This is a genomic window from Arthrobacter sp. SD76, from assembly GCF_049726125.1.
GTDB lineage: Bacteria > Actinomycetota > Actinomycetes > Actinomycetales > Micrococcaceae > Arthrobacter > Arthrobacter nitrophenolicus.
This window is the reverse complement of the sequence record NZ_JBNBLR010000001.1, coordinates 2,751,900-2,982,585: the sequence shown is the minus strand read 5'-3', so window position 1 is coordinate 2,982,585 and position 230,686 is coordinate 2,751,900. Positions and strand designations below refer to the sequence as shown.

Here is a 230,686-nt window from a genome sequence, read left to right as displayed (position 1 = left end):
CGCCCAGCCAAGTGCAAGATTGGGCTTTTTGGCTCGAATCAGTCCTGCTATAGCAATGCCCTTCGTGGAAGACTTCGCGTATGGGCATCGAGCAATGGTGGACAAGGCTGCAGCCATCCACGCGGGAATGGCTGATTGAGAACAACGGCGGCGTGGTGCCGGAAGACGTGGTGGCCGAGATCGCCCGCGCCGGGGGACCGGCCGGCACCGATCCGTGGTGGGCAGGCCAGGGCGGGGAACCGGGCCACTATTTCCCGGACGAAGCCATTGATTGGGTCGAAGCGATGGCGAATGATGAAAATCCTGCTTAAGAAGATGCTGCCCGCTGCAGCCCTGGGAGGTGGCCTTGAACGGAGTCTCTGGTCTGAGCGGACCGCACTGGCGCAGGGTCATGGCCGCGCTTGCCAGCCGGGAGGCGCGGACAGCGTACGCGCAGATTGTGCTGGGTGAAGACGTCCTTCCCGACGCGAAGGAACAGCGGCGCTCCAAGGCCATTGGGATGCTCCTGGAAGCCGGCCTGGTCGAGTGGTCCGGCGACAAGGGACTTGAGGCTTCTGACGCGGTCTTCCGGGATCTCCTGTCGCAGCACCCGAAGCGCCAGCCGAAGACCGGGGTGGACCGCTTCCTGCGGCTTGGCCGGATCGACCGGTACCCGGCCAGCCCGGCGGACCGGCGGCAGCTCCTCGCTTGGGTGGTGGGCCAGGCGATCAAGCCGGGGGAGGACCTCACCGAGCGGCAGGTCAACGAGCGGCTCCTGAACTACACCGACGACGTCGTCTTGTTGCGGAGGTATCTCGTCGACTTCGAGCTGCTGGAAAGGACGGCCTCCGGGTCCTCGTACCGGCGGGTGGCCGACGAGCCTGCCTGAACGCCGCATGCAAGAATGACGCCATGACCCACGAACAGCACCACTTCACCGTGCCGCAAGCCACCGCCGACCCCGGGTTTGAAGCCGCCTACCAGGCCGCGGAAAAGAGCCTGGCTGAAGGCGGTATTCCCATCGGCGCAGCGCTCGTCCGGGGCGGCATGATCGTGGCCAGCGGGCACAACGAACGGGTCCAAAACGCCGATCCGATCGCGCACGGGGAAATGTCCGCGCTCCGCGCCGCCGGCCGGCAGAAAAGCTACCGGGACACCACCCTCTACACCACCCTGGCCCCTTGCGCCATGTGCGCCGGCACCATCATCCAGTTCAAGATTCCCCGCGTGGTGGTGGGGGAGGCACGGACGTTCGACGGCGAACTTGAGCTTCTGCGGTCACGCGGGGTTGAGGTGGTGGTCCTGGATGATCAGCGGTGCGTGGACATGATGCACGCCTTCCAGTCCGCCCACCCTGAACTCTGGTCCGAGGACATCGCCGAGTAGGTCCGCGGGCGGTCAGCTGCGGCTCAGCATAAGTCATCCTTCACCCTGCGCGTCTCGCCGTTTGCTTCGACAAACACCGTGGTGGTGCGGCACGTCTCGCCATTCTCGGTGGTCGTGTATTGGCTGCCCAGCTTCGTCACGTTTCCGAGCTCGACATAGTGCTGTTTCCAGTCGAGCGAGTACTGGGTGCTCTCATCCGGGGAGTCCCACTGGTCACGGGAATTGGTTGTGTTGTAGTAGCCGCCATGGTTCCGCACTACGTGGCGGTACTCGTAGGTGGTTCCATCATCGAAGACGAATTCGTTGTGTTCCACGTGGGCTCCGGCACCGTCGTCGGTATGCGCTGCCAAGGCTGGAGAGGCAGTGAAGGTGAGGGCGACGCCTGCGCAGGAGGCGACAAACAAGCGCGAAATGCGGTTCATTGTGGGGGTCCTTTCGTTTTCTCGTCGGGCTCCCCAGCGCGCGGTGAGTGAAGCGTAGCGACCAGTGATCGCCCCGTCAATCACCTATTTATTGCCCCGAGGAGGGCGGGCTTACTGGCGTCCAGCACTCCCGGGGAGTAGATTTCCCGTTGTCACCCACCGTTGGGGAAGATGTGTCCGGCGGCGGAGGTCCGTACGCCAGGGCGCCCTTCGGGGCTTGTTATTGGGGAAACAGTGCCACGGAAGCTGTTCTGCGAAATCTCGCCACTGACGTACCGCATGTCGGTCCAGCGCATGATCCTCAACCGGCGGGTCCAGGATCTCCTCTCCACCGCAGTCTTCGCCCGCCAGCGGCATGAGGAACCCCTGCCTGCACTCGTGTACCGCCACAATTCCTTGATCCGGCGGAAGCTCGGCAATGTCGACCTGCACCTGCAGGAGAACAAGGCCGTGAGCCTCGGCATCGCGGCTGCCCTGGTGAACTCGGTGGTGATCCGCCCGGGGGAGACCTTCTCCTTCTGGAAGCTCGTGGGCAGCTGTACGGAGGCCAAGGGATACCGGGAAGGCCTGGTCATCAATCACGGCCGCTCCGACTCGGGCATCGGGGGAGGGCTGTGCCAGTTCACCAACCTCCTGCACTGGATGGTCCTGCACAGTGAACTGACCGTCGTGGAACACCACCATCACGGCGACCTGGATCTTTTTCCGGACTTCAACCGCCAGATCCCGTTCGGCTCGGGGACCTCGATCATCTACAACTACCTGGACTACCGGGTCCGCAACGACACCGGCCAGGCCTACCAGTTCCTGGTGAGCACCACGGATGAACACTTGTGCGGTGAGCTCCGCGCCGAGCGGGTCCCGAACGTGAAGTTCCACATCCGCGAAGAAGACGCCTACTTTTACGAATCAGAAGGAAAGGTCTACCGCCACAACAGGGTCATGCGCCTGACCAGGGACAAGATCACCGAGCTCGTGACAGCAAGGAAGCTGGTCATCGAGAACAACGCTTTGGTCCTTTATGACCGGGCACTGATCACTTCACCGGTCCTCGCTGTTCCACCCCTTTCCGCGGCCTAACCGCCTTCCGAAGTCTTCGGCGCCTGCTGCTGGCTGGTGGTCCACTTGGCGTGCTCCTGGGAGATCAGGCCCTCGATCCGCTCCGCCAGCTGCCGGTGCCGGTCCGCGCCGAGGTCAGGGTCCGGCCTTGGCCAGGTACAGGTAGCGCTCGTGCTTGAGCGCCTCCGCGGTGGAACGGTACGTGATCCAGCGCTCCTGGAACTGGTAGAGGTGCTGGGCGCCCTCCAGGACCACGATGACGGCGGCCAGCGCTCCGGTCGCCAGGGCCGGGCTGCCGATGCCGGCCACCACCGGCAGCGCCGCCGCGACCGCCAGTTCCAGGAGCTTCAGCCACTTGTAGCGCCGCTGGTTGTCCCCGCTCCTGCTGTCGTACCAGGTGATCTGGTCCTCCAGCCGGTCCCAGGTGGGATCCGCCGTGGCCGGCGGAGGGACGGCCTTGATCCGCCGCGCCCGCACGGGTCCATGCTCCCGGTGCTCCATCCGTATCCCCTTCGACCGACGCCGGCTATTCGGCCAGGACGAAGAACTCCTGCCACCTGTCAGGGCAGAAGCGTTCCCCGGCCAGCACATAGCAGGGCCAGATTGTCCACGAGCCGGCGCTGTCGATCAGGACCCGACCCTGGGCGTCGACGGTTTCGCCAGGCTCAAGGACCTTTCCTTCGTTCATGTCCTCGGTATCCCGGTGTTCGTCAGACGGGTCCCGCACCCCCACAAACGTGTACTCCAGCTCCAGCCGCTGGTCCGTCGTGTTGGTCAGGTCATAGCTCACCGTGACGGTGTCACCCACCGGGGAGACTCAGGATCGCGCCGGCTTGCCGCCTGCAGCCCCGTCAGGCGCAGGCCGTCTTCGCTCGTCACCGGCGAGGAGTCGATTTCGATCCCGCCGCCTACCCCGACCGGCGCCCCGCCGCCGGAGTTGGCATCCGGCGACGATCTCGGCTGCAGGTTCGCCACGAGGAGGACCACGAGCAGGACCACGACGACGACGGCGGCCGCCCCTGCCAGGACCAGCGCCCGCTTGGGGAGGGGCCGGCGCTGCCTGTCCCCGGGGTGGGACGCGGCCGGAACCGGCCCGGGCGTCTCCCGGTCCGATACAGCGGCCGTGGCGCTTCCCGCCCCGGCCGCCATCCCGCCGTGGTCCTGGTTTCTCCGCACCTCGGCAAGGGTGGTGTCCAGGACCTTGAACAGCCGGCTGGTGTCGAACTCGAAGCGAGCCGGGCTGAACTCCAGGGCCTGCCGGCGCGTGAGCCGCGCCAGGCTCTCTGGCAGCTCGTCGGCCCGTGGCATCCTCGCCTTGTCCACCAGGATGGGGATCACCCGGACGTTGCGGGTGAGGGCGGCCTGGACTTCGAGGCGCACGAAGTCGTCAGGGTCGTCGAGCCGGCGCCGGCCGTGCTCATCGGCTGTGGTGAGCCACTCGTCGCCGATCAGCACCAGCACCACGTCGCAGGACCCGACGGCCCGGGTGATCGCCTCGACGAAGTCGTCGCCCAGCTGGATGGAGTCGACGTCCTTGAAGACCTGCCCGCCGCCGTACCGGTCAGCCAGCCGGTCGTACAGCCAGCCGGCCGGGTACGCGGTCTCTTCCCGCCGGTAGCTGATGAAGATCCGGCCGGTCGCGTTCGGGGGAGAATCTGCCATTGCCCACACCCTTATGACCGAGCCAGACCCCCGACGCTATTACACCGCCGGGGGCGTTACTGGGCGTTACCGGCGGGTGGGGCATCCCGTCAGTCTTGGCCGGGCTGTCAGCTGATGGCGGTCATGACGTTCCAGCCGTCGCCGACGCTGGTGCGCCAGCCGAAGAGGCCGTTGCCGGTGCCGGGGTAGGTCCAGAGGGTGCCGTTGGTGTCGCGTGCGACGAGGTCGGGTTTGCCGTCGCTGGTGAGGTCGCCGGCGGCGCTGATGGCGGTCATGACGTTCCAGCCGTCGCCGACGCTGGTGCGCCAGCCGAAGAGGCCGTTGCCGGTGCCGGGGTAGGTCCAGAGGGTGCCGTTGGTGTCGCGTGCGACGAGGTCGGGTTTGCCGTCGCTGGTGAGGTCGCCGGCGGCGCTGATGGCGGTCATGACGTTCCAGCCGTCGCCGACTTTGATGCGCCAGCCGAAGAGGCCGTTGCCGGTGCCGGGGTAGGTCCAGAGGGTGCCGTTGGTGTCGCGTGCGACGAGGTCGGGTTTGCCGTCGCTGGTGAGGTCGCCGGCGGCGCTGATGGCGGTCATGACGTTCCAGCCGTCGCCGACTTTGATGCGCCAGCCAAAGAGGCCGTTGCCGGTGCCGGGGTACGTCCAGAGGGTGCCGCCGGAGTCCCGGGCCACGAGGTCCGGCAGGCCGTCACCGGTCAGGTCGCCGGCGGCGCTGATGGCAGTCATGACGTTCCAGCCGTCACCGACTGCGACGCGCCAGCCGAACAGGCCGGTGCCCGTGCCCGGGTAAGTCCAGAGGGTGCCGCCCGAATCGCGGGCCAGCAGGTCCGATTTCCCGTCTCCGGTGAAATCCCGGGCTGCCGGGAACGGGGCGGGCACCGCGCCGATGTTGAGCAGACGGTTTGGCGTTCCTGCCGACGCGTTGCTGATGACGCCGGGGGTGGCCGTGGAGGACAGCTCGGCTGTCACCTCCGCCGGTGTGGCCTCGGGAATCCGGGACAGGATGACGGCTGCCGCGCCGGTGGCGTGGGGAGCCGCCATGGACGTGCCGCTGACTGTTGCCGCGGCGGTGGTGGACGAATGGATGGCGGACGTGATGCCGACGCCGGGCGCGTACAGGTCAACGCAGCCGCCATGGTTGGAGAAGGTGGCCTGCCGGTCAGAGGAGTCGCTCGCTGCGACCGTGAGTGCTTCGGCAACCCGCGCCGGGGAACTGTTGCAGGCGTCCACGCCGGAGTTTCCGGCGGCCACGGCCGCGGTGATGCCGTCAGCCATGACGCCGCGGACGGCGGAGTCCACCATGGTGCTGGCGGGACCACCTAGGCTCAGGTTGGCCACGGCGGGGGTGCCCGCGCGGTGATGGGACACGATCCAGTCAAGGCCGGCCACGATATCGGACATGTAGCCGTTGCCGTTGCAGTCGAGGACCCGGACCGGGACGATGGTGGCGGCCTTGGCCACCCCGTAGGTTTGTCCGGCGACAATCCCGGCAACGTGGGTGCCGTGGCCGTTGCAGTCGCTGCTGCCCCGGCCGTCGGCGACGGCGGTCCAGCCCGCCGCCACCCGGCCCCCGAACTCGGTGTGCTGGGCGAGGACGCCGGAATCGATGACGTAGGCCTGGACGCCGGCACCGGAGGACGGGGGTGTGAAGGTGCCGGAGAGCGGAAGGGTGGTTTGGTCCACCCTGTCCAGGTTCCACGGGGCCGGCTGCTGCGTATCGAAGACCTGGACCGGCTCATCCGTTTCGACGACGGCCACGCGGGGCGAGCGGGCCAGGGCAGCTGCCTGTGCCTTGGTGGCTGTCACCGCGGCTCCCCGGACCGCCGCGGAGAAGGTCCTTCCTACCTGCACACCTTGGGACCGCAGGGACGCGGCCTCCTGGGCCACGTCGGCTCCTGAGCTGAAGCTGACGAGGTACCTGCCGCTGTCCGCAGGCGGCGGCACCTCCGGTTTTGCCGCCGTCGGAATGGCTGCGGCGGCGGGCTGGGCGGCCAGGGCCACGGCAGCAGCGGCCGCCAGCACCGCGCCTAGAGAGCTTCCAAATCGCTGAGGGAATGACATTGGGATCTCCTAATAACCGATGCGTCCTGGGGTGAACAGGCGCGCACGGATACGCAGGATGTGCCCGGCCGGGCCGGGAGAAATTCCCCTGGCCACGTCCTCTGTCTATTCCCCCCAGCGGCTCCGGCTGAGCCCGGAGCCTGTTCCGCAGCGCAAGCCCCCGTCAGGGAAAACCAGCTCTGTGAACGCGGCCATCTTAACAAGGCGGGCCTGTAGGGCACTACCCGGGGGGGCCCGCTTACCGCAGTCCAATCACAACGCTCTCGCACCTTTTGGCGGTTTCCCCCTCACCCTCTCGCAGGTTCTGCATCGTCCCCGCCATCCCTCAAGCGTTACATGCAACCATTGACTTATGAGCGCCAGGGATCGCGTTGCCCGCCACCGCATCGGCATGAAGCAGCGGGGTTTCCGGCAAATTCAGATGTGGGTTCCTGACGCGCGCACGGAGGAGTTCAAGCGCGAGGCGCAGCGCCAGGCGCGGGCGGTCGCGGCGTCAGACCGCGCCGGGGACGACCAGGACTTCATCGAACAGATATCGGAAGACTGGCCGGAGTGAACCGTGGTGAGCTGTGGACCGCGTCCGGCGGAACTTACGCACAGAAACGGCGCCCGGCCCTCATCATCCAGGACGACCTTTTTGCCGCCTCAGAGTCGGTGACGCTCCTCCCGCTGACCTCGTTCCTGACGGATACCCTACTGCTCTGACTGACGGTAAACCCCAGTCCTCTGACGGGGCTGGAACGCACCAGCCAGATCATGGTGGACAAGCTCACCGCAGTCCGCCGCACCAATCTCGGGCAGCGCATCGGCCGGATTGATTCCGAAACCATGGTTTCGGTTGAGCAATCACTCGCGGTCTTTCTCGGCTTGGCCCGCTGACCTGAGCGAAAGGGCGGGTGTGACGCAGCAAAGCCGGCCGCCCGCTGTGGTCATGCCCCGTTTGCGTAACTTTTCGCCGGGCCTACCCACCCGGTCCGCGCCAACTCCGGCGACAGCAACGCTTTGGCCACAAAAGTCACGCATTCTTGCCCATGCTTGACAGCCTGTCCGGAGCTTACGAGGATCAGAGTGCCGGCGTAGACGGCAGTTAGTCCGGCTTTCCGGAGGGTAACGGATGCGGTCAGCACTTCCCCGCGGCAGACGCTTCCGGAGTGCGGCCGCGGCCGCAGTGCTTCTGGCAATCACCCTTTCGGGGTGCACCGGCGATCCTGACCCGCCCCCGCCAACTACCGCACCGGTAGATGTCCGCATCGCTGCGGTGGGTGACATGAACGGTGAGGAGAACATCGACCCGGAGAGCCCGTCAGGCCGGAACGCCGCGGCGATCACCGAACTGGTGGAGAACAACGAGATCGACGCGTTCCTGGGGCTCGGGGACTTCCAGTACGACACCGCCTACTGTGAGGACCTGGTGGACTACTGGACACCGCTGTGGGGCGGCACGATGAGCAAGCTGTACTGGGTGGCTGGCCCCAACCATGACTGGGAACCGGGCCGGAACGAGGACCTGGACAACTTCATGAACGGCCAGTGCCCGGGTCCACGGCGAAAGCCGCCATCAACCAGGAACTGGGGTTCATCGGCAACGGGAAGGCGTACTCGAAGGACTTCGGGAACTGGCACTTCGCCTTCCTGCCGTCCGGGCAGTGGCGGTACAACCCCCGGGAGGCCCGGGCGCTGACGAGGTGGCTGGACAGGGACCTCGCTGCCGCGAAGGAAGCGGGCAAGCACCTGGCCGTGGTGCACCACGAGCCCTACTTCACCTCGGAGACGGAGGCGCATGAGCGGGCCGAGGACCACAAGCCCTGGATCGACGTGATGTGGAAGCACCGGGTCCGCCTGACCCTGTCCGGGTCGCAGCACAACTACGAACGGTCCTGTGCCGTGAACAACCGGGACCGGTGCGATGATGACGGGATCACGGCGTTCCAGGTGTCCACGGGCGGCATCGAACTCCGCCCCTTCACCAGCAGCCCGCAGTACATCGAAAAGCGGTTCAGCGACACCCACGGTTTCCTCCGGCTGACACTCCGGACCGACGGGTCCTTCGACTGGAACTTCGTCCCGACAACGGGGGAGGGCACGGACGAGGGGACTCGCCCGGCGCCCGAGCCGGACAACTAGCAGGACAACCAGCGGCACGACGACGGCGGGGCGCGGCAGAAAAGCCGGCGCCCCGCCGTCGTACGTCACGTTCCCGGTGGTTACCCCTGTGCCGACAGGCCGGGCACGCCGTCCTGGATCCGGAAGGAGGCTTTCGTGGACACGGGGGCGCCCGGTGTGGTGACGTAGTCCAGCACCCGGAAGTCGGCGGTCATCGCGTCCCTGGTGATCTTGGTGTTCACGTAGCCGCGGTTGTCGTTGAAGAACTTCAGGTGCGGGTTCCAGGCCATCACCGGGTCCGTGGTGGAACCGGTGCCGTTGCCGGTGGAGGTGATGGAGGTGCAGACCAGCTCCGAGCCGACCACGGGGGAGGCCGGGTCCTTGTAGTCCACCTTGAGGTCGCAGGCCCAGTTGCGGTGCACGTCGCCGGTGAGGACGACGGCGTTGCGCACGTTCGCGTCGATCCAGCCCTGGGTCATGCGGCGGCGGGAGGCGGCGTACCCGTCCCAGCCGTCCATGGAGACGTCGTCGATCTCGGGGGCTGCGTTGCGGTCCCGTTCGGCAAAGAACACCTGCTGGCCCAGGATGTCCCAGCGCTGGGTGGACTTCCGGAACCCGTCCAGCAGCCACTTTTCCTGCTCGGCGCCGGTGATGCTGCGGTCCTCCGCGAGGCGCTCGGCCACGTTCTTCTTCCAGCCGTCGCCGGCGAGCTGGTCGTCGCGGTACTGCCGGGTGTCCATCATGTGGAAGTTGGCCAGCAGGCCCCACTGGATGGTGCGGTAGATCTTCATATCGAACCCGGCCGGCACCGTGGAAGCACGCAGCGGCATGTTCTCGTAGTACGCCTGGAACGCGGCGGCACGGCGCTGCCGGAAACGCTCGGTGGTGTCATTCATCTGGCCCGCGTCCGTGTTTTCCGGGACCTCGTCCGCCCAGTTGTTGTCCACCTCGTGGTCATCCCAGACCACCAGCCACGGTGCGATCGCGTGCGCTGCCTGCAGGTCGGCGTCGGATTTGTACTGGGCGTGCCGCTGCCGGTAACCGGCCAGCGTGACCGTCTCGGGGCCCTGGTGGTCGCGCGGGTTGCCGCCGCCGATCACGTAGCTGTCCTTCTTATACTCGTAGAGGTAGTCGCCCAGGTGCAGCACCAGGTCCGGGTGGTCCTCGGCCAGGCGGGTGTAGGCGGTGAAGTAGCCGTGCTCGTACTGGGAGCAGCTGGCGAAGGCCATCGCCAGCGCGGCTGGCGTTTCGTGCGGCGCGGGGCTGGTGAGGGTGCGGCCCACCTCGCTGATGTGGCGGCCGCTGCGGAACCGGTAAAAGTATTCGCGGCCGGGCTTGAGGCCCTTGAGCTCGACGTGGACCGAGTGCCCGGTTTCGATCCGGGCCTGCTCGACGCCGCGGGCCACCACGGTGCGCATGTTCCGGTCTTCGGCTACTTCCCACGCGACGGGGACCTGCCGCGATGGCATGCCGCCCAGCCCGTCCTCGGCCAGCGGGTCCAGCGCCAGGCGCGTCCAGATCACGAAGCCGTCCGGCCACGGCTCGCCCGAGGCGATGCCGAGCATGAACGGGTCGGTGCGGAGTCCGGCGTCGTCAGCGGTGGAAACCGCGACGGCGGCACCCGGCAGGGCGGCGACCAGGCCTGCCCCGAGGCCGGCGGAAATGAGGGATCTGCGGGAAATGTTGTCCATGCCTCCGACCGTAGGAAGGCCGGTTGGACAGGTTCCGAGAAGGACGTGAATGGCCGGTGAACAGCGTGGCAAGGCTGGCCGACGAGGCCCTACAGCCTGCGGCGGTAGGCCCTCCCGGGTCGTAGCCTTGCAGAAAAATTGCGTTGCGGGGGGCGTCCTGCCGGAGCTTAATGATCCTGGGCACGCCCGTGCCCGCTCATAAAGCAGGGAAGGAAAAGACGATGTCACGGATCAGGACGCCAATCATGGTTGGCGTCATAGTGCTAGGAACAGGCCTTGGATTCGCTCCGGCCGCATCGGCCACTATCCACCCGATCGTGGAATCCTTTGACTGTGCCAGCGACGTGGCCTTCGACCATCATCCCCTCGGGGACGTAGCCGATCCGGCCGGTGTTACGCCTGGCTATGGCGAACATTCGACGAACAGCGACCTCGCTTCGCTGGACGCCACTTCCAAAGGGTTCACCGATTTCTCCAGCCCGTCGTGGTTTGGCCACAAGCTGGACGGCGAATGCGGGCACGTGAACCGCTGAGAAGTGAGTCGGCAACTGCGTAATCGTCAGGACGAGGATGGCCCCCGTGAGGTTGGGCCATCCTTTTTGCTTTGTCAGCGTTGGGCTCCCAACAAAGCTACAGATTGCGGCGGTTCAGCGCGTCGAATTGTTCCTGCCAGTCGGCCAGGTCCCGGTCCACGTAGCGCCGGTGCGCCGCGTTCCACTTGGGCATGATGTCCGGCGTCAGTTCAGGGGCCGGTAGTTTCGGCGCGGGCGGTTTTGGCGCGTGCGGTTTGCGGGCCGGCGTGGCATTCCGTGGGGGAGCAACCGGCCTCGGTGCTGGCCGGACGTTGCGGTTCGGGCCGGCAACCGCCTTCGGGCGGGTCGCAAGGCCGACGAGGGACACAATCCCGATGATCGTGTGGCCGACGACCCAGATGCCTCCGAAGAGAACCGCAAGGGCGAGAAGGAAGCCGACCCAAAGCAGGATACCCATAGCTGAGAAGAGCACAACCATGGCCTATTTTATCTTCTGAACCCCCGCTTTGGGGCGGGAATCCGGGCTGCGACCGGGTCGGTTTCGACAGGCTCAACCACCGGTTTCGACGGGCTCAACCAGCGAGGTCCAGCCGGAACACCCACAGCAGCACGTCCTCGCCCGGCACATACCAGTCCCGCTCCGGGGCGCGGCGGAAGCCCAGGGACTCGTACAGGGCGTGGGCGCGCTCCATGAACGTGGCGCTGGTGATGCTGATCGCGCCGATCTCCGGCAGTGACCGGGCATGCTCGATGACGCGGCGCACCACCGCCCTTCCGACGCCACCGCCTTGGATGGCGGGGTCCACGGCGAGCATCCGGAACTCCAGCTCCCCGTCTTTCGCGATCTCGCTGTAGGGCTGGCCGGCGAACGTCAGCGTCACAGCCGCAACCACCGAATCGGACTTCTCGGCAACCCACACCTCGGCATGCTCGGCCCGGTGTTCCACGTCCTCGAGCACGCCCATGTACGGGTGGTCTGCGGCGAAGTGCCCGGCGGAAAGGTAGGCGTCCCGCGTGACCCGCCGGACGTCGTCGTAATCCGCCGGGGCCGCCGGCCGGAACGTCAGGCTCACTGTCCGGCCACGTCCGCCGGCGAAACCCGTGCCACGTACGAGGCCAGCGGGGCCAGCGCGGGCTGGGATGACGGGTCGCCCACGGCGTCCGCGCCCACGGCGTTGGCGACGGCAAGCGCCGCTGCGTAGTCCAGCCCGGATCCGAGCGCCAGCACCAGGGCCGCGCAGAACGCGTCGCCCGCACCAACGGTGTTCACCACGGTCGCGGCGGCGGCCGGCGCCTCGGCGACCTTCCGGCCGCGCTCAAACATGGCGGACCCCTCGCCGCCGTACGTCACCGCCACGAGCTTCGCACCGGCAAGGGCGGGAATCAGGGCGTACTCGCTCTCGTTGACGATTACCAGGTCGCAGCGCTCCAGCAGTTCCGCTGGCAGGTCCATGGCCGGGGCCGCGTTCAGCACGAAGACACCCTGCGCCTTCCGGGCCGCCTCCAGGACCACTGGCAGGCCCACCTCCAGCTGGCACAGCACCGTCTCGTCCGGGCCGAACTCCACGTCGTCCACCGAGAGGTGCGAGTTGGCGCCCGGGCACACCACAATCTGGTTTTCGCCGTCGCTGTCCACCACGATCAGCGCGGTGCCGGTCGCCTCGGGCAGGACGGCCACATCGGCGGTGTCGACGCCGGCACCCGCCAGGGCATCCAGCATCCGCTGGCCCTGCGCATCCTTGCCCACCGCACCGACCATGCGGGCCGTGCCGCCCAGCCGTGCCACGGCCGCGGCCTGGTTGGCGCCCTTGCCGCCGGGCTGCTCGGAGAGCACACCGCCGCCGATGGTTTCACCGGCGGTGGGAAGCCTTTCGGCGGTGGCGATCAGGTCCAGGTTGATGCTGCCGACCACGGTGACGGCAGGAAGTCGATTGCTCATGGAAAGTCTCTTTCGGAGGGGTGCCGGAAGGGGCAGGAACAAAATTCAGTGTACGGCATGGGTTGTACTTGTCAGTCATACATGGTTGTATAACAACTCGAATCTTGCCAAACAAAGATGCAAGAACCCCTGCTCGAACAAAGGAGTTTGATGTGAACACCCCAGCCCCGGCGGCCGCCGCACCTCCCGCGGACGCCGCATCCGCCGTCGTCCTTCCCGAGGGGGACGCCAAATTCTCCGGCCGCCGTGCCGCCCTGCTCATCTCCACCCTGCTGCTCGGTGTGCTGTCCTTCCAGCTCAACGCCAGCATGGTCACCCCCGCGCTGCCGCAGATCGCGGCCAGCTTCGGCCGGAACGCCGACGCCGCGGCCCCGGTCCAGTCCATGTTCTTCCTGGCCGGCGCCATCGCCGGGCCGGTGATCGGCCGGTGGAGCGACTTCATCGGCCGCCGCGCCGCCCTGCTGCTGGTCCTCGGCATCATGGGCGCCGGCACCATCCTCTGCATCACCGCGCCCACGCTGGAACTGCTCATCACCGGCCGGTTCCTGCAGGGCGTCTCCAGCGCGGTCTTCGCCTTGGCCTACATCGTCCTCAGCGAGAACCTGCAGGCGAAGGTGTTCGGCACGTCGGTGGGCATCATCGCTGCCATCAACGGGGGAGTGGGCGGCGTGGACGGCTACGTGGGCGGGCTCATGGCCGAGACGCTCGGCTTCCGGTCCATCTTCGTCGTCGTCCTGGTCCTGACCGCTATCGCCGCCGCCTGCATCATCCGCATCGTTCCGGCCGGGCGTCCGAGCGGCATCCGCGGCGCCATGGACTGGTGGGGCGCCGGCTCGCTCTCGCTGTTCCTCGTATTCACCACGTACTTCGTCTCCGGCGGATCCGCCGCGGGCTGGACCGCGCCCGGCACCCTGGCGCTGCTGGCCGCCACCATCGCGTCCTTCGCCGCGTTCTGGTTCATCGAAAAGCGGCGCAGCCACCCGCTGATCGCCGTCCACCACCTCCGCTCCCGCCAGGTGTGGCCGGTCATCGCCACCACCGTCCTGACGCTTGCCGGCATCTTCGCGATCATCAACTTCACCGTGGTGCTGCTCAGCCAGGATCCCGACGGCGGCTTCGGGCTTTCGGCGTCCGTCTCGGCCCTGCTGTTCCTCACCCCCGCCGCGCTGATCGGCGTGTTCGCCGCGCCGCTCGCCGGCTGGCTGGCCGACCGCCGCGGCTGGATCAAAACCCTGCGCGCCGGAACCGGACTGAGCCTTGCCTGCGCCATCGCCGCGGCCGCGTTCTCGGAGAGCCAGGTGGCGGTGCTCGTGGCCGTCGCGGCCCTCGGCATCTTCTACAACGGTTTCTTCCTCACCGCCATCAACGGGCTCTCGGTGCTGCTTTCGCCCAAGGAAGTCCCGGCCGCGCTGCCCGGCATCAACGGTGCCTCCTTCGGCATCGGGGCGAGCCTCGGCGTCGTGCTTGTGGCGCCTTTCGCCGCCCTGTCCACGTCTGCCGGGTACGCCACCGCGCTCTGGATCTCGGTGGGCATCACCGCCGCCGCGTTCATCGTCAGCCTCTTCGTTGCCGCCCCCAAGGGCGAGACCGTCTGACCCCCATTCCCTTCACCGATCCTGAAAGAAGACCCATGACTGCCACCTTCCCGTTCTACCTGGACTGCGACACCGGGATCGACGATGCCCTCGCCCTCGCCTACCTGCTCGCCGCCCCCGCCGCGGACCTCGTGGGGATCGGGGCTGTCAGCGGCAACGTCAGTGCCGCCGTCGGGGCCCGCAACACCCTGGACCTGCTCCAGCTCGCCGGCGCCGCGGACATTCCCGTTGCCCTTGGTGCGCATAATCCGCTGGCCGGTTCCTTCGGGGGAGGGGCGCCGTGGGTGCACGGGGAGAACGGCATCGGGGAGGTGTCGCTTGCCCCCTCGCCTGCTCCGCTGGCTGCCGAGTTCGCGCCCGAGATGCTGGTGCGGCTGGCCCGGACGTATCCCGGGACGCTGCGCGTGCTGGCGATCGGGCCGCTGACCAACATCGCCGAGGCCCTGCGGCTGGAGCCCGCGTTGCCTTCCCTGGTGCACTCCGTGACGGTGATGGGCGGGGCCGCGCTTGCGCCCGGCAACATCACGCCGGTGGCCGAGGCGAACATCTGGAACGATCCCGAGGCCGCTGCCCTCGTGCTCGCCGCCGACTGGGACATCACGCTGGTGCCGCTGGACGTGACCATGACGTCCGTCCTGGAGGAGCGCCACCGGCAGGAGCTGCTGGCCGCATCCGCGCCGGTGCCGCGGGCGCTGGGGGAGATGCTGGGCTACTACTTCCGCTTCTACGAGGGCATCTACGGCCGGCCCTGCTCCGCGATGCACGATCCCCTGGCCGCGGCGCTCGCCGTTGGCGCTGTGCAGGCGGCGGTGGCGCCGGTGGTGCGTGCCACCGTCGACACCTCCGCCGGGCCGTCCCGCGGCCAGACGGTCTGCGACATGCGCGGGCTGTACGCCGGCTACCCGGAGGTACGGGGCGCGCGGTGCCGCGTGGTGCTGTCGCTGGAAGAGAACGTCGCACCGCACCTGGTTGAGACGCTGCTGGGTCACTTTTCGGAGGTTGAGCCGGGCCTCACGACGGCGGCCCTCACCACAGCAGGGTCCGCCACCTGACGCCGCCCCACCACAGAGTTTTCGTCCAGATATGGCGACTTGCAGGCCGTTCAGCTCGCCATATCTGGACAAACTCCGGGCCGTGTCCGGGACTGGGACCGGGCCGGCTACCGGCGCTGGGCTATGAGGACGAGGACGCATGACGCCAGCACACCGGCGAGGGCGAAGACAAGCATGCCCGTGAATGAACCCCCGCTTGACTGGATTAGAGCCCCGCTGACAATCGGGCCGATGGAGAAACCGGCGCCGATCATCAGGTTGGTGGTGTTCATCAGGTGTCCGCCGCTCGAGAGCGAGGACAACGTTGACAGCAGGTACGGCAGGATGAAGGTCCAGGCGAACTTGAAGATCACGGCGGCGGCGGCGAATTGGATCAGGGCCGGTGAGCCGAGGAGCAACAAGATGCTGACCGCCATGCCTGCATAACCTGCCGCGAGGTATAGCTTCCGGTGCGGCGTGTCACCGAGGGCTGTGGCAACGAGGGCGGAGAGTATCCCGGCGACAGTAGCCACGGAAAGGACAAGGCTGCTGGCGGAAAGATCGATACCGGATCCTGCAGAGATCTGGGCGATGAATGACCAGACACCGCTGAGCGCGATGTAGAAGAGCAGCACCGCTGCCATTCCCGCAACTGCCTTGAAAACCGGAACCCGGGCCGGTGCCTCAGCAGCAGCGGGGCCCGCGGTGCGCAACACTTCGCCGTCGATGCGGTTGACTACCAGGAGGCACAGCACTGCGAGCCCGGCAAGAGTCCAGTAGATCGCTGAAACAGCCGCTGCTGCGAACAGTGACGGGAAGACCGCCAGGATCAGCGCGCCCATGGCCAGTTGGAAAACAACGAAGATTCCGAATGCGCGGCTGGGGTTGGCGGTCTTGCCGCTGAGGGTCAGGATGATCACCGTGATGGAGCCTGCCGCAAGGCTGGTGACCACCCGGGCGATCATCAGGAGGCCAAAGTCGTCTACGAAACCGGAGACCACGTTGCCTGCAATGACAATCGCGGTGAAGATATAGCTCGCCGTCCGCAGGTTCATGCGCCGGAGCCACAGATAGGCCGGGACGGTTGCCAGGCTGAAGGCCCCGAGTTCCAGCGAGAAGAGCGTTCCTACCTGGACCGGGGAAAGATTGAACTGCTCGATCAGCTTGCCCGCGATGACGGGCGCAATCAGCAGGACGGTGTACAGGACTGCACTGAAAACAGCGATGTAGGTATACGTCCCCTTATCCGGGGAGACGGCTGCCGGAGCAGCTGGTGCGGTGGTGGTCATGGTTATCGTCTTTCGGGCAGGACGCAGCGGCAAAGGCCGCCCGTCGGCGGAAAAAGGGGGTGGTGAGCGCTGCTGGGCCTGTGAGGAGGAGCAGGGATTACGAGGAAGCCATCAGGAGCGCTGAGTTGTGCGTCCTTCGGCCGGGGCCGCTGCGGGGTCTGCAGACTCTGCGTCGAAGACCTTGCGCCCCGCGAACAGGTCTGGCGGGTTCTGATGTGCGGGATTTGTTCGATGTCGATTCCGTGCGGATTATCACTCAGGACGATGAAGTCTGCTGACTTCCCCGGGACCAGGGAGCCGGTGACATCATCCAGCCCCATCGCCTCGGCGGAGTTTGTGGTGTAGACCCGGATGGCTTCCGGGAGCGAAATGGCCTGTTCAGGCCAGAGCGTTCCCGGGAACTGTCCCGTTGGGTCCCGCCTGTTACCAGGCCGTAGATCCCTTCCCAGGCGTTGGGCGACACGCTAACCGGCCAGTCCGAGCCGCCGGCGATGCGGGCTCCGGAGTCCAGCAGGGAGCGGTTGGGCTGCATTTTCGAAGCCCTTTCCGCCGGGAGCACTGTGGCAATGGCCTCGGAGATGACGCCCGGGAACCACAAGGAGGGAGAGATGTCGGCGGTGACATCAAGTTCGACAAACCGGGGGATGTCCTGTTGCTGGACGAACTGGCCGTGGGCGATGTGGTACTTCGGCTTCGTGTGTCCTGCTGCGCGGACCTTGGCCACGGTATCCAGCACGAGCCGGACGGATGCGTCCCCAGTGCAGTGGATCTTCGCGGAGATGCCACGCTCCGCTGTGCCCATGAGCCAGCGCTCAAGTTCCGCTGCGGGCATGGTGGTCCCGCCGCAGTGACACTCCGGGAAGCCGATGCCGGACAGATAGGGTTCAATGAACGCCGCTGTCCCCGCCGGCGGCACCCCGTCAAGGAAGATCTTGATGAAGTCCGGCCGGTGGTGTTCGGACCGTGTGTCCTCGCGGTGGGAGATGATGCCCTCGCCAAGTGGTGTGGTGCCGAAAATGAAGTCATTGGCCTGCATCGAGGTCACCACCCAGGCGGCGAGTTCTCCGGAGTTGTCGAGCTCTTTCAGGGCCTGCAGCAACTGGAGGGACGACGCCGCATCCTGGAACCCCGTAACGCCGAAGGAATGAAGGATTTCGATCCCGCGCGCTGCGGCCCTGGCCAGGTCACGGGTGGACTGCGGCTGCAACCGCGCAACCGTCTGTTCCACAAGGACGCCTCCGGCCTCGATGAGGACACCGGTGGCACGCCCGGACGGGTCTCGCATGATGTGGCCGCCCTCGGGATCCGGCGTGCGGTCGTCAATCCCAGCGAGAGCCAGAGCGCGGGTATTGACCCACCTGTTGTGTTTGCTGTCGTCCTTCAGGATGGCGGGCCGTCCGCCGGTCACGGCATCAAAGCGGGCCAGGGTTTCCATGGAGTTGAGTTCGGCGAGGAGGCCCGAACCCCAGCTTCCGCCGATTACCCACTCGTCCGGGCCCAGATGCCTTGCGTACTCCGCCACCGCTGTGAGGAGATCAGCAAGCGACTTGGTGGGCGCCTCGTTAAGTTCAAACAAGTCCATCTGACCGGCGAGCATGTGGTGATTGTGGACGTCTAATAGTCCTGGCATGACATAGGCGCCGTCCAGGTCGATGACCTCAGTGCCCGGTCCAGCCGCAGCTTCAGCAGGCGCGCCGACGGCCAGGACTTTCCCGCCTTTGACGGCAAGTGACCCGACGGTGGCATGATCATCGCCCAAAGTGTCGATGACACCGTTGATCAGAAGAAGGTCAGCTGTGTTGTCCATAACCTCAGTCCCTAAAAGGTGCGTTGGGTCACAACACTAGATTGCCGGCCTCCGCCCACTTGATTCTCCGTGCACTGCATTTGAGGATCCGGGCAGGCTGGCCGTCATTCAGGACGGGAACGACTGCATGATCGACAGATGCCCCGCCCGGGCAGCGATCAGGCATTTGGCCAGGTAGAAGGGCCGGTTGTTCTGGCGGACGTACTGGGTGAGGACCAGGACCGGGTCCGAGCCGCGGAGGTCCAGCAGCTTGGCGCGACTGGGACCCACCTGGCTGAGGCTGATCTGGCACTCGCCCGGGCCCGGAACCCGGCCCAGCTGGACGGTGAGCGCGGCAAGCAGGGTCGCGCCGCCGTCGTCCTCTATCTCGAGGGGTGCGGCCGGGCCCCTGCCGAGGCTGACCGGCTGGGCGGTGACGTTTTCCTGCAGATGGGCGATGGCTTCGCCGTCGCGGAGGAGGACGGATTCCCAGAGCCAGCATTCGGTGCCGGGCTCGACGCCGATGCCGGGGGCGACGAACTCGGAGGCCTCCTGCCGGACCACCTGGACGCGTTTGACCTCGATCTGCTGGCCGGGGCTGCCCAGGACCTCCTCGAACGGGCGGATCCGTTCGATGCCGATGCGGGGGAGGGTGTCCGAGACGAAGCGTCCGACGCCGCGCCGTGCCCTGATCAGGCCGTCCTCCTCGAGGAGCATGAGGGCTTCGCGGACAACCGTGCGGCTGACCTTCATGTCGGTGCCGAGTTCGGTTTCGGTGGGGATCATGGAGCCGGGCGTGAGGAGGCCGTTGCGGATGGCTTCGGCGATGCGCGAGTAGACGGCAACGCGGAGGGGCGAGCCGGGCTGGGCTGCCACCGGCTGGGACAGGAACCGGGCGGCGTCCTGGTGCACGTTTGCCTCGCTTTTCATGGTGAATCCGGGGATTCCAGCCTAACAAGTGCTACGCGTTTGTTGGACAAGCCAGTTCTGGAGCAGCCGCCATTAACGCAGCAGGCCGTGCACCGCGCATGGGCGCGGCACACGGCCTGCTGCATCTGGGGTGTGCGCTAGCTGCGCGCGGATTCCTTCTCGCGCTCGGCCGTCTTGTAGGACTCCCAGAAGGTGGCCCCGGTGATGCCGAGGGGCCGCGGGTCGAAGACGGGGTCGAGGCCGAGCTTCTGCTGCCGCTCAAAGTCCTTGAGCGCCTTGAAGGCGGGCTTCTGCAGGACCAGGATGCCGACGATGTTCAGCCAGGCCATGAGCCCGACGCCGATATCGCCCATCACCCACGCGTCGGCGGCCGTGTTCACGCAGCCGTAGGCGGAGGCAACGAGGATGGCCACCTGCAACGCGACGGTGGTCGCGCGGCCGAGGCTGGTCCGCAGGCCCGGAATCATCTTGGCCGACGAGCTGCCCAGGAGGAAGCGCAGGTTGGTCTCGGCCATGTAGTAGTAGGCGATGACAGTGGTCAGGCAGAAGAAGACCAGCGTGATCGCGATGAACGCGGCACCGACGCCGGGGAAGACGGAGTCGAAGCCGGCCTGGACATATTGCGGCCCGACGACGGCGCTCGCCGAGAGCAGCCCGCCCTCGGCAAGGACCTCGCCGTCTTCGCTGCCGCCGGAGAAGACGCGGTAGGCGCCGGTGGAGAGGATCAGGAAGCCGGTGGCCGAGCAGACAAACAGTGTGTCGATGTACACCGCGAAGGCCTGGACCAGGCCCTGCTTTGCCGGGTGCGAGACTTCGGCGGCAGCGGCCGCGTGCGGGCCCGTGCCCTGGCCGGCCTCGTTCGAGTAGACGCCGCGCTTGACGCCCCACATGACGGCCAGGCCGATGATGGCGCCGAGGGCGGAGTCCATGCCGAAGGCGCTGCGGAACACCAGCGAGAGGATTTCCGGCAGCTGGGCGGCGTTGATGACGACGACGATCAGGGCGAGCAGGATGTAGCCGGCGGCCATGAACGGCACCACGAACGATGCCACGCTGGCGATGCGCTTTACGCCGCCCATGACGACAAGTGCCAGGAGGATGACGGAGCCGACGGCCACGACCCACGACGGGATGGTCCAGGCGCCGCTGATGGCGGTGGCCATGGAGTTGGTCTGGACGCCCGGCATCAGGACGCCGCAGGCAAGGACAGTCACGGCGGCGAAGACGTAGCCGTAGACCTTGAAGAAGCCGGCGCCCTTGGTGTGGGCGAAGGCGCGGGAGAAGTAGTAGGCCGGGCCGCCGCGGTACTCGCCGGTCAGCGGGTCGCGGGTCTTGTACATCTGGCCGAGGGTTGATTCGACGAACGACGTGGACGCGCCCAGGAAGGCGACGGCCCACATCCAGAACAGGGCGCCCGGTCCGCCGAAGGCAATGGCGGTGGCGACGCCGGCGACGTTGCCGGTGCCGACGCGTCCGGACAGGGACATGGCCAGGGCCTGGAACGAGGAGACGCCCGAGGCGGACTTCTCACCGTGGAGGAGCTGCTGGAACATGCCCTTGACGTGGCGGACCTGAAGGAAGCGTGTCCGGACGGAGAAGTAGACTCCGGTGGCAAGGCAGAGATAGACGAGCCAGTCGCTCCAGATCACGTTATTGATGGCTGATAAGGCATCGCTCATAAGTGTGGGTTCCCTCCATAAAGAGCGTGTCAGATGCGGGTGGTGCTTCTGCGCCACCGGTGGATGTCGTGGCGCGCACCACACAAAACCTGTGAAGCTTCTCACAAAGCGCCGGGGGAGTCCATTTGGCCCACCCTAGGCGAATAATGGTGGGCAACCAGGAAAGGAGTGGTCATGGAACCTGGGATGCGCCGCTTTCAGCACCCCTGCTTTGCGCGTGCCTTCGCACGGGGGGTGGAAGGGATGGACCGCCGCGGGGCAACTGAGCACCGCCGGCGCATGCTGGCCGGCCTGCACGGTTCAGTCATCGAAATCGGTGCGGGGACTGGATCCTCTTTTGCGCTCTACCCGCCCGCTGTCACCCACGTCCTGGCGCTGGAACCCGACGACTATCTGAGGAGCCTGGCCCAGGAACAGGCCGCCAATGCCAGTGTCCCAGTGACTGTGGTCTCGGCTGCAGGGGAGCACATCCCTGCCGAAAGCGGAAGCGCGGACGCCGTGGCTGCGAGCCTCGTTCTGTGCAGTGTTGAGGACCAGGCCGCCGTTCTCGCGGAAATCCGGCGCGTCCTGCGGCCCGGCGGAACTCTTGCCTACTACGAACACGTCCGTTCCGACCGCCCTTTCCTTGCAGCAGTGGAAGACCTGATCACGCCCGTCTGGCGGCGTTTCATGGGCGGGTGCCACCTCAACCGGGACACGCTGCAGGCCATCACCGCAGCAGGTTTCACGGTCCAGGACAACGAGCGGTTCAGGTTCGTGGTGCAGCAGCTGAACCCGCCCCTGGCCCACATCCTGGGCACCGCCACGAGCCCCGGGCCGCCCGGCTGACACCACCGGTGCGTCGCAGTTCAGCAGCAGCCGGCCGACGAAGACGGGGGCTTTTGACCCTACTTCAGGTTCCGGCGCCGCCCCTAGCCTGAGAGAAGAAGGGCGGCGCACGGCCGCCTGCCGGACTCCGGGAGGCACAGGGTGAAATCGGCAAACACAAGCATCGTCGGAGGCATCGTCCTGATGCTGGTGGGTGTGCTGTGGCTCCTCGACCGGCTGGGCGTGGTGGAGAGTGCAGCCCTCCTGGCGCCGCTGGTCTTCGCCGGCGCCGGGGTGTTGTTCCTGTCCCTGTTCGCCCGACGCCGGGAGAACTGGTGGGCGGCCATCCCCGGTTCGGTGTTCCTGGGCCTGGCTGCCGTAGCCACCGCCACGCAGTTCACCGGGAACAGCGCGGCCGGCGCCTTCCTGTTCCTCTTCATGGCCGGGGGCTTCGCAGCCGTCTACCTTCGGGAACGCGGGAATTGGTGGGCCCTGATCCCGTGCGGGGTGATGCTGACACTTGCACTGATCGTGACCATCCCGCAGCAGCTGCAGGGTACCCCCGTCGCGGCCGTCCTGTTCCTGGGGCTGGCGGCCACTTTCGGTGCGCTGTCCCTCGTCCCGGTCCGGACTGCCGACCGCGTGGAGCGCATGAAGTGGCCCTTGATTCCGGCTGCAGTCCTTGCAGTGCTGGGAGTGATTTTCGCGCTGCAGTCGATGGCGCAGCTCATCCCCCTGGACTTCGCCGTCCCCGCGGTCATGATCCTCGCCGGGATCACCCTGATGGTTTACGCCTACTTCGCCCGTCACGGCAGGCAGCACAACATCCAGGGACCCAGCGCCGGCTGACCCTCAGATCCCCGGCGGCTGGCATGCCGGCTGGGGCGCCGACTTACCCGGTCCGGGATTCCGCGGCCACGTGCCGTCCACCGGTTTCCGCCTCGGCCAGTTCCCAGTGCCGCCGGAGCCCGTCGGCGAGCCGCTGCGGCTCGATGCGGTGCGGCGGGTCGAAGTGGTGGCGCCGGGGAAGACCTCAAGGTGGAAGTCCGGGAAGAAGACCCGGGCAAGCCTGGCTGCAGTGTCACCGTAGTCATCCGGATGGCTCAGGCCGCCGAGGGCGAAGAAGACGGGGTGGCTGAAGGCGGCCAGCCGGGACCTGTCCAGGTCGTAGTTGTCGAAGTTCCTGAGGAACGCTCTGATGCCCGCGGGACGCTTGGCCATCCAGGGCGGCGGGGGACCGGGCTCCGGCGGCGGAAGGACGACGTCGGGCCTTACTCCCAGCCGCATGAAGGCGGGGAGGAACTGCTCGGGAGGGAGGGATTCCAGGTGCCTGTACCCCTTCCGGTGTTCGGCGTAGGCCGGGCTCCAGTCCCAGTTCCCCGCCCAGGCCGGCTCGAGCAGGGCCAGGCTCTGCAGCCTTTCGGGGTGTTTGGCGGCCACCGCCAGCGCTACGGAGCCGCCCCCTGAGTAGCCCGCCAGGTGGAACGTGTCCCAGCCCCGCGCGTCCGCCTCGCGCAGGACACCAGCAACCTCCGTGTCCAGGGTCCAGTCCGCGGGCGGTGCATCGCCCCTGTAGAGCTCGAGGTCTTTGGCGACCGCCTCCACGCCCGGCCCGAGGGCCTCTATAAGGGCCGAGTAGGCCAAGGGTGCGGGCAGGACGGCACCGGGTAGCAGGATGGCCCGAATCGGTTGCATGGGAAAACCCTACGCCGCAACCGGCAGTAAACAAGGGGGCTTGAGACGCGGCTGCGCAGCTACTTCCCGGCGGTCTTCGGCGCCCGGACCTTGGGTTCCTTCGCCGGGAGCGTGGACACGAATTCGTAGGCCTTGGTGACCCAGGCCTTGGCCCGGGCATCGTCGCCGTCGCCCTCCTCGTTCCACACCTCGGGAAGCCCGGAGTAGCCGGCCATGGGGCGGTCTGCCGGACCGAAGGGGACAGTCCGTTCAGAGGATTCCAGCATCACCCGGTCCTCGTCCGAGAGCTTCACGCCGATGGTGGGGCCGAAGAGCCCGGCAAACATGTTGCCGTTGACGAACGCGCCCAGGTTGCCGAACATCGGCTTCACCACGACGTCGGGCTGGTCCGGCACCACCGACCGGAAGCGTTCCTTGTCTTCTTCGCTTGCTTTGGGCATCTCCATGGCTGGTTCCCCCGTTCAAAGAGTGCTGCTCGATGTGAGTGCAGACTATGCCCATTCGCCCGGCCGGTCGAGGGGCCTGCCGGTGCCCTGTGACGTGCTTGGCTAGGCAAATCTGAAAAGTCCTGTAGTGTTGAACCCGTTGTTGTGTTTGCATTTGGTAGTTCAGGCAGTACGCGCGGTCGAAAGTCCGCGTTCTTCTGAAGTAGCGGTTTTGAACACCCCACACCGGAGGGCCCGAAAGTCGGGACTTTCCCTCCACCTTCACGAAGGACAAAAAATAATGGCTACTGGCACCGTCAAATGGTTTAACGCTGAAAAGGGCTTCGGCTTCATCTCCCCGGACGACTCCTCGCAGGACGTTTTCGCGCACTACTCCGCGATCAACTCCAACGGCTTCCGCTCCCTCGAAGAGAACCAGAAGGTTTCCTTCGACACCGAGCAGGGCCCCAAGGGTCCCCAGGCCACCAACATCCAGGCTCTCTAATTTCCTAGAGTTCCGGGACCGTTAGGTTTCTCGAAGCAGGGCTTGCCGTCATGGCAAGCCCTGCTTTTGTTAACCCGGCTGTGCTGCTTCTTCCTTCATCCCATCCTCCTGACAGAATGGCCAGCATGGACAGCACCGAAACCGTTCCGGCCCTCGACCTGCGGATCAGCATCGAAGATACCGAACCGCTTATCTGGCGAAGGCTGCTGGTTCCTGAAGCGCTGACAGTGGAGCAATTCCACCTGGTCGTCCAAGCCGCCTTCGGCTGGGAAAACCGCCATCTATACGGCATCCAGACCACGGACAGAACTGGCAGGAAGCGGACAATCACCGATCCCGACGACGGCCAGGACGGTTTCCGCGCAGAGGCCCCATCCGGCGTCGTACTTTCCGAGCTCCTGGACCCGGCGAAGGCGGGCATGGCCTTTGACTATGACTACGACTTCGGCGACAACTGGACACACCATGTGGAGCTGGTGGGCAGCGGCAAGCTTAATCCGGCCGAGCTACGGTTCGTGGATGGGGCCAACCGTGGCCCGGTGGAGGACTCTGGCGGACCGTTCGGCTACAGGCAGTTGATGGAGGCCTTGGCGGATGATCACCATCCGGAGCATTCCGAGGCACGGTCCTGGACTTTTCAAGTGACAGGCGAGTTTAGGCCGTTCGACCCCACGGCTCTGGATCCAGAGGCCATCAACCGCCGGCTCCGGATGCTGAGCCTGCAGTGGTGGCCGCAGCCACTCACTGATCAGGAACGCAGCATGGCGCTGGGCCCCATCTTGTGGTTCCTGCACGCTGCCTCCGGTGACGGGCTGGAGCTGACCAAGGACGGCTACCTGAAGCCTGCTGTGGTCAAACAGGCGCTGGAAGAGCTGGGGTGGGACAGCAGGATTGTCGGCAAAGGCAACCGTGAGAGCCAGACCCCGCCCATCCTCGAACTGCGGCAGCACATGCTTGACTGGAAGCTGCTGCAAAAACGGAAGGGCCGGCTGCTCCTGGCGCCGCGCGGGCGCCACTACATCGGCCGTCCGGACGAGCTGTGGGACTACGTGGTGGAGACCATCGCGCTCCCGGAACACCCGGCCGTATACCTGACCACCCGGCTCTATCTGGACTGGCTCATCAGCGGCATCGCACCGCCGCTGACCGAGAGGGTTGACGTGATCCGCAGCGAACTGGAAGCGGCCGGCATGGTCACCCGGTCCGGTCATCCCGTACCGGCGGAATGGGCCATCGACATCGACCGGACGGTCCGCTGGAACCTCAAGTGTCTGCAGCTCATGGGTCCAAAAAAGAACTACTTCGACCGGGCACTCGTCACCGACGGCGGCCTGAAGTTCGCCCTGCAGGCCCGGGAGTTGGCCGGGCAGCATGTTCCCGAGGGTCTGCTGCTCCCAAGATAGCTTTCAGCTATTCGTCGGGGTTTGGACTGCGGACATCCTTCTCGCCGATGTCGGCCGCACCCAAGGCGGCGGCTGCGGGGCTGTGCGTGGTCTCATGCTCGCGGACGCGGATTTCGGGGTGGTGCAGGTCCAGGGCCGGACGTTCTGAGCGGATGCGCGGGAGCGATGTGAAGTTGTGCCGCGGCGGCGGGCAGGACGTGGCCCATTCGAGCGAGGCCCCGAAGCCCCACGGATCATCCACGGCAACCTTGCGCGTGCTGCGGGACGTGATGAAGACGTTCCAGAAGAACGGAATCAGCGAGGCGCCCAGCAGCATGGACGAAATCGTGGAGAACTGGTTCATCCAGGTGAAGTTGTCCTCCACCAGGTAGTCGGCGTAGCGGCGCGGCATGCCCTCAACGCCCAACCAGTGCTGGATGAGGAAGGTGCCGTGGAAGCCCAGGAAGAGCATCCAGAAGTGGATCTTGCCCAGGCGCTCGTTCAGCATCCGGCCCGTGAACTTGGGCCACCAGAAGTAGAACCCGGCGAACATTGCGAACACCACGGTGCCGAACACCACGTAGTGGAAGTGGGCCACCACGAAGTAGGAGTCGGAGACGTGGAAGTCCAGCGGCGGGGAGGCCAGGATGATGCCGGTCAGGCCGCCGAACAGGAACGTGATCATGAAGCCGATGCTCCACAGCATGGGCGTTTCGAACGTCAGCGAGCCGCGCCACATGGTGCCGATCCAGTTGAAGAACTTCACGCCGGTGGGCACCGCGATCAGCATGGTCATGAACGCAAAGAACGGCAGCAGCACTGAACCGGTGACGTACATGTGGTGCGCCCACACGGTCATGGACAGCGCGGCGATGGAAATCGTGGCGTACACCAGCCCCTTGTAGCCGAAGATCGGTTTACGGCTGAAGACCGGGAAGATCTCGGACACGATGCCGAAGAACGGCAGCGCGATGATGTACACCTCGGGGTGGCCGAAGAACCAGAACAGGTGCTGCCACAGGATGGGCCCGCCGTTCTCCGGATTGTAGATGTGGGCGCCGAAGCGGCGGTCCGCACCGAGCGCGAACAGGGCTGCCGCCAGGGGCGGGAACGCCATGATCACCAGCACGGAGGTGATCAAGGTGTTCCAGGTGAAGATCGGCATCCGCCACATGGTCATGCCGGGGGCGCGCATGCAGATGATGGTGGTGATGAAGTTGACGGCGCCCAGAATGGTGCCGAAGCCGGAGAGGGTCAGCCCGAATACCCACAGGTCCCCGCCCAGCCCGGGGCTGAACGTGGTGTTGGACAGCGGCGTGTAGGCGAACCAGCCGAAGGACGCGGCGCCCTGCGGGGTGATGAAGCCGGACACGGCAATGGTGGAACCGAACAGGAAGAACCAGGTACTGCCAGCGCGTTGAGCCGCGGGAACGCCACGTCCGGGGCGCCGATCTGCAGCGGCATGATGAAGTTCGCGAACCCGGCAAACAGGGGCGTGGCGAACATCAGGAGCATCACGATGCCGTGCATGGTGAACAGCTGGTTGTACTGCTCCTTGGTCTGCAGGATCTGCATGCCGGGTTCGAAAAGCTCCGCCCGGATCAGCAGCGCCATCACACCCGCCAGGCAGAAGAACACGAACGAAGTGATCAGGTACAGGAACCCGATGGTCTTGTGGTCCGTGGTGGTGATCCAGTTGACCACCACGCGGCCCTTGCTCCGCGGAACGACGGCAGGCGCCGTTACTGATCCTGTACGCGACTGTCCGGTGATGGCCATGGTGCACCTCACAGCTGTTCCTGCACGGCAGGGCCGCTTGCATGGGCCCTACTAGCAGGCTACTCAGGATCGGGAGAACCGGAAAGAGGCCGGAGGGATCCTTTCCGTGCCCGGCAGTTTCCTAGTGCAGCCCCATCGCCTCGCGCACTTCGTCCAGGATGTGGTGCATGGCCCGTTCTGCAACCACGGTATCCCCGCGCGCCACCGCCGCCGCCACATCCTCATGCGCCTGCAGCGCCTCATTCCGCGGCTTGAACGGCATCAGCCCCTGCTGGGTGCGGCTGGTCAGCACCTCCGCCACCATATCCTCCAGTGCCCGGAACATCTCGTTGCCGCAGCTCCTCAGCAGCAGCTGGTGGAACTCGATATCCGCGGCAAGGAATGCCTGCAGATCGCCCGCCTCGCCCAGCCTGCGCAGCTCGGCACCCAGGGCAACGAGCTGGGCACGCTCCGCCGCGCTCGCCCGGCGGGCGGCCCCGGCAGCGGCGATGGGTTCGACGGCGATGCGCAGCTCGGTGAGGCTGCTGTACTGTTCGGCACGCCGCTCGGAGGCAAGGCGCCACCGGACGAGCTTGGGATCGTCGACATTCCAGAGATCCGGTTCCTGCACCACGATGCCCACCCGGCGGCGCGAGTAGACCAGGTTCATGGATTCCAGGACCTTCATGGTGTCCCGGGCAACCGTGCGGGAAATGCCGTATTCCTGCTGCAGCCCCTCAAGGGTCAGCCGGCTGCCGGGGGCCAGCCTGGCGGAGGCGATGGCAATGCCGACCGCCTCCAGGACACGCTCATGCATCGCGGGGGAGGCCCCGCCGTCGTTCGCGTCATCCGCGTCCTGTACTGTCGCCGTCGACATTCTTTTCCGCCTTCCCGCGCCGGAGCGCAACCTCAGGATAGCCAAGAATGCTGAAAAGGTATGACTTGTGACACGGAAAGATAGTACCTATCAATCAAAAAGGTGATACCTTATGGCGTAGCCCACTTCATCACGGGCACGCAGCGAGCTTCTTCGAAAGCCAACGACGTCTTCTCCGGAGGTATGACCATGCAGTATCCACCCACGCACCTCGTGGTGATGGGCGTTGCCGGATCCGGCAAATCCACCCTCGCAGCAGCCCTGTCCAAGCAGTTGGGCTGGGCCTGCGCCGAGGCGGACGAATTCCACCCCCAGGCCAACATCGCCAAGATGACGCAGGGCATCCCGTTGCAGGACGAGGACCGCTGGCCGTGGCTGCGCGAGATCCGCGACTGGATGACCGCGCAGGCCCAAGCCGGCTGCAGCACGGTCCTGACCTGCTCGGCGCTCAAGAAGAGCTACCGAAACCTGCTGTCCGAAGCCGAGGGCCGGGTCCTCTTCCTCCATCTCGACGGCGGCGCGGACCTGATCAGCCAGCGCATGCAGGGCCGGGAAGGCCACTTCATGCCGCCCACGCTGCTGCCCAGCCAGCTCGCCACGCTCGAGGCGCTCAGCCAGGAAGAGCTCGACGCCGGCAGCCTCCGCCTCGATATCTCCCGCTCGCCGGAGGAGCTGGTTGCCGCCGTCGTGCAGGCACTGAAGCTTCCCTCCGGACAGGCGCCCTGCGCCTCCTAACGCCCCAAACCCAACCCCAACACAAAAGTTCTGTTTCAAAGGAGAACCATGACCATCGAAGGATGGACCCAGACGCTGGGAGCAGGTCCCCTGCTGCTCATCGCCGCAGCCGCGATCCTCGCGCTGCTGTTCCTGATCATCAAGCTGCGCGTGCACGCCCTGATCGCCCTGATCCTGATCAGCCTCGCCACCGCCTTCGCCACCGGCATCCCCGCCAACCAGGTGGTCCCGGTGCTGATCAACGGCTTCGGCACCACACTTGGCACCGTGGCGCTCCTCGTGGGCCTGGGCGCCATGCTCGGCCGGATCGTGGAAACCAGCGGCGGCGCCAAGGTGCTGGCCGACTACCTCATCGGCGTGTTCGGTGAAAAGCGCGCCCCGTTCGCACTGGGCCTCGCCTCGCTGATCTTCGGCTTCCCCATCTTCTTCGACGCCGGCCTGGTGGTCATGCTGCCGGTCGTCTTCGCTGTCGCACACCGCCTGGGCGGTGGAGTGCTCCGCTACGGCCTGCCCGCGGCCGGCGCCTTCTCCGTGATGCACATCTTCCTGCCGCCGCACCCGGGCCCCGTCTCCGCCTCCGCGTTCTTCGATGCCAACATCGGCCTGGTGACCATCGCCGGCCTCATCGTGGCCATCCCCACCTGGTACGTCACGGCCTACCTGTACGGCCTGTACACCGGCAAGAAGCTGGTCCTGCCCGTGCCCGAAATCCTGGGCCACGCCTCCGCAGAGGCCGAATCCCACCCGCCGCGCTTCCGCACCATCGTGGGCCTGCTGCTCCTGCCGCTGGTACTGATCTTCATGAACACCGGCCTGAACACCCTCGCTACCTCCGGCGTTCTGCCTGAGGGAGTCAAGGACGAGCAGTGGTACCAGGTGCTGCGTACCCTCGGCGAAACCCCGGTTGCCCTGCTGATCGCTGTCCTGGTTGCCCTGTTTGTGCTCGGCGCCAAGCGCGGCAAGGACGCCGGTGCCCTGGAGAAGCTGCTCGAGTCCTCCCTCGGCCCGGTCTGCTCCGTCATCCTGATCACCGGCGCCGGCGGCATGTTCGGCGGCGTGCTCCGCACCTCCGGCATCGGCCAGGCACTCGCCGACGTCCTGGGCAACCTGGGCATCCCGCTGATCCTGGCAGGCTTCCTGATCTCGTCCATCCTCCGCATCGCCCAGGGTTCGGCTACGGTTGCCCTCACCACCACCGCGGGCCTCATCGCCCCCGCAGTGGCAGCGGCCGGGCTGAACGGCATGCAGGTGGCTGCCATGGTCCTGGCCGTCGCCGCCGGCTCCGTGGTGGTGTCCCACGTGAACGATTCCGGCTTCTGGCTGGTGGGCCGGTTCTTCGGCATGGATGTCAAGACCACGCTGAAGACCTGGACCGTCATGGAAACCCTGATCGGCGTGATGGGCTTCGCCATCGCCGCGCTGATCTTCCTGCTGGCCGGGCTGGCGGGCTGACCCTTCCCGACCAGGTAGCGCCAACTGCCGTTTTGGACTCTCAAAACGGCAGCTGGCGCTACTTGCTTTTGCAGCGGCGGTCCGGCGGCGGGAACACCTGCCGGGCCGCCGTCGTTGTTTATCTTTGTGCGTCTCCGCCAGGAGCGCCGTCCGCCAGACCAAAGGAACTCCCTTGACTCCTCGCACCATCGTGATCACCGGCGCCAGCGACGGCATCGGCGCAGCAGCCGCCCGGGCACTCGCGAAGGCGGGGGAGCAGGTTGTCATCGTGGGCCGCTCCGCCGAGAAGACCCGCGCCCTCGCCAAGGAACTGGACGCGGATTACTTCCTCGCCGACTTCGCCGAGCTGGACCAGGTCCGCACCCTCGCCGCGCAGCTGAAGTCCGACTACCCGCGCATCGACGTCCTCGCCAACAACGCCGGCGGCATCATGGGCAAGCGCACCCTCACCGTGGACGGCAACGAGTCCACCTTCCAGATCAACCACCTGGGCCCGTTCCTGCTCACCACCCTCCTGATGGACACCCTCACGGCCAGCAACGCCAAGGTCATCAACACCGCCAGCGCCGCGAACGGCTTCGGCAAGCTGGACCTCTTCGACCTCACTTCTGAGCACGGTTATTCCACCAACCGCGCCTACGGCACCGGCAAGCTCTCCAACATCCTCTTCACCTCCGAACTGCACCGACGCTACGGCGATCAGGGAATTACGACGGCGGCATTCCACCCGGGCGTGGTCCGCACCAACTTCGCCGCGGAGTCCACGAGCCCCTTCCGGCACGCCTACAAGACCCTGCTGAACCGGTTCATGCTGAGCCCGGAGCAGGGCGCGGACACCATGCTCTGGCTCATCAACGGCACCCCGGGCACCGACTGGATTTCGGGTGCCTACTACGCCAAGCGCGCCCTGGCCAAGGCCAACCCGCAGGCCTACGACGCCGAGCTGGCCCGGGGCCTGTGGGAGAAGAGCGCAGAACTGGTCGGCGTCGGTGCCTAGTACGACCCACCTCCAGGGCTGAATTTTTGTCCAGATAAAGCGACTTCCGGACCGCTCAAGTTGCCATATCTGCCCAAAAACTCAGTGAAAGGGGACGGGGTCAGCCCTGCCTTGCCAGGGCCTCGCCAATGAGTCGGGCGCCCTCCGGATAAGCGCCCGGGTTGGGCCCGGCGAAGTTCAGCCGGACAAACGCCCCGGGGGTTCCGCGGGGAACCACTCGGTGCCGGCGGCGATGATCACGCCGTTGTCCTCGCAGTCGCGGGTCAGCCGGGGCAGGTCCGTTCCGTCCGGCATACGCAGCCACAGGTTCAGCCCGCCCTTGGGCAGGAGCTCGACGTGGGCCTGCGGAACGTGCTCGCGGATGCTGGTCACGAGGAGGTCCCGCCGCGACTGCAGCTGCTGGCGCAGGCTCCGCAGATGCGTCTGCCAGCCCGGCTGCGTCACCACATCCAGCGCCGCGGCCTGCAGCAGTCCGCTCACGTACATTGACTCCGCCGCCCGGTGGGCCAGGATGCGCTCGCGGGCGGGACCGCGGGCCACCACCGCCGCGACGCGGATGGCCGTGGAAACACTCTTCGTCAGCGACCGGATGTAGACCACGTGCCCCGCATCATCCCTTGTGGCCAGCGGCACCGGATCCGAGGTGATGCCGAAGTCGTGCGCCCAGTCGTCCTCGACCACAAATGCACCGTGCGCGCGGACCACCTCCAGCACCTCCTCCCCGCGCCCCGGCGCCCACTGTGCACCGGTGGGGTTGGCGTAGTTGGGCTGCGCATAGAACACCCGCGCCCCGGTCTCCGCAAACGCCCGGGCCAGTTCCGCCGGATCCGGTCCCTCCGGTCCGCTCGGCACCGGAACCACCCGCACCCCGGTCTGGGCCGCGGCAAGGATCGCTCCCCAGTACGTGGGCGATTCCATCAGCAGCGGCTGGCCGGCGCCCACCAGCGCCCGGAAAATCGAGCTGAGCCCGCTCTGGCTTCCCGGCAGCACGATCACATCGCTCGGCGTCGGAGGAGTGAACCCGGCAGGAGTAGCGGAACCCAGTTCATGGGCGAACCATTGCTGCAGTTCCGGCATCCCGGCTGCCGGCGGGCGGGACAATGCGGCGGTGCCGCGCGCGGCCCGGGCCAGCGCGCCCCGGACCAGCCGCTCGGGCAGGAGTTCCCGGTCCGGGTATCCGGCGTGGAACGAGATGGCGCTGTTCGGTACATCCCGCATGGTGCTGGAGGAGGGCAGGACCGACGACGGCGACCGCAGCGCCGCCGTCTGCCAGCCGTAGTCGGAGGGCCGGGCCGTCCGGACAGCACGCACGAAGGTCCCCACGCCCGGCCGGCTCTCGATCAGCCCCTGCGCCGTCAGCGCCTGCAGCGCCTTCTGCACCGTCACCGGGCTGGCCTGGTACTCGGCCACCAGTTGCCGGGTGGAGGGCAGCCGGGCACCCGGGGCAGCACCGGAAATCCAGTCTCGGAGTGCCAGGACGATCCGCGAACTGCTATCGTTGTTCATGAAAGACAATAGTAGCGCTACTGTCCAAGTCCGCCCACCGGTACCGCCCGGTGCCCAGCCGCAGACCGGCCTCTGGTGGGGACTCCTGGGCGTGGCGGCATTTTCCTTCACGGTTCCCTTCACCCGCGTGGCCGTTGAGGGCCTGGATCCGCTGTTCATCGGCTCCGGCCGCGCCGTCATCGCCGCCGGTCTGGCAGGCGCGGCCCTGGCACTAACCCGGCAGCGGCTTCCCCGGCCGCGGACCTGGGCCAGGCTCGCGCTGGTGGCCGGGGGCGTCGTCGTCGGCTTCCCCCTCCTCACCTCCTACGCCCTGACGGCAGTACCCGCCGGGCACGGTGCAGTGGTGATCGCGCTTCTGCCCGCCGCCACGGCCACGGCAGCCGTGCTGCGGACGGGCGAGCGGCCGCCCCTGGCGTTCTGGCTGGTCACCGGCCTCGGCTCGCTGGCGGCACTCGGCTTCGCTTTCCTGCAGGCCGGCGGCATCGGGCACCTGCACTGGGCCGACCTCCTGCTGCTGGGCGCCGTGGCCTGCGCCGCCGTCGGCTATGCAGAAGGCGGCCTCCGGGCACGGGAAGTGGGCTCCTGGCAGACCATTGCCTGGGCCCTGGTCCTTGCCGCCCCGCTGATGCTGGCCCTCGCCGCCGTGTCCGCCGCGGCCCAGCCGCCGCAGGCCACACCCGTCCAGTGGGCCGCCTTCGGCTACCTGGCCGTGGTGAGCATGTTCCTCGGATTCTTCGCCTGGTACCGCGGGCTGGCCGTCGGACCCATCGCCCAGGTCAGCCAGGTCCAGCTCCTCCAGCCCGTCATGAGCATCTGCTGGGCCGCACTCCTGCTCGGCGAGGCCCTCACCTGGAGCACTGCCCTCGGCGGCCTTGCCGTGATCGCATGCGCCGGCGCGGCCGTGCGCGTGCGGCTCAACAGCCCCGCTTCCTGATAACCCCCAAACCCGAAAGGACCAACCCATGTACATTCCCGCCCACTTCGCCGCCGGCCCCGACGCCGTCCTGCACCTTCTGGCCCGCCCGGCGGCGGCCAACCTGGTCACCATGACGGAGCACGGCCTGCAGGCCACACTGTTGCCGTTCGTCTATGTACCATCGGTAGGGGAGCACGGCGCACTGCACGCCCACGTCGCGCGCAACAACCCGCAGTTCTCCAGCCTGCCAAATGGTGAGGCACTCGCCATCCTCCAGGGGCCCGACGCCTACATCTCGCCGTCCTGGTACCCCTCCAAGGCTGAGCATGGGCGCGTGGTGCCCACCTGGAACTACTCCACCGCCCATGTCTACGGCCGGCTGGTCATCCATGACGACGCCGGGTGGCTGGCACGGCACGTCCGGAGCCTGACGGATCTGCACGAGGAAGGCAGGGGCAAGCCATGGAGCGTGGACGATGCACCGGAACGGTTCATCGCCGGGCAGCTGCGCGCCATCGTGGGGGTCGAGCTGCTGATCACCCGCATCGAGGCCAAGGAAAAGCTGAGCCAGAACCGCTCCGCAGCCGACGCCGCGGGAGTCGTCACGGGCCTGCGGGCGGCCGGGCAGGAAGCCAGCGCCGCCGCCGTCGAACGGGTGCGCGGCTGACGGAAGGTCAGCCGGCGCGCTCGAGCAGGACCATCACCTCGTAGTGCATGGTCTGCGGGAACATGTCCAGGACCCGGGCACGCCGGGCCGTGAACGAGGGGAGCGCGGCCAGGTCGCGGGCCAGTGACTGGGCGTTGCAGCTGGAGTAGACAACATGCTGCACGTCCGAGGACTCCAGCCAGCCGCAGAGCTCCTTGCCGATGCCGCGCCGGGGCGGGTTGACGATGACCAGCTCCGGCGAACGGTCCGCCCCGAGAGCAAAGGCCGTGGCGTCGCCGGCCTGGAACCCCACCCGTTCCAGGCCGGCCTCGCTGCTGCTGAGCTTGGCCGAGACGATGGCTTCACGGCTCGTTTCGATCCCGGTAACGTCCCGCCCGGGTCCGGCGCAGTGCAGGGCGAAGCCGCCCACGCCGCAGTACAGGTCCCAGACCGACGCCGGACCCAGCTCGTCCACCCACTCGCGGCCCTGCCGGTACAGCGCAGCGGCCATGGGGGTGTTCGTCTGGAAGAAGCTTTGCGGCCGCAGGTGCAGGTCCAGGCCGTTGACCCGCATCCGCAGCGTGGACTGCTCCGTCAGCAGGATCTCCCGGTCTCCCTCCAGCACCGCTTTGTGTTCAGGGTGCAGGTTGACCGAGACCACCTTCACCTGCGGCAGCGCGGCCAGGAGCGAGGGGAGGTGTTTCCGGATCCGCGGCAGCAGCTGCTCGGAGCGCAGGACCAGGCGCAGCATCACCTCGCCGTCGGGGGACTCGGTGATGATGATGTGCTTGAGCTCGCCGCGGCGCTGCGGAACGTCATAGGGGGTCAGCCGCGCCTGGCTGATGAATCCGGCCAACACCGGAAAGCAGGCCAGCAGTCCGGGCGAGCAGACGCCGCACTCGCGGAGGTCCACGCCCTGGCCGTCGGCATCAAGGATCCCGATGGTCGGGTTTTGCGCCGTCCCGCCGACCACCATTTTGGCTTTGTTGCGGAAGCCGGACTCCTGGCTCCCGACGGGCAGCAGCCACTCCAGTTCCATGTGCGGTGCGAGCAGCGTCTCGCAGTGCCTCTGCTTGCCGGCGAGCTGCTCCGCATAGGGCACGCCCATCTGGGTGCAGGAGCGGCAGGCGGCGGCGTCGAAGTAGGAACAATCCATGACCGGACGAATTTTACCCGCCCGCGGAAAGGGCGACGGCGGCACCCGACTGAATGCCGCCGTCGTACGCCGTCCCGGGGCACTTTGAGGCCGGAAAGTGCTGGGTCTGCCCTGCCGACGGCGTGTCCGTGCCAATGTGCCCCGGTTCCGCAGCCCCCACACGGCAGCGCGTAATAGCGTGCAATATAAGCATGCAGCCATGTATTTAGTGACTGTTTCTTCGGTGGTCGTGCTAGTTTCGGCACTGCCGCCGTTCACTTCTTCGGTGACCACTGCCGCAGGCGCGCGGTGCCCCACATCCCTACTGGAGACGCCCATGGAACCCTCTTCACCGCTGACCCTGGCCTCGCCGCCGGTTACATCCCCAGTAGAGTCGGGGCTCCGCCGCTCCATGGGACCTCGGCACCTGGTGATGATCGCCATGGGCGGCGTGATTGGCTCGGGACTGTTCCTGAGCTCCGGCTACACCATCTCGCAGGCAGGCCCGCTCGGCGCCGTCATCGCCTACCTCATCGGCGCCTTCGTGGTGTACCTGGTGATGGCCTGCCTCGGTGAACTCGCCATCGCCTACCCGGTGTCCGGCGCGTTCCACATCTACGCCGCCCGCTCCATCGGACCCGCCACGGGATTCGCCACCGCCTGGCTGTACTGGCTCTGCTGGGCCGTGGCCATCGGCTCCGAATTCACTGCCTCCGGCCTGCTGATGCAGCGCTGGTTCCCGGACGTGGAGGTCTGGGTCTGGTGCCTGGTGTTCGCCGCCGTCCTGTTTGGCTTCAATGCCGTGTCCTCGAAGTTCTTTGGCGAGGCCGAGTTCTGGTTCGCCATCGTTAAGGTGGCCGCAATCATCGGCCTCATTGTCCTGGGCGGCGCGGCCCTGTTCGGCTTCCATCCGCTGAGTGCGGGCGGCAGCCACCCCCACCTGTTCGAGAACTTCAGCACCGAAGCCGGCCTCTTCCCGAACGGCTTCACCGGCGTCCTGGTCACCGTGCTCGCCGTCTTCTACGCCTTTTCCGGTTCCGAACTCATCGGCGTCGCGGCGGGCGAAACGAAGGACCCGGCCACCAGCATCCCCAAGGCCATGCGCACCACGGTGATTCGGCTGCTCATCTTCTTCGTCGGCGCCATCACCGTCATTGCGGCCACCATCCCGTACACCGAGGTGGGACTGGACGAGAGCCCGTTCGTGACAGTGTTCTCGGCCGTCGGCATCCCGTTCGCGGCCGACATCATGAACTTCGTCATCATCACCGCACTCCTGTCCGCCGGCAACAGCGGCCTCTTCTCCTGCGCGCGCATGCTCTACTCCCTCGCCGATGAAGGCCACGCGCCCAGCGTCTTCAAGAAGTTGACGAGCCGCGGCATCCCGCTGGTGGCACTCGCCGTCAGCATGGTGGGCGGCCTCGCCTCCCTGGTCAGCAGCGTGGTCGCACCGGAGACGGTTTACCTGTTCTCGTCTCCGTGGCCGGCTTCGCCGTGGTGGGCGTGTGGATGTCCATCACCGCCTCGCACTTCTTCCACCGCCGGGCATTCGTCCGCAGCGGCGGCAACGTGGCGGACCTCGCGTACAGGGCGCCGCTGTTCCCGCTGGTGCCCATCCTGGCGTTCACCCTGTGCGTCGTTTCGCTGGTCGGCATCGCCCTCGACCCCACCCAGGTGGCCGCGCTCTACTTCGGCATCCCCTTCGTGGCCGCCTGCTACGCCTGGTTCTACTTCCGGCACGGACGCAAGGCTGCCGCCGGCATCCAAGGCTAGGCGCGGACGACGGCGGCCGCCCGGCGGGGTGCGTTCAGGCACCTGGCGCAGCGGGCGCCGTCGTTCCTTGTCCCGTTGTTTCCGGATCGGACGTGGCGCGGCCATGGAAGAATGGGGCGGGATTACCGGCCGGGAGGGGCATGAGCGTGGAATCGTCCGCCGAGGCGTCGTCGATGGCACAGGGACTGCGCCTTGTGCGGCTGGTGGCAGACCGGGAAATCCGCGGCCGGCAGCTGCTGGGTGTTTCGCAGCTCGCCGCCGAGCTGGGCATGGACCAGAGCCGGGTCTCGCGCCTGGCCCAGGAACTGTGCGACCTTGGCCTGCTGGAGCGGGCTGACCGCGGCCCGTTCCGGACCGGCCCCCGTTTCTTCACCCTCGCCGCGTCACTCAACACCGGCTGGGTCCGGCAGGCGAAGACCGAGCTCGAGGCGCTGGTGGCCGCCCTGGGCCTCCGGGCAAGGCTCTCCGTCCGGGACGGCTTCCGCGTGGTTCTGCTCCGTGCCTCCAGCAACGACGCCGTTCCCGGAAGCTTCGTGAAGCCGGGAATGGTGACGCCGGTGTGGTGCACTGGTGCCGGCCGGGCGCTGTTGTGGGATTTTCGACCGTCCCGGCCTGGACGCGCTGCTGGGCGGGGTGAATTTCGTCGGGATCGGCGGTCCGGGGGCTGCCCACACCACCGCCGAGGTCTGGGAGCTGATGGAACGGGACCGGGCAGCCGGGTATGTTGCGGCCGACCAGGAATTCGAGCACGAGGTGGTGGAGCTCGCCGTGCCCGTGCGGGCTGCCGGCGGCGGCATCACCGCATCGCTGAGTGTCCTCGGGAGCCGGGCGGAGCTGGGGTCCGGTGCTGCTACCGCCGCCTCGGCCCTGCGTGCCGCCGCCGAGCGGCTTGGGGCTTCTCCGGCCGTCGGCTGATTGGCTTGTGTAGCTAGGCCTGTTGCCGGTAGCCGAGCCGGGCCTCGAGCCACCGTCCCTGCGCCACCAACGCCGCGGCGCAGCTGTCCCGCTTGGGTTCCAGCCGGTCCTTGATGCCCACAATCTGCAGCGCCGCCACCACATCGCCCTTGAAGTCGCGGACCGGGACGGCCAGGGAGTAGAGTCCCGGCTCGGCCTCCTCATCAACGATCGAGTAGCCGCGTTCCCGCGCTGCCTCCCGCCGGGCAAGGAACTCTTCAATGCCGGTGGGAGTGTTCGGGCCGTGGCGGACAAAGTCGACGCCGGCAAACACCGTCCGTACCTCCGCCTCCGACGCTTCCCACAGGACGGCCTGCCCGGCGTCACTGCAGTAGGCGGGGTACGGGCGTCCCAGCCAGGATCCCACCAGGTTGCTGCTCGCGGGGACGCTCTCCCCGATGGTGACGGTGCTGTCGCCGTGCAGCACGCCCAGGAAGCAGGCCTCGTCGACAGCTGAGGCGAGGCTGTCCAGCGCTGTGCCGCCGTCGGCCTGCAGCCGGCGTTCGGTCAGGAGCTGGGCACCGGTGAAGAGCGACCAGTCAAGGGCGTAGGTGCGGGACGTGCGGGCGAGGAACCCCTCGTGCTCCGCGCTGCGCAGGTTGCGGGAGACCTGGCTGCGGTCCCTCCCCAGGTCCGCCGCGATGTCCGCAACGCTGCCGCCCGGAAGCCCTGCTGCATGCCGTGCCCCGACGGCCAGGACGGCCTGGATTCCGCGGCCCATGCTGGAGGTTTTCGACATGGATTTGAGTCTAGTGGAGGCGCCTTCCTGGCCCCCGGGTCAGCAGATGGCAAACACCCGCGCCGGGAACCCGCTGCCTTCCAAAGGCTTGGCCCAGGTTGCGACGACGGCGGCGCCGGCCTCCGGCAGTCCGTCCAGGTTGGCCAGCAGTTCGATCTGCCAGCGGTCCTGCTCCAGCACAAAGGTTTCCAGGCTGAAGTCCTGCCGGGAGGTGGCCAGGCCCGTGTCAGTGTCGGTCTGCTCGTGGCCGACAGCGGCAACCGACCGCTCGTTGAGCAGCAAGGCCAGCACTTCCCGTGACCAGCCGGGCGTGTGGCTCAGGCCGTCAGCGTCACGGTTGGCCATCGCGTCGACGTCCGGCCAGCGGCGGCTCCAGCCGGTGCGGAGGGCCACGAAGCTGCCCGCCGGGATGGTGCCGTTGCGGCTTTCCCAGTTGTGCACGTCCTGCAGAGTGGGGGTGGCATCCGGATCGTTTGCCACCCGATGGGAGATGTCCAGGACCACCAGGGGCAGGATCATTTCCTGCACCGGAATCCGGTCCAAGGTCCTGCCGCCCCGGATGAAGTGCGACGGCGGGTCCACGTGGGTGCCCCACTGGCCCACGATCGAATACCGGTGGGCGGTGAAGCCGTCCCCCTTTTCGAGGTCGAAGAGGGCTTCCCGCTCCTCATCCGGGAACGCCGCAAAGTGGGGCTGGCCGGGGTGGAAGGCGTGGGTCAGGTCAACGAACCGCCGTCCCGCGAGAACCTGCTGCAGTCCTTCCCACAGGGAGGTGGTGAGGGTGTCCGTCATGATGCTGAAGCTCCTTTGGTGATCGGTGCCAGTGCCGTGCTGGTTACGCTGAGGGGTCCTTCCAGTTCAATCACCGGAACTTCCCAAGGGTGGATGTCCACGATCTGCCGCATGAACCGTTCAACGGCTGCGTCCTCCAGGGAGGCAGCGAAGTAGGTGGTGAAGACGAAGGTGGGGGACAGGGTCTGCTCTCCGACGCGTCCCAGCGTTGGGTTGGCTCCCTCTGCGGTGGTGAACCCTTCGAAGCCAAGGCCGGATTCGAACACGTGCTTATAGTTGCCAAAATCGCCCAGTTCCTGGAACTGGGCCAAGGCCTGGAGCAGGGCTGCGATGTCCGGATCGTTCCGGAAGGCGTCCGCTTCCCCCTTGGCCAGCTGCGCAAACGTAGTGCCGCTGATGGGCCAGTGGACGCGCAGCTTGCGCACCGCATGCAGTTGAACGTCCAAGAACCAGTCCTCTTCCTTCCGCCGGGCTGGCGGATGCCTGCCATCGTGGCAGAAAGAAACAATCATTACAAGCATAAGAAAATGCGTATTATGACTACCATGCCTGTGAATGCGCTGTTGTCCACCCTGCTGGAATCCGGGGAGCTCCTTCCCGCCGACGGCGCCCTGGCGACAGAGCTTGAGGCCCGGGGCTGCAATCTTGATGACCCGTTGTGGTCTGCCAAAGTCCTGCTCGAACAACCCCACCTGATCAAGGACGTCCACCGCGACTACTTTGCGGCGGGAGCGAGGATCGCCACCACAGCCAGCTACCAGGCCACGCCGCAGGGGTTTGCCCCGCGGGGAATGAGTGAGCGGGAGGCGCTGGAGCTGGTGGCCCTGTCGGTCCGGCTTGCGGACGAGGCCCGCCGGGAGCACCTTGCCGCCCATCCGGAGGCCAAGCCGTTGCTGGTTGCCGGCTCGGTGGGACCCTACGGCGCCTACCTTGCGGACGGTTCCGAGTACCGGGGGACGACTCCTGGCTCCCGCAGAATTCCGCGACTTCCACCGTCCGCGGATCGCAGCCCTCGTCGGCGCCGGTGCCGACGTTCTCGCATGCGAGACGCTCCCGTCCTTCACCGAGGCTGAGGCGCTCCTGGCACTCAGCAAGGAGTTCGGCGTCGAGGCCTGGTTTTCCTTCTCGCTCCGGGACGGCGGGCACATCAGTGACGGCACTCCGCTGACGTCGGTGGCCACACTGCTCGACGGCGAGGCCACCGTGGCCGCCGTCGGCGTGAACTGTGTGCCGCTGGAGCTGGTCACCCCGGCGCTCGCCGCCCTGGGGGCGGCCACCAGCAAGCCGCTGGTGGCCTACCCCAATTCAGGCGAGACGTACGATCCCGTCACCAAGACCTGGAGCCCTGCCCCACCGTCCGACAGCGCAGGGCTTGGGCATCCGGCCAACCTTGCCGAGGGCAGCGCAACCTGGCAGGACTTCGGTGCCCGGATCATCGGCGGGTGCTGCCGGACAACCCCCGGCGACATCGCGGCCGTCGCCGAACGCCTGCGGGCGTAGCTCTGGCGGTACGCCCGCGGCATACTTACCAGGCAGCATGTTCCCATGCTTCACGGTTACCCAAGCAGGGCACACAAGTCCGTCACCCGGCCCGTGCCCGTGAACATACCCCCAACCTCCTCTTCGTTCTCATCCAAGACCCAGCTGACCGTCCCGATTGTGAGGAAGACGCCCACTGGATGGTCGTTTGCGTCCGGCACCGTGATGAAGTTGCGGCCGGTTGCAGTGAACATTTGATTTCCATTGCTGAGGGGCGTTGTATGCGTTAGCCCCGCCGTGCCTTCGAAGGTCACAGACTCTCCGGATTCACCGGTGACTGTGATGCTCACGCCAGGCCATATGGTCTTCGTGCGGCCACCCGGCAACTCGATGACTGCGTACTTCCCGGCCGCAGCGACGGTCAATTCGGAGTCCGGACAGGGTACGGCGAACGTGCCGGCGGGAATTTCTTCAAATGAACGTTCTGCAAGCGCAGGCTGGGCCGGCGCCACCAGTGCGCCAGTTGCAAGGGCTGACAACGCCAGGCTGCGGATAATGCTGGTGGTTTTCATCGGACGTCCTCTCGGAGATGGCTAATGGTGAGCCAAGGATTGCCCCCCTCACTTAACCGGCCCTTAATTGGGGGTCCCCTTTGTTGGTGCAAACCATTGGTCTCCTGATCCCGGGGGAGCATGATGAGGGTGATGCGGCTGGCTTCCGGGCCACACCGGATCACGGGCAGGCGCTCTGGGGTCGCTCGTCGATGAGTTCCGCGGAACCGGCTGGAAAGTCCGGGGCTGCGGCTGGTCGGTTGAGGAGTGCTGTGCGATGGTTGCGTTGCGGATACGGGCCTTGGGGCCCGTCGACGTCGTCATTGCCGGTGAACCGGTCCCCGTGCGCGCCGCGAAGCTGCGAATAGTCCTCGAATGCCTGGCGTTGCGGGCAAACTGCGTGGTCAGCTCCGATTTCCTGGCCGAGGCCCTTTGGGACGGCCATCCCCCCGCGCAGCCGGGCCCTCAGCTGCAGGTCTACATTGCCAACCTGCGACGCATCCTCGAACCCGACCGGCCCAAAGGAGGAGCACCACAGCGCATTGCCAGCCGCCCCGGCGGGTACTCCCTGTCCGTAACGGCAGACGAACTGGACATCCTGCAGTTCCGCGAACTCATCTCTGCAGGGGAACAGGCTGTCGAGGCGGGCGACCTGGTTGGCGGTGCGGAACGCCTCCGCGCGGCCGTGCAATTGTTCACCGGCCTGCCGTTCCCGGATCTTGCCGACGCGGAGCTGTTCCGGCCGGAGCTGGACCAGTTGGAGGAAGCACGGCTGGATGCCTACCAGGATCTCGCCGACGTCGAACTTGCCCTGGGCAGGCATGGAAGCCTGGTGCGGGAGCTGCAGCGGTTGGTGCAGGAGCATCCGTACCGGGAACGGCTGTGGGCAGCGCTGGTCGTTGCCCTGTACCGCTGCGACAGGCAGGCCGACGCGCTGGCCGCCTGCCGGGAAGCACGGCGGGCCTTCACAGCCGGCCTGGGCATCGACCCGGGCGCGAGACTGCGCGAGCTGGCGGCGCTGGTCCTCCGGCAGGATGCATCGCTGGACGCCCCCGCCAGCGAGGGGAACCCGCGGGCACGGCAGCGCCTGGACAACCTGCCCAACGAACTGACACCCCTGGTGGGCCGGGAAGCGGAATTGGGGGAGGTGTGTTCGCTCTACCGGAAGGAAGGCTGCCGGCTGGTGACTGTCACGGGGCCGGGCGGAACGGGTAAGACCCGGCTGGCTTTGGCCGCTGCCGCGCAGCTTCGCGAGCGGATGGCCGACGGCGTGGGCTGGGTCAACCTGGCACCGCTCACCCAGGTGGAACAAGTCCCGGGTGCCATCGCCGCCACCCTGGGCCTGGCGGACCGGGCAGGGGAGGACCCGCTCAAAGTGGCGTCCCGCTTTCTCCGGACCCGCCGGCTCCTGCTGGTACTCGATAACTTCGAGCACCTTGAGGAGGCCTGGCCGGTGGTGCTCGATATGCTCACGGCGGCCCCTGACCTCCGGATACTTGCCACCAGCCGCCGGCGTCTTGGACTCCGTGCCGAGTATGAGTATGAGCTCGCACCGCTGGCTTTGCCGCCGATCGACCCGCCGGCGCCTTTGCCGGAACTGCGTGAGGTCCCGGCCCTGAAACTCCTTGTCGCACGCGGGCGGGCAGTACGGCCCCATTTCGATATCGACCAGGACAACGCCGGTGTACTGATCCGGCTGTGCCATCGCCTCGACGGGCTGCCGCTGGCCATCGAACTTGCGGCAGCCCGGCTGCGGGACCGCAGCGAGGAAGACCTGTTCCACGACCTGGAATTCAACCTTGCAGAACTGCCCGAAGCGTTCCGTGACCTCCCCGACCGTCAAAGGACACTTACAGCCACCCTTGCCTGGAGCTACGAGCTGCTGGGTCCCCAGGAACGGCGCCTCTTTGACCAGCTCGGCGTCTTCGCGGCCGATCCGGCCGAAGTTGCCGTGGGCGGAGTATGCAGCGGGGTTGCGGATACGAACACTTCGATCGGGGTTCTTGCGCGCCACAGCCTGCTGCGCAGGTACAGGGATTCCATGGGAACGAGCCGCGTGTCCATGCTGCATTCGATCAGGGAGTTTGCCCGGAACCGGCTGGCACAGCTGGCGGACGAGCAGGCGCTCCGGTGCCGGCACGCAGACTTCTACCTCCGGCTTGCCCGGACGCTTGGGCCCCGGCTGTGGGGCCACGGAGAGCATAAGGCCTTTCGGCTGTTGACGGCCGATGCCGCAGAGCTGCGGTCCGCACTGCTGTGGGCTGCCGGACCGGGCGGATCGAAGGACGTTGCGCTGCAACTGGTGGGCGAGCTGTGGCACTACTGGGAGCTGACGGGTGATGTTACCGAGCAATACCGGATTGCCGTGGAGCTGGTGGAGGAAACTGAAGGGGTCCCGGCAGCCGTCCTGGCACCGGCGCTCAGCGGCGCGGCCACGCTGTGCTGGACGGTGGGCAGGAACGATCAGGCGACCCGGTTCCACTCCAGGGCTTATGATGCGTTCCGCGAAGCAGGCAACAGCAAGGGCGTCGCCTGGACGGTCATGTGCCTTGCCGTCCAGGAAGCACAGCGCAGCGAGATGGCAACCGCGGAGCGGCTCGCCATGGACGCCTTGTCGGCTCCAGGTGCCACTCTTCGTACGCAGGTGGCGGCCCTGGTGCTCCTGTCGCGGATCGCTTTCTACTCCGGTGACCATCCCCGGGCGCTGGAACTATCGCGCGAGTGTGCCGCCCTCGCACGGCCCATGGGGGACAGATGGCTCCTTGGCATAGCATTGACCAACTTCGCCGAAAGTCTGCAGCACACCGGAGACTTCGGTGCGGCCGAAACCCTGCTGACGGAAGCAATTGCGGGTGTGGTGGAGCTCGGGGCGCAGGGAAACCTGGTGGGCTACCTGGAATCCCTTGCCGGAGTCCACGTGGAAAATCAGCGGATCGAACCTGCCATCCGGCTGCTGTCCGCTGCCGACGCCTACCGTGCTGACCATGGGCTTCCGCTGGTAACCGACGAGCGGCGCCGCGTCGAGTCCATTATCGAAGCCGCACGGAACGGCGCCGGTCCCGTCAGGTTCGGCCTGGCATGGGCTGCAGGAAGGTCCTTGACGTTGACGCAGGCTGCGGACGAGGTGCTTCGCGGCAGGAGCAGGCGGGATGGCTCCCTGCCTGTCGATGGCCATGCGGATCCGGTGACCTACGCCGTCGACGATCTTCCTGACACGGCACCCTGGTAGCCCGGGCGCTCTATCCCTCCAGCCGGCCGTAGGTGCTCACCACGTTGCCCTTGCTGGTCCGCCTTTCGTCCTGCAGCACCAGCCGGGTTGTCGGGTCGCCGTCCTGGAAGAGCCGGCGGCCGCTCCCGGCGACCACCGGGTGGGTCATCAGTGTGAGCGAGTCCAGGAGCCCGGCGAACAGCAGTTGCCGGGTCACGGAGATGCTGCCGCAGACGGCGATCTCGCCGCCGTCGCGCTTCTTCAGCTGTGCCACGAATTCCTCCAGCGGTGCATCCATCAGGTGGGAGTTCTGCCAGCCGAGCGGTTCGGTGAGGGTCCGCGAGGCCACGTGCTTCTCCACGGGGTTGATGAAGGCGGCGAAGTCCTCGTCCACTGACGCGTTCGGCCAGTAGCCGGCCCACTCCTGGTAGCTCACCCGGCCCAGCACCACGGTGTCCACATTGTCCATCATCCTGGTGAGGCCTTCACCAAGCTCGTCATCGAAGCTGTCGAACTGGAATTTGTAGGGATCTGACACCACGCCATCCACGGAATGGAACAGGCCGGCAGTAACTATGCGCATATGGAAGCCTCCTAAAATCGGGCGGACAAATTCACCGTAACGGGGCTGCCGGCAGCGGGGAAGATCGAGCACAAAACAACCGACGGCGCGGCCGCCAGTTATGTTCATCACTCAGTACGGTGTCTTGCCGTGTTTCGCCTTAATCCAGCCCCATACTTGTGTTGATGCGGCCACTTTCCGCAGCCCCCGGCCAGGCAGGAGGAAGTGCATGGAAACCCTGAAAAAAGTCGTGACCAACCAGTATTTTCCCGCCGCTGCTGTTTTGACGGCAGTGATTCTTTTCTGGGCCGTGGGACTGCTGGGAGGTCTGTCCCTGCTGCATAACAACCAGCCGCCGCTGACCACGCTGACCTGGATGCTGTTCGTTTACGGCGCTGCGGTCCTCACGCCCCTCGCCGGCATGCTGGCCGCCGCGGACCTGCTCCGCCGGTGGCGCCTCAACCGTGCCGCCGCCGCTGAAAACGCCACTGAAACCGACGACGCCGGTGCCTACGTCAGTGCGGCAGTTCCGGAGAGCGCCGCTGAGGCAGCGCTCCCCGCCGAAGCGGCCGGTGCACGCCACGAGCCGAACCAGTACGCCGAAGGGCCGAACCAGTACGCGGAGCGGCCGGCCCAGCGCCAGGCGGCCGCGAAGAGGCCCGGCATCAAAAAGCCCGCCCTGAAGAAGGCCGGCAGCAAGAAGGCAGCCTGACCGGAGCGCAAACCGGGGTCAGCCTGCCAGTTCCACCCGGTTCCTTCCGGCCGCCTTTGCCGCATAGAGTGCCGTGTCCGCTGCACCCAGCAGTGCCTCCGGCTCCCCGCCCTCGGCGGGGAAAACGTCGAGATCCCGGCGCTGAGCCGCAACTGGCCTGAAGGGTCGCCCCGGTGGGGGATGGCAAGATCCCGCACGGCGTCCAGCGCCCGCTCCATGCAGGCCTTCGCGCGCAGCAGGCTTTGGTGCGGGAAGACCAGCAGGAATTCCTCGCCGCCGAACCGGTACACCCCATCGGACTTCCTGGCCTGCACCCTCAGGGCCGCGGCCACGGCGCGCAACGCAAGGTCGCCGGCCTGGTGCCCGTAAACGTCGTTGTACGCCTTGAAATTGTCCACGTCGCACATGGCCAGGCTGTACTGCTCCCCGTAGCGGACGCTGCGGGCATGCAGTTGCTCCAGGTCCTCAGCCAGCTTCAGCCGGTTGTGCAGCCCGGTCAGGGGATCGGTGCGCGCCTGCTGCGACAGCACCTTCCGGTAATGGGCGAGGTCCGCATGCAGGGTGGTGATCCGCAGTGCCACCAGCAGCCGGGCCCGCAGCACGAAGGGATCCAGCGGTTTGGTGACGTAGTCGTCAGCCCCGGCCTCGATCCCGGCCAGCACGTCATCACGGGAGTCCTGCGATGTCAGCATCACAATGTACGTGTACAGGTCCGCGCCCCGGGACCGGATGGCCCGGCAAAGGGCCAGCCCGTCCATGCCGGGCATCATCCAGTCCGTCACCACCACATCCGGCTGGTGCTCAAGATACAGTCCCCACGCTTCGTCGCCGTTTGCGGCGGCCAGGCAGTCATGCCCGGCGCGCTCCACGGCGGCCTGGGCCACCAGCAACGAACCGGGATCGTCATCGGCAACGAGGACTTTCATCCGTCCACCTCCAGCGCCGCGTCCAGTTCCGCATCCACCCGCCGCAGCTCTGCCTCAAGCCGGCGCACCAGGTCAATGCCGCCGTCGTGCTTTCCTGCCCGGCCCAGCCCCTCCAGCTCCGCGCAGATGGCAGCGGCCCTGCCGGCGCCGATATTGGCCGCCGAGCCCTTCAGGGCATGCGCCGCCCTCACCAGCGCCTCGCCGCCGCCGTCGTCCAGCGCGGCCTGCAGCGCAGCGATCCGTCCGGGCACGTCCTTCCGGAACGCTTCCACCGTGGCGGGCAGCAGCCCCCGGCCGTCGTCGGGACCCAGGCCGCGGAGCATGGCAAGCCGGTCCTGGTCAACAGCCCGGCGCTCTGTCGCGGCGCGGACGGCGCCGGTGACCGCCAGGGCCTGCGCGGCAGGTTCAGGAACCCACCGCGCCAGCGCAGCCTGCAGCGCTGCCGCATCCACGGGCTTGGCCAGGTAGTCGTCCATGCCCGCGGCGAGGCACCGTTCCCTGTCCCCGTCCAGTGCGCCCGCTGTCATCGCGATAATGGGCAGGCGGAAAGTTCCGCCGCGGCTGCGGATCACACGGGTGGCCTCGAACCCGTCCATGACGGGCATGTGGCAGTCCATCAGGACTGCTGAATAGCGGGTGGAGGCGGTGGCGTCCACGGCTTCGGCCCCGTTGGAGACGACGTCCACCGTGTAGCCGAATTTGTTGACCGTCGCCTGGGCCACCAGCTGGTTGACCTCGTTGTCCTCCACAATCAAGATGCGCCCGCGGTGCTGGCTGTCCCCTGGGGCCGCGGCCTGCAGGAGGCCGGACGCGGCGGCAGGCTGGACGGTTTCGCTGGTGGACATGAGGCGGACCAGCCGGTTGTAGAACTCGGAGCTGCGGACGGGCTTCATCAGCCACTCGCGGACCCGGCCCCGGTGATTTCGGCCGTGTTCACCTGCATTGTGGAGGTGAGCATGATGAGTTCGATGTCCGCCAGGCGGGCATCGGCCTTCATGCGCCGGGCAAGCTCCAGGCCGTCGGTGTCCGGCATGCAGAAGTCCAGCACGGCCAGATGGAAGGGCTCTCCGGCGGCGCTCGCCTGCCGGGCCCGGTCCAGTGCAGTGGCGGCGTCCGGCACGGCCTCGGGCTGGAGCCGCCAGCCGCGCAGCTGGGACTCCAGGACCAGGCGGTTGGTGGCGTTGTCGTCCACCACCAGAACGCGCAGGCCGTTGAGGAAGCCGGCAGCGGGAACGGGATCGGTGGACGGCGGAGCCACGGGCAGCGGCAGCCGGAACCAGAAGGTGCTGCCCTTGCCGGGGACGCTGTCCAGCCCGATGTCGCCACCCATCGCCTCGGTGAGCCGGCTGCTGATGGCCAGGCCCAGTCCGGTTCCCCCGTAACGCCGGGTGGTGGAGGCATCCGCCTGCGAGAACGATTCGAACAGCTTCCGGTGGTGGGCGGGATCGATGCCGATGCCGGTGTCCCGGACCTCGAAATGGACAGCGGAAATGCTTCCGGGGGCGGCCTCGGGATTCTGCGTCGTCACCCGGATGGAAACCTCCCCGGACGCCGTGAACTTCACCGCGTTGGAGGCGAGGTTCAGCAGGATCTGCCGGATCCGGCCTGAATCGCCCTGCAGGCGCGCCGGCACATCCGGCTCGCAGTAGCCGATCAGCTCAAGGTTCTTGGCGAGGGCCGGCTCGGCCAGGAGCCCGGCCACCTCTTCCACGAGGACCCGGGGGTCGAACGGACGGATATCCAGGTCCACCTTGCCGGCTTCCAGCTTGGAGAAATCCAGGATGTCGTTGATCAGGGCCAGCAGCGATTCGCCGGCACCCCGCACGCCCTGGGCGTACTGCTTCTGGGTCTCGTCCAGCGGTGTTTCGAGGAGGAGGGCGGTCAGGCCCACCACTCCGTTCATCGGGGTCCGGATCTCATGGCTCATGGTGGCCAGGAACTCCGATTTGAGCCGGCTCGACTCCATTGCCGCTTCCCGTGCCGCCTCCAGTTCCCGGGTCCTGGCCGCCACCTCGTCCTCCAGGCCGCTGGTCAGCCGGATGTTCTCAAGGACGATGAGCACCTGCCGGACGAGCACGCACACCAGCAGCGCAGCCCCCACCACAACCAGGAACGGTTCAAGTCCGGACAGGTGCGGGACGGCGAACAGGAGCACGGCCAGCACCAGCGGAGCATACGGGAGCAGCTCCAGCGCCAGGGTGTACCCGGTACGGGCCGTGCCGGCGCTTTCCACGTACGGTGCCATGGGCGCCAGCGCGATCAGGAGGAACGCGACAATCCATCCGAGGGCGAGCGGCGAACCCGTGGCGCCCGTGACGCCGTCGAACGTCATGCGCACATAGATGCTGTCTGTGACCGCGAGGACGAGCATGCCGCCGCCGAAGCACAGGAAAGGCAGGCGTTCGCCGGGCTGCCGCCGCATGGCCAGGACCAGCACCAGTGAGGTGATCACCAGGTCGACTACCGGATACGCCATTCCGGTCAACCGGGTCAGCGGATCACCCACCGAGTCGAAGGCGGGCCCCAGCGCGGTGTACCAACTGACCACCAGCACAGAACCTGCCACCACGGCGGCGTCCATCACCGCCCGGTACAGCGCCACCCGGTTGCCGGCGCGCCTCTTGAACGCGAACAGCGCGACGACGGCGGGCACCGAGTAGCCGATGAATCCGGCGTCGGCCAGGGACGGGAAGGGGTAGACGTGGTTGAAGGCCAGCCCGTAGTACGCGTACACGGCCATCCCGGCCGCCCAGACGAAGACGGCAATGGACATGAAGGTCCAGGCCCGGGCGTTCACTCCGCCCAGCCGGGCGGCCCGGGCGCAGCTTGCCCCGGCCAGCAGCGATGCCGCAAGGATCAGGACATCTCCCGTCACCAGCGCATGGGGCGTGCCGCTGTTCGCGGCGAAGTACAGTGCGAGCGCCGCAAGCCCTGCGGCCGCCAAGAGGCCCAGCATGCCCAGGCGCGCCCTGCCCGCGGTGGACTTCGTTCCAAGAGACCAGCCTGAGACACGGACGAACCCTTCCCCCTACCGGCGCCCTGAGCCCCCAGCCGGGCCCACCCGAGACCTGGGTGGAGGCGCCTCCCTATGATATCCCTCACACCTCAAGGGCTGCTGTCCGGCTGCACCGGAAACTACCTTCCCTTGAGGGCCTGGAGGGCTTCCTCTGCCCGCCGCAGGGCGTGGTCCAGCCGTTCACCGGGCTCGGGGAGCGAGAACAGGTACCCCTGCAGGGAGTCGCACTCCAGCGCCGTCAGGTAGTCCGCCTGCGCCGCCGTCTCGACGCCCTCCGCCGTCACCGTCAGCCCGAGGCTGTGGGCCATGTTGATCATTGAGCTCAGGATGGGCAGCCGTTCCTCGCCGGTGCGGACCATGGACACGAAGGACTTGTCGATCTTCACGGTATCCACGGGAAGGTCCTGCAGCCTGCCCAGGGAGGAGTAGCCGGTTCCGAAATCGTCCAGGGCCACCCGGGCGCCCGCGTCCCGCAGTGAGCTGAGTTGCTTGATCAGGCTGCAGTCGGCGTCGAAAAAGACGCTCTCGGTCACCTCCAGCACCAGCTGGTAGGCCGCCACGCCGCTGGCCTCTGCAAGGTGGAGCACCCCCTGGGCAAAGTCCGGATCCTGGAGCTGGACCCGGAGACGTTGACCGAGAGGGACCGCGAGGGATCCTCGCTGAGCCACCCTGCCAGCTGCACCATTCCCAGCGCCATCACCTCCGCGCCGATTTCGTTGATGAGCCCGGTGCGCTCAGCCAGCGGGATGAAGATCGACGGCGGGATGCGCTCGCCGCCGCGGTCCCACCGTGCCAGCGCCTCGAACTTCACCACCTGTCCCATGCGGTGCGAAACGATGGGCTGGAAATCTACGCTGATCTGGCCGCGCGGAACCGCGAGCTGCAGGGCGCTTTCCATGTCCGTGCGCTGCACGAGCGCAGTCATCATGTCCGGGTGGAACCGCAGGAACCGGTTCTTGCCGGCCGCCTTCGCCGCGTACATCGCGATGTCCGCCTGGCGCAGGAGTTCGGACGGGCCCACGCTGTCCTGGGCCAGCGACGCGAGCCCCAGGCTGAGGCTGGGGCGCAGCACCGCGCCGTTGATGGTCAGCGGAACATGCAGGCAGCGGACGATGCAGGCAGCGATCTCATCCGCGTCGGGGCAGGCGGTGAGCAGCACCACGAATTCATCGCCGCCCAGGCGTGCGACGACGTCGGCGGTGGGGACGCAGCCGCGGAGCCGGCGGGCCACCTCCACCAGCATGTCGTCGCCCGCCTGGTGGCCCAGGATGTCGTTGACTTCCTTGAAGTCATCAAGGTCCAGCAGGAGGACGTCCACGGCCTTCAGCCGCGGCTCCTGCAGCGACTCGGCCAGGGCGTCATTAACACAGCCCTGTTGGCCAGCCCGGTCAGGGGATCCTGGAATGCCATGGCACGCAGTTTCTCCGCCTGCGCCGCGAGGTCCAGCATGGCCTGCTGGGCCTGTTCCTGGGCCTTCCGCCGGGGCGTCACGTCGCGGAAGCTCCACACCCGGCCCACAACGTTCTCGCCCACCCGTTGCGGCCGAGAGTACCGCTCGAAAGTCCGGCCATCCTTGAAGTCCAGGACATCGTGGCTTTCGGCTTCCGGGTCCTCCTCCAGTTCCGTCAGCCGGGCCATGAAGGCAATGGGGTCCGCCACCTGCGAAACGATGAGCCGCATGACGGGTTCCTCGCTGTCGCCCTTCAGGAGCTCCGCGGGGATGTTCCACATGGTGAGGAACTGGTCGTTGTAGCCTGCCACGTGGCCCTCGGAACTCATGACCAGGATCCCGTCGGCAGTGGACTCCAGGGTGGCCGTCAGCAGGGACATGGCCTCCCGCAGGTCCGCGTCCGCGGCCTGGCGGTGTGACGTACCCCGGACGGACAGGAGCAGGCGCGTGCCGGCGGGGATCCCGTCGTCGTGCCCTGCCTGCCCGGCCTGGTCTGCCTGGCCTGGTGCGTGATCGCGCCCGCCGGACGGCACCAGGGAGCACGCCACCTCCGCAGGGAACTCCGTGCCGTCCCGCCGCAATCCCCGGACCTCCAGGGGCGGTGGATAGCCGCCGGGCTCGAGGGTGATCCGGCGGAGGAGCCGGTCCACGTCGTCGCCGAACCCGGCCGCCAGCAGCGTCCGGTAGTTGCGCCCTGCCAGTTCCCCGCGTGGAAACCCGAAGAGCCGGGCCGCCGCGGCGTTGGCGATGGTGATGGTGCCGTCTGCTGAGAGCGCCAACAGGGCGTCCGGATTCGCGTCCAGGATCGCGCTGAATGCCCGGACCGCCAAATTTTCCGTGTGGCTCGAATCAGCCATGACACCACCCCCCTCGCACATCATAAATGCGGACCCGGGACTTTCGCCGGGAGGGGGAAATCGGTTCCCATTAGTTATCCGGAAGTTTGCTCCCGGAAGGACGGGACGCAAAAAACGCCGTCCCCCGATGGAGGACGGCGTTTTGCGTTGGGGAAGTATGGTGCGGCTACACCCTGCGGTGGCTGCGGTTGGTGACTGCCCCGTAGACCAGCAGGACGATGACGGAACCGAGGATGGCCAGGAGCCAGGTGCGGATATCGAAGAACTCCGCCAGCCCGCCGCCGAAGATCAGTGAACCGATCCAGCCGCCGAGGATGGCCCCGACAACCCCGAGGACCAGGGTGACCACCCAGCCGCCGCCTTGGCGGCCCGGCAGGATTGCCTTCGCAATAGCGCCAGCGATCAGGCCCAAAATGAGAAATCCAAGAATGCCCATGTTGTCACTCCTTAATCAGTAAGTTGTGCCGGGCCCCCATATTCCGGTGTGCTAATTCAATCAGTGTGCTTACATGCCTGCAAGGCCTCAAAGATCACAGGATGACTGTCACTTTTCCCGCCGCATGCCGGCTTTTCCAGCCCGGGGACGGCAGGAAATGCCGGTTGCCGCCTTGGATAGGATGAAACTGTCCCCGCAACAGACCAAGGAGTCCGGCATGTCCAGCCAGCGAACCGTCCGGCCGCGTGCCATATTCCTCGACATCGATGGTACGTACGCCGACCATGGGCTGGCCCCGGAAGCCCACGTCGAGGCCGTCCGGACAGCGCGCCGGAACGGCCACCTGGTGTTCGTGTGCACCGGACGCCCGCTGTCCATGGTGCCCGGCCACATCCTCGCGGCGGGGTTCGACGGCGTGATCACCGGCGCCGGAGCCCGGGTGGAAATGGACGGCGAGGTGCTCAAGGACTCCCGCTTCGAACCGGATGTGGCCGCCCGGATCGTCGAGACCCTGGATGCCCACAATGCCGCCTACATCCTGGAAGCGCCCGAGGCGCTGCACGGGCGCACCGGCGTGGATCGGCGCCTGCGGGAGGTGCTGGGACCCGTCTTTGCCGGACGCCCGCAGCACGACGGCATCCTGAGCACCGACGTTGATCCGCTTGAGGACATCCTGGGGCCTATGCAGTACGGCGACGACCTCACGTCGGTTTCCTTCGCCAAAATCTCCTGCTTCGACTCACCGGTGCCGCTGACCGGCCTCATGCACCACTTTGGTCCCGAAGTGGGGCTGATCCCGAGTTCCCTCTCCGCGCTGGGCGACCGCGCCGGGGAGATCTACATGGCCGGAACGCACAAAGCCGTGGGCATCCAGGTGGTGGAGCAGCGGCTGGGGCTGAAGCGCGAGGACATTGTGGCGATCGGGGACAGCGCCAACGACATCGAGATGCTGGAGTACGCCGGCACGGGCATCGCCGTGGAGGGCGGCCACCCGGGCGTGCTGGCCGTCGCGGACAGGGTGACCCCCGGTCCCGCCGGTAACGGTGTGGCGCTCGCGTTTGCCGAGCTGGGGCTGCTTACGTAGGAGGTCCTACCGTGCCCGGGAGGCCGGGACGCGGTCGGTGGCAGGAGCGGTGGTCGCGGATGCGGCGCCGCCTGTAGGCATCCCGGCATTCGTGCCGAGGCCGCGCACAACCCAGCCACCGGCCCGCCAGGCATCGGCGTCCAGCACGTTGCGTGCGTCCAGCACCACCCGCCGTCGGACCAGCCCGCCCGCAACGCTGGGGGAGAGCTGCCGGTATTCGTCCCATTCGGTCAGAAGCAGCACCAGCTCCGCCCCCTCCAGCGCGCGTCCGGTGGAGGTTTCGAACCGCAGCCGGGGGTACCGCCGCCAGGCCTGGTTGACGGCTTTGGGATCCGTCACGGTCACGTGTGCCCCTGCGGCCGCGAGCCTGTCCGCCACGTCAAGGGCTGGCGAGTCGCGGATGTCATCCGTGTCCGGTTTGAAGGACGCCCCCAGCACGGTCACCGACCGGCCGGCCAGGGTTCCGCCGCAAAGCTCCGCTGCCAGGTCCACCGTCCGGGACCGCTGCCCGAGGTTCACCTCATCCACCAGGCCCATCCAGTCCTCCACGGCGGTAACGCCGTGACCGGCGGCCTGCGACCGGAAGCTGCGGATGTCCTTGGGCAGGCAGCCGCCGCCAAAGCCCAGCCCGGCATGCAGGTACCGGTTCCCGATCCTGGGGTCCAGGCCCATCGCCTCGCTGAGTTCGCCCACGTCCGCCCCGGAGGCGTCGCAGAGTTCGGCCACGGCGTTGATGAAGCTGACCTTGGTGGCCAGGTATGCGTTCGCTGCCGACTTGATGAGTTCCGCCGTCGCGAAATTGCAGACCAGCCGCGGAATCCCGGCACGGAGCAGCGGCTCATACACCGCGTCCAGCGCGGCTGCCACGCCCAGCGGCGCGCCGGTTGACGGATTGAAGGCGGCGCCCCGGCCGCCGTCCACTCCATAGACCAGCCGGTCCGGCACCAGCGAGTCCTTCACCGCGGTGCCCTGCCGGAGAAATTCGGGGTTCCAGCCCAGCAGCACGTCCGGCCGCCGGGCCAGGACTCCGCGGAGCATCTCCACCGTGCCCACCGGCACGGTGGATTTACCGACGACGACGGCGCCCGCGGCCAGGTGCGGCAGCAGCGTTCTCGCGGCGGAAACCAGGAAGGTGAGGTCGGCGGCGTCGGACGTTTTGTCCTGGGGAGTCCCTACACAAAGGAAGTGGACCTGCGCATCCTTCGCGTCGGCGGCATCGGTGGAGAAGCGCAGCCTGCCGCTGCTGCGCCCGTCCCGGAGCAGTTCGTCCAGTCCCGGCTCATGGAAGGGGGGGACCCCGCGGCCCAATTGTTCGACTTTGGCGGGGTCGACGTCGATACCCACTACCGTGTGGCCCATGGATGCCAGGGTGGCGGCGTGGACGGCGCCAAGGTAGCCGCAGCCGATGACCGAGATTTTCACTGAGCTGCCCCTGTCGTTGAAACGGATGTCCGTGAACCGGCTGACCGTCCTGCCCGTGATTCCGCCAGCACGTCCCTGTAATGGCGGACCAGTTCGGCACAGAGTGCGGGCCAGGTCCTGTCCTGCACCGACGCATGGGCCGCGGTGGCGAACGCCCGGCGTTTGGCGTCGTCACCCATCAGGTCCAGGACCCGGGCGCGAAGGGCGGACAGGTCGCCTGGTTCGTAGAGCCAGCCCGTCCGGGAGTTCTCCACCAGGTCCAGGGGGCCGCCGCGGCCCGTGGCCACCACCGGCACCCCCGATGCCATGGCCTCCTGGATGGTCTGGCAGAACGTCTCGAACTCGCCGGGATGGACGAACAAGTCGAAGGACGCCACGGCGCGTGCCAGGTCCTCGCCGCCCAGGAAGCCCGTGAAGGCCGCGTCCGGCAAGGCCTCCTGCAGGGTGGCCCGCTGGGGACCGTCGCCCACGATCACCAGTTTCGTGTTGGGAATCCCTGCCAGGGCTGCGAGGTCCTCAACCTGCTTTTCCACGGCGAGCCTGCCCACGTAGCCGATGATCCGCTGGCCGCCGGGGGCCACCGAAGCCCGCCACCCGTCGTCGCGCTTTGCCGGCGAAAACCGGGCGGTATCCACGCCGCGGCGCCACATCTGCACCCGGGGGATGCCGCGGCCGCGCAACTGGTTCAGCGCGAACGTGGACGGCACCAGGGTGCGGGAGGCCAGCAAATGGATGTTCTCGACCCGGTTCCAGGCCCAGTTCTCCAGGAACGGCACCCCATACCGGGCGGCGTAGCTGGGAACTTCGGTCTGGTAGATGGCCACGGTGGGGATCCCCAGCTGGTGGGCTGCCTGCGCCGCCCGCCAGCCGAGGACGAACGGTGAGGCTAGGTGGACCACGTCCGGTGCGTAGTCGGCAAGGATTCTCTTGACCCGGTACACACCGCCCATCGCCACCCGGACATTCGTGTATCCCGCCAGCGGCACGGCGGGCAGGCGGTGGACCGCGGCACCCTTGACCTGGTCCGGTGCTTCCCCGTCCTGGGTGGATGGCGCAATGACCAGGACGTCATCGCCCCGGTCCTGCAGGTGGTCCAGCACCCTCAGGATGGAGTGCGTCACCCCGTTCATCAGCGGCAGGAATGATTCAGCAACAATTGCGATCCTCACCCCTCCACCGTGGGTGCCGGCCCTGACGCAGCGGGGGAGAACGCGTGACCCGGAGGGAAAGCTTGGGTGAACTGCAGGAGGGCAGGTTCAAGAAAATTACTAAGTAGGCTTTTCATTTGATGCTAAGCATGCTTACGGTAGGGGGGCAGCCAGTACTTACAGCCTCAAGCAGCCGGGGCGGTGTCCGGCACGGGAACCCCCGTGCCGGACAATCCACAGCTGGCGAGACCCAGTGCAACGACACATCCAAGGAGACGTCATGCTCAACCGGGAAAACATTGAAGACCTGCTCAACAGGAACGGCAACGTCGTCGGCTCCGACGGCGAGAAGATCGGCTCGATCGGCCAGCTGTACGCGGACGACGATACGGGTGAACCGACGTGGGTCACCGTAAAGACGGGGCTTTTCGGCACCTCCCAGTCCTTTGTTCCCGTTGAAGGCGCGCACACCCAGGACGATGACCTGGTGGTTCCGTACACCAAGGAACACGTCAAGGACGCACCGCGCGTGGACGTGGACGGCCACCTCACCCCCGAGGAAGAGGACCGCCTGTACACCCACTACGACCGTGGTGCCCGCACCTACTCCGACGCCCGGGACGACGTGGACCTCCAGGGCGACGCCGACCTCAACGCCGGTACCCCGACGGCCGGCATCGGCCGGGACCGGGATCTCACTGACCGCGACAGGGGTACGGTGGGCCATGACACCTCAGGCCCCAATACCGACGACGCGATGACCCGTTCCGAGGAACGGCTCCATGTCGGCACCGAGCGCGAAGCTGCAGGCCGGGCCCGGCTGCGGAAGTATGTCACCACGGAACACGTCACCAAGACCGTCCCTGTGCAGCGTGAGGAAGTCCGCTTGGAGCGCGAACCCATCACCGACGCCAACCGCGGCGATGCGATGCGCGGACCGGACATCAGCGAAGAAGAGCACGAGGTGACCCTCCACGAGGAGCGCCCCGTGGTCGAGAAGGAAACCGTGCCGGTGGAACGGGTCCGCCTCGACAAGGACGTGGTCCAGGACGAGGTGCGGGTCGATGAGGAAGTCCGCAAGGAACACATTGACGCTGACGGCGTGGACCGCGACCGCCGGCTGTGACAAGACGGGGGTGCGCTGACGTTGCGCCCCGCTGACCGCGGCAGGGGAAGACCTGCTGCAGTCCGCCGAATGTAAAGAGACGACGCCGGGAGCCTACTTGGAGGCTCCCGGCGTCGCCGTGCTTGCAGAATTCATGAAAACGCTGGTGCAGCCTCCGCCGAAACGGCGGCTGCACCAGCCAGTAGGACGAATATCTTCAGAACTTATTGTTCATCTCTCATTCGCGGCTCCTGTTTCCCGGCTTACGGTTTCCGGGCCCTCGCCGGCCTGCTCTCGATGCCGCTGTTCATTCACCGGACGGAGACCAGCCGTACTCTCGATGTACCCTCGGGTGCCGGCGTTTGCAGTAAAACCCATTTTACGGCGGACCCTGCAAAAAAAGCGCCGGGAAAAAGCCGGGCAACCAGCGGTTGATGCCGGCCGCAAGCCTGTCGCTTCCAGGCCTGGCGGACCCGCCGTGACACCATGGAACACGATGAAACTGCGCGCCGACCAGACCGGAGACCGTGGCCTCCCCATGCCCCTGTGGCTGCAGGGTGCCCTCGAAACAGTCCAGGCAGCTGTCATTTCCGCGCTGGTGGTGATCGCGCCGATCATTGCCGTCTGGGCCACCGCAGGCTTCCAGGACGGGCATTTCGACACCCTGGCCCGGCTCGCCGGGCAGTCCTGGCTGCTGGTCCACGGTGTGCCGCTCGCCCTCACGGCCGCGGGGTCGGACACCGCTGCCCATGGTGAAGCCGGCCTCCTGACACTCGTTCCCCTGGGGCTGACCCTGATCCCGTTCCTGCTGGCGTGGCGTGCGGGCCGGCGCCTGGCGCGGGCGTCTTACACGGACCAGCTCTGGCAGGCGCTGCTGGGATCGTGGCTTGTCTACTCCGCCTTCGGTGTGGCCACCGGCTTCGTGTGCCGCACGGCCGACGTCGGCATCAACCTGGGACACGCCATGCTGGTTCCCTGTTCCCTACGCCCTGGGAATGGTGATCGGCGCCCGCCGCGAGGCCGGGTCCTGGAGCCGGCTGATCGGCGTCGACGCTGTGGACTGGATCTCACGCACCAGCCAGCATTCCCGCTGGGCGGGCTCCTACTTCGCTTCTGTTGCCAAGGCAGGCTTTGTGGCTGTGGTGTCCGCCCTGGCGCTTGCCTCGGCGTTGCTGGCCGTGGACTTGTTCATCCACTGGAACCTGGTGGTCGCCGTTTATGAAGCGCTCGACGCCGGCGCGATCGGAGGTGCGGCCCTCACCGTTGCGCAGCTTGGCTACCTGCCCAACCTTGTGGTCTTCGCCCTCGCGTGGACGTCCGGGTCGGGTTTTGCGATGGGGGTCGGCTCGCAGGTGGGTCCCCTCGGCACCGCCGTCGGACCGCTGCCCTCCATCCCCGTGCTGGCGGCCATTCCGAGCGGGCCGCTCGATTATGCCGTCGTTGCCCTGGTCGTCCCGGTGCTGGCCGGCGTCCTGGCGGGGTGGTGGTTCCTCCGGGAAGGCGAGAACCATTTTGACGAGTGGCTTGCCATCAAGATCCGGGCGCGCTGGTTCACGGCTTCCATCTCCACCCTGGTGCTTGGCGTGCTGACCGGGCTGGCTGCCGGGCTGCTGGCTATGGCGGCGGCCTGGCTGGCCCGTGGTTCGGCAGGCATCGGGCGCCTGAGGGAGATCGGCCCGGACCCGTTGTGGACGGGAGTCTGGGTGGCCGCCGAGGTGGGTGCCGGCGTCGTGATTGGCTATGCAGCGGGTCCCTGGCTGGAACGCGAGCGGGCCGCTAAAGAAGAGGACGCCGAACTGGTCCACTGAAGTGGACGCCGGAGGCGGATGCTAGGGGAGCTGCGCGGGCAGCGACTTCTCAAGCTGTACGCGGCAGGCGGTCTGGGCCTGGTCCGTCAGGGCCCTGCCCACGCACGCCTGGTATTCACGGATCTCGTCGAAGAACACCGCCGTCACGACGATCAGCAGCACCAGGATGGCCGAGACCACCATCCCCGAGATGGTGCCGATGAGGACGAGCTTGGACTCCCGCAACCGTATTGCCCGGACCAGCAGGACCACGCCCAGGGCCAGGCTGGCGGCCGTGAGGATGGCCGTGAGCCAGAGGTAGTTGACGTCCAGCTGGTAGACGAAGAACGCGCCCAGGACCGAGACGACGAACATCCGGAACAGCGTGTGGGTCCTGGCGAGCGAGGCTTTTGCCGCCTCGCTGAGCGGAGCTCTGGTCCGCTGCTGCTGCGCCGGTTCGGGGTTGCTGTTCATGTTTTCCAGCCTACGCGAGGCTGCCCATAAGCTAGACCAATGCGCATCGTAGTCCTCGTTTCCGGCACCGGGTCCAATCTCCAGGCAGTAATTGACGCGGTGAAGGCCGGCGAACTGGACGTCGAGATCGCTGCCGTGGGTGCCGACCGCCCGGGGACCTACGGCGTGGAACGCTCCGCAGCCGCCGGCATCCCCACGTTCGTGGTGGACTTCAAGGCCTACCCGGACCGCGCGGAGTGGAACAGCGCGCTCACCAAAGCTGTGGCTGCCTTCGAACCGGATGTTGTGGTGTCCTCCGGCTTCATGCGGATCGTGAGCCCTGAGTTCATCGACGCGTTCAACGGCAAGTACCTGAACACCCATCCGGCGCTGCTGCCCGCGTTCCCCGGGGCCCACGGTGTGCGGGACGCGATGGCGTACGGCGTGAAGGTCACCGGCTGCACGGTGCACTGGGCCGACGCCGGCGTGGACACGGGCCCCATCATCGCCCAGGAAGCCGTGGCCGTCGAGGACGGCGACACCGAGGAAACCCTGCACGAACGCATCAAGGTGGTGGAGCGCCGGCTCCTGGTCTCCACGCTGGCAGACCTCGCCGCCGCCCAAGCCTGACCCGGGGACCTGACCCGGACCCCTGACCCGCCGTCGACGCGCAGGTTACTTTTCGACGCTCACATGCACGGGCGCACCTGAAATATACGGTGCGCACATGCATATGCGTGTCGGCAGCGGATCAGCGCGTCGAAAGCGGCCCTACTCGAGGCGGCGCTGCTTGGTCTCGGGGGAGAAGAATGCCATCCACAGCACAGCCAGCAGCACCAGTCCGCCAGCCAGGGCGAAGGACGTTGCGAGGCCCAGCTCCGGCCAAAAGTAGTTGGCGAAGATGAGCGGGCCGAAACCTGCCCGAAGCCGTGAGAACGTGGACGCCCAGCCGAAGCCGGAGCCGCGCAGCTCGGTGGGGTAGAGCTCGGACACGTAGGCGTACAGCACCGGGATGGCCACCTGCACCACGAACCCGAACACCAGCAGCCAGAACACCGCGGCCGTGGGGATGTCCACCACAAACGCCACGATCACCAGGGTCAGCGCGGACAGCGGGCCGGTGATGGCAAGGATCCACTTTCGGCCCACCCGCTCCACCAGGAGCGCGGCGACGATGACGCCCAGCAGTCCCACGGCGGCCATGGACGCGGTGGTCACGAACGCCTTGTACTCGGCGAAGCCGGCGCCGATCAGGATCCGCGGCATCCAGGTCAGGGACAGGTAGTAGACCAGCAGGATGCTGAAGAACAACGCCCATGCCGCAGCGGTGATCTTCCAGTTGAACTGCCACACGGACCGCAGCTGGGTCCACGCGCTGCCGGCCGAGAGCCGCGGGACGTCCTTGGCATCCGGCAGGCTGTAGGCGCGGGGCTCGGCCCCGGTTGCTTCCACCAGGCCGTCGATGACTTTTGCGGCTTCCTCCCGCCTGCCCTGGCGGATCAGGAACAGCGGCGACTCGGGCACGCTCCGCCGGACCCAGAAGACGAGCAGTGCGGGCAGGACCATCACCAGCATGGTCAGCCGCCAGTCGCCGTACAGGGCCACCAGGCCGGCCGACACGAAGCCGGCGAGGGCGGCTCCAATGGGCCACCAGCCGTCCATGGCCGTCAGCACCTTGCCGCGCTGCTTCCGCGGCGTGAACTCGCCCACCAGTGCATAGTCCACGGGAATGCACCCGCCCAGGCCAAAGCCGGCCATGAACCGGAACACGCAGAACCAAATGAAGTCGGGGGAGAAGGCGCCGAACACGGTGAAGAGCGAGAAGATCAGCAGCGTGGCCGTGAATGCCTTCTTGCGTCCAATGGTGTCCGCGATGGTGCCCCAGACGAAGGCGCCGAGGGCCATGCCGATGAGGTTGGATGTTCCCACCCATGCCACTTCACCCGGTGTCAGTGCCCAATGCGTGGAGAGCAGCGGAATGAGGATGCCGTTCAGGGTCACATCCCAGGCATCGAACATGAACCCGAGCCCGCCGATCAGGAAGATCCTGCCCTGGACTTTCCATCGCCAGGGCAGTTCCTGGACCACCTGTTCGCCGCTGGGCACAGTGGTGTAAGTATTCATCGCAGCCTCCTGGGAAAACTCTAGCCGCGCCCGGGGGCGTTCACACTCAGGCGGACACGCGGGGCAACCTGCGCTTCGCGATAAACTGGGCCTATCCCCACCAACCGCGGCACTGTTCCGCGAGATAAGACGGAGACATTTGTGAGCTTCACGCAGCATGAGCGCGTATCCATTGACCGTGTTCCCATCCGCCGGGCGCTGATCTCGGTTTACGACAAGACCGGTCTGGAGGAACTCGCCCAGGGCCTGCACGCAGCGGGAGTGAAGCTGGTCTCCACCGGCTCCACGGCCAAGAAGATCGCCGCCGCGGGCATCCCCGTGCAGGAGGTTGAGGAAGTCACCGGCTCGCCGGAGATGCTGGACGGCCGCGTCAAGACGCTGCACCCGCGGGTGCACGGTGGCATCCTGGCGGACCGCCGCGTGCCCGCCCACATGGAAACGCTCAGCCGCATGGAGATCGAGCCCTTCGACCTGGTGGTGGTGAACCTCTACCCGTTCGTGGAGACCGTCAAGTCCGGCGCGGCCCAGGACGACGTCGTCGAGCAGATCGACATCGGCGGCCCCGCCATGGTGCGGTCGGCAGCGAAGAACCACGCCGCCGTCGCCATTGTGGTGGACCCCTCCTTCTACGGCCAGGTGGTGGCCGCAGCCGCTGAGGGCGGCTTCGACCTGAAGACCCGGCGCCGGCTCGCCGCCAAGGCGTTCGCTCACACCGCTTCCTACGACAACGCGGTGGCAACCTGGACGGCCAGCCAGTTCCTGGACGAGGACGGCGACGGCGTCATCGACTGGCCCGCCTACGCCGGCCTCTCGCTGGAGCGCTCGGAGGTCCTGCGCTACGGCGAGAACCCGCACCAGCAGGCCGCGCTCTACGTGGACAAGGCCGCCCCGGTGGGCATCGCCCAGGCGGACCAGCTGCACGGCAAGGCCATGAGCTACAACAACTTCGTGGACGCTGACGCGGCCCTGCGCGCAGCCTTCGATTTCAGTGAGCCCGCCGTGGCCGTCATCAAGCACGCCAATCCCTGCGGCGTGGCCGTGGGGTCCGCGGACGCCGCCGACCCCATCGCCGATGCGCACGCCAAGGCGCACGCCTGCGACCCCGTTTCCGCGTTTGGCGGCGTGATCGCAGCCAACCGTCCGGTCACCGCCGGCATGGCCAACACCGTCAAGGACATCTTCACCGAGGTGGTCATCGCGCCCGGCTTCGAGCCGGAAGCCGTCGAGATCCTGTCGAAGAAAAAGAACATCCGCCTGCTCTCCCTGCCCGAGGGCTACGGCCGGTACCCCACCGAGTTCCGCCAGGTGTCCGGCGGCATGCTGGTCCAGGTCACCGACAAGGTGGACGCCGACGGCGACAACCCCGCCAACTGGACCCTGGCCGCCGGCGAGGCGGCGGACGAGAAGACCCTCGCGGACCTCGCATTCGCGTGGACCGCCTGCCGGGCCGCGAAGTCCAACGCCATCCTGATCGCCAATGACGGTGCCGCCGTCGGCATTGGCATGGGCCAGGTCAACCGCCTGGACTCCTGCCGCCTGGCGGTGGAGCGGGCCAACACGCTGGGCGTGACGGTGGAGTCCGACGTCGACGGTGCGGGCGGCGCCTCCAACGCCAGCGGATCGAACGCCCCTGAGCGCGCCCGCGGCGCCGTGGCAGCCTCCGACGCGTTCTTCCCGTTCGCCGACGGGCTGCAGATCCTGATCGACGCCGGCGTCCGCGCCGTGGTGCAGCCCGGCGGTTCCGTCCGGGATGACGAAGTGATTGCGGCAGCCAACGCGGCCGGCATCACCATGTACTTCACCGGTGCGCGCCACTTCTTCCACTGATCCCCACCGGCCCCCTAACGTCGTGGGCCCGATTAAACGAACGACGGCGCCTGTCCCCGCGAAGGGGGCAGGCGCCGTCGTTCGTGTTGGGGCACATGTCCGAGGACCCGGCTTTGTCAGCGTCCGCGTCCCTCTGCTTGAGACGCGGACCCTCCGCCGGGAGCCGGAGCTCCCGGGGCCTGGCTTCTGCCATCCGCTGCTTTGTCCAGTACTCGAGGATTTCCTCGTGGGTCTGGGCTGCGTCTCCGTGCGTGACGGAGCCCTCCCCGGCTGGCTCGCTGCTAGGAGATCGCTGCACTTTGGTACGTCGCCTGGATGACCGTGCCCCAGTACGGGCCGTACATGACGTTGGAGCCGCTGTAGCCGTAGCTGTTGATCGAGTTCTGGACGCCGGAGGAGCTGGTGCCGATGAACCACGGGCCGCCGGAGGAACCGCCGGTCATGTCGCAGGGGATGCCCTGGGTGCCGAACTGCGGGTTGTTGGCGTCGTTGCTTGCCGTTCCTGTGCAGCTCTTCAGTGTCTCGCCGTTAAGGGGCGGGCCGCTGGGTAGCCGAAGGACTTGTAGGTGAGCCCGCGTGCCTGGTTGAAGGCGACGCCGGAGCCACCGACGACGTCAGTCAGGTTCTTGCCGCTCAACTGGTTCATGACGGCGAAGCCGGTGTCATAGGCCATATCGCCGTTGGAGCTCCACTGGGTGGGGCGAAATACTTCCGCGCCGTCCACTTGCCGTAGGGGGCAGCACCATTTTCATAGGCAGGGACGAAGATGAAGTTCGTGGCGAATGCTCCCGGGCCTTCATTGAGGCAGTGCCCTGCCGTGGCCACCGTGCTCTCGTTGACCGACGAGACAGCATTGCCGGAGCATACATAGTTCGCGCCGCCCAGGGTGAAGAAGACCTTGCCGATATGCTTCACAGGGGCCTCGCTGGCTGCGATGGTCTGCTTGCCGCGAGTGGGGCTGACCTGCGAGCCCTTGCCCTTTTCGACGGGGACGGCGGAGCGGTTGCCGCGCTCCAGGGCCTTGCCGGCCAGGACGTCGCCCGGGATGGCTGCCTTCATCTTGTCTGCTGTCCAGTACTCTGCCGCGCCGGTGTCCTCGACGGTGACACTGGGAGTGGCCGGCGTGTTTTTGTCATCTGTGGCGTCCGGCGCGGCCGAGGCTCCGCCAGCCGTGGCAACTGCCAGAACGGCTGCGGCTGAAAGGCTCAGGAGGCCCGAGGCGAGAGACCTGGTGCGTGTCATTGGTGTCCTGTCTGAACGGGGTAGCGGCCCCGGTGCGGGCCGGAGAGTGACGTAGCGAATTTACCCGTCACATGACAAGTTTGTAAATAGTAGTGACGTATCATGTAGGGCTTCCCGCCGAGTGCGCCGGCGGGATGGGGCAGGGATTACGACGGCGGGATGGCGCCTTGGTGCGTGCCGCCGTCGGGCATTCTGCATCGCTGTAATCCTGCTCACCGCGGGGTAATCAAGCGGCTCCAGTAAGGCTCAAACCCGCGTCCTCGGGTAAGTTGTAGATGGTGAAATAGACCGACATTTCACAACCAAGCCGACCCACAGGGAGACGCCCGCGCATGTCCAAGATTATCTACACCCACACCGACGAAGCGCCGATGCTGGCTACCTATTCGTTCCTGCCCATCATCGAGGCGTTTGCTTCGACCGCAGGTGTGGAGGTGGAGACCCGCGACATTTCGCTCGCCGGCCGCATCATCGCCGTGTTCGGTGACTACCTCACCCCGGAGCAGCAGATCGGTGACGCCCTTGCTGAACTGGGTGAACTGGCGAAGACGCCGGAAGCGAACATCATCAAACTGCCGAACATCAGCGCATCCATCCCGCAGCTGAAGGCCGCCATTGCAGAGCTGCAGGGCCAGGGCTACGCGCTGCCGGATTACCCGGACAACCCCTCCTCGGACGAGGAGACGGCAATCCGCTCCCGCTATGACAAGATCAAGGGCTCCGCCGTGAACCCGGTCCTGCGCGAGGGCAACTCGGACCGCCGCGCACCGCTGTCCGTCAAGAACTACGCCCGCCAGAACCCGCACTCCATGGGGGCCTGGACCGCAGACTCCAAGACCAACGTGGCCACCATGGGCAAGGACGACTTCCGTTCCAACGAGAAGTCCGTGGTTGTCGAGTCCGAGGGCACCGTCGCCATCCAGCTGGTCCGTGAGGACGGCTCCGTGAAGGTCCTGAAGAAGGCGTTCCCGGTCCTGGCCGGTGAGGTCATCGACGGCACCGTGATGCGCGCCGCCGCCCTGGACGAATTCCTCAAGGCCCAGGTTGCCCGCGCCAAGGAAGAGGGCGTGCTGTTCTCCGCACACCTGAAGGCCACCATGATGAAGGTTTCCGACCCCATCATCTTCGGCCACGTGGTCAAGGCCTACTTCTCCGAGCTTTTCGAGACCTACGGCAAGCAGCTCGCCGCCGCCGGCATCAGCCCGAACAACGGCCTGGCCGCCATCCTGAGCAGCCTCGAGGACCTGCCCGAGGACGTGCGCGAAGGCGTCCAGTCGCTCATCAAGAAGGGCATGGAGGATGGCCCCGCGCTCGCAATGGTGGACTCGGACAAGGGCATCACCACCCTGAACGTCCCGTCCGACGTCATCGTGGACGCGTCCATGCCGGCCATGATCCGCAGCTCCGGCCACATGTGGGGCCCGGACGGCAAGGAAGCCGACACCCTGGCCGTGCTGCCGGACAGCTCCTACGCCGGGATCTACCAGGTGGTCATCGATGACTGCCGCGCCAACGGCGCCTACGACCCCACCACCATGGGCACCGTTCCGAACGTTGGCCTCATGGCCCAGGCCGCCGAAGAATACGGCAGCCACGACAAGACCTTCGAAATCCAGGAACCGGGAACCGTCCAGATCGTTGACGGCTCAGGGAACGTCCTGGTCGAACACCAGGTTGCCGAGGGTGACATCTGGCGCGCCTGCCAGACCAAGGACCTCCCCATCCGCGACTGGGTCAAGCTGGCCGTCACCCGCGCCCGCGCCTCCCAGACCCCTGCTGTGTTCTGGCTGGACGAGGAGCGCGCGCACGACGCCAACCTCATCGCGAAGGTGAACGAGTACCTGAAGGACCACGACACCGAGGGCCTGGACATCCAGATCATGTCCCCGGTCAAGGCCATCGCCTACACGCTCGAGCGGATCCGCAAGGGCCAGGACACCATCTCCGTGTCCGGCAACGTCCTCCGCGACTACCTCACGGACCTGTTCCCCATCCTGGAACTGGGCACCAGCGCCAAGATGCTCTCCGTTGTTCCGCTGATGAACGGCGGCGGCCTCTTCGAAACCGGCGCCGGCGGCTCCGCACCCAAGCATGTCCAGCAGCTGCTGAAGGAAAACCACCTGCGCTGGGACAGCCTCGGTGAATTCCTGGCCCTGGCCGTGAGCTTCGAGCACCTGGCCACCACCGCAGGCAACGCCCGCGCACAGGTCCTGGCAGACACCCTGGACCGTGCCACCGGCACCTTCCTGCTGGAAAACAAGTCCCCGAGCCGCCGCGCCGGCGAGCTCGACAACCGGGGCAGCCACTACTTCCTGGCCCGCTACTGGGCCGAGGAACTGGCCAAGCAGACGGACGACGCCGACCTTGCCGCCGCCTTCAGCTCCGTCGCCCACGAGCTGACCTCCAAGGAGGACACCATCGTTGGCGAGCTGGCCGAGGTCCAGGGTTCGCCCGTGGACATCGGAGGCGACTACCACCCGGACGACGCCAAGGCTTCGGCAGTGATGCGCCCGTCGGCCACACTGAACAAGGTCATCGCCACCCTGAACTAGGTGACGACCTCGCTGCGGCAGGCGTAAATGACAAAGGAGGCGGTGTCCCGGTAACCGGGCACCGCCTCCTTTAGCATTTCAGGTGAAGGGCTTGCCGTCGGCCGCATGCCAGCACGGCCTGCGGCCGCTTAATCGTTGCCCTTGCCTTTGTCACCCCTTTTGTCGTCGTCCTTGCCGGCCTCCTGCGGCTGGGGCTCCGGCACAGGAGATGGCGCCGGCTCCTGGACGGCCGGGGGAGGAGTCTGGGTCGCGGCCTGTTCGGCTGCAGCTTTCTCCGCTGCCGCCTTTTCCGCAGCGGCAATCGCATCCTCGATGTCCGCACGCACAGCGGTGGCGATGGTGGTGATGCTTCGCCGCCGCTCCTCGGAAATACCGCCCCTCGCTTGGGCGGCCTCCAGCTCGGCATCGAGCCCGTCCAGCGCCGTCAGCGCTGCCGCGGGGTCGCTCTGCGATGAAGCCTGGGTCACCTCCAGGACCCTGGCCTGGAGCTGGCGGGCGGTGTCACGCTGCAGTCCCGTCTCCGCGGCAGCGCAGCCGGTGAGCAGGCCTGCTGCCACTAAAGCGGCCGACCAGCCCAGCGCCAGCCGGTTGCCGCGGCTTAACCTCACGGTTCCACGCTTTTCTGCAGTTCTTCCAGATGCTCGCCCAGGACGCCGGTCACCTCGGGATAGGGCACGACGTCGGCGGGAGACTGGGCGTTGAGCGTCATCATGACCGCGGCTACAGCTGCGGCAACCACCACCAGCCCCAGGATCACAGCCAGCCAAAAGCGCTTGGTCCGGGTTTGCGGGTGCAAGGAGGATGCCAGTGCAGGATCATCCGCCGGTGCCGGTGCGGGTCGCGCGGCGGATGGCCCAGTTGGGGATGCTACGGGTTCCTTGTGTGCTGCTGCAGGAGCGGGCTCTTCGGGGGAAGCAGCGGCCTCGCGGATTTCATCCACCGATTCCTCGGCGGTGATCGACGGCGGGTGGAAGGGCATGGCGGGCAGCACCCTGGTCGTCTCCGGCGCCAGTTCCCCGGGGGTGGAAGCCGGCGATACCAGAGCCTGCCGCAGCGCGGTCTCGATGTCTGCCGCGGCCGGCCGTTCCAGGGGCTCGATGGCGGTCATGGAACGGATGAGGTCAGCCCATTCGGAAGGGACGTCGTCCGGGATCTCCGGTGCGCGGTGCAGGCGGGCAACCGCCGACTCCACCGCGCCGCCCGGGTACTCCACCGCGCCCTTGATGCATTCCAAAAGAACGAGGCCCAGCGAGTAGATGTCGGAGGCGGGGAGAGGGGCTGTCCCATGGCCTGTTCCGGACTGAGGTATGCGGCCGTGCCCACCATGGTTCCGGTAGCTGTGAGCCGGGTCGAATCGGCGATCCTGGCAATGCCGAAGTCTGTGAGCTTCGGGCGCAGCGGTTCGCCGGGACGGATCTGGACCAGCAGGATGTTGGCTGGTTTGATGTCCCGGTGGATGATGCCGAGCCCGTGGACATATGCCAGGGCGTCGGCGATGCCCGCGCCGATGACTGCCAGCTCCTCCAGCGGGACCGTGCTGTGCCGGATCCGGGTCCGCAGGTCCTGGCCCTCAACCAGTTCCATGGTCAGGAAGGGCCGGGGCTCGTCCGGTATGCGGTCATCGATGCCGGCGTCAAAAAGAGTGACCAGGCCCGGATGATTCAGCGTGGCCAGCAGCTGGATTTCCGCTTCCTGGCGCTTCAGTTCATCGGCGTCCGGCGCCTGTGGTGCGAAGAGCTTGAGGGCTACATCGCGGCCCAGGTTTTCGTCCCGGGCGCAATAGACGGATGACATTCCGCCACGGCCAATAACTTCACCCAACCGATAACGTCCGCCAACCACTTCATTCGTAATGGAGCTAGGCGATTCCGCCACCATGACCGTTCCTCCCGGTGCGCTGCCGCACTGTCGTACTCAAAATTATACGGGGGCTACGGCAGAACTAGCGATCGGCCCGGACGTGCCGGCGCGGGCACACCGGCGGTCCGGAGGCGAACTAGGAACGTTCGCCACCGGACCGCCAGCCACAAGGACATGTGTGCTGAGGACATGTTTGCGTCGAATTTTGGTGCGTCTAGGCGGTCCTCCTCTCCCTCAGCCTGCTGGTTGCTGCCGTGTCAGGCGCAGGGGTGCAGGCGTAGTCAGATTCCTAAGGGAGCTGCTAGGACACCTTGCGCTTGCGAAGCATCAGGAGTCCGGCCACGAGCAGCAGCAGGGCGAGCGGGACCAGGGAGGCGTCCATGCCCGTGTTTGCCAGGGTAGAGGCGCTCCCGGACTGCATGCTCCGCTGCGTGGTGTCCGCTGCGATGGCTCCGCCAACAGCGGTGGAGCCCGCCGGTGCTACGGAAATGCCGCCGGCACCGGAGGTGGCAGTGCCTCCGCTGTTGCCGCCGTTGTTCGTGCCCGTGGTGCCGTTGTCGGAACCATCACCGTTGCCGGCGCCGTTGTCGGTGCCAGAGTTGTCCGTGCCGGGATCGACGGTGCCGACACCGCCGGTGTTGCCGTCACCCGGAGTGCCGGTGCCCGGGGTCTCAGTGCCCGGCGTTTCGGTGCCACTACCTCCACCGATAACGCCGATACCCAGGTCGATCCCGATGTCGACACCTGCGTCGAGGCCGCCGCTGCCGCCGGTGGTTCCGTCGGTGGTGCCGGTTCCGAGGTTGACGCCGAGATCAGCGTCTACGACGGTGTCGAGTCCGCCGGTGGTTCCGTCAGTGCCGGTGCCGGTGCCAAGGTCGAGGCCGAGGGCCGCGTCAACCGCAGCGTCGAGGCTGCCGTTGCCGCCGGTGGTTCCGTCGGTGGTGCCGGTTCCGAGGTCGACGCCGAGATCAGCGTCTACGACGGTGTCGAGTCCGCCGGTGGTTCCGTCATTGCCGGTACCGGTGCCAAGGTCGACGCCGAGGTCGGCGTCTACGACGGTGTCGAGTCCGCCGGTGGTTCCGTCGGTGGTGCCGGTTCCGAGGTCGACGCCGAGGTCGGCGTCTACTACGGTGTCGAGTCCGCCGGTGGTTCCGTCAGTGCCGGTAACGGTACCGGTTCCGAGGCCCAGGTCGAGGCCGAGGGCTGCGTCAACTGCTGCGTCAAGGCCGCCGTTGCCGTCGGTGGTGCCGGTTCCGAGGTCGACGCCGAGATCAGCGTCTACTGCAGCGTCGAGGCCGTTAGTGGTTCCATCCGCATCCGTCACCCCGTCAACGCCCAGGGCCACGTCCGCAGCAACGGCTGCATCTGTTGCCACGCCGTCTGCATTTCCGGCGGCCAGCGTGATGTCGGCTGCCGCAGCCACATCAGTGGTGCCTGCGGTGGTTCCGGTGCCGAGGGCGAGGGCGGCGTCTGCGGCTACTGCCACGTCCGTGGTGCCCGTGTCCGTGCCGCTGGTGCCGAGGCCGAGATCCACGTCCGCTACAGCGGCGACGTCGGCGGTGGTGTCTGAGCCGGTTCCGGTGGTTCCGGTGCCGAGGGCGAGGGCGGCGTCTGCGGCTACTGCCACGTCCGTGGTGCCCGTGTCCGTGCCACTGGTGCCAATGGTGCCGAGGCCGAGATTCACGTCCGCTACAGCGGCGACGTCGGCGGTGGTGTCTGAGCCGGTTCCGGTGCCGAGGGCGAGGGCGGCGTCTGCGGCAACCGCCACGTCCGTGGTGCCCGTGTCGGTCCCGGTCCCGAGGCCGACGGCGACGTCCGCTACGACGGCGGCATCTGCTACGGCGGCGACGTCCGTTGAGTCGGACGGCGTTGGGTCACCCAGCAGGCCCAACGACGTCGTGTCAGCGGACGCCGCCGCCGAGATGAGGGCGGAGGCGGAAAGATCCGATCCGCTGGTGGTGTCCGCAGCGTTTGCCGCGGTGCAGCCGAGGGCTGAGGAGCCCGCCGGCAAAGAGGCTGCCGAGCAGCCCCCTGCGAAGGTTGGAACTCATGGTGATGTCTCCTGAAAGAGTTGAGGTTCGGGCGCTGGTGAGCTGCCCGTATGGCCACGTGCTGCCCAAAAGGGCAGGGTGGGCTCTACTAGTCAGGAGAAGAACCGGGGTCAAAGGACACCGGTGCGGGAGCGTGCTCGGAAGCCTCGCCGGCGAGTACCGCGCCAGCGTCAGGAATGTTGAGGTCGAAGGTGTTCAGCCATGCGGCGGAGCCCGCGGAACCGGCGGAGGCAGCGCCGCTGCCGGTGCCCGAACCGGGCGCAGCCGGTACCTGGGCAGGGTGCGGTGCGCCATCCGTCGTATCGGGCTGTTCACTGCTCATGGCGGGTAAAGTTTGCCCGGCCAGTTGAATGGCGGATGTGCCCGCAAGAGCAATTGCTTCCGTGCCAGGAGTTGCTGCTGCAAACACGGCTGGAGCAGCGTTGACAGACAGGTCACCGGCAAACGCCGCATCGGCCACTGCAGATTCAATTCCGGTATCTGCGGGAACGGCCTGAAGAACGTCCGCTGCCGGTTCCGCGGATGCCACGTCCGGCAGTTCGGGAACTGGAACAGGAAGCGGAGCAGCGCCGGTCACGACATCCGCGACTGGCTGCACGACCGGCTCAAGCACGGGGAGAGTCGCCACGACCGGCGGGACAACAGTCTCCACCACGGCCGAGGTTGCGCCGTCTGCAATCTGCGCGACGGGCTCGGAAATTGCAGTAACGGTGCCGGCCGGGACTACCTGTTCACTACCGGTACAGATGCTACGAGGTTATCCGCCACAGTTGAGACCTGCTCCGCCACGGGTTGCAGCAGGCCGGCGGCAGGTGGCGCGGCGAGGGTCTGGACAGGCGGTGCGGGCACTACCGGCACAAGATTCTCCGTCACCGACTGCGTAGAGCTGGTGACGCCCCCCAAAAGGGATGACGTGTCCGGAAGCAGGTCTGCAGAAGCCGACGTGGCCGAGAATGTCAACCAGGTAAAGGCAGCGGCGCCAGCCAGAAGGACCGGCCGCAGGGCGCGCCACGGTGGACGAGATTCACCCACGCGTACCACCCCCAGTACTGCTGCATTCGACGATGCCTATAGCGTAAGACCGGATATTGCAGAAAGTCTAGGGACTTCTAAAACAAATCGACAAAATCAAAACATTCACAGGCCTCATCATCACAGGGGCATTTAAGTCCGTCATGCAATTGATTCCGCATGGAAAACAGGCGCATGAGTCATGAGGATCTTGACTGCTTAGTCATGCCCTTCAGTGGCTGTCATTCGGGTAGCTGACGCCGAGCTGGGCACGCACGCCGTCAAACAAGCGCATGACGTTCAAAGAATCCTCGAGAGGCATGACGGGGCTTTCGGTGAGGCCCTGCTGGATGCAGCGTGTCACCTCGCGCAACTCATAGGTGTAGCCCTTGCCCACGACGTCGAAGGTCTCGGTCCTGTGGTCGGAACGGCCCGTGACAATGCTCAGTTTGCGGGGGTTGTTGATGGATCCGACGCTTTGCAGGAAGCCGAGGTTGCCGGCCACGGTGGCGGTCCGTGGCCCGTGGGACAACAGCGACGAGGTGAGTTGTACCTGTGCGCCGTGGCTGTAGCCAAGGGTCATCGCATTCTGGGCGTCCACGCCGTCGTCGTTGACGACGCCCATGGCGCTGACCGTCTGCGGAAAGCCAAGGGTTCCCAGCGCCCACAGCAGGGGGTAGACCGAAATGTCCAGGAGCGCTCCGCCGCCGTCCCCGCGCGCCCAGAGGCGGGAGGTGGGGGAGTAGGGGGCGGGGAAGCCGAGGTCGGCCGACACCCAGTGAAGGTCTCCGAGCTCGCCGGAGGCCGCGATTTCGAATGCCCGCTGCATGCCCGGCAGGAAGCGGCTCCAGACCGCCTCCATCAGGAACAGGTTGCGGCTCCTGGCGACGTCGATGAGCTCCCTGGCTTCGCGCGCATTGACAGTGAAGGCCTTTTCGCAGAGGACGTGCTTGCCGGCGTTGAGGGCTGCGAGGACAATCTGGTGGTGCTGGGCATGGGCGTGGCGACATAAACGACGTCCACCGCCTCGTCGGCGAGCAGTCGCTGGTAGCCGTGCACGCCGTCGTCGTCCCCGTACGCCGTGGAGACGCCATAGGCTGCGGCGAAAGCGTCTGCAGTCTCCTGTCCGCGGGAACTGACAGCGTACAGTTCCGCGTCCCCCAGCAGGGCAAGGTCCTGGGCCACCGACCGGGCAATGCCGCCGGTGGCAATGATTCCCCAGCGCAGGGAGTTCCCGGTGGCGGAGCGGGGGTCCGTGTTGGGCTGGTTGGACAGCCACGGCGTGGCGATGGGCGCGGTCATGGCCCAATCCTGTCACAGCAGTGCGCAGGGGTTTGCTGTCTATCCGCTGTAAGTGAGCGGGCGTTGGGGAATTGGGCGCCAAAAGTGAGAGGGCGTTGCAGGGGGCAGCAGTAGCGGGTTGCCCGCAACGGCATGCTCTGCGGCGAAGACCCTTGACACCCGGGTGACGGCGCGCGTAAGAATAAACCACCGGTGAGAAACCGATTTCTCGACGGTCATCAATGTTTACCTTTATCCGCACCCAGCAAGGCATGTGGTTTATTTGGCATGCCGGAAATTAGGCCAATGACGTCCCTGAAACGTGATGAGACAGGCACTTCCGCCTCCAGCAGGCTCCGCCGGGCTGCAGGAATGGCAGCCGCGGCCTCGGCACTGGCGCTCGTTGCCGGGTTGTCCGTTGCAGTTCCCGGAACTGCCAGCCCGCCTCCTACAGGCGGCGGGACCATCCGGCCTGATGATGCGGCACCCACTGGTTGGGCCGCCGTCGGAACCGGCACAAACGGCGGCGCAGGCGCGCCGGCGGAAAGCCGGTATGAGGTGGAGACGCTGGCAGGCCTCAAATCCGCGCTGGCCAACATTGGCCAGCCGACGGCGCCCAAGATCATCTATATCAACGGAACCATCAACGGCAACCAGGCGGCGGACGGCCGGATCCTTGGCGAGCAGGACTACGCCGCCGGCTACGACATCAATAAATACATCTCCTGCTTCGGGCCTGACGGAAAGGTGTGGAGCGACCAGACCTTCGAATACTGCAAGAAGCAAAGGCAGTTGCGGCAGACCGGCAGCAACAACATGAAGCGGCAGATCGAGGTGAGCATCCCCAGCAACACCACGGTGATCGGGCTGGGCGCCGATTCCGGTTTTGTGGGCGCGAACATCGTGATCCTGAGCGCCACGAACGTGGTGATGCGCAATCTCAGCGTGGAGGCTCCGGTGGACTTCTTCAGCACGTGGTCGCCCGACGACGGGGACGGGGCCTGGAACGCCCGGTTCGACGCCGTCTCCTCCGTAACGTCCAACCACCTGTGGATTGACCAGGTGCGGCTGACTGACGGCCGGTACCCCGACAGCGAAGCGCCGCTTGGACCGAACGGCAAGCCAGCCAACCGGCACGACGGCCTGCTGGATCTCAAGGACGGCACCGACTACGTCACCATCTCCAACAGCAAACTCACCAACCACGACAAGACCATGCTCCTGGGCTCCGGCGACGAGCACGTGGACAAGGACGGCGGCAAGTTGCGCGTCAGTTACATCGGCAACCACTTCGAGAACATCCAGCAGCGCGGACCGCGTGTGCGTTTCGGCCAGGTCCACGTCCTGAACAATTACTTTGTGGGGAGCACCGACCATCCGCAATACCCCATGGTGAGTGAAGGCCAGGGCGGCAACAGCTACTTCCTGGGCGCCGGCTACGAGTCACGGATCTTCTCCGAGGGCAACGCCTTCGACTACACGGGGCCCGGGGCTGATCCGACCATCATGGTGAGCAGCTACAACGGGCACCGCTTCAGCGATACCGGTTCCTGGTTCAACGGGGAGGCCGCGGACCTGAATGCCGTGGCGAGGGCCTCCTTCGAACAGAACCGGGCGGAGGCGCTCGCGGAAGCGGAATCATCCGGCACCGCCGCCCCTGACTGGACCGGGTGGGAGTTCACCACCGACGTCGGCTGGGACCCGGCGGATGCCTACCGCTACAAGGCGTTCACTACCCCGCAGGCAGTGCGGAACCACGCCCTGCAGTTCACGGGCCCGGGAGTGCTGGCTGTCAAGCGCTAAATCGCCTTCGACATAAGAAAAGCCCGGCCCTCCGAAAAGGAGGACCGGGCTTTTCCGGAGTGAATTACTTGGTGATGGGTTCGAGAACCGGATCGCCGACGTAGGCGGTCTTCACGTTCTCGGCCGTGACGATAACCGGCTCCAGCAGGTATGCCGGGACAGTCTTGACACCGTTGTTGTAGGAGTTGGGATCGTTGATCTCCAGTTCCTTGCCGGCCTGGAGGTCCTTCACCATGGTGATGGCGTGCTCCACGAGCTTTCGGGTGTCCTTGTTGATGGTGGAGTACTGCTCGCCGGCCATGATCGACTTGACCGACTCAACCTCGGAGTCCTGCCCGGTGACAACCGGAAGCGGCTTGCCGGCGGCCTTGACGGAGGTCAGGACTGCGCGGGCCAGGGTGTCGTTGGGGGAGAGGACGCCGTCCAGCGACTCGCTGGTGTAGCTGCCGGTCAGCAGCGTGTCAGCGCGGCGCTGGGCGTTCTCAGCCTTCCAGCCCTGGGTCACAGCCTGCTCGAAGCTGGTCTGGCCCGAGACGACCTTGAGGGTGCCGTCGTCGATCTTCGGCTTCAGGACGCTCATGGCGCCGTCGAAGAAGACCTTGGCGTTGGCGTCATCCGGGGAGCCAGCGAACAGCTCGATGTTGTAGGGGCCGGACGGCTTCTTGGCTTTGAGGCCTTCCAGCAGGGCCTGGCCCTGGAGCTCGCCCACCTTGAAGTTGTCGTAGGCCACGTAGTAGTCCACGTTCTCGGTGTTCAGCAGCAGGCGGTCGTAAGCGATAATCGTGGCGCCGGCGTCCTTGGCCTGCTTGAGCTGGGTGCCCAGCTGCGAGCCGTCAATGGCGCCCACAATGATGACCTTGGCACCCTTGGTGACCATGGCGCTGATCTGGTTCTGCTGTTCGGATACACCGCCGTTGGCGAACTGCACGTCAGGCTTGAACCCTGCCTCGCTAAGGCCGTCGTTGAACAGCTTCTCCGCAAGGACCCAGTTCTCGCTGGTCTTCTGCGGAAGCGCGACGCCGATGGAGGAGTCCTGTTCGAACCCCCCGGCGCCTTCGGTCCCGCCGCCGGTTGTGGTCTCGGAGCGGCCGCAGCCCGTCAGCGCCAGTGCTGCGATGGCAGCTACCGCTGCGGCCTTTCCTGCTTTACCAAACATTCGCATTGTTGGTTCTCTTTCTCTTTGTGGTGAAACGCTATTCAGGCTTTAAGGCTCAGGCTTCCCGGGCGATGGCTTCTTTGGTGGAGGTGGTTTCGTCGGGCTGGATGGGGTTGCTGGGGCCGCCGGAGGAGCGGCCGGAGTTCCTCATCAGAAGGCCGATGATGGACTTCTTGCCCTGGCTCTTGTTGTAGACGTCGAAGGCGACTGCGATCAGGAGCACCAGGCCCTTGATGATCTGGGTGAGGTCGGCGCCGACACCCAGCAGTTGCAGGCCGTTGTTCAGGACGGCCATGACCAGGCCACCAATAATGGATCCGACCACGGTGCCCACACCGCCGGTGACGGCGGCGCCGCCGATGAAGACTGCGGCGATGGCGTCAAGTTCCCAGCCGACGCCGTCGAACGGTCCGGAGGCGGTGGACCGGCCGACGAAGATCATGCCTGCCAGGCCGGCGAGGATGGACATGTTCATCATGACCAGGAAGTTGACCTTCTTGGACTGGACGCCGGACAGTTCGGCTGCGTGCCGATTGCCACCCACTGCGTAGACGTGGCGGCCGAGGATGGTGCGGGAGGAGATGAAGCCGTAGATCAGCACCAGGACGGCCAGGATGAGGCCGGGGATGGGGAAGGAGGTGCCGGGCCGGCCGGTGGCGAAGAGGTAGGTGGCGTACAGGATGGCGGCGGCGATCAGGACGAGCTTCAGTGCGGTGACCCACATTTCCGGGACTTCGGCGCCGAGGGCTTTGGCGCGGGCCCGGGAGCGGAGTTCGCCCCATACAACGAACGCGGCGGCGGCGATGCCCAGCAGGAGGGTGAGGTTGTTGTAGCCGGTGTCGGGGCCGACTTCGGGCAGGTAGCCGGCGCCCAGGTACTGGAAGTCGTTGGGGACCGGGATGGTGTTGGATTTGCCGACGAACTGGTTGAAGCCGCGGAACAGGAGCATGCCTGCCAGCGTGACGATGAAGGCGGGAATGCCCACGTAGGCCGTCCACCAGCCTTGCCATGCACCGATCAGTGCACCCAGCAGCAGCCCGAGCAGGACGCCGGCATACCAGGGAATGCCCCAGTCGCGGATGGCCAGGGCCACGGTGACGCCCACGAACGCTGCCACGGACCCGACAGAGAGGTCGATGTGGCCGGCGATAATGACCAGGACCATGCCGATGGCCAGGATCAGGATGTAGGAGTTGCCGTTGAAAAGGTTGATGACGTTGCCGGGGGTGAGGGTCCGGCCGTCGGTGGCGATCTGGAAGAAGACGATCAGTGCCACCAGGGCGAAGATCATGCCGAATTGGCGGGTGTTGCCGCCAAACAGCTTCTTGAGGGCGTTCATGGTGTCAGTCCTTGTGTCCGGAAGGTTCTGGGATGATCCAGAGGGTCAGGCGGCTTCGGCTTTTCGTGCTGAGGTCATCAGTTTCATCAGGCTTTCCTGGCTGGCCTCGTCTTTGTTCAGGACGCCAGTGATGGCGCCTTCGAAGATGGTGTAAATACGGTCGGACAGGCCCAGGAGTTCGGGGAGTTCCGAGGAGATGACAATGACCCCCTTACCCTGGTTGGCGAGTTGCTGGATGATGCCGTAGATCTCGTACTTGGCGCCAACGTCGATGCCGCGGGTGGGTTCGTCAAGGATCAGCAGGTCCGGGTCGGTGAACATCCACTTGGCCAGGACCACTTTCTGCTGGTTGCCGCCGGAGAGCTTGGCAACGCCTTCCTCCACGGACGGGGTCTTGGTGCGCAGCGACTTGCGGTACTGCTCGGCCACCGTGAATTCCTGGTTGGGGTCCACCACGTAGTTGCGGCTGATCTTCCGCAGGTTGGCCGATACCGTGGTGGTTTTGATGTCATCCAGCAGGTTCAGCCCCAGGGACTTGCGATCCTCGGTGACGTAGCCCAGCCCGGCGTCGATGGCCTGGCGGACGGACTTGAGGGTGATTTCCTTGCCGTCCTTGTAGATCTGGCCGCTGATGAACCGGCCGTAGGAGCGGCCGAATACGGAGCGGGCAAGCTCGGTGCGGCCCGCGCCCATGAGCCCGGCGAACCCGACGATTTCACCCCGGCGGACGAAGAAGCTGGAGTTCTTGCAGACCAGCCGGTCCTGCACGTTGGGGTGCCCCACGGTCCAGTTCTTGACCTCGAAGAACACCTCGCCGATCTTGGGGGTGTGGTCCGGGAACCGGGACTCGAGGGTACGGCCCACCATCCCTTTGATGATGCGGTCCTCATCCACGCCGTCTGCCTTGACGTCCAGCGTTTCGATGGATTTGCCGTCCCGGATGATGGTGATGGAGTCTGCGATCTGCTCGATCTCGTTGAGCTTGTGGGAGATGATGATGCTGGTGATGCCCTTGGCTTTGAGGCCGAGCATCAGGTCCAGCAGGTGCTGGGAGTCGGACTCGTTGAGCGCGGCAGTGGGTTCGTCCAGGATGAGGATCTTCACGGACTTGTTCAGCGCCTTGGCGATTTCCACGAGCTGCTGCTTGCCGACGCCGATTTCCTTGATGGGGGTGTCCGGGTCTTCCCGGAGGCCCACCCGGGCCAGCAGGTCCAGGGACCGGAGCCGTGCTTCGGCCCAGTCGATGATGCCGCGTTTGGTGGGTTCGTTGCCCAGGAAGATGTTCTCCATGATGGAGAGTTCCGGGATCAGTGCCAGCTCCTGGTGGATGATCACGATGCCGGCGTGCTCGCTGGCCCGGATGTCCCGGAACTGCTGGACCTGCCCCTGGTAGACGATGTCGCCGTCGTAGCTCCCATAGGGATAAACACCCGAAAGGACCTTCATCAGGGTGGACTTGCCGGCGCCGTTCTCACCGCAGATCGCGTGGATCTCGCCCGCCTTCACCCGCAGGCTTACGTTGTCCAGGGCTTTGACGCCGGGGAATTCCTTGGTGATGGACCGCATCTCGAGGATGATCGGTTCGTTTTGCGTGGCCTGGGACGTCATAAGCCCTAACCCTCCAATGCAATGACTTCTTTGTCCGGCCGGCAAAGCGCAGGGCCGTCTGATGAAAAAGTAAACTGGATCACAGCTGTTGTCGTCAAGTCTTGAACGCAATTGCCGGATAACGAAACGGTCTAGGTTTTCCTGATTCCAGCGTGCTGGAAGACGAGTGCTGCCGCGCCGAGCGCTTCAGCACGGTCTCCGAGGGAGGACATGGTGAGGGTGGTGGTCTCACCAATCACCGGCACCGCATGCCGCACCAGGCCGCGGCGGATCGGGTCCAGCAGCAGGTCACCCAGGCCCGCCAGGGGTCCGCCCACCACGATCACCTCGGGGTTGATCAGGTTGGCCACGTTCCCCAGTGCGCGGCCCACGGACAGGCCCGCATCGTCCACCACCCGCAGCGTTGCCGGGTCCCGGTTCAGGGCCTTCCGGACGATGTCGGCCGGCGTCAGGGGCCTGTCCTCGCCGCGGCTCAGAAGCTCGATCATGGTGGTGGTGGAGGCGATGGTTTCCAGGCATCCCCGGTTCCCGCAGCGGCAGACGAGGCCCTGCTCGTGGATGGTGGCGTGGCCTATTTCACCGGTGATCCCAACGTTCCCGTAGTAGGGGGCGCCGTTGAGGATCAGCCCCGCGCCGATGCCCGAACCGATCTTCAGGAACATCAGGTTGCTGACCCCTGTGTGCTGTCCCAGGTGACCTCTGACCACGCTCCCAGATTGGCGTCGTTGTCAACAAATACGGGGATTCTCAAGGTTTCCTCAAGGTGCTGGAGGATGTTGATTCCCACCCATTCGGGAAGGATGGCCCCCTGCGCCACGGTCCCGGTCCGGCGGTCGATGGGCCCCGGAATTCCGACGCCGGCACCCACTACGGCGGACCGTTCAATGCCGCTGTCCTGCGACAGTTTGTCAAGGAGGACGACGGCGGCCTGGATCCCTTCCTCAGCCTGGTGGCCGAGGGGAAGCATGACCGATTCCTCGGCGATGATGTGGTAGCTGAGGGAGGCCAGGACCACCCGCAGATGCCGGCGGCCGAAGTCGATCCCGACCGCCACGGCACCGTTGCTGTTGAGCCGGACGTTGAGTGCCCGGCGGCCGGAACTGGTGATCGGTTCCGTGGATGCCAGGCCTGAATCGAGCATGATTTTGACGATGTTGGACACCGTTGCGGTGGAGAGGCCCGTCTGCCGGGCAAGCTCTGCCTGCGTGGAAGGACCGCCCATCAAGCTCTCGATGATCCGCTGCTGGTTCAGCTGCCTCAGGGCGGACTGTGAACCCGGATTTTTGGGCTTGCTCCTCGTTGAGCGCGGGGTTGCGGACATGCTAAGAAGATTGCCCTATTCGCGGTCTTGGCGTCAAGAAGTTAACGCATGAGGCCGCACTCCCCATTGCCTGGACCGGGACGATCCGGCCGTGAACGTTCGTCCCGCGGTGCAAATGGCCCCGGCCCGCCGCCGCATCCTCTGGCTACGCTGGGAGGAGCGGCCCACCAGGCGGCCGCTCCAACGATGGAAGGTGGTAGCGGTGCTGCTGGCACTTCTGCAGGGCAACTCTGCAGTCCTTGATCCTGAGGCCAACTGTGCCGTCATCGATGCCGCCGCCCGGGAAGCAGCAGCGGCCGGAGCCCGGGTGCTGCTCACCCCGGAGCTTTTCCCGGTGGGGTATGCCCCGCGCAAACTGCGGTCCGGGCTGGATCCGGAAGTCCTCCCCACGCTGCGCGCAACACTTGCCGCCACCGCCCGCCGCCACGGCATCGGGCTGGTCTACAGTCTTCCGCGTGTCATGGCCGAGGGGGACTGGCAGATCAGCGCCACCCTGCTGGACGCGAACGGGGAGGTGTTGCTGGAGTATGGAAAAGTCCATCTGTTCGGGCCGGACGAGCGTGCTGCCTTCAGTCCGGCAGCAGAGCGTCCCGCCGTGGTGGACTTCCAGGGAATCCCCACGTCCTTGGTCATCTGCTACGACGTGGAATTCCCGGAAGCCGTGCGGGCCGCGGCGGCCGGCGGCGCCGAGCTGCTGCTGGTGCCCACGGCGCTGGCCCACGGGTTCGACGACGTCCCCCAGGTGCTGCTCCGGGCCAGGGCACTCGAAAGCCAGCTGACCGTCGCCTACGCCAACCACTCCGGAGTGGAGGACGGCTGCAGGTTCCTCGGCGGCAGCGTCATCGCCGGCCCGGACGGGAAGCTGCTCGCCGCAGCCGGGGAAGGACCGCAGTTGCTCTTCGCCGACGTGGATGCAGAAGCGGCAAAACGTGAGCGCGCCGCCGTGCCCTACCTGGACGAGCGCCGCCCGGACCTCTACCGCGCCTGGGAAGACTAAGCACCTGTACCGCCGTCCGGCGCTGCGCCGGGCGGAGCTGCGGAATCGGCAAACTGCAGGGCGATCCACAGCTCCGCCCGCGTTCCGGCCTGCGCCAGGTCCACGTCCAGGATCTCCGCCAGCGCATTGATCTGCCGGCGAACGCTGTTCCGGTGCAGACCTGTGTCCTTGGCTGTCGCATCCCAGTTGCCGTTGGCGCCCAGCCATGCGCGGAGGACCTGGAGCTGGGCTTCGCGGCGCTCGGGCTCCTGTCCAAGAACAGGCGCCAGCAGGCGGGAGGCCAGCATGCCGCCTGCCGCACCGCCCAGCAGGCCGGTGACAGACCAGGTCAGTTCCTCTTCGCGGACGGTGGTCCCCGTAGCCTGGACCCGGGGACGCAAAGCCGACGCGCTGCGGTAGGCAGCGGCAAGGGCTGGCAGTTCCGCGGCGCCGCCCACCACCAGACGCCAGCCCAGCTGCTCCACCTCGGCCAGCAGTTGGTCGTCAACCTTCAGCCGGGTCACGGCGGCGAAGCCGTAGTCGGTGAGTTCCACCATTTTTGTGTCGAACAGCCGCCGCCATTGCAGCAGTTCGCGCACGGGACCGTCAGCCGCAGGCGCTGCATTGGGCCGGATGCCCTGGACCACCCGGACCAGCCCGGTGCGGGTGCCCCCGACGCTCTGCGCCAGCAGGTCCCGCAGTGTGTTCAGCTCTTTGGTGCTGGCCCCTGCAATGCTTTCCGGATGCAGGAGCAACGCCGTGGCCAGCTGGCTGGGCGCCAGGGAACCGCTGGTCCGCTGCCGGACCAGGAGTTCCAGGAGGCCCACCACCGAGGAGACCACGTTGTTCTGTGCGGGGGTCAGCGGCTTGTCCGTGCCGAGCAGCAGGCCGCCCAAGGTGGCATCCCTGGTGCTCCGCAGCGGGTGGCCGAACACCAGCGCTGACCCCGGAACGTCAAAGGCTTCAGTTTCCACCCGCGGGCCGCTGCCCGCGAGGAGCCTTTTGAGCAGCGGCTGGAGCGTGGAAAGCTCGACGGCGGTACCGGCGCGGGCGCGTACCCTGCCGTCCGCGCCAAGCAGGACGGCCCAGGCCGGAACCCGCTGCGCCAGGGCCGCCAGCAACTCGTGCTCCGGGCGGGGCGACAGGACCGCCCGCATGAGGTGGCGGTTGGTCTCGGCGAGCTGGCGGAATACCTGGGCGTTCCCTGATTCGAGCAGCTTGGAGAACTCGAGTCCCAGTGCGGCGAACGGGATGCTGGCGGGTACCGCCACCAGCGTCAGGCCGTGGTTGCGGCAGGCCGCCACGACATCAGCGGGCACCTCATCGAAGTACGGCTCAAGGCCGAACCCCAGCGCCGCGACGCCCGCGGCGACAAGGCGGCGGACGTACGCGTCGGCGACGGCTGCCCCCTCTGCGGCTCCCTCGCCACCCCTGCCGCTGCCGGCGTCGTCATCGGCGCCGTTGACACCGCGCCGGAATGGCAACCCGGCGGTCAGCACGAATTCGCCGTCAAGCAGGTATGGCGTAGGGTCTTCAAGTTCGCTGGGCTCCACCCACCGCAGGGGAGTATGGCCGTTGCCGGCGTCGTGCAGCATCGCCACACCCGCGGGCAGCGAGGCAAGGAACTGGTTCAGCGTCACGGCGTTCAGCTGGGCCGGAAGTCCCACTGAAGCAGACTCGCTTGCTGGTGCATTGCGTCTCATGAGTGAAGACTATAGGTCATTTTGCACAGCTTGAGATGCGGCTCACACCCCTACGCTGGGGGAGGGGAAACCAGTCCAACCATTCAACGACACGAACGGACGTCAACGATGACTGTGCCTACACTTTCGGCCAGGTACCTGCCCGCGCGGCCGCCCGGCCCACCCTTGGAGCGCAGTTGCTGCGCCGCAAGCCCATCGCGCAGATGGTCAACGAGGCCGAGGCCGACCAAGGCGGACCCCGCCTCGTCCGCAGCTTCGGCGTCCTGCAGCTGACCATGATCTCCGTGGGCGCGACGCTGGGCACGGGCATCCTGGTCATCCTGGGTGAATCCGTGCCGCTGGCCGGTCCCGCCATCTGGATCTCGTTTGCGATCGCGGGGCTCGCCGCGCTGTTGTCCGCGGTATCGTACGCGGAAATGGCCGGCCTGGTGCCCGTGTCCGGCTCCAGCTACTCCTACACGTACGCCACCATGGGCGAGGGCATGGCATGGATCTGTGGCTGGTGCCTGGTCCTTGAATACGCGGTGTCCGTAGCTGCCGTGGCCGTTGGCGCCGGTCAGTACGTGAACGAGAGCCTGGCCGTGTTCGGCACAGCGCTGCCGGACGCCCTTTCGCAGCCTCCGGGCGACGGCGGCATGGTCAACATTCCCGCGATGGTCATCGTGGTGCTGGCCACCGTCCTGCTGGTCCGCGGCGCCAAGGAAAGTGCCTGGATCAACACCGCCATCGTGGTGGTCAAGGTAGGCATCCTGCTTTTCTTCTGCGCCGTCGCCTTCACTGCCTTCAACGCAGGCAACTTCGAACCGCTGCTGCCGATGGGCGCCGCCGGTGTTTCCGCCGCCGCGTCCCGCGTCTTCTTCTCCTACATCGGCTTCGACGCCGCCTCCACCGCCGGCGAGGAAGCCCGCAATCCCAAGCGCGACCTGCCGCGCGCCATTATGCTGTCCATGCTGATCGTCACCACCATCTACGTGCTGGTGGCAGTGGCCGCGATCGGTGCCCGCCCGTGGGGCTGGTTCGACGGCACCGAGGCCGCCCTGGTGAAGATCCTGGAGGAGACCACCGGCCAGCCCTGGATTGCCCTGGTCTTCGCCGTCGGCGCCGTCCTGGCCATCGCCAGCATTGTCCTGACGGTCCTCTACGGCCAGACCCGCATCCTGCTGTCCATGTCCCGCGACGGCCTCATCCCTGCCGTCTTCGGCCGCGTCTCCCGCCGCACCGGCACCCCCGCTGCCGGAACCCTGCTGGTGGGCATCGCCGTCGCGCTGACCGCCGGACTGGTGCCGCTGGGTTCGCTCGCTGACGCCACCAGCATCGGTACCCTGTTCGCTTTCGCACTGGTGAATGTGGCGGTCATCTACCTCCGCCGGACGCGGCCCGAACTGGAACGCACCTTTCGGGTCCCGCTGTTCCCGCTCACCCCCATCCTTGGCGCCCTGATGTGCGGCTACCTGATGGCCAACCTCGGCGCGGACACCTGGGTGACCTTTGCCGTGTGGATGCTGGTAGGCCTCGCCGCCTACCTCGCCTACGGACGGCGCAACTCCAGGGTGGCGGCCCTGGATGAGGGGGAATACCGTGAATTGTCCGCCATGTCCCTCACCAGCAAGCCCTGACCGCTCCCAGCCACGTACCGACGCCCCGAACCAACAAAAGGCAGACCTTCAATGACCATCGCCACCGAACTTCCGGCCTCCGACCCGTCCAGCACCTCCACGTTGACCGAGGAAGGCGCCAGCCGGCGCCCGGAAGAGCAAACCGCGCCCATCACCATGCTCAATCCGGACTTCCCGTTCAGCTACGACCACTACCTGGCACACCCGGACGGCCTGGGATCGGTGCCGGAGGACATGCTGGGCACCGAGGTGGCGGTCATTGGTGCAGGGCTGTCCGGGCTGGTGACGGCGTATGAACTGATGAAGCTGGGCCTGCGTCCGGTGGTCTACGAGGCGGACCAGATCGGCGGGCGGCTCCGCACCGCCGCCTTCCCCGCTGCCCCCGGCGTCGTGGCGGACCTGGGCGGCATGCGGTTCCCGGTCTCCGGCAGGGCGTTCTACCACTACGTGGACCTGCTGGGCCTGGAGACCCAGGATTTCCCCAACCCGCTGGCCGCGGCCACCTCCAGCACCGTGATCGAGCTTGCGGGCAAGAAGCACTACGCCGAAAAGCCCAGCGACCTTCCGGCCTTCTTCCGGGAGGTTGCGGACGCCTGGAAGTCGGCAGTGAACGACGGCGCGAAGTTCGCGCAGATGCAGGACGCCATCCGTGCGCGGGATACGGCCCGGATCAAGGAGCTGTGGAACGAGCTGCTGCCGCTGATGGACGAGCAAACGTTCTACGGGTTCATCGCCGCGAGCGAGTCCTTTAAAAGGCAGGCTTCGCGCACCGCGAGGCCTTCGGGCAGGTGGGCTTCGGCACCGGCGGCTGGGACACCGACTTCCCCAACTCCATCCTGGAGATCCTGCGGGTGGTGTACACGGACGCGGACGACCAGCACCGGCTCATCCGCGGGGGAGCGCAGCGGCTGCCCGAGGCACTGTGGCAGCACGCGCCGTCGGGCATGAGGCACTGGCCCGAGGGCACCTCGCTGGCGTCACTGCACTCCGGCTCGCCCCCGCGGCGCCGTGGGCAAGATCAGCCGCGACCAGGACGGCAACCTGCGGGTCCGCGAACGGTGGGGCCGCGAAGCCAGCTACCCGGCGGTGGTGACAACGTGCCAGTCCTGGCTGTTGTCCACCCGGATCCACACCGAGGAGGCGCTGTTCCCGGCGGAGCTGTGGACCGCCATCGAGCGCTCGCACTACATGCAGTCGTCCAAGACGTTCGTGATGGTGGACCGGCCGTTCTGGAAGGACATCGACCCGGAAACGGGCAACGAGGTCCTGTCCATGACCCTGACCGACCGGCTCAACCGCGCCACGTCATCTCCTGGACAACGGCCCGGACCAGCCAGCAGTCATCCTGCTTTCCTACACCTGGAATGATGATGCGCTGAAATGGCTCGCCCTGGACGCTGATGAGCGGGTGGAACTGATGCTCCACTCGCTCGAGCAGATCTACCCGGGCGTGGACATCGCCAGCCACATCGTGGGCCAGCCGATCACCGTGTCCTGGGAGGCGGACCCCAACTTCATGGGCGCCTTCAAGGCCAACCTGCCCGGCCAGTACCGCTACCAGCAGCGGCTGTTCACCCACTTCAAGCAGGACCGGCTGCCGGAATCCCAGCGCGGCATCTTCCTGGCCGGCGACGATGTGTCCTTCACCGCCGGCTGGGCCGAAGGTGCGGTCACCACGGGCCTGAATGCAGTGTGGGGCGTGGTGAACCACCTGGGCGGCTCCTCGGCGCCTGCCAACCCCGGCCCGGGCGAACTGCTGGACGCGATCGGCCCGATCAGCCTGGACTGACGTGTTCTATGGGGCGTGAAGTTCCCGGTGCTTTGCCGCGAGCTCCACGTACCGGGCAGCATTGGCGCGTACGCCGTCGTACTCCTCATCGGTGAGTTCACGGCGCACCTTTCCCGGAACGCCCGCCACGAGCGAGCGGGGCGGGACCACGGTTCCTTCCAGGACCACGGCGCCGGCCGCCACCAGCGAGCCGGCGCCGATCACCGCGCCGTTGAGGACGGTGGCGCCCATGCCGATCAGGCAGTCGTCTTCCACCGTGCAGCCATGCACGACGGCGGCGTGCCCCACGCTGACGCGTTCGCCCACCGTGCAGGGGAAGCCGGGATCGGCGTGCAGCACCACGTTGTCCTGCAGGTTGCTGCCCGCGCCCACCGAAATGGCGGCGGTGTCCGCCCGCACGGAGACGCCGTAAAAGGCGCTGGCGTCCGCGCCCAGGCTGGCGTTGCCGATGATGGACGCCGTGGGAGCAACGAAAGCTGATTCATGGACTGCCGGGCTGCTGCCGGCGAAGGGGTACAGGGGAGCCATGGCAACACCCTAGGCCACTCCCGGGTGCGGCTGCTGCCCCCGGCCCAATGTGACCGGCGGGTCAGGCGGGGGAGCCCGGGGTGCGGAAGACCAGGAACTGGTAGTGCTGCGTCCAGGCGCCCCGCCCCGGCCCCGACTGGTCCCCTGTTCCCTCCGGCCAGGTGCGGAAGTGTTCCACCTGGCCGTGTTCGCCGAAGATCCGCCGGACGGAAGCGTCGCTCCGGCGGCTGAAGAACCGGCGCGGCTCCTCATCGTCTTCCGGGTTCAGGACCTCCTCGTCGTCTCCGGACCACAGTCCGACGGCGATGGGCGAGCCGGGCGCGCACACCCGGACCAGCTCGCCGGCCACCTCGTGGATGAGGGTGTTGGGCACGTGCAGCAGCGTGCTCATGGTCCAGCCGGCGGCGAAGGAGCCGTCCGGGAACGGCAGGCTCCGCCCGCTGGCAACATGGGCATTCAACCCCTTGGCGGCGGCAAGGCGGACGCTTTCCCCGGACAGGTCCACGCCGCAGTAGTGCAGCCCGGCACGGACAAACTCAAGTCCCTCCACGCCGGTGCCGCACCCCAGTTCGAAAACGGACTGCCGGTGTTCGTCCTTGAGCAGCCTGACGAACCACTCCCGGCACTCGACCCGGTGGGGCGTGCCAGCCCGGGTGTTGGGCAGCGGGGCCTGCCGGTCATAAAACAGCGCGAGGTCGGCCTCATGGTCCGCGTGCCCCGGTGCGTCAGCCATGGCTTCAGCCTAAAGCCGGACGGCCGGTTCCGGAGCTAGTTGGAAACCGGCTAGTTGAAAACCACCGTCCGGTTGCCGTCCAGCAGCACCCGGTGCTCAGCGTGCCACTGCACCGCCTGGACCAGGGTGCGGCCCTCAACATCGCGGCCCATCTGCACGAACTGCTCGGCGGTGCGGGCATGGTCCACGCGGATGACTTCCTGCTCGATGATGGGGCCCTCGTCCAAGGCAGCTGTCACGTAGTGTGCTGTTGCGCCGATCAGCTTCACGCCGCGCGCGTGGGCCTGGTGGTACGGCCTGGCGCCCTTGAAGGACGGCAGGAAGGAATGGTGGATGTTGATGGCCTTGCCCGTCAGCTCGGTGCAAAGCTCATCGGAGAGGATCTGCATGTAACGGGCCAGCACCGTCAGTTCGATGTCATGCTCGGCGATGAGCGCCCGCAGCTTGTCCTCGGCCTGGACCTTGGTGTCCTTGGTCACCGGAATGTAGTGGAACGGGATGCCGTAGAAGCCGGCCAACCCGGCCAGGTCCTGGTGGTTGGAGACAATGGCCGGAATCTCTATCGGCAGGGTGCCGGAACGCTGCTGGAACAGAAGGTCGTTCAGGCAGTGGGCTGACGTGCTGGCCATGACCAGGGTCCGCACCTTCTGGCCCACGGCGTGCAGGCCCCACTGCATCCCGAAGGCCTCAGCAACCGGCTCAAGCGCCGCACGCAGCTCGGCCGCGGATGCCGCCGTCGTCACTTCCACGCGCATGAAGAAGTTCCCTGTGGCGGGGCTGCCGTACTGCTGCGAGTCCAGGATGTTGCAGCCTGCCACCAGCAGGGCACCTGCCACGGCGTGGACGATTCCGGGGCGGTCCGGCAGGACAGGGTCAATACATACGCTTGGTTCAGCTGCTGTTCACTCACGCGTACAAGCCTACCCGCGCGGCGGGCGCCGGTTTTGGTAGGCTGGAAGGGTCGCAACTGGCGTTGGGTGGCTAACCACCAGGGAGCGGCAATCACGAAGACCACGGATCGTACGCCTGGGCCGAGGGTCATGTTTTGCCGGAGAGTGGGGCTGCACTGCGTCCAGTGCTGCAGCGCCATGCCCCCGCGCTTTCACGCCCGTTCATCAACGCGGTGCGAAGACGCGCCAGCCGGTAGCCTGACCTAAGCAGTGCCCAATCCCTAGCCAGGAGTTCTCCGTGACTACCACAGCCACCTCAACCACAGCCGTCAGCAACCAGCCGCTGGCCGAGCTGGATCCCGAAATCGCCGCAGTCCTGGACCAGGAGCTTGGCCGCCAGCGCGGCACCCTGGAGATGATTGCCTCCGAAAACTTCGCGCCCCGCGCCGTGATGGAAGCCCAGGGCTCCGTCCTCACCAACAAGTACGCCGAAGGCTACCCGGGCCGCCGCTACTACGGCGGCTGCGAGTACGTTGACGTCGCAGAGCAGCTGGCCATCGACCGCGTCAAGGCCCTGTTCGGCGCCGAGTACGCCAACGTCCAGCCGCACTCCGGTGCGCAGGCCAATGCCGCAGCACTCTCCGCCATGATCACCCCCGGCGACAAGATCCTGGGCCTGTCCCTGGCCCACGGCGGCCACCTGACCCACGGCATGAAGCTGAACTTCTCCGGCAAGCTCTACGAGGTAGCGGCCTACCAGGTGGAGGAAGACACCTTCCGCGTGGACATGGACAAGCTCCGCGAACAGGCCATCAAGGAAAAGCCGCAGGTCATCATTGCCGGCTGGTCCGCCTACCCGCGCCACCTGGACTTCGCAGCCTTCCGCTCCATCGCGGACGAAGTGGGCGCGCTGCTCTGGACGGACATGGCGCACTTCGCCGGCCTCGTCGCCGCCGGCCTGCACCCGAGCCCGGTCCCGTACTCCGACGTGGTCACCTCCACCGTGCACAAGACCCTGGCGGGTCCGCGCTCCGGTGTGATCCTGGCCAAGGAGCAGTGGGCCAAGAAGCTGAACTCCAACGTTTTCCCCGGCCAGCAGGGCGGGCCGCTGATGCACGTCATCGCTGCCAAGGCCGTGGCCTTCAAGATCGCCGGCACGCAGGAATTCAAGGAGCGCCAGGAGCGTGTCCTGGAAGGCGCCAGGATCATCGCTGACCGCCTGAACCAGGCCGACGTCGCCGAGGCCGGCGTCTCCGTCCTGACCGGCGGCACCGACGTGCACCTGGTCCTGGTGGACCTGCGGAACTCCCAGCTGGACGGCCAGCAGGCCGAGGACCTCCTGCACTCGGTGGGCATCACCGTCAACCGCAACGCCGTGCCGTTCGACCCCCGCCCGCCGATGGTCACCTCCGGCCTCCGGATCGGTACCCCGGCGCTGGCCACCCGCGGGTTCGGCGCAGCCGAATTCACCGAGGTTGCCGAGATCATCGCCACCGCACTGAAGGCCGGCAGCAGCGCCGACGTCGAGGCCCTGCAGGCGCGCGTCGACAAGCTGGCAGCGGACTTCCCGCTCTACCCGCAGCACGAGCAGTGGTGACCCATGCCTGAAACCACAACTGCACAGATCCTCGACGGCAAGGCTACCGCCGCTGCCATCAAGGCCGAGCTGACCGAACGCGTGGCCGCACTCAAGGCCAAGGGCGTCGTTCCCGGCATCGCCACTGTGCTGGTGGGCGCGGACCCGGCTTCGCAGCTGTACGTCTCCATGAAGCACAAGCAGTCTGTGCAGATCGGGATGAATTCGATCCAGCGCGAGCTTCCGGCAGATGCAACCCAGGCGCAGGTCGAAGCCCTCATTGATGAACTCAATGCGGATCCCGCCTGCCACGGGTACATCGTGCAGCTGCCCCTGCCCAAGCATTTGGACACCGATGCCATCCTGGAACGCATCGACCCCGCCAAGGACGCGGACGGCCTGCACCCCACCAACCTTGGCCGCCTGGTGCTCAACGTCAACAGCGAGATCACCTCGCCGCTGCCCTGCACGCCCCGCGGCGTGATCGAGCTGCTGGAGCGCAACGGCTACAGCCTTGCGGGCAAGCACGTGGTGGTGGTGGGGCGCGGCGTCACGATCGGCCGGTCCATCGGGCTGCTGCTCACGCGCCGGGACGTCAACGCCACGGTCACCCTGACGCACACCGGCACCACCAACCTCTCGGAGCTGCTCCGGCAGGCGGACGTGATCGTGGGCGCCGCAGGCGTGAAGCACATCGTCAAAGCCTCGGACGTTAAGCCGGGCGCGGCCCTGCTGGACGTCGGGGTCACCCGGGAAACCGATCCCGAAACGGGCAAGAGCAAGGTCTACGGCGACATTGATCCGGCCGCTGCCGAGGTGGCGGGCTGGATCTCGCCGAACCCCGGCGGGGTGGGTCCCATGACCGTGGCGCTGCTGATGACCAACGTGGTGGAAGCTGCGGAACGCCAGGCAGGCATTGCCCGCTAGTCTTCCGCTTCCCCAACCGCCGACGGCGGCACGCCACCTTTCCGCGAAAGGCGCCGTGCCGCCGTCGGCGTTTAAACGGAACTGCAAGTCCCCTTCCACATCCCCGGGCCCTCCACTAGTCTGCGGAGGGTGCACAACGAAGCCATCCTGCCTGCCGGAACGCGTGCCGGCAGCCCGCCGCCGCGCGGCACGGTCATCGCGGCCGAAAACCTGACCAAAAGGTACGGCGACGTGGTGGCGGTGGACGGCATCTCGTTCACCGTGCCGGCAGGCGAGTCCTTCGGCCTGCTGGGCCCCAACGGTGCGGGCAAGTCCACCACCATGAAGATGATCGGCGGGGTCACCGGGCGCACCTCCGGCAGCCTCAGCATCATCGGCCTGGACCGGATTCCTCCGGGCCCGAAGTGCGGGCGCATCTGGGGGTGGTGCCGCAGCAGGACAACCTTGACGAGGAACTGCGCGTCCGGGACAACCTCATCGTGTATGGGCGCTACTTTGGCCTGCCAATGAGCTACCTGCGCCCCAAGGCCGACGAACTGCTGGAGTTTGCGCAGCTGACGGACAAGGCAAAGTCCAAGGTGGACGCCCTCTCCGGCGGCATGAAACGGCGCCTGACCATCGCCCGTTCGCTCATCAACGAACCACGCATCCTCCTGCTGGACGAACCCACCACAGGCCTGGACCCGCAGGCCCGGCACGTCCTGTGGGACCGGCTGTTCCGGCTCAAGGAACAGGGCGTCACGCTGATCCTCACCACGCACTACATGGATGAGGCGGAGCAGCTCTGCGACCGGCTCATCGTGGTGGACAAGGGACGCATCATGGCGGAAGGTTCCCCGGCCAGGCTCATCCGGGAACATTCCACCCGCGAGGTGGTGGAACTGCGGTTTGGATCGGAACGGAACGCCACTATCGGCGCGGAGCTGGACGGCATCGGGGAACGGCTGGAGGTGCTGCCGGACCGGGTGCTGATCTACGCGGACGACGGCGAGGGCGCGCTTGAGCAGGTAGCGTCCCGCGGCCTGCGGCCGCTGACCTCGCTGGTCCGCAGGTCATCACTGGAGGACGTCTTCCTTCGGCTGACAGGCAGGAGCCTCGTTGACTGAGCAGGGGCTGCCGGGCCTGCCAAGCCCTCCCGCGTTGCGGGCGCACGGCCCTGCAGTCGCCGCCGCGAAAGCCCGCCGCTGGGGTGCCTTCTACTTCGCCGAGCAAGTGCTCCGGGTCATGAAGAACTACGGTTGGTCCATCCTGATGTACAGCGTCGGCCAGCCGGTGGCCTACCTTTTCGCCATGGGGGTAGGGCTTGCCACGCTGGTGGACGGGCAGGGCGCCGCCGCTTTCGGGGGAGTCAGCTACCTGACCTTCATCGCGCCGGCACTGCTGGTGTCCGCCGCGGTGATGACGGCCGCCAACGAGTTCACCTTCCCGGTGATGGCCGGGTTCAAGTGGCGCCGGACCTACTTTGGCCCGCATGCGTCCCCGCTGACGCCGGCCCAGATCGCGGCGGGCCACATCATGGCCGTGACGCTCCGACTGCTCCTGCAGTCCGCTGTCTACTTCGCCGCCGTCGCGCTGTTTGGCGCCGCCCCGTCCGGCGGCGCATGGGCAGGCATTCTGGTGGCAACACTCGCCGGGCTGGCCTTCGGGCTGCCGCTGATGGCCTATTCCGCGTCCATCACGGAGGACAAGGGCCAGTTCGCACTGGTGATGCGGCTGATCGTGATGCCGCTGTTCCTGTTCTCCGGCACCTTCTTTCCGCTGGACACACTTCCGCCGGCCGTCCGCTGGATCGGCTGGATCTCACCCATCTGGCACGGCACCGAACTCGGGCGCGTGGCCAGTTACGGCTACCAGGAACCGCCGCTGCTGACACTGGTGCACGTCGCGGTCCTGGCCGCACTCGCCGTGGCGGGCTGGGTGCTGACCCGGCGCCGGTTCGCGGCAAGGCTGGGCCAATGAGCCGGACGGTGCCTCCGGCGGCGGGGCGCAGCGCCACCGAGGAAGCCCTCGACAGGCCTTTCGGCAGGCTCTATTCACGCAACGCCAGAGCCGTGATCTCGCGCGGGCTGATGGCCACCCGGAGCAGCAACTGGCTGGTGATGCTGTCCGGGTTCTTCGAGCCGGTCCTGTTCCTGGTGTCGATGGGTGTGGCCTGGGGGCCATCGTGGGGACGGTGGAGGGCCCGGGCGGCGGCGAGATCAGCTATGCGGCCTACATCGCTCCGGCCCTGCTCGCCGTCTCGGCCATGAACGGGGCGGTGTACGACTCCACGTGGAACGTCTTCTTCAAGATGCACTTCGCCAAGCTGTACCAGGGCATGCTGTACACCTCGCTGGGACCGCTGGATGTTGCCCTGGGCGAGATCTTCCTGGCGCTGCTGAGGGGGATGCTCTACGCCACCGGCTTCACCGCCGTCATGGGGGTGATGGGGCTGATCACCTCGCCCTGGGCGCTCCTGATGGTCCCGGCCTCCGTGCTCATCGCGTTTGGATTCGCCAGCATGGGGATGGGCATCACCAGCTTCCTGAAGACCTTCCAGCAGATGGACTGGATCAACTTCATCCTGCTCCCCATGTTCCTGTTCAGCGCCACGTTCTACCCGCTCAGCGTCTACCCGGAGCCCATCCAGTGGTTTATCCAGGCCATGCCGCTCTGGCACGGGGTGGAACTGCTGCGCCAGATCAGCGTGGGGACCTTCACGGCCGCAACGCCGCTGCACGTTGGCTACTACCTGGGGATGACCGCCGTCGGCATGCTGCTGACCACCCTGCGCCTGCGGCAGCTGTTCCTCAAGTAGGGGCCGGCCGCAGGGAGGGGCGGGCTGTTCGCCGGAGGTGGAAGCGGGCGGAAGCATACCCGGGGGTTTGAGAGAATAGCTTCATGCAATCTCTGGGCAGCTCCAAGTCATCCGCAAAACCCGCCAGGGGCGGCTTCTCCATGTTCCGCATCAGCGGTCCCGGGCTGATGGTCCTGGTGACGGCCTTCGTTGTGGCCGTCATCTTCGCAGCCAACCAGAACGACGTGGTGGGCTGGGTTGTTGCCGTGATCGCCCTCTTCTGGCTGCTGCTGGCCTGCTTCGTGGTGTTCAGCATCCAGAAGGCCGCCAAGAAGGCCGGAGCCAAGTTGACCGAAGCCCAGAATGCCTTCACCGGCCGCGGCGCCTACGCCCCGGCCGACCAGGGCGGAACGCGTGTTGTTGCCGAGCGCAGCGAAGCGGACGAGGTCCGCGACCTGAAACTGGACCACTCGTTTAAGATCGTGCAGGTGCAGGTGCGCGTGGTGAACGATGAACGCGCCAAGGGAGCTGCTGCCAACCAGGACACCATCATGCGCGCCTTGGAAACCATCGAGATTACCGCCACTAACGCACGTGACATGATCAAGTCCTCGGGGGGCAGCGGGGACCCGGTCACCGGCACCATCATCGACTAGAGTGGAGCGGGTGAGCTCGGCATTGAAGAAGGACCACCTTCGCATCGCATCCGTAAACGTGAACGGCCTCCGGGCTGCCTACAAGAACGGTATGGCGGCGTGGCTGGAGCCGCGCGAGGTGGACATTCTTTGCCTCCAGGAGGTCCGCGCCCCGGACGCCATCGTGCGGCAGCTGCTGGGCGATGGCTGGCACATCCTGCATGCCGAGGCGGAAGCCAAGGGCCGGGCAGGGGTGGCCATCGCCTCACGCGAAGAGCCCCTGGCCACCCGGAACGGCATCGGTGACGACTACTTCGCGACCGCCGGGCGCTGGGTGGAAGCCGATTTCCGGCTGACCGACGCTGCCGGTGAGCGCGTGCAACTGACCGTTGCCAGCGCCTACGTGCACTCGGGCGAGGCGGGCACGCCCAAGCAGGACGACAAGTACCGCTTCCTTGACGCCATGAGCACCCGCCTGCCGGAACTGACCAAGCACAGCGACCATGCCTTGGTGGTGGGGGACCTGAACGTGGCCCACACGCCTTTGGACATCCGGAACTGGAAGGGCAACCTCAAGAAGGCCGGCTTCCTCCCGGAGGAACGCGCCTACTTTGACCGGTTCTTCGGCGAGGACATCGGCTGGCACGACGTCCACCGCACCATGGCTGGCGAGATGGACGGGCCCTACACCTGGTGGTCCTGGCGCGGCAAGGCGTTTGACAACGACGCAGGCTGGCGCATCGACTACCACATGGCGACGCCCGCGCTGGCAGCCTCGGCGGTCTCCGCCGTCGTGGACCGCGCTGCCTCCTATGACACCCGCTTCTCCGACCACGCACCCCTTGTAGTGGACTACCAGCTCTAAACCCGCAGCTCCCAGCCCCGAAAGTTTCCTCCCCATGACTAGCCAGACTTCCCCGGCCGCCAAGAAGCGCATCCTCTCCGGTGCCAAGCCCACTGCGGACTCGCTGCACCTCGGCAACTACATCGGTGCCGTCCGCAACTGGGTGGACATGCAGGCGGAGTACGACGCCGTCTTTTTCATCCCCGACCTGCACGCCATCACGGTCGACTTCGATCCCACGGACCTGGCCAGGCGCACCCGGATTGTTGCCGCGCAGTACATCGCTGCCGGCATCGACCCGGACAAGAGCATCTTCTTCGTCCAGTCCCACGTGCCGGAGCACGCGCAGCTGGCCTGGGCCCTGAACTGCATCACGGGTTTTGGTGAGGCCTCCCGGATGACGCAGTTCAAGGACAAGACCCAGAAGTCCGGTGCGGACGCCGCTACGCTGGGGCTGTTCGCGTACCCCACCCTGATGGCAGCGGACATCCTGCTCTACCAAACGGATCTGGTCCCGGTGGGGGAGGACCAGCGCCAGCACCTGGAGCTGACCCGCAACCTGGCCCAGCGCTTCAACACACGGTTCGGGCAACGTTCACCGTTCCGGAGGCGACGATCGTCAAGGAAAGCGCAAAGATCTACGACCTCCAGAACCCCAGTGCCAAGATGTCCAAGACCGGCGAGTCGCCCAACGGGGCCATTCAGCTGCTGGAGGACCCCAAGATCGCGGCCAAGCGCATCAAGTCCGCAGTGACGGACGCCGGCACCGAGATCAGGTTCGACCGCGAGGAGAAGCCCGGCGTTTCCAACCTGCTGACCATCTACTCCTCGCTCACCGGCAAATCCATCGCCGAACTGGAGGCGGAGTACCAAGGCAAGATGTACGGCCATCTGAAAGTTGACCTCGCCGACGTGGTGGTCGAGTTCGTCACCCCGCTGCGCGACCGCACCAACGAGCTGATGTCCGACCCGGCAGAGCTGGACCGGCTGCTGGCCCTCGGCGCCGAACGCGCCCGTGAAATTGCCTCGGTCACCCTTGGCCAGGTGTATGAGCGCATGGGCTTCCTGCCCTCCCTGAGCCTCGCGGGAGTCCGCTAGCGCCATGGCATCCAGCGTAGGCGTCATCCTGGGGTTCCCTCCTGACATTGCGGAGGAGCTGCAGCGCTGGCGGGCGTCCTTCGGCGACCCGCTGGCGGACGTTGTGCCTGCCCACATCACGCTGGTGACCACCACGCCCACGCACGACTGGGACGCCACGTGTGAGCACGTCCGCGAGGTGGCGCGGCGGCAGAGCCCGTTCATGGTGACGATCGCCGGCACCGGGACCTTCCGTCCCGTTTCCCCGGTGGTCTTCATCAACGTGGAGGAGGGGTTCGAGGACTGCGTTGAGCTGCACGAGAAACTCCAGCAGGGCCCGCTCCAGCGGGACCTGCCTTTCGCCTACCACCCCCACGTCACCATCGCCCACGACGTCGCCCCGGAAAGCCTTGATGAGGCCGAAACGGCGCTGAAAAACTACAGGGCCACCTTTCCCGTGGTTAGCATGGGTCTGTACGAGCACGATGCAGACGGCATTTGGCAGCTACGGGAAGAGCTGGACTTTGGGACCGAAACTGACAACCACGCCGGCACCAGATTCGCGGAAGCCGCCGCGGAAGCAGCACCCAAAGCAGGCGGAGCAGCAGCCTCTTCCCACTGAACGTGCCCAGCTGAAGCTTGCCGTCATCCAGAAACGGATTGACTGGGGCAAGGCCCGCAGGTCCGGCGGCGGCCCGATCTCCGCGCTGATGGCCATGTTCCAGTGGATCCTGGCCCGGCTCAACGCTTTCCGGCCGATGCGCGCCTTCCGGCACTACACCCTCCAGCGCGGCCCGCTGATGAGCGCCGGCATCGGCTTCAACATGTTCTTCTCCATCACAGGCCTCCTCACCACCGGCTTCTCCGTCGCCGGCCTGGTCCTGCGCGGCCAGCCGGCCCTGCTGGACACCATCATCAGCAGTGTGGCATCGAGCGCACCCGGGCTCCTGAAGCTCAACGGCGGCGCCGGGCTGGTGGACCCGCAGGACCTGTTGAATCCGGACGGGCTGGGCTGGACAGCCGTCATTGGCTCGCTGGTCACCGTGGTCACCTCGCTGCGCTGGATTTCCGGGATCCGGGAGGGGCTCCGCGGGGTCCTTCAGCTGCCCCCGCTCACGGTCAACCCCGTCCTCCTGAAGCTTCGCGATGCCGGAACGCTGCTGCTCCTGGGTGTTGCCCTGGTGATCAGCGCCGGGGCGTCGCTGGTGTTCGGAGCAGCTGCCGGATGGGTCTCGGACTTCCTGCGGCTTGATGACGCGCTGGCGGGTCCGCTGGCCACCTCCGTCAAGATCACCGTTCCCCTGGTCCTGGGCTGGGCCACCGCCTTCATCATGTACAAGTTCGCTGCGAGCCTTAAACTGCCCCGCCGGGCACTGCTGGAGGGCACCGTCCTGGCGGCCCTCGGCACCGGCCTGCTTCAGATCTTCAGCACCGAACTGCTCGCCGGCGCCAGCCGCAACCCCATCCTTGCGCCGTTCGCCATCATCATCGGCCTCCTGATCTGGTTCAACCTGGTGAGCCAGGTGTACCTGATCTCAGCGGGCTGGGCTGCCATCCGGGAGGCGGACCAGCACCTGAATGCGGCGCCCGGCAAGAAGATCCTGGGCGCCCGCAGGGCGACCCCGAAAACCTGACGCAGCTTTTACTCCGGCAACGCCATAACCCTTGACCACGGCCGGAGGGGCTTGATACGTTTCACGAAACCGCTTTCTCACGAGGAAGAAGCTTGCCCAATGACGCGTAACCTGCCCCGTACCCTCCTCAAGTCAGTCGCAATGCTTTCCGCGGCAGGCATGCTGGCCCTGACTGCCGGCTGCTCCAGCCCCTCGTCCAGCGGCGGTGGAGATGGTCCCGTCGAAATCCGTTTCTCATGGTGGGGCAACGCCGCCCGGGCAGAGATAACCAATAAGGCCATAGCAGAGTTTGAGGCGGCGCACCCCGATATCAAGGTGAAGCCGGAGTACGGGGACATCAGCGGCTACTTTGACAAGCTGGCAACCCAGGTGGCGGCCAATGACGCCCCGGACGTGATCACCATGGGCAGCGCCTACCCGGCGGAATACGCCAACCGCGGGGCCCTGCTGGATCTTTCAGAGGTCAGTTCTTCATTGGACCTGTCCGGGATGGACCAGGGAGCGCTGGAAAACGGCCAGGTCCAAGGCAAGCAATATGGTGTTTCCACCGGCGCAAACGCGCTTGCAATCGTCGCGAACCCGGCGGTTTTCGAAGCCGCTGGTGTGCCCCTGCCGGACGACAGCAGCTGGAGTTGGCAGGACTTCGCCAGGATCGCCGCAGACATCACGGCAGGAAGTCCCAAGGGAACCTACGGTACAGCTACGGTCATGACCCATGATTCCCTCGACGCTTTCGCCCGCCAGAACGGTGAATCGCTGTACACGCAGGACGGCCAACTCGGCCTCAGTCAGGACACGGTCCGGAAATACTTTGACTACTCACTGGAACTGAGTGAATCGGGGGCTGCCCCGAACGCCTCTGAAACCGTGGAGAAGCTCAGCGTCAGCACCGAGCAGACCCTGATGGGTACCGGGCAGGCCGGCATGATGCTCACCTGGAGCAACTCGCTGACCGCCCTCAGCAAAGCTTCCGGGGCCGAACTGAAACTGCTCAGGCTTCCCGGCGAGACGCCCACGCCGGGAATCTGGCTCCAGTCCTCGCAGTTCTACACCATCTCGGCACGCAGCAAGCACACCGAAGCTGCGGCAAAGCTGGTGAGCTTCCTCGTGAACAATGAGTCGGCTGCCAAAATCATCCAAAGCGACCGCGGCGTCCCGAGCAACTCCGACATGCGGACCGCGGTCCAGGACCTGCTCACGCCGCAGGGGAAGGCGGAGGCAGCCTACATCGACCAGATCGGCACGATGGACTTCGCCCCCACCTTCATTGGCCCCACGGGTTCCACGGCCGTCTCCGAGATTACTGCCCGGATCAACACCGACGTCCTGTTCAAGCGGCTGACGCCGGAGCAGGCGGCCGCCCAGTGGATGAGTGAAAGCAAGGCTGCGATCGGCCGGTGACCCTGCCGGCGGGCCATGGCGTAAGCGCTAGGAGATGTTCCCGGCGTCGAGGTACTGGTCCGCCCACGCAGCGATAATCCGTGCTGCGCGTGCCGCCTGTCCCTTTCCCGTCAGCAGATGGTCACTGCCCTCGAGCGAGACAAAATTGCGCGGGTGGCGGGCCGTCTGGAAGATGGTGCTGGCATTCTCGATTCCCACGGTGTTGTCCGTGGGGGAGTGGAGCACCATCAGCGGCTTGTGCAGCTGCCGGATGCAGTCGGTGAGGTCGGCCCTCTCCAGGTCCTCCACGAAGTGCTTGCGGATCTCCACCCGCTTGCCGCCGAGGTCCACCTCGGCGCTGCCCTCACTCAGGATCTTGTCCAGCGCAGCGTCAAAGACATGGGCCACGTGCTTGGGCGAGAAGGGGGCGCCTACGGTTGCGACGGCGTCGAGCTCCGGAATTTCCCGGGCCGCGGCGAGCACTGCGGCGCCGCCGAAGGAGTGGCCCACCAGCAGGGAAATCGCCTTTCCCTCGCTCCGCATGAACTCGGCAGCCTTGACCGTGTCCGCCACCTTGTGGCTGAACGAACCCGCGGACCACTCCCCGGCGGAACCGCCAAGGCCCAGGTTGTCGAAGCGCAGCATGCCTACACCGCTGTCCGCCAGGGCCTTGCACATCCGGGAGGCCGACGGTGCGTCCTTGCCCAGGGTGAAGCCATGCGAGAAGACGCCCCAGCCCTTGACGGGGCCATCGGGCACATCGATGATGCCGGAGAGGATCTCTCCCGTGGAGCCGGCGAACGAGACTTTTTCCGTGCGGGACACCGCGTCCCCTTTCTGTCGTTGATACGACGACGGCGCCGCTCACCGTACGTTTCCGTACAAGGTGGGCGACGCCGTCGTCCGCTTGATCCCTGGTCAGATCTTGCGGGAAAGAATTGCCTGCTTGACCTCGGCGATCGCCTGGGTCACCTGGATGCCACGGGGGCACGCCTCCGAGCAGTTGAAGGTGGTGCGGCAGCGCCACACGCCTTCCTTGTCGTTGAGGATCTCCAGGCGCATGTCACCGGCATCATCGCGCGAATCGAAAATGAAGCGGTGTGCGTTGACGATGGCCGCGGGGCCGAAGTACTGGCCGTCAGTCCAGAACACCGGGCAGGAGGACGTGCACGCGGCGCACAGGATGCACTTGGTGGTGTCATCGAACCGCTCGCGGTCCTCGGCGGACTGCAGGCGCTCCCGGGTGGGCTCGTGGCCCTTGTTGATGAGGAACGGCATGACCTCGCGGTAGGACTGGAAGAACGGCTCCATGTCCACGATGAGGTCCTTCTCCACCGGCAGGCCCTTGATGGGTTCCACGGTGATGGGCTTGGACGTGTCCAGGTCCTTCAGCAGGGTCTTGCAGGCCAGGCGGTTGCGGCCGTTGATGCGCATGGCGTCGGAGCCGCACACGCCGTGGGCGCAGGAGCGGCGGAATGACAGGCTGCCGTCCATCTCCCACTTGACCTTGTGCAGGGCATCTAGCACGCGGTCCGTGCCGTACATGGTGAGGTGGAAGTCGTCCCAGGTTGCCTCTTCGGAGACCTCCGGGTTGTACCGGCGGACGCGCATGTGCACATCGAACGTGGGGATTTCGCCGCCACCGCCGACGCCGGCAGGCAGTTCAATCTTTGAGGCTGGCTCAGCGATTTCAGCGGTCATCTTCAGTACTTCCTCACCATCGGCTCGTAGCGGGTAAAGACAACCGGCTTGGTGGCGAGGCGGATGCCGGCAATTGACTCTGCCGATCCGTCAGCCGGCGCGTGGTCGTCCTTGTACGCCATGGAGTGCTTCATAAATTTCTCGTCGTCGCGGTCCGGGAAGTCCTCGCGGAAGTGTCCGCCGCGGGATTCCTCGCGGTGCAGGGCGGCCACGGTCATGACCTTCGCCAGTTCCAGCAGGAAGCCCAGCTCTACGGCTTCCAGCAGGTCCAGGTTGAAGCGCTTGCCCTTGTCCTGGACGTTGATGCGCTTGTACCGCTCCTCGAAGGAGGCGATGTCGCGCAGGACCTGGTTCAGCGTGTCTGCCGTACGGAACACCTGCATGTTCGCGTCCATGGTGTCCTGCAGCTCCTTGCGGATCTGGGCCACCTTCTCATCACCGTTGCCGTTGCGGGCAATGTCCAGCAGTTCGGTGGTGTACGCCACCGGGTTCTCCGGAAGCTCAACGAACTGGGCGGTCTTGGCGTATTCGGCGGCGGCGATGCCGGCCCGCTTGCCGAACACGTTAATGTCCAGCAGCGAGTTGGTGCCCAGGCGGTTGGAGCCGTGCACGGACACGCAGGCCACCTCACCGGCGGCGAACAGGCCGGGGACCACGGTGTCGTTGTCCTGCAGGACTTCGGTCTCGATGTTCGTCGGAATGCCGCCCATGGCGTAGTGCGCCGTGGGGAACACCGGAACGGGCTCGGTGTAGGGCTCGACGCCAAGGTAGGTGCGGGCGAACTCCGTGATATCCGGAAGCTTCGCGTCGATGTGGGCCGGCTCCAGGTGGGTCAGGTCCAGGAGAACGTAGTCCTTGTTCGGGCCACAGCCGCGGCCTTCACGGACTTCGTTGGCCATGGACCGGGCCACGATGTCACGGGGCGCCAGGTCCTTGATGGTGGGGGCGTAGCGCTCCATGAAGCGCTCACCCTCGGAGTTACGCAGGATGGCACCTTCACCGCGGGCAGCCTCGGAGAGGAGGATGCCCAGGCCGGCCAGGCCGGTCGGGTGGAACTGGAAGAACTCCATGTCCTCCAGCGGAATGCCGCGGCGGAAGGCGATGCCCATGCCGTCACCGGTGAGGGTGTGGGCGTTCGAGGTGGTCTTGAAGACCTTGCCGGCGCCGCCGGAGGCGAACACCACGGACTTGGCCTGGAAGACGTGCAGTTCACCCGAGGCGAGGTCGTAGGAGACGACGCCCGCCACGCGCTTCTGCTTGTACGGGGTGCCGTCCTCGCGGACCGCGTCCTCTTCGACCGTCAGGAGGTCCAGGACGTAGTACTCGTTGTAGAACTCCACGTTGTGCTTGACGCAGTTTTGGTACAGCGTCTGCAGGATCATGTGGCCGGTGCGGTCCGCGGCGTAGCAGGCGCGGCGGACAGGCGCCTTGCCGTGGTCGCGGGTGTGGCCGCCGAAGCGGCGCTGGTCGATCCGGCCTTCGGGCGTGCGGTTGAACGGCAGGCCCATCTTTTCCAGGTCAAGCACGGCGTCGATGGCTTCCTTGGCCATGACCTCGGCGGCGTCCTGGTCAACCAGGTAGTCGCCGCCCTTGACGGTGTCGAACGTGTGCCATTCCCAGTTGTCTTCCTCGACATTGGCAAGGGCTGCACACATGCCACCCTGGGCCGCACCAGTGTGCGAGCGGGTGGGGTAGAGCTTGGTCAGTACTGCTGTGCGCGCACGCTGACCTGATTCGATCGCGGCGCGCATGCCAGCGCCACCGGCACCGACGATGACGACGTCGTACTTATGGACCTGCATACCAGATGCTCTTTCTCTCAAAATTCGCTATGGAACAACGGGGCGGCGTTGCCTGCTCCGCAAAACAGGGCCCGCGGAAAAGCCCGCGGGCCCGGGGTGGTGCCGGTGCTAGGCAGGGCAGAAGCCGCCCGGCAGGGGAACGCCGTCCACGACGGGGCACGGATCGAAGGTGAAGATCACCAGGGTGCCCAGGACGATGATGACCACGGTGGCGGAGTACAGGACCGTCTTCAGCCAGCGGCGGGTGGTGTCCTTCTCTGCGTAGTCATTGATGATGGTGCGCACGCCATTGGTGCCGTGCAGCATGGCCAGCCACAGCATGGCCAGGTCCCAGAACTGCCAGAACGGATCCGCCCACTTGCCGGCCACGAAGCCGAAGTCGATGGCCTTGATGCCTTCGCCCACCAGGAGGTTCACGAAAAGGTGCCCGAAAATGAGGACCACCAGCACCACGCCGGAGAGGCGCATGAACAGCCAGGCGATCATTTCGAAGTTGCCGCGGCTGCCGCCGTTGCGGCGGTACTGGGGGGCGATCCGCCCGCTGCGGGGGCTCTCGATGGTTGCAGACATGGCTTAGTGGCTCCCGAGGGCGAGGGACAGGTGGCGGATGGAGAAGGCGACCATGGTCACGACCCACAGGCCCAGGACTGCCCACAGCATCTGCCGCTGGTACTTGGCGCCCTTCTTCCAGAAGTCGACCGCGATAATCCGCAGGCCGTTAAAGCGTGGAACACGATGGCAGCGACAAGGCCGGTTTCGCCCAGGGCCATCAAGGGGTTCTGTATGCACCGATCACGGCGGTGTAAGCCTCGGGAGACACACGCACCAAGGAGGTGTCCAAAACGTGGACCAACAAGAAGAAAAAAGATCACTACACCGGTAATACGGTGTCCTACCCAGGACCACATGCCTTCACGGCCGCGGTACAAGGTGCCAGCTGGTTTTGTCGGCACTGATAAACCTCCCTGCAACACAGCGGCGCTGGCATGAGATCCACGCGGGGGGAACGCCTGCTGCGAGAGCACTCGTAGCTCAGGCCTAAATCTAGGCTCAGCTAACAGCTTATTCAATTTAGGAACGCCTTGGTGCCCTGTAGTGGCGCGGATTTCCGAAAATTATGAGACAAACACCACACTGCCCGACCCCTTGTTGGCCACACTGTGTCAGCGCTGCGGTGCGCGCCGGAGGCTCCAGCAGCCCGTCAGCTAAAGTAGGCGGTGATGAGTACAGACAAAGTGACAAGCCCGGCATCACCCCTTGACCGCTTCATCGCGGTGATCCCGGCCGGCGGAGTGGGGACCCGCCTCTGGCCCCTGTCACGAGCCGCAGCTCCCAAATTCCTCCACGACCTCACGGGTTCGGGCAGTACGCTGCTGCGCGCCACCTATGACCGGCTGCACCCGCTGGCCGGAAACCGGATGCTGGTTGTTACCGGCAAGGCGCACCGCGATGCGGTGTGCCGCCAGCTTCCCGAGGTCACGGACTCCGACCTGGTACTCGAGTCCGAGCCCAAGGATTCGGCGGCAGCCATCGGGCTTGCCGCGGCCATCCTGCACGAGCGCGATCCCGGAACCATCATGGGGTCCTTCGCCGCCGACCAGGTGATCAGCCCGGACGACCTTTTCCAGGCGGCCGTCCGCGAAGCCATCCACACCGCCGCCGCCGGCAAGATCGTGACCATCGGCATCAAGCCCACGCACCCGTCCACCGGATTCGGGTACATCCGTTCAGGCCAGGACCTCCACATCGAGGGCGCACCCAGCGCACAGGATGTTGTGGAGTTCGTTGAAAAGCCGGACGAAGTGGTGGCCCAGCAGTACGTGGACAGCGGCAACTATGTGTGGAATGCCGGCATGTTCGTTGCGCCGGTTGCGCTGCTGCTCAAGCACCTCGAAGCCAACCAGCCGGAACTGTTCAAGGGCCTGCAGGAAATCGCGCGTGCCTGGGACACCCCCGACCGGGACGAGGTCACGTCCCGCATCTGGCCCACGTTGCCGAAAATCGCCATCGACTACGCCGTGGCAGAGCCCGCCGCCGAGGCCGGGGACGTCGCCGTTGTGCCCGGAACCTTCCGCTGGGACGACGTCGGTGACTTCGCTTCCGTGGGCCGGCTCAACTCGGCCAAGGAAGTGGATGACGTGACAGTCCTCGGTGAAGGCGCGCGTGTCTTCACCGAGAACTCCAGCGGCGTGGTAGTCACGGATACCAAGCGCGTGATCGCCCTGATCGGCATCGAGGACGTGGTCATCGTGGACACCCCCGATGCCTTGCTGGTCACCACTATGGCCAACTCGCAGCGGGTCAAGGCAGCCGTTGACGCACTCAAGGCCAGCGGCGACACGGACGTCCTGTAACCCAAAATTCGCCTGCAGTTCCAGCCGTCACGGTTGCCCGGGATGTAACGCGGTAACCGTGATGGCCTGTATTGCGTCCATCCTCGCTAGAGTGATGAAGTGCGTAATTACACTACTGAAGCCGAGCCCACCGCCCTGGTGTCGCCCTGGCTCGAGCCGCTCCTGCCGGAACTGATCGAATTCCGCCGGGACCTGCACGCGCACCCCGAACTCTCCTTCAAGGAGTACCGGACCACGGACAAACTGGCCGAACGGCTCGAGGAGGCCGGCCTGAAACCCCGCCGCCTTGAGGGCACCGGGCTTACGGTGGACGTCGGCGAAGGCCCCATCGCAACCGCCCTGCGCGGTGACATCGACGCCCTGCCCATCATCGAGGAAACGGGCCTGCCGTTCGCGTCGAAGAACCACGGCGTCACCCACGCCTGCGGCCACGACGTTCATACCGCCACCATGCTGGGCATCGCCCTGGTGCTGCACCGCATGCACCAGGAGACGCCCCTGGGCGGGACCGTCCGGATCATCTTCCAGCCTGCCGAGGAGACCATGCCGGGCGGCGCCCACGCCTGCATCGAGCAGGGCGTCCTGGAGGGCGTGCCCCGCATCATGGCGCTGCACTGCGATCCGCGCATCGAAGTAGGCAAGATCGGAACGCGCATCGGGGCCATCACCTCGGCATCGGACACCATCCGGATCGAGCTTTCCGGCCGGGGTGGGCACACCTCCCGGCCGCACCTGACAGAAGAGCTGGTTTTCGCCCTGGCCCAGATCGCGGTCAACGTTCCCGCGGTCCTGTCCCGCAGGGTGGACGTCCGCAGCGGCGTCTCGGTCGTCTGGGGCCAGATTGCCGCCGGTTCCGCGCCGAACGCGATCCCCGGTACCGGCTACATGGCGGGAACCATGCGCTGCCTGGACCGCGACGCCTGGCACGAGGCCGGCGAGCTGCTGGACGAGGTTGTCCACCAGGTGGCGGCGCCCTACGGCGTGGATGTCAGGCTTGAACACACGCGGGGTGTGCCGCCGGTGGTGAACTCCGAACATGAAACCGCGATCATCGAGGCAGCCGCCCGCGCGGAAATCGGCGAGAGTGCCGTGGTGCTGACCCCCCAGTCCATGGGCGGGAGGATTTTGCCTGGTTCCTCGCCGAGCTTCCCGGCGCCATGATGCGCCTGGGCACCAAGACTCCCGGGGGCGAGGAATACGACCTGCACCGCGGTGACTACATCGTGGACGAGCGGGCGCTGGGCCTGGGCATCCGGGTCCTCACCGCGGCTGCCCTGCGCACCATCCGCGACCTCTAAACGCTTGCAGGAAAAGGCCCGACGCCGGCACGTGCTGAAGTGCCGGCGTCGGGCCTTTCCATGCCCCGGCCAGGCACCCACGCCCGAGTAAGTTGTGCACAATTTAGTTGTCCGATATTGTTCTTGGTATGAGTGAAGCCCCCCGCCTGGACCGCCAGGTCTGTTTTGCGCTCTATTCGGCCTCCCGCGCAGCAACCGCGGTGTACCGTCCCGTCCTTGAAGACCTGGGCCTGACCTACCCGCAGTACCTGGCAATGCTGGTGCTCTGGGAGAACGAGCCGCGGGGCGTGAAGGAACTGGGCGATGAACTGGGCCTGGACTCCGGAACTTTGTCGCCGCTGCTGAAGCGGCTTGAGGCCCTTGGCCTGGTTGAGCGGCGCCGGTCCGGCGAGGATGAGCGCAGGGTGGCTGTCCACCTCACTCCAGCGGGGAGGAGCCTGAGCGCAAAGGCGTCATCCATTCCGCAACGGCTCGCCGACGCCGCAGGCCTCTCTGCCGCAGAGCTGGAGCAGCTGCGCGAAACCCTGGGCAAACTCACCGCCGCCCTCCATGCTGCGCTCTGACCGCTTTGCCTCCGGAACCACCCCATGAGTATTGATCCCGACAGAACGGATATTTTCATGAAGCCCCTCTACACAGCAGTTGCCGTCGCCTCCGGTGACGGCCGCGACGGCACCGCCCGTACCCGTGACGGCAGGCTGGACGTTTCCCTCGCCAGCCCGGTTGAACTCGGCGGCACCGGCGACGGCACCGATCCCGAGCAACTCTTTGCCGCGGGGTATGCCGCCTGCTTCCACTCCGCACTCCGCCTGGTGGCACGCCAGGAGCGCGCCGACCTGACGGATTCCGCCGTTGCTGCCAAGGTCCACCTTGGCAAACTTGACGGCGAAGGCTTCGGCCTGGCCGCCGAACTGGAGGTCGCCCTGCCCGCACTGGACCGGAAGACAGCCGAGGCCCTGGTTGCCAGGGCGCATGAGATCTGCCCCTACTCCAACGCCACCCGCGGCAACATCAGCGTGGACATCAAGGTCCTGGAGTACGCGGCATGAGCGCCGCCACCCTTCCGGCCGCCACCCGCGAAATCCGGCTGGCATCGCGCCCGGTGGGCCGTCCCACCGCAGAAAACTTCCGGCTCGCAGAGTCGCCGTTGCCTGCACTGGGCGACGGGCAGGTCATGGTGAAGAACCTCTTCATCTCCGTTGATCCCTATATGCGCGGCCGCATGAACGACGTCAAGTCGTACTCGCCGCCCTTTGAGCTGGATGAAGCGCTCGACGGCGGTGCGGTGGGCGAGGTGATTGCGTCCCGTTCCGCGGCACTCAAGGAGGGGGACGTCGTCGTGCATTCGCTGGGCTGGCGGGAATACGCCGTCCTTGACGCGGAAGCCGTGAAGCCAGCCCGCACGGACCTGGCGCCGGCTCCGGCCTTCCTGGGTGCCCTCGGCATGACTGGCCTTACCGCCTACGCCGGGCTGCTCAAGGTCGCCGAATTCAAGCCCGGTGACGCCGTGTTCGTCTCCGGCGCGGCAGGGGCCGTCGGCTCACTGGTGGGCCAGATCGCCAAGGCCATGGGTGCTTCCCGGGTCATCGGATCGGCGGGTTCGCCGGCCAAGGTGGCCAGGCTCCTTGATCTTGGCTTCGACGCCGCCTTCGACTACCACGACGGTCCCGTGCGGGACCAGCTTGAACAGGCGGCGGGCAGCGCCGGCATCGACGTCTACTTCGACAACGTGGGCGGAGAGCACCTTGAAGCTGCCCTGTCCGTGCTGAATATCGGGGGACGGGTGGCCATGTGCGGCGCCATAGCGCAGTACAACGCCACGGAGCCCTCGCCGGCCCCGCGCAACCTTGCGCTGGCCATCGGAAAGCAGCTCACCCTGCGCGGCTTCCTGGTGGGCGGCCAGCGGCAGCATTCGGCAGAGTTCGCAGGCAAGATGGCAGGCTGGCTGGCCGACGGCACCGTCCGCTACGACGAGACCATCGTGGACGGGCTGGAGAACGCCCCGCAGGCATTCATGGACCTGCTGGACGGTGCCAACACAGGCAAGATGCTGGTCAGGCTCTAGCCCTTTCGCCCCGCTCCGACTGTGGGGGGTGCCGCCCGAATGCGGCACCCCTACTGGTTGGTAACAACTTGTAAACAATCTCCGGGAAGTTGCCCCGCCGTGCTATTGGACGTGGCGCAGGCCACTAAAGTGGGTGCCATCAGTGCGCTCCGGCGCAGTGCTGCGAGCCCTCAGTGAAAACAGAATTTCAGTGCAGAAACGGACACTCATTGAATTCGAGCCGTAGCGCCACTCTCTTCATCCTGGAGGAATCTTGATGTCATCACTGCGTGCACACCTCAAGCGCGGTTCCGTTGCCGGCCTTGCCACGGTGGGCGCCACAGCGCTCGTGCTGGCCGGCTGCGGTGCGCCTCCCGAAGCCGGCAGCGGCCCGACGGCCGGCGCCAGCGACTACACGGGCTGCATCGTCTCCGACTCGGGCGGGTTCGACGACCAGTCCTTCAACCAGTCCTCCTACGAGGGGCTGAAGAAGGCCGAGGCGGACCTGGGAATCAAGGTCAACCAGGTGGAGTCCAAGACCAACAACGACTTCGAGCCGAACCTTCGGGCCATGGTGACCGCGGGCTGTGACCTCACGCTGACCATCGGCTTCCTGCTCGGCGACGCCACCAAGAAGCAGGCCGAGGCCAACCCGGACAGCCACTTCGCCATCGTCGACTACAGCTACAACCCGCCGATCAGCAACGTCAAGCCGATCATCTATGACACCGCGCAGGCCGCGTTCCTGGCAGGCTACCTTGCCGCCGGTACCACCAAGACCGGAACCGTGGCAACGTTCGGCGGCATCAAGCTTCCCACCGTGACCATCTTCATGGACGGCTACGCCGACGGTATCAAGTACTACAACGAACAGAAGGGCAAGGACGTCAAGCTCCTTGGCTGGAACAAGGAAGCCCAGGACGGCAGCTTCACCGGTGACTTCGAAAAGCAGGATGTCGGCAAGCAGCTCACCCAGAACTTCCTGGACCAGGGCGCAGACATCGTGATGCCCGTTGCCGGCCCGGTGGGCAAGGGTGCCGGGTCCGCCCTCAAGGAAGCCAAGGCTGCCGGCAAGGACGTCAAGCTGATCTGGGTCGACTCCGACGGCTACCTCACCGCCCCTGACTACAAGGACATCATGCTGTCCTCGGTCATGAAGACCATGGGTGAAGCCGTGGAGGCCGTGGTGAAGGATGACACGGAAGGCAAGTTCAGCAACGAGCCTTACGTCGGCACCCTCGCCAACGAAGGCGTCCAGCTGGCACCCTTCCACGATCTCGATTCCCAGGTTCCGGCGGACCTGAAGGCCGAGCTGGAGCAGATCGAGAAGGACATCATTGACGGAAAGCTGAAGGTGGAATCCGCGGCCAGCCCCAAGGCCTGATTCCTGCCTGAGCGCCACCGCCCGGCCCGTTACCGACAGGCCGGGCGGTGGCGCTTTTTGCTGGCCGCATTTCGGGCCCGCCGCCCGCTCATCCTCCGGCTGCACCCACTAGGCTGGTGCTGCAGCCTCATATCCCGTCCGGTGGACCACCGGACGCTTCGAGATTGGTCAGAGTTTTGAAACTTGAACTCAGAGGGATCACTAAGAGATTTGGCACGCTGCTGGCCAACGACCACATAGACGTGGTGGTTGAGCCCGGACAAATCCACTGCCTGCTTGGCGAAAACGGGGCAGGCAAATCAACCCTGATGAATGTGCTGTACGGGCTGTATGAGCCCACCGACGGGGAAATCCTCATCGACGACAAACCCGTATCCTTCCGCGGACCGGGCGACGCCATGGCCGCCGGGATCGGCATGGTGCACCAGCATTTCATGCTGGTCCCTGTTTTCACGGTGGCCGAGAACGTCGCGCTGGGCGCCGAGCCCACCAAGGCCGCGGGCTTCCTGAACCTCGACGAAACACGCCGCCGGATCAAGGAGATCTCGGACCAGTACGGGTTCGACGTCGACCCCGACGCCCTGGTGGAGGACCTTCCGGTGGGCGTCCAGCAGCGCGTGGAGATCATCAAAGCACTGGTCAGGAATGCAAAGGTCCTGATCCTGGACGAACCCACGGCCGTCCTGACGCCGCAGGAGACGGACGAACTCCTGGACATCATGCGCCAGCTGAAATCCGGCGGCACCTCGATTGTCTTCATCTCCCACAAGCTGCGGGAGGTCAAAGCCGTGTCGGACACCATCACCGTGATCCGGCGCGGCAAGGTGGTGGGTTCGGCCGATCCGTCCGCCGCCACCTCGGAACTCGCCTCCATGATGGTGGGGCGGGCCGTGGCCTTAACCTGGACAAGGCGCCGGCGAAGCCCCAGGAGAAGACGTTCGTGGTGCGCGACCTGACCGTGATCGCACCGAACGGCCAGCACGTGGTGGACGGACTCAGCTTCGACATCGCCCGGGGCGAAATCCTGGCCATCGCCGGGGTGCAGGGCAACGGCCAGACCGAGCTGACCGAAGCCATCCTGGGACTGCAGGACCGGGTCTCCGGATCGGTCACCCTCGACGGCAAGGAACTCCTGGGCCGCCCGGTCAAGGAGGTCCTCAAAGCGGGCGTCGGCTTCGTACCCGAAGACCGCAAAGTGGACGGCCTGGTGGGCACCTTCTCCGTGGCTGAAACACCTGGTCCTGGACCTGTACGACAAGCCGCCGTTCGCCAGGGGCATCAGCATGAGCCCGGCCAGGATCCTCGAAAACGCCAAGGCACGGATCGGCGAGTTCGACGTCCGCACCCCCTCGGCGGCCGCGGCCGCCGGGACCCTGTCCGGCGGCAACCAGCAGAAGGTGGTGATGGCGCGGGAGCTTTCGCGTCCCCTGCGGCTGTTCATCGCCTCCCAGCCCACCCGCGGCGTGGATGTGGGCTCCATCGAATTCCTGCACCGCCGTATTGTCGCCGAGCGCGACCAGGGCACTCCCGTCATGATCATCTCCACCGAACTGGACGAGGTGATGGAGTTGGCGGACCGGATCGCCGTCCTCTACAAGGGCAAGCTGGTGGGCGTCGTCCCCGCCGGCACCAGCCGCGAAACCCTGGGCCTGATGATGGCCGGGATCCCGCCGGAGGAGCACGCGCATGCACCGCAGGCCGGGCCCGCCGCCGCCACAACCACCGCTTCCACTCCAGACGTTGAGGGAGACGACCATGTCTGACAACCAACCTGCCAAGCACGCGGCCGGGGACGGGCATGGCAGCACGCCTTCCGGCAAGCCCCACCACAAGGCCAGCCAGGCGGAAGAGGACACCGCCGCCGTCGTCTCCGTTGACACCGCCGGCGGTGCCATGGAGCCCTCCGCCGTACCCGCCACCGCCCAAAGCGGACAACTTCCGGGCGGCCCGGACACAGTGCTCCGCAGGATCTTCACCGGCAGCGGTATGGTCTCGCTCCTGGCGGTGCTGCTGGCCCTCATCATCGGCGGCCTCCTGATCGCCAGCACTGACGCGCGGGTTGCCACCACCTCCACCTACTTCTTCGCCCGGCCCACTGACTTCCTCTCCGCGCTCTGGGACGCAGCCACCCGCTCCTACGTGGCCCTCTTCCAGGGCTCGGTCTTCAATCCCCGCGGGAACAGCGTGGCCGCCCAGTTCGCGCCCTTCATGGAAACGCTCACCATCGCCACGCCGCTCATCACGGCCGGACTGGGCGTGGCCCTGGCGTTCCGCGCAGGCCTCTTCAACATCGGCGCCCAGGGCCAGATCATTGTGGCCGGCATCCTCGCCGCGTGGGTGGGCTTCGCGCTGCACCTGCCGTTCGGCCTGCACCTGCTCCTGGTCCTGGTGGCAGGCATCGTGGGCGGCGCCCTGTGGGGCGGACTGGTGGGCGTGCTCAAGGCACGAACCGGCGCCCACGAGGTCATCCTGACCATCATGTTCAACTACATCGCACTGTATTTCCTGCGGTACCTGCTGAACACGCCGGCGTTCCAGCGCCCGGGGGAGTCCAACCCCATTTCCCCCATCCTGGATCCCACTGCCGTCTATCCGCAGATCTTCGGCACCCAATACCGGCTCCACCTGGGCTTCATCCTGGCCATCGGCGCCACCTTCCTGGTGTGGTGGCTGCTGAACCGGTCCACCATCGGCTTTGAATTCCGGGCCGTGGGCGCCAACCCCAAGGCGGCCCAGACCGCGGGCATCAACGTTTCCCGCTCCACCATCCTGGTGATGGCCATGGCCGGCGCACTGGCCGGAATGTCCGGCGTCGCGCAGGTGGCGGGAACCGAGAAGGTGCTCACCGACGGCGTTGCCGCCACGTACGGCTTCGACGCCATCACCGTCGCGCTGCTGGGACGTTCGACGCCGTGGGGCACCTTTGCGGCCGGCCTGCTGTTCGGCGCCTTCCGCGCCGGGGCAGTCCAGATGCAGATCCAGACCGGCACCCCCATCGACATCGTCCTGGTGGTGCAGTCCCTGATTGTCCTGTTCATTGCGGCGCCGCCGCTGGTCCGCGCGGTCTTCGGACTGAACCCGCGGCGGAAGAAGCCTGCCCGTCCGGCAAAGTCCCGGCAGGCAGCCACTACCGGAGGTGCAGCATGAGCACAACAGTTTCGTCCCCCCGCCCGGGAACACCGCAGCCTGCCGGAACCGACGCCGGTGCCGCCGCCCTTTCCGCCAAGCCGGTGGGCTGGAAGACGCCCGTCCTGCTGGCAGCCTTCGGGCTGGTGGCCCTGGTCTTCTTCGGATCCTGGCCCCAACCAGACGGCAAGCTTCGGCATCTCCACGGGCGAGGACTTCTTCCAGCTTCCTGCCCTCGCGGTGAACGCGTTCGCCGGCGGCATGGTGCTTTCCGTGCTGATGCTGGGGCTGGCCGGCTACGCGGTCTACCTCAAGACCAAAGACAGGCCCGCGCCGGGCTGGCTGCCGGTGACCTTCATCGTCCTGTTCGTTGCAGCATTCCTCATCTGGGTTGTGGGCGGTGCCCGCACCCCCAGCATTTCGCTGGCCGGGCTGATCGCCGGCTCGGTCACCCTGGCCGTTCCGCTCGTGTTCGGCTCGCTTTCGGGCGTCCTCTGTGAACGGGTGGGCGTGGTCAACATCGCCATCGAGGGCCAGCTGCTCGGCGGAGCATTCACGGCGGCCATTGTGGCCAGCATGACGCAGAATCCGTTCATCGGGCTCCTGGCCGCCGCGGTCGCAGGTGCGTTGGTGTCCATGGTGCTGGCACTGTTCAGCATCAAGTACCTGGTCAACCAGATCATCGTCGGCGTCGTCCTCAACGTGCTCGTCTCCGGCGTCACCGGCTTCCTGTTCAGCACTGTCATGCAGGAGGACAGCGAACGGTTCAATTCGCCGCCCGGGCTGGAGGCCATCGAGATTCCGGTCCTCTCCAGCATTCCGGTGATCGGCCCCATCCTGTTCCGGCAGTCCCTGGTGGGCTACCTGATGTACATTGCCGTGCTGGTGGTCTGGGTGGGCCTGTTCAAGACCCGGTGGGGCCTGCGGGTCCGGGCTGTGGGGGAACACCCGCAGGCCGCGGACACCCTCGGCATCAACGTGAACGCCACCCGCTTCTGGAACGTCACGCTGGGCGGCGCCGTCGCGGGGATCGGCGGTTCGTTCTTCACTCTGGTGGCCATCGACAGCTTCACCAAGGAGATCTCCGGCGGCCGCGGCTTCATCGCCCTCGCCGCCCTGATCTTCGGCCGGTGGAACCCGATCGGGGCGTTCTTCGCGGCGCTCCTGTTCGGGTTCGCGGACAACCTGCAGAGCATCGTCACCATCATCGGAACCCCGGTCCCCAGCCAGTTCATGGCCATGCTGCCGTACCTGGTTACCGTCCTCGCCGTCGCCGGCCTGGTGGGCAAGTCCAGGGGACCGGCAGCCAGCGGCATACCCTACGTCAAGGGATGACCGGCGTGGACCAGGCAACCACAGTGGACTGGCAGGCGCTGGAAGCCGCCGCCGTCGCCGCCATGCGCAACGCCTACGCCCCCTATTCCGGGTTTCCGGTGGGGGCAGCGGCCCTCGCCGGTGACGGGCGGATCGTCAGCGGCTGCAACGTGGAGAACGCCAGCTTCGGGCTGACCCTCTGCGCCGAGTGCGTCCTGGTAGGCAACCTGCAGATGACCGGCGGCGGACTGCTGCGCGCGTTCTACTGCGTGGACGGCAGCGGCAACATCCTGATGCCCTGCGGCCGCTGCCGGCAGCTGCTCTACGAGTTCCGCGCCCCGGACATGGAGCTCATGACCACCCGGGGCATCAAGACCATGGACCAGGTACTGCCCGACGCCTTCGGTCCCGAACACCTGGAGGAAACCGGTGACTGACAGCAAAGCCGAAGCATTCGACGCCGTCGACATCATCCGCACCAAGCGGGACAAGGGCACCCTGAGTCCGGAACAGATTGACTGGACCATCGATGCCTACACCCGGGGCGCCATCGCCGACGAGCAGATGGCCGCGCTGAACATGGCCATCCTGCTGAACGGCATGAACCGGACGGAGATTGCCCGCTGGACGGCGGCCATGATCGCCTCCGGCGAGACCATGGACTTCTCCGGCCTTCGGCGGCCCGACGGCGGCCTGAAATACACCTCGGACAAGCACTCCACCGGCGGCGTGGGGGACAAGATCACCCTGCCCCTGGCCCCGCTGGTTGCGGTGTTCGGGGTGGCAGTGCCCCAGCTGTCCGGCCGCGGCCTCGGCCACACCGGCGGGACGCTGGACAAGCTGGAGTCCATCCCTGGCTGGCGTGCTTCCCTCAGCAACGAGGAAATGATGGCACAGCTGCAGGACGTCGGGGCGGTCATCTGCGCCGCCGGTGCCGGCCTGGCACCGGCGGACAAGAAGCTGTACGCGCTGCGCGACGTCACCGGCACCGTGGAAGCCATCCCCCTGATCGCCTCGTCCATCATGAGCAAGAAGATCGCCGAGGGCACCGGCTCCCTGGTCCTGGACGTGAAGGTGGGCAGCGGCGCGTTCATGAAGGACGAAGCCTCGGCCCGCGAGCTGGCCGAAACCATGGTGGCGCTGGGCAAGGACGCAGGGGTCAACACGGTTGCCCTGCTCACCAACATGGACACCCCGCTGGGCCTCACGGCCGGAAACGCCATCGAGGTGGAGGAATCCGTGGAGGTCCTGGCAGGGGGCGGCCCGGAGGACGTGGTGGAGCTGACGGTCCGGCTCGCGGAGGAGATGCTCGCCGCCGCAGGGGTGCACGGCGCCGACCCGGCGGCCGCGCTCAAGGACGGCCGCGCCATGGACGTGTGGAACCGGATGATCCAGGCGCAGGGCGGGGATCCCCGGGCGAAGCTGCCGGCGGCGCGGGAGTCCGAAACGGTGTACGCCCCGGCTGACGGGGTCCTCGTACAGCTGGACGCCCTGGCCGTGGGCATTGCCGCCTGGCGCCTGGGAGCAGGACGCGCCCGCAAGGAGGACGCGGTGCAGGCCGGCGCCGGCGTCAGGATGCACGCGAAGCCCGGCGCGGTGGTCCGGGCCGGGGAACCGCTGATGACCCTGCTCACCGACACCCCGGAGAAATTCGCGCGGGCCAAGGAGGCCCTGGAACACGCTGTTGTGATCGCCCCGGAAGGATCAAGGCCGGCGCAGCGGCTGATCCTGGACCGCATAGCATAGGGGATCATGCAAGCCATCAATGACTTCATCCTCGCCGCAGCCGGGCAGCCCTGGGTGCTTTTCCTGGTGCTGGCATGCTGCGTCATTGACGGCTTCTTCCCGCCCATTCCCAGCGAGTCCGTAGTGGTGGGGCTGTCCGCCGTGGCCGCCACGGCGGACGTCCCCAACCCCTGGCTCCTGATGCTCGTAGCGGCGCTGGGTGCCTTCTCGGGGGACAACATCGCCTACCTCATCGGACGCCGCGTAGGCACCACCCGCTGGTCCTGGATGCGGCGTCCACGCATGCAAAGCGCCTTCCGCTGGGCCGGCGGGGAACTGCGGAAACGCCCGGCCTCACTCATCCTCGTTGCACGGTTCGTGCCCATCGGCCGCGTCGCGGTGAACCTGACGGCAGGCGCCACCCAGTACCACCACCTCCGCTTCATCGCCCTCACAACCCTCTCGGCCGTGCTCTGGGCGGTGTACTCGGTGGGAATAGGGCTGTTCTTCGGCCAGTGGTTCGAGGAGAACCACCTGCTGGGAGCCGTCATCGCCATCGTCTGCGCCGTGGCGCTCGGCATTGTGGTGGACGTGGTGATCAACCGCCTCCGGCGGCAGACACCGGTGGTCGAACGGATGCGGGAACCCGAAGCGTAGGTGAACCGTTGTGCAACAAAGTCAAGTCATAGCGAATCCCGTCCCGCCATGGGACACTTAGGAACGATTTCCGCTACGGCAGCGTCGCTATAGCTGCGTCATCATTGTCTAGGAGCAAGACCGCGTGGAGTTTATTAATGAGGCCGTGCTCCATGCAGCGGGCCAGTGGTGGATCTACCCCGTCCTGCTCGTGTTTTTCTTCGTGGACGGCTTCGCCATGGTGGTCCCGAGCGAAACCCTCATCGTGGCCCTGGCAGCCTTCGCCCGGCACAGCGGCGAACCCAACCTCTGGATCCTTGGCACCACCGCGCTGGTCGGGGCCATCGCCGGGGACAACATGGCGTTCATGCTGGGACGCCGGATCGGGCTGGACCGGTGGAAATGGATGCGCCGGCCCAAGGTCAGGAAGGCCTTCAGCTGGGCGCGCTACGAGCTGGACAAGCGCGGTGCGGTCCTGATCTTCACGGCCCGCTACATCCCCTGGGGACGTGTCGCCGTCAACTACGTGGCGGGCAGCACCGGCTTCGGCCACCGCAGGTTCTTCCTCCTCGATGCCTTCGCCTGCATCACCTGGGTGGGCTACTCCATCGGAATCGGGCTGCTGGCCAGTTCCTTCCCCTGGCTGCACCACAACCCGCTGCTCAGCGCCGTCATCGCCGTCGTCTTCGCCATCATCCTCGGCATCCTGATCGACCACCTGCTCCGCTGGTGGCACAAGCACCTGGCCGGAACGACGCTGAAGAGGTGGATGAATGGCTCGACGGCGGGCCCTCCGGCGCCCGCAACGGCCAGCCCGGGTCCAGCGTCCTTGCGCCGTCAGCCGACGGCGGCCCGGCAGCACCCTAGCCGCTGGCTTTGCGCCCCTGCCCACCCTAAGGTGGGAACGTGACTGAGCCTATTGTTGACGCTGCCCCTGCCATGGATTTTGACCTGAAGAACCTGCCCAAGGTTTCGCTTCACGACCATCTGGACGGAGGCCTCCGCCCGGCAACCATCATCGAACTGGCCGAGGCCGTGGGGCACACCCTGCCGTCCACCGATCCCGTGGCACTGGGCCAGTGGTTCCGGGAGTCGGCCGACTCCGGCTCCCTGGTCCGCTACCTGGAAACGTTCGACCACACCGTGGCGGTCATGCAGACCTCCGAGGGCCTGTACCGGGTGGCCAAGGAATTCGTCGAGGACCTGGCGGACGACGGCGTCGTCTACGGCGAAGTGCGGTGGGCGCCCGAACAGCACCTCCAGAAGGGCCTCACCCTGGATGAAGCCGTGGAAGCAGTCCAGGAAGGCCTCGAGGCCGGTGTTGAGTCGGTGGGGGAGAGCGGCCGTGAAATCCAGGTGGGCCAGCTGATTACGGCCATGCGCCATGCCGACCGCGGCCAGGAGATCGCCGAGCTCGCCGTCCGCCACCGCAACCGCGGCGCCGTGGGCTTCGACATCGCCGGCGCGGAAGACGGCTTCCTGCCGTCCCGCTTCAGGGACGCCTTCACCTACCTGGCCCAGCAGAACTTCCCCGCCACGGTCCACGCTGGTGAAGCTGCCGGACTGGAAAGCATCCAGTCGGCGCTCGTGGACGGCCGCGCGCTCCGCCTGGGCCACGGCGTGCGGATCGCCGAGGACATCATGGTGGAATTCGACGACGACGCCGAGGACACGATCGGCCTGGTCACCCTGGGCGACCTGTCGAGCTGGATCCGCGACCGCGGCATCGCCCTGGAAATCTGCCCTTCCTCCAACCTGCAGACCGGTGCGATCGAGCCGTTCGGCGAAAGCATCGAAAGCCACCCCCTGGACATGCTGTACCAGCTGGGCTTCAACGTCACCATCAACACCGACAACAGGCTGATGAGCGGCGTCACCCTGACGGACGAGTTCGAGCTGCTGGTGGAGACGTTCGACTACGACCTCGACGACCTGCTCGAGCTCACCCTGAACGCCGCCGAGGCTTCCTTCCTGCCCTGGAGGAGAAGGAGGCGCTGGTGGAGTACATCAACGACGCCTACGCCAACCTTGGCTGAGCAGCAGGACAACAGCACCCCCGTGGGGGAGCTGTTGTCCGTGATTGCTGCGCTCCGCGAGCACTGCCCCTGGATGGGCGCGCTCACACACGCGTCGCTCGTGGAATACCTCCTCGAGGAAGCCTACGAAGTGGCCGAAACCATCGAGGCGGGCCATCCCGATGCCGAGCTCCAGGGCGAGCTGGGCGACGTGCTGCTCCAGGTGGTGCTGCACGCCCGTCTCGCCGAGGAGCGCGGGGCCTTCAGGTTCGACGACGTCGCCCGCGGCCTGGCTGCCAAGATGGTCCGGCGGAATCCGCATGTCTTTAGGCCCGACGGCTCGCTGCAGGACACCTTCCCGGCCACGGTGGACGAGATCGTGCAGAAATGGGACGCGGTGAAGCGGGAGGAACGGCCCGCCCGCACCAGCCACTTCGAAGGGATCCCGCAGAATCTGCCCGCGCTTGCCCGGGCACAGAAGTCGGTGGACCGCGCAGCCCGCGCCGGGGCGCCCCTGCCCGCAGGGGCCACCGCCCCCGCAACGGAGGAGGAACTCGGGGAGCTGCTCCTCGCCGTCGTACGCTCCGCGCATGACGCCGGATTCGACGCCGAACGTGCCTTGCGCGGGGCTGTGCGGCGCTACCAGCAGGAGAAATCCGCGTCCCAACCCCATCATGACGTCCGGGGCCCGGACAGTTTTCCGTAACCCGGACCACTCTCGACTACGCTGGTTCCTGACGAGTACGTCGAGTCTTTCTGCAAGATCCCCCCGTTAATCGCCCATAAGGAGCAAATTCATGGCGCTTATCGATGCCATCCACGCCCGCGAGATCCTCGATTCCCGTGGCAACCCGACCGTAGAAGTCGAGGTCCTGCTCTCCGACGGCCAGATCGGCCGCGCAGCAGTACCGTCCGGCGCTTCCACCGGCGAGCACGAGGCCGTCGAACTGCGTGACGGCGACAAGGGCCGCTACCTCGGCAAGGGCGTCCAGAAGGCTGTCGACGCGATCATCGACCAGATCGCACCGGCCCTGACCGGCTTCGACGCCACCGACCAGCGCTCCATCGACCAGGCCATGCTGGACCTGGACGGCACCCCGAACAAGGGCAAGCTGGGCGCCAACGCCATCCTGGGTGTTTCCCTGGCCGTGGCCAACGCAGCCGCCGCCTCCGCCGACCTGCCGCTCTACAAGTACCTGGGCGGCCCCAACGCGCACGTCCTGCCCGTGCCGCTGATGAACATCCTGAACGGCGGCTCCCACGCGGACTCCGACGTCGACATCCAGGAATTCATGATCGCCCCGATCGGCGCCGAAACCTTCTCCGAGGGCCTGCGCTGGGGCGTTGAGGTGTACCACAACCTCAAGTCCGTCCTGAAGGAAAAGGGCCTGTCCACCGGCCTCGGCGACGAGGGCGGCTTCGCCCCGAACCTGCCCTCCAACCGGGCCGCGCTGGACCTGATCCAGGAAGCCATCAAGAACGCCGGCTACACCCCGGGCAAGGACATCGCCCTGGCCCTGGACGTGGCATCCTCCGAATTCTTCAAGGACGGCGCCTACCAGTTCGAGGGCAAGTCCCTCAGCTCGGCCGAGATGAGCGCCTACTACGCCGAACTCGTGGCCGACTACCCGCTGGTGTCCATCGAGGACCCGCTGGACGAGAACGACTGGGACGGCTGGAAGACCCTCACCGACGCCATCGGCGACAAGGTCCAGCTGGTGGGTGACGACCTCTTCGTCACCAACCCCTCCATCCTGCAGCGCGGCATCGACACCCGCACCGCCAACTCGCTGCTGGTGAAGGTCAACCAGATCGGCTCCCTCACCGAGACGCTGGACGCCGTCAGCCTGGCGCAGCGCGCCGGCTACACCACCATCACCTCCCACCGCTCCGGCGAGACCGAGGACACCACCATCGCCGACATCTCGGTGGCAACCAACGCCGGCCAGATCAAGACCGGCGCACCGGCCCGTTCCGAGCGCGTTGCCAAGTACAACCAGCTGCTGCGCATCGAAGAGGAACTCGACGACGCCGCACGCTACGCAGGCCGCAGCGCGTTCCCGCGTTTCAAGGGCTAGTAGCCGCGTAAAGCATTAAACGGTGGCTATGGTTGAAAGACCATAGCCACCGTTGTTGTTTCGGCAGCATCCGTCAGCCCGGTTGTTGACCAGCGCCGTTTTGTTGTTCAGCACAGACAGTGGCGGCCGCAGGCAGGCCGCGTTCAGGAGTGTCATGGCTACCCGCCGTCCCAAAGTCCCCAAGGTCAGCCCCGCCCGTCCGGAAAGGGAAGCCGACGGCGCAGACGTCATCCAGGCGGATTTCGGCTCGGCCAAGGACAACCTGGGCCCGGCAGGACGGCCCGGCGCCGACAGCAAGCCCCGGAAGGCTCCAGCCGGCAAGGCGCCGGCACCGGGCGCATCAACAGGGCGGGCCAGGCCCGGAAAGGGCAGCAGCGCAACCAGCGGTGCCTCTGACCATCCCGCCGAGGAGGACCAGCAGCCTGTTCCGGCGAAGGCATTTTCCGGGCGGATGCTGGCACTGGCCGTGGTGATGGTGGCCATTACCATCATGCTGGCGCCCACGGTGAAGATCTTCTTCGACAAGAAGGCCGAAATCGACGCGCTGAATGCCGATATCGCCGCGCGAGAGGCCGAAGGCGACCGGCTCCGCCAGCAGGTCTCCCGCTGGCAGGACCCCAACTACGTGAAACAACAGGCCCGCGACCGCATTAACATGGTTATGCCGGGCGAAACCGGCTACTGGGTCTTCGGCAGCGATTTGCCCGCGGGAGACACCAGCAGCCAGACCGGTGCAGCAGCACAAGACCCCGCCGATCTGCCGTGGGTGGATTCCCTGTGGGAGTCCATCGAGCGCGCGGCCACAGACTGAACCGCAAAAGGAAGGACGGCCCGCGACAGTGGAACACAACACGGCAGCCGCCCGGGACGACTCCCGCCAACCATCAGCACACGATCTCGAAGTATTGAGCCGGCAGCTGGGACGTCCGGTCCGCGATGTGGTGGAAATCCCCGCCCGCTGCGTGTGCGGCAACCCGCTGGTGGCGGCAACGGCTCCGCGGCTGAGCAACGGCACGCCGTTCCCCACCACCTTCTACCTGACCCACCCCGTGATCACCTCCGCGGTATCCCGGCTTGAGGCGGCAGGGGTCATGAACACCATGAACGAGCAGCTGGCCGGCGACGCAGAACTGTCCGCCGCCTACCGGTCTGCGCACGAAGCCTACCTGGCCGCCCGGGATGCAATCGGCCGGCGGTCCGGCATCGGTGCTGTTCCGGAAATTGACGGGGTTTCCGCCGGGGGCATGCCCACGCGCGTCAAGTGCCTGCATGTCCTGGTGGGGCACTCGCTTGCTGCCGGACCGGGCGTGAATCCGCTGGGGGACGAGGCACTGCGACAGATCCGCGAATGGTGGACGACGGACAGGTGCTATTGCGAGGGTGCCTGGGACACCACCGGCGAAGCCCCTTCCCGGGACCTCAGCCGGCATGGACCGCAGGGCCTGCCGGACATCGTGGGCCGCCCCGCCCCGGTGCGAAAGTCGGCCAATCCTGCCGAGGCCGCCCAGTGACCCGGGTAGCCGCCATCGACTGCGGCACCGATTCCATCCGCCTGCTCATTGCCGATATCGAGCGCAGCAACGGCACCACCAGCCTTACCGACGTAGTGCGCGAGATGCGCGTGGTGCGGCTGGGCGAAGGCGTTGACGCCACCGGCGAGCTCGCCCCCGCCGCACTGGAGCGCACATTCGCTGCCACAGCCGATTACGCAGAGCTGATCCGGGAACATGGCGCTGAGGCCGTCCGGTTTGTTGCAACCTCAGCCAGCCGGGATGCCCGGAACCGGGAGGTCTTCGTGGACGGGATCCGCAACCTCCTCGGCGTGGAACCTGAAGTCATCTCCGGCGACGAGGAAGCTGCGTTGTCCTTTGCCGGCGCCAGCAGTGTCCTGCCCATCCTGGACGGCCACCAGGTACTGGTGGTGGACCTGGGCGGCGGCAGCACGGAGTTCGTCCTCGGCACCGCACAGGGCGTCACCGCAGCGAAGTCCGTGGACGTCGGCTGCGTCCGGCTGACCGAACGGCACCTGCGGAACGATCCGCCCACCGCGGAACAGATCTCGGCCGCGGAAGCGGACGTGGACGCAGCCATGGCCCTTGCCCAACGGGACGTTCCGCTGGAGCAGGCGACCGCCGTCGTCGGTGTTGCCGGTTCCATCACCACCATCACAGCCCATGCCCTCCGGCTGCCCGAATACCGGCCGGACGACATCCACGGCGCTGAACTGCCGCTGGACACGGTCCGCGCCGCCGCCACGGACCTCCTGGAGATGGACCGGTCCGAGCGCGCCGGGCTGCCCTACATGCACCCGGGCCGCGTGGACGTGATCGGCGCCGGGGGACTGGTGTGGCGCAGGATCCTCGAGCGCATGGGGAACTCACCGGCGGCAGGATCACTACGGCGACGGCCAGCGAGCACGACATCCTCGACGGCATTGCCCTGAGCATCGGCTGAACCCGGATGCGATCCCTAACCCACCCGGCACTGCACAGGACAGCGGCCGCCGCGCTTGCCCTGGTCCTTGCCGCCTGCTGCCTTGTTACCGGCCTCATCACGGCTCCGGCGGCGCGCGCGGACGAGTGGCGGGACAAGCAGTACTGGCTGGCAGACTCCGGCATTACCAAGGCCTGGGAAGTATCCAAGGGCGCCGGCGTGAAGGTGGCCGTCATCGACAGTGGCGTGGACGCGCAGCACCCGGATCTTAAGGGAGCGGTGGCCGGCGGTTACGACGCGTCCGGATCCGGCCAGCCGGACGGCCAGAAGAGCGTCGGGTCCAAGCCCGAACACGGCACCCTGGTGGCCACCATGCTTGCCGGCCGGGGGCACCAGCCCGCCGACAAGACTGCTTCCCCCACGCCGGGCCCCGCTGCGCCGGCACCGGACGGCATCATCGGCGTGGCCCCCGAGGCCCAGATCCTGTCCGTGTCCACCTGGCTCGGCTCACCGAACCCCTCCGGCAAGAGCGACCAGGACCAGATCCCCGAAGCGGTCCGCTGGGCAGTGGACAACGGGGCAAAAGTCATCAATATCTCGCTCGGCAGCACCACCCCGCAGTGGCCGCAAAGCTGGGACGCCGCCTTCCTGTACGCCGAGCAGAAGGACGTTGTGATCGTCGCGGCTGCAGGGAACCGGATCGGCGGCAACACCCAGGTGGGAGCCCCGGCCACCATTCCCGGCGTCCTCACCGTCGCCGGCCTGGACCGCTCTGGAACGGCAAGTGTTGACGCGTCCTCGCAAGGCATCAGCATCGGCGTGGCAGCACCGGCCCAGAACCTGCTGGGCGGCCTGCCGGGCGGCGGATACGCCGAGTGGGCGGGGACTTCCGGATCCACGCCCATCGTGGCCGGCGTGGCGGCACTGATCCGCTCCAAGTGGCCTTCCATGAGCGCCGAGCAGGTCATTAACCGGATCGTCTCCACCGCCAGGGATGCAGGGGCGCCGGGCAAGGATCCCCTGTACGGGTATGGCATCCTCAACGCGGAAGCGGCCCTGAAGGATGACGTTCCCGAAGCGAAAAGCAATCCCCTGGGAACCATTGCCGAGTGGATCCGGGTGCACCGGCGCGGCAACCTGGCCACCCCCACCCCGGTCCCCACGGCGGAGGCGCCGGTGGCTGCCCCGGCGCTTCCGGAAGCAACCGTCCCCGCCGCGGAGCCGCCGTCACAGCGTGATACTGCCATCGGAGGTGCTGTTGTCATCGGATTCGCACTGCTGTTCGTGGCCATCATCGCCGCGGCGGTCATCCAGCTGCGCCGGGCGGCGCGGGACCCCGCGCTGAAGGGGGAGGAGCCGGAAACAGGTGCCCTGGAAAAGGTGCATTCGGTGCGGAAACCCTAGCGTAACGGGCCCTTCGAGCAGTTAGTGAAGATTTTCACAAACTGCGCTATCCTTAAACTATGGCAACCACCCCAGAGCTCCAGGACCGTCCCAGGGTACTCGTCGTCGGCGGCGGGTACGTCGGCCTGTACGTAGCACTCAAACTGCAGAAGAAGATCGCGAATGCCGGTGGCATCGTCACCCTCGTGGATCCACTGCCCTACATGACTTACCAGCCGTTCCTCCCCGAGGTGGCCGGCGGCAACATCGAGGCCCGCCACGCGGTGGTGTCCCACCGCCAGCACCTCAAGCAGACCGAACTGATCCAGGGCCGCGTCACCTCGATCGACCACGCCAACCGCACCGCGGTCATCGCTCCGTCCGACGGCGGCGAAAACTTCGAGATCCCCTACTTCGACGTTGTCCTGGCCGCAGGTGCCATCACCCGAACCTTCCCCATCAAGGGCCTCGCGGACAAGGGCATCGGCCTGAAGACCATCGAGGAAGCCGTTGCGCTGCGGAACAAGGTCCTGGAGCGCATCGAGGTTGCCTCCACCATGACCGATCCCGCCGCCCGCGCCAAGGCCCTCACCTTCGTGGTGGTCGGCGGCGGTTTCGCCGGCATCGAGTGCATCACCGAGATGGAGGACCTGGCCCGCGCCGCGGTCCGCAACAACCCGAGGATCAAGCAGGAAGAAGTCCGCTTTGTCCTGGTGGAAGCCATGGGACGCATCATGCCCGAGGTTACGGCCAAGCAGGCCGAATGGGTCGTTGAGCACCTGCGCAGCCGCGGCATCGAGGTCCTGCTGAACACCTCGCTGGACAGCGCGGAGGGCACCCTCAAGCTCATCAACCTGCCGGACAAGTCCCCTGCCCAGGAGTTTGAAGCCGACACCCTCGTGTGGACGGCCGGCGTCCAGGCCAACCCGATGGTCCGCTCCACCGACTTCCCGCTGGAACCCCGCGGCCGCGTCCGCGTCCTTCCGGACCTGCGCGTCGCCGGCGACGAAGGCATTGTGGACAACGCCTGGGCTGCCGGCGACATCGCCGCCGTGCCTGACCTCACGGGCAAGGGCCTGCCGGATGGCACCTGCGTCCCCAACGCCCAGCACGCGCTCCGCCAGGCCAAGCGCCTTGCCAAGAACCTGTGGGCTTCCCGCTGGGAGAAGCAGCTGAAGGACTACAAGCACAAGAATCTGGGTGCTGTGGCAGGCTTCGGCGAATGGAAGGGCGTTGCCAACATTAACCTGATCGGCAGCATCGGCCTCAAGGGCGGGCTCGCCTGGCTGGCCCACCGCGGCTACCACGGCATGGCCATGCCCACGTTCGAACGCAAGTTCCGGGTGATCTTCAACTGGATCATCAGCTTCTTCGCAGGCCGCGACACCACCCAGCTCATGGACCTGGACAACCCGCGCGGCGCTTTCGTTGCGGCCGCCTCCCCGGCCCCCAAGCCGGCTGCTGCGGCCGCCCCTGCGCCGCCGGCCGCGCCGGCAGCCGGCGGTGACGGCTCCACAGCGGTGCAGTCCAAGGAATCTGTGACGGCACAGGCCAAGTAGCACGTGCAGCGCCCGACGGCGGCTGTCCCCTTCGCGGGGATGGCCGCCGTTTTTGTCCCGGCGGCCGTCCGGCCCGGACGCGCCCCATTCCTGCGCCTGGTCCTGCTGCCGGGACGCCTGCCTCCTAGACTGGGCTCATGACTGCCGAAATGAACCTGCAGGCGCTTCTGGCGGGCATGCACCCCGTTCAGCGCGAAGGGGAATATGTCTACGTCCTCTGGCCGCACGGACGGCCACTGGCAGCCGGCATCGAGGCTGCAGTACGCGAGGCTGAAGGCCTGACAGTTGTGTTGCCGCGGGCTGAGGCGGACCGGCAGGGGCTCAGCTATGACTTTGTCGGAGCGTGGATCACGCTGCAGATCCACTCGGACCTCGAAGCGGTGGGCCTCACCGCGGCAGTCAGCAGGGCCCTTTCGGAAGCCCGGATCATCTGCAACGTCCTGGCGGGGTTCCACCACGACCACCTCCTGGTGCCGGTGGCGGATGCGCCCCGTGCCCTTGAAGTCCTGGCCGAACTTGCTGCCAGGAACCGGGATGCACCGGCCCGGGAGCTGATGCTGCGCAGCGAGAATCCCTCAGACAGGGAGGCCATCCTTGCCTTGACGGCCGAGGCTTTCGCCATTTCTCCGGCCACCGGACTGCCGGCAGGAGGTGAGCCGGTGGAAGTGGGTTTGCTGCGTGCACTCTTTGATGCGGAGGAGTACCTCCCCACCTCAGCGTAGTGGCCGTCCAGGACGGGGAGATCGTGGGCCACGTCATCAGCACCCGCGGTTGGGTGGGGACCAGGGACTCCTCGGCCTTGGCCCCATCGGTGTCACTCCCCGGCTGCAGCGGCAGGGCATCGGTTCGGTACTCATGCGGGAGACAATCGACAGGGCAAACGCCGCGGGGGAACACGGCATTGTCCTGCTTGGAAGCCCCGACTACTATGCCAGGTTCGGCTTTGTCCCGGCGTCCACCTTCGGTATCCAGGCGCCCGACCCGGCGTGGGCGACTACTTCCAGTTCCTGCCGCTCGCGCTATGGTCCGGCGGCGCCCACGGCACGTTCCGGTACGCCGCACCATTCTCACTCATCTGACGGGATACCATTGACCCGGCGCCCCAGTAGCCCAATTGGCAGAGGCATCGGACTTAAAATCCGCGTGTTGTGGGTTCGAGTCCCACCTGGGGTACTTAGAGAAGCAGGAGACTTCGCGGTCTCCGGCAGGAAGCCGCCCGTATCCTACGGGCGGCTTCCGACGTTTAATTCCACATATGCAACGACTGTTATAAGGATGTGACCTCACTCACTTATCTTCGCCTGTGATTTGCATTAGCTTGAAGCTACATCAGGAATCCCTGATTTTTCGTGTCGAAGGCCGTTCGCACCTTTAGATCGAGGAGCTCGTAAATGACTTTATTCCCCAGGCGGGAGCCCGCGCTGCCAAGCTGACAGCGCTTGGCATCGGCGTTGCCTTCATGGCAACGGCTTGCGGCGGTTCGTCCACACCCACGGCGACCGAAACCACCACTGGAGCAGCGGCGACCGGAATCGCGTGCCCGGCGCCGGGGTCAACCGGCGGAAGCAGCGCGGCGCCCACCAGCGGCGGCGGGGCCGTTCCGCCGTCGACCGGCAGTACCGAAACGCCGTTGAAGCTGGGCTCGCTGCTTCCCACCACCGGCTCGCTGTCCTACCTCGGCCCGCCGGAAATCGCCGGTGTGAACCTTGGCGTGAAGGAAGTCAATGACGCCGGCGGTGTCCTGGGCAAGCCCATCGAAGTGGTCCACCGGGATTCCGGCGATACCAAGACCGATATCGCCACGCAGTCCACCACCGCCCTGCTGGGCCAGGGAGTCAGCGCCATCATTGGTGCAGCCTCATCCGGTGTGTCCAAGACGGTGATCAACCAGATCACCGGTGCGGGGGTCCTGCAGTTCTCCCCGGCCAACACGTCTCCGGACTTCACCACCTGGGATGACAAGGGCCTGTACTGGCGCACGGCTCCTTCCGATGTGCTGCAGGGCAAGGTCCTGGGCAACTACATGGCTACCTGCGGTGCCCAGACAGTGGGCATGATCGTCCTGAATGACGCCTACGGAACCGGCCTGGCCAAGAACATCAAGGCTGCCTTCGAGTCAGCAGGCGGCAAGGTTGTTGCCGAGGAGCTGTTCAACGAGGGCGACACCCAGTTCAGCAGCCAGGTGGACAAGGTCATCGCGGCCAAGCCGGACGCAATCGCCCTGATCACCTTCGACCAGGCCAAGAGCATCGTGCCCCTGATCTCCGGCAAGGGAGTGAACCCCAACCAGCTGTTCATGGTCGATGGCAACACGTCCGACTACAGCAAGGACTTCCAGCCCGGCACCATGCTCGGGGCGCACGGCACTTTCCCCGGAACCTTCGCCAACGAGGCCTTCACGAAGAAGCTGCTGGAAGTTGATCCGGCGCTGAAGGACTTCACGTATGGCGGCGAATCCTACGATGCCGTGAACCTGATCGCCCTGGCTTCCGAAGCCGCCGGCAGCACCAGCGGCCCGGAAATCGCCAAGCAGCTCAAGGCGGTCTCCGAGTCGGGCGAGAAGTGCAACGACTTCGCCTCCTGCGTCACCCTGCTGCGTGAAGGCAAGGACATCGACTACGACGGCCAGTCGGGCCCCATCACCTTCTCCGACGCCGGTGACCCCACCGAGGCCTATATCGGTATCTACGAGTACACCGCAGACAACAAGCTGAAGCCGGTCCAGTCGGAATTCGGCAAGCTCTAGTAATCGGCTAGACGCACACAAAGGAGCCCCGTCCTGCCGGACGGGGCTCCTTTGTGTCCTGTCGCCCGCTACTCGACGGTGTCGGCCAGGGTTCCGAGGTAGAGCTGGATGACCTTGGGGTCCTTCATCAATTCACGGCCCGTACCCGTGTAGGCATCGCGGCCCTGGTCCAGGACGTAGCCGCGGTCGCAGATCTGCAGGCAGCGGCGCGCGTTCTGCTCCACCATAATCACGGACACCCCCGCACGGTTGATCTCGTGCACGCGCAGGAACGTTTCGTCCTGCTTGACGGGGGAGAGGCCTGCGGAGGGCTCATCCAGGAGGAGCACGGCTGGGTCCATCATCAGGGCGCGGCCCATGGCCACCATCTGCCGCTCACCACCGGACAGCGAACCGGCGCGCTGGGCACGCCTCTTGCCCAGCTCGGGGAAGAGGCTGGTGACAAAGTCGAACCGCTGCGCGAAGTCCTTGGGCCGCTGGAACATGCCCATCTGGAGGTTCTCCTCGATGGTCAGCGTGGAAAACACGTTGTTGGTCTGCGGGACGAATCCGACGCCGCGCGTCACCAGCTTGTTGGCCTTCAACCCGGTGATGTCCTGGCCCCGGACCACTACCGTGCCCGAGTGGACCTTCACCAGGCCGAACATGGCCTTCAGGAGGGTGGACTTGCCGGCGCCGTTCGGCCCGATGATGCCGATCAGCTCACCCTTGCGGGCCTCAATGCTGCAGCCGTTGAGGATGTTGACCCGGCAGGTACCCCGCCACCAGGTCGGTGACTTTCACAACGGCGTCACCGCTGCTGACAGGCTGGGCGGCCGGGGCCGCGCTCGTGCTGCTGCTCATTTGGTGTCCCTTTCCGTACTGCCGTGCCGGCCGCTGTGGTCCCCGTGGGGGCCTTCCGTGGTCCGGGGCGGGCTTCCTCTTCCGCCACTGTGTCAAGCGAAATGATGCCCGCGTTTTCGGTGCCAACGATCGACTCTTCATCCGCCACAAGCTCTGCGGCAAGCTCCTTGATGCCCTCGGAGTCGCCGAGATCGACGTCGTGGTGGGCGCCCAGGTACGCGTCGATGACTGCAGGGTTCTTCATGACCTCGCCGGGCGGGCCTTCCGCCACCACCTTGCCTTCGGCCATGACCACCACCCAGTCGGCAATGTGCCGGACCATGTGCATGTCGTGTTCCACGAACAGGACGGTCATGCCTTCGGCCTTCAGGTTCTTGATGTGGTCAAGCAGCGACTGGGTCAGGGCCGGGTTGACGCCTGCCATGGGCTCGTCAAGCATGACCAGCTTCGGCTGCACCATGAGGGACCGTGCCATTTCCAGGAGCTTACGCTGGCCGCCGGAGAGGGATGCCGCGTAGTCATCCTTTTTGGCGTCAAGCTTGAACTTCTCCAGGAGCACGTTTGCCTGGGCAGTGATCTCCTTCTCCCGGCCGCCCCAGATGCCCTTGAACAAGGCCCTGGACAGGCGCTCGCCGGGCTGGTTGGCCGCGCCGAGCCGCATGTTCTCCATGACCGTCAGCTTGCCCATAACCTTGGTCAGCTGGAAGGTCCGCACCATGCCCATGCGCGCCACCTTGTACGGTGACACCCCGGCGATGCTCTTGCCCTCGAACTGCCACTTTCCGCTGTTGGGCGTATCGAATCCGGTCAACAGGTTGAACAGGGTGGTCTTGCCCGCCCCGTTGGGACCAATCAGGGCCGTGATCTTGTGCCTGGGGATTTCCAGGTACTCCACGTCCACGGCGTTGATGCCGCCGAAGCTGCGGGTCACGTTTTCCGCGACGACGATGGGGTCGCGTTTCTTGCACCCGGGACCCACTTCGCCGGCAGCGATCGGCCGGGTGTCGGTCATGAAGTCCGGGGTGCTCCCGGCCGCTGCCGGTACTTCGCTGTGCATGCTCATGCGAACGCCAGCTCCTTCTTGTTTCCGAAGACGCCCTGGGGCCTGAAGATCATCAGCAGCATCAGTGCGACGCCCACCAGGATGTAGCGCAGCTGGCCCGCCTGGACGGTGTTCAGCCACGTAATGGTGCCCGATTCGATCAGGCCGTAGAGGATGCCCTGGGTCAGTGACAGGACCACCCAGAAGATCATGGCGCCGATGACCGGCCCAGGACTGTGGCCAGGCCGCCGAGCAGCAGGCACGTGTAAAGGAAGAACGTCAGTTCCGTGCCGTAGTTGGCAGGCTGCACCGCTCCGCGCGGGAGGGTGAACACCATCCCGGCGAGAGCCCCGAGAACACCGCCGATGACCAGTGCCTGCATCTTGTAGGCGTAGACGTTCTTGCCCAGTGAACGGACCGCGTTCTCATCCTCGCGGATGCCCTTCAGGACACGGCCCCAGGGGCTGCGCATCAGCAGCCATACCAGCGTGCAGCACACGACCACCAGCCCCCAGCCGATAACCCGGATGAAGAAGTCGCGGTTGTTCATGCCGAAGTAGGACCCCTCGGGGAAGGGGTTCATGGCGTAGAAGCCGCCCTCGAACGCTGCCAGGCCGTTGGCGGAGCCGGTGACGGATGTGAGCTGGTTGGTGGTGACGATGTAGCGGACGATTTCCGCGGCCGCGATGGTGACGATGGCCAGGTAGTCCGCCCGGAGCCTCAGGGTGGGGATGCCCAGGAGCAGGGCAAAGATTGCCGAGGCGGTGATTGCTATCAGCAGCCCGACGAAGAACGGCACTCCGAAGGTAAGGGTGGAGATGGCGAACCCGTAGGCCCCCACCGCCATGAAGCCGGCCTGCCCGAAATTCAGCAGGCCGGAGTAGCCGAAGTGGACTGCGAGGCCGAGCGCGGCCAGTGCATAGGCGGCCGTGGTGGGGCTGAAGATTTCACCCGCGGCGCTGGCAAAAATGAATCCAAAATCCATGTCTGTTTCCTAACCCACGCGCTCGCGACGGCCCAGGATGCCCTGTGGCCGGAACAAGAGGACAACGATCATGATGAACAGGGCGCCCACGTACTTCAGGTCGGCGGCAAGGCCAAACACCGTGGTCAGCTCCACGAAAATGCCCACGATGATCGAACCGATCAGGGCTCCGAACACGGTACCGAGGCCGCCCAGCGTGACGCCGGCGAAAATGAGCAGGAGGATGGCCGAGCCCATGTCGAAAGTGACGCCGGGCCGGTAGTAGGCCCAAAGGATGCCGCCGAGCGCAGCGAGCATGCCGCCGGTGATCCACACGAGCCGGATCACGGCGTCCACGTCAATGCCGGAAGCGGCGGCCAGCGCCGGGTTGTCCGCCACTGCGCGGGTGGCCTTGCCCAGCCTGGTCTTGAGCAGCACGATGCCGATCAGCGCGATCACCACCGCGCTGATGCCCAGCGACCAGAGGTTGTTGGGCGAGATGGATACCGGGCCCAGCTGGATTTCGGGGCTCTGGGCATACGGAAGCTGTTGCGTGGCGCCGCCGAAGTAGAACTGGATGACGTAGCGGACGGCCAGCGCGAGGCCGATGCTGACAATCATCATGGGCACCAGGCCGGTCCCGCGGCGCCGCAGCGGCCGCCACAGGCCCCTGTCCTGGGCATACCCGAACAGGGCACCGCCCAGCAGGGACAGGATCAGTGCCAGCCAGAAAGGCAGCCCGGCCGCGTTGAACGCGAACACCAGCACCGCGCCCAGCGTCACCATCTCACCGTGGGCGAAGTTGGTGAGCCCGGTGGTTCCGAAAATCAGTGACAGTCCCACCGATGCCAGCGCGAGGAGCAGGCCGAAGCTCAGTCCTGCCACGAGGCGGTTGAGCAGGTTCTGCCCGAAGTCCTGCTCCTGGACCACGATGCCCTTGCCGAAGGCAAAGATCACTGACAGGTTCGAGGTCTGGCTGAAGGTGACCTCACGCGGGTTTTCCTGCCCCTCGGCGAGCTTGATGCCTTCAGGCAGGGTGGATTCGTCCAGTTCCACGGTGTAGGTGCCCTGCTCGGGCACGCCGATGTTCCAGGAGCCGTTCGCTGACGACTTGGCCGTGCCGGTGAAGTCGCCCTTCTTTGCCGTGATGGTCACATCCGCCAGGGGTGCGCGGGTGTCGTCGCGGAGGAAGCCGCTGATGTTGTTCTGGAAGGTCTGGTTCGACGGGGATGGTGTCGGTGCTGGGGAAGCGGCCTGGGTTGCCGGTGCTGCGAGGAGGAGGATCGCCAGGATGGTTGCACTGATGGCTCCCATGATTCCCGGCAACCCCCGGCGTCGTCCGGCCGGCTGGCCGTGGGGTGTACTTCTCAAAATGAAAAACCTCCACTTGGGGGCGGTCTCGGCTGCGCCATTGCAGCCGCTGCGAACGGACGCAGGGCGGGGAGGCGCCATCTCGCCCGGCACCTTCACGCATGTGAGTTCCGTCACCCTGCTTGGCTTATGCTACAGCGCGCGGGATGCCGCAAATGCCGAGGTCCAGGCCTTGTTGGTAGCGATCAGGTAACAACTCCGGCAGCCCGGGCGCGCAAACGGGAGGAGCGCCCCAAGAAACCTTTGTTGAGCCACGGTATTTTCCAGGCGGCAGGGTGCAGCGGGGCGTGGGCAATGGCGCCGGCCAGCGTCACGGTTGCGTTGCATAGCCGCCCGTTCGGGAACTTTCAGGGGTGTATTGGCGTGGTAATTGGTACCGTAAACCTTAAGGTTCACATCACACCCACACGGAGGAATCCAGCAATGGCACTTGGCGGCAACCCGATCTTCAACGGAAAGAATTTCCGTGGAGCCACCCAGGCACCGCCTGTCCCGCAGGCTCCCTATGGACAAGCTCCTTACGGCCAGGCTCCCTACGGCCAGGCCCCTTACGGCCAGCAGGGCTGGAACGCCCAGCCGCAGGGCATGACGGACGAGCAGCTGCAGCAGATGTACAGCCGGCCCTCCGCCGGCCCTGCTGACACCGGGCGGATGACGTTCGACGACGTCATCGTCAAGACGGCGGCCTGCCTCGGAGTGCTGCTCGCCGGTGCCGCTGTCACCATGGTGGTGGGCCTGAGCCTGGCATCCCTGCTGATGGTCGTCGGTGCGCTCGGCGGCTTCGTCCTGGCGCTCGTCAACACGTTCAAGAAGCAGCCGTCCCCGGCCCTGATTCTTGCCTACGCAGGCCTCGAAGGCCTCTTCCTCGGCGGCCTCACCCGCGTCCTTGACACCATGTACCCGGGCGTTGGCCTCCAGGCCGTCCTCGGCACCCTGTCCGTCTTCACCGTGACGCTTGTCCTGTTCAAGAGCGGCAAGGTGCGCGCCACACCCAAGGCCATGAAGTTCTTCATGATCGCCCTCATTGGCTACGCGCTCTTCTCCGTGGTCAACCTCGTCATGATGCTGACCGGCCTTACCTCGGAACCCTTCGGGTTGCGAAGCGGCATCATCGGCGTCGTCATCGGCATCCTGGCCATCGGCCTCGCGGCATTCTCGCTGGTCATGGACTTCACCAGCATCGAAGCCGGCGTCCGCAGCGGCGCCCCGCAGCGCTTCTCGTGGACGGCCGCGTTTGGCCTGACCGTCACCCTGGTCTGGCTGTACGTGGAAATCATCCGCCTGCTGGCCATCCTCCGCGGCGAGGAGTAACCGGCAAGGCGGTACCGCCGCCGGAACCCGAACAGCAACGGAGGGCCCCACCAGATTCCTGGTGGGGCCCTCCGTCTGCCTGCGCCCGGGCGTCCTGCGGCTCAGGCGATGCGCATCGCCCCGGCGGCGGGTGACACGGTGAAGATGTCCGGCTCCGTGAAGCCGGCCTCGGAAAACGCCCGCACGACGGCGTCGCGCACCTTGTGTTCGCTGGCGGCGGGGGTGAGTGCGATGGCTGCACCGCCGAACCCGCCTCCGGTCATGCGTGCGCCGATGGCACCGGCTGCCCGCGAGGTATCCACCGCGAGGTCAAGTTCCGGACAGGAGATCTCGAAGTCATCCCGCATGGACGCGTGGCTGGCGTCCAGCAGATGGCCGATGGCAGCGGGTCCCCGGTCGCCGAGGAGTTCCACGGTCTGCAGCACCCGGTCGTTTTCGGTGACCACGTGCCGGACGCGCCTGAACGTCACCTCGTCCAGCAGCCCGCTGGCTTCCGCAAGGTCGCCCACCTGCACGTCGCGCAGGGCTTTGACCCCCAGCACTTCAGCGCCCAGCTCACAGGCCGCCCGCCGGGAGGCATAACCGCCGTCGGCATGGGAGTGCGACACCTTCGTATCGATGACCAGCAGGACCAGCCCCGCGGGCTCCATTTCGAATGGAACAAGGGTGGCGTTCTGGTCCCGGCAGTCCAGGAACACCGCGTGCCCGCGGGCGCCGCGGAGTGAGGCGGACTGGTCCATGATGCCGGTGGGGGCTCCCACGAAGTCGTTCTCCGCCTGCTGGGTGGCCAGGACCATGTCCTGGGCTTCCAGGCCGGCCCCGGTGAGTTCGTTCAGCGCCGTGATGACGGCGCATTCAATGGCGTGCGACGACGACAGGCCGGCGCCCAGGGGGACGTCGGAATCCAGCAGCAGTTCAATTCCCGGAACGTCGATGCCCCTTTGCCGCAAGGCCCACATGACGCCGAGCGGGTACTTTGTCCAGCCTTTGGCCGACCCCGGCTCAAGGGATCCGGTGGTGGTGGTTACCACACCCTGGTCGCCGTAGGTGGAAAGCAGCCGGACGGTCGAATCCGTGCGGACTCCGACGGCCACGCGGGCTGTCCGGTCGATGGCGAAGGGCAGGACGAAGCCCTCGTTGTAATCCGTGTGTTCGCCGATGAGGTTCACGCGGCCCGGCGCCTGCCAGATGCCTGCGGGATCGCTCCCGAACTCCTGGGTGAAACGGGCAGCCAGGTCTCCTGCAGGGGCAGGAGCCGGCGCCGTGGCGGGATCAGGTGCGGTGCTCAAGCAGAGGCTCCTTCGGAGAGGCCGGCCAGGGCCGGGGACGCGGGCGACGCCGGAACGGTGACCGAACGCAGGCGCTCGGCCACGCTTTCCGGGGTGGTGTCGTTGATGAACGCACCCATGGCTGCCTCGGACCCGGCAAGGTACTTCAGCTTATCGGCAGCGCGGCGGGGCGATGTCAGCTGCAGGTGCAGGTAGCCGGAGGGCCGCAGGACAGGGTCCAGTGGAGCCTGGTGCCAGGCCGAGATGTACGGGGTGGGGGTGGGGTACAGGGCATCCACCCGTTTGAGCAGATCCAGGTAGACGTCCGCCAGTTCGTCCTTCTCTTCACCACTGAGGGCCGCGAGGTCCGGTACGTGGCGGTGCGGAACCAGGTGGATCTCCAGCGGCCACCGGGCAGCAAAGGGGACGTAGGCGCTGAAGTTCTGGCCTTCCATCACCATCCTGCTCCCGTCCTCCCGCTCAGCACGCAGGAGCGACCCCGTCAGGGTCTCCCGGCCGTCGCGGGCGTCGTGGTACTTCCGGGCCGCGTTTCCCATCACGGCGGCGCGGGGCGTGACGTACGGGTAGGCGTAAATCTGCCCGTGCGGATGGTGCAGGGTGACCCCGATGTCCGCGCCGCGGTTTTCGAACGGGAACACCTGCTGGATTCCGGGCAGGGCGTTGAGGGCGGCGGTCCGTTGTGCCCATGCCTCAATGACGGTGCGGGAGCGGGTCCGGCTGAGCCCGCTGAAGGACCCGGTGTGCTCCGGTGTGAAGGACACCACCTCGCAGCGGCCGTACGCCGGACCTTTCGTTCCCCACGCCGCATCCTCCGGCACGGGGCCGAGCGCCGGTCCCAGGGAGGGAAAGCGGTTCTCGAAAACCACCACGTCGTAGTCCGCGGCCGGTATCTCGGAGGGGTTGCTGCCTGTGGTGGGGCAGATGGGGCACTGGTCTGCCGGCGGGAGGTGGGTCCGGGTCTGGCGGTGCGCTGCGACTGCCACCCACTCGTTCGTCAGGGCATCGAACCGGACTTCGCCCGGTTCACCCCGCGGGGGAAGGCCGCGGTGGTCCGTGGTCAGTTCGGCTGCCCGCGAAGCAGTAGTGCCGGCGTCGTCGAAATAAATCAGCTCCCGGCCGTCGGAGAGTCTGGTGCTGGTGATCCCTGTCATGCAAAAAGTCTCGCATAGCCGATCAAAAAAAGAATAGTTACGAACAAAAAATAACATTGACTATTGGTGCCGCCGGCGATGGCCGGGGTACCGTATGCCCATGACATCGTCTCCACACGCGAATCCCCGGCCGGTTCGACTCCCCAGGCTTACGCGACGGGGCGGCAATATGAGCTGCGGCGCGGCGATGCCCTGGCCGTGGTTACCGAACTGGCCGCAGGCCTCCGCTCCTTCCACCGCGGCGGAGTGCTCCTCACGGAGACGTACGGCGACGACCAGATCCCGCCCGGGGCCACCGGAATCACGCTCGCCCCCTGGGCCAACCGGGTGGAGGACGGCACCTGTTCCTGGACGGCAAGAAGCAGCAGTTGGACATCACCGAGGTTGGCCGGAACAACGCCAGCCACGGTTTGCTGCGCAATGCCGCGTACGCCCTGGTTGACGAGTCGGAACACTGGGTCTCCCTGGAGGCCACCATTTTTCCGCAGCACGGCTATCCCTTCCTGCTGCGGCACCGCGTCCAATACCTCCTGGACGACACCCTGGGCCTGGTGGTCCGGCAGACCCTTGCCAACCATTCCAAAGCTCCGGCCCCGTTCGTGCTCGGCGCCCATCCGTACCTCCGCCTGGGCGATGCGCCCATCGAGGACCTGGTGCTGACGGTGGCTGCGGACACCCGGCTGGTGGCCGATGACCGGCTCATTCCCCGCAGCGCAGCACCCGTGGCGGGAGACACCGACTTCCGGTCCGGCCGGCACATCGCCGAACTCAGCGTGGACGTCGCGCTCACCGGCCTGAAGCGCGTGGACGGCAAGGCCCGGCATACCCTGAGTGCCGCCGATGGGCGCAGCGTCAGCCTCTGGCAGGATGAAGCCTGCGAGTATGTCCACGTCTTCGTGAGCACCGAGTACCCCGGCCGCAGCCGCGCCGTCGCCGTCGAGCCAATGACCGGCCCGGCAAACGCTTTCAATTCCGGCGACGGGCTCCGCTGGCTGGCACCCGGCGAGGCCTTCACCATCGAGTGGGGGATCGACTACAGCGTCGGGGCGCAAGGCTAGCGGTTTCCCATTAGGGCATGGCTGCGGAAGTATTAGGCTATGACGCCAACCGGGGATGCCGAACCGCCTTCAACCGCAGCCTCCTTGCAGCAAGAACCCGCTTCATCACCACCGACGCTGCGGGTTCTCGCTGACCGTGAACTGGACCGCGACATTCCCTACGGGATCCGCATCGCGGCCTCATGGGCCTGGCGGCTGGGCCTGATCCTCCTGGTGGGCGGTGCCCTGGTGTGGCTGCTCAGCCACATCAGTTTCCTGATCATCCCGGTCCTGGTGGCCGCGCTCCTTGCCGGGCTCCTTTAACCCGGTGGTGGGCTGGCTCAAGAGCTACCGGATACCTTCCGGACTGGCCGTGGCCATGACCGTGCTGGGCTTTATCGGACTCATTGCCGGTGCATTGGCTCTGGTGGGCAGGCAGCTCTGGACAGGTTTCGGAGAACTTTGGTCCGAATCTCTGGCCGGGTAAAGAGATCCAGGACTGGCTTTCGGACGGCCCGCTCCACCTCACGGCCGACCAGATGGACCAGTACTTGAAGGAAGCCACGTCGGCCCTGCAGGACAACACCAGCAGCATCGTCAGCGGCGCGCTCTCCTTCGGCAGCACTGCCGGCCACTTTGCCGCCGGCCTGATCCTTGCCCTCTTCATCCTGATCTTCTTCCTGCTGGAGGGCGACAGGATCTGGGTTTTCCTGGTGCGGCTCCTCCCCAGGAAGGCGCGCGCGGCCGCCTTTGGAGCCGGCCGCAAGGGCTGGACCTCCATGGTCAGCTACGCCCGCATCCAGATGTTCGTTGCGTTCGTGGATGCGCTGGGCATCGGGGTCGGCGCAGCAATCATCGGTGTTCCCCTGGCGCTGCCGCTGGCGGTGCTCGTCTTCATCGGCTCATTCATCCCCGTGGTGGGTGCCCTGGTGACCGGTGCCATCGCCGTGCTGCTCGCGCTGGTGGCCAACGGGCCGGTGAACGCCCTCATCATGCTGGGAATCGTCCTGCTGGTCCAGCAGCTCGAGAGCCACATCCTGCAGCCCCTGGTCATGGGCAAGGCTGTGGCACTGCATCCGGTGGCCGTCATCCTCACCGTTGCTGCCGGTTCATACCTCGCCGGCATCCCGGGTGCCCTGTTCTCGGTGCCCATTCTCGCCGTCGCAAATTCCGCCATTCGCTACATTGCCGCCAGAACGTGGGAACATGAACAGGTGCCGGTAATGCCGCTGGCGGCCGGCGCCCCGGCGGACAACACCATCAAGGACGTTGCCCGGCCGGCCGTGCGCCGGTACGGCAGGGACGCCGCAGCCGGCACCACAGCAAAAGATCCCGATGTCCGCAGCTCTCCCAAGCCGGGCGCCGGGGACGAATCAAGAGGAGAATAGTCCGTGAATATCCTTGAAACCCTTCCCGTCACACTGGACGATGTCCTGGAGGCGCAGAAGCTGCTTGACGGGATTATTGCGCGCACTCCTGTTGAATCGTCGCGGGCGCTGGGAACAATGGTAGGCGGCGACGTTTACTTCAAGTGCGAAAACCTGCAGCGTGCGGGATCGTTCAAGGTCCGCGGAGCCTACGTGCGGATGGCCAGGCTGTCCCCGGAAGAGAAAAAAGCGCGGCGTGGTGGCGGCCTCGGCAGGCAACCACGCCCAGGGCGTGGCCGTGGCCGCCAAGAGCCTCGGAATCAAAGCCCGCATCTACATGCCGCTCGGTGTGGCGCTGCCCAAGCTGGCTGCCACCCGCAGCCACGGCGCGGAAGTTGTCCTGCACGGGCACAACGTCGACGAAGCGCTCGCGGAAGCCCAGCGGTACAGTAACGAGACGGGAACCGTGTTTGTCCACCCCTTCGACAACGTTGACGTCGTTGCCGGCCAGGGCACGCTAGGCCTGGAGATCCTCGAACAGGTGCCCAACGTGGACACTGTGCTGATGGGCGTCGGCGGGGGCGGGCTTTTGGCCGGTGTTGCCGTGGCCATCAAAGCCCGGGCAAAGGAACTGGGCCGGGAAATCCGCATCATCGGTGTGCAGGCTGAAAACGCCGCTGCCTACCCGCCGTCGCTCGCCGCCGACGCCCTGGTGCCCCTGAAGAAGGTATCCACCATGGCGGACGGCATCGCCGTGGGCCGCCCCGGCCAGCTGCCGTTCAGCATCATCCGCGAGCTGGTGGATGACGTGGTCACCGTCAGCGAAGACTCCCTGGCCCGGGCCCTGATCTTCCTGCTGGAACGGGCCAAGATGGTGGTGGAGCCCGCCGGCGCCGTGGGCGTGGCAGCGCTGATGGACGGCAAAATCGAGAACCCGGGAACCACGGCCGTGGTCCTGTCCGGCGGCAATATCGACCCCATGCTAATGCTGAAGGTGATCCAGCGCGGCCTCTCCGCGGCGGGACGCTACATGACAGTCCGGATGATGCTGGACGACAGGCCGGGCTCGCTGGCCACCATCGCCAGGATCATCGCCGAGAACGATGCCAACGTGACCGGCCTGGACCACACACGGGTGGGCGGCTCCATCAGCATGGGAGACGTCTCCATCACGGTGAACCTGGAAACCAAAGGCCATGAGCACGGAGCGCAGGTCCTCAGCGCCCTCCGCGCCGAGGGCTTCCAGCCGATCGTGGTGCACTAGGAGGTGCCATGGAAGGGCTGACCGGGGACGGGGGCATCAGGCAGCGCCAAACCGTGGCGGCGAGGGCCAAGGGCGGCCTGCTGGTCCTTGGCGCTTTCGTGGTCCTGCTGTTTGTCATCGAGCTCTTCAACATGGTGATGCTCCGCTCGCTCAACGCGACGTTCGGGCTCCGGCCCCGCAGCGCTGACGGGCTGCTGGACATCTTCACCTTTCCCCTCCTGCACGCGAACCTGAACCACCTGCTCTCCAACGGCCTGCCGCTGATCATATTCGGATTCCTGGTGTTCCTCTCCGGCCTCCGGGTGTTCATGACCGCCCTGGCTTTCAGCTGGCTGGGTCCGGACTTACGGTCTGGCTGATCGGCGACAGCGGCGTCACCGTGGGCTCGTCGGGCCTCGTTTTCGGCTTGTTCTCGTTCCTCCTGGTCCGGGGTTTCTTCAACCGCAGCTGGCGGCAGATCCTCCTGGCCGTGGTCCTCTTCATGGGGTACGGGAGCATCCTGCTCGGGATCCTGCCCATCGTTTCCGGTTTCGTCTCGTGGCAGGCACATCTGGGCGGTGCCGCCGGGGGACTGGTGGCGGCGCTGCTGCTGCGGCCGCGGACGGCCCGCGTGGCCTGACCGGCCGCAGGCAGGGAACGCGAAAGCGCCGGCCCCTTGCGGGTGCCGGCGCTTTTTTGTGTGCCTGTCTGGAACTAGGCTGCGTACGGCTTGGCGGACAGGATTTCCACCTTGATGTCCTTGCCGTTCGGTGCCGTGTAGCTGAGCGTCTCGCCTTCCTTGTGCCCCAGGATGGCAGCTCCCAGCGGAGACTTCTCGCTGAACACGTCCAGGTCGGAATCGCCTGCGATTTCGCGGGATCCGAGCAGGAAGGTTTCCTCGTCGCCGGCAATCCTGGCGACGACGATCATGCCGGGCTCAACGATGCCATCGTCAGCGGGAGACTCGCCCACGTGGGCGTCGCGGAGCAGGACCGTGAGCTGGCGGATGCGGGCCTCAATCTTGCCCTGCTCCTCCTTGGCGGCATGGTAGCCGCCGTTCTCCTTGAGGTCCCCCTCTTGCCGGGCTGCATCGATCTTCTGGACAATTTCCGCCCGGCCAGGGCCGGAAAGGTGGTCCAGCTCTGCCTTCAGGCGGTCAAAAGCTTCCTGGGTAAGCCAGGCTGCAGCTGCGCTGTTGGTGGTAGACACGGACTTCTCCTCTAATGGTCCTACATGCAAAAGACCCCGCCACAGTGGCCACTTGTGGAACAGTAACCAGCTCAGCGGGGTGAAGGTATTGCTCCATTGTAGTCAATCCTGTGGACTTATCCCAACAGGGGAGCGGCGCACGTCACATCCACTAATCCGCTTTATCCGCTATCCAGCAGTCGTCCACCACGCCGGACACGGACGGCGATTCGGTCCGGACGGCCACGCGCTGCGTCACTGTCCTGCCGCCGTCGGACGTTCCCTCCCGGGCGTCTGCCGGGATGTCCACTACCTTCCAGCCCACGATGGCGAACTTGGAATCCAGCGCCTTGACAGCGCACTGCACAGCGGTCCCCGGTTCCCGGGTCACCTGGAAGTCCACCTCGGCCAGCGTGCCGTCAGGGGTGCTGTAGCCGATGTCCTTGAACGAGATATCCGTCAGCGAGTTGGACGTGGAGACCCATGCCATGAAGCCGATCCCGCCCGCCAGGGCCACCACGGCGATGGCCCGCTTGGCAGCGGCGGAGAGCCCCCGCTTTTTTAGCACCATAGCGATTGGCTAGGCTAGTGTCTGCGGGCGCGGATGGGGCCGGCTGGTCCGGGGAAGTCACCCGTCCAGTTTAGTGCCCATTCCGCCGGTGCCGGTCCTGCACCCGGTGGCGGCAGCGGCCCGCCCGCCGTTGTAACAGCCATAACCAAAGATGAATGAGGAGCCGTCCCTCCATGACAGCGTCCAGCAACTCCCCGGCACCGCTACGGCTGCTTGCAGTCCATGCCCACCCGGATGACGAATCCAGCAAGGGCGCTGCGACGATGGCCAAATACGCCGCCTCCGGCGTGGACGTCATGGTGGCAACATGCACGGACGGTTCCCGAGGGGACATCCAGAACCCGGCGGTGGAAGGCGAACCGCACCCCAAACGGGACATGGCCGGGGCCAGGCGCCTTGAAATGGAGAGTGCCGCCAAAATCCTGGGCATCAGGCAGCGATGGCTCGGGTTCGTGGATTCCGGGCTTCCCGAGGGCGATCCGCTGCCGCCGCTGCCCGCGGGCGCCTTTGCCACGCTGCCGCTGCACCGGGCCGCGGCGCCCCTGGTGCGGCTGGTGCGCTCCTTCAAGCCGCACGTCATCCTGAGCTACGACGAGAATGGCGGATATCCCCACCCGGACCACATCATGGCCCACCGGGTGGCAGTCGAAGCCTTCGAGGCGGCGGGCGACCCTGAACGCTATCCCGGTGCGGGGGAGCCGTGGGAGCCGAGCAAGCTCTACTACGACAGGGCTTTCAGCCCGGAGCGGTTCCGGGCGCTGCATTTCGCGCTGGAGGAGGCCGGCCTGCAGTCTCCGTATGCCGAGCGGCTGGCCGCCTGGCTGGAGTCCGACGCCGAGGGCCACACGCCGCCGCCGGCAGCACATCCGACCACCACGCAGATCGATTGCGGCGATTTCTTCGAGGTGCGCGAGGACGCCCTGCGTGCACACCGGACGCAGGTGGATCCGCTGGGGTTCTTTTTTGCCGTGTCGGCGGAGATGCAGCGGCGCGCCTGGCCGTGGAGGACTACTCGCTGATCCATTCCCGGGTGCCCTCAGAACTCCCGGAGAAGGACCTGTTCGCGGGGCTAAGATAGTAGCGGCAGGCAATTTCTATGCCGCGTAGAAGATAAGCCGGCCCTCCGGCCGCGCCATCCGCCGCCACCCGTTCCACAGAAGGTTTAATCGTGCATCATCTGCTCCTCAGCCTGGCCACCACCCCCACGCCGCTGCCCACCCCTACGCTGCGGGAAGGCATCTCTGAGGACCAGGTGACGCCGGGCCTCCTGGGCTTCATCATGACCGCTTTCTTCGTGGTGGCCACTGCCCTGCTGATCGTGGACATGGTCCGCCGGATCCGCAGGGTCCGCTACCGGGCACAGGTGGAAGAGGACCGCATGGCAGCCGCCGCAGCCGCGGATGTGGCGGCGGCCGACGCGCAGGACGGGCTGGAGTCCACACCCAGGCAGTCCGACGGCGATGGCAACGGCATTGCCCCCGGCCAGTCCCGGCCGCAGGACTAGGGCCCCGCGCCGGGCTTTCACAGTGCCGCCGGCTTCCCGCCCGGCCGGCCCTGGATGAGGCCTCGTCTGCTTAGCTGAGGACGGCCATGGCGATCGCCGTGAAGTGGGCCGCAAAGGCGAAGACGGTGAAGGCGTGGAACAGTTCATGGAACCCGAAGTGGTGGTAGCTGAAGTTCGGCTTCTTCAGGGCATAGAACACCGCGCCGGTGATGTACAGGACGCCTCCCACGCAGATCAGCACTGCGGCTGGAACACTGGACTGGAAGAACTGCGGCAGGTAGAACAGGGAACCGCAGCCCAGGGCTATGTAGATCGGTACGTACAGCCAGCGCGGGGCATCCGTCCATAGCAGCCGGAAAAGCACCCCAAGGATGGCGCCGGACCAGATGACCCATAGCAGGAGAACAGCCTGCGGCCGCTCCAGGAGGGTCCAGGCCAGCGGCGTATAGCTGCCCGCGATCACCAGCATGATGTTGGTGTGGTCCAGCCGTTTCAGCACCATTTTCACGGCCGGGGACCAGTTGCCGCGGTGGTACACGGCGCTGACGCCGAACAGCAGCACGCCCGTGGCCGCGTAGATGGCCGAGGTGATTTTACGGTCCACGCTGGGTGCAAGGGCCACCAGCACCACGCCAGCAACAAGGGCCAGCGGGGCGGTCACGGCGTGGATCCAGCCGCGCCATTTCGGCTTAATCATCAACAGCTCTGCCAGCCGTACCGCTGCCTCGTCGAGGGCGCCCTGCCCGGCGTCTTCCGCCCGTTTCCGCCTTTTGGCCGGGGCAGGTTCGGGACGTCGGAGGAGTCGCTGTTCATCCTCCAAGAATAATCTACGGTCCGGTAAGTTACTGGCTGGTAACACGACGGCGGTGCTGCCGCCGGCCACGGGACGGGACGTCCCGCCGCCGCGCGGGCGGTAGCCTAGGATGTGCAAGTACGTACAGCGAGGAAGTCAGGTGAGTCGACGCGTGGAGTTGCCCGGGTTCCTTTACGGCTTCTACGAGCGGCGGCTCCTCAAAGACCTGCCCCGCGACCGCATTCCCCGCCATATCGGTGTCATGGTGGACGGCAACAGGCGCTGGGCAAAGCAGTTCAACGCCCCCACCAGCCAGGGCCACCAGGCCGGCGCGGACAAGATCCATGAGTTCCTGGGCTGGTGCCAGGAGCTCGGCGTCAAGGTGGTCACCCTGTACATGCTGTCCACGGACAACATGAACCGGTCCAGCGAAGAGCTTGACCTCCTGATGGGGATCATCGCCAACACCCTGGACCGGCTGGACGAGGATGCCAACATCTCCGTCCATGCAATGGGTGCCCCGGAACTGCTGCCCGGCTACCTCGCCGAGCGGCTCAACAAACTGACGGCCCGGACGCCCGTCCGGGAGAAGATCCACGTCAACGTGGCCGTCGGATACGGCGGGCGGCGTGAGATCGTGGACGCGGTCCGCGAACTCCTGCATGACGCCGTGGCCAAGGGCACCGACATTTCCCGGCTGGCGGATGAACTCTGCGTGGACGACATCTCCCGATTCCTCTACACCCGGGGCCAGCCGGATCCTGACCTGGTGATCCGCACCTCGGGCGAACAAAGGCTCTCAGGATTCCTGATGTGGCAGAGCGCGTACAGCGAGTTCTATTTCTGCGAGGCCCTCTGGCCGGCCTTCCGCAAAGTGGACTTCCTGCGGGCCCTCCGCGATTACGCGGGCCGGCAGCGGCGCTTCGGGACCTGACATCTCCGGTTCACGGGGAGTTCACGCCGGCGCAACAGGAATCGCCGCGTAATGGTTGCGGAAATTACCTGGAGTGGATTTACGTTATATCCATCAGCAGGCAAAACCGCCGGCTGATCGGGGAGGCCAGTACATGGAGCGAAACATCGCACCGGTTGTATGGGAGGCCGGACCCGGCCTCGTGGCCGAGCCGCCTCACCAATAACAATTCCGGGCTTGCCCCGGGGCTGGAGTCGATGTGGCTACTTCTGAACAACTGCCCGAGGTCCTTTTCGACCAGGGAGGGAAGCTACCTCTCGCGCCACGCGAGCCACTACACAAACCGGCGCAGCAACGGATGCTGCGGCCGGTTTTGCCGTCTCCGGAAGGGAAGCCCTCATCCACACGTTCGTGATCGACACGTCAGTCCTGTTGTCCGACCCGCGCGCCCTGCTCCGCTTTGCCGAACACGAGGTCATTGTCCCGGTGGTGGTCATCACGGAGCTGGAGGCCAAGCGGCACGACCCCGAACTCGGCTACTTTGCCCGCAAGGCCCTCCGGCTCCTCGACGACCTCCGGGTCAAACACGGCGGACTGAACCAGCCAATCCCCATCGGCGACGACGGCGGCACCCTCATGGTGGAGCTGAACCACATTTCGTCGGAGGTGCTGCCGCTGGGCTTCCGCAGCGGGGACAACGACAGCCGGATCCTTGCGGTGGCGAAGAACCTCTCCAACGAAGGCCGGGACGTCACAGTTGTGTCCAAGGACCTGCCGATGCGGGTCAAGGCCTCGGCGATGGGCCTGACGGCCGACGAATACCGCAACGAACTGGTCAAGGACTCCGGCTGGACGGGCGTCGCGGAGGTTGAGGCCAACGAACAGGAAATCTCCACCCTCTACGGCCACGAACCCGTTTTCATCCCCGCCGCAGCAGAAATGCCTGTCAACACCGGCCTGGTGCTGCTGTCCAACCGCGGCTCCGCCCTTGGCCGGGTGGGACCGGACAAGCAGGTCCGCCTGGTCAAGGGCGACCGTGACGTCTTTGGCCTGCACGGCAGGTCCGCCGAGCAGCGCCTGGCCATCGACATGCTGATGGACCCCGCCGTCGGCATCGTGTCCATCGGCGGCCGGGCCGGCACCGGCAAGTCGGCCCTTGCCCTGTGCGCCGGCCTCGAGGCGGTGCTGGAGCGGCGCGAGCACCGCAAGGTCATCGTCTTCCGCCCCCTTTACGCCGTCGGCGGCCAGGAACTCGGCTACCTGCCCGGTTCAGAGTCCGAGAAGATGAACCCCGGGCCCAGGCCGTCTTTGACACCCTCGGCGCGCTGGTCAGCCAGGAAGTGGTGGAGGAGGTCATGGACCGCGGAATGCTCGAGGTCATGCCGCTCACCCATATCCGCGGCCGTTCCCTGCACGACGCCTTCGTGATTGTCGACGAGGCCCAGTCGCTCGAAAAGAACGTCCTGCTGACCGTCATGAGCCGTATCGGGCAGAACTCCAAGATCGTCCTGACCCACGACGTCGCCCAGCGGGACAACCTCCGCGTCGGGCGCCACGACGGAATCGCCGCCGTCGTCGAAACCCTGAAGGGCCACCCGCTCTTCGGCCACGTCACCCTGACCCGCTCCGAAAGGTCCCCGATCGCAGCTCTGGTCACCGAGCTGCTCGAAGGCTAAGCGGAGGTGGCTGGAGGGCCGTGGTTCCGTTCGGCGGGCCACGGCCCTTCGCCGTCGCTTAGCGCGGAGGTCCCTTCCCAAGGCTCGCAAGCTCGCCTCGGGACCCTCGGGACGCCGCTTCCTCCCGGCGCGCCGCTACGGTCGCTGGGCGACCTGCGCATCGCTCTGGTCGGCGATGCGCTCCTACGCGAAGGACCGTAACCCGCCTCGTGGTCAGTCACCTTCAGGAACTTGGCTGCTGCTTCGTGGCCCTCGACCTGTAACTGCCAGTCGGGGCGCTTGAAGGTGTTTGGGGTGAGGCGGACGTGCTGGACAGTTTCGATCTGCGGGCCCCAGGCCTTGCGGGTGGTTCCGTTGAGTTCGTAGCCGAGGGAGCGGGAGACTCCGAGGGAGGCTTCGTTCCAGGCGGCGGCCTCGGATTCGGCGACTTCGGCACCCAGCCAGTCAAAGGCCCACAGGACGACGGCGGCGCGCATCTCCTTGCCAAGGCCCCGGCCCTGCACGGACTGCTTCAGCCAGGATCCGGTGGATACGGTCTTAAGCAGGGCGAACTCTTTGGCACCGACGTCCTGGCAGCCGATGAACTTGCCCTCGTGCCAAATGCCCAGGAGAAGCGTCCAGGACTCGGGGCTGCACTCAGCCCGGCAGCGCCAGTACCAGCGGGCCATGTTGGTGCCCAGCTCCTCCCCGGGAACCTCGGTCCACGGAGTGCTGAACGGGCTCTTCCCGGGCTCATGGATGCCGCTGCGTGCCGCGTCGACGGCGGCCGGAATGTCCTCGTCCCGGATCGGGCGCAGTTCCAGCCGAGGCGTGGTCAGCCTGAGGTCGAAGAGTGGCCAAACGGAACCCAGTGTAGTCATCAGCGAAGCCTAGCGGATGGGTTCTGCCAGGCTTTGTCACATCAGGCGGGGATGTCCCAGCTGATATGCCGCCGCACATCCGTGAGGTTCATGGATTCGGCCAGGAACAGGTCATCGAGCATGTATTCGTCCACGGCGAGGATCCGCAGCCACTGGCCGTACTCGCTGGTGGCGGGTTCCAGGGATTGGCTGGCAACGCACACGCCGGTTCCCACGTCCACCCGGATACGGTTGCGCCCGGCAAGGCAGAGTGGTGCAGCAGGATCCGCCGGATGGTAGGCGGGAGTGGGGATTACCACTGCCTCCAGAGCTGGTCTGCCTTCATGGTCAACAGCACGGTGCTCCTCCACCAGCAAGGCGTTGCTGCCTGGAAACTCGAGGGGAACGGGAGAGTTGCCGGCAAGTTCAACCGGATCCAAGGCAGCGGAGAAGCGGCCGTTTCCGAAACCGGGTTCCCCGTAGGCGGCTTCGGGCCGGCGTTTGACCAGGCCGGAGCCGTCGTAGACGGGTGTGACCAGCTGCGGCGGCAGCAGCCATGATTTCCGGGTGGAGCTGACGTAGAGCCCGTCGCGGGAATCGTTGATTCCGGTGGTGCTGTGGAGGACCAGTCCGTCCGGGCTTTCCAGGCGGAGGGCGCCGGGCCGGCGCAGCCATGCCCGCACCAGGGGAGCCGTGGGAGACGGTGCCTCGGTGAAGGGTTCGTCCCAGTACTCAAAGCGCAGCGACTGCCACTTCCAGGGCGAGGACCGGCACAGGTTGCGGAACGTGGCGATTGGGTCTGCGGACGATGCGCCGCGGTCCGGATCCGGCCGGTGCCGGGAATCCCATGTCGCCATATCCACAGTTTACGCGGGCACGGTACGGCGGCGACGGGAATTCCAGTAGCATCCGAGGGGTGATTGGTCGACTGGGGGATCTGTGGCAGCACATGCCGGCTGCTTTTTGGCTGGTGCTCGCGGCGTGCCTGTACTTCGCGGTGATGGCTGTCCGGCTGACGGTAATTGATGTCCGGCACCACCTGCTGCCCAACCGGATCGTCTTCCCGTCCTACGCCGTGGCCGGCATCCTGCTGCTGGGCGCCGCCATTGCCGGTGCCGCCGCCCCGGCGGGCGGCAACCTTAGTGCTGCCTTGTTTGCCGTGCCGGCGCTCCGCGTCGTGGCTGGTGCGGCCGTGCTGTGGCTTTTCTACTTTGTGCTCCGCTTTGCCTACCCGCCCGGCATGGGGTTCGGCGACGTGAAGCTGGCAGGCGTGCTGGGAATGTACCTTGGCTACCTTGGCTGGGGGCATCTGTTTGCCGGGACTTTCCTGGCGTTCCTGCTCGGCGGTCTCTGGTCTGTCGCGCTCCTGGCAGCCCGGCGTGGGACGCTGAAGTCCTCCATCCCGTTTGGTCCCTTCATGCTGGCCGGGACCGCCGCCGCCATGCTCCTGCCCGCCTGACGGCGCCACGGGTAGGCTGGCCGTATGCCTGCGCCTGAGTACATCCTGAGCCTGCGGAATAAGATCGGCAACGACCCCCTGTGGATTCCGGGGGTCCGCGGAGTGGTCTTCGACGACGCAGGACGCGTCCTGCTCGCGCAGCGGACGGACAACCGGCAGTGGGCGCTGGTCAGCGGAATCCTTGAGCCGGGGGAGCAGCCGGCACGGGGCCTGGTGCGTGAGATTTTCGAGGAAACGGCAGTCGTGGCGGAAGCCGAGCGGGTGGTGTCCGTGGGAGCGGTGGGCCCCTTCACCTATCCGAACGGGGATGTGTGCGAGTTCCTCGACGTGGTTTTCAGGTGCCGGTACGTCAGCGGGACGGCGAGGGTTAACGATGACGAGTCCCTGGCCGTGGGATGGTTCGCCCTGGACGAGCTTCCCGAGCTCATGCCGGGCCACCTTTCGAGTATCCGGCACGCCCTGGCGCCGGCGGAAGCCGCCCACTTCGAACCTTGAGCCGCCGCCTCACACGACAGGGACGCCGCAACCCCCAAGATTGCGGCGTCCCTGCCTGTCGATTGCCGCGTCCCTGCCCGGGCGCGGCTGTGGCGCGGACGACGGCGGTCAGCGGCCCTGGGAGACCAGCTCGCCGTCGTCGTCCTTGACAGCCAGCCGGACTTCTGCCGGGTCCGGGACCGCGGAAGTGGATGAACCGATGGCCGGGCTGCCGGCCAGGCCGGCCGCGAGCAGTTCCGCCTCCTCGCCGCCCACGGCCTCGCCGCGGGCCACCATCCCCGCGGTGTCGGAGAGGGGGATCTGCTTTAGCGTGATGGCCAGCAGCAGGGCGGCGGCGATGAACGGGAGCAGGTACCAGAACACCGGTGCCAGCGAGTCCGCGTAGGCATTGACGATGGCGTCGCGCAGCTGCTGCGGGAGCTGGCTGAGCGCTTGCGGATCCAGCGTGCTGGTGGACTGGGCCGCCTGGTCCGCCGAGGCTCCCGCCCCGGTGAACGCGTTGGTCAGGGACTCGGACAGCCTGTTGGTGAAGATGGCCCCGAACACCGCCACACCCATGGCGGCCCCCACTTCGCGGAAATAGTTGTTGGTGCTGGTCGCGGTACCGATCTGGTCCGCGGGGACGGAATTCTGGACCACGAGCACGGTAACCTGCATGATGAGGCCCAGCCCCGCGCCGAACACGAACAGCTGCACGCAGATCACCCAGATGGGGGTGCTCGCGGCCAGCGTGGTCATCCACAGCATGGCGGCCATCGTGAGCGCGGCACCCAGGATGGGGAACATCTTGTACTTGCCCGTTTTGGAAATCCGGATGCCCGAGTAGATGGAGGTTCCCATCAGGCCGGCCATCATGGGGAGCATGAGGAGCCCGGACTCGGCGGCGGAAGTGCCGGAGGACATCTGCAGGAACGTGGGGACAAACGCGATGGCCGAGAACATGCCCAGGCCCAGGGTGAAGCCGATGGCGGTGGCGTTGATGAAGATACGGTTGCGGAACAGGCTGAGCGGGATGATGGGGTCTTCCGCACGGCGCTCCACCAGGACAAACGCGGCGGCGGACACCAGCAGGCCGGCTCCGAAGGCCCAGGTGAGGGGTGAATCCCAGCCCTCGTCCTTCTTGCCGCCGAAGTCGGTGAAGAATATGAGGCACGTGGTGGCGGCGGACAACAGGGCGACGCCCAGGATATCGATCCGCTTCTCTGCCTTCTTGTTCGGCAGCGTGAGTGTGAACCAGGCGATGGCGAAGGCTGCGATGCCGATGGGGATATTGATGTAGAAGGCCCATTCCCAGGTCAGGTGGTCAACAAAGAAGCCGCCAAGGAGGGGGCCTGCCACTGCCGAGAGACCGAAGATGGCGCCCAGCGGGCCCATGTACTTGCCGCGGTCTTTCGCGGGGACAATGTCGGCAATGATGGCCTGGGACAGGATCATCAGGCCGCCGCCACCCAGGCCCTGGATTGCCCGGAAGACCACGAAGCCCCAGAAATCGGTGGCCAGGGCGCAGCCAACCGAAGCCAGCGTGAACAGGGCGATTGCGACCAGGAACAGGTTGCGCCGGCCCAGGATGTCGCCGAACTTGCCGTAGATCGGCATCACGATGGTGGTGGCCAGCAGGTAGGCCGTGGTGATCCAGGCCTGGTGTTCCACCCCGCCCAGTTTGCCCACGATGGTGGGCATGGCCGTGGACACGATGGTCTGGTCGAGGCTGGAGAGCAGCATGCCGGCGATCAGGGCCGAGAAGATGATCCAGATGCGCTTCTGGGTCAGCAGCAGCGGACCGGCCGGCGGCTTGGTGGTTGTACTCATTGGTGTCCTTCTGCGGCTGTGGTTTCCAAGGTGTTGAATGGCTGGGAGAAGAGCAGGCTGGCTGCGGAGATGTTCTCCATCAGCAGCTCCTGGTAGGGGCGGGTGTTGCCGTCCGAGAAGTAGGCCATGCTGCTTTTGCGGGCAATCGTGCCCAGCAGCACCACGGCCATTTGCACCACAGGGTGGTCCGCCGGGACGCCCTCGCGCCGGGCGACGTCCCGGCAAACTGCGCTTCGCGCTGTTCGGTGACGCCCATGATGCGCAGGATGAGCTGCGGTTCTTTCTTGACCACGGCGATCAGTTGCCGGGTTTCCTCTTCGGACGCCGACATGTGTTCGGACAGCTGCAGGGAGAGCCGGACCAGGTCGCGGAACAGGGTGGGTGAGATCTCACCGGAGGGCGAGTCTGATCCGCCGGCAACGAACTCGTCGATGATGTCGGCCGGAACGTCATCGTCCGCGTGGCCGATGATGGCGTCTTCCTTCGTGGGGAAGTAGTTGAAAAAGGTGCGGCGCGAGATGCCTGCCGCCTCGCAGACTTCCTCCACCGTGTAGCCGTTCAGGCCGCGTTCGGCAGTGAGGGCCCTGGCCGTTGCCGTGATGGCACCTCGGGTGGCCGCACGTTTCCGCTGCCGCAGCCCGGATCCGGAAGTTGCACTATCATTCACGAAGTAAAGTTTTGCACTTTAAGGCAATGAGTGCAACTTCATGCGCGGTCGGGCCGTTTACGGGCCTTAAAGCCCGACGGCGGCCGGTCACCTTCCGTTTCGAAAGGTGACCGGCCGCCGTCGGGCGTCCAGGGGCGGTGCGGCCCTACGCCTTGTGGGCGGGCGCCGTCATGGTGGTGACGTCAAGTGCTTTGTCCAGGTCGGCCTCGGAGACCTTGCCTTCACCGTCCCCGACGAAGCCCAGCTTCTCGGTTGCCTGGCGGATGGTCAGGCCCTCCGCGACAGCGGTCTTGGCGATCTTGGCGGCGTTCTCGTAACCGATGTACTTGTTCAGCGGGGTGACGATGGACGGGGAGGCCTCGGCCAGGAAGCGGGCGCGCTCCACGTTGGCCGTGATGCCGTCAATCATCTTGTCCGCCATGACGCGGCTGGTGTTGGCCAGCAGGCGGATCGACTCCAGCAGGTTGGCAGCCATGACCGGGATGCCGACGTTCAGCTCGAAGGCGCCGTTGGTACCGGACCAGGCGATGGCGGTGTCGTTGCCGATAACCTGTGCGGCCACCATGATGGACGCCTCGCAGATGACCGGGTTGACCTTGCCGGGCATGATCGAGGAGCCGGGCTGCAGGTCCGGGATGGCAATCTCGCCGAGGCCCGTGTTGGGGCCGGAGCCCATCCAGCGCAGGTCGTTGTTGATCTTCATGAACGAGATGGCGATGTTGCGCAGCTGGCTGGACGCCTCGATCAGGCCGTCGCGGTTTGCCTGTGCCTCGAAATGGTCGCGGGCCTCCGTAAGGGGCAGCCCGGTGTCGGTGGCGAGCAGTTCGATGACGCGCTCCGGGAACCCTGCGGGGGTGTTGATGCCGGTGCCCACGGCGGTGCCGCCCAGCGGAACCTCGGCAACGCGGGGGAGGGAGGCGTTAATGCGCTCGATGCCGTAGCGGACCTGTGCCGCGTAGCCGCCGAACTCCTGGCCCAGGGTCACGGGCGTGGCGTCCATCAGGTGCGTGCGGCCGGACTTCACCACGTCCTTGAACTCAACAGCCTTGCGTTCCAGCGACTCCGCCAGGTAGCCCAGGGCGGGGATCAGGTCATTGATCAGCGCGGAGGTGGCCGCAACGTGCACGGAGGTGGGGAACACGTCGTTGGAGGACTGGGAAGCATTGACGTGGTCGTTCGGGTGGACAACCTTGTCGCTGCCTGCGGCCTTCAGGGCGCGGGTGGCCAGCTCGGCGAGGACCTCGTTCGTGTTCATGTTCGAGGAGGTGCCGGAGCCGGTCTGGAAAACGTCGATGGGGAAGTCGCCGTCGTACTTGCCGGCAGCAACCTCGTCAGCCGCGTCCGCGATCGCCTTGGCCAGCTCGCCGTCGAGCACACCCAGTTCAGCGTTGGCCTGGGCAGCAGCCTTCTTCACCCGGGCGAGCGCCTCAATGTGCGTGCGTTCCAGGGTCTTGCCGGAAATCGGGAAGTTCTCCACTGCCCGCTGCGTCTGCGCGCGGTACAGTGCGTTCACGGGGACGCGGACTTCGCCCATCGTGTCATGTTCAATGCGGAACTCTTCAGTGGAAGTCATGGGGCTAGCTTATGGCGACCAGCCACCCCATCGAAAACCGTGAACAGCATGCTACGGGGCCCTTGCCGGGCCCCGTACAGATGCCTTCTAGAGCTCGCCGATTCCCGAAACAAGGTTCGCACGGCCCTCTGCCAGGCTGTACGAAAGGCCGATGACAGCCGTCCGGCCCTGTTCAATTGCGTCCGAAATCACACGCGAGCTGTCCGCCAGCCGCTGCGAGGTCTGCTTGACGTGCTCCACCACCATGTCGTTGACCTCGGTTTCGTCGTTGCGCAGCGAAGTCAGTACGGAAGGCGTGATGCGCTCGACGAGGTCACGGATGAAGCCGGCAGGCATCTGGCCGGTCTCCACGGCTGACTTGGTGGCGCTGACGGCGCCGCAGCTGTCATGGCCGAGGACCACGATCAGCGGCACTCCCAGCACCCCCACGCTGTATTCGAGGGAACCCAGGACGGCATCATCGATCACCTGGCCGGCCGTCCGCACCACGAAGACGTCACCGAGTCCGACGTCGAAGATGATCTCGGCCGCGAGGCGGGAATCGGAGCAACCAAAGATCACCGCAAACGGGTGCTGGTTCTCCACGAGGGAGGAGCGGCGCGACGCGTCCTGGTTGGGATGGGACGTCTCGCCGCTGACAAAGCGTTCGTTTCCTTCGCGCAGACGGCGCCAGGCAAGTGCAGGAGTCAGGTATGTAGCCACGCGACTACGTTACGGTGCAGGTGCGCCCGAGGGTGAAACTGTGACGGCGGGGCTGCTTTCCATGGACTTCACGACGGCGTCCGCCAAGGTGGCGAACTCGTCCAGCTGGGCGGCGCCGGACAGGATGACGGTTGTTCCGCGGTAGTCCAGGACGGGGATTTCTCGCCCTTGCCGGTGTCCCGGATCTCCCATTCCTGGCCTCCCGCGTTCCGGGAACCCGTCACCGGTGCGTTGCGCGTCTGCTGGAGCAGCCAGGTGGGATTGGCTTTGCTGGTCTGGACCAGGGAGATGAATGAGTCCTTGGGGGTCAGGCACCCCACCTCCCAGGTGGGGACCCCGCTGCCCGTCCCTGCTTCCCAGCGTGCGTAGTTCGGGCGGAAAGTGCCACCGGTCTCCGGGGCAGCCGGTGTGAATCCTGCCACATCCGTGGCGTTGCGGGAGACAGCGGCCACGTCGATGTCGGGGCGGTAGCCTTCGGTCTTGGGCAGCGGATTCATGAGGATGATCGGCAGGAAGGCTGCGATGCTGACCACCAGTGCGATGATCATGCCGATCGCTGAAGCGTTCGCCCGTTTGGCGGCGGCAGCCGGAATGACAGGCTTCACCGGAGCTTCGCCGCCCGGACCGGCTGCCTCCGGTCCGCCTGCCGGGTCCGCTGGCTCGGGGCTGGGACTGGTCTTCTCCTGCATGTCATTCACCCCTCTATAGTCGCCCATGCCGGCGGGCAACTTCCATTCGTGCCGGATCCCGCCGCCGGACGCCCCTCCAGGGCACATTGCGCTGCCACGTCATCCGCCGCCCGGCGGGCGGCACCGCGACTATGATCGGAAGTAGAGGAATCACCGTCCACCTGTTCCGGCGGGCGGGTTCAATGATCGCCACTCGAAGAAGAGGTTCACGTGTCACCAGCGTCCATGACCCAGAAGTACTCCACGATCTCACCGTCCCTGGCGGTGGGCAATGACGAACCGGACCGCAACCTTGCCCTCGAGCTTGTCCGCGTCACCGAGGCGGCAGCGATCGCCGGCGGCCACTGGGTGGGCTTCGGTGACAAGAACACGGCGGACGGCGCGGCCGTGGATGCCATGCGCTCCTTCCTGCAGACCGTCCACTTCAACGGCGTCGTGGTGATCGGCGAAGGCGAGAAGGACGAAGCGCCAATGCTGTTCAACGGTGAGCGCGTTGGTGACGGCACCGGCCCCGAGGTGGATGTCGCCGTCGACCCCATCGATGGAACCCGCCTGACCGCACTCGGCATCAACAACGCCCTCGCCGTGCTGGCCGTCGCCGAACGCGGCTCCATGTTCGACCCCTCCGCCGTCTTCTACATGGAGAAGCTCGTCACCGGCCCGGAAGCCGCTGACATGGTGGACCTGCGCCTGCCGGTGAAGCAGAACCTGCACCTGATTGCCAAGGCCAAGGGCGTAAAAGTCAACCAGCTCAACGTCATGATCCTTGACCGCGACCGGCACCGTCCGCTGGTGGAAGAAATCCGCGAGGCCGGCGCGCGCACAAAGTTCATCATGGACGGTGACGTCGCAGGCGCCATCGCCGCGGCCCGCTCCGGCACCGGCGTGGACGCCCTGATGGGCATCGGCGGTACCCCCGAAGGCATTGTGGCCGCCTGTGCCATCAAGTCCCTCGGCGGCGTCATCCAGGGCCGGCTGTGGCCCACCAGCGACGAAGAGAAGCAGAAGGCGATCGACGCCGGCCACGACCTGGAACGCGTCCTCTCCACCAACGACCTCGTCTCCAGCGACAACTGCTACTTCGCCGCGACGGGCATCACCGACGGTGACCTCCTCAAGGGCGTCCGCTACTCCAAGGACAAGGTCCTCACCCAGTCCATCGTGATGCGCTCCAAGTCCGGAACCATCCGTTTCGTGGACGGTGAGCACCGCGCAGACAAGTGGGAAGGCTACGCCCGCAAGAGCTGACCCGCCAGGCTGGACCGCCGGAGTCCCGGAGCAACGTGCTCCGGGACTCCGGCGTTAAAGCCTTGGTATAGGGTTTAAGCCATGATTCCAGCTGTTGTTCCCTGTACTGACCGCGCCCTTTGGGATGACCATGTCGACCGGTTCCAGGGACATCCGCAACAGCTCTGGGGCTGGGGCGAGACCAAGGCGATGCACGGCTGGTCCGTTGACCGGGTGCTCCTGGAAGCCGACGGCTCCGTCATCGGCTGCGCCCAGTTGCTGGTCCGGCGCCTCCCGGTTCCTCTTCCGTGCCCTGGTGTACATCCCCCGCGGCCCGATGTGCTCCGTGGAAGACACCCCGGCCGTGCTGCGCAGCCTGGCCGGGCACGCTGCCTCCCGCCACCGTGGCGTAGCCCTGAGCATCGAACCCGACTGGACCTGGATTCCCCGTATGCCGCCGCCGTCGAGGGCGCAGGTTTCCGAGGGACCACCAACACCGTGCTGATCCCGCGGACCCTCATCCTGGACCTCGGCAAGTCTGATGACGAGTTGATGGCGGACATGTCCAAGACCACCCGCGCGAATATCCGCAAGGCCATGCGCAGCGACGTGGAGTTCCGGAAGGTCAAGAACGAGTCCGAGCTTGAGCAGGTGCTGGGCATCTACCACGAGACGGCTGAGCGGGCCGGCTTCGGTATCCACGAGGACCAGTACTACCGGGATATCTTCCGCAACCTGGGCGAGGGGTCACCCATCATCGGCGCGTTCGACGGCGAGCAGCTGCTGGCGTTCGTCTGGCTGGCACGCAGCGGGGCCACTGCGTTCGAGCTTTACGGCGGCGTATCCGCAGAGGGACAGAAGAAGCGCGTGAACTATGGCGTCAAGTGGGCCGCACTGCAGGCCATGCGCGGGGACGGGTGCTCACGGTACGACTTCAACGGGCTCCTCAACGACGGCATCTCTGACTTCAAGAAGCAGTTCGGCAAGCACGAAAACATGCTCCTGGGAACGTGGGAAAGCCGCTCTCGCCGTTCTACCCGGCCTACGCCCAAGCCATGCCCCTGGCGCGGAAGGGCATCCAGGCGGCGCGCCGGCTGGCGAAAACCGCAGCCGGCCGCGCCCGTGCCCTGCTCCGCCGCTAAAGGCCCGTAGTCACCGCAAACGCCAGGGCAGGCTCCGTGCTGCCTGCCACCGGGTGGACGTTCACCGGCGCTTCGGCGGCAGCCAGGAATGCGCTGCCGCCACGCTCGAGCTGCAGGTCCCCCTTCGGCGAATCAAGGTACACCTCGCCCGCAACCACGATCACCACGGCGGCCCCTGACTGGGCCAGCGGGACGGGGGCGGCGCCGGGCTGCAGTTCAATGCGCTGAAGCTGGAATTCCGCGAAAGGCGGGCGGTAGAGCTCCTGGTCAAGGACAGTCTTTTGGGCGTCGAGCATCGGCACGGCCACCGGGTGGAAGTCGATGGTGCGCAGGAGTTCGGGTACGTCGACGAACTTGGGCGTCAGCCCGCCGCGCAGCACGTTGTCCGATGACGCCATGACCTCCACGCCCAGCCCGTGGAGGTAGGCGTGGACGTTGCCGGCGGGCAGGTAGACGGCCTGGCCCGGCTGCAGGGAAATCCTGTTGAGAAGCAGCGAAATCAGCACGCCGGGGTCGCCCGGATACTTTTCGTTGAGGCTGATGACCGTTCCCAGCTCGGCCTCGTAGGGGGAGAGGGAGCCGTCGCCGGCGAGGAGCGCGGCCACCACCTGGGCAGTGGCGTCGGAGACGGCCTGGCCCCCGGTGATGAGGCGTTCGAACGCCTTCCGCAGGCCCGCCCCCTCATCGGCGTCGTCCAGGTCCGCCAGCAGCGCAGGCACGAGTGCCGGCACGTGCCCCTCCACTGTCTCAAAGGCGGACGCCACGTGTTGCAGGATCATCCGGGTACCGGCTGCCGGGCGGAACCCGCACAGTGCCTCAAACGGCGTCAGCGCGAAGATCATTTCCGGCTTGTGGTTGTCATCGCGGTAGTTGCGGTGGGGCGCATCGGGGGCCACGCCGTCGGCGTTCTCCCGGGCAAAGCCGGCCTTGGCCTGTTCCAGGCTGGGGTGGACCTGCAGCGACAGCGGCTGGGCGGCGGCGAGGATCTTTGCGAGGAAGGGCAGCCGGGGGCCGAACCGGGCCACGGAGTCCGCGCCCAGGAAGTGATCCGGATCCCGGACGATCAGCGCGTCCAGCGGGGTGGATGTGCCGTCTTCAGGCACGCGGGCCATGGACGGCGAGTCAGGGTGGGCCCCGATCCAGAGTTCCGCTTCGGGGCTGCCGGACTCGGGCCGGCCCAGGAGGGCCGCAATCGCCGTCGTCGAACCCCAGGCGTAGTCCCGGAGGACATTTTCAATCTCGTACAAGACCGGTTCCGTTTCTTTGAGTCGGGTTGCGGAAGGTTACAGCGCTGCGCACTGGCCGTTGGTGGCCACGAGTTGGCGGATCGCCTCTTCGTTTCCCGCCCGCTTGAGCTGGGTCAGGAGCTCTTCGGTGATGGGCTCGCCGTCCGGTGTGGTGGTCACCGGGGTAAAGTCCGACGGCGTGGGCTGCTGCGGCAGGCTGCCGCCGGCGGCGATGGTGGCGGGCAGTGTCCCTGCCGCCTGGACAGGCCCGGCGCCTGCCGCCGGTACCACCATGACGTCGTCGGCCACTCCTGCCGACTGGGCGCCCTGTGCGGACGCGGAGGCCAGCAGCTGGTCCACGCGCTCGTGGAGCTCGTCGAAGTTCGGAACCGTGGAGAAGGAAGCGTCGAAGTCCGGCGGGCCGATCGTGAGCCGCTTGACGTCCTGGCCTTTCGCCTTGATGGCCAGGTCCAGGAAACTGCCAAGCTGCGAGGCGGAAATGTTGGACTCCACCACCTGGGTGCCGGCTTTGGCGATGTCCTCGAACTTGGCAAGCAGCGTGGCCGGGTCGAGTTGCTTCAGCATGGCCTGCTGGACGCATTGCTGGCGCTGGATGCGGGCGTAGTCGTCAACGTATTCGCGTGACCGGCCGTACCAGAGGGCCTGTTGCCATCGAGTGTCTGCTCCCCGGCCGGAATCCACCCGAGGGGCATGCCGTGGGTCTGGCTGTAATCGTCGAAGTAGCCGCTCATGGGGACCCAGCCGCCGGCCTTGATCCTGATGCCGCCCATGGCGTCGATGAGCGTGGCAAAACCTTCCATATCCACCAGGACATAGGCCTGGATGGTCATACCCAGCGTTCCGGAGACGGCTTCCATGGTCGCCTGGGCTCCGGGATCGGCCACACCCGGGTAGAGGTCCGCGTATTCGTTGGTGACCTCGGTGTTGATCGCATTGATCAGGCACTCGTCGCCGCAGTCATAACCGTCGGGATAGATGGCCCGCATGGGCGAATCTTCAGTGAACTGCGCGTTCTGGAAATTCCGGGGGACGGAGATGATGGCCGTCTGGCCTGTTTCAGCGTCAACGCTCAGCACCGAGAGGCTGTCAGGACGCCGTCCCGTCCGGTCCTCGCCGGCGTCGCCGCCCATCATCAGGAAGTTGTAGCGCCCGTCAACAGGGTCAATGGCAGGGCCCGAGGAGAAGATGCTGCCGATGGCGTTGCGGCTGACATTGAGCAGGTAGGCGGCGTAGCCAAGCGAGCCGCTGCCCGCCACCAGGGCAAGCACCAGGGCAATGACGACGGCGGGCCGGGCCCGCGGCGCCAGCAGCACGGGACGGATGAGCCGCAGGGTGTTGATGAACAGGAGTGCCCAGCCAACGGCGAGGGCCACCAGGACGATGACAATCACCAGCGAGGCAAACGGGTTGGTGACCAGGGTGGCCAGTGCGGGCCGGTTGACGATGAGGAGAAGGACGGCCAGCAGCAGGGCGGCCCATACACAGAGCGTCACGCGGAGCGCGGCACGGCCCAGTTTACGGTCACCAGCCACCAGCTGGGCGCTGCCCGGGACCAGGAGGGTCAGCAGGATCAGGACGAAGGCGCGCTTGGTCCGGACCGGACCGGAGGCGCTGACCGGGTAGCGGACCGGATCCGTCAACGCGGTGTCGGTGGGCGATTGTGGAACTTTGCTGCTGGACATGCCGGCGGTCCTAACGGCTGCCCCGCTGGGAGCCGTTGCCTTCAGCGAAGACTTCGCTGACTTTTTGCCGGAGGTTGGCCCCCTTGCGGCTGGCCACGGCGTTGAGGTCGGACGCGAAATCCAACAGGTCGGTCCGCAGGGACGCGGCAAACTCATCGGTACCGGCAGCGAGGATCCGCACCGCCAGGAGGCCGGCGTTGCGCGCGCCGGCGATCGATACGGTGGCAACCGGCACACCGGCGGGCATCTGGACAATCGAGAGCAGCGAGTCCATGCCGTCAAGGGTCGTCAGGGGAACCGGAACACCGATGACCGGCAGGGGAGTGACGCTGGCCAGCATTCCCGGCAAGTGGGCGGCGCCGCCCGCTCCTGCGATGATCACCCGCAGGCCGCGCTCATGGGCTGTCTGCCCGTACCGGATCATTTCGGTCGGCATCCGGTGGGCGGAAACCACGTCCGCTTCAAATGGGATTCCGAATTCGGCCAGGGCATCCGCCGCAGCCTCCATCACCGGCCAGTCGGAGTCGGAGCCCATGACCAGACCCACCAGGGGGCTTGCGGCGGGGTTTGCTGTGGCGCTCATGCAGTCTCCTCGAAAGTGTGTGGCGCTTCGTCCGCCGCTGCCCGCCCGTCGCGGATGATGTTTGCCACCATGGTGGCGCGGCGCCGGACTGAATCGACGTCGGCCGTTGACGCGCCTATCAGGTTCACGTGGCCAATCTTCCGGCCCGGCCGCACGGACTTGCCGTAGCAGTGCACTTTGGCGGCCGGTTCGCTGGCCAGCGCCAGCGGGAACGCCGAATACAGGTCCTGGTTCCCGCCGCCAAGGAAGTTCTTCATGACCGTCACCGGGGCGAGGGCATCGGTAGCACCGAGTGGCAGGTTCAGGATGGCACGCAGGTGCTGCTCGAACTGGCTGGTCACTGCCCCGTCCTGGGTCCAGTGCCCGGTGTTGTGGGGGCGCATGGCCAGTTCGTTGATCAGGAAGCCGGCACCAACACCGGGGGTTTCGAACATCTCCACAGCCAGCACTCCGGTCACGCCCAGTTCGCCGGCAATCCGCAGGGCTGCGTCCTCGGCAGCCGCGGCAACCTCCACGGGGATGTCCAGGGCAGGGGCGATCACTTCGTCGCAGACACCGTTCACCTGGATGGTGTGCACAACCGGCCAGGCCCGTGCCTCGCCGTCGGGAGTCCGGGCGACCAGCGCTGACAGTTCCCGGGTGAACTCAACCTTGGCTTCGGCCAGGAGGGGGGCTCATCGCCTGGAACCAGTCTTCGGTGCCGGCTGCTTCCTCCGCCGAATTGATGACCCGGACACCCTTGCCGTCATAGCCGCCGCGGGGCGTTTTCAAGACCACAGGCCAGCCGGTGGCGTCACCGAAACTGACCAGGTCCGCAACATTGTCCACTGAGGCCCAGGCAGGATTGGGCAGTTCCAGCCTGTCGATCGCGGCGCGCATCACCAGCTTGTCCTGCGCGTGCACCAGGGCGTCGGGCCCCGGCTGGACGTTCACTCCGGCTTCCTGCAGGGCCCGGAGGTGGTCCGTGGGCACGTGTTCGTGGTCGAACGTCAACACGTCCAGACCCTGGGCGAAGTCAACCAGGGTCTGCAGATCCTTGTAGTCGCCCACCGGGGACGTGGAGACCGCGGCTACTGCCGACACGTCGTCTCCTTCAGCCAGGACACGGAGTTCGAAGCCGAGTGCAGTTGCTGCTGGGGCCATCATTCGCGCAAGTTGGCCGCCGCCAACCACACCTATTACTGGAAAAGTCACATGGGCCAGCCTACCGAAGACCGCCCGGTATCCCGGCTTCCGGCAGCGGCTGGGGAAGCGATTTTGTGTAACGTGGGGCTGCCCCGGGCATCCTTAGGGGGCTGGCTCCATGTTTTGGGGGCTAAAATGGGCCTCTGGCCAGGTGGCCCATAGTTTGGACGGCCATGGAGGGTCATGTATAACGCATTAGCAGATCGTATCCGGGGATTGGCCTCGCTTTTTTTGGCGCGAAGTGGCCAAGTTCGGCGCTGTCGGCGGTGTGGCGTTCGTCATCGACAACGGGTTGACGTACTACCTGATGCATGGCCCCATGTCGGACAGCGAAGCCAAAGCCAGGTTCGTGGGTGCATCAATAGCCACGGTCTTTTCCTGGATTGCCAACCGGTTCTGGACGTTCCGGCACCGCCGCCAGGACAACGTCCTGCGCGAATTCCTCATGTTCATCCTGATCAACGGCATCGGGATCGGCATCTCCACGGGCTTCACTGCGCTGGCCAAGTACGGTCTGGGGGTCACGGACAAGAACCTGCTGTTCTTTGCCGGCGTTTTCGGCATCCTGGTCGCCACAGTGGTGCGCTTCTTTGCCTACCGCTTCCTCGTCTTCAACAAAGAGCTCGACCAGGAGCCCGAGTTCTCGCACGACCACGAACTCATCGAAATCCACCACCACCAGAAGGAACACGCGGCCGCGGCCGAGCGCGAGCCTTCGCCGGACAGGCCAACCCAGCAGTAGGGTTCCGTCCGGCCAACTCGTCAGCTGCCGTGGATGCGTTCCGCTGCCAGCAACTTGTCCGTCAGTTCCACATCAGGATGGGTCAGCACGACGGAACCTCCTTGTTTCCAGGCGCCGAGGGCATGGGCCAGGGCTTTTTCCAGGCCGTCAGAGGCAGGAATGTGCAGCCGCACGCCCTCCTCGTGGGCCACAGCGAAGGTATCGAACAGTTCCCCGTGCAGGTGCCCCCTGCCGCGGCTGTCCACGATGGCGCAGGCACGCGGGTCCGGGTCGGCGTGTGACATGAAGACGTCGCCGTGGCTGCGGACTTCGGCCGCGTAGTCAATGCAGCCGGGTGCGAGCTCCCCCGACCAGCGCATAGCGAGGGCGGGCAGCGCAACCGCGATGACGGCGTCGTAGTTACCGTCTGCTGACTGGGGGTCGGCGGTGACCAGGAAATCGGCGTCTGGTTCCGCGAGCACCGCCTCAAGGCCAAGCTGCCACGCGGACAGCGCCCAGACCAGTGCCTTCCAGTGGGCCGGCAACTCCAGCCGCAGGCGCATACCCGGGGCGGCGTCGAGTTCGTCCTGGAGCAGGTTGCTGGTCTTGGCCACCCAGTTGTCCAGGACCCGGCCGGAGAGCTCCACGCGTTCCGCGTCCGGTCCATACCAAGTAAGGCGTGGAGCGGTGGAATTTCCTGAGCGGAGGGTTGCCATCAAATCGAGCGCGGGTGTAGTCATGGCACCATCCTGCCACTGGCGCAGGACGCGGTCACCGGGTGCATGCCATCAGGAGATGCCAAGGCTTAAAGTGATATTTCTCACAGGAGAAGGTAAGCGTGCTTGCTATTTGTCCGGTTTCGAGGTATTTTTCGCGCAATTGCGGGTTTTTTCGGCCCGTTTCCGCAGTCACGGGGGTCCCATGCGGTCTGCTCCACGGATGGGGAGGAAAAATCCCGGGCGTGGCGTGACGGTCGTTGGGGAAGTTCACTGATTATTATCCCGGCAGCGGCTTGACTCGCCCTAGTTACACGCGTGTAATTAGGTATCTAAAGCGACTGCGTAAATACCGGCACACAACCGAGTGCCTGCGTATCCAGGCAGGGGCTGAAACATCAGGAGGGTCGCCGTGGGGCATGTAGAGCGTATCCAGGAAGATGCCGTCGTGGCCGGTCAGGCAACGGCAAAGTACCGTGCACGGGGGGTGCCAGGTGACTGGTTCGTGGACCCTGCGGATCCCGGGGCTGCGGAGCGGTACAACCGTGATGCCAGCGGCCTCCTCGAAGACCAGGCCACGGCATTCCTTGCGGCGCATGAAGCCCTCCTGGCCGGGGACAGGACCCCGAAGACGAACTTGATCCGCCCATGGAAGTGCGCGCACCTGAAACCGTGCAGCCCGTCTGGATCGGACTGCCGTTCCAGCAGGACTTCGACGACGAAGGCGAGCTTGGGTGGCAGACTGACGCCTTGTGCGCCCAGACGGATCCGGAAGCGTTCTTCCCGGAGAAGGGCGGCTCCACCCGCGACGCCAAAAAGGTGTGCGGTGCCTGCAACGTACGGTCCCAGTGCCTCGAATATGCCCTGGCCAACGACGAACGGTTTGGCATCTGGGGAGGCCTGTCCGAGCGTGAGCGCCGGCGGCTGAGGAAGCGAGCAATCTAATTCACCAGGATGTCCTTGTCACTGCCGTTGTGGTCGCCCATAACGGCAGTGACTACCTGCCCAGAACCTTGTCAGCCCTGGCGGACCAGACCCGGCCCGTGGACCGCGCCATTGGCGTGGACACAGGCTCCCGCGATAACTCCCGCGCCCTGCTTGAGCGGGCGATGGGTGCGGCCAGCGTGGTCAGCCATGACCGCGGCAAAGGCGGCATGGGAGCCGCGGTGTCCGCCGGACTGGCGGCGCCGGCCGCCCGGAAGGCCAGCACCGAAGACGGCAGGCAGGAATGGATCTGGCTGCTGCATGACGACGCCGCCCCCGCCCCCGAAGCGCTGGCCGAACTGCTGGGCGCGGTGGAGCGGGCACCCTCCGTCACCGTCGCAGGCTGCAAACAGCTGGACTGGCACTCGGAACGCAGCCTGATCGACGTCGGACTCTCCACCAGCCGCTGGGCCGAGCGGCTCACCCTGATCGATGCCGACGAACTCGACCAGGGTCAGTACGACGGCCGCAGCGATACGTTCGCCGTCAATTCCGCGGGCATGCTGGTCCGCCGCGACATCTGGGAGCAGCTGGGCGGCTTCGACCCCGCACTCCCCGGCAGCGGCGACGACGTCGACTTCTGCTGGCGCAACCGCCTGGCGGGCCACCGGGTGGTGGTGGTTCCCGCGGCGCGCATGTTCCATGTAAGCCACAGGCCACACGCTTTGGGCAACCCGGCAGCGGCACGGAAGGCGCAGGTCCACCTGCGGCTGAAGCACGCCCCGGCATGGATGGTTCCCGTCCATGCCGTTGGCGCACTCCTTGGCAGCCTCTTCAGACTGGTAGTGAGTATTGCGCTGAAGGACCCGGGCCACGGTATTACCCAGTTCCTTGCCACTTTCGCTGCCCTGGGCAGGCCCCGGGCAGTGGTCCGTGCACGGCGGACGGCCCGGCAGACGCGCCGGATCCGCCGGTCAGTCATCCGCAAGCTGCAAACACCGCGGCGGGAAGTCTGGAGCCACCGGCGGTCCCTGATGGAAGCCATCGGCTCGGACGGCAGCCAGGCTGACGACCTCGAGCAGGACCCGCTGGCACACCAGCCCAGCGGTGACGCTTCCGACGATTTTGCCGCCCTGGCAACCACCAAACGCGGTTGGGTGGGCAACGGTGCCCTCGCGGCGGTCATCGTTGCTTCCGTGGCATCGCTGCTCGGCCTGGCAGGGCTTTTCCGCGCCGATGCGGTAGCCGGCGGTGCCCTGATCCCTGTGTCGTCCGCGCTCGGGGATATCTGGAACCACGCGTCCAACTGGTGGATCACGCTCGGCGCTGGTCTTCCGGGCAAAGGAGACCCGTTCGGCTACGTCCTGTGGCTTATCGGCGTCCTCGGCGGCGGCGACGGCAACGCTGCCATGGCCTGGCTGCTGCTCCTGGGTACGCCGCTGTCCGCCCTCGCGGCCTGGTTCGCAGCCGGAGGGCTGACGGTCCGCCGCCGGCTCCGCCTCACCGCAGCCCTTTTCTGGGCGGCCGCGCCTGCGCTGCAGGCAGCCCTGAACCAGGGGCGCGTCGGCGCCCTGGTGGCGCATGTCATGATCCCGCTCTTTGTCCTCGCCCTGCTGCGTGCCACCGGGTCGGCCGTGGGCCATGGGCGCTTTTCCCTCCCTGCGCCGGCTGACCGGCGCGGCGATAGACCCCCGGTCAGGCCCGGAATCAACGGTACGCCGTCATGGACCGCGGCCGCGGCAGCGGGCCTCGCCATGGCCGTCGTTACCGCTGCTGCCCCCTCACTCCTGGTCCCCGCCGCGGCGGTAGTCGTGTTCTGCGGGGTCGTGCTGGGCCGCCGCGGCCGCACCGTCTGGTGGGCGCTGCTGCCAAGTGCCGCGCTCTTCGTCCCGTTCGGCCTGTCCGTACTGGACAAGCCTCGGGCGCTCCTGCAGATCCCGGCCTGCCGCTGGGCTTCGATGCAGCGCCGCTCTGGCAGCAGATCCTGGGCCAGCCGCTGGAGTTTGCGCCGGATAAAGGCCTGGATGGACTGCCCTACTTCCAGGACGGGACCCTGCCCTGGGCCCTGCTGCTGGCACTCCTCCTGGCCGTCCCGGTCCTGGCGCTTGCCGTCGCCGGGCTGTTCAGCGGACACCGGGCCACGAAGGCGAAGGTGCTGTGGGCCGCAGCCCTGGTTGCCTTGGCAGGAGGCTGGCTCGCTTCACATGTCGCCGTCGCCATGGACGCTGACACCCTGGTGACGCCCTTTACGGGTCCTGTGGTTTCTGCTGCCTCGTTTGCGTTCCTGGGCGCCGCGCTCCTCGGTGCCGAACAACTCCTCACCGTGGCGGACAAGGCGGCAGCCGGCCCGGCCAGGCGGAGGACGGCCGTGCGCTCGGCCTTGGCTTTTGGCATGGTGCTGCTCCTCGTTCGCCCGTTGGCCGGGATGGCCGCCTGGTCCGCCCGGAACCTGCTTCGCCCGGCAACTGTTTCGGCCGCCGGGTCCCCGGCCGAGCCGCCCGCCGTGACGGGCACTGCCGAGCCCGGGGATTCCGGTTGGGGTACCCACCGGCTTGTCGAGGCTGCCAGCCCGCGCACCCTTCCCGCGACGGCCATTGACCGTGGAACCGGGCCGGAGCAGACACGGACGCTCCTGATCAGCACGGGCGAAAACGGCACGTTTGACGCCGCCCTGATGCGCGGGGCCGGTACCACGCTGGACGGCCTTTCTGCTGTCGCCGCCGCGCGCAACATCCTGGGTGCGCCCGGGGCCGAAACGGTCCGCGATGACGACGACGTCACCACAGCGGTCCGCCGGTCCGTCGCAACGCTGGTGGCCGGGCAGGGAGTGGACCCCCGCAGCGACCTCGAACAGCTCGGTGTGGGCTTTGTGGTCCTCCGGTCCGCTGACACGGCAGCCCAGCTCACCGCAAGCAGGATGGACGCGGTACCCGGCCTGGTGGCTGTGGGGCAGACCGACGTCGGATGGCTTTGGCGGGTCACCCCCCTCAACCAGCCGGTACTGCAGCCCGCTGACATAGCCCACCGGGTCCGGATCGTGAATGCCCAGGGCGCAACGGTCGCGCTGGTCCCGTCCGCGTTCGACGGCGTCGACGCCCCGGTCCCGGCAGGGCCCGAGGGCCGCCTGGCGGTCCTGGCGGAGCGGGCGGCACCCGGCTGGAGCGCATGGCTCGACGGCCGGAAGCTGACGTCCACCACGTCCGAATGGTCGCAGGCCTTCACGCTGCCCGCTTCCGGCGGCCAGCTGACCATCCGGTACGAAAACCCGTGGGCCCCCTGGGCAGGAATTGCCCAGGGCGTCGTGTTCGGGCTGACCATCATGCTGGCCATACCCATGCCCGCCCGGCGGCCGCGGACCGGCCTTTCCCGTGACGAGGGTTCCCTGCGTAAGGAACAGCAGAATGCATGAGCACACCATGTCCGCAGAGACCGCCGGGACTGAACAGATCCCCGGCGGGCCGGAGGCTGAACGTCCCGGCCGCAAGCGCCGTCCCGGTGCCCTCACCGGCGCCGCCACCGCAGCACTCGTCCTTGCCGGAACCGGCGCAGTGGTGGCCGCCGGGTCGGTGCTCCCTGCCCCCGAATCCGCACGCACCATTCCGGCTGCGGTGGCAGCCGTCCCGGCAGGGGAAAGCGTTGGGGTATGTCCCGGGCCGGCCCGGCTGCTGGAAGGCACGGAGGCAGGAACCGATCCGCAGTTCAGCCCGGTATCGGCCACAGCCGCCACCAGCGTGACCGCTGCCGTCCTTGGCGCATCCGGCGTGCTGCCGGCCAGCCGGTTGTCACAGCTGGACGGAAAGACCGCCGCTGATATCGCCGGAGACCCCGGACAGCCACCGGCCGAAGGGACCCGCCAGGAACTGCTGGCAGGCACCGTGGCCAGCCGGTCGGTGGACCAGATGACAGTGCTGAGTGCCGATGCCCTGGCCAACCAGCAGGCTTCCGCCGCTGGTGCCATGAAGTTCAGTGCCACCGACGGCGACCTGCAGGGAAGCGCTGCGGCCAACTGCCAGCAGCCCTCCAACGACCAGTGGCTGGCCGGAGCCAGCACCACGGTGGGTCGCGCCTCGGTATTGCTCCTCACCAACGCCTCCAGCACACCGGCCACCGTCAGCCTGGAACTCTTCGGCGGTGGCGGACAGATCCAGGCGCCCGGCAGCCGCGGCCTGCTGGTGGCTCCCGGCACCACACGATCCGTGGTGCTGGCAGGCCTGGCGCCGGGGGAGGAACAGCTCAGCGTTCGGGTACGGAGCGCCGGTGGTCCCGTGGCGGCGGCCATCCAGCAAAGCGTCCTGCGCGGGCTGACACCCGGAGGCGTGGATTTCATCGCCCCCGGTGCCGCTCCGGCCGTGCGCCAGGTCATGACAGGCGTGGATATCCAGGACCCGGCGGGAATTTCCGCGCTGACCGGAAAGTCAGGCTACGAGGACGCGGGGCCCGCCCTGCACGTCACGGTTCCCGGTGCCGCTGATGCGGTCGTGGAGGTCAAACTGTACGGCCGGGACGGCCAGAAGCCACTTCCCTCCGGCGGGGTAATCACGGCCAAAGCCGGCGCCGTCACCGAAATTTCCCTGGCGGGCATTCCGGCGGGCCACTACACCGTGTCGGCGGAGTCCGACGTCTCCTTCGTTGCCTCGACGCGCATCAGCCGCGGCCTCCAGGAGGACCAGCCGGCCGACGTCGCCTGGGCCGCCTCAGGAGTGCGGCTGGGCAGCCAGCACGTGGTGCCGGTTCCCCGTGGCGGGAGCCGCCAGTTGGTCTTTGGCGCCTTGGGCACCCGGGCCAGCATCAGCTACTCCGCCATCACGGCGGACGGGAAGGTACGCGCGCCGGCCACGGCCGATATTGCCGGCGGAACCACCGCGACCATTGCCGTACCGGACAAGGCCGACGACGCCGACGTGGTGGGCTATGTCGTGTCGGCATCGGGCGATGCCGCCTACGGCGCAGTGCTGGTCCAGCAGGACGGCCGGAACGACGTCGCCACCCTCGCCTTCCAGCCGGCAGCCGCAGGGCAGGAAACCGTGCCGGTCACCATCAGCTACTAGACGTGCCGGCCAGGCCGGCGCCGGTGCAACGGCGGCGGCCCGCCCGAGGGGGCGGGCGTCAGTAGCGGCGCCGGTACACAGGGTCCAGGGTTTCGGGGGCCACGCCCAGCATTTCAGCGGTGTGCTCCACCACGACGTCATGGACCAGGTCCTGCAGTTCCTCAACCCCGGGGCATGCCTGTTCCACCACCCGGCGATACACCGTGATCATCGGTCCATCCTCATCGGTGGCGGGGGAGTAGGACCCCATGGGGACCGGCGCCGAACTGGCAGCCAGGAGTTCCAGGTCCGGGGGGATCTCGTCGACGCCGAACCTGACACCGTCCAGGGTCTTCCCCCAGATGTCGTGCAGCCGCTGTGCGGAGTCCAGGACCATGTCATCAAAGCGGTCCGAGCGGGTCCGGTACCCGGGATGCGTGGGCAGCATCACCTCACCCCGGAGGCCGCGCCCATGGCGGTTCCGCCGGCGCTGCATGAAGCTCCTGCCTGCGGACTCTCCACCCTGGTCCTTGCGGGCATCCGGGTCAGCCAACCGGACCGTAAAGCCTGATTTCTGGTTCGATGACTGCATACATTGACTGTAAACCCGGGAAATGATTAACGCGATAGATTCCCCTTGAGGCGAAGACGCGTCACGTCCGGGGCGGCAATGCGGCTTTTTGGCGGCGGCAGCGAGTAGTCTGGGATGTCGTGGGAGCTATCCGTCAGTGTTCAAGATCTGCCTGCCGCCAGTCAGCGGTGGCTACCCTGACGTACGTGTACGCGGACTCCACCGCCGTCCTCGGTCCCTTGGCCACCTACGCTGAACCGCATTGCTACGATCTCTGCGAGCAGCACGCCGATTCGCTCACAGTGCCCCGTGGCTGGGAGGTGCTGAGGCTGGCCATGCCGTCCACGCCGCAGCAGCCCGGCCCCGATGACCTGCTCGCCCTCGCCAACGCGGTCAGGGACGCGGCGGCACTGCCTGTCCAGGCCCAGCAGCAGCCGGCGCAGCGCGGCCCGCACGCCGCACTGGAAGCCCCGGCCGGCACCGAGGGTACCCGCCGGGGCCACCTGCGCGTCCTGCGCGAGCCGTCCTGAAGCCGGTCTGGCGGTACGCTGGAACCTGCACACCAGTCCGCTACCGGCGCCAGCGCGCCCGCCAGGGAGCATGAACCCAATGCCAAAGATTAGTCCTGAACTGCTGTCCGTCCTGCGTTGCCCCGTGACGGGTTCACCCCTGGTCCAGGACGGCGACGAGCTGGTGGCCACCGCCGCCGCGGAAAGCGGCGCAAAGCCCCGCTACGCCATCGAGGACGGCATCCCGCTCCTCCTGCCGCCGGAGTTGCTGGCCGCGGCTACGTCGGCGGGCTCGGACCAGCACGATTCCGACCGTCATCAGCCCGGACAGGCCGCTTCCGCCGTCTAGCGCCGCACGGCTTCCCCCGCACTCATTGGCGCCGCAGGCGCCAGAACACCGCGTCGTCCAGCACGGACACAGCAGCACCGGATACAGCAAAGGACCACCATGACTTTCGACTACAAAGTTGCCGACATCTCCCTGGCTGAAGCAGGGCGCCACCAGATCCGCCTGGCCGAGCATGAAATGCCCGGCCTCATGTCCCTGCGCGAGGAATTCGGCGCCAGCCAGCCGCTGAAGGGTGCCCGGATCGCCGGTTCGCTGCATATGACCGTGCAGACCGCCGTCCTGATCGAAACACTGACCGCGCTGGGTGCTGAGGTTCGCTGGGCCTCATGCAACATCTTCTCCACCCAGGACGAAGCCGCGGCAGCCGTCGTCGTGGGCAACGGCACCCCGGAGGACCCGCAGGGCGTGCCGGTCTTCGCCTGGAAGGGCGAAACGCTTGAGGAATACTGGTGGACTGCCGAACAGATCCTCACCTGGCCCGGCGCGGAATCCAACCCCGAGCTGGGTCCCAACATGATCCTCGACGACGGCGGCGACGCCACCATGCTGGTGCACAAGGGCGTGGAATTCGAAGCGGCCGGCAACGTCCCGTCCGCCGGTCCCACGGACTCGGAGGAATACGGCATCTTCCTCGACGTCATCCGCCGCTCGATCGCAGCAGACCCGCAGAAGTGGACCCGCACCGCCTCCACCATCAAGGGCGTCAGCGAGGAAACCACCACCGGTGTCCACCGCCTGTACCAGCTCGCTGAGCAGGGAAAGCTGCTGTTTCCCGCAATCAACGTCAATGACTCGGTCACCAAGAGCAAGTTCGACAACAAGTACGGAATCCGGCACTCCCTGCCCGACGGCATCAACCGGGCCACGGACGTCCTCATGGGCGGCAAGGTCGCCGTCGTCTGCGGCTACGGCGACGTCGGAAAGGGCGCCGCGGAGGCGCTGCGCGGCCAGGGATCACGTGTGATCGTGACCGAAATCGACCCCATCTGCGCGCTGCAGGCAGCGATGGACGGTTACCAGGTGGCCCGGCTCGAAACCGTCCTTGCCCAGGGCGACATCTTCATCACCACCACGGGCAACAAGGACGTCATCATGGCCGAGCACATGGCCGGGATGAAGAACAAGGCCATCGTCGGCAACATCGGGCACTTCGACAACGAGATCGACATGGCCGGGCTGGCAAGGACCCCCGGCATCAAGAAGGTGGAGATCAAGCCGCAGGTGCACGAATGGGTGTTCGAGGCCGGAACCGACGCGGAACGTTCCATCATCGTGCTGTCCGAAGGCCGCCTGCTGAACCTGGGCAACGCCACCGGGCACCCGTCCTTCGTGATGAGCAACTCCTTCGCAAACCAGGTCATCGCCCAGGTCGAGCTGTGGACCAAGAAGGACCAGGCCGACGGCCGGCGCGAGTACGAGAACCAGGTGTACGTCCTGCCCAAGGTCCTGGACGAGAAGGTGGCCCGGCTGCACCTCGACGCCCTGGGCGTGGAGCTGACCGAGCTGACCAAGGACCAGGCCGAGTACCTGGACATCGACGTCGCCGGCCCGTACAAGCCCGAGCACTATCGTTACTAAGAAGTAAAGTACCCGGGTGCCCCGAGCACCCGGGTCGTTACTTCCAACCCCCTAGGATCGGAACATGGAGCCGGAAGCCCAGCCGCGCCGCCCGCGGACAGCAAAAAAAGATTCTCATCGTCGCCGTCGTCTGCCTCCTGGCAGCTGTCGGCGGCGTTTTCGCTGCCGTCGCACCGGGACTCGCCGGCGCGGTGCTGGAATCGGAAGCCGGCTCCGCCGTCCGGACCTCCCCGGGCCTGGCCGCCCCCGTCGTCGCCCCGGTGAAGTCGGACGCGGCGCCCGCGAACGGTGCCAAGCAGGTCAACCCCGCGGCCCCGGTATCGCTCAAGGTCAGCAACGGCACCATCGAGCGTGTGACGTTGACCAGTACGTCGGGTGAAACGGTGGAAGGCAGCATTGACGCGGCCGGCACCGGGTGGACCGCTGCCGGTCCGCTCAAGTTCAACACCGACTACAGCTACACCTATGTGGTGAAGGACGGCGCCGGCCGCGAAACAAGCACCACCCAGTCCTTCAGCACTGTCTCCAGTTCGCATGAGGCCGACGCCGCCATCTACCCGCTGGACGGCATGAAGGTGGGCGTGGGACAGCCGCTGCAGATTATCTTCAGCGAACCCGTCCTCAACCGGGACGCCGTGGAAAAGGCCATCAAGATCACCAGCAGCGCCGGCCAGGTGGGTGCGTTCCACTGGCACAGCGACAAGATGGTCCGGTACCGCGCCGAGGGTTTCTGGGTTGCCAACTCCACCATCTCGATGGACATGCAGCTGTTCGGCGTGGACCTGGGCAACGGCCAGATAGCGAACTTCAACAAGAAGGTCAACATCGCGATCGGTGACAAGAAGGTGGCCGTGGCTGACGCCGCAGCCCACACCTTCACCCTCAGCATCAATGACCAGCCGGTCAAGACCTTGCCGGTGAGCATGGGCGACAAGCGCTTCCCGTCGGCACGCGGCTACGGGGTGTTGATGGAGAAGAAGCGCTACGACCATTTCCGTGCCTCCAGCATCGGCTTGAAGCCGGACGATCCCGCGTACTACGGGGACGTGGATGTGGAGTACACCATCCGCCTCACGCTCAGCGGCGCATATATCCACCAGGCACTCGAATCGGCCTACCCCTTCATCGGCAACACGAACGTTTCACACGGCTGCATCGGATTCGCTCCCGACGGCGCTGCCTGGGTCTTCGACAACATGGGCACCGGGGACGTGGTGCATATCGTGAACACCGAAGGTGACTTCGCAGCGCACGACGACGGCTTCGGGGACTGGAACATCCCCTGGAGCGAGTACGACAACTGACGTCAGCTGCTGAACGGCAACCGGTGCAGGCGCTCGCCCGCCTCCGTGTTGCGGCGGCGCAGCTGCGTCAGCCTGGCGAGTTCGCGGGAACGGCGTTCGGCAACGACGGCGGCAAGGAAGTCGTCCGCGCTGGTCCCCGCCGGCGGGGGCGGGGCCACATGGGCAGCCAGTTCGGTGGCAATCGACGCCGCCATTCCGGCGCGTGACAGAGGTGCCATCCGGTGGGCCTGGCGGATGAACTGGGAAGCCCGTCGGGCCGTTGCGTCGGGAATTCTTCCAATATCCGCATGCGCTGCCCAGGCGTGCAGCCGTGGCGGGACGAAGACGGGAACTGCTTCTTCCACCGGCACCCGGGTGCGGATGGCATGGGTTCCCGCCAGCAGGTCGCCCAGCCGGCGCGATTTGTCGTTGAAGAGCGCCACCGCCAGCGCGAGCCCGCCCAGGGTCAGGTAGACCTCCAGGAACCCGGTGAGGCCGCGGATGAGGGCATGCCGGAAGCGGATGGCACCGCCGTCGTCCCGGACCACCCGCAACCCTGCTGCCAGCTTGCCCAGGGACAGGCCCCGGCTCAGGGTTTCCACTGCCACCGGGAGGATCACCAGGCAGAAGATAACGCTGGACAGGACCAGCGCACGCATGGCTGCCTCATCCAGGTCTTCGCCGGCCGCCGCCAGGCCAATGAGGATCACCACCAGCAGCACGGCGTGGAAGAGGACGTCGAGGACAAGCCCCAGCGCACGCGCGCCAAACGAGGCGGGGCGCAGTTCCAGGACCACTGCCTCGCCGGTGACGATCGACCCCACAGCAGGTACCCCCTCGCGGCTGACGGTGCGGACGGTCAAAGTCTAGTGCCGTGCCGCTAGGCTGGTCGCGTGGATATGGACGCCTTCTCCGCGGTGAACGGGGACAAGTGGGCACGGCTGCACGAACTCGCCGCCAAGGGCAGGCTCAGCGGGCGGGAAGCCGATGAGCTGTTGGCCCTCTACCAGTCCGCGTCCTCCAACCTGTCCCTGATCCGTTCAATTGCCCCCGAAAGCGGCCTGTCCGCCTCGCTTTCTGCCACGCTTGCGCTGGCCAGGACCAGGTTCACCGGCGCGCGGTCCAATCCGATGGCCGACCTGGCACGGTTCTTCGTGGTGGCGCTCCCGGCCGCTTTCTACCGGCTCACCTGGCTCACCCTTGCCTGCGGGCTGGCGTTCGTTGCCATCGGCGCCGCCTATGCGCTCTGGATTGGAACATCCCCCGAAGCCCTGCGGGCGGTGGCTTCCGAGGCCGCCGCCAGGCAGTACGTGGAGGAGGACTTCATCGACTACTACTCCGAGAACCCGGCAGCGTCCTTCGCCGGCGCGGTGTGGACGAACAACGCCTGGATCAGCGCCCAGGCGGTGGCGCTGGGCATCACCGGCATCTGGGTACCCATGATCCTGTACGGCAACGCGCAGGGCGTGGGGATTGCGGCAGGAGTCTTCGCCGCTGCCGGAAAGTCCGACGTCTTCTTCAGCTACATCCTGCCGCACGGCCTGATGGAACTCACCGCCGTCTTTATCGCGTGCGCTGCCGGCCTGCGGATCTTCTGGGCCATGGTCTCGCCCGGTCCCCGGACCAGGGGCCGCGCGGTGGCCGAGGAAGGCAGGTCGCTGATCACGGTGGCACTGGGCCTGGTCCTGGTCCTCTTTGCCTCCGGCCTCGTCGAAGCGTATGTCACGCCCAGCCCGCTTCCGGTGTGGGCCAAGATCGGCATTGGGGCGGCCGTCCTGGCTGCCTACTGGGTGTACGTCCTGGTGTGGGGGCGGCGCGCCTACCTGGCCGGGGAACGTGGCGACCTGCGCCGCGAAGATGCCGGGTATACGGAAATCGCTGCCTGAATCGTTGTAATCCGGCCGGGGTGGTTCCTCGCTCCGCGTTAGCCCCGGACTGTAGGCTCGTGAACAGATAAAACGTGCGCCAGCAGACCCTGGCGCGGCGTGTCAACCCTACGGAAGTGACGCTGCTGTGAAAGACGAAACACCGGCCCGCGCCAAGAGCGCCGCGCCGCAGCCGGAACCGTTCCTGGATACGTCCGGCGACTCCGACGAGCCCGCCTTTTCGTGGCTGACCCCGGCCGGTACGGACCCTGCCCGGACCGCAGGCGAACCCGGCTCCACCGAAGACCCGTCCGCCGCTGCCGGTTCAACTGCCGTTCCGGGGAATTCCGGAGGAGAGCCGGAGTCCGGAAATTCCCAGCCGGACAGCAGGGCCGGCCGGAAAGCGGCCGAGGCAGCTGCCCTGCCTTCCGACAGGACCGCACCTTCCGGGACTGAACCTTCTCCTGACACCGCACGTTCTTCCGGGGCTGAAGCTTCGGACGACTCCGAAGCACCCGGCCGCGAAAGCACGCCGGTCTTCCGGGAAACCCTCGAAACCTCGGCCCTGCAGGTGCGTCCGCCGCAGGAAGAGGTGGAACGGCGCAACGCGGAGCGGGAGAGCGCGGCCAACGCCAAACCGGTGGCCCCACGGGTCATGCAGGTCCTGCTGGCCATCATCTTCCCGGTGGTGCTCCTGGTCCTCGCCGTGCGAGCGGTGACCAGCCCGCTGTTCCTGTGGGTGGAATACAACCGCCCCGGCTTCCCGGGCGACGGGTACGGTTTCAGCACGGATGACCGGATGACGTATGGCTCCTACGCCGTCGACTATTTGAGCAACTGGTCAGGCCCCCGGTACCTTGGCGACCTGGTGCACCGCAGCGGGGACAAGCTGTTCAAGGACGGCGAAGTCAGCCACATGGCGGACGTCAAGCTGGTCATCCTGTCCACTTTCGGTGCAGGGGTTCTCCTGCTCCTCCTGGGCCTCATCGCTGTCCTCTACCTCCGGAAGCGCAGCACGGGGGGAGTCCGCCGTGGCCTGTTCGCCGGCTCCATCGTCACCCTGGTCCTCATCCTGGGCCTTGGCACCCTGGCGTTCCTGGGCTGGCAGCAATTCTTCACCGAGTTCCACCGGATCTTCTTCGCGGATGGCTCCTGGACCTTCAGCCTGGACGACACCCTGATCCGGCTGTTCCCCGGCCAGTTCTGGATCGACGCCGGCATCGTCATCGCCGGCCTGGTGCTGCTGACGGCGCTGGTGACGCTCATCCTCACCTGGCCGACGCGCCGCCGCCGCGGCCTGCCGCCCAAGGAGGCGGCGGCCGATCAGGCGTAGAGCCTGGCAATCTCCGCCTGGAAGTCCTGCACGACGGCGGACCGCTTCAGTTTCAGCGAAGGGGTCAAATGCCCTGACTCGACCGTGAACTCCGCGTCCAGCAGTGTAAAGGAACGGATGGATTCGGCCTTGGATACCAGCTGGTTGGCGTGGTCCACGGCATCCTGCACCGCTTCCAGCACGCCGGGATCGGATGTTGCTTCCCGGACCGTCAGGGCGGAAGGCCGCGCTCGGAACGCCAGTTCTCGAGTCCTTCCGGATCGAGGGTCACCAGCGCCGAGACGAACGGCCTGCCGTCTCCGACAACCACGGCATGGCCCACCAGCGGGTGTGCCCGGATCACTTCCTCGAGCGGTCCCGGAGCCACATTCTTTCCGCCCGCGGTAACCAGCAGGTCCTTTTTCCGCCCTGTCACCGTGAGGAACCCGTCGGCGTCCAGCACCCCAAGGTCCCCGGTGCGGAAAAAGCCGTCCACGAAGGCCTCGGCGTTGGCGGCCGCATTCCCGTGGTAGCCCTTGAAGACGCCGATGCCCTTGACCAGGATTTCGCCGTCTTCGGCCACCCGGATGGTGGTGCCGGGGATCGGGATCCCCACCGACCCCACCCGTGTCCGCGACGGGGTGTTGGCCGTGCACGGCGCGGTGGTCTCGGTCAGGCCGTAGCCCTCCAGCACCGGGATGCCCGCGCCGCGGAAGAAGTGGGCGTCATCGTGGGCCAGGGGGCTCGCACCGGACACGGTGTACCCCACCTGCCCACCGAAGGCCTGCCGGAGCCGGGGATACAGGAGACGGTCGAACAATCCGTGCCGTATCCTGCACATCAGTCCCGGGCCGGTACCCTCGCCGCGGCTCTGCTTGTCCAGGTCCCGGGAGTAGGCAATGGCAGCGGCCGAGGCGGCCTGGAACAGCCTGCCCTTGCCGGCCACCACTGCCTTGTGGGCGGCCGTTGCCCGGACCTTTTCGAAGATCCGCGGGACCACCAGCAGGAACGTGGGCTTGAAGGTCCCCAGATCCTCCAGGAGCTGGGCCGCGCCAGGGTATGTCCCAGCGTTGCGCCCGCCGTCAGGCATACCACCTGGACCGCCCGCGCCAAAACATGGGCCAGCGGCAGGAACATGAGCGTGCGCGCCTGGTCCTGGACCAGCAGTTCCGGAAGGAACGCGACAATATTCTTGGCCACCAGGGCGAAGTTTCCATGGGTGATCTCGCAGCCCTTGGGATTGCCCGTGGTGCCCGAGGTGTATACGAGGGACGCGACGTCGTCCAACCCCGCACGGCTGCGGTGCCGCTCAAGCTCGGCGTCACTGACCCCGGCGCCGGCAGCGGCGAGGCTGGCGAGGTTGGGGGCCTCGCCGTCGCTGTCCATCCGTACCACGTTCACCAGCCGGTCCCGGAGCGGGGGTGAGCCGGCAACAACCCCGGTAACGAGTTCCGCCATCGCCCGGTCCTGGGCGAAAACACGCCGAACGCCCGCATCCCGAATGATCCACTCCACCTGCCGGGTGGATGAGGTCTCATAGATGGGGACGGTCACGCCGCCCGCGAACCAGATTGCGAAGTCCACCAGCGTCCATTCGTAGGACGTGGCGGACATAACGGCCACGGTGTCGCCGGGCTCAAGCCCGCCGGCGATCAGCCCCTTGGCCAGGGCGCTGACATCCTGCAGGAACTTTGCCGCCGGAACATCCACCCAGCCATTGGGGCCCTTGCGCCGGTAGAGGGCGTGGGCGGGATTGGCGGCGTGCTGCTCCAGGAGCAGGTCCGTGACGTTGCTGCCGGCATCGAGCTCCACCAGCAGTTCCGTGCTTGCTTCTCTCACAGCAGGTCTCCGTTCCGCTGCCGGGCCGCGGCAGCGGCTTCGATCGGGTCTGATTGCAATCCTGCCCTAGATCCAGGACGGCATCCACATCCGCACCCGCCAGGCGTCGTAGGGGATGACCTCGGCTGCCCAGATGGGGTAGAAGAAGGACGAGAGCACGACGGCCGCCGCCACGAACAGGGCCACCAGGTACAGGCCCGCGCGGCGCCGCCATGGCGGGTCCCCGGCCCGCCCCAGGACCAGGCCCAGGCAATAGACGAGGGCCAGGACCAGGAACGGCTCGAAGGAGACGGCGTAGAAGTAGAACATGGTCCGCTCCGGGTAGAGGAACCACGGAAGGTACCCGGCGCCGACGCCGGCGAGGATCGCACCGGCCCGCCAGTCACGCCGGCCAGCCCACCAGAACAGCAGGACCACCAGGGATATGACGGCGGCCCACCAGATCAGGGGGTTGCCCACGGACAGGATGGCTGAGGTGCATTTCGCCACGGCACATCCCGGCGTGCCCTGCTCCGGGGATTCATAGAAGAACGACGTCGGCCTGCCGAGTACCAGCCAGCTCCAGGCACTTGCCTCATACGGGTGCTCGGAGCCGAGGCCCTGGTGGAACGTGTAGGCCTCGCGGTGGTAGTGGGCGAGGGACCTGATGGAGTCCGGCAGCCAGCCCCATTCAGCGGACGGATTGCTCTCCGCCCAGCGGCGGAAGTAGGCATCCTCCGAGCGGAACCAGCCGGTCCAGGTAGCCCCGTACACCAGGAATGCCACGGGGACGGTGCTGAGGAACGCCGGAATCCCGTCCTTGATGGCCCCGCCGCTGATCCAGCCGCGGATTCCTGCCACGCGCCGGGCACTGAGGTCCCAGATGACTGTGAGGAGGCCAAACCCGGCCAGGAAGAACAGCCCGGACCATTTGGTGCCCACAGCGAGTCCCAGGCAGATTCCGGCCGCCAGCCGCCACCAGCGGATCCCGAGCCAGGGACCGGTCAACAGCATTTGGGCCGGCGGCTGTCCGCCGTTCCGGGCCGCCGCCTGCGCCAGGCGTGCGGCGAGCCGGCGCCGCCCATCGTCCCGGTCCAGCAGCAGGGCACCGAAGGCAGTGAGGATCCAGAACATCAGGAAGATGTCCAGCAGGGAAGTCCTGGACATCACCAGGTGGTGCCCGTCCACGGCAAGGAGCAGGCCGGCGGCGCCGGCCAGCGGGAGGGACCGGAACAGTTTCAGGGCTATCAGGGCCAGGAGCAAGATGGAAAGGGTGCCGGTGAACGCTGCAGCGAACCGCCAGCCAAAGGAATTGTCCGCGCCGAACAGGGCCATCCCGGCGGCGATCATCCACTTGCCCACCGGCGGATGGACCACGTATTCGGGGGAGGGGAGCAGCACCGACGGATCGCCGGCGTTGAAGGAATCGTTCGCCTTGTCCGGCCAGTTGCGCTCATAGCCGCTGATGAGGAACGAGTACGCGTCCTTGACGTAGTACGTTTCGTCAAAGACCAGCTTGTGCGGGGCGTCCAGCCGGACGAAGCGGAGGATCCCGCCGGCCACCGCCGTCAGCACCGGAACCAGCAGCATCCACAGCCGCAGCGACGGCGGGTAGTCCCGCCAGGAGCGCACTTCCCCGAGGAGCCGTGCGTACAGCGCTTCGCGTGTGAAGGCCTCTGCCGGGCGGCTGATCCATGGCCGGCCCGCCGGGCCGCCTTCCATCGGGGTTTCCCCTCCGCTGGTTGGTGCCTCCGGGGAGTCCTGGCCGGCGGCGGGGGGAGCGGGATGTCCGGCGCTGAGCCGTGCAGCTTCCTGCGGCTGCGTCGAGGTCTGCGTCACGAGCCCATGCTACCTTTTGCGGCTGGCAGTCCCCCCGGCAGTAGGCTGGAGGCGTGGACCCTCACCCCAGCACCCCGCCAGAATCCGGCCCGGCAGCGGCAGGACGCATCATCCTGGCCGCCACTCCGATCGGAAACACGGGCGACGCCTCCGCCAGGCTGGTGGAACTGCTGGCGACAGCGGACATCGTTGCCGCTGAAGACACCCGCCGCCTGCACCGGCTGGTGCAAAGCCTCGGCATCACGGTGGCGGGGCGGATCATCAGCTACCACGAGCACAATGAGGCGGCCAAGACCTCGGAACTGCTGGACCAGGTCAGGACCGGCAGCACGCTGGTGATGGTGACTGACGCCGGCATGCCGTCCGTGTCCGATCCCGGCTTCCGGCTGGTGGAAGGCGCAGTGGCCGCCGGACTGACGGTAACGGCGGTTCCCGGGCCTTCCGCCGTCCTGACGGCGCTGGCCCTCTCCGGCCTGCCGACTGACCGTTTCTGTTTCGAAGGTTTCCTTCCCCGGAAAGCGGGCGAACGGGCAGCCCGGCTGGCCGAGCTTGCCGGCGAACGCCGCACCATGGTCTTTTTCGAGGCGCCGCACCGGCTTGAGGCCATGCTCCGGGCGCTCAAGGAACGTTTCGGGCGGACCGGCGGGTGGCTGTCTGCCGCGAACTGACCAAAACCTACGAGGAAGTCCTCCGCGGCCCGCTCGGCGAGCTCCTGCAGTGGGCGGAAAACTCCGACGTCAGGGGCGAGATCGCCGTCGTGGTGGCCGGTGCGCCGGAACAGGCAGCGGGCACCCCCGAGGACCACGTCGCGGCGGTGAACGACCTGGTGGCCCAGGGCATCCGGCTCAAGGAAGCCGTGGCCGCTGTTGCCGAGTACGTCCGGGTAAGCAAACGGGAGCTCTATTCCGCCGTGCTGGCGGCCCGCTGACAGGCGCCTGGAAGCCTGCAGGTTCTGCTGTGCAGGTGCACAGCAGAACGCGGGCCGGGCAGTGCGCAGCGGCGTAGACCCCGGGCGAATCCCGGCAGTAGTCTGGCTCTTAATCAGCCTGATGGGTCCGGCCGTTCCGGCCGCAGCGGAGGGCTGCCACCAACCCTACTGACGAGGGAGTCATCGTGACTGTCACCGCACAGCCGGCCGTAAGCGCGGACCGCGAAAGCCAGCTTCTGGCCTCTGTTCCCACCGGATTGCTGATCAATGGCGAGTGGCGCGATGCCGCTTCCGGCAAGACGTTCGACGTCGAGGATCCCGCCACCGGCAAAGTCCTGCTGAGCATCGCCGACGCCGGCGCGGAGGACGGTGCCGCAGCACTGGACGCTGCCGTGGCCGCGCAGGAATCCTGGGCGAAGGTGCCCCGCGGGAACGCGGCGAGATCCTGCGCCGTGCTTTTGAGCTGGTGACCGAGCGGGCCGAGGACTTCGCGCTCCTGATGACCATGGAGATGGGCAAGCCCCTGGCCGAAGCCCGCGGCGAAGTGACGTACGGCGCCGAGTTCCTGCGCTGGTTCTCCGAGGAAGCCGTCCGCGCCTTCGGCCGCTATTCCGTTTCCCCGGACGGCAAGTCCCGCTTGCTGGTCACCAAGAAGCCGGTGGGCCCCTGCCTGCTGATCACGCCGTGGAACTTCCCGCTGGCCATGGCCACCCGCAAGATCGCCCCCGCCGTGGCCGCAGGCTGCACCATGGTGCTGAAGTCCGCGAACCTCACACCGCTGACCTCGCAGTTGTTCGCCGCGGTTATGCAGGAGGCCGGCCTGCCCGCCGGCGTCCTGAACGTCATCCCCACATCCACAGCAGGCGCCACGACCGGGCCGCTGATCAAGGATGCCCGGCTGCGCAAGCTCTCCTTTACCGGGTCCACGGAGGTGGGCCGCCGCCTGCTGTCCGACGCCTCGGAAACCGTCCTGCGGACCTCGATGGAGCTCGGCGGCAACGCCCCGTTCGTCGTCTTCGAGGACGCCGACCTGGACGCCGCCGTCGCCGGGGCCATGCTGGCGAAGCTGCGGAACATGGGCGAGGCCTGCACCGCGGCCAACCGGTTCATCGTGCACGAGTCCGTGGCCACCGAATTCGCGGAGAAGTTTGCCGCGAAGATGAAGGAAATGACCACCGCACGCGGCACCGAACCCGAGTCCAAGGTGGGCCCGCTGATCGACGCCAAGAGCCGTGACAAGGTCCACGAGCTGGTGTCAGACGCTGTGGCCTCCGGTGCGAAGGCCGTCCTGGGTGGCGCTCCGGTGGACGGGCCGGGCTACTTCTACCAGCCCACCATCCTGGCTGGCGTCACCGAGGGAACCCGCATCCTGTCCGAGGAAATCTTCGGACCCGTGGCCCCGATCATCACCTTCTCCTCGGAAGATGACGCCGTCCGCCTGGCCAACAACACCGAGTACGGTCTGGTGGCCTACGTCTTCACCAAGGACCTGAACCGCGGCATCCGGATGGGCGAACGCCTTGAGACCGGCATGCTGGGCCTGAACGCCGGCGTCATCTCGAACGCGGCAGCACCCTTCGGCGGCGTCAAGCAGTCCGGCCTGGGACGCGAAGGCGGCCTGGAGGGCATCGAGGAATACCTGTACACCCAGTACATCGGCATCGCCGACCCCTACGCGGGATAACAACCAGGGGAGTGCTTCGGCCCGGGCAGGCGAGCCCGGGCCGCAGGCCGCCGCCCGCCCTTACCGTGAACGCACGGGCAGGGCGCGGGAGGCGGCCTTTGCCGTTGCGGCGAGAAGCCGTCCCGCCGCCCGGAAAGGTGCCGCGACCATCCGTCCCAGCCGGCCCATGACTGACGGCGGAAGCCAGGCGGCGCGGAACCGCTGCCACCGGGTGGCGTTGCAGCGCAAGGCGAACTCCAGGGCTCCAATGTGTTCCGCCGGGTCGGCGCCGCCCGCATCCTGCCGCTCCCGCCCAGGGCCGCCCGTGTTTGGCCCCGCCGGCTGGGGCCGGCCGTACCTGTACCGCTCGAAATCCGAGGTGAGAACCCCCACGGCCCGATGGGCAGCCGCATCCATGCCGCCGGGTTCCCCAAAGCGGCTGCGAAGCCGGCCGGCATAGGCCCGCGGGGTCTCGCTGGGGACCGGGGCCACCCCGAAGTCGGTACCCAGGTCCACCACTTCGCTCCACGCCAGCGGGACAGCCTCACCCGGGTTCCTGGGCCGGAGGCGACGGGTCCGGGCAGTGGCCCGGACCAGGTGCGGTGACGCGGCCAGCAGGGCCGCACCCAGGACTGCGCCGGCGCCGATCAGGAACGGCAGGAGCTGCAGGCCGGCGTCCGTGCCGCCGCCCGTGCCCGGAACCGGAACAGGGGCAGCGCTGGGCGCGGGGGCTGGCGCCGGAGTGGCGTCAGGAACCAGGTCATCCCCATTGTCGACTGCACCCGGGGCGGATGGGGACGAGGACTCGCTCGCGTAGCCGGGAACCACGCCGCGGGAGGGGGTGGGCTCGAAAGGCACCCAGCCCACGCCCTGGAAGTACAGTTCCGGCCAGGCATGTGCGTCGCGCGCATCCACCTCGAACTCGGGAAGCGCTCCCTGGCCGGCCACCGTGACAGTGGCTCCGGTCAGCCTTCCCGGAGCGTAGCCCACCGCGATCCGGCTGGGGATACCTTCCAGCCTTGCCATGACGGCCATGGCCGATGCGTAGTGGATGCAGTAGCCGCTCTTCTGCTCCAGGAAGTCAGCCAGGACGGACAGGCCGTTGCCGTCATAGCCGTTCTGGACCGGTGACTGCAGGGAATAAGTGAACTCTGCCGAGCGAAGGTACCGCTGGATGGCCATCGCCTTCTGGTACGGGGTGTTGCCGGGGCCTGCCACGGTCCCGGCAGTGGTCCGCACGATCTCCGGCACGTTGCCGGGGATCCTGGTGAAGTCCTCGGGAATGTTCTGCAGCGGCGCGGAGGACTGCGCCAGGAGGTCGGCGGAAAGGTTCGGCACCGACGACGTGACCACGTATTCCTGCCGCCGGGAGGTGGTGTCCGAACCCTTGATGCTGAGGGTGGCCGGATCCCAGGTCCAACGGCCGTCCAGCCCCCGCACTGATTCGGGAGCGTACGGTGCCGGAAGGTAGGGGCTGTTGAAGGAGCCGGTATCGATGGCAGTCACCTGCTGCACCTGGTCGCTTGCCGGGGCGGCGTAGCCGGGGTCGATCTGCCCCACGAGCGGAAGCCGGGAGGCGTTGCGGTCGTCCGGGCCCCAGGATTCGCCGTCGAAGTTGTCCACCGTGACCGACCGCAGGTAGAGCGGGCTGGCCGCATTGGTGGCGTAGGTGATCCGGCCGCTGCCGTCAGGGGCCCGCAGGCTGTTTCCCAGGGTGATCATGGGGTTCAGTCCGGTGGAGGTGCCCCACGGATTGAGCCGGGAGCCCTGCGGGAATGTCCCTGGTCGAACCCGGGGATGGCCAGTGCAACCAGTTGGGTGACAACCAGGGCAGCGGCACCCGTCAACGCTGCCCGCCGGACCTGCCCGGGGGTCCGCGCGGAATCGGCCTGGGTGCGCGGGTCGGGGCGAACCATTGGCTGAACGCAAGGATCATCAGGTAGCCGGCAACGGCGCCGGTGAAGCCCCAGAATCCGACGCTTTGCGGCTTGATCACGGCCGGAACCACCAGGATGGCGAACAAACCCACCCCGGTAGCGGCGGGCATGCCCAGGGGTACGGCTAGTGCGTCCACGAGGATGACGGCCAGGCCGAGGACGGCGCACATCACCATGACGATTCCGGCGTTCGGCGCCACCGGCGCGGTTTCGGAGAGGACGGTTTCGCTGGCGCGCCGGATGAACCGGCCCAGCTCGGTGAAAGTGGCAGGGGTGGGGATGAACCCCAGGACGCTCGAACCGCGGAAGAACGTGAGGGTCAGGATTGCGGCCAGCGACAGGAAACCGCCGGCAGTCACCAGCAGCGGCTGGGCCCGGATGGCGCGCAGCGATGCCAGGGTGAAGCTTACCGCCAGCACCGTGGTGAGCACGGGCCAGTACCAGCCCCAGCCCCTCAGCACACCGTTCAGGGAGAGGGCAGCACCGCAGACCGCTACCGATACCGCCAGCGCCATCGCCCAGGGAAAGGCACCAACGCGGGACCGGGCGGGGGAGGCTCCCGCAGCCTGCTGATGCTGCCCGGTCTCCGGAGACCGGGCCGGGGCGATGGTCACCGGACCACCCCCGCCCCGCGCCTGACTTCCACGGCCGGTGCCGGGAGCTCCACGTCCTGGTCGAACTGTCCCCACGCCGAGGCCACGGGGACCGACGGCGGTACGGCCACCGCACGCCACCCGCCCTGGCGCAGCGCCTCGAGGACAGGATCGAAGTCCGCAGTCCTGTCCGCCACCACGATGGCGAAGGCGTTCGTGCCGTAACCGGCGGCGGGGGCGAGGGACAGCGCCTCCTCGGGCGAGATCCTCCCCAGCACGGCAATCAGGGGCCCCCGCATGCGGTGGGCTGACAGCTTGTCCATCAGCCGGTCGTCGAAGGGTGGAGGCCCGGAATCCTGGCTGGCGCGGTTACGGTGGCCGGAGAGCCCGGGGAGGGAGAACCCGCGGGGCGCCGCGTCCGGGAGCCGGCCGTCACGGTGCTGGTGGTGGTGTGGCGCGGTGAGCTGGATCGCGGCAAGGCTTTCGGCGATCGACTGGAGACCGGAGGTGCCGCTGTATTCCTCCGCTTCCGGGTCGGGCGCAGACGGGGAATGGAGGAACGCCGGTTCCCCGCGGACATCGAGCAGGCGCAGGCCGTAGTTGCGTTCTGAGAGATGCGCGCTGATGGACATCGCCGCCACCACTGCCCACTCGAACGTGCCGCTGGTGGCCATGGCAGGCCCGTCCTGTGCGGACAGCCCGGCAGACACGGCCGTGGAACCGGAGGAAAACGCCGGAAAGCGGTGGTCCAGGATGATGGTCGCCTCGGGCGTGGTGACGGATTCCTCCTGCCTCACCATGAGGGCGCCGTGCCGGGCGGTGGCCGCCCAGTGGACCCGGCGCATGGGATCGCCATGGCGGTATTCGCGGGTCATGACGTCGTCGTCGCTCGGGTTGGCCCGGATCCTGGTCGCTGTGACGCCGTCGTTGCCGCGTGCCCCGGCGAGTCCGGTCAGGGGCAGTACGACGGCGGCAGGCGTCACCGTCAGGATGTCGCCGTCGTCGATGGCCTGGCGGTGCAGGGAAAGCCCGAACGGGTCGGTGAACTCAGCCGTGACCGGCCCAATGCGGAACTGGCCCCGCCGGGCAGAGCGCAGGTGGTACTCATAGCGGCTGGTTCCGCCTGTGGCTGACCGGGACGGGAACCGGAATGCGGGGGATTCACCGAACCGTGGCGGCAGGCGCTCCTCCATGGTGGCCCGGCCGCTGCCGTTTCCGGTCCGGGAAACGGCCAGCCGCACAGTGGTGGGGGCCGACGTTTCCACGGGGGAGGGGTTGAACTCCCGGTAGACGCGGAAACGCGGCTTGACCAGGCGGATGCCGGCCAGCGAAACCAGGGAAGGACCAGCAGCAGGACGCTGAGCGTGAGCAGGTCGCGCCGGCCCATGATGTATGCGGCGGCCAGGGCGGCGGCGCCGGCGCCCAGCATCCCCCAGCCTCGCTGGGTGAAGAGATGCCGCGGAAGCCTGTCCAGCAGCGCCATGGTTCCGCCTAGCGGTTCCTGCCCAGGCCGGCCACGGATGCAGTGCTCCTGCCGGCCGGAGCAGCGTTGGAATCCGAGGGCGCGTGCGGAACCGGCAGCTTCGACAGGATGCCCCGCAGGACGCTGTGGGGCGTCTCGCCCGAGCCTGCGGCCTTCCGGTCCAGGATGATCCGGTGCGCCAGGACCGCCTCCCCGACGTGGACCACGTCGTCCGGAAGCACGAAATCGCGGCCGTCAAGGGCGGCAGTGGCCTTGGCAGCGCGCAGCAGCTGCAGCATGGAGCGTGGACTCGCGCCCAGCCTCAGGAGCGGGCTTTCCCGGGTGGCCCTGCCCACCGAAACCGTGTACTCCTTGACGGCCTGGGACACGTACACCTGCTGGACCGTGGAAATCATGGCCGCCACTTCGGCCGTGCTGACCACCGCCGACACCATGGCCAGCGGTGATGCCGCCTGGTGCGTCTCGAGCATCTCGATCTCAGCGTCCTTGTCCGGGTAGCCCATGGAAATCCGCGCCATGAAGCGATCCCGTTGGGCTTCGGGCAGCGGGTACGTCCCTTCCATTTCAATGGGGTTCTGGGTGGCGACCACCATGAAAGGCTCGCCCAGGCGGTAGGAGGTACCGTCCACCGTCACCTGGTGTTCCTCCATGCACTCCAGCAGTGCTGACTGGGTTTTGGCCGAGGCGCGGTTGATTTCGTCGCCGATGACGATGTTGGCAAAGACTGCCCCGGGCCGGAACTCAAACAGCCGGGAGGCCTGGTTGTAGATGGACACACCCGTAACGTCGGACGGCAGCAGGTCAGGCGTGAACTGGATGCGGTTGACGGTGCAGTCGATGGTCCGCGCCAGGGTCTTCGCCAGGAGCGTCTTTCCCACTCCGGGCACGTCCTCAAGCAGCAGGTGGCCCTGAGCCAGCAGGACGGTCAGCGCGAGCTTGGCGGCATCTGACTTCCCGTCGATCACGGTATTGACTGTTGAGAGGATGCGCTGGCTGGCGGCGTGGAACGACTCACCGTCCATCGCGGCCGCCTGCCGGTGGCCGTTCAGCCGGCTGACAGGCTCTGCGACGCCCTTGAAGTTACCCGCGGCAGTGCTTCCCTCGGTGGCAATACGTCGGTGGGGTTCCATCGGCAACCTTTCAGCCCGGGTTTCACCTGGACGTGACAGCAAGCCTGCCTTCGCCCCTCGGTGGGCGTTCGCATCTGTTCGTACCAGACTACTAACACAACTGCACCGGCAGACAGAGAGTTCCGACAAAAATGGTGCACCCTCCCGCGGTTAGGCTGGATGGATGTGCACTTCGCTGATTCCCGACGCCTACCGCACCACCGCCGCCGTGGAAGCCCCGGATGACGCAGGCGGCCGGACCGGCGGATTTCCCGCCGGCACCGGAACCGCTGCCGGTGCCGGTCATGGACAACCACACCCATCTTGATTTCCCGGAGGGGAAAGCGCCGGTCGGAATCCGGGCGGCCCTTGACGCCGCGGCCGCGGTGGGAGTCCAGGGAGCCGTCCAGGTGGGATGCGACCTGGAATCCTCCCGGTTCACGGTCCAGGCGGTGGAACAGGACGAACGGCTTCTCGGGGCCGTTGCCCTGCACCCCAACGACGCACCCCGTTATGCGGCCAGGGGCGAGCTGGAGGAGGCCCTCGACGAGATCGAGAAGCTGGCCTCCCACCCGCGGATCCGTGCCATCGGCGAAACCGGGCTCGACTTTTACCGGACCGCGGGCGAAGGCCTGGCCCACCAGAAGTACTCCTTCCGGCGCCACATCGACATCGCAAAGCGCCTGGACCTGACGCTGCAGATCCACGACAGGGATGCGCACAGCGAGGTGGTGCAGGTCCTGCGCGAGGAGGGCGCACCGGAGAGGGTGGTGTTCCACTGCTTTTCGGGTGACGAAGAACTCGCGGAAATCTGCAACCGGGAGGGCTGGTGGATGTCCTTTGCCGGCACGCTGACCTTCAAGAATGCCGAGAACCTGCGCTCGGCGCTCACCGTTGCGGATCCCGCCCTGGTCCTGGTGGAGACCGACGCGCCGTTCCTGACCCCCCATCCCCACCGGGGGCGCCCGAACGCGAGTTACATGGTGCCCTATACCGTCCGGGCGATGGCCGAATTGACAGAATCCGACCTGGGCGCGCTTTGTACCCGAATCAGCGAAAATACCGTGCGGGCATACGGATCCTGGTCGTGATAGCTGCGCAATCCTGGGTGTTCAGGGGAATACCTGGTATGCAGATTTGTTGGCCGGTTTATAACGCTACGGTTACAGTGGAAAACTGTTAGCCGGGGTCGGGGAAGGCCATCGGGTAATTCACTTCATCTTGCAACACGCGCGGGTGGGCCTCAGTCCCGCCCAGGCCGTTGCGCGGAGTGTGGCGGCGCAACGGTGCCCGGACTGCTGTTATTCACGGTAGTGCCGGGCATTTTATTGCGCGATCCCCGTGCCCGGAAGGACCTAAAGTTACGGGCAAACGTGGTCAAGTTCTTCACAACGGACGGCAAGATCAGCTTTTTCAAGGTCGGTGCCCAAATGCTGGTGCTCTGTGCACTGGTGGTGGGGCTCGTAGCCTTCGTGGGCAATAACAAAACCGTCACGGTGAACGTGGACGGCAAAGTCACGTCCGTGCAGACTTTCGGCGGAACCGTCGGCCAGGTGGTTAAAAGCGCCAACCTGGAACTCAAACCGACGGACAGGGTTTCCCCCGCAGTTGACGCCACCGTCCAGAACGGCACCGTCATCAACGTGAACCAGGCCAAGGAAGTCACCGTGAGCCTGGACGGGGCGGAAAAGACCGTCAACACCACCGCCCAGGACGTGGAGGACCTGGTGACCGAACTCGGTGTTGCCAGTGCCTCATCGGTATCCGCTCCCAAGGACGCCCAGCTCGCCGTCGAGGGTTCCTTCGTGTCCATCTCCACGCCCAAGACCGTCAGCATCGTCGCCGACGGCAAGGTGGACACCACCACCACTACGGCCGCTACCGTGGGCAATGTCCTGGAAGATGCAGGCCTGGCCCTTGGCGCCAACGACCGCACCTCCCAGCCCGCCAACGCACACGTGGTCAACAACATGGTGATCAAGGTTTCCCGCGTCGACAACGGCCAGACTGCTGTGGCCACCGAGGACGTTGATTTTGAAACGGTGACCACCGAAAGCGCCGAACTGCTGAAGGGTGAAAAGGAAGTCACCCAGGCCGGTTCCGCCGGCAGGGTGGAGAAGACCTACAAGCTGGTCCTGGTGGATGGCCGCGAGGCCTCCCGGACCCTTGTGTCCGAGACGGTCACCGTGCAGCCGGTGGCGGAAAAGATCACGGTAGGCACCAAGCCCAAGCCCGTCGCCCAGGCTGCCCCGGCAACCACCGGCAGCAACACCGGTGCTGCCGCGCCGGCGATGATGAACGAGGCCATGTGGGACAAGATTGCCCAGTGTGAGTCCGGTGGAAACTGGAGCATCAACACTGGCAACGGCTACTACGGCGGCCTGCAGTTCGATATCCAGACCTGGATTGGCGCCGGCGGCGGGGCCTATGCCCCCAACGCCAGCCTCGCCACCAAGGCCCAGCAGATCGACATCGCCAACCGCGTCTACGCACAGCGCGGCCTGCAGCCCTGGGGCTGCGGCTGGGCAGCCACCAGCTGACGGCCAGCTGCCCCGCCCTTGGCGCCTGCGGCCGGGTCCGGACTTTCCGGGCCCGGCCGCAGCCGTTAACCGGCGGCCCGGAGTTCCCTTTCCGGACAGGTCCGGGATGTGCGGCTGTCCCGGACGGAATCCCCGCGCGGGATAGGATACCTAGGTGACTGAACCCATCCCCGCCGCGCCCGCACCGCTGTTTGGTGCCTCCGATATACGCCGGCTGGCGGAGGAAATAGGGGTCAGGCCCACCAAGACCCTCGGCCAGAACTTCGTCATCGACGGCAACACCATCCGCCGGATCGTCGCTGCCGCTGACGTGAAGCCTGGCGAGACAGTACTGGAGGTGGGCCCCGGCCTCGGGTCCCTGACACTTGGGCTGCTGGACGCCGCTGCCGCTGTGGTCGCCGTCGAAATTGATCCCGTCCTTGCGGCGAAACTGCCCGAAACCGTGAAGGAATGGCGTCCCGCCGCCGCAGCTGCCTTCCACCTGGTGCACGCCGATGCCATGAAGGTCACCGGACTTCCGGTCCAGCCCACAGCACTTGTGGCCAACCTGCCATACAACGTGGCGGTGCCCGTGGTGCTGCACCTGCTGGAGCAATTCCCCAGCCTGCAGCACGGGCTGGTCATGGTGCAGGACGAAGTGGCGGACCGCCTCGCGGCCGGCCCCGGCTCGAAGACCTATGGCGTCCCATCGGTGAAGGCCGCCTGGTACAGCCACATGCGCAAGGCCGGTGTCATCGGCATGAATGTCTTCTGGCCCGCGCCAAAGATCCACTCCGGCCTGGTTGCCTTCACCCGCCGCGAGCCGCCGGCCACCACGGCAACCCGTGAACAGGTGTTCGCGGTGGTGGACGCCGCGTTCGCGCAGCGCCGCAAAACCTTGCGTGCCGCGCTTGCCGGCTGGGCCGGGGGAGCGCCGGAAGCTGAACGCTGCCTGCTGACAGCCGGCGTGGACCCAACTGCCCGCGGTGAAGTCATTGACATCGCCGCGTTTGCCCGGATCGCCGAGGCCAAGGAAACCGGGGCGTGACGGCGGCGCGGCCGGGCCGGTTCACTGCCAGGACCGTCAGGGTCAAGGCACCCGGCAAAGTCAACGTGTCCCTGGACGTCGGGCCCCTCCGCCCCGACGGTTACCACTCGGTGGCCAGCGTTTACCTCGCGGTCTCCCTGTATGAGGAAGTGGCCGCCACCAGCACCGAGACGCCCGGGATCACGGTCAGCATCAGCCCGGACAGCACCCTGGACCTGGACGCCGTCGACATTCCCCTCGACGGCAACAACCTGGCGTACAAAGCCGCCGCAATCATGGCGGACGTTTCCGAACATGCCACCGGAGTGCACCTGGAAATTACCAAGCGCGTCCCGGTGGCCGGCGGCATGGGCGGCGGATCCGCCGACGCCGCGGCGACACTCCTGGCCTGCGACGCACTCTGGAACAGCGGCCTCTCCCGTGAAGAACTGGCCCACTTGGCCGCGGAGCTTGGTGCCGATGTCCCCTTCTCCCTTTTGGGCGGGACCGCCGTCGGCCTGGGCCTGGGCGACAAGCTGTCCCCGGCACTGGCCAAGGCGCAAACCCACTGGGTCCTGGTCACTGCCGACTACGGCCTGTCCACCCCTGAGGTGTACCGGACCCTGGACCGGCTGCGTGAAGCTGAAGGGGTGGAAGTAGCCGAGCCCACCGGCGTCGACCCCCAGATCCTGACTGCCCTGCGCAGTGGTGACGCTGAAGCGCTGAGCCGGGTCCTGGTCAACGACCTCCAGCGGGCGTCCATTGAACTTGCCCCGTCCCTGCGCGATACGCTGGGCATCGGCGAATCCCACGGGGCCATTGCCGGCATTGTGTCCGGGTCCGGTCCAACCGTGGCCCTGCTCGCGGATGATTCGGTGGCCGCGGAGGCCCTGGCTGAGGCTTTGCAGCGCTACGGCTTGTCGGCCCTGGCCGTGCACGGTCCGGTTCCGGGGGCGCGCATCGTGTCCGACACCCTGATCTGACCCCTTTTACTCCCACCCGAGCAGCAGAAAGCAGTTCCCTTTGGCACACCTTCTTGGCGGCGAAAACCTGACGGTTTCCTACGCAACCCGCACCGTCCTTGACGGCGTCACCCTGGGACTCGAGGAGGGCGACAGGATCGGCATGGTGGGCCGCAACGGCGATGGCAAGTCCACCCTGATGAGGCTGCTCGCCCTGCGTTCCACGCCGGATTCCGGCCGGGTCACCAAGCGCGGCGACGTCAACATCGGCTACCTGGACCAAAGCGACGTGCTCGACGGCGACCTGACCGTGGGTGCCGCGATCGTGGGGGACCAGGCCGACTACGAGTGGGCACGAAATCCACGGATCCGCGAAATCATGGGCGGGCTGGTGTCCGACGTCGACTGGCACGCCAATGTCCATGCCCTGTCCGGCGGGCAGAAACGGCGGGTTGCCCTCGCCAAGCTGCTCATCGAGGACCATGACGTCATCATGCTTGACGAACCCACTAACCACCTCGACGTTGAAGGTGTGGCCTGGCTGGCCCGGCACCTGAAATCGCGCTGGCGCGCCAACCAGGGCGCCTTCCTGGTGGTGACCCACGACCGGTGGTTCCTCGATGAAGTGTGCACCAAGACGTGGGAAGTGCACGACGGCATCGTGGACCCCTTTGAAGGCGGCTATGCGGCCTACGTCCTTGCCCGCGCGGAGCGGGACCGGATGGCCGCCGTCGTGGAGAGCAAGCGCCAGCAGCTGGTCAAGAAGGAACTGGCCTGGCTCCGGCGCGGCGCGCCCGCCCGGACGTCCAAGCCGAAATTCCGGATCGAAGCGGCCAACGCCCTGATCGAGGATGTCCCGGAGCCGCGCGACTCCATGGCGCTGAACAAGATGGCCACGGCCCGGCTGGGCAAGGATGTGCTGGACCTCGAGCACGTCTCGCTCAACTTCCGCGGCGGCGACGACGGCCGGAAGCTTTTCGACAACATCACCCTGCGCCTGGCACCGGGTGAGCGCCTGGGGCTGGTGGGCGTCAACGGCGCCGGCAAGACTACCCTCCTCAAGCTGCTCAACGGCGAGATTACGCCTGACGCCGGCAAGCTGAAGCGCGGCAAGACCGTGGTCACGGCCGTGCTCACGCAGGAAGTCAAGGAACTCGACGACGTCTCCGACCTCCGCGTCATTGAGGTCATCGAGCGGGAAAAGCGGTCCTTCAACGTGGGCGGCCGGGAATTCACGGCTGGCCAGCTGGTGGAGCAGCTGGGCTTCACCAACCAGAAGCAGTGGACCCCGGTCAAGGACCTGTCCGGCGGTGAACGCCGGCGCCTGCAGCTCCTGCGGCTCCTGGTGGGGGAGCCCAACGTCCTCATGCTGGACGAGCCCACCAACGACCTGGACACAGACACCCTGGCTGCGGTTGAGGATGTCCTGGACGGCTGGCCGGGCACCCTGGTGGTGGTCAGCCACGACCGCTACCTCCTTGAACGCGTGACGGACCACCAGATGGCCCTGCTCGGCGACGGCAAGCTCCGCGGCCTGCCCGGCGGCGTGGACCAGTACCTTGAGCTCCGTGAGTCCGCCCTCGCCGGATCCACGGTGACCGGCGGCGGCAACCCTGTCACCAGCGCCGGCGGCGCGGCTCCGGCCGCCGCCCAGTCAGGCCCCTCCGAGGCCGAAAAGCGGGAGGCCCGCAAGGCCCTTAACCGGATCGAGCGGCAGCTGAAGAAGCTCGAGCAGCAGGAAAAGAAGCTCCACGACGACATGGTCAAGAGCACGGAGAAGTCCGACTTCGACGCCTTGGCGGAACAGAACAAGCAGCTCAAGGACCTGGGCGAGGAAAAGGACGCCCTGGAAATGGAGTGGCTCGAAGCCTCGGAGCTCCTGGGCGACTGACAAAGGCGACGCGGGCACCAGCGGTGCAGGAGGCCTTCGTGTAGTCGCGCATCGCGGCGCATCGGGCGCCGGAGGTCGCCCAGCGACCGCAGGTGCCCCTATGCGTAGTGTCTAAGCGACGGCGGAGGGCCACCACGCCGCGGACGGAACCAGCGGAAACTCACCCCTCGCTCTTGAGCTCCGGTTCCTTCTTGAGGCCGGTCAGGCCGTTCCAGGCGAGGTTGACCAGGTGCGCTGCCACAGTGTGCTTGTCGGGCTGGCGGCTGTCCTGCCACCACTGGCCGGTCATGGCCACCATGCCCACGAGCATCTGGGCGTACATGGCGCCGTCTTCACCGCTGAAGCCGCGGCGGGAGAATTCGTCGGAGAGGATGTGCTCCACCCGGGCGGTGACGTGCGAGAGCAGGGTGGAGAAGGCCCCTTCGGGCTGGGAGGGCGGGGCGTCCCGCATCAGGATGCGGAAGCCTTCCGTGCGGTCCTCGATGTAGGTCAGCAGCGCCAGCGCGGCGCGCTCCACGAGGACGCGGGGCTTTGCCTCCTCGGCCAGGGCGGCGCTGATGGAATCCAGGAGGATGTGGAATTCGCAGTCCACCACTTCGGTGTACAGCCCCTCTTTCGAACCGAAGTGTTCGTAGATGACCGGCTTGGATACGCCTGCGCAGGCGGCGATCTCCTCGATGGTGGTGCCGTCCAGGCCCCGGACGGCAAAGAGGCCCCGTCCGACGCCGATCAGCTGGCTCCGGCGCTGCAGTGCGGTCATCCGGGTCCGCGGGGGGTTGTTGCTCACATTTCCATCATGCCCTACGGCCCTGGCCCGGCTTTCCGGGGCTGCGGAGCGGGCGCGGCGGGCCCGTGTCGCGCCGCGCCCCGAACCCATGGCAAAATAGGGACTTGTGCCCGGGCCTTGCGCCTGGGGCATGGTCCGCTCTGGTGTAACGGCAGCACCCCGGCCTTTGGAGCCGTGGAGTATAGGTTCGAATCCTATGGGCGGAACTGCTGTGCGAGGAGTTCAGTAGGAGGACACCCGGTACCGCGCCAACAGGCCGGCCGGACACCGCAAGCGCCAGCGCAACCCAGGCAAGGAGAGCCCGTACGTGATCCCCGAGAAAACCGGCCCGGCCGCCGTCATCGTCCTGGCAGCAGGCGCCGGTACGCGGATGAAGTCACGTACCCCCAAGATCCTCCACGAAATCGGTGGGCGGTCCATGGTGGGGCACGCGCTCCTGGCGGCCCGCAGCGTCAACCCGCAGCAGCTCGCCATCGTGGTCCGCCACGAACGCGACCTGGTGGCGGAGCACGTTTCCCGGCTCGACCCGTCGGCCCTGATCGTTGACCAGGACGATATCCCCGGCACCGGCCGCGCCGTCGAAGCGGCACTCCAGGCCCTTGACGCGGAGCAGCAGCTCACCGGCACCGTGGTGGTCACCTACGGCGACGTCCCGCTGCTGTCCGGCGGGCTCCTGGCCGAACTGGTTGCCACCCATGAGCGCGAAGCCAACGCGGTGACCGTCCTGACCGCGGTGCTGGACGACGCCACCGGCTACGGGCGGATCCTGCGCGGTGAGGACGGCACTGTCACCGGGATCAGGGAGCACAAGGATTCCAGCGAGGCCGAGCAGCTCATCCGCGAGGTCAACTCCGGCATCTACGCCTTCGACGCCGCGGTGCTGCGGGAAGCCCTGGGCAAGGTCACCACCGAGAACGCGCAGGGGGAGAAGTACCTCACGGATGTCCTCGGACTGGCGCGGGAGGCAGGGGGCCGCGTGGCCGCCGTCGTCACCGCGGACCGCTGGCAGGTGGAAGGCGCCAACGACCGCGTCCAGCTCGCAGCGCTTGGCGCGGAACTGAACCGGCGCACCGTGGAAGCCTGGATGCGGGCCGGCGTCACCGTCGTGGACCCCGCCACCACCTGGATCGATGTCTCCGTCACGCTCGACGAGGACGTCCGGCTCCTGCCCAACATCCAGCTCCATGGAGCCACCACCGTGGCACGGGACGCCGTCGTGGGCCCGGACACCACCCTGACGGACGTTACCGTCGGCGAAGGCGCCAAGGTGGTCCGCACCCATGGTTCCGGTGCCGTGATCGGGGCGGGCGCCGCCGTCGGGCCCTTCACGTACCTCCGCCCGGGCACGGTCCTGGGCGAAAGCGGCAAGATCGGCGCCTTCTACGAAACCAAGAACGTGACCATCGGCCGCGGCTCCAAGCTGTCCCACCTCGGCTATGCAGGTGACGCCGAAATCGGCGAGGACACCAACATCGGCTGCGGAAACATCACAGCCAATTACGACGGCGAAAAGAAGCACCGGACGGTCATCGGCTCCGGTGTGCGTACAGGTTCCAATACGGTCTTTGTTGCCCCGGTCACCGTGGGGGACGGCGCCTACAGCGGCGCCGGTGCGGTGATCCGCAAAGACGTACCCGCCGGCGCCCTTGCGTTGAGCATCGCTGCCCAGCGCAACACCGAAGGCTGGGTCCCTGCCCACAGGCCGGGAACCCGTTCGGCCGAACTGGCCCAGGCGGCCACCAAAGACTCCTCAAGTACCCCGGCATCTACAGAAGAGGGCAAGTAATAATGAGCGAAATTACGGCGCACGGCGAGAAGAAGCTGGTGCTCGCCACCGGGCGGGCACACCCGGAGCTTGCCCGGGAAATCGCCAAGGAGCTCGGGACGGACCTCCTCCCGGTGGACGCCTACGATTTCGCCAACGGTGAGATCTACGTCCGCGCGGGCGAAAGCGTCCGCGGCACGGACGCGTTCGTAATCCAGGCGCACCCGGCCCCGCTGAACAACCACCTGATGGAACAGCTGATCATGATCGATTCGCTGAAGCGCGCCTCAGCCAAGCGGATCACCGTGGTATCGCCGTTCTACCCGTACTCCCGGCAGGACAAGAAGGGCCGCGGCCGCGAGCCCATCTCCGCCCGCCTGGTGGCCGACATGTACAAGACCGCCGGCGCGGACCGCATCATGAGCGTGGACCTGCACACCGCCCAGATCCAGGGCTTCTTCGACGGTCCCGTGGACCACCTGATGGCCATCCCGCTGCTGGCCGATTACATCCGCACCCGGGTGGACGCCGACAACATCACCGTTGTTTCCCCCGACACCGGACGCGTCCGGGTGGCTGAACAGTGGGCCGAGCGGCTGGGCGGCGCGCCCCTGGCATTCGTGCACAAGAGCCGCGACCTGACCGTCCCCAACCAGGCCGTGTCCAAGACCGTGGTGGGCCAGATCGAGGGGCGCACCTGCGTCCTCATTGACGACATGATCGACACCGGCGGAACCATCTCCGGCGCAGTCCAGGTGCTGAAGAACGCCGGCGCCAAGGATGTCATCATCGCCGCCACGCATGCCGTCTTCTCCGAGCCCGCCGCCCAGCGGCTCTCGGACTCCGGTGCGCGCGAAGTGGTTGTCACCAACACCCTTCCGCTGTCCGCCTCCCAGCGGTTCCCGCAGCTGACCGTGCTGTCCATCGCGCCGCTGATCGCACGCGCCGTCCGTGAAGTGTTCGACGACGGCTCCGTCACCAGCCTGTTCGACGGCAACGCGTAGCACTCCTGGTGGGTTGGGCCCGTCGAAACCCGGTTTCGACAGGCCCAACCGCCGGCGACCGGGCCCGGTTTAAGGAAACCGGCCCGCCGCTGGTAGGCTTGTCCCCGATACCTTGGCGAGGGAGAGCAGCCGGTTGGGTTTACGCCCGGCAACGGCCTGCAGTCTCCGTTATCGACTGGGTCTGATCTGCCCTTCATTGCGAAGGGCGCCTTCGTGAAGAGCCGCCTCCGGGCCGCCCGGCGTTGAAGGTCGAACCAGACCTCCGCCCTTGCTGAACACCGTTTAGTCTTCAAGGAGATTTCCATGTCTGAGCAGAAGCTCGCAGCAGAACTGCGCACCGAATTCGGCAAGGGCTACGCCCGCCGCGCCCGGATGGCCAACCTGATCCCCGCCGTCATCTACGGCCACGGCGCAGAGCCCATCCACATCACCCTCCCGGCCAAGGCCACCACCCTGGCCGTCCGCACCCCCAACGCCCTGCTGTCCCTGGACATCAACGGCGACGGCCACCTGGCCCTGGTCAAGGACATCCAGCGCGACCCGATCAAGCAGATCATCGAGCACATCGACCTCCTGACCGTCCGCAAGGGCGAGAAGGTCACCGTTGACGTCCCCGTCCACGTCGAAGGTGAATCCGCCCCCGGCACCGTCCACAACCTCGAACTGACCGTTGTGTCCCTCGAGGCCGAGGCAACCCACCTGCCTGAGTCCGTTGAGGTCAGCATCGAAGGCCGCGCCGCAGGCGAGCACATCCACGCCTCCGACCTGGTCCTGCCCAAGGGTTCGGTCCTGCTGACCGACGCCGAGGCCCTCGTTGTCAACATCTCCGAGGAAGTTGCCGCCGAGGAAGAAGCTCCCGAAGAAGCCGAGGCCGCTTCCGAAGAAGCTCCCGAAGCAGCCGAGGAAGCAGCAGCCGAGTAACAACCGCTATGCCCTTGCCAGTGGCCGGATCCCCCTGGGGTCCGGCCACTGGCATGTCCACCGCCGCTGGCCTGCGGCTTGTCCCAACCGCCCACCTTAGGATTGACCCATGACTGACACCTGGCTGATCGTCGGCCTCGGAAACCCCGGAGTCCAGTACCAAGGCAACAGGCACAACGTCGGCCAGATGGTCCTCGACGAACTTGCAGGCCGGATCGGTGCCGGGTTCAAGACCCACAAGGCGCGCGCCCAGGTGCTGGAAGGCCGGCTGGGGATTGGCGGCCCCCGGGTTGTCCTGGCCAAACCGATGACGTACATGAATGTTTCCGGCGGTCCGGTGTCCGCGTTGGCCAACTTCTACGGCATCACGCCCGACCATGTGGTTGCCGTCCACGATGAAATCGACATCCCTTTTAATACGGTGAAGCTCAAGATCGGCGGCGGTGAAGGCGGCCACAACGGGCTGCGCGACATCTCGAAAGCGCTGGCCACCAAGGATTACCTGCGGGTCCGGGTGGGGGTGGGGCGTCCTCCCGGCAGGATGGACACCGCCGACTACGTGCTGCGGGATTTTGGCACCGCCGAGCTCAAGGAACTGCCGTTCCTGCTCGATGAAGCGGCGGATGCCGTGGAGGCGCTGCTGCACGAGGGCCTTACGGCAGCGCAGCAGAAGTACCATCCCGCCAAAACCGGGCGGTAGCAATATAGAAACTTAAACCCGTTTCAACCTGTTTCCCTGTGGGTGCCACAGGGTACTCTTCTTGCTATGCGGGGGAGCAATGGGGCTACAACCCGCTATCGGGGATGTAGGGGATAAGTTCATGTCAATCGAGCCACTCAGCTGGGGACGTGGGTCAACACCTCACGACGTTGGGCTGCGCGCCCATGCCTCGGAAGCACCGGAGCAGCAATGGTCCGCGCCTGCCCGCAGTGCCAACCTCGAAGCCATCCACACAGCGTTGACGAGCGAAAATTCCCTGGGAGCCGTTATCACCGGCAGCCGGGGGGTGGGAAGATCGTCCCTCGCCCGCGCGGCCGTGGCCGACCTTGGCCCGGACGTCTGGTCGTTGCAGCTCCGCAACGGGCCCGCCGGATCCACCACCCCCTATGGGTGCCTTTCCTTCCTGCTGGCCAGGCTTCCGCAGGCCTACATGGGGTCGCCCACAGCCATCCTCCGCGGCATCACCTCGCTCATCCGCAGCGACGCGGCAGGCAGGCCCTGCATTATCACCCTCGACACCGCCGGCAGCATCGATGACATGAGCGCCGGCGTGCTGTTGAACGTGCTCCTGACCGGTACCGCCAAAATCATTGCTGTGGCACCGGGCATCAGCGACCTTCCGGCCGACTTCCACTGGCTGCTCACGGACCACCGGCTGACCGAGGTGCGGCTCAGCAACCTCAACGAGCTGCAGACCCGCCAGGTCCTGCTGTCCCTGCTGGGCCACCGGGTATCGGCCTCCCTGGTCAACACCTACCACCGCATGGTGGGCGGCAACCCGCTCCTGCTCAAGGCCCTGGTCACTGAGCAGCAGTTGTCCGGAAACCTGGTGCTGTCCGATTCCGTCTGGACCCTCCGCGACAAGGTGGTGCTCGACGGCGCCGCCAGCCTCGATGACATCGTCCGGTCCCGCTGGTCACGGGAAACCCCGGAGACCCGGGAAGTCATCGAGATGCTCTCCTGCGCACGGCGCGTGGAACTGTCCCGGCTTACCTCCATCTACAGTGCCGACGTGGTGGCCGACATGGAAGACGGCGGCCTGCTCGGGATTGACGACTCCGACCACCGCTGGGTATCGCTGCGCGAAAAGTACATTGGCGACGTCGTACGGACCTGGCTGAGCATCGCCCGGCGACGGGAACTGCGCAGCGTCCTGCTTGGCGGCCAGGAACCCGACCCCGTTGGAATGACGGTCGAGGAGCTGATGGCCTTCGCCGCCTGGACCCATGAATGTGAGGCTGAGCTGAGCCCGGCCTTCGCCCTCGCGGCCGCGGAAGCGGCGGTCCAGCTGTTCGACCCCAAGTTCGCCCTCACCTACGCCGACATGCTGAAGAGGACCGACCCCCAGTGGGTACCCGCACAGCGGCAGAAAGCTGCCGCTTACCTTCAGCTGGACATGCCGGTCCAGGCCCTGTCAGCCCTGGATGAGATCACCCGGCCGGAAATCGATGCGCTGGACGACGCCGAGGAATACGCCCACCTGGTGGCTGCGAAGGCCCGGGTGATGATGCGGCTTCCGAACAGGCAGGCAAGGTGCCCGCCCTCCTTGCGGAGGCAAGGGAACGCCTCGCCTCCGCTGGAAGGGGTGCATCCTGGCCTGAACCTGGTGCCGCGGCGCTCAACCGCGTTGCCTTGACGGAGTTCGAATACCGGGCGTTTGCCGGCGATTACGCGGCGTTGATTCCAGCACTGGAGTCCGCCGCGGACCCGGCATCGAATCCCGACGCCGAATACCGCATGAATGCCGCCATCATCCTGATGACGGCACTGGCACTGACCGGGCGGGAGATGGATGCCCTGAGCCTGATGCGGCAGCTGGGCGGGCAGATCAGCGATGCCTCCCACGTTGTGGGCCTCCGCGAGCGCTACAACCGTGAGGCCTACCTGGTGCTGCTGATGGCAGGCCAGTGGCGGCGGTGCATCGACCTCCTGGGCACGCACAACGCCGAGGAACCATCCCGGCTGCCGTTCGGCAGCGCCGCAGCAGAACTCGCGGCCGGAATCGCCTATGTCTATTCCGGCCGTGGTGCCGCCGCCCTCGATCCCCTGATGTCCGCCGCCGCCCAACTGGAACTGCAGCCGGTGCAGACCGCACTCCGGTTCGCATACTCGGCCACAGCCCTGGCCCACGCGCAGATCGGCAACGTGGTCCAGGCGCGGAAATACCTCGCCAAACTTCAACGGGTCTCCGGCACATCAGGTTTCGCCACCGACAGCCTCATCGATTTCTGTGCCCTTGTGGCGGGGCGCTGGCTGAACGATCCCGACGCCGTCAGCAAGCTCAAGCAATCGGCCCGCCGGAACATGGATGCAGGGCGGTACACGATTGCAGGGGTGGAGCTCCTCGCGGCCACAGTGAACGGGAGCGATGCCGACTTCCGGCTTCTGGAGGAGATTGCAGACCACCGGCAGGGACCCCTTGCAGAGGTGTCCCGACTGATAGCGCTGGGCAGCCGCACCAGGGACGCCAAGGTACTCCTCGCCGGCGGAGAGCTCGCCGCCACCCTGGAACTGGACGCCGTCGAGGCCCGGTGCATGGCCCTCGCCGTGGACTTCGCGCGGCAGGACGGGGACTCAATGTCCGCCCGGACCGCCCAGGCCCGCCTGGACATCCTGGCCGCCACAGTGACCAACCTGCCGATCGTCCCCAGCAGCGGCAGCCCGCTGCTCACCAGCAGGGAGCGCCAGATTGCGCGACTGGCCGGCCGGGGCGCGTCGAACCGCGACATTGCCCTGGAAATGGGCGTGTCAGTCCGGACTGTTGAGGGGCACCTCTACCAGGTGTTCACCAAGCTCGGCGTAACTTCCAGGGGTGATCTGACTGGACTCGTCTAATGGACACAAGCCCGGCGCCGCGCACCGGTCACTTACCGGCCGCCGCGAGCCGCTGGACAGGATCTGCAACATTGTCCGGAACCGCACCAGCCAGGCCGTCTTCGTCATGGCCGGGCCGGGCATCGGCAAGTCGTCGCTGACGGAGACGGTGGCAGAGCGGTTCACGGGGGAGTTGAACATCCTGCAGGTCCATGGCAGTTCGGCGCTCGCCGCCGTGCCATTTGGCGTGCTGACCCCCTACACCACCGACCTGACCGCCGAGGAATCAGTTTCGCCCGTGGCGGTCCTGCGGTCCATGTGGACGTATTTCGAGAAGCTGAAAGCCGGGAACGGCAACCCGGTCCTGCTGCTGGTGGACGATGCCCACCATCTGGATGAGGCCTCCGCCGGCGTTCTGGCGGACCTGATTTCGGCCGGCTGGGCCACCGTGGTGGCGGCGGCGAGGCCGCGGCCCGGGCTCCCGCAGCCGCTCGACCAGTTGTGGTACGACGGCCTTGCCGAGCGCGTTGACCTGCGGCCACTGAACCGGGAACAGATCGAGGAGGTCCTGGAACACCTCCTGTCGGGAACGGTCCCGGCGGCCACCATCGACGCCGCCTGGAGCGCATCCGGCGGCAATCCCCGCCTGCTGGACGCGCTGCTCCACGACGCCGCCGAAGCAGGGATCCTGTCCAAGCGCAACGGCATCTGGGTCCTGCTGGGCTCACTGCCCTCTGATGGTGCCCGGCTGACGGCGGTGGTGGCCAAGGACCACCTCCGGCGGCGGCCCGAAGAACAGGAAGCGCTCAAACTCATCGCCCTCGCCGGGCCGGTCGGCAGGAAAGTCATCGAGGACATCTGCGGGGCGCCGGTGGTCCGCTCCCTGCTGGACCAGCAGATGGTGGTGGAAACATCCGGTGTTCCGGCTGAACTTTCCCTCTGGAACAGCCTCTTCGCCGAGGCCATCAGGAACACCATCTCCGTCTCGCGCAGCCTCCAGCTGCAGGAAAAAATCCGTGCCCACCAGGACGGCACCGTACTCCGGGGCGAAGGCCGGCTGCGCTCGGTGGAATGGGCTTTGGAGTGCGGACTCCGCGTGCCTGACGCCGACCTGCTTGAATCCGCCGTCGAGGCGCTGTCCCGGTACCGCAACCCCAGCGCGCGAAGCATCGCGGCCCGGGTGCATGCCCCGGACCTCCTGCCGCTGGCGCAGGCGGTCCAGGCCCGCGCCCTGTACAACGAGGGGGCCTATGCCGATGCGGCCGCCCTGCTCGACGAATGCTGGCTTGAGCTCACTGACCTTCCCCAGGGCCCGGCAGTCCTGCTGTTGCGGGTATCGGCGCACCAGGCGGCCGGTCACCAGCTGACTGCCATCGCGGAGGACGTGCGGGAACAGGCAGGTTCGTCGGGGGAGGGGACCCGGGCCTGGCAGGAGGATATCCTCCAGCTGCTGAAGGCAGGGTCAGAAGTGGACCACCGTGCGCTGGCAGCGGCCGTGGAGACCATCAGGGACCGTCCGTTGGATGACGGCCACCAGCCAGTGGCGGCCGTTGCTGAAGCGCTGCTGGCCCATGCCCTCACCGCCGCCGGCCGCCCTGCCGATGGCCTGGATGCCGCGCTCCTGGCCGCATCCGAGCTGCCGCCCCTGGACGGCAGCCTGTTCTTCTTCCCCGAGTTTGTGCTGGGCCGGCTGGTCGCCAGTTACCTGGCCATGGGCGAATGGGAATCGGCGGAACGCGAGCTGAACAGCTATGCCGTCCACCACGCCGCCGGTGCTGGAACGTTTGACGGCGGCCTGCAGTTGCTCAGGGGCTACTCGCTGCTGCGTCAGGGCAGGATGGAGCGCGCCTACCAGTTGCTGCTGCCGGCCGTGGAAGCGCTGAGGCTCAATGACCCGCTCCACCTGTTCCGCTTTGGGTCTTCCCTTGGTTTCTACGTCGCGGCGCGGCTGGGGGATGCAGCCCAGGCCAAGCGCCTGGAACAGGACTACAAGGATGCTGTTGCCGGCGGTCCGCAGCACGACCTCCTGGCCGGCGCCTATGCCGCCGCGGCGGGCGAATACCTGGCCCACGACGGTAAGGGCCTCGCCTCGCTGCACACCATGATGACTGCCGCGGAAGCCGCCGGGCGGACCGGACACCTGCTCGAGCTGTTGGCCGTGTGCTGGGACCTGGGGGATCCCTCGGTGATCCCCATGGTGAAGGACACCGCAGGCGCCGTGCAGGGACGCTGGGCTGCTGCGATGCTGACCCTGGCCACCAGCTGGGAAGCTGCCGACGGCGATGCCCTGATGGCAACCGCCGCATCACTGGAGGAATCCGGCTTCGTCAACCTCGCCCGTGAGGCGTACGCCCGTGCCAGCACAGTCCTGGAGCAGGCCGGGGAACGCCGCCGGTCCCGGCAAGCGGTGGCCCAGCGGGAGAAATGCGACCACGAACTCGGGGAGCGGTTCCGCGAGGGACGCTTCATCGCCGCGGCCCCCGCCGTGCACCTTACACGCCGGGAACAGGACATCGTGGAGCTGGCCGTCCAGGGCCTCACCGACCGTGAGATCGCCCAGCGCCTCATGGTGTCGGTCCGGACGGTGGAAGGACACCTGTACCGGACCTACGTCAAGCTGGGCGTGCGCAGCAGGGACGAACTGGAGTCCGCGCTGCCCAAGTAGGCAGCCGCCTAAGGGCGATTGGAACCGCAAAAGCTGCCTCCCGCCGTCGTGCCCTTGCCTGACTGCCGCACGTCGACTCAAACACCCTTGAAGTCGCCGTATCTGGACAAAAACTATGGCGGGGGAATGGCGCGCAATCCGGCAGCCCCTGTCCCGCGCGGCAGCCCAAGTAGTGCCTTCCGGAGGAAAACGAGTACACCCTACTCGTGTACAGACGGGTGCCGCAGGATTTACTTAAGGAGGCAAAGGAGCGGCGGGAAGGAAGCCGCAGAGATTGCCGCAGGACATCAAGGCCTCTTCGACTTCCGGCCCCAAAGGGACCGGGCCGAGACGGGGCCGGCGACGTCAGAGTCTTCTGAGACCGAGACTCTCCCCCAGCCGTCGCCGGCCCTCCGCTCCGCGGGCTGAAGCCCGGAGCGGCTGTGGCGGCTGCCCCCTCGGGCGGCCGCCACAGCCGTGCTGTGGGACAATTGAGTGTCATCCGTTGGCATCTCAAGGAGTTCGTTTTGGCCCTAGTATCAACGCCAGCCACACTGGAGCAGGCCCTGCCGGTGATGGATAACGCCGAAGTGATGCGCATCCGGAACGACTTTCCGGTCCTCCACCAGCTCGTCAACGGACGCCCCCTGGTCTACCTGGATTCGGGCGCCACCTCGCAAAATCCCGTGAGCGTCATGGAAGCCGAGCAGGAATTCTATGAGCAGCGGAACGCCGCGGTTCACCGGGGCGCCCACCACCTTGCCGTGGAGGCCACGGAGGCCTTCGAGGACGCCCGGCAGACCGTAGCTGATTTTGTTGGTGCCGACTACTCCGAGACCATCTGGACCTCCAACGCCACCGAAGGCCTCAACCTCATCTCCTATGCGCTGTCCAACGCCGGGCTCTGGGCATCGCGGGGCCGCGGCGATGCCGGGCTCAAGGACCTCGCGCTGGCTCCCGGGGACGAGATCGTGGTCACCGAGATGGAGCACCACGCAAACCTCATACCGTGGCAGGAACTTGCCTTCCGTACCGGCGCAACGCTCCGCTACATCCCCATCGATGATGCCGGAAGCCTCAGGATGGACCAGGCGGCGCAGATCATTGGCAGCCGCACCAGGCTTCTGGCCTTCACCCACGCCTCCAACGTCCTCGGGACCATCAACCCGGTCCGCGAACTCGTGGCCCTTGCCCGGTCGGCCGGCGCACTGGTGGTGTTGGACGCGTGCCAGTCGGCACCCCACCTTCCGCTGGACGTCAAGGACCTGGACGTGGACTTCGCCGTCTTCTCCGGCCACAAGATGCTGGCCCCCACGGGCATCGGCGTCCTGTACGGCAAGCAGGAACTGCTCGACATCCTGCCGCCTTTCCTCACCGGCGGCTCCATGATCACCACCGTGACCATGGAGCGCGCCGAATACCTGCCGGCGCCCCAGCGTTTCGAAGCCGGTACACAGCGCATCTCACAGGCCGTTGCCCTGGCCGCCGCCGCCAACTACCTCACGGAAACCGGGCTGGACCGGATCCACCGCTGGGAAGCCGAACTCGGTGCACGGATGGTCGCGGGACTCGAATCGCTCCCCGGCATCAGGGTCCTGGGGCCTGACGCCGGAAAGGAGCGGATCGGCCTGGCGGCGTTCGACGTCGAGGGCGTCCATGCCCATGACGTGGGGCAGTTCCTGGACTCCCGCGGAATCGCGGTGCGGGTGGGCCACCATTGCGCCCAGCCGCTGCACCGCAGGCTGGGCCTGACAGCCACCACCCGGGCAAGCACCTACCTGTACAACACCACGGATGACGTGGACCAGTTCCTGGATGCCGTGTCCGGCGTGCGGGCCTACTTCGGCGCCTAGCCTGACGATGGAAGGTAACCCATGAGCCTTGACCAGCTGTACCAGCAGATCATCCTTGACCATTCCAAGGCGCGGCACGGCAGCGGCCTGGCCGCGACCGAAGCCCCCGCAGGGGCATCCACCGGGCAGTCCCACCAGCTCAACCCGGTGTGCGGGGACGAAGTGACCCTGCGCCTTGCGGTGGAGGACGGACGGATCGCCCAGGTCTCCTGGGACGGGGCCGGCTGCTCCATCTCGATGGCATCGGCGTCGGTGCTCACCGACCTGGCGGAGGGCATGACCGTGGCGGAGCTGCACGAAGTCATCGACAGCTTCCGGGAAGTCCTGCGCTCGCGGGGAAAGGTCCATGCCGATCCGGAGCTGCTCGGGGACGCCGCCGCGTTCGAGGGTGTGGCCCGCTACGCGGCCCGGGTGAAATGCGCCATGATCTCCTGGGTGGCCGCCGAGGATGCCTTGAACCAGGCAGCCTGACCGCCAGCCCACCAACGCGAAAAGGCTCTCCTCCCGCCGGGAGGAGAGCCTTTTGTGCGTTCGAGGTCAGGCGAACAGCCCCATGATGCCGATGAGTGCCGTTGCCGCACCGAGCACCATGGATACGGTCACCAGCACCACGTGGACGCTCAGGAACTTGGTTGCCTTTCCGTCAGCGTCCCGGGCCCGGGGGTCCTTCATGACCCGGCGCAGGAACTGCGGCCAGACCACCAGGGACCAGACGCCGGCCACGATCAGGACCAGGGCTGCGAAAACCGGCAGTTCCACCGGATCAGTGGCTTTCCAGCCAGGCCTGCGCCTGCTGCGCCTGCAGGTTCAGCGCCTTCGCCACCATGGGCTCGGCAGCGTCGGCGATCTTGCCGCCCAGGAACGGCACGGAGGACTTGACCTCGCCCTCGAGCTCAACGCGGGTTCCGCTGGCCTCGGCCACCAGGCGCTGGACGGCGGTGACGTCCACGGGTGCGCCGGCGATCTTCAGGGAAATGTTGCTCTGGCGGGAGCCGTCTGCCGCGGGGGCGTTCCAGCTTTCCACCTGGGTCACCTTCAGGTGCTCGCCCACGAACTTGCGGGCAATCTCGGGCAGGCGGGTGGTGGGGAGGGTGCGCACCGAGGTGGCGCTGAAGGCGCCGGCAACGTCACCGTCCACGGTGAAGGATTCCAGGTTTCCGCCCACCAGCTGGCTGACGTGGCGCTGGAAGTCCTCGTTCACCAGGACAGCTGCGACGCTGTCGACGGAGTGCGGAAGGGAAGTGGTTGCGCTCAGGGCCATGGGTCCTCCTGGGACATTGGGGAACGGATTTAACTCAAGACATCCTACGGGTCCCGGCCGGCCGCTCCGCATCGATGAGCTTTTGTGCCGCCCCGGTGATGTTCCGGGCCATCGCCGGGAAGATCAGGCTGTGGAACGGCAGGACCGCCAGCCAGTAGAGCCGGCCACTGAGGCCCTTGGGGAAGAAGATGGCCCGCTGGCGGTACAGGCTGCCGGAGCCGTCGGGCTCCACGGACAGCTCCAGCCATGCCCGGCCGGGTGCCCGCATCTCGGCCCGCAGCCGGAGCAGCCTGCCGCGTTCGATCCGTTCCACCCGCCACCAGTCCACCACTTCCCCGGCGGCCAGCATCTTGGGGTGCCGACGCCCGCGCAGCAGCCCGGCCCCGCCGGTGAGCTTGTCCAGCCAGCCGCGCACCTGCCAGGCAAGGGGCAGGGAGTACCAGCCGTTCCGGCCGCCGATTCCCTCGATGATGGTCCACACGTGTTCCGGGTCCACATCCCCGTGGAAGGTGCGTTCGTCGATGTAGACCGTGTGGCCGGACCAGTCGGGGTCGCTTGGCAGGGGATCGGACGCCACGCCGGCATTGGCCCAGGTGGTTTCCACCTGCCCGTCCCGTTCCTTGCCCAGTGCCAGCGCGACGGCGGTCCGGTAGGGGGTCAAGCCGCCGTCGGGCTGGGGGATGTACCGGTCGATGTCATGCTCGCTGGACACGGCGTCGTGCTGCAGGGACTGGACCAGGGGGAACGCCATGGACAGCGGGATGGGGGTGGTGAGCGCCACCCACATTCCCGCGAGCTTGGGGGCCGGGACCGGCAGGGCCAGCACCACCCGGTGGGGCAGGCCGGCCTCGGCGGCGTATTCCTTCATCATCGCGGCGTACGTGAGCACCTGGCGGCAGCCGATATCAAAGCTCCGGTTGATGGGCCCGTCCAGGGATGCCGCGGCCACCAGGTAATACAGAACGTCCCGCACGGCGATCGCTTCGATGCGGTTCCGGACCCAGCTGGGCGCCGGCATCAGGGGCAGCGTCTCGGACAGGTGCCGGATCATCTCGAAGGACGCCGAACCGGAGCCGATCACCACGCCGGCCTGGAAGACGATAGCGTCCACCTGGCCGTCAAGGAACACCTGGCCCACTGCCTCCCTGGACCGCATGTGGGTGGACAGTTCCACACCCTGCGGATGCAGTCCGCCAAGGTACACGATCCTGCCCACCCCGGCATCAGCCGCCGCTTGGGCCGCGATGCCGGCCATTGCCTTCTCCTTGGCTTCGAAACCCGCCCCGGCAGCCATGGAGTGCACCAGGTAGTAGAAGACCTCGACGCCGTCCAGCGCCTTGCGCAGCGCGTCGCCGTCGTCCAGGCTGCTTTCCACCACCTCCACCTTGTCCCGCCACGGCACCCCGGCAATCTTGTCGGGGGAGCGGACCAGCACCTTGACGGTGTGGCCGGCCTCGAGGAGCCGGGGCACCAGCCGGCCGCCGATGTAGCCGGTGGCTCCCGTCACCAGGACTGTCTTGGGGATCTGCGGTGCATTGGTTCCGGTCATGCTCGCTCCTGTTCGTCCTCAGCGGTTCGGAGCGGCAGCCTGTCCGGACGGCCGCGCCCGTAAGTCAGTGGGCCCTGCTGAATCAGCGGCCCCCTGCCAGCCTAAGCGCAGGGGCGGCTTCCGGGACTGCCGGGGGCCGGAATGTCGCCGGTGCGCGGTAGGCTGGAAGTTACCCGGGATTCGCAGCGAATTTCGGGTTTTCGCGTTGCCTGCGATCCCCTTGAACACCACAGGAGCTTCCGCCATGAGCCTTCCCGGCCCGTCCGCCGCCGGCACATCCACTGCAGGCCCGTCTCTTGACGGCCTGCGGCGCGTCCTCGCCGAGGACCAGACCTTCTCGCGCGTCCGGGCGGAAGCAGCCAGGGGATTCAGCGTCCGCGGCCAGGACTACCAGATCAGCGCGCCCGCCGGGCTGCGTCCGGTGCTGCTCGCCGAGATGGCCGACGGCCTCGCAGCCGCCGGGGCAGCAGAGTCCGACGGCGGCGGGCCGGGCGTAGTACTCGCCGTCACGGCCACGGGCCGGGAAGCGGAGGACCTTGCGGCGGCGCTGCGCGCCTACCTGCCCGCGGATGCCGTGGCCGAGTTCCCCAGCTGGGAGACGCTGCCGCACGAGCGCCTCTCGCCGCGTTCGGACACAGTGGGACGGCGGCTGGCCGTCCTGCGCCGGCTGGCCCATCCGGAGACTTCGGCGGCGGGCCGGCTCCGGGTGGTGGTGGCACCCGTCCGGGCCGTGGTCCAGCCCGTGGTGGCCGGACTGGGTGACCTGGTGCCGGTCACGCTGAAGGTGGGCCAGGACATCCCGTTCACGGATGTGGTGCGGAGCCTCGCCGATGCCGCCTACGCCCGCGTGGACATGGTGACGCACCGCGGCGAGTTCGCCGTCCGCGGCGGCATCATCGACGTTTTCCCGCCCACCGAGGACCACCCCATCCGCGTGGAGTTCTTTGGTGATGAGGTGGACCAGATGCGCTGGTTCGCCGTGGCTGACCAGCGCTCGCTGTCCGGCCCCGGAATCCACCATCCCACCGAGCTGCATGCGCCGCCCTGCCGCGAAATCCTCATCACGCCGTCGGTGATGTCCCGCGCCGCGACGCTCAAGTCACAGCTCCCGGCCGCTGCAGACATGCTTGAGAAGATCGCCGGCGGCATCGCCGTGGAGGGCATGGAATCCCTGGCTCCGGTGCTGGTGGATGCCATGGTCCCGTTTGTGGACTTGCTTCCTGCCGACTCCATCGCCGTTGTGATCGAGCCCGAGAAGGTCCGCACCCGCGCCCACGACCTCGCGGCCACCAACGAGGAATTCCTGGAGGCTGCCTGGTCCACGGCGTCCGACGGCGGGACGGCGCCTTTGGACCTCAGCTCCCAGGCGTCGGCGGCGCTGCACTCGGCCAGCTTCCGCTCGCTCGGCGAGACCCGCGCGTCCTCGTTGGAGCACGGCGTGTCCTGGTGGTCCATCACTTCGCTGGCCCAGGACGCGGAACTGCTCCCGGAGATCGACGTCCTGAACCTGCACGCACGGGAGCCCCGCGGCTACCAGGGCGACGTCGCGGAGATGATGGACTTCATCGGCTCGCACGTGCGCGACCAGTGGCGGATCGTCGTGGCCACGGAGGGCCCGGGGCCCGCCCAGCGGCTCGCGGAACTGTTCCACGACGCCGATATCCCCTGTGCCCGGGTGGACAGCCTGGACCACGAGCCCCAGCCGGGGATCATCGAGGTGACCACCGCCGCCGTCGGACGCGGTTTCGTCCTGGACGGCCTGAAGCTGGGGCTGCTCACGGAAGCCGACCTGCTGGGCCGGACCTCCGCAGCCTCCACCAAGGACATGCGGCGGATGCCGTCCAAGCGGCGCAACGCCGTCGACCCCCTGCAGCTGGTGGCGGGGGACCACGTGGTCCACGAACAGCACGGCATCGGCCGGTTCGTCGAGCTCATCCAGCGCAAGGTAGCCGGCGGTGCCGACGGCGTGCGCGAATACCTGGTCCTGGAGTACGCGCCGTCCAAGCGGGGCGCGCCGGGGGACCGGCTGTTCGTGCCGACGGACCAGCTGGACCAGGTGACCCGCTACGTGGGCGGTGACACCCCGGTCCTGAGCAAGATGGGCGGCGCGGACTGGGCAAGCACCAAGTCAAAAGCCCGGAAGGCCGTCAAGGAGATCGCCGGGGAGCTGATCCGGCTGTACTCGGCACGGATGGCCTCGCGCGGGCACGCCTTCGGCCCCGACACCCCGTGGCAGCGGGAACTGGAGGAAGCCTTCCCCTACGTGGAGACGCCGGACCAGCTGACCACCATCAACGAGGTCAAGGCGGACATGGAGCGGGAGATCCCGATGGACCGCCTGGTGTCCGGGGACGTGGGCTACGGCAAGACCGAGATCGCCGTGCGCGCAGCCTTCAAGGCGGTGCAGGACGGCAAGCAGGTGGCTGTGCTGGTGCCCACCACGCTCCTGGCGCAGCAGCACTACGAAACCTTTACCGAACGGTTCTCCGGCTTCCCGCTGCGCGTCAAGCCGCTGTCCCGCTTCCAGAGTTCCAAGGAAGCCAAGGAGACGGCGGAAGGTGTCAAGAACGGCGCGGTGGACGTGGTGATCGGCACGCACCGGTTGCTGTCCAAGGACTTCGAGTTCAAGGACCTGGGGCTGGTGATCGTGGACGAGGAGCAGCGGTTCGGCGTCGAGCACAAGGAAGCGCTGAAGAAGATGCGCACCAACGTGGACGTGCTGGCCATGAGCGCCACCCCGATTCCCCGGACACTGGAGATGTCCCTCACCGGAATCCGCGAGACCTCCACGCTGGCCACCCCGCCGGAGGAGCGCCACCCCGTGCTGACCTACGTGGGCCCGTACACGGACAAGCAGACCTCCGCCGCGATCCGGCGGGAGCTGATGCGCGAAGGCCAGGTGTTCCTGGTCCACAACCGGGTGTCCACCATTGAACGGACTGCGGCGAAGATCCGCGAGCTGGTTCCGGAAGCCCGGGTGGAGGTGGCGCACGGCAAGATGTCCGAGAGCCGCCTGGAGCAGATCATTGTGGACTTCTGGGAGCGGCGCTTCGACGTCCTGGTGTGCACCACCATCATCGAGACCGGCCTGGACATCTCCAACGCGAACACCCTGATCGTGGACGGCGCGGACAAGTACGGCCTGTCCCAGCTCCACCAGCTTCGCGGCCGCGTGGGCCGCGGCCGGGAACGTGCCTATGCCTATTTCCTGTACCCGTCCGAGAAGCCGCTGGGGGAGGTGGCGCTGGAACGCCTCAAGGCCGTGGCGGCGCACAACGAGCTCGGCGCGGGCATGCAGCTGGCCATGAAGGACCTGGAAATCCGCGGTGCGGGCAACCTGCTGGGCGGCGAACAATCCGGCCACATCCAGGGTGTCGGGTTCGACCTCTACATCCGGCTGGTGGGCGAAGCGGTGGCCGACTTCCGCGGCGAGGCCGAGGAGAAGGCGGCTGAGATGAAGATCGAGCTGCCTGTCAACGCCCACCTTCCGCACGACTACGTTCCCGGCGAACGGCTGCGCCTCGAGGCCTACCGCAAGCTGGCGGCAGCGCAGACCCACGAGGCGATCGACGAGGTCCTCGCCGAGCTGGTGGACCGCTACGGTGAGCTGCCGCTGCCGGCGCAGAACCTGGTGGCCGTGGCCCGGTTCCGGGTGGGCGCCCGCGAGGCAGGACTGTCCGACGTGGCGCTGCAGGGCAACTTCATCAGGTTCTCGCCCGCCCAGCTGCCGGAGTCCAAGGTCATGCGCCTGAACCGGATGTACCCGGGATCGCAGGCCAAGCCGGCACTGGACGCGGTGCTGATTCCCAAACCCAAGACCGCACGGATCGGCGGCCGCGACCTGCAGGACGCGGAAATCCTGGAATGGGCCGACGGCGTCATCCGCAACATCTTCTCCGACCAGCCGGTCACCGTCGCGCAGACGGGGGCCTGACGGATGATGGGAGGACACCACGCCGCGTCGGGAGCCGCGGCGTGGGTGGCTGTTGCCTCCACAGGGCCGTACACACTTGGCTGGTACCCGCTGGATTCCGCCGGCATCCTGATAGGCGGCCTGGCCACCGCAGGAACGGCCCTGGTTTGCGACTGGGACCACCGGTCCAGCACCGTGGCCCAGTCCCTGCCGCCGCTGTCCAATGCGATTGCCCGGGGCATCGAGAACGCCAGCGGCGGGCACCGGCAGGGAACGCATTCAATCCTTGGCGCGGGGGTCTTCGTCCTGCTCGCCGCGCTGGCGTCCCGGTTCCAGCTGGAGACCCCGTGGGGGCTCCTGTCCGTGGGTGCCGGCCTGCTGTGCATGTTCCTGATCAACATCGCTGCGAAGGCGCTGAAGCTTTTTCCCAAAAGCGGGTTCCTGACCAACTGGGCCTTCGCGCTGGCCATGGCCGGACTGGTCACGGTGTATGCCCCGGAACAGTGGACGTGGCTTCCCGTGTCCATGCTCATTGGCGTGGTGGTGCACATCGTGGGCGACCTCATCACCACCGGGGGAGTGCCGCTGCTGTGGCCGCTGGTGGTCCGGCCCCCGAAGCCGCTCCGCAGGGTTCCGCTGCTCCGGCAGGTGTGGCGGCCCAACGGGGCACTGTCGGTGCCGCTGCTGGGACGGGCCGGCTCCAAACGCGAGTGGCTGGTGCTGATCCCGGTGAGCGCGTACGCCATGGTGGGCATGACGGTGGCCGGCTGGTCCATTGCGCAGAGCCAGTGGACACGGGTGGCGGACGCCGCCGTGGCCTGGACCAGGCTCTGGTTCTAGCGCACGAAAAGGACCCCCGGACAGCGTCCGGGGGTCCTTTTCGTAAAACGGGCTTCTAGTGCTCGCCGGCGGAGTCCGAGCGGCCCCAGATGGTCTGCGGAATCCAGAACGCCAGGGCGAACAGCACCAGGCAGGCGGCCATCGGCCAGGGGTTGCCGAGTGTGAGGAAGGACAGCGAGTAGATCGCCCCGAAGAACAGCGCCATGATGCTCACGAACAGCACGATGCTGCCGGAGAGCTTGTTCTCGTTCTGCGGGGTCCGGACAGTGCGCTGGTCCGATGAGTCCTGGCCGGACGCGTTAATCTTGCTGGACAATTTCGTTCCTCCTCGGCCCCGCAGGGCTCAATCTGTGGCGGCGTCCGGCCCGCAGTCAGTAGGCGGCTGAACCCTGTTCACCCTTGACGATGGCAATGCCGGAGCTGGCACCAATACGTGTTGCACCAGCAGCAATCATAGCCTGCGCGTCGGCCAGGGAGCGCACGCCGCCGGAGGCCTTGACACCGAGGTCCGGGCCGACGGTCCTGCGCATGAGGGCGATGTCCCCGGCCGTGGCGCCGCCGCCGTTGAAGCCCGTGGACGTCTTCACGAAATCGGCGCCGGCTTCAACGGCTGCCTGGCAGGCGAGGACCTTCTGGTCGTCCGTGAGCATTGCGGTCTCAATGATCACCTTGAGAATGGCGCCGCTGGCGTGCACCGCCTCCGCCACGGCACTGATGTCCTCGGTGAGTGCGCCCTTGTCCCCGGCGCGGGCGGCCGCGATGTTGATGACCATGTCCACCTCATCGGCGCCGTCAAGCACCGCGCCGCGCGCCTCGAACGTCTTGACGTCCGTGGGCGTGGCACCCAGCGGGAAGCCGACCACCGAGCAGGTGAGGACGCCCGAGCCTTTGAGGGCATTCTTGACCGTCTTGACCCAGATCGGGTTGACGCACACTGACTTAAAGCCGTACTCGGCCGCCTCCGCGCAGACCTTCAGGACGTCCGCCTCGGAGGCTTCGGGCTTCAAAAGCGTGTGGTCGATGTAGCTGGCAATGCTTCCGGCATCAGCGGCGGCTGGCTGAACGGAAGGGGTGGCTTCGTTGCTCATGATGGTCCTTTCCGGGGGGGCCTTGTGGGCCCTGGCACGTCCTGGAACTCGGTCACGTCCTGGAACTCGGTTCGGCACCATCTTGTCACAGCCGGGACACCGGCAAAGTGCGGCCTGTCAGGCGGCCGCCTGCAGGACCGGCCCGGCCGAGGCGGCGGTCAGAAGCTGCGTGGCGCAGGCTCCCGCGGCGGAAGCTGCCGCCACGAGCAGGCCCAGCCGGACGCCGTCGTACGCTGCTGCGTCCCCGATGGCCCAGATGCCGGGGACGGACGTCCGGAAGTCCTGGCTGATGACGATTCCTCCGCTGGCAGCGGTCCGCAGTCCTGCGCTGGCGGCGAGGCCGTCCCGGGCCACGCGCTCTTCAGCCAGGACCACCAGGTCCCCGCTCATGCTGCTGCCGTCCTCGAAGACAACTGCGGAGGCCGCCAGTCCGGACACGGATTGCCCGGGAACGACGGCGGCCGGGCGGGCGGTGGTGCGGATGGGGCGCACGCCGCGGGCACGCAGGACGGCTTCAGCCTGGCCCGCGGCAGTCCCGTTGCCCACCAGGATGCCCAGCGGACGCCGGCCCAGCTCCCGGGTCACCCTCCCCACGGCCTCGGCGATCCGTGCGGCGTCGTCGATGGTGGAGTAGCTCAGGCACTGCGCCGCACCCTCCACGGGGTTGGCAACGGGGGCTGATCCGGTGGCGATCACCAGGTGGTCGTAGGAGAATTCCAGGCCGTCGGCCGTGGCTACGGTCCGGTTCACGGCGTCGATGTGGCTGGCGGGCTGGCCGAACCGCACCGAAACCTGGGGGAGCAGGGCGAGCTCCAGCAGCTCCTCTGGTGTGTCGTCCCGGCTGCTGAGGACCGTGATGGTCCCGGCGAAGCTTGCCCGGTCCAGCTGGCTGACCAGGGCCTGGGCGGCCGGGCCGGCACCGGCGATGACGATGCGGGTGGCGGAGGTGGACGGGGTGGGTGCCGGAGCGGACATGTGCTGGCCCTTTCGCTGGCGGCCTGGACGGCCGGAAGTTCGTGATGGAACCCAGCGTAGGGGGACGCCTTTACCGTTGTGTTTCCCGTCCATTGCTGCTTTGAAGGGGCCCGTTCGCCAGTTTTTACCGGCCGGTAACAGAACCGGTGACGCGGCTCTCATCCCACCGGTGCCGGACACATTCGGCCCGACCCGCCCACAACCAAAGGCGAGACTTTTTGTCCAGATACGGCGACCATAAGGGCGGCGGATTCATATGGTGGTTGCAACGCTTTGATTGATGGAGCGTTTGATGCCGAAGTTGTTTCCTGTCCATGTCCGTGATGATTTTCTCGATCTGGTGTGTGCCGGTTTGTCGGTCAGTGCTGCTGCCCGGCGTGTCGGGGCCTCGCGCGGCACGGCGAAGAAGTGGTGGGCCGAGTCTGGTCAGATGACGCTGAGCATTTCGGCCCATGGTGGCCTGGCAGATCCTGGCCCGTCCGCGGAGCTTCCCTGCGGGCGGGCACTAACCGAGGCGGAGCGGGGGATGATCCAGATGGGCCGGCAGGCCGGGATGAGCTACGCGAAGATCGGTGAGGCGATCGGGCGGGACAAGTCCGTAATCTGGCGTGAGGTCAACCGCAACTGTGATGCCGAGGGCAGGTACAACGCTCAAGTCGCGCATACCAGAGCCCATCAGGCCCGGCGCCGGCCCAAGCCCTTCAAGCTCATCGAAGACGAGGATCTGTGCCGGCTGATCGGAGTGTGGATGGATGACGGGTGGAGCCCGAAGCTGATCTCTTCGATGCTGGCGTTTTACTTTGCCGATGACCAGACTATGCAGGTGAGCCACGAGACGATTTACCAGGCCCTGTACGTCCAGACCCGCGGGAAACTGCGGGCAGACCTGGCCGAAAATCTCAGCCTCAAACGCAAACAACGCGTTCCCCACACCAGCGACCGGCTCAAGAACAGCCCCTACAAGGAGGCTTTCAAGATCAGCGAACGCCCCGCCGAAGCCCAGGACCGGGCCGTCCCGGGACACTGGGAAGGAGACCTGATCATCGGATGCAACGGGACCGCGATCGGCACCCTGGTCGAACGCTCCACCCGGTTCACGATCCTGCTCCACCTGCCCGGGGACCACACCGCCGAGACGGTCGCCGCGGCGATGATCCAGGAGATGGGAAAGCTCCCGGAGCACCTGCGCCGCTCGATCACCTGGGACCGCGGCACCGAGCTCGCCGACTACGCCAAGATCCAGACCGCCCTCGAGACCACGCTCTACTTCTGCGACCCCCACTCGCCCTGGCAGCGAGGCACAAACGAGAACACCAACCGGCTCCTGCGGTTCTGGTTCGAGAAAGGCTCCGACCTCTCCGCCCACACCCCCGACGACCTTGACCGCATCGCAGCCAAGCTCAACCGCCGCCCCCGGCCAACCCTGAACCTCGACACCCCAGCCAACCGGCTAAACCAGCTGCTGCACGCGGCCTAACCACCCCACGTTGCTCCCACCACTTGACTTTGCGGGCCTTGAGGTCGCCGTATCTGGACAAAAACTCGAAGGGGTTAGACGCGGATCCGGTAGCCCCGCTTGACCACGGTTTCCACCAGGCGTCCGTCCGGCAGCGAGGACCGCAGCCGGCTCACGGTCATGTCCAGGGCGTGGACGGATCCCCGCAGTTCCAGCAGCTCGGAGAGCGACTCCCGCGAGAGGACCGCGCCGCCCGCGCCCAGCAGCGCCCGCAGCAGCAGCAGCGGGGCAGGCGCCAGTTCCACGGGCTGGCCGTCGATGCGCAGGCTCCGCCCCCGCAGCTCGATGTTCCCGGACCTGGTTTCCAGGCGGCGGACGTGGTTCAGCGCCAGGTGCTCGCAGACCAGCCGGATCAGGGCACCCATGCGGAAGCGTTCCGGACCAGGGGCGTCACCCCCGCGTCAATCAGTGGCTGCGCAGTCACGGGCCCCACCACCGCGGTGGTGACGTTCGTCTTCAGGCTGTCGATCAGCTGCTTGTAGACGCCCATCTCGTGCGCCGTGCTCCACATCGCATCCACGGCGGGGGCGCTGGTGAAGGTGAGGACGTCCAGGTTCCCGCTGCAGGCGGCCTCGATGAGGCGCGGAAGCTTGTCCTCGCCGTCGGGCTTCACCCAGCGGTAGGGCGTAACGGTCAGGACGGTGGCGCCGGACATGCGCAGGCGCTCCAGCTGGCGGACATCCGTGTAGCCGTGCAGCTGCACCGCCACCGTCTTGCCGCGGACACCTTCGTTGAGCAGCATGTCCACCAGCGTGGCGGTGGTCTCGTCGCTGCTGATTCCGACGTCGGCGAGTCCGGCCGCGCGCACGGCGCCGCGGGCCTTTGGTCCCCGCACGAACATCCGGCAGGCGCCCAGGGTCTCCAGGAGCTCGTCGCCGATGCCGAAGGAATCCGCGGCCTCGCACCAGCGCCGCATGCCGTAGGCGGTGGTGGCGATGCACAGGTCCGGCTTGGCGGCGATGATGGCCCGGGTGTCCTCGATGAGGCGCATGTCCTCCTGGACGGGGGCGATCTTCAGGGCAGGGGCGTGCAGCACTTCAGCGCCGCGGCGTTCCAGGGCGTCGATCAGGTCCTGGGACCTGCGGTCCGAAGTCACGCCGATGCGGAAACCCTCCAGCGGGGATTCTGCAGCATCGGGTGTTTCTTCGACCTGCGGTGTTTCGGCCGGTGCAAGTGCAGTCATGGGGGTCAATCCTTTCATGAACCCAGCAGCGAGGCCGCCAGCCTGTCCAGGTCGGCGGCGGCCTCAGCATGCCCGCGGTTGGCCTCCGCCACCCGAACCACCTCGCCGATGACCAGCACGGCCGGGTTGCTGCACCCGGAAGCGGCCGAGGTGATGGTGCCCAGGTCTGCGATGGTGGTCCGCTGGCCCGGTCGGTAGCCGCGTTCGACGACGGCCATCGGCATGTCGGGGCGCATGCCTGCCCGGCGGAGTCCGGCGGCCAGCTGGTGGAGGGTGCCGATGCCCATCAGCACCACGATGGTGCCGCCCAGGCCGGCGAGGTGCTGGTGCTCCTTTTCAGTGAGCGGCGCGTGGCCGGAAACCACGGTGAACATGTGGCTGACTTCCCGGTGCGTGACCGGGATGCCGGCAGCTGCCGGAACGGAGATGGCGCTGGTGACACCGGACACGACGTGGACCTTGACGCCGGCGGCCACGCATGCGGCCACTTCCTCGCCGCCGCGGCCGAAGACGTAAGGGTCACCGCCCTTGAGGCGGACCACGTTGTTGCCGGCGAGGGCGCTTTCCACCATGAGCTTTTCGATGTCAGACTGGCTGACCTTGTGGTGGCCCGGCTTCTTGCCCACGTCCACCAGTTCGGCGGAGGTGAGGGACGGCAGCTCCTGGTACGGAGCGAGGCGGTCGTAAAAGACCACATCAGCGTCGCGCAGGGCCTTGACCGCGGCGACGGTCAGGAGGTCGGTGGTGCCGGGGCCGCCGCCCACCAGGGTGACGTGGCCGGCGGCGCCGGCAGCGGGTTCGGCGGCCACGGGAATCCCGGTGATCCGGCAGCGGTCCAGGAGGGCGTCCCAGCCGGGCTGGCCGTCGTCGACCGCCGCCACGAGGAACGGCCGCTCGGGCAGCGGGCCGTCATGGCCCGCGCCCTGCGGGGTGCTCAGGCGATACACGACGGCGCCTGCGGCTTCGTAGCGGCGCACCGCCTGCCGGGCGGCAGTGTCGGAGCCCGTGACCAGGACGTCGCGTCCGGTGAGGTCGATGCTGAGCTGCATGGCTATACCTCGTTCTCGTTGCCGGAGCGTACCGGGATGGAGGCCCCGATCAGGACCTTGCCCTTCTCTTCCGGAGTGGCGGGGCGCATCTGGCCGCGCTCGTCCGGGACGAAGGTGATGGAGTCGTCCTTCTGGTCGGGGGCGTTGACGAAGGAACGGAACCGGCGCAGGCGCTCGGGGTCCTTGAGGGTGTCAGCCCACTCGTCGATGTAGGTGTCCACGTGCTTGGCCATGGCCGCCTCGAGGTCCTCGGCGATGCCCAGGGTGTCCTTGACCACCACGTCCTCGACGTGCTTGATGCCGCCGTCGAGCTCTTCCTGCCAGCGAGCCGTGCGCTGCAGGCGGTCCGCGGTGCGGATGTAGTACATGAAGTAGCGGTCGATGTACTTGATCAGCGTTTCGTCATCGAGGTCCTTGGCGAGCAGCTGTGCGTGCGCGGGGGTTGCACCGCCGTTGCCGCCGACGTACAGGTTCCAGCCGTCCGCCGTGGCGATCACGCCCACGTCCTTGCCGCGGGCCTCGGCGCATTCGCGGGCGCAGCCGGAAACGCCCATCTTGAGCTTGTGCGGGCTGCGCAGGCCGCGGTAGCGCAGCTCCAGCTTGATGGCCATGGCCACCGAATCCTGGACGCCGAACCGGCACCAGGTGGAACCGACGCAGGACTTCACCGTGCGCAGGCTCTTGCCGTAGGCCTGGCCGGATTCGAAGCCGGCATCCACCAGTTCCTTCCAGATTTCGGGGAGCTGTTCCAGCCGGGCGCCGAACATGTCGATCCGCTGGCCGCCGGTGATCTTGGTGTACAGGTTGTACTTCTCGGCCACGGCGGCAATGACGCCGAGCTTCTTGGGCGTGATCTCACCGCCGGCGATGCGCGGGACCACCGAGTAGGTGCCGTCCTTCTGCATGTTGGCCAGGGCGCGGTCGTTGGTGTCCTGGAGGGTGCCGCGGCCGGCGTCCAGCACGTAGGCGCTGTTCTGGCTGGCAAGGATGTTGGCGATGGTGGGCTTGCAGATGTCGCAGCCTGCGCCCTTGCCGTACTTGGCCATGATCTCTTCGAAGGAGGTCAGTTCCAGGACGCGGATGGCGTCGAAGAGTTCCTGGCGGGACAGCTCGATGTGCTCGCAGAGGGCCTTGGAGACCTCAACGCCGGACTTGGTGAGTTCGGTTTCCAGCAGCTTCTTGAGCATCGGAACGCAGGAGCCGCACTGGGTGCCGGCGCGGGTGCAGCCCTTCAGCTCGCCGAGTTCCTGGACGGGTGCGTTGCCCTCGCAGGCGCCGCAGCCGTTGATGGCGTCGCGGATGCTTCCCGCGGTGACGTTGTTGCAGGAGCACAGGGTGGCGTCGTCGGGCAGTTCGGTCTCGGGTGCGTCGCCGCCGCCGGCGGCGCTGAGGAACGCGCCGGGCTCGGCGGGAAGTTCGCGGCCGAGGAGCGGGCGGAGGCTCATGTACGGCGAGGCGTCGCCGACGAAGATGCCGCCCAGCAGGGTCTTGGCATCGTCGGTGGTGACGATCTTCTGGTAGACGCCGCGGGCCGGGTCGGCGTAGACGATCTCGAGGGCGTGCTCGGTTTTGGCGAAGGCGTCGCCGAAGCTTGCCACGTCCACGCCGGAGAGCTTCAGCTTGGTGGCGGTGTCGAAGCCGGGGAACGTGGCGTCGCCGCCGTGGAGGCGGTCGGCCACGATCTCCGCCATGGTGTTGGCGGGAGCCACCAGGCCCAGGCACATGCCGCCGTAGTTGGCCACCTCGCCAATGGCCCAGATGCCGGGCACTTCGGTTTCGCAGTAGTCGTTGATGACCACGCCGCCGCGGGGACCCAGGCTGAAGACCTGTTCCTCGCCCTCGGCGGCGCGGAAGAGTTCGTCGCGGGGCCGGACGCCGATGGCCACGATGACCATGTCCGCTTCGATGATGCGGCCGTCTGCCATGAGGACGCCGGTGACCTGGCCGTCGTCGTCGGAGAGCACCTCGGACGGGAAGACGCCACCGTGGACTTCGAAGCCCTTGGCCTTGATGAGCCGGCCCATCGCCTGGCCCGCGCCTTCGTCCAGCTGGGTGGCCATCAGCCACTGGGAGCCGTCAATGACGATGGGGTTGGCGCCAAGCTGTTCCGTGCCGGCGGCCGATTCGAGGCCCAGCAGGCCGCCACCGATGGTGACGGCGTTGACCTTCCGGCCGAGCTTCTCGGTGAGTTCGGCAATCTTCTGATTAATGGTCCAGACGTCTTCGAGCGTGCGGTAGACGTGGGTGAGCTCGTTGCCGGGGATGGGCAGGCGGGCGGCGTTCGAGCCGGTGGCCACCACCAGTTCGTCATAGGGGTAAATGTTGCCGGTGGACGTCTCCACGGTCTTCGCGGCGGCGTTGATCTTCACAACGCGCTCGCCGGTCTTCAGCTCCAGCGAAGGGTGGTCCCACATGGAAGCGGATCCCAGGGTCAGGTCCACGCCGGTATCGGTGAGGGCCTTGGACAGCGCGACGCGGTCGTAGGGGAGATGTGCTTCCTCGGTGAGGACCGTGACATGCCAGCCATCGAGGCCACGGGCATGCATCGCGTCCGCAAAACGGTGGGCCGCGGGGCCGCCGCCGGCGACGACAATGCGGCGCGTTGTCTCGGTGTTTGAAGTCTGTTCGGTCACTGTGGGCCTTTCGCATGGGCCGCAGCGGTGCTCCGGCCTTCTCTGACGAGTGTCCATCCAGACTAGGTAGAGGCAGTTTCGCCTCAGTTTCCCAATTGTTTCGCGAACTTAACTTCTGCATCACGAACTCATTTCCGGCCGGGTTAGGTGTCTTTTACGCGCCGGACACATTTGCTGCATCCCTACGAAACACCCCCGCGCCTAGCGTGGAATCCGGCGGCACAGGCTGCCGCAACCCACGGACAACAAGCACAGGGAAAGGAGCCGGACATGACGGCAACACTGGAACTTGGGGCGCTCGACACCGCAACTGCCGAGGCCGGAGCGGCCGCTGCCGCCGGGTGGCACCGCGTCTGCCACCTGGACGACCTGGAACCCTCCTGGGGTGAAGCGGCCCTCGTCGCCGGGCGCCAGATCGCGCTCTTCCGTACCGGGCCCGGTGAAGTCTTCGCGGTGGCCCACGAGGATCCGGCCACCGGAGCGCATGTCATGGCCCGCGGGATCCTTGGCTCCAAGGGGGCCCGGCCCACCATCGCCTCGCCCCTGCACAAAGAGGTCTACGACCTCGAAACCGGCGAGTGCTTCAGCACCCCCGGCCTTAAGCTTGCCGCCTTCAGCAGCCGCATCGTGGACGGCTTCGTCGAAGTGGAGCTGTAACCAGCACAGGATTTCGAACCACGCAGGAAGAGGGGCGCCCAGGCAGGGCGCCCCTTTCGCGGTTTAAAGCCCCAGCGCCTCGCTGACGTCGCGGAGCACTGCATCCAGTGATGCCCGGGCTGACTGCCGGGCTGCGGGCAGTTCGGCGGCGGAGGCAGCGTGGTGGATCACTTCCAGGTAGCACTTGAGCTTGGGCTCAGTGCCGCTGGGCCGGATGATCACCCGGGTCAGGTCCCGCGTGACATACAGGAGGCCGTCCGTGGGCGGCAGCTGGTCCGTGCCCTGGGAGAGGTCTGTGAAGACTTCCACGGCCGATGACCCGAAGGATTCCGGGGGTGACACCCGGAGCCGGTTCATCATCGCGTCCAGGAGCCCCAGGTCGGCGACCCTGATGCTGAGCTGGTCGCTCGCGTGCAGGCCGTGCTTGAGGTACAGCTCATCGAGGGTATCGAAGATGGTTTTTCCCCGGCCTTGGCTGCCGCCGCGAGCTCGGCGATGAGGACCGCGGCGGAGATGCCGTCCTTGTCCTTCACCAGGTCCGGTGCCACGCAGTAGCCGAGGGCTTCCTCGTAACCGTAGACCAGCCCGGGTACCCGGGAAATCCACTTGAATCCGGTGAGTGTTTCCTCATGCGCGTAGCCGGCGGCCGTGGCAATCCGGGCCAGCAGGCGCGAGGACACGATGGAATTGGCGAAAACGCCGGTCACACCCTGGGCCTCACCGCTGGGGGCAGTGGCGGCCAGCCGGGCCACCACATGGGCGCCCAGCAGAGCCCCCACTTCGTCACCCCGCAGCATCCGCCATGCGCCGGTATCCGGGTCCTTTGCAGCCACCGCGGCCCGGTCCGCATCGGGGTCGTTGGCGATCACGATGTCGGCATCCAGCCGGGCTGCGGTCTCGAGGGCGAGGTCCAGCGCGCCGGGTTCTTCCGGGTTGGGGAAACTGACGGTCGGAAATCCGGGGTCCGGCTCTGCCTGTTCCGCCACCAGGGTGACGTCGGTGAAGCCCGCGGCCTGCAGCACGGCCAGTGCTGTTCCGCCGCCCACGCCGTGCAGGGGAGTGAGCACGATGCGCAGGTCCCGGGCAGGGAAGTGGTCCCGCAGGGCGAGGGCGGCCGCGGCGCGCTGGTAGTCCCCGGCGATGGAGCCGTCCAGGACGGTCCAGCCTTCCGGTGCCAGCGTGATTGATTCCAGGGCCCCCACGGCGCTGATGCGGGCCGCGATCTCGGCGTCGTACGGGGTGACGATCTGGGCGCCGTTGCCGCTGTCAGGGACGGCGTGGCGGCCCAGGTACACCTTGTAGCCGTTGTCCTGCGGGGGGTTGTGGCTGGCAGTAACCATCACGCCACCGTCGCACCCCAGTGCCCGCACGGCGTAGGCCAGCACGGGGGTGGGCAGCGCCGACGGCATCAGGAAGGTTTCGATCCCGGCAGCCGTGAAGATGGCCGCGGTCTCCGCCGCGAAGATGTCCGAGTTGTAGCGGGCGTCGTACCCGACGACGGCGCGCGGCCGGGTTCCCGGGGACGTCTGGCCCACCGCGTCCACCAGGAACGCTGCCAGCCCCGCCGCGGCGCGCCGCACCACCACGCGGTTCATGCGGTTCGGCCCGGGGCCAAGGGCGGCCCGCAGGCCGGCCGTGCCGAACTGGAGGGTGCCGCGGAAGCTGTCTTCGAGTTCCTGCCGGGCGGCCGGATCGCCCTCTTCCACCAGCCTGACCAGTTCAAGGAGGGACGCCGACGTTGCGGGATCCGGGTCTTGGGAGGCCCAGGCGCGGGCTTCGTCGAGCAGGCGGAAATCGGCATCGGAAGACGTCATGGGCATAACGCTATCGTCATTGTTCCCTTACATCGCGCAACGCGGAGCCCGGTTGGGCGCCACCGCCGTCAGAGTTTGGCGATGATATCGGCGAGGAGTTTGGAGATCCGCGGGCCTGCTGCCTGTCCCGATTCGATGACCTCCTGGTGGCTGAGCGGCTGCGGGCTGATGCCGGCGGCAAGGTTCGTGACCAGGGAAATCCCGAACACCTCCATGCCCGCATGCCGCCCCGCGATGGCCTCCAGCGCCGTCGACATGCCGACCAGATCAGCGCCAATCCGCTTGGCATACTGCACTTCCGCCGGCGTCTCGTAATGGGGCCCGCTGAACTGGGCATAGACCCCTTCGTCAAGGGTGGGGTCCACCTCACGGGCAAGGGTGCGGACCCGGGAGGAATAGAGATCTGTCAGGTCCACGAAGGTGGCCCCCTCCAGCGGGGATGCCGCGGTGAGGTTTATGTGATCTTTGATGAGTACCGGCGTGCCCGGAGCCCAGTCCTCGTTGAGCCCGCCGCAGCCGTTGGTGAGGACCAGCGTGCGGCAGCCTGCGGCGGCCGCGGTGCGGATCCCGTGCACAACGGCCCGCACCCCCTTGCCTTCGTAATAGTGGGTCCTGGCGCCCAGGACCAGGGCGCGCTTGCCATCCCTGGCGAGCACCGAGCGGATGGTGCCAACATGCCCTTCAACAGCGGGGGCGTGGAAACCGGGACTTCTTCGGCGGACAGGGTGGCGGTGGTTTCACCGATCAGGTCGGCGGCGGCGCCCCAGCCGGAGCCAAGCACCAGCGCCACGTCGTGGCGGTCCACCCCTGTTTCTTCGGCGATGTAATCGGCAGCGGCGCGGGCCGCGGCGAACGGATCCGTGTTCAGGAAGTCTGTTGTACTCACCAGTACAAGTTATCCTGCCGCTCCTGTTGCACCCGCCACAGGCGGCCGCGGCGGAGCATGGAATTCTTGGTGCTGCGGCAGTGATGGGCGAGAATGATTGATTGTGACTACGCATCCAGATTTCAGTTCACCCCGCATCGCAATCCTGGGAGGTGGTCCGGGCGGATACGAGGCCGCTATGGTGGCCGCCTCGCTGGGAGCGCAGGTCACCATCATCGAGCGTGCGGGCCTGGGCGGCTCCGCCGTCCTGACGGACGTTGTGCCGTCCAAGACCCTGATCGCCACGGCGGACCTGATGACGCGCGTTGCCGAGGCAGGCGAACTGGGCGTGAAGTTCGACGTCGACGGCGGCGATTTCGTTCCGGTGATGCGGGCCGACCTGAAGCACATCAATGACCGCCTGCTGAACCTTGCCCGGAGCCAGTCGAAGGATATCCACGACGGCCTCGAGGGCCAGGGCGTGCGCATCCTGACCGGTTCCGGCCGGCTGCTGGACAACCACACCATCGAGGTCATCACGCTGGACGGCACCGAGATCGTGGAGGCGGACACTATCCTGCTGGCGGTCGGCGCGCATCCGCGCGAGCTGCCCACCGCCCGGCCGGACGGTGAACGCATCCTGAACTGGACCCAGATCTACAACCTGGATGAGCTGCCCGAGGACCTGATCGTGGTGGGCTCCGGTGTCACCGGCGCGGAATTCGCCTCCGCCTACAACGGCCTTGGCTCCAAGGTCACGCTGGTCTCCAGCCGCGACCGCGTGCTGCCCGGCTCCGATGTGGACGCCGCCGTGGTGCTGGAGGAAGTGTTCGAACGCCGCGGTGTCCGGGTTATGTCGCGTTCCCGCGCGGAATCCGTGGAACGCACGGAGGACGGCGTGGTGGTCACCCTCAGCGACGGCTCCAAGGTGACGGGCAGCCACTGCCTGCTCTGCCTGGGCTCCATTCCCAACACTGCCGGCATCGGGCTGGAAGAGGCGGGCGTGGCCCTGAGCGAAAGCGGCCACATCAAGGTCGACGGCGTCTCCCGCACCAGTGCGCCGAACATCTACGCCGCCGGCGACTGCACGGGTGTCCTGCCGCTGGCCTCCGTGGCAGCCATGCAGGGCCGGATCGCCGTCGCGCACTTCATGGGTGACGTCGTTACTCCGCTGAAGCTGCACCAGGTGGCCTCCAACATCTTCACGTCCCCCGAGATCGCCAACGTGGGCGTTTCGGAAGCCGAGATCGAGTCGGGCAAGTACCAGGGCGACGTGGTGAAGCTTTCGCTGCGCAGCAACGCCCGGGCCAAGATGCGCAACGCCCGGGACGGGTTCGTGAAAATCTTCGCCCGCAAGGGATCCGGCACGGTGATCGGCGGCGTGGTGGTAGGCCCCAACGCGTCGGAGCTGATCTTCCCCATTTCCATCGCCGTGAAGCAGAAACTGCATGTGGACGATGTGGCAAGCACCTTCACTGTGTACCCGTCGCTGACCGGATCCATTTCCGAGGCGGCCCGGCGCCTGCACGTGCACCTGTAACGCCAGGTAACCGGGAGGCGGCGGGGGTCTGGACCCTGCCGCTGCCGCCTGCATAGACTCCTTCAAGGACCGGCCGGGAATTCCTAACGAATTTCCGGCCGTCCCTGCATCAGCCGACGACGCGAGGAGAATCCCATGGAACTGCAGGACGTCAAATGGAACGGGCAGGCACGCGAGAAAATCCTGCTGGACGCCGACAGGGCGCTGCAGGAAGCGGTCCGTGAAGCAGCATCGTCCCTTTCCGACGCCGGCAAGGATGAGGTGTACAAGTTCCTGTACGAGAAGCTGAAGCCGCAGTTCGTGGACTTCCAGCCGGGACCGGACCTCACCCAGTACGCGGAAGCAGTGGCCGGCGGCGAATTCTCCGCCGCCGAAGCCCGGGCCGAGGGGTAGGCGGAACGATGGCAATGGCTCTTGAACGGCCCCGCCGCGGCAAGATGATCGGCGGCGTCTGCGCAGCGCTCTCGGCCCGGTTCGGCCTTCCGAAGTTCCTGGTGCGGTTGGCGTTCGTGATCTTCGGCCTGGTGGGGATCGGCGAACTGGTCTACATCGCGCTGTGGATCATTATCCCGAAGGCGCCGGCATAGCAAACAAAGCAATGGGTTGGCCCCTAAAAGGGGCCAACCCATTTTGCGTTCATGGTGCCGGCGGGTGGAATGCTTCCGGGTACGGCATCAGATGGCCGTTGCACGCCATGCCTGGGTGTTCACCTATGGACTTGGCGAAAGCGGGATCGAACTCGGGAAGCTTAATGAGCTGGCCGTAGGACTGCACGCGGCCCCCGAAGGGGTACTCCTCGTTGGGGTCGTCGTTGAGC

General features: G+C 66.8%; 160 protein-coding genes, 2 tRNA genes, 49 pseudogenes and 1 riboswitch (1 of these 212 running past the window's edge). Of the genes and pseudogenes, 117 read left to right on the top strand and 94 right to left on the bottom strand.

Features of this window, described 5'->3' with window-relative positions; genetic code table 11:
• Window positions 1-80 precede the first annotated feature (80 nt).
• The 3 genes from ACPEE0_RS14415 to ACPEE0_RS14405 are packed head-to-tail and all read left to right on the top strand — an operon-like array spanning window position 81 to window position 1,365.
• Window positions 81-311 carry a hypothetical protein gene (locus tag ACPEE0_RS14415; protein ID WP_424574706.1) on the top strand — a complete coding sequence of 77 codons (231 nt, stop codon included), beginning with the start codon at window positions 81-83 and terminating at the stop codon, window positions 309-311.
• 35 nt (window positions 312-346) lie between these two features.
• Window positions 347-868 carry a DUF2087 domain-containing protein gene (locus ACPEE0_RS14410; protein ID WP_424574705.1) on the top strand — a complete coding sequence of 174 codons (522 nt, stop codon included), beginning with the start codon at window positions 347-349 and terminating at the stop codon, window positions 866-868.
• A 23-nt stretch (window positions 869-891) separates the two neighbouring features.
• Window positions 892-1,365, top strand: coding sequence for a nucleoside deaminase (locus tag ACPEE0_RS14405; protein WP_424574704.1), 474 nt, complete (start codon window positions 892-894; stop codon window positions 1,363-1,365).
• A 23-nt stretch (window positions 1,366-1,388) separates the two neighbouring features.
• Here the strand turns inward: ACPEE0_RS14405 and ACPEE0_RS14400 are convergent, their stop codons facing one another.
• Window positions 1,389-1,787, bottom strand: a complete 399-nt coding sequence (locus tag ACPEE0_RS14400) for a hypothetical protein (protein WP_424574703.1) — start codon at window positions 1,785-1,787, stop codon at window positions 1,389-1,391.
• Between the two features lie 234 nt (window positions 1,788-2,021).
• On the opposite strand from ACPEE0_RS14400, the gene ACPEE0_RS14395 reads away from it, so the two are divergent.
• Window positions 2,022-2,867, top strand: coding sequence for a VanW family protein (locus ACPEE0_RS14395; RefSeq protein ID WP_424574702.1), 846 nt, complete (start codon window positions 2,022-2,024; stop codon window positions 2,865-2,867).
• Between the two features lie 114 nt (window positions 2,868-2,981).
• On the opposite strand, the gene ACPEE0_RS14390 is transcribed toward ACPEE0_RS14395, so the two are convergent.
• From ACPEE0_RS14390 to ACPEE0_RS14375, 4 genes are all read right to left on the bottom strand, one after another.
• On the bottom strand, window positions 2,982-3,347 hold the full coding sequence (locus tag ACPEE0_RS14390; protein WP_424574701.1) for a DUF4231 domain-containing protein: 366 nt from the start codon (window positions 3,345-3,347) through the stop codon (window positions 2,982-2,984).
• 25 nt (window positions 3,348-3,372) lie between these two features.
• Complete coding sequence (locus ACPEE0_RS14385) at window positions 3,373-3,654, bottom strand: hypothetical protein (protein WP_424574700.1); 282 nt, start codon at window positions 3,652-3,654, stop codon at window positions 3,373-3,375.
• Window positions 3,633-4,508 (bottom strand): toll/interleukin-1 receptor domain-containing protein, encoded by an 876-nt coding sequence (locus ACPEE0_RS14380; protein ID WP_424574699.1) that lies wholly within the window; start codon window positions 4,506-4,508, stop codon window positions 3,633-3,635. Before ACPEE0_RS14380 ends, ACPEE0_RS14385 begins: the two co-directional genes overlap by 22 nt.
• A 107-nt stretch (window positions 4,509-4,615) precedes the next feature.
• Window positions 4,616-6,568: a S8 family serine peptidase gene (locus ACPEE0_RS14375; protein ID WP_424574698.1), complete on the bottom strand. Its 1,953-nt coding sequence runs from the start codon at window positions 6,566-6,568 to the stop codon at window positions 4,616-4,618.
• Window positions 6,569-6,920: 352 nt separating this feature from the next.
• Here ACPEE0_RS14375 and ACPEE0_RS14370 point away from each other — a divergent pair, with 352 nt between their 5' ends.
• From ACPEE0_RS14370 to ACPEE0_RS14360, 3 genes and pseudogenes are all read left to right on the top strand, one after another.
• On the top strand, window positions 6,921-7,124 hold the full coding sequence (locus tag ACPEE0_RS14370) for an antitoxin MazE-like protein (RefSeq protein WP_424574697.1): 204 nt from the start codon (window positions 6,921-6,923) through the stop codon (window positions 7,122-7,124).
• Window positions 7,121-7,447 (top strand): annotated as a pseudogene (locus ACPEE0_RS14365) (type II toxin-antitoxin system PemK/MazF family toxin). The gene ACPEE0_RS14370 and the pseudogene ACPEE0_RS14365 overlap by 4 nt, the downstream one beginning before the upstream one ends.
• A 651-nt stretch (window positions 7,448-8,098) precedes the next feature.
• A complete protein-coding gene (locus tag ACPEE0_RS14360; protein WP_424574696.1) occupies window positions 8,099-8,692 on the top strand; it encodes a metallophosphoesterase family protein in 594 nt (197 codons plus the stop codon).
• An 80-nt stretch (window positions 8,693-8,772) separates the two neighbouring features.
• On the opposite strand, the gene ACPEE0_RS14355 is transcribed toward ACPEE0_RS14360, so the two are convergent.
• Complete coding sequence (locus ACPEE0_RS14355; protein ID WP_424574695.1) at window positions 8,773-10,362, bottom strand: alkaline phosphatase D family protein; 1,590 nt, start codon at window positions 10,360-10,362, stop codon at window positions 8,773-8,775.
• Between the two features lie 221 nt (window positions 10,363-10,583).
• Here ACPEE0_RS14355 and ACPEE0_RS14350 point away from each other — a divergent pair, with 221 nt between their 5' ends.
• The gene (locus ACPEE0_RS14350) at window positions 10,584-10,895 is read left to right on the top strand and encodes a hypothetical protein (RefSeq protein ID WP_009372918.1); all 312 of its coding nucleotides are present in this window, start codon (window positions 10,584-10,586) and stop codon (window positions 10,893-10,895) included.
• Between the two features lie 97 nt (window positions 10,896-10,992).
• Here the strand turns inward: ACPEE0_RS14350 and ACPEE0_RS14345 are convergent, their stop codons facing one another.
• The 3 genes from ACPEE0_RS14345 to ACPEE0_RS14335 all read right to left on the bottom strand — a co-directional run bounded on the left by ACPEE0_RS14345 (window position 10,993) and on the right by ACPEE0_RS14335 (window position 12,834).
• Window positions 10,993-11,367 (bottom strand): hypothetical protein, encoded by a 375-nt coding sequence (locus ACPEE0_RS14345; protein ID WP_424574694.1) that lies wholly within the window; start codon window positions 11,365-11,367, stop codon window positions 10,993-10,995.
• Window positions 11,368-11,467: 100 nt separating this feature from the next.
• Window positions 11,468-11,968 carry a GNAT family N-acetyltransferase gene (locus ACPEE0_RS14340; RefSeq protein WP_354175393.1) on the bottom strand — a complete coding sequence of 167 codons (501 nt, stop codon included), beginning with the start codon at window positions 11,966-11,968 and terminating at the stop codon, window positions 11,468-11,470.
• On the bottom strand, window positions 11,965-12,834 hold the full coding sequence (locus ACPEE0_RS14335; RefSeq protein WP_009372921.1) for a ribokinase: 870 nt from the start codon (window positions 12,832-12,834) through the stop codon (window positions 11,965-11,967). The genes ACPEE0_RS14340 and ACPEE0_RS14335 overlap by 4 nt, the downstream gene beginning before the upstream one ends.
• 152 nt (window positions 12,835-12,986) lie before the next feature.
• Between ACPEE0_RS14335 and ACPEE0_RS14330 the strand changes: the two genes are divergently transcribed.
• Both ACPEE0_RS14330 and ACPEE0_RS14325 read left to right on the top strand, forming a co-directional pair.
• Window positions 12,987-14,429, top strand: coding sequence for an MFS transporter (locus ACPEE0_RS14330; RefSeq protein WP_424574693.1), 1,443 nt, complete (start codon window positions 12,987-12,989; stop codon window positions 14,427-14,429).
• A gap of 35 nt (window positions 14,430-14,464) precedes the next feature.
• On the top strand, window positions 14,465-15,481 hold the full coding sequence (locus ACPEE0_RS14325) for a nucleoside hydrolase (protein WP_424574692.1): 1,017 nt from the start codon (window positions 14,465-14,467) through the stop codon (window positions 15,479-15,481).
• 107 nt (window positions 15,482-15,588) lie between these two features.
• Here the strand turns inward: ACPEE0_RS14325 and ACPEE0_RS14320 are convergent, their stop codons facing one another.
• From ACPEE0_RS14320 to ACPEE0_RS14305, 4 genes and pseudogenes are all read right to left on the bottom strand, one after another.
• Entirely contained in the window at window positions 15,589-16,749 is a 1,161-nt protein-coding gene (locus tag ACPEE0_RS14320) for an MFS transporter (RefSeq protein ID WP_424574691.1), read from the bottom strand.
• A 2-nt stretch (window positions 16,750-16,751) separates the two neighbouring features.
• Window positions 16,752-18,379, bottom strand: a pseudogene (locus ACPEE0_RS14315) (amidohydrolase).
• A gap of 285 nt (window positions 18,380-18,664) precedes the next feature.
• Window positions 18,665-19,465: a GntR family transcriptional regulator gene (locus ACPEE0_RS14310; protein ID WP_424574690.1), complete on the bottom strand. Its 801-nt coding sequence runs from the start codon at window positions 19,463-19,465 to the stop codon at window positions 18,665-18,667.
• 137 nt (window positions 19,466-19,602) lie between these two features.
• A complete protein-coding gene (locus ACPEE0_RS14305) occupies window positions 19,603-21,144 on the bottom strand; it encodes an alanine/glycine:cation symporter family protein (RefSeq protein ID WP_009372926.1) in 1,542 nt (513 codons plus the stop codon).
• A gap of 186 nt (window positions 21,145-21,330) precedes the next feature.
• Between ACPEE0_RS14305 and ACPEE0_RS14300 the strand changes: the two genes are divergently transcribed.
• Window positions 21,331-21,972 carry a class I SAM-dependent methyltransferase gene (locus ACPEE0_RS14300; protein ID WP_009372927.1) on the top strand — a complete coding sequence of 214 codons (642 nt, stop codon included), beginning with the start codon at window positions 21,331-21,333 and terminating at the stop codon, window positions 21,970-21,972.
• Window positions 21,973-22,113: 141 nt separating this feature from the next.
• The gene (locus tag ACPEE0_RS14295; RefSeq protein WP_133351217.1) at window positions 22,114-22,800 is read left to right on the top strand and encodes a hypothetical protein; all 687 of its coding nucleotides are present in this window, start codon (window positions 22,114-22,116) and stop codon (window positions 22,798-22,800) included.
• Window positions 22,801-22,803: 3 nt separating this feature from the next.
• Here the strand turns inward: ACPEE0_RS14295 and ACPEE0_RS14290 are convergent, their stop codons facing one another.
• Window positions 22,804-23,646, bottom strand: coding sequence for an alpha/beta fold hydrolase (locus tag ACPEE0_RS14290; protein WP_424574689.1), 843 nt, complete (start codon window positions 23,644-23,646; stop codon window positions 22,804-22,806).
• Window positions 23,647-23,705: 59 nt separating this feature from the next.
• Complete coding sequence (locus tag ACPEE0_RS14285) at window positions 23,706-24,092, bottom strand: TfoX/Sxy family protein (RefSeq protein ID WP_354175397.1); 387 nt, start codon at window positions 24,090-24,092, stop codon at window positions 23,706-23,708.
• A gap of 280 nt (window positions 24,093-24,372) precedes the next feature.
• On the opposite strand from ACPEE0_RS14285, the gene ACPEE0_RS14280 reads away from it, so the two are divergent.
• Together ACPEE0_RS14280 and ACPEE0_RS14275 are read left to right on the top strand one after the other, a co-directional pair.
• Entirely contained in the window at window positions 24,373-24,576 is a 204-nt protein-coding gene (locus tag ACPEE0_RS14280) for a cold-shock protein (RefSeq protein ID WP_009372930.1), read from the top strand.
• Between the two features lie 125 nt (window positions 24,577-24,701).
• The gene (locus ACPEE0_RS14275) at window positions 24,702-25,979 is read left to right on the top strand and encodes a plasmid pRiA4b ORF-3 family protein (protein ID WP_424574688.1); all 1,278 of its coding nucleotides are present in this window, start codon (window positions 24,702-24,704) and stop codon (window positions 25,977-25,979) included.
• 7 nt (window positions 25,980-25,986) lie between these two features.
• Here ACPEE0_RS14275 and ctaD read toward each other — a convergent pair.
• Both ctaD and ACPEE0_RS14265 read right to left on the bottom strand, forming a co-directional pair.
• Window positions 25,987-27,737: pseudogene (gene ctaD / locus ACPEE0_RS14270) on the bottom strand (cytochrome c oxidase subunit I).
• Window positions 27,738-27,858: 121 nt separating this feature from the next.
• Entirely contained in the window at window positions 27,859-28,593 is a 735-nt protein-coding gene (locus ACPEE0_RS14265) for a FadR/GntR family transcriptional regulator (RefSeq protein WP_424574687.1), read from the bottom strand.
• Between the two features lie 189 nt (window positions 28,594-28,782).
• Between ACPEE0_RS14265 and ACPEE0_RS14260 the strand changes: the two genes are divergently transcribed.
• The 3 genes from ACPEE0_RS14260 to ACPEE0_RS14250 all read left to right on the top strand — a co-directional run bounded on the left by ACPEE0_RS14260 (window position 28,783) and on the right by ACPEE0_RS14250 (window position 31,777).
• On the top strand, window positions 28,783-29,328 hold the full coding sequence (locus ACPEE0_RS14260; RefSeq protein WP_035752688.1) for a gluconokinase: 546 nt from the start codon (window positions 28,783-28,785) through the stop codon (window positions 29,326-29,328).
• A gap of 48 nt (window positions 29,329-29,376) precedes the next feature.
• A complete protein-coding gene (locus ACPEE0_RS14255) occupies window positions 29,377-30,780 on the top strand; it encodes a GntP family permease (RefSeq protein WP_009372934.1) in 1,404 nt (467 codons plus the stop codon).
• Between the two features lie 172 nt (window positions 30,781-30,952).
• Window positions 30,953-31,777, top strand: a complete 825-nt coding sequence (locus tag ACPEE0_RS14250; RefSeq protein ID WP_424574686.1) for an SDR family NAD(P)-dependent oxidoreductase — start codon at window positions 30,953-30,955, stop codon at window positions 31,775-31,777.
• A gap of 100 nt (window positions 31,778-31,877) precedes the next feature.
• Here the strand turns inward: ACPEE0_RS14250 and ACPEE0_RS14245 are convergent.
• Window positions 31,878-33,283: pseudogene (locus tag ACPEE0_RS14245) on the bottom strand (PLP-dependent aminotransferase family protein).
• On the opposite strand from ACPEE0_RS14245, the gene ACPEE0_RS14240 reads away from it, so the two are divergent.
• On the top strand, window positions 33,282-34,217 hold the full coding sequence (locus ACPEE0_RS14240) for a DMT family transporter (protein ID WP_424574685.1): 936 nt from the start codon (window positions 33,282-33,284) through the stop codon (window positions 34,215-34,217). The pseudogene ACPEE0_RS14245 and the gene ACPEE0_RS14240 overlap by 2 nt on opposite strands.
• Before the next feature lie 28 nt (window positions 34,218-34,245).
• A complete protein-coding gene (locus ACPEE0_RS14235; protein WP_009372939.1) occupies window positions 34,246-34,866 on the top strand; it encodes an FMN-binding negative transcriptional regulator in 621 nt (206 codons plus the stop codon).
• Between the two features lie 7 nt (window positions 34,867-34,873).
• Here the strand turns inward: ACPEE0_RS14235 and rlmC are convergent, their stop codons facing one another.
• Window positions 34,874-36,001, bottom strand: coding sequence for a 23S rRNA (uracil(747)-C(5))-methyltransferase RlmC (gene rlmC, locus ACPEE0_RS14230; protein WP_424574684.1), 1,128 nt, complete (start codon window positions 35,999-36,001; stop codon window positions 34,874-34,876).
• A gap of 316 nt (window positions 36,002-36,317) precedes the next feature.
• Here rlmC and ACPEE0_RS14225 point away from each other — a divergent pair.
• From ACPEE0_RS14225 to ACPEE0_RS14215, 3 genes and pseudogenes are all read left to right on the top strand, one after another.
• Window positions 36,318-37,753 (top strand): annotated as a pseudogene (locus ACPEE0_RS14225) (amino acid permease).
• A 140-nt stretch (window positions 37,754-37,893) separates the two neighbouring features.
• Window positions 37,894-38,034: pseudogene (locus ACPEE0_RS14220) on the top strand (IclR family transcriptional regulator); the annotation flags it as partial.
• A 289-nt stretch (window positions 38,035-38,323) separates the two neighbouring features.
• Window positions 38,324-38,668: a hypothetical protein gene (locus ACPEE0_RS14215; protein WP_424575337.1), complete on the top strand. Its 345-nt coding sequence runs from the start codon at window positions 38,324-38,326 to the stop codon at window positions 38,666-38,668.
• A gap of 13 nt (window positions 38,669-38,681) precedes the next feature.
• On the opposite strand, the gene ACPEE0_RS14210 is transcribed toward ACPEE0_RS14215, so the two are convergent.
• The 3 genes from ACPEE0_RS14210 to ACPEE0_RS14200 are packed head-to-tail and all read right to left on the bottom strand — an operon-like array spanning window position 38,682 to window position 40,684.
• Window positions 38,682-39,446 carry an IclR family transcriptional regulator gene (locus ACPEE0_RS14210; protein ID WP_424574683.1) on the bottom strand — a complete coding sequence of 255 codons (765 nt, stop codon included), beginning with the start codon at window positions 39,444-39,446 and terminating at the stop codon, window positions 38,682-38,684.
• 39 nt (window positions 39,447-39,485) lie between these two features.
• Window positions 39,486-40,238, bottom strand: a complete 753-nt coding sequence (locus tag ACPEE0_RS14205) for a cyclase family protein (protein WP_424574682.1) — start codon at window positions 40,236-40,238, stop codon at window positions 39,486-39,488.
• Complete coding sequence (locus ACPEE0_RS14200; RefSeq protein WP_424574681.1) at window positions 40,235-40,684, bottom strand: hypothetical protein; 450 nt, start codon at window positions 40,682-40,684, stop codon at window positions 40,235-40,237. The genes ACPEE0_RS14205 and ACPEE0_RS14200 overlap by 4 nt, the downstream gene beginning before the upstream one ends.
• A gap of 99 nt (window positions 40,685-40,783) precedes the next feature.
• Between ACPEE0_RS14200 and mmuM the strand changes: the two are divergent.
• Window positions 40,784-41,738, top strand: a pseudogene (gene mmuM, locus ACPEE0_RS14195) (homocysteine S-methyltransferase).
• A gap of 56 nt (window positions 41,739-41,794) precedes the next feature.
• Here mmuM and ACPEE0_RS14190 read toward each other — a convergent pair.
• Entirely contained in the window at window positions 41,795-42,289 is a 495-nt protein-coding gene (locus ACPEE0_RS14190) for a hypothetical protein (RefSeq protein WP_424574680.1), read from the bottom strand.
• A 280-nt stretch (window positions 42,290-42,569) separates the two neighbouring features.
• Here ACPEE0_RS14190 and ACPEE0_RS14185 point away from each other — a divergent pair, with 280 nt between their 5' ends.
• Window positions 42,570-45,497 carry a BTAD domain-containing putative transcriptional regulator gene (locus ACPEE0_RS14185; protein ID WP_424574679.1) on the top strand — a complete coding sequence of 976 codons (2,928 nt, stop codon included), beginning with the start codon at window positions 42,570-42,572 and terminating at the stop codon, window positions 45,495-45,497.
• A gap of 10 nt (window positions 45,498-45,507) precedes the next feature.
• Here ACPEE0_RS14185 and ACPEE0_RS14180 read toward each other — a convergent pair whose 3' ends face one another.
• The 7 genes and pseudogenes from ACPEE0_RS14180 to ACPEE0_RS14150 all read right to left on the bottom strand — a co-directional run bounded on the left by ACPEE0_RS14180 (window position 45,508) and on the right by ACPEE0_RS14150 (window position 53,435).
• Complete coding sequence (locus ACPEE0_RS14180) at window positions 45,508-46,059, bottom strand: dihydrofolate reductase family protein (protein ID WP_009372948.1); 552 nt, start codon at window positions 46,057-46,059, stop codon at window positions 45,508-45,510.
• A gap of 489 nt (window positions 46,060-46,548) precedes the next feature.
• Window positions 46,549-47,676, bottom strand: a complete 1,128-nt coding sequence (locus ACPEE0_RS14175; RefSeq protein WP_424574678.1) for a GGDEF domain-containing response regulator — start codon at window positions 47,674-47,676, stop codon at window positions 46,549-46,551.
• Window positions 47,673-48,569: a response regulator gene (locus tag ACPEE0_RS14170; protein WP_424574677.1), complete on the bottom strand. Its 897-nt coding sequence runs from the start codon at window positions 48,567-48,569 to the stop codon at window positions 47,673-47,675. The genes ACPEE0_RS14175 and ACPEE0_RS14170 overlap by 4 nt, the downstream gene beginning before the upstream one ends.
• Window positions 48,569-50,632 carry an ATP-binding protein gene (locus ACPEE0_RS14165; RefSeq protein WP_424574676.1) on the bottom strand — a complete coding sequence of 688 codons (2,064 nt, stop codon included), beginning with the start codon at window positions 50,630-50,632 and terminating at the stop codon, window positions 48,569-48,571. The genes ACPEE0_RS14170 and ACPEE0_RS14165 overlap by 1 nt, the downstream gene beginning before the upstream one ends.
• A 179-nt stretch (window positions 50,633-50,811) precedes the next feature.
• Window positions 50,812-52,010: pseudogene (locus tag ACPEE0_RS14160) on the bottom strand (putative bifunctional diguanylate cyclase/phosphodiesterase).
• Window positions 52,011-52,015: 5 nt separating this feature from the next.
• Window positions 52,016-52,999, bottom strand: coding sequence for a PAS domain S-box protein (locus ACPEE0_RS14155; RefSeq protein ID WP_424574675.1), 984 nt, complete (start codon window positions 52,997-52,999; stop codon window positions 52,016-52,018).
• A 166-nt stretch (window positions 53,000-53,165) separates the two neighbouring features.
• Window positions 53,166-53,435 (bottom strand): GlsB/YeaQ/YmgE family stress response membrane protein, encoded by a 270-nt coding sequence (locus ACPEE0_RS14150; protein WP_009372951.1) that lies wholly within the window; start codon window positions 53,433-53,435, stop codon window positions 53,166-53,168.
• 217 nt (window positions 53,436-53,652) lie between these two features.
• Between ACPEE0_RS14150 and ACPEE0_RS14145 the strand changes: the two genes are divergently transcribed.
• Complete coding sequence (locus ACPEE0_RS14145) at window positions 53,653-54,519, top strand: HAD hydrolase family protein (RefSeq protein ID WP_424574674.1); 867 nt, start codon at window positions 53,653-53,655, stop codon at window positions 54,517-54,519.
• A 6-nt stretch (window positions 54,520-54,525) separates the two neighbouring features.
• Here the strand turns inward: ACPEE0_RS14145 and ACPEE0_RS14140 are convergent, their stop codons facing one another.
• Both ACPEE0_RS14140 and ACPEE0_RS14135 read right to left on the bottom strand, forming a co-directional pair.
• Window positions 54,526-55,941: a UDP-glucose dehydrogenase family protein gene (locus ACPEE0_RS14140; RefSeq protein WP_424574673.1), complete on the bottom strand. Its 1,416-nt coding sequence runs from the start codon at window positions 55,939-55,941 to the stop codon at window positions 54,526-54,528.
• Window positions 55,938-57,110 (bottom strand): glycosyltransferase family 4 protein, encoded by a 1,173-nt coding sequence (locus ACPEE0_RS14135; RefSeq protein WP_424574672.1) that lies wholly within the window; start codon window positions 57,108-57,110, stop codon window positions 55,938-55,940. Before ACPEE0_RS14135 ends, ACPEE0_RS14140 begins: the two co-directional genes overlap by 4 nt.
• Window positions 57,111-57,369: 259 nt before the next feature.
• On the opposite strand from ACPEE0_RS14135, the gene ACPEE0_RS14130 reads away from it, so the two are divergent.
• Window positions 57,370-58,215: a PRC and DUF2382 domain-containing protein gene (locus ACPEE0_RS14130; protein WP_424574671.1), complete on the top strand. Its 846-nt coding sequence runs from the start codon at window positions 57,370-57,372 to the stop codon at window positions 58,213-58,215.
• 475 nt (window positions 58,216-58,690) lie between these two features.
• Window positions 58,691-60,002: pseudogene (locus ACPEE0_RS14125) on the top strand (DUF6350 family protein).
• A 21-nt stretch (window positions 60,003-60,023) separates the two neighbouring features.
• On the opposite strand, the gene ACPEE0_RS14120 reads toward ACPEE0_RS14125, so the two are convergent.
• On the bottom strand, window positions 60,024-60,455 hold the full coding sequence (locus tag ACPEE0_RS14120; protein WP_424574670.1) for a hypothetical protein: 432 nt from the start codon (window positions 60,453-60,455) through the stop codon (window positions 60,024-60,026).
• A 39-nt stretch (window positions 60,456-60,494) separates the two neighbouring features.
• On the opposite strand from ACPEE0_RS14120, the gene purN reads away from it, so the two are divergent.
• Window positions 60,495-61,064 carry a phosphoribosylglycinamide formyltransferase gene (gene purN / locus ACPEE0_RS14115; protein ID WP_424574669.1) on the top strand — a complete coding sequence of 190 codons (570 nt, stop codon included), beginning with the start codon at window positions 60,495-60,497 and terminating at the stop codon, window positions 61,062-61,064.
• A gap of 141 nt (window positions 61,065-61,205) precedes the next feature.
• On the opposite strand, the gene ACPEE0_RS14110 is transcribed toward purN, so the two are convergent.
• The gene (locus ACPEE0_RS14110) at window positions 61,206-62,558 is read right to left on the bottom strand and encodes an MFS transporter (protein ID WP_424574668.1); all 1,353 of its coding nucleotides are present in this window, start codon (window positions 62,556-62,558) and stop codon (window positions 61,206-61,208) included.
• 141 nt (window positions 62,559-62,699) lie between these two features.
• On the opposite strand from ACPEE0_RS14110, the gene purH reads away from it, so the two are divergent.
• Window positions 62,700-64,385, top strand: coding sequence for a bifunctional phosphoribosylaminoimidazolecarboxamide formyltransferase/IMP cyclohydrolase (gene purH, locus ACPEE0_RS14105; RefSeq protein ID WP_009372959.1), 1,686 nt, complete (start codon window positions 62,700-62,702; stop codon window positions 64,383-64,385).
• A 281-nt stretch (window positions 64,386-64,666) separates the two neighbouring features.
• On the opposite strand, the pseudogene ACPEE0_RS14100 reads toward purH, so the two are convergent.
• Window positions 64,667-65,627 (bottom strand): annotated as a pseudogene (locus ACPEE0_RS14100) (trypsin-like serine peptidase).
• A gap of 332 nt (window positions 65,628-65,959) precedes the next feature.
• Between ACPEE0_RS14100 and ACPEE0_RS14095 the strand changes: the two are divergent.
• Entirely contained in the window at window positions 65,960-68,179 is a 2,220-nt protein-coding gene (locus ACPEE0_RS14095; protein WP_424574667.1) for an NADP-dependent isocitrate dehydrogenase, read from the top strand.
• Window positions 68,180-68,307: 128 nt separating this feature from the next.
• On the opposite strand, the gene ACPEE0_RS14090 is transcribed toward ACPEE0_RS14095, so the two are convergent.
• From ACPEE0_RS14090 to ACPEE0_RS14070, 5 genes and pseudogenes are all read right to left on the bottom strand, one after another.
• Window positions 68,308-68,787, bottom strand: coding sequence for a hypothetical protein (locus tag ACPEE0_RS14090; protein ID WP_424574666.1), 480 nt, complete (start codon window positions 68,785-68,787; stop codon window positions 68,308-68,310).
• Window positions 68,784-70,057, bottom strand: a pseudogene (locus ACPEE0_RS14085) (serine/threonine-protein kinase). The gene ACPEE0_RS14090 and the pseudogene ACPEE0_RS14085 overlap by 4 nt, the downstream one beginning before the upstream one ends.
• A gap of 283 nt (window positions 70,058-70,340) precedes the next feature.
• Entirely contained in the window at window positions 70,341-72,050 is a 1,710-nt protein-coding gene (locus ACPEE0_RS14080) for a hypothetical protein (protein ID WP_424574665.1), read from the bottom strand.
• A gap of 128 nt (window positions 72,051-72,178) precedes the next feature.
• The gene (locus ACPEE0_RS14075) at window positions 72,179-72,412 is read right to left on the bottom strand and encodes a hypothetical protein (RefSeq protein WP_424574664.1); all 234 of its coding nucleotides are present in this window, start codon (window positions 72,410-72,412) and stop codon (window positions 72,179-72,181) included.
• A 921-nt stretch (window positions 72,413-73,333) separates the two neighbouring features.
• Window positions 73,334-74,403 (bottom strand): annotated as a pseudogene (locus tag ACPEE0_RS14070) (Gfo/Idh/MocA family protein).
• Between the two features lie 285 nt (window positions 74,404-74,688).
• On the opposite strand from ACPEE0_RS14070, the gene ACPEE0_RS14065 reads away from it, so the two are divergent.
• Window positions 74,689-76,185 (top strand): pectate lyase family protein, encoded by a 1,497-nt coding sequence (locus ACPEE0_RS14065; protein WP_424574663.1) that lies wholly within the window; start codon window positions 74,689-74,691, stop codon window positions 76,183-76,185.
• Window positions 76,186-76,249: 64 nt separating this feature from the next.
• Here ACPEE0_RS14065 and ACPEE0_RS14060 read toward each other — a convergent pair whose 3' ends face one another.
• The 4 genes and pseudogenes from ACPEE0_RS14060 to ACPEE0_RS14045 form a co-directional block, all read right to left on the bottom strand.
• Complete coding sequence (locus tag ACPEE0_RS14060; protein WP_354175419.1) at window positions 76,250-77,347, bottom strand: sugar-binding protein; 1,098 nt, start codon at window positions 77,345-77,347, stop codon at window positions 76,250-76,252.
• A gap of 49 nt (window positions 77,348-77,396) precedes the next feature.
• Window positions 77,397-78,680 (bottom strand): multiple monosaccharide ABC transporter permease, encoded by a 1,284-nt coding sequence (gene mmsB / locus ACPEE0_RS14055; RefSeq protein WP_009358007.1) that lies wholly within the window; start codon window positions 78,678-78,680, stop codon window positions 77,397-77,399.
• A gap of 45 nt (window positions 78,681-78,725) precedes the next feature.
• Entirely contained in the window at window positions 78,726-80,288 is a 1,563-nt protein-coding gene (gene mmsA, locus ACPEE0_RS14050; RefSeq protein WP_133351137.1) for a multiple monosaccharide ABC transporter ATP-binding protein, read from the bottom strand.
• Between the two features lie 131 nt (window positions 80,289-80,419).
• Window positions 80,420-81,609 (bottom strand): annotated as a pseudogene (locus ACPEE0_RS14045) (ROK family transcriptional regulator).
• A gap of 202 nt (window positions 81,610-81,811) precedes the next feature.
• Here ACPEE0_RS14045 and ACPEE0_RS14040 point away from each other — a divergent pair.
• A complete protein-coding gene (locus ACPEE0_RS14040; protein ID WP_424574662.1) occupies window positions 81,812-82,606 on the top strand; it encodes a nitrilase-related carbon-nitrogen hydrolase in 795 nt (264 codons plus the stop codon).
• Here the strand turns inward: ACPEE0_RS14040 and ACPEE0_RS14035 are convergent.
• The gene (locus tag ACPEE0_RS14035) at window positions 82,603-84,288 is read right to left on the bottom strand and encodes a PucR family transcriptional regulator (RefSeq protein WP_424574661.1); all 1,686 of its coding nucleotides are present in this window, start codon (window positions 84,286-84,288) and stop codon (window positions 82,603-82,605) included. The two genes, ACPEE0_RS14040 and ACPEE0_RS14035, sit on opposite strands and share 4 nt — an antisense overlap.
• Before the next feature lie 203 nt (window positions 84,289-84,491).
• Here ACPEE0_RS14035 and ACPEE0_RS14030 point away from each other — a divergent pair, with 203 nt between their 5' ends.
• Both ACPEE0_RS14030 and ACPEE0_RS14025 read left to right on the top strand, forming a co-directional pair.
• Window positions 84,492-85,904, top strand: a complete 1,413-nt coding sequence (locus tag ACPEE0_RS14030; protein ID WP_424575281.1) for an amino acid permease — start codon at window positions 84,492-84,494, stop codon at window positions 85,902-85,904.
• Window positions 85,905-85,955: 51 nt separating this feature from the next.
• Window positions 85,956-87,693 (top strand): annotated as a pseudogene (locus ACPEE0_RS14025) (flavin monoamine oxidase family protein).
• 6 nt (window positions 87,694-87,699) lie between these two features.
• On the opposite strand, the gene ACPEE0_RS14020 reads toward ACPEE0_RS14025, so the two are convergent.
• From ACPEE0_RS14020 to purU, 3 genes and pseudogenes are all read right to left on the bottom strand, one after another.
• Window positions 87,700-88,221, bottom strand: coding sequence for a gamma carbonic anhydrase family protein (locus tag ACPEE0_RS14020; RefSeq protein WP_009358012.1), 522 nt, complete (start codon window positions 88,219-88,221; stop codon window positions 87,700-87,702).
• A gap of 61 nt (window positions 88,222-88,282) precedes the next feature.
• On the bottom strand, window positions 88,283-88,954 hold the full coding sequence (locus ACPEE0_RS14015) for a class I SAM-dependent methyltransferase (protein WP_424574660.1): 672 nt from the start codon (window positions 88,952-88,954) through the stop codon (window positions 88,283-88,285).
• A 50-nt stretch (window positions 88,955-89,004) separates the two neighbouring features.
• Window positions 89,005-89,864, bottom strand: a pseudogene (purU, locus tag ACPEE0_RS14010) (formyltetrahydrofolate deformylase).
• A gap of 43 nt (window positions 89,865-89,907) precedes the next feature.
• Window positions 89,908-89,993, top strand: a riboswitch (ZMP/ZTP riboswitch).
• A gap of 149 nt (window positions 89,994-90,142) precedes the next feature.
• Here purU and glyA point away from each other — a divergent pair.
• The 11 genes and pseudogenes from glyA (at window position 90,143) to ACPEE0_RS13955 (ending at window position 100,714) form a co-directional block, all read left to right on the top strand.
• Entirely contained in the window at window positions 90,143-91,441 is a 1,299-nt protein-coding gene (gene glyA, locus ACPEE0_RS14005; RefSeq protein WP_009358015.1) for a serine hydroxymethyltransferase, read from the top strand.
• Between the two features lie 3 nt (window positions 91,442-91,444).
• Complete coding sequence (locus ACPEE0_RS14000; RefSeq protein WP_133351123.1) at window positions 91,445-92,347, top strand: bifunctional methylenetetrahydrofolate dehydrogenase/methenyltetrahydrofolate cyclohydrolase; 903 nt, start codon at window positions 91,445-91,447, stop codon at window positions 92,345-92,347.
• Between the two features lie 129 nt (window positions 92,348-92,476).
• Window positions 92,477-93,453, top strand: a pseudogene (locus ACPEE0_RS13995) (ABC transporter ATP-binding protein).
• Window positions 93,446-94,306: an ABC transporter permease gene (locus ACPEE0_RS13990; protein ID WP_424574659.1), complete on the top strand. Its 861-nt coding sequence runs from the start codon at window positions 93,446-93,448 to the stop codon at window positions 94,304-94,306. Before ACPEE0_RS13995 ends, ACPEE0_RS13990 begins: the two are co-directional and overlap by 8 nt.
• Window positions 94,303-95,144: pseudogene (locus ACPEE0_RS13985) on the top strand (ABC transporter permease). The gene ACPEE0_RS13990 and the pseudogene ACPEE0_RS13985 overlap by 4 nt, the downstream one beginning before the upstream one ends.
• 83 nt (window positions 95,145-95,227) lie before the next feature.
• Window positions 95,228-95,779, top strand: a complete 552-nt coding sequence (locus ACPEE0_RS13980) for a hypothetical protein (protein ID WP_009358019.1) — start codon at window positions 95,228-95,230, stop codon at window positions 95,777-95,779.
• A gap of 10 nt (window positions 95,780-95,789) precedes the next feature.
• Window positions 95,790-96,623 carry an exodeoxyribonuclease III gene (locus ACPEE0_RS13975; RefSeq protein WP_424574658.1) on the top strand — a complete coding sequence of 278 codons (834 nt, stop codon included), beginning with the start codon at window positions 95,790-95,792 and terminating at the stop codon, window positions 96,621-96,623.
• A 34-nt stretch (window positions 96,624-96,657) separates the two neighbouring features.
• Window positions 96,658-97,700, top strand: a pseudogene (trpS, locus tag ACPEE0_RS13970) (tryptophan--tRNA ligase).
• A 4-nt stretch (window positions 97,701-97,704) separates the two neighbouring features.
• Window positions 97,705-98,301, top strand: a complete 597-nt coding sequence (locus tag ACPEE0_RS13965) for a 2'-5' RNA ligase family protein (RefSeq protein ID WP_133351113.1) — start codon at window positions 97,705-97,707, stop codon at window positions 98,299-98,301.
• A gap of 37 nt (window positions 98,302-98,338) precedes the next feature.
• Window positions 98,339-99,313: a YihY/virulence factor BrkB family protein gene (locus ACPEE0_RS13960; protein ID WP_424575280.1), complete on the top strand. Its 975-nt coding sequence runs from the start codon at window positions 98,339-98,341 to the stop codon at window positions 99,311-99,313.
• A 99-nt stretch (window positions 99,314-99,412) separates the two neighbouring features.
• Window positions 99,413-100,714 (top strand): ABC transporter substrate-binding protein, encoded by a 1,302-nt coding sequence (locus ACPEE0_RS13955; protein WP_424574657.1) that lies wholly within the window; start codon window positions 99,413-99,415, stop codon window positions 100,712-100,714.
• Between the two features lie 27 nt (window positions 100,715-100,741).
• Here the strand turns inward: ACPEE0_RS13955 and ACPEE0_RS13950 are convergent, their stop codons facing one another.
• The 5 genes from ACPEE0_RS13950 to ACPEE0_RS13930 all read right to left on the bottom strand — a co-directional run bounded on the left by ACPEE0_RS13950 (window position 100,742) and on the right by ACPEE0_RS13930 (window position 105,104).
• Entirely contained in the window at window positions 100,742-101,518 is a 777-nt protein-coding gene (locus tag ACPEE0_RS13950; RefSeq protein ID WP_009358024.1) for an alpha/beta hydrolase family protein, read from the bottom strand.
• 93 nt (window positions 101,519-101,611) lie between these two features.
• Window positions 101,612-102,394: a succinate dehydrogenase iron-sulfur subunit gene (locus ACPEE0_RS13945; RefSeq protein WP_133351107.1), complete on the bottom strand. Its 783-nt coding sequence runs from the start codon at window positions 102,392-102,394 to the stop codon at window positions 101,612-101,614.
• A gap of 2 nt (window positions 102,395-102,396) precedes the next feature.
• Complete coding sequence (gene sdhA / locus ACPEE0_RS13940; RefSeq protein ID WP_133351105.1) at window positions 102,397-104,196, bottom strand: succinate dehydrogenase flavoprotein subunit; 1,800 nt, start codon at window positions 104,194-104,196, stop codon at window positions 102,397-102,399.
• A 108-nt stretch (window positions 104,197-104,304) separates the two neighbouring features.
• Window positions 104,305-104,766: a succinate dehydrogenase hydrophobic membrane anchor subunit gene (locus tag ACPEE0_RS13935; protein WP_009358025.1), complete on the bottom strand. Its 462-nt coding sequence runs from the start codon at window positions 104,764-104,766 to the stop codon at window positions 104,305-104,307.
• Between the two features lie 56 nt (window positions 104,767-104,822).
• On the bottom strand, window positions 104,823-105,104 hold the full coding sequence (locus ACPEE0_RS13930; protein ID WP_424575279.1) for a hypothetical protein: 282 nt from the start codon (window positions 105,102-105,104) through the stop codon (window positions 104,823-104,825).
• A 312-nt stretch (window positions 105,105-105,416) separates the two neighbouring features.
• On the opposite strand from ACPEE0_RS13930, the gene ACPEE0_RS13925 reads away from it, so the two are divergent.
• The 25 genes and pseudogenes from ACPEE0_RS13925 to ACPEE0_RS13805 all read left to right on the top strand — a co-directional run bounded on the left by ACPEE0_RS13925 (window position 105,417) and on the right by ACPEE0_RS13805 (window position 130,291).
• Window positions 105,417-106,550 (top strand): mannose-1-phosphate guanylyltransferase, encoded by a 1,134-nt coding sequence (locus tag ACPEE0_RS13925; protein WP_354175433.1) that lies wholly within the window; start codon window positions 105,417-105,419, stop codon window positions 106,548-106,550.
• A gap of 99 nt (window positions 106,551-106,649) precedes the next feature.
• A pseudogene (locus ACPEE0_RS13920) lies at window positions 106,650-107,848 on the top strand (amidohydrolase).
• A gap of 128 nt (window positions 107,849-107,976) precedes the next feature.
• The gene (locus tag ACPEE0_RS13915; protein WP_354175436.1) at window positions 107,977-108,411 is read left to right on the top strand and encodes a MarR family winged helix-turn-helix transcriptional regulator; all 435 of its coding nucleotides are present in this window, start codon (window positions 107,977-107,979) and stop codon (window positions 108,409-108,411) included.
• Between the two features lie 57 nt (window positions 108,412-108,468).
• Window positions 108,469-108,897, top strand: coding sequence for an organic hydroperoxide resistance protein (locus tag ACPEE0_RS13910; RefSeq protein WP_424574656.1), 429 nt, complete (start codon window positions 108,469-108,471; stop codon window positions 108,895-108,897).
• On the top strand, window positions 108,894-109,913 hold the full coding sequence (locus tag ACPEE0_RS13905; protein ID WP_009358032.1) for an NADP-dependent oxidoreductase: 1,020 nt from the start codon (window positions 108,894-108,896) through the stop codon (window positions 109,911-109,913). The genes ACPEE0_RS13910 and ACPEE0_RS13905 overlap by 4 nt, the downstream gene beginning before the upstream one ends.
• Before the next feature lie 256 nt (window positions 109,914-110,169).
• Entirely contained in the window at window positions 110,170-111,276 is a 1,107-nt protein-coding gene (locus tag ACPEE0_RS13900; protein WP_009358033.1) for a BMP family lipoprotein, read from the top strand.
• A gap of 176 nt (window positions 111,277-111,452) precedes the next feature.
• Window positions 111,453-113,039 (top strand): annotated as a pseudogene (locus ACPEE0_RS13895) (ABC transporter ATP-binding protein).
• Complete coding sequence (locus ACPEE0_RS13890; protein WP_009358035.1) at window positions 113,032-114,423, top strand: ABC transporter permease; 1,392 nt, start codon at window positions 113,032-113,034, stop codon at window positions 114,421-114,423. Before ACPEE0_RS13895 ends, ACPEE0_RS13890 begins: the two are co-directional and overlap by 8 nt.
• Window positions 114,420-115,737, top strand: a pseudogene (locus ACPEE0_RS13885) (ABC transporter permease). Before ACPEE0_RS13890 ends, ACPEE0_RS13885 begins: the two are co-directional and overlap by 4 nt.
• Window positions 115,738-115,742: 5 nt before the next feature.
• Window positions 115,743-116,153 (top strand): cytidine deaminase, encoded by a 411-nt coding sequence (locus ACPEE0_RS13880; protein ID WP_009358036.1) that lies wholly within the window; start codon window positions 115,743-115,745, stop codon window positions 116,151-116,153.
• The gene (locus ACPEE0_RS13875; protein ID WP_009358037.1) at window positions 116,146-117,462 is read left to right on the top strand and encodes a thymidine phosphorylase; all 1,317 of its coding nucleotides are present in this window, start codon (window positions 116,146-116,148) and stop codon (window positions 117,460-117,462) included. Before ACPEE0_RS13880 ends, ACPEE0_RS13875 begins: the two co-directional genes overlap by 8 nt.
• A gap of 6 nt (window positions 117,463-117,468) precedes the next feature.
• Window positions 117,469-118,098, top strand: a complete 630-nt coding sequence (locus tag ACPEE0_RS13870) for a DedA family protein (RefSeq protein ID WP_009358038.1) — start codon at window positions 117,469-117,471, stop codon at window positions 118,096-118,098.
• 124 nt (window positions 118,099-118,222) lie between these two features.
• Window positions 118,223-118,944 (top strand): annotated as a pseudogene (locus ACPEE0_RS13865) (DedA family protein).
• A 39-nt stretch (window positions 118,945-118,983) separates the two neighbouring features.
• Window positions 118,984-120,113: pseudogene (locus ACPEE0_RS13860) on the top strand (adenosine deaminase).
• 73 nt (window positions 120,114-120,186) lie between these two features.
• The gene (locus ACPEE0_RS13855) at window positions 120,187-120,798 is read left to right on the top strand and encodes a MazG nucleotide pyrophosphohydrolase domain-containing protein (protein ID WP_085939501.1); all 612 of its coding nucleotides are present in this window, start codon (window positions 120,187-120,189) and stop codon (window positions 120,796-120,798) included.
• Between the two features lie 91 nt (window positions 120,799-120,889).
• Entirely contained in the window at window positions 120,890-122,170 is a 1,281-nt protein-coding gene (gene eno, locus ACPEE0_RS13850; protein ID WP_009358042.1) for a phosphopyruvate hydratase, read from the top strand.
• A gap of 154 nt (window positions 122,171-122,324) precedes the next feature.
• On the top strand, window positions 122,325-122,981 hold the full coding sequence (locus tag ACPEE0_RS13845) for an FtsB family cell division protein (protein WP_009358043.1): 657 nt from the start codon (window positions 122,325-122,327) through the stop codon (window positions 122,979-122,981).
• A 28-nt stretch (window positions 122,982-123,009) separates the two neighbouring features.
• Window positions 123,010-123,681, top strand: a complete 672-nt coding sequence (locus ACPEE0_RS13840; RefSeq protein ID WP_407709241.1) for a DUF501 domain-containing protein — start codon at window positions 123,010-123,012, stop codon at window positions 123,679-123,681.
• Window positions 123,678-124,624, top strand: a pseudogene (locus tag ACPEE0_RS13835) (exopolyphosphatase). Before ACPEE0_RS13840 ends, ACPEE0_RS13835 begins: the two are co-directional and overlap by 4 nt.
• A gap of 6 nt (window positions 124,625-124,630) precedes the next feature.
• Entirely contained in the window at window positions 124,631-126,007 is a 1,377-nt protein-coding gene (locus ACPEE0_RS13830; RefSeq protein ID WP_424574655.1) for a S8 family serine peptidase, read from the top strand.
• Window positions 126,008-126,066: 59 nt separating this feature from the next.
• On the top strand, window positions 126,067-127,545 hold the full coding sequence (locus ACPEE0_RS13825; protein WP_424574654.1) for an NAD(P)/FAD-dependent oxidoreductase: 1,479 nt from the start codon (window positions 126,067-126,069) through the stop codon (window positions 127,543-127,545).
• Between the two features lie 137 nt (window positions 127,546-127,682).
• Entirely contained in the window at window positions 127,683-128,267 is a 585-nt protein-coding gene (locus ACPEE0_RS13820; RefSeq protein ID WP_424574653.1) for an ACT domain-containing protein, read from the top strand.
• Window positions 128,236-128,430, top strand: a pseudogene (locus ACPEE0_RS13815) (hypothetical protein); the annotation flags it as partial. The gene ACPEE0_RS13820 and the pseudogene ACPEE0_RS13815, both read left to right, overlap by 32 nt.
• Window positions 128,431-128,644: 214 nt before the next feature.
• Window positions 128,645-128,718 (top strand) — tRNA-Leu (locus ACPEE0_RS13810).
• A 286-nt stretch (window positions 128,719-129,004) separates the two neighbouring features.
• Entirely contained in the window at window positions 129,005-130,291 is a 1,287-nt protein-coding gene (locus tag ACPEE0_RS13805; RefSeq protein WP_424574652.1) for an ABC transporter substrate-binding protein, read from the top strand.
• A 68-nt stretch (window positions 130,292-130,359) separates the two neighbouring features.
• Here ACPEE0_RS13805 and ACPEE0_RS13800 read toward each other — a convergent pair.
• From ACPEE0_RS13800 to ACPEE0_RS13785, 4 genes and pseudogenes are all read right to left on the bottom strand, one after another.
• Window positions 130,360-131,134, bottom strand: a pseudogene (locus ACPEE0_RS13800) (ABC transporter ATP-binding protein).
• Entirely contained in the window at window positions 131,082-132,197 is a 1,116-nt protein-coding gene (locus tag ACPEE0_RS13795; protein ID WP_424574651.1) for an ABC transporter ATP-binding protein, read from the bottom strand. The pseudogene ACPEE0_RS13800 and the gene ACPEE0_RS13795 overlap by 53 nt, the downstream one beginning before the upstream one ends.
• Window positions 132,194-133,161, bottom strand: a pseudogene (locus ACPEE0_RS13790) (branched-chain amino acid ABC transporter permease). The gene ACPEE0_RS13795 and the pseudogene ACPEE0_RS13790 overlap by 4 nt, the downstream one beginning before the upstream one ends.
• A 9-nt stretch (window positions 133,162-133,170) precedes the next feature.
• Window positions 133,171-134,454, bottom strand: a complete 1,284-nt coding sequence (locus tag ACPEE0_RS13785) for a branched-chain amino acid ABC transporter permease (RefSeq protein WP_009356211.1) — start codon at window positions 134,452-134,454, stop codon at window positions 133,171-133,173.
• A 480-nt stretch (window positions 134,455-134,934) separates the two neighbouring features.
• Here ACPEE0_RS13785 and ACPEE0_RS13780 point away from each other — a divergent pair, with 480 nt between their 5' ends.
• Window positions 134,935-135,822, top strand: a complete 888-nt coding sequence (locus ACPEE0_RS13780) for a Bax inhibitor-1/YccA family protein (protein ID WP_407709245.1) — start codon at window positions 134,935-134,937, stop codon at window positions 135,820-135,822.
• 101 nt (window positions 135,823-135,923) lie between these two features.
• On the opposite strand, the gene galK is transcribed toward ACPEE0_RS13780, so the two are convergent.
• Window positions 135,924-137,111 carry a galactokinase gene (gene galK, locus ACPEE0_RS13775; RefSeq protein ID WP_009356213.1) on the bottom strand — a complete coding sequence of 396 codons (1,188 nt, stop codon included), beginning with the start codon at window positions 137,109-137,111 and terminating at the stop codon, window positions 135,924-135,926.
• The gene (gene galT, locus ACPEE0_RS13770) at window positions 137,108-138,262 is read right to left on the bottom strand and encodes a galactose-1-phosphate uridylyltransferase (protein WP_354175448.1); all 1,155 of its coding nucleotides are present in this window, start codon (window positions 138,260-138,262) and stop codon (window positions 137,108-137,110) included. Before galT ends, galK begins: the two co-directional genes overlap by 4 nt.
• Window positions 138,263-138,340: 78 nt before the next feature.
• On the opposite strand from galT, the pseudogene ACPEE0_RS13765 reads away from it, so the two are divergent.
• From ACPEE0_RS13765 to ACPEE0_RS13750, 4 pseudogenes are all read left to right on the top strand, one after another.
• Window positions 138,341-139,320 (top strand): annotated as a pseudogene (locus ACPEE0_RS13765) (aldose 1-epimerase family protein).
• A gap of 39 nt (window positions 139,321-139,359) precedes the next feature.
• Window positions 139,360-140,687, top strand: a pseudogene (locus tag ACPEE0_RS13760) (AI-2E family transporter).
• 3 nt (window positions 140,688-140,690) lie between these two features.
• Window positions 140,691-141,930 (top strand): annotated as a pseudogene (ilvA, locus tag ACPEE0_RS13755) (threonine ammonia-lyase).
• Window positions 141,931-141,938: 8 nt separating this feature from the next.
• Window positions 141,939-142,549, top strand: a pseudogene (locus ACPEE0_RS13750) (rhomboid family intramembrane serine protease).
• A 74-nt stretch (window positions 142,550-142,623) separates the two neighbouring features.
• Here the strand turns inward: ACPEE0_RS13750 and greA are convergent.
• The gene (gene greA / locus ACPEE0_RS13745) at window positions 142,624-143,118 is read right to left on the bottom strand and encodes a transcription elongation factor GreA (RefSeq protein WP_009356217.1); all 495 of its coding nucleotides are present in this window, start codon (window positions 143,116-143,118) and stop codon (window positions 142,624-142,626) included.
• Between the two features lie 151 nt (window positions 143,119-143,269).
• Window positions 143,270-143,668, bottom strand: coding sequence for a DUF4307 domain-containing protein (locus ACPEE0_RS13740; RefSeq protein WP_424574650.1), 399 nt, complete (start codon window positions 143,666-143,668; stop codon window positions 143,270-143,272).
• Window positions 143,669-143,841: 173 nt separating this feature from the next.
• On the opposite strand from ACPEE0_RS13740, the pseudogene mca reads away from it, so the two are divergent.
• Window positions 143,842-144,746: pseudogene (mca, locus tag ACPEE0_RS13735) on the top strand (mycothiol conjugate amidase Mca).
• A 90-nt stretch (window positions 144,747-144,836) separates the two neighbouring features.
• Window positions 144,837-145,172 (top strand): hypothetical protein, encoded by a 336-nt coding sequence (locus ACPEE0_RS13730; protein WP_009356220.1) that lies wholly within the window; start codon window positions 144,837-144,839, stop codon window positions 145,170-145,172.
• A gap of 70 nt (window positions 145,173-145,242) precedes the next feature.
• Here the strand turns inward: ACPEE0_RS13730 and trhA are convergent, their stop codons facing one another.
• Window positions 145,243-145,884, bottom strand: a complete 642-nt coding sequence (trhA, locus tag ACPEE0_RS13725; RefSeq protein ID WP_035751589.1) for a PAQR family membrane homeostasis protein TrhA — start codon at window positions 145,882-145,884, stop codon at window positions 145,243-145,245.
• Between the two features lie 253 nt (window positions 145,885-146,137).
• Between trhA and ACPEE0_RS13720 the strand changes: the two genes are divergently transcribed.
• Entirely contained in the window at window positions 146,138-146,899 is a 762-nt protein-coding gene (locus tag ACPEE0_RS13720; RefSeq protein WP_009356222.1) for an isoprenyl transferase, read from the top strand.
• Between the two features lie 238 nt (window positions 146,900-147,137).
• Window positions 147,138-148,554 (top strand): annotated as a pseudogene (locus tag ACPEE0_RS13715) (PhoH family protein).
• Window positions 148,555-148,772: 218 nt separating this feature from the next.
• On the opposite strand, the pseudogene ACPEE0_RS13710 reads toward ACPEE0_RS13715, so the two are convergent.
• Together ACPEE0_RS13710 and ACPEE0_RS13705 are read right to left on the bottom strand one after the other, a co-directional pair.
• Window positions 148,773-149,414 (bottom strand): annotated as a pseudogene (locus ACPEE0_RS13710) (GNAT family N-acetyltransferase); the annotation flags it as partial.
• A gap of 41 nt (window positions 149,415-149,455) precedes the next feature.
• A complete protein-coding gene (locus tag ACPEE0_RS13705; RefSeq protein WP_009356225.1) occupies window positions 149,456-150,250 on the bottom strand; it encodes a hypothetical protein in 795 nt (264 codons plus the stop codon).
• Between the two features lie 59 nt (window positions 150,251-150,309).
• Between ACPEE0_RS13705 and ACPEE0_RS13700 the strand changes: the two genes are divergently transcribed.
• Entirely contained in the window at window positions 150,310-150,852 is a 543-nt protein-coding gene (locus tag ACPEE0_RS13700; protein ID WP_035751564.1) for a prepilin peptidase, read from the top strand.
• Between the two features lie 24 nt (window positions 150,853-150,876).
• Entirely contained in the window at window positions 150,877-151,347 is a 471-nt protein-coding gene (locus ACPEE0_RS13695) for an NUDIX hydrolase (protein ID WP_009356227.1), read from the top strand.
• A gap of 108 nt (window positions 151,348-151,455) precedes the next feature.
• On the opposite strand, the gene ACPEE0_RS13690 is transcribed toward ACPEE0_RS13695, so the two are convergent.
• From ACPEE0_RS13690 to ACPEE0_RS13670, 5 genes and pseudogenes are all read right to left on the bottom strand, one after another.
• Window positions 151,456-153,156 (bottom strand): MDR family MFS transporter, encoded by a 1,701-nt coding sequence (locus ACPEE0_RS13690; RefSeq protein WP_009356228.1) that lies wholly within the window; start codon window positions 153,154-153,156, stop codon window positions 151,456-151,458.
• A gap of 79 nt (window positions 153,157-153,235) precedes the next feature.
• The gene (locus ACPEE0_RS13685) at window positions 153,236-153,823 is read right to left on the bottom strand and encodes a TetR/AcrR family transcriptional regulator (RefSeq protein ID WP_424574649.1); all 588 of its coding nucleotides are present in this window, start codon (window positions 153,821-153,823) and stop codon (window positions 153,236-153,238) included.
• Between the two features lie 145 nt (window positions 153,824-153,968).
• Entirely contained in the window at window positions 153,969-155,396 is a 1,428-nt protein-coding gene (locus ACPEE0_RS13680; protein WP_354175451.1) for a class II fumarate hydratase, read from the bottom strand.
• An 87-nt stretch (window positions 155,397-155,483) separates the two neighbouring features.
• Window positions 155,484-156,098 (bottom strand): carbonic anhydrase, encoded by a 615-nt coding sequence (locus tag ACPEE0_RS13675; RefSeq protein WP_009356230.1) that lies wholly within the window; start codon window positions 156,096-156,098, stop codon window positions 155,484-155,486.
• Between the two features lie 9 nt (window positions 156,099-156,107).
• Window positions 156,108-156,787, bottom strand: a pseudogene (locus tag ACPEE0_RS13670) (DUF4245 domain-containing protein).
• A gap of 225 nt (window positions 156,788-157,012) precedes the next feature.
• Here ACPEE0_RS13670 and glpX point away from each other — a divergent pair.
• Window positions 157,013-158,035: a class II fructose-bisphosphatase gene (glpX, locus tag ACPEE0_RS13665; RefSeq protein ID WP_200859118.1), complete on the top strand. Its 1,023-nt coding sequence runs from the start codon at window positions 157,013-157,015 to the stop codon at window positions 158,033-158,035.
• Window positions 158,036-158,116: 81 nt separating this feature from the next.
• A complete protein-coding gene (locus ACPEE0_RS13660) occupies window positions 158,117-159,166 on the top strand; it encodes a lipid II:glycine glycyltransferase FemX (protein ID WP_424574648.1) in 1,050 nt (349 codons plus the stop codon).
• Here the strand turns inward: ACPEE0_RS13660 and manA are convergent.
• From manA to ACPEE0_RS13640, 4 genes and pseudogenes are all read right to left on the bottom strand, one after another.
• Window positions 159,153-160,403, bottom strand: a complete 1,251-nt coding sequence (manA, locus tag ACPEE0_RS13655) for a mannose-6-phosphate isomerase, class I (protein ID WP_009356234.1) — start codon at window positions 160,401-160,403, stop codon at window positions 159,153-159,155. The two genes, ACPEE0_RS13660 and manA, sit on opposite strands and share 14 nt — an antisense overlap.
• A gap of 36 nt (window positions 160,404-160,439) precedes the next feature.
• Window positions 160,440-162,085, bottom strand: a pseudogene (locus tag ACPEE0_RS13650) (LCP family protein).
• A gap of 10 nt (window positions 162,086-162,095) precedes the next feature.
• A complete protein-coding gene (gene purE, locus ACPEE0_RS13645) occupies window positions 162,096-162,668 on the bottom strand; it encodes a 5-(carboxyamino)imidazole ribonucleotide mutase (RefSeq protein ID WP_424574647.1) in 573 nt (190 codons plus the stop codon).
• Window positions 162,665-163,814 (bottom strand): annotated as a pseudogene (locus ACPEE0_RS13640) (5-(carboxyamino)imidazole ribonucleotide synthase). The gene purE and the pseudogene ACPEE0_RS13640 overlap by 4 nt, the downstream one beginning before the upstream one ends.
• A gap of 222 nt (window positions 163,815-164,036) precedes the next feature.
• On the opposite strand from ACPEE0_RS13640, the pseudogene ACPEE0_RS13635 reads away from it, so the two are divergent.
• Window positions 164,037-164,595 (top strand): annotated as a pseudogene (locus ACPEE0_RS13635) (GtrA family protein).
• Between the two features lie 20 nt (window positions 164,596-164,615).
• Here the strand turns inward: ACPEE0_RS13635 and ACPEE0_RS13630 are convergent.
• Entirely contained in the window at window positions 164,616-165,314 is a 699-nt protein-coding gene (locus ACPEE0_RS13630; RefSeq protein ID WP_009356238.1) for a TIGR03089 family protein, read from the bottom strand.
• Window positions 165,315-165,702: 388 nt separating this feature from the next.
• Here ACPEE0_RS13630 and ACPEE0_RS13625 point away from each other — a divergent pair.
• The 3 genes and pseudogenes from ACPEE0_RS13625 (at window position 165,703) to ACPEE0_RS13615 (ending at window position 171,262) form a co-directional block, all read left to right on the top strand.
• Window positions 165,703-166,235: pseudogene (locus ACPEE0_RS13625) on the top strand (WhiB family transcriptional regulator).
• Between the two features lie 29 nt (window positions 166,236-166,264).
• Window positions 166,265-169,623: pseudogene (locus ACPEE0_RS13620) on the top strand (glycosyltransferase).
• Window positions 169,616-171,262, top strand: a complete 1,647-nt coding sequence (locus ACPEE0_RS13615) for a DUF5719 family protein (protein ID WP_009356241.1) — start codon at window positions 169,616-169,618, stop codon at window positions 171,260-171,262. Before ACPEE0_RS13620 ends, ACPEE0_RS13615 begins: the two are co-directional and overlap by 8 nt.
• Window positions 171,263-171,320: 58 nt before the next feature.
• Here the strand turns inward: ACPEE0_RS13615 and ACPEE0_RS13610 are convergent, their stop codons facing one another.
• Window positions 171,321-171,833 carry a metallopeptidase family protein gene (locus ACPEE0_RS13610; protein WP_354175457.1) on the bottom strand — a complete coding sequence of 171 codons (513 nt, stop codon included), beginning with the start codon at window positions 171,831-171,833 and terminating at the stop codon, window positions 171,321-171,323.
• Window positions 171,834-171,952: 119 nt separating this feature from the next.
• Between ACPEE0_RS13610 and ACPEE0_RS13605 the strand changes: the two genes are divergently transcribed.
• The 4 genes from ACPEE0_RS13605 to ACPEE0_RS13590 all read left to right on the top strand — a co-directional run bounded on the left by ACPEE0_RS13605 (window position 171,953) and on the right by ACPEE0_RS13590 (window position 175,552).
• Window positions 171,953-172,342, top strand: coding sequence for a DUF3499 domain-containing protein (locus tag ACPEE0_RS13605; protein WP_035751569.1), 390 nt, complete (start codon window positions 171,953-171,955; stop codon window positions 172,340-172,342).
• Between the two features lie 79 nt (window positions 172,343-172,421).
• Window positions 172,422-172,670, top strand: a complete 249-nt coding sequence (locus ACPEE0_RS13600; protein WP_009356243.1) for a Trm112 family protein — start codon at window positions 172,422-172,424, stop codon at window positions 172,668-172,670.
• 99 nt (window positions 172,671-172,769) lie between these two features.
• Window positions 172,770-174,248, top strand: a complete 1,479-nt coding sequence (ahcY, locus tag ACPEE0_RS13595; protein ID WP_133351011.1) for an adenosylhomocysteinase — start codon at window positions 172,770-172,772, stop codon at window positions 174,246-174,248.
• Window positions 174,249-174,439: 191 nt separating this feature from the next.
• Window positions 174,440-175,552, top strand: a complete 1,113-nt coding sequence (locus ACPEE0_RS13590; protein WP_424574646.1) for an Ig-like domain-containing protein — start codon at window positions 174,440-174,442, stop codon at window positions 175,550-175,552.
• Window positions 175,553-175,554: 2 nt separating this feature from the next.
• On the opposite strand, the gene ACPEE0_RS13585 is transcribed toward ACPEE0_RS13590, so the two are convergent.
• Window positions 175,555-176,355: an RDD family protein gene (locus ACPEE0_RS13585; protein ID WP_009356246.1), complete on the bottom strand. Its 801-nt coding sequence runs from the start codon at window positions 176,353-176,355 to the stop codon at window positions 175,555-175,557.
• A 69-nt stretch (window positions 176,356-176,424) separates the two neighbouring features.
• Between ACPEE0_RS13585 and ACPEE0_RS13580 the strand changes: the two genes are divergently transcribed.
• Both ACPEE0_RS13580 and ACPEE0_RS13575 read left to right on the top strand, forming a co-directional pair.
• Window positions 176,425-177,417: a stage II sporulation protein M gene (locus tag ACPEE0_RS13580; RefSeq protein WP_200859116.1), complete on the top strand. Its 993-nt coding sequence runs from the start codon at window positions 176,425-176,427 to the stop codon at window positions 177,415-177,417.
• A gap of 127 nt (window positions 177,418-177,544) precedes the next feature.
• Window positions 177,545-178,729 (top strand): TIGR01906 family membrane protein, encoded by a 1,185-nt coding sequence (locus ACPEE0_RS13575; RefSeq protein WP_424574645.1) that lies wholly within the window; start codon window positions 177,545-177,547, stop codon window positions 178,727-178,729.
• On the opposite strand, the pseudogene ACPEE0_RS13570 reads toward ACPEE0_RS13575, so the two are convergent.
• Window positions 178,720-180,547: pseudogene (locus ACPEE0_RS13570) on the bottom strand (AMP-dependent synthetase/ligase). The gene ACPEE0_RS13575 and the pseudogene ACPEE0_RS13570 overlap by 10 nt on opposite strands.
• A 66-nt stretch (window positions 180,548-180,613) precedes the next feature.
• Entirely contained in the window at window positions 180,614-182,365 is a 1,752-nt protein-coding gene (locus tag ACPEE0_RS13565; RefSeq protein ID WP_424574644.1) for a dolichyl-phosphate-mannose--protein mannosyltransferase, read from the bottom strand.
• A gap of 53 nt (window positions 182,366-182,418) precedes the next feature.
• On the opposite strand from ACPEE0_RS13565, the pseudogene rsmI reads away from it, so the two are divergent.
• Both rsmI and ACPEE0_RS13555 read left to right on the top strand, forming a co-directional pair.
• Window positions 182,419-183,293: pseudogene (gene rsmI / locus ACPEE0_RS13560) on the top strand (16S rRNA (cytidine(1402)-2'-O)-methyltransferase).
• A gap of 185 nt (window positions 183,294-183,478) precedes the next feature.
• Window positions 183,479-184,977 (top strand): annotated as a pseudogene (locus ACPEE0_RS13555) (NAD-dependent succinate-semialdehyde dehydrogenase).
• A 60-nt stretch (window positions 184,978-185,037) separates the two neighbouring features.
• Here ACPEE0_RS13555 and ACPEE0_RS13550 read toward each other — a convergent pair.
• From ACPEE0_RS13550 to ACPEE0_RS13540, 3 genes and pseudogenes are all read right to left on the bottom strand, one after another.
• Window positions 185,038-187,507, bottom strand: a pseudogene (locus ACPEE0_RS13550) (transglutaminase TgpA family protein).
• Window positions 187,504-188,969, bottom strand: a pseudogene (locus ACPEE0_RS13545) (DUF58 domain-containing protein). Before ACPEE0_RS13545 ends, ACPEE0_RS13550 begins: the two co-directional pseudogenes overlap by 4 nt.
• 8 nt (window positions 188,970-188,977) lie before the next feature.
• Window positions 188,978-190,099, bottom strand: coding sequence for an AAA family ATPase (locus tag ACPEE0_RS13540; protein ID WP_424574643.1), 1,122 nt, complete (start codon window positions 190,097-190,099; stop codon window positions 188,978-188,980).
• A 163-nt stretch (window positions 190,100-190,262) separates the two neighbouring features.
• Here ACPEE0_RS13540 and ACPEE0_RS13535 point away from each other — a divergent pair.
• From ACPEE0_RS13535 to ACPEE0_RS13515, 5 genes and pseudogenes are all read left to right on the top strand, one after another.
• Window positions 190,263-191,169: pseudogene (locus tag ACPEE0_RS13535) on the top strand (TatD family hydrolase).
• A gap of 282 nt (window positions 191,170-191,451) precedes the next feature.
• Window positions 191,452-192,618, top strand: coding sequence for a ubiquitin-like domain-containing protein (locus tag ACPEE0_RS13530; protein WP_424574642.1), 1,167 nt, complete (start codon window positions 191,452-191,454; stop codon window positions 192,616-192,618).
• Between the two features lie 154 nt (window positions 192,619-192,772).
• Window positions 192,773-193,645 (top strand): 16S rRNA (adenine(1518)-N(6)/adenine(1519)-N(6))-dimethyltransferase RsmA, encoded by an 873-nt coding sequence (gene rsmA, locus ACPEE0_RS13525; RefSeq protein ID WP_424574641.1) that lies wholly within the window; start codon window positions 192,773-192,775, stop codon window positions 193,643-193,645.
• Window positions 193,642-194,607 (top strand): 4-(cytidine 5'-diphospho)-2-C-methyl-D-erythritol kinase, encoded by a 966-nt coding sequence (locus tag ACPEE0_RS13520; RefSeq protein WP_424574640.1) that lies wholly within the window; start codon window positions 193,642-193,644, stop codon window positions 194,605-194,607. Before rsmA ends, ACPEE0_RS13520 begins: the two co-directional genes overlap by 4 nt.
• 40 nt (window positions 194,608-194,647) lie before the next feature.
• Window positions 194,648-196,477 (top strand): ABC-F family ATP-binding cassette domain-containing protein, encoded by a 1,830-nt coding sequence (locus ACPEE0_RS13515; RefSeq protein ID WP_009356258.1) that lies wholly within the window; start codon window positions 194,648-194,650, stop codon window positions 196,475-196,477.
• Window positions 196,478-196,637: 160 nt separating this feature from the next.
• On the opposite strand, the gene ACPEE0_RS13510 is transcribed toward ACPEE0_RS13515, so the two are convergent.
• On the bottom strand, window positions 196,638-197,264 hold the full coding sequence (locus ACPEE0_RS13510; protein ID WP_133350979.1) for a TetR/AcrR family transcriptional regulator: 627 nt from the start codon (window positions 197,262-197,264) through the stop codon (window positions 196,638-196,640).
• A 134-nt stretch (window positions 197,265-197,398) separates the two neighbouring features.
• On the opposite strand from ACPEE0_RS13510, the gene ACPEE0_RS13505 reads away from it, so the two are divergent.
• The 10 genes from ACPEE0_RS13505 (at window position 197,399) to sufU (ending at window position 209,457) form a co-directional block, all read left to right on the top strand.
• A tRNA-Gln gene (locus ACPEE0_RS13505) sits at window positions 197,399-197,470 on the top strand.
• 101 nt (window positions 197,471-197,571) lie between these two features.
• The gene (gene glmU / locus ACPEE0_RS13500; RefSeq protein ID WP_424574639.1) at window positions 197,572-199,050 is read left to right on the top strand and encodes a bifunctional UDP-N-acetylglucosamine diphosphorylase/glucosamine-1-phosphate N-acetyltransferase GlmU; all 1,479 of its coding nucleotides are present in this window, start codon (window positions 197,572-197,574) and stop codon (window positions 199,048-199,050) included.
• A 2-nt stretch (window positions 199,051-199,052) separates the two neighbouring features.
• Window positions 199,053-200,033 (top strand): ribose-phosphate diphosphokinase, encoded by a 981-nt coding sequence (locus ACPEE0_RS13495; RefSeq protein WP_009356261.1) that lies wholly within the window; start codon window positions 199,053-199,055, stop codon window positions 200,031-200,033.
• A gap of 303 nt (window positions 200,034-200,336) precedes the next feature.
• Window positions 200,337-200,954 carry a 50S ribosomal protein L25/general stress protein Ctc gene (locus ACPEE0_RS13490; protein ID WP_424574638.1) on the top strand — a complete coding sequence of 206 codons (618 nt, stop codon included), beginning with the start codon at window positions 200,337-200,339 and terminating at the stop codon, window positions 200,952-200,954.
• Window positions 200,955-201,063: 109 nt separating this feature from the next.
• On the top strand, window positions 201,064-201,654 hold the full coding sequence (gene pth, locus ACPEE0_RS13485; protein ID WP_407709271.1) for an aminoacyl-tRNA hydrolase: 591 nt from the start codon (window positions 201,064-201,066) through the stop codon (window positions 201,652-201,654).
• Between the two features lie 121 nt (window positions 201,655-201,775).
• Entirely contained in the window at window positions 201,776-203,311 is a 1,536-nt protein-coding gene (locus tag ACPEE0_RS13480) for a hypothetical protein (protein ID WP_424574637.1), read from the top strand.
• Window positions 203,308-204,510: a LuxR C-terminal-related transcriptional regulator gene (locus ACPEE0_RS13475; protein ID WP_424574636.1), complete on the top strand. Its 1,203-nt coding sequence runs from the start codon at window positions 203,308-203,310 to the stop codon at window positions 204,508-204,510. The genes ACPEE0_RS13480 and ACPEE0_RS13475 overlap by 4 nt, the downstream gene beginning before the upstream one ends.
• Entirely contained in the window at window positions 204,497-207,154 is a 2,658-nt protein-coding gene (locus tag ACPEE0_RS13470) for a LuxR C-terminal-related transcriptional regulator (protein ID WP_424575278.1), read from the top strand. Before ACPEE0_RS13475 ends, ACPEE0_RS13470 begins: the two co-directional genes overlap by 14 nt.
• A gap of 506 nt (window positions 207,155-207,660) precedes the next feature.
• On the top strand, window positions 207,661-208,986 hold the full coding sequence (locus tag ACPEE0_RS13465; protein WP_424574635.1) for a SufS family cysteine desulfurase: 1,326 nt from the start codon (window positions 207,661-207,663) through the stop codon (window positions 208,984-208,986).
• 21 nt (window positions 208,987-209,007) lie between these two features.
• Window positions 209,008-209,457 (top strand): Fe-S cluster assembly sulfur transfer protein SufU, encoded by a 450-nt coding sequence (gene sufU / locus ACPEE0_RS13460; protein WP_424574634.1) that lies wholly within the window; start codon window positions 209,008-209,010, stop codon window positions 209,455-209,457.
• 66 nt (window positions 209,458-209,523) lie between these two features.
• Here the strand turns inward: sufU and ACPEE0_RS13455 are convergent, their stop codons facing one another.
• From ACPEE0_RS13455 to ACPEE0_RS13445, 3 genes are read right to left on the bottom strand one after another with little or no spacing between them, the layout of a single operon-like run.
• Window positions 209,524-209,745, bottom strand: coding sequence for an SCO4848 family membrane protein (locus ACPEE0_RS13455; RefSeq protein WP_407709274.1), 222 nt, complete (start codon window positions 209,743-209,745; stop codon window positions 209,524-209,526).
• Window positions 209,746-209,749: 4 nt separating this feature from the next.
• The gene (locus ACPEE0_RS13450) at window positions 209,750-210,247 is read right to left on the bottom strand and encodes a DUF2505 domain-containing protein (protein WP_009356268.1); all 498 of its coding nucleotides are present in this window, start codon (window positions 210,245-210,247) and stop codon (window positions 209,750-209,752) included.
• A gap of 34 nt (window positions 210,248-210,281) precedes the next feature.
• Window positions 210,282-211,796: an SDR family oxidoreductase gene (locus ACPEE0_RS13445; protein ID WP_424574633.1), complete on the bottom strand. Its 1,515-nt coding sequence runs from the start codon at window positions 211,794-211,796 to the stop codon at window positions 210,282-210,284.
• A gap of 244 nt (window positions 211,797-212,040) precedes the next feature.
• Between ACPEE0_RS13445 and mfd the strand changes: the two genes are divergently transcribed.
• Both mfd and ACPEE0_RS13435 read left to right on the top strand, forming a co-directional pair.
• Window positions 212,041-215,730 carry a transcription-repair coupling factor gene (gene mfd, locus ACPEE0_RS13440; RefSeq protein WP_424574632.1) on the top strand — a complete coding sequence of 1,230 codons (3,690 nt, stop codon included), beginning with the start codon at window positions 212,041-212,043 and terminating at the stop codon, window positions 215,728-215,730.
• 6 nt (window positions 215,731-215,736) lie between these two features.
• On the top strand, window positions 215,737-216,549 hold the full coding sequence (locus ACPEE0_RS13435) for a metal-dependent hydrolase (RefSeq protein ID WP_009356270.1): 813 nt from the start codon (window positions 215,737-215,739) through the stop codon (window positions 216,547-216,549).
• Window positions 216,550-216,604: 55 nt separating this feature from the next.
• Here ACPEE0_RS13435 and ACPEE0_RS13430 read toward each other — a convergent pair whose 3' ends face one another.
• The 3 genes from ACPEE0_RS13430 to ACPEE0_RS13420 all read right to left on the bottom strand — a co-directional run bounded on the left by ACPEE0_RS13430 (window position 216,605) and on the right by ACPEE0_RS13420 (window position 218,612).
• Window positions 216,605-216,865 carry a hypothetical protein gene (locus tag ACPEE0_RS13430; protein ID WP_009356271.1) on the bottom strand — a complete coding sequence of 87 codons (261 nt, stop codon included), beginning with the start codon at window positions 216,863-216,865 and terminating at the stop codon, window positions 216,605-216,607.
• 55 nt (window positions 216,866-216,920) lie between these two features.
• On the bottom strand, window positions 216,921-217,637 hold the full coding sequence (gene deoC, locus ACPEE0_RS13425; RefSeq protein WP_009356272.1) for a deoxyribose-phosphate aldolase: 717 nt from the start codon (window positions 217,635-217,637) through the stop codon (window positions 216,921-216,923).
• A 117-nt stretch (window positions 217,638-217,754) separates the two neighbouring features.
• Entirely contained in the window at window positions 217,755-218,612 is an 858-nt protein-coding gene (locus ACPEE0_RS13420) for an FAD-dependent oxidoreductase (RefSeq protein ID WP_009356273.1), read from the bottom strand.
• A gap of 292 nt (window positions 218,613-218,904) precedes the next feature.
• Here ACPEE0_RS13420 and ACPEE0_RS13415 point away from each other — a divergent pair, with 292 nt between their 5' ends.
• Window positions 218,905-220,089, top strand: a complete 1,185-nt coding sequence (locus ACPEE0_RS13415; protein WP_424574050.1) for an IS30 family transposase — start codon at window positions 218,905-218,907, stop codon at window positions 220,087-220,089.
• Between the two features lie 74 nt (window positions 220,090-220,163).
• Here ACPEE0_RS13415 and ACPEE0_RS13410 read toward each other — a convergent pair.
• From ACPEE0_RS13410 to nirB, 3 genes and pseudogenes are all read right to left on the bottom strand, one after another.
• Window positions 220,164-221,311 (bottom strand): annotated as a pseudogene (locus tag ACPEE0_RS13410) (uroporphyrinogen-III synthase).
• 14 nt (window positions 221,312-221,325) lie between these two features.
• Complete coding sequence (cobA, locus tag ACPEE0_RS13405; RefSeq protein ID WP_354175469.1) at window positions 221,326-222,360, bottom strand: uroporphyrinogen-III C-methyltransferase; 1,035 nt, start codon at window positions 222,358-222,360, stop codon at window positions 221,326-221,328.
• A 2-nt stretch (window positions 222,361-222,362) separates the two neighbouring features.
• Complete coding sequence (gene nirB / locus ACPEE0_RS13400; protein ID WP_424574631.1) at window positions 222,363-224,993, bottom strand: nitrite reductase large subunit NirB; 2,631 nt, start codon at window positions 224,991-224,993, stop codon at window positions 222,363-222,365.
• 270 nt (window positions 224,994-225,263) lie between these two features.
• Here nirB and nirD point away from each other — a divergent pair, with 270 nt between their 5' ends.
• Window positions 225,264-225,650, top strand: coding sequence for a nitrite reductase small subunit NirD (gene nirD, locus ACPEE0_RS13395; RefSeq protein WP_009356276.1), 387 nt, complete (start codon window positions 225,264-225,266; stop codon window positions 225,648-225,650).
• A 63-nt stretch (window positions 225,651-225,713) separates the two neighbouring features.
• On the opposite strand, the pseudogene ACPEE0_RS13390 reads toward nirD, so the two are convergent.
• Window positions 225,714-227,464, bottom strand: a pseudogene (locus tag ACPEE0_RS13390) (phospho-sugar mutase).
• Window positions 227,465-227,532: 68 nt separating this feature from the next.
• A pseudogene (locus ACPEE0_RS13385) lies at window positions 227,533-228,350 on the bottom strand (purine-nucleoside phosphorylase).
• Between the two features lie 103 nt (window positions 228,351-228,453).
• Between ACPEE0_RS13385 and ACPEE0_RS13380 the strand changes: the two are divergent.
• The 3 genes from ACPEE0_RS13380 (at window position 228,454) to ACPEE0_RS13370 (ending at window position 230,456) form a co-directional block, all read left to right on the top strand.
• On the top strand, window positions 228,454-229,869 hold the full coding sequence (locus tag ACPEE0_RS13380; RefSeq protein ID WP_009356279.1) for an NAD(P)H-quinone dehydrogenase: 1,416 nt from the start codon (window positions 228,454-228,456) through the stop codon (window positions 229,867-229,869).
• Window positions 229,870-230,004: 135 nt separating this feature from the next.
• A complete protein-coding gene (locus ACPEE0_RS13375) occupies window positions 230,005-230,262 on the top strand; it encodes a hypothetical protein (RefSeq protein ID WP_009356280.1) in 258 nt (85 codons plus the stop codon).
• An 8-nt stretch (window positions 230,263-230,270) separates the two neighbouring features.
• A complete protein-coding gene (locus tag ACPEE0_RS13370) occupies window positions 230,271-230,456 on the top strand; it encodes a PspC domain-containing protein (protein ID WP_133350128.1) in 186 nt (61 codons plus the stop codon).
• 49 nt (window positions 230,457-230,505) lie between these two features.
• Here the strand turns inward: ACPEE0_RS13370 and ACPEE0_RS13365 are convergent, their stop codons facing one another.
• Window positions 230,506-230,686 carry the 3' portion of a hypothetical protein gene (locus ACPEE0_RS13365; protein ID WP_009356282.1) on the bottom strand. It continues 134 nt past the right edge of the window, so the window shows 181 of its 315 coding nt (coding positions 135-315); its start codon lies off the right edge, out of view; the stop codon is at window positions 230,506-230,508.

Coding starts and splice junctions, on each gene's coding strand:
- ACPEE0_RS14020 (WP_009358012.1), bottom strand. CDS start 88,221: ATGGCTCCCCTGTACCCCTTCGCCGGCAGCAGCCCGGCAGTCCATGAA.
- purE (WP_424574647.1), bottom strand. CDS start 162,668: ATGAGCGCCACAGCAAACCCCGCCGCAAGCCCCCTGGTGGGTCTGGTC.
- sdhA (WP_133351105.1), bottom strand. CDS start 104,196: ATGCAGGTCCATAAGTACGACGTCGTCATCGTCGGTGCCGGTGGCGCT.
- ACPEE0_RS14380 (WP_424574699.1), bottom strand. CDS start 4,508: ATGGCAGATTCTCCCCCGAACGCGACCGGCCGGATCTTCATCAGCTAC.
- ACPEE0_RS13780 (WP_407709245.1), top strand. CDS start 134,935: ATGGCACTTGGCGGCAACCCGATCTTCAACGGAAAGAATTTCCGTGGA.
- ACPEE0_RS14275 (WP_424574688.1), top strand. CDS start 24,702: ATGGACAGCACCGAAACCGTTCCGGCCCTCGACCTGCGGATCAGCATC.
- mmsA (WP_133351137.1), bottom strand. CDS start 80,288: ATGACGTCCCAGGCCACGCAAAACGAACCGATCATCCTCGAGATGCGG.
- ACPEE0_RS14145 (WP_424574674.1), top strand. CDS start 53,653: ATGTCCAGCCAGCGAACCGTCCGGCCGCGTGCCATATTCCTCGACATC.
- ACPEE0_RS13695 (WP_009356227.1), top strand. CDS start 150,877: ATGCCTGCGCCTGAGTACATCCTGAGCCTGCGGAATAAGATCGGCAAC.
- mmsB (WP_009358007.1), bottom strand. CDS start 78,680: ATGAACGCCCTCAAGAAGCTGTTTGGCGGCAACACCCGCCAATTCGGC.
- ACPEE0_RS13900 (WP_009358033.1), top strand. CDS start 110,170: ATGTCATCACTGCGTGCACACCTCAAGCGCGGTTCCGTTGCCGGCCTT.
- ACPEE0_RS13600 (WP_009356243.1), top strand. CDS start 172,422: ATGCCAAAGATTAGTCCTGAACTGCTGTCCGTCCTGCGTTGCCCCGTG.
- ACPEE0_RS13450 (WP_009356268.1), bottom strand. CDS start 210,247: ATGGCCCTGAGCGCAACCACTTCCCTTCCGCACTCCGTCGACAGCGTC.
- ACPEE0_RS14190 (WP_424574680.1), bottom strand. CDS start 42,289: ATGAAAACCACCAGCATTATCCGCAGCCTGGCGTTGTCAGCCCTTGCA.
- ACPEE0_RS14390 (WP_424574701.1), bottom strand. CDS start 3,347: ATGGAGCACCGGGAGCATGGACCCGTGCGGGCGCGGCGGATCAAGGCC.
- ACPEE0_RS13965 (WP_133351113.1), top strand. CDS start 97,705: ATGGCATCCAGCGTAGGCGTCATCCTGGGGTTCCCTCCTGACATTGCG.
- ACPEE0_RS13915 (WP_354175436.1), top strand. CDS start 107,977: ATGAGTGAAGCCCCCCGCCTGGACCGCCAGGTCTGTTTTGCGCTCTAT.
- ACPEE0_RS14325 (WP_424574692.1), top strand. CDS start 14,465: ATGACTGCCACCTTCCCGTTCTACCTGGACTGCGACACCGGGATCGAC.
- sufU (WP_424574634.1), top strand. CDS start 209,008: ATGAGCCTTGACCAGCTGTACCAGCAGATCATCCTTGACCATTCCAAG.
- ACPEE0_RS13820 (WP_424574653.1), top strand. CDS start 127,683: ATGACTGCCGAAATGAACCTGCAGGCGCTTCTGGCGGGCATGCACCCC.
- ACPEE0_RS14350 (WP_009372918.1), top strand. CDS start 10,584: ATGTCACGGATCAGGACGCCAATCATGGTTGGCGTCATAGTGCTAGGA.
- ACPEE0_RS13415 (WP_424574050.1), top strand. CDS start 218,905: ATGCCGAAGTTGTTTCCTGTCCATGTCCGTGATGATTTTCTCGATCTG.
- ACPEE0_RS13435 (WP_009356270.1), top strand. CDS start 215,737: ATGGGAGGACACCACGCCGCGTCGGGAGCCGCGGCGTGGGTGGCTGTT.
- ACPEE0_RS13540 (WP_424574643.1), bottom strand. CDS start 190,099: ATGGAACCCCACCGACGTATTGCCACCGAGGGAAGCACTGCCGCGGGT.
- ACPEE0_RS13870 (WP_009358038.1), top strand. CDS start 117,469: ATGCAAGCCATCAATGACTTCATCCTCGCCGCAGCCGGGCAGCCCTGG.
- ACPEE0_RS14370 (WP_424574697.1), top strand. CDS start 6,921: ATGAGCGCCAGGGATCGCGTTGCCCGCCACCGCATCGGCATGAAGCAG.
- ACPEE0_RS13370 (WP_133350128.1), top strand. CDS start 230,271: ATGGCAATGGCTCTTGAACGGCCCCGCCGCGGCAAGATGATCGGCGGC.
- ACPEE0_RS14335 (WP_009372921.1), bottom strand. CDS start 12,834: ATGAGCAATCGACTTCCTGCCGTCACCGTGGTCGGCAGCATCAACCTG.
- ACPEE0_RS13680 (WP_354175451.1), bottom strand. CDS start 155,396: ATGACTTCCACTGAAGAGTTCCGCATTGAACATGACACGATGGGCGAA.
- ACPEE0_RS14285 (WP_354175397.1), bottom strand. CDS start 24,092: ATGGAGATGCCCAAAGCAAGCGAAGAAGACAAGGAACGCTTCCGGTCG.
- ACPEE0_RS14400 (WP_424574703.1), bottom strand. CDS start 1,787: ATGAACCGCATTTCGCGCTTGTTTGTCGCCTCCTGCGCAGGCGTCGCC.
- ACPEE0_RS14375 (WP_424574698.1), bottom strand. CDS start 6,568: ATGTCATTCCCTCAGCGATTTGGAAGCTCTCTAGGCGCGGTGCTGGCG.
- ACPEE0_RS14015 (WP_424574660.1), bottom strand. CDS start 88,954: ATGGCTGACGCACCGGGGCACGCGGACCATGAGGCCGACCTCGCGCTG.
- ACPEE0_RS14290 (WP_424574689.1), bottom strand. CDS start 23,646: ATGCAACCGATTCGGGCCATCCTGCTACCCGGTGCCGTCCTGCCCGCA.
- ACPEE0_RS13910 (WP_424574656.1), top strand. CDS start 108,469: ATGAAGCCCCTCTACACAGCAGTTGCCGTCGCCTCCGGTGACGGCCGC.
- ACPEE0_RS13890 (WP_009358035.1), top strand. CDS start 113,032: ATGTCTGACAACCAACCTGCCAAGCACGCGGCCGGGGACGGGCATGGC.
- rlmC (WP_424574684.1), bottom strand. CDS start 36,001: ATGGATTGTTCCTACTTCGACGCCGCCGCCTGCCGCTCCTGCACCCAG.
- ACPEE0_RS14265 (WP_424574687.1), bottom strand. CDS start 28,593: ATGTCGACGGCGACAGTACAGGACGCGGATGACGCGAACGACGGCGGG.
- ACPEE0_RS14355 (WP_424574695.1), bottom strand. CDS start 10,362: ATGGACAACATTTCCCGCAGATCCCTCATTTCCGCCGGCCTCGGGGCA.
- ACPEE0_RS14210 (WP_424574683.1), bottom strand. CDS start 39,446: ATGTCGAAAACCTCCAGCATGGGCCGCGGAATCCAGGCCGTCCTGGCC.
- ACPEE0_RS14110 (WP_424574668.1), bottom strand. CDS start 62,558: ATGAATACTTACACCACTGTGCCCAGCGGCGAACAGGTGGTCCAGGAA.
- ahcY (WP_133351011.1), top strand. CDS start 172,770: ATGACTTTCGACTACAAAGTTGCCGACATCTCCCTGGCTGAAGCAGGG.
- ACPEE0_RS14165 (WP_424574676.1), bottom strand. CDS start 50,632: ATGCTGGGCCTCTTGGCGGCCGCAGGGCTTGCGGCGCTCGCACTGTAC.
- ACPEE0_RS14150 (WP_009372951.1), bottom strand. CDS start 53,435: ATGGGCATTCTTGGATTTCTCATTTTGGGCCTGATCGCTGGCGCTATT.
- ACPEE0_RS14300 (WP_009372927.1), top strand. CDS start 21,331: ATGCGCCGCTTTCAGCACCCCTGCTTTGCGCGTGCCTTCGCACGGGGG.
- ACPEE0_RS13495 (WP_009356261.1), top strand. CDS start 199,053: ATGAGCGAAATTACGGCGCACGGCGAGAAGAAGCTGGTGCTCGCCACC.
- ACPEE0_RS14235 (WP_009372939.1), top strand. CDS start 34,246: ATGTACATTCCCGCCCACTTCGCCGCCGGCCCCGACGCCGTCCTGCAC.
- ACPEE0_RS13805 (WP_424574652.1), top strand. CDS start 129,005: ATGGCAACGGCTTGCGGCGGTTCGTCCACACCCACGGCGACCGAAACC.
- glpX (WP_200859118.1), top strand. CDS start 157,013: ATGACCCAGAAGTACTCCACGATCTCACCGTCCCTGGCGGTGGGCAAT.
- ACPEE0_RS13690 (WP_009356228.1), bottom strand. CDS start 153,156: ATGAGTACAACCACCAAGCCGCCGGCCGGTCCGCTGCTGCTGACCCAG.
- purN (WP_424574669.1), top strand. CDS start 60,495: ATGCGCATCGTAGTCCTCGTTTCCGGCACCGGGTCCAATCTCCAGGCA.
- eno (WP_009358042.1), top strand. CDS start 120,890: ATGGCGCTTATCGATGCCATCCACGCCCGCGAGATCCTCGATTCCCGT.
- ACPEE0_RS13845 (WP_009358043.1), top strand. CDS start 122,325: ATGGCTACCCGCCGTCCCAAAGTCCCCAAGGTCAGCCCCGCCCGTCCG.
- ACPEE0_RS13935 (WP_009358025.1), bottom strand. CDS start 104,766: ATGTCTGCAACCATCGAGAGCCCCCGCAGCGGGCGGATCGCCCCCCAG.
- ACPEE0_RS13375 (WP_009356280.1), top strand. CDS start 230,005: ATGGAACTGCAGGACGTCAAATGGAACGGGCAGGCACGCGAGAAAATC.
- ACPEE0_RS14280 (WP_009372930.1), top strand. CDS start 24,373: ATGGCTACTGGCACCGTCAAATGGTTTAACGCTGAAAAGGGCTTCGGC.
- ACPEE0_RS13740 (WP_424574650.1), bottom strand. CDS start 143,668: ATGGTGCTAAAAAAGCGGGGGCTCTCCGCCGCTGCCAAGCGGGCCATC.
- pth (WP_407709271.1), top strand. CDS start 201,064: ATGACTGACACCTGGCTGATCGTCGGCCTCGGAAACCCCGGAGTCCAG.
- ACPEE0_RS14180 (WP_009372948.1), bottom strand. CDS start 46,059: ATGCGCATAGTTACTGCCGGCCTGTTCCATTCCGTGGATGGCGTGGTG.
- ACPEE0_RS14000 (WP_133351123.1), top strand. CDS start 91,445: ATGCCTGAAACCACAACTGCACAGATCCTCGACGGCAAGGCTACCGCC.
- ACPEE0_RS13785 (WP_009356211.1), bottom strand. CDS start 134,454: ATGGGAGCCATCAGTGCAACCATCCTGGCGATCCTCCTCCTCGCAGCA.
- ACPEE0_RS13930 (WP_424575279.1), bottom strand. CDS start 105,104: ATGTGGTCCTGGGTAGGACACCGTATTACCGGTGTAGTGATCTTTTTT.
- ACPEE0_RS13630 (WP_009356238.1), bottom strand. CDS start 165,314: ATGACTACACCCGCGCTCGATTTGATGGCAACCCTCCGCTCAGGAAAT.
- nirD (WP_009356276.1), top strand. CDS start 225,264: ATGACGGCAACACTGGAACTTGGGGCGCTCGACACCGCAACTGCCGAG.
- ACPEE0_RS13925 (WP_354175433.1), top strand. CDS start 105,417: ATGAGTACAGACAAAGTGACAAGCCCGGCATCACCCCTTGACCGCTTC.
- ACPEE0_RS14175 (WP_424574678.1), bottom strand. CDS start 47,676: ATGAAAGTCCTCGTTGCCGATGACGATCCCGGTTCGTTGCTGGTGGCC.
- ACPEE0_RS13615 (WP_009356241.1), top strand. CDS start 169,616: ATGCATGAGCACACCATGTCCGCAGAGACCGCCGGGACTGAACAGATC.
- ACPEE0_RS14035 (WP_424574661.1), bottom strand. CDS start 84,288: ATGAGACGCAATGCACCAGCAAGCGAGTCTGCTTCAGTGGGACTTCCG.
- ACPEE0_RS14415 (WP_424574706.1), top strand. CDS start 81: ATGGGCATCGAGCAATGGTGGACAAGGCTGCAGCCATCCACGCGGGAA.
- ACPEE0_RS13420 (WP_009356273.1), bottom strand. CDS start 218,612: ATGTCCGCTCCGGCACCCACCCCGTCCACCTCCGCCACCCGCATCGTC.
- ACPEE0_RS13830 (WP_424574655.1), top strand. CDS start 124,631: ATGCGATCCCTAACCCACCCGGCACTGCACAGGACAGCGGCCGCCGCG.
- ACPEE0_RS14405 (WP_424574704.1), top strand. CDS start 892: ATGACCCACGAACAGCACCACTTCACCGTGCCGCAAGCCACCGCCGAC.
- ACPEE0_RS14240 (WP_424574685.1), top strand. CDS start 33,282: ATGAAAGACAATAGTAGCGCTACTGTCCAAGTCCGCCCACCGGTACCG.
- ACPEE0_RS14030 (WP_424575281.1), top strand. CDS start 84,492: ATGGTCAACGAGGCCGAGGCCGACCAAGGCGGACCCCGCCTCGTCCGC.
- ACPEE0_RS14320 (WP_424574691.1), bottom strand. CDS start 16,749: ATGACCACCACCGCACCAGCTGCTCCGGCAGCCGTCTCCCCGGATAAG.
- ACPEE0_RS14155 (WP_424574675.1), bottom strand. CDS start 52,999: ATGGCTGATTCGAGCCACACGGAAAATTTGGCGGTCCGGGCATTCAGC.
- galT (WP_354175448.1), bottom strand. CDS start 138,262: ATGACAGGGATCACCAGCACCAGACTCTCCGACGGCCGGGAGCTGATT.
- ACPEE0_RS13855 (WP_085939501.1), top strand. CDS start 120,187: ATGGGCGCGCTCACACACGCGTCGCTCGTGGAATACCTCCTCGAGGAA.
- ACPEE0_RS14075 (WP_424574664.1), bottom strand. CDS start 72,412: ATGAGCAGTGAACAGCCCGATACGACGGATGGCGCACCGCACCCTGCC.
- ACPEE0_RS13610 (WP_354175457.1), bottom strand. CDS start 171,833: ATGCAGTCATCGAACCAGAAATCAGGCTTTACGGTCCGGTTGGCTGAC.
- ACPEE0_RS13945 (WP_133351107.1), bottom strand. CDS start 102,394: ATGACCGCTGAAATCGCTGAGCCAGCCTCAAAGATTGAACTGCCTGCC.
- ACPEE0_RS14065 (WP_424574663.1), top strand. CDS start 74,689: ATGACGTCCCTGAAACGTGATGAGACAGGCACTTCCGCCTCCAGCAGG.
- ACPEE0_RS13905 (WP_009358032.1), top strand. CDS start 108,894: ATGAGCGCCGCCACCCTTCCGGCCGCCACCCGCGAAATCCGGCTGGCA.
- ACPEE0_RS14095 (WP_424574667.1), top strand. CDS start 65,960: ATGTCCAAGATTATCTACACCCACACCGACGAAGCGCCGATGCTGGCT.
- mfd (WP_424574632.1), top strand. CDS start 212,041: ATGAGCCTTCCCGGCCCGTCCGCCGCCGGCACATCCACTGCAGGCCCG.
- ACPEE0_RS13705 (WP_009356225.1), bottom strand. CDS start 150,250: ATGGCGACATGGGATTCCCGGCACCGGCCGGATCCGGACCGCGGCGCA.
- ACPEE0_RS14310 (WP_424574690.1), bottom strand. CDS start 19,465: ATGAAAAGCGAGGCAAACGTGCACCAGGACGCCGCCCGGTTCCTGTCC.
- deoC (WP_009356272.1), bottom strand. CDS start 217,637: ATGAGCAACGAAGCCACCCCTTCCGTTCAGCCAGCCGCCGCTGATGCC.
- ACPEE0_RS14130 (WP_424574671.1), top strand. CDS start 57,370: ATGCTCAACCGGGAAAACATTGAAGACCTGCTCAACAGGAACGGCAAC.
- ACPEE0_RS13955 (WP_424574657.1), top strand. CDS start 99,413: ATGACGCGTAACCTGCCCCGTACCCTCCTCAAGTCAGTCGCAATGCTT.
- ACPEE0_RS14305 (WP_009372926.1), bottom strand. CDS start 21,144: ATGAGCGATGCCTTATCAGCCATCAATAACGTGATCTGGAGCGACTGG.
- ACPEE0_RS14205 (WP_424574682.1), bottom strand. CDS start 40,238: ATGACGGACACCCTCACCACCTCCCTGTGGGAAGGACTGCAGCAGGTT.
- cobA (WP_354175469.1), bottom strand. CDS start 222,360: ATGCAGCTCAGCATCGACCTCACCGGACGCGACGTCCTGGTCACGGGC.
- ACPEE0_RS14170 (WP_424574677.1), bottom strand. CDS start 48,569: ATGAAGCCCGTCCGCAGCTCCGAGTTCTACAACCGGCTGGTCCGCCTC.
- ACPEE0_RS13480 (WP_424574637.1), top strand. CDS start 201,776: ATGTCAATCGAGCCACTCAGCTGGGGACGTGGGTCAACACCTCACGAC.
- ACPEE0_RS13660 (WP_424574648.1), top strand. CDS start 158,117: ATGATTCCAGCTGTTGTTCCCTGTACTGACCGCGCCCTTTGGGATGAC.
- ACPEE0_RS13795 (WP_424574651.1), bottom strand. CDS start 132,197: ATGAGCATGCACAGCGAAGTACCGGCAGCGGCCGGGAGCACCCCGGAC.
- ACPEE0_RS14120 (WP_424574670.1), bottom strand. CDS start 60,455: ATGAACAGCAACCCCGAACCGGCGCAGCAGCAGCGGACCAGAGCTCCG.
- ACPEE0_RS14260 (WP_035752688.1), top strand. CDS start 28,783: ATGCAGTATCCACCCACGCACCTCGTGGTGATGGGCGTTGCCGGATCC.
- ACPEE0_RS13980 (WP_009358019.1), top strand. CDS start 95,228: ATGCAATCTCTGGGCAGCTCCAAGTCATCCGCAAAACCCGCCAGGGGC.
- ACPEE0_RS14060 (WP_354175419.1), bottom strand. CDS start 77,347: ATGCGAATGTTTGGTAAAGCAGGAAAGGCCGCAGCGGTAGCTGCCATC.
- ACPEE0_RS13825 (WP_424574654.1), top strand. CDS start 126,067: ATGGCAACCACCCCAGAGCTCCAGGACCGTCCCAGGGTACTCGTCGTC.
- ACPEE0_RS13490 (WP_424574638.1), top strand. CDS start 200,337: ATGTCTGAGCAGAAGCTCGCAGCAGAACTGCGCACCGAATTCGGCAAG.
- ACPEE0_RS13445 (WP_424574633.1), bottom strand. CDS start 211,796: ATGACCGGAACCAATGCACCGCAGATCCCCAAGACAGTCCTGGTGACG.
- ACPEE0_RS14255 (WP_009372934.1), top strand. CDS start 29,377: ATGACCATCGAAGGATGGACCCAGACGCTGGGAGCAGGTCCCCTGCTG.